Source organism: Ketobacter sp. MCCC 1A13808 (genome assembly GCF_009746715.1).
Taxonomy (GTDB): Bacteria; Pseudomonadota; Gammaproteobacteria; order Pseudomonadales; family Ketobacteraceae; genus Ketobacter.
On sequence record NZ_VRKW01000007.1, the window covers coordinates 57,672 to 248,251 of the forward strand.

Annotated in this window: 194 protein-coding genes (1 of these 194 only partly in view); 96 read left to right on the top strand and 98 right to left on the bottom strand. The window is 50.6% G+C overall.

Annotated features, from left to right (window positions below; all coding sequences use genetic code 11):
• Nucleotides 1–31, bottom strand: the 5' end (the start) of a protein-coding gene (locus tag FT643_RS13830; protein ID WP_156872002.1) for an STAS domain-containing protein. The gene continues 248 nt to the left of window position 1, outside the view; 31 of the gene's 279 nt are visible here — the first part of the coding sequence; the start codon lies at nucleotides 29–31; its stop codon lies beyond the left edge, outside the window.
• Between the two features lie 547 nt (nucleotides 32–578).
• Here FT643_RS13830 and FT643_RS13835 point away from each other — a divergent pair.
• The 4 genes from FT643_RS13835 (at nucleotide 579) to FT643_RS13850 (ending at nucleotide 6,284) form a co-directional block, all read left to right on the top strand.
• Nucleotides 579–1,706, top strand: coding sequence for a glycosyltransferase family 4 protein (locus FT643_RS13835; RefSeq protein WP_198043535.1), 1,128 nt, complete (start codon nucleotides 579–581; stop codon nucleotides 1,704–1,706).
• Between the two features lie 47 nt (nucleotides 1,707–1,753).
• Nucleotides 1,754–2,371: an LON peptidase substrate-binding domain-containing protein gene (locus tag FT643_RS13840; protein ID WP_198043536.1), complete on the top strand. Its 618-nt coding sequence runs from the start codon at nucleotides 1,754–1,756 to the stop codon at nucleotides 2,369–2,371.
• A 127-nt stretch (nucleotides 2,372–2,498) separates the two neighbouring features.
• Nucleotides 2,499–3,254 carry a hypothetical protein gene (locus tag FT643_RS13845; RefSeq protein WP_156872005.1) on the top strand — a complete coding sequence of 252 codons (756 nt, stop codon included), beginning with the start codon at nucleotides 2,499–2,501 and terminating at the stop codon, nucleotides 3,252–3,254.
• A gap of 390 nt (nucleotides 3,255–3,644) precedes the next feature.
• The gene (locus FT643_RS13850; protein WP_156872006.1) at nucleotides 3,645–6,284 is read left to right on the top strand and encodes an outer membrane protein assembly factor BamB family protein; all 2,640 of its coding nucleotides are present in this window, start codon (nucleotides 3,645–3,647) and stop codon (nucleotides 6,282–6,284) included.
• Nucleotides 6,285–6,363: 79 nt separating this feature from the next.
• On the opposite strand, the gene pqqC is transcribed toward FT643_RS13850, so the two are convergent.
• The 6 genes from pqqC to FT643_RS13880 all read right to left on the bottom strand — a co-directional run bounded on the left by pqqC (nucleotide 6,364) and on the right by FT643_RS13880 (nucleotide 11,111).
• A complete protein-coding gene (gene pqqC / locus FT643_RS13855) occupies nucleotides 6,364–7,095 on the bottom strand; it encodes a pyrroloquinoline-quinone synthase PqqC (RefSeq protein WP_156872007.1) in 732 nt (243 codons plus the stop codon).
• Between the two features lie 36 nt (nucleotides 7,096–7,131).
• Entirely contained in the window at nucleotides 7,132–8,307 is a 1,176-nt protein-coding gene (gene pqqE, locus FT643_RS13860; RefSeq protein WP_156872008.1) for a pyrroloquinoline quinone biosynthesis protein PqqE, read from the bottom strand.
• Nucleotides 8,297–8,605 carry a pyrroloquinoline quinone biosynthesis peptide chaperone PqqD gene (gene pqqD / locus FT643_RS13865; protein WP_156872009.1) on the bottom strand — a complete coding sequence of 103 codons (309 nt, stop codon included), beginning with the start codon at nucleotides 8,603–8,605 and terminating at the stop codon, nucleotides 8,297–8,299. The genes pqqE and pqqD overlap by 11 nt, the downstream gene beginning before the upstream one ends.
• Before the next feature lie 2 nt (nucleotides 8,606–8,607).
• Nucleotides 8,608–9,525: a pyrroloquinoline quinone biosynthesis protein PqqB gene (pqqB, locus tag FT643_RS13870; protein ID WP_156872010.1), complete on the bottom strand. Its 918-nt coding sequence runs from the start codon at nucleotides 9,523–9,525 to the stop codon at nucleotides 8,608–8,610.
• Nucleotides 9,526–9,663: 138 nt separating this feature from the next.
• Nucleotides 9,664–9,789: a pyrroloquinoline quinone precursor peptide PqqA gene (gene pqqA / locus FT643_RS24060; protein ID WP_198043537.1), complete on the bottom strand. Its 126-nt coding sequence runs from the start codon at nucleotides 9,787–9,789 to the stop codon at nucleotides 9,664–9,666.
• Between the two features lie 80 nt (nucleotides 9,790–9,869).
• Nucleotides 9,870–11,111: a DEAD/DEAH box helicase gene (locus FT643_RS13880; protein WP_198043538.1), complete on the bottom strand. Its 1,242-nt coding sequence runs from the start codon at nucleotides 11,109–11,111 to the stop codon at nucleotides 9,870–9,872.
• A 167-nt stretch (nucleotides 11,112–11,278) separates the two neighbouring features.
• Here FT643_RS13880 and FT643_RS13885 point away from each other — a divergent pair, with 167 nt between their 5' ends.
• Nucleotides 11,279–11,980, top strand: coding sequence for a response regulator transcription factor (locus tag FT643_RS13885; protein WP_156872011.1), 702 nt, complete (start codon nucleotides 11,279–11,281; stop codon nucleotides 11,978–11,980).
• Between the two features lies 1 nt (nucleotide 11,981).
• On the opposite strand, the gene FT643_RS13890 is transcribed toward FT643_RS13885, so the two are convergent.
• Genes FT643_RS13890 through FT643_RS13920 form a run of 7 tightly spaced genes read right to left on the bottom strand, consistent with a single transcriptional unit; the run spans nucleotide 11,982 to nucleotide 19,389 of the window.
• Complete coding sequence (locus FT643_RS13890; RefSeq protein ID WP_156872012.1) at nucleotides 11,982–13,301, bottom strand: sensor histidine kinase; 1,320 nt, start codon at nucleotides 13,299–13,301, stop codon at nucleotides 11,982–11,984.
• 37 nt (nucleotides 13,302–13,338) lie between these two features.
• Complete coding sequence (locus tag FT643_RS13895; protein ID WP_156872013.1) at nucleotides 13,339–14,367, bottom strand: SAM-dependent methyltransferase; 1,029 nt, start codon at nucleotides 14,365–14,367, stop codon at nucleotides 13,339–13,341.
• Between the two features lie 12 nt (nucleotides 14,368–14,379).
• Nucleotides 14,380–15,177, bottom strand: coding sequence for a DUF1295 domain-containing protein (locus tag FT643_RS13900; RefSeq protein WP_156872014.1), 798 nt, complete (start codon nucleotides 15,175–15,177; stop codon nucleotides 14,380–14,382).
• A 6-nt stretch (nucleotides 15,178–15,183) separates the two neighbouring features.
• A complete protein-coding gene (locus tag FT643_RS13905; protein ID WP_156872015.1) occupies nucleotides 15,184–16,431 on the bottom strand; it encodes an SAM-dependent methyltransferase in 1,248 nt (415 codons plus the stop codon).
• A 12-nt stretch (nucleotides 16,432–16,443) separates the two neighbouring features.
• Nucleotides 16,444–17,202 carry a DUF1365 domain-containing protein gene (locus FT643_RS13910; protein WP_156872016.1) on the bottom strand — a complete coding sequence of 253 codons (759 nt, stop codon included), beginning with the start codon at nucleotides 17,200–17,202 and terminating at the stop codon, nucleotides 16,444–16,446.
• Nucleotides 17,189–18,466: an NAD(P)/FAD-dependent oxidoreductase gene (locus FT643_RS13915; protein ID WP_156872017.1), complete on the bottom strand. Its 1,278-nt coding sequence runs from the start codon at nucleotides 18,464–18,466 to the stop codon at nucleotides 17,189–17,191. The genes FT643_RS13910 and FT643_RS13915 overlap by 14 nt, the downstream gene beginning before the upstream one ends.
• The gene (locus FT643_RS13920) at nucleotides 18,463–19,389 is read right to left on the bottom strand and encodes an acyl-CoA desaturase (RefSeq protein ID WP_156872018.1); all 927 of its coding nucleotides are present in this window, start codon (nucleotides 19,387–19,389) and stop codon (nucleotides 18,463–18,465) included. The genes FT643_RS13915 and FT643_RS13920 overlap by 4 nt, the downstream gene beginning before the upstream one ends.
• A gap of 152 nt (nucleotides 19,390–19,541) precedes the next feature.
• Between FT643_RS13920 and FT643_RS13925 the strand changes: the two genes are divergently transcribed.
• Nucleotides 19,542–20,147, top strand: a complete 606-nt coding sequence (locus FT643_RS13925) for a nuclear transport factor 2 family protein (protein WP_156872019.1) — start codon at nucleotides 19,542–19,544, stop codon at nucleotides 20,145–20,147.
• Nucleotides 20,148–20,166: 19 nt separating this feature from the next.
• Here FT643_RS13925 and hmpA read toward each other — a convergent pair whose 3' ends face one another.
• Nucleotides 20,167–21,414, bottom strand: a complete 1,248-nt coding sequence (gene hmpA, locus FT643_RS13930; RefSeq protein ID WP_232340209.1) for an NO-inducible flavohemoprotein — start codon at nucleotides 21,412–21,414, stop codon at nucleotides 20,167–20,169.
• A gap of 91 nt (nucleotides 21,415–21,505) precedes the next feature.
• On the opposite strand from hmpA, the gene FT643_RS13935 reads away from it, so the two are divergent.
• From FT643_RS13935 to FT643_RS13970, 8 genes are all read left to right on the top strand, one after another.
• The gene (locus FT643_RS13935; protein WP_156872020.1) at nucleotides 21,506–21,928 is read left to right on the top strand and encodes an Rrf2 family transcriptional regulator; all 423 of its coding nucleotides are present in this window, start codon (nucleotides 21,506–21,508) and stop codon (nucleotides 21,926–21,928) included.
• A gap of 37 nt (nucleotides 21,929–21,965) precedes the next feature.
• Nucleotides 21,966–22,286: a hypothetical protein gene (locus FT643_RS13940; protein WP_156872021.1), complete on the top strand. Its 321-nt coding sequence runs from the start codon at nucleotides 21,966–21,968 to the stop codon at nucleotides 22,284–22,286.
• 41 nt (nucleotides 22,287–22,327) lie between these two features.
• On the top strand, nucleotides 22,328–22,519 hold the full coding sequence (locus tag FT643_RS13945; protein ID WP_156872022.1) for a hypothetical protein: 192 nt from the start codon (nucleotides 22,328–22,330) through the stop codon (nucleotides 22,517–22,519).
• Between the two features lie 208 nt (nucleotides 22,520–22,727).
• Entirely contained in the window at nucleotides 22,728–23,696 is a 969-nt protein-coding gene (locus FT643_RS13950) for a fumarylacetoacetate hydrolase family protein (RefSeq protein WP_156872023.1), read from the top strand.
• A 215-nt stretch (nucleotides 23,697–23,911) separates the two neighbouring features.
• The gene (locus tag FT643_RS13955; RefSeq protein ID WP_156872024.1) at nucleotides 23,912–25,816 is read left to right on the top strand and encodes a sensor domain-containing diguanylate cyclase; all 1,905 of its coding nucleotides are present in this window, start codon (nucleotides 23,912–23,914) and stop codon (nucleotides 25,814–25,816) included.
• A 131-nt stretch (nucleotides 25,817–25,947) separates the two neighbouring features.
• Nucleotides 25,948–26,460: a hypothetical protein gene (locus FT643_RS13960; protein ID WP_156872025.1), complete on the top strand. Its 513-nt coding sequence runs from the start codon at nucleotides 25,948–25,950 to the stop codon at nucleotides 26,458–26,460.
• Between the two features lie 134 nt (nucleotides 26,461–26,594).
• Nucleotides 26,595–28,130, top strand: coding sequence for an ABC1 kinase family protein (locus tag FT643_RS13965; RefSeq protein WP_198043539.1), 1,536 nt, complete (start codon nucleotides 26,595–26,597; stop codon nucleotides 28,128–28,130).
• A 21-nt stretch (nucleotides 28,131–28,151) separates the two neighbouring features.
• A complete protein-coding gene (locus tag FT643_RS13970) occupies nucleotides 28,152–29,345 on the top strand; it encodes a multidrug effflux MFS transporter (protein ID WP_156872027.1) in 1,194 nt (397 codons plus the stop codon).
• On the opposite strand, the gene FT643_RS13975 is transcribed toward FT643_RS13970, so the two are convergent.
• Nucleotides 29,286–29,789, bottom strand: a complete 504-nt coding sequence (locus FT643_RS13975; RefSeq protein WP_156872028.1) for a lecithin retinol acyltransferase family protein — start codon at nucleotides 29,787–29,789, stop codon at nucleotides 29,286–29,288. The genes FT643_RS13970 and FT643_RS13975 overlap by 60 nt on opposite strands.
• Before the next feature lie 92 nt (nucleotides 29,790–29,881).
• Between FT643_RS13975 and FT643_RS13980 the strand changes: the two genes are divergently transcribed.
• Nucleotides 29,882–30,265, top strand: coding sequence for a helix-turn-helix domain-containing protein (locus FT643_RS13980; protein WP_156872029.1), 384 nt, complete (start codon nucleotides 29,882–29,884; stop codon nucleotides 30,263–30,265).
• 23 nt (nucleotides 30,266–30,288) lie between these two features.
• Here FT643_RS13980 and FT643_RS13985 read toward each other — a convergent pair whose 3' ends face one another.
• Entirely contained in the window at nucleotides 30,289–30,714 is a 426-nt protein-coding gene (locus FT643_RS13985) for an MgtC/SapB family protein (RefSeq protein WP_156872030.1), read from the bottom strand.
• Nucleotides 30,715–30,792: 78 nt separating this feature from the next.
• Entirely contained in the window at nucleotides 30,793–32,229 is a 1,437-nt protein-coding gene (locus FT643_RS13990) for an aldehyde dehydrogenase family protein (protein ID WP_156872031.1), read from the bottom strand.
• Nucleotides 32,230–32,694: 465 nt separating this feature from the next.
• On the opposite strand from FT643_RS13990, the gene FT643_RS13995 reads away from it, so the two are divergent.
• Both FT643_RS13995 and FT643_RS14000 read left to right on the top strand, forming a co-directional pair.
• Nucleotides 32,695–34,872 carry a TonB-dependent receptor gene (locus FT643_RS13995; RefSeq protein ID WP_156872032.1) on the top strand — a complete coding sequence of 726 codons (2,178 nt, stop codon included), beginning with the start codon at nucleotides 32,695–32,697 and terminating at the stop codon, nucleotides 34,870–34,872.
• 147 nt (nucleotides 34,873–35,019) lie between these two features.
• Nucleotides 35,020–35,706: a peroxiredoxin-like family protein gene (locus FT643_RS14000; protein ID WP_198043540.1), complete on the top strand. Its 687-nt coding sequence runs from the start codon at nucleotides 35,020–35,022 to the stop codon at nucleotides 35,704–35,706.
• Between the two features lie 33 nt (nucleotides 35,707–35,739).
• Here the strand turns inward: FT643_RS14000 and FT643_RS14005 are convergent, their stop codons facing one another.
• Entirely contained in the window at nucleotides 35,740–36,480 is a 741-nt protein-coding gene (locus tag FT643_RS14005) for a S1 family peptidase (RefSeq protein WP_156872033.1), read from the bottom strand.
• Between the two features lie 155 nt (nucleotides 36,481–36,635).
• A complete protein-coding gene (locus tag FT643_RS14010; protein WP_232340212.1) occupies nucleotides 36,636–37,364 on the bottom strand; it encodes a gamma-glutamyl-gamma-aminobutyrate hydrolase family protein in 729 nt (242 codons plus the stop codon).
• A gap of 253 nt (nucleotides 37,365–37,617) precedes the next feature.
• Here FT643_RS14010 and FT643_RS14015 point away from each other — a divergent pair, with 253 nt between their 5' ends.
• Together FT643_RS14015 and FT643_RS14020 are read left to right on the top strand one after the other, a co-directional pair.
• On the top strand, nucleotides 37,618–39,429 hold the full coding sequence (locus tag FT643_RS14015) for a monovalent cation:proton antiporter-2 (CPA2) family protein (RefSeq protein WP_156872034.1): 1,812 nt from the start codon (nucleotides 37,618–37,620) through the stop codon (nucleotides 39,427–39,429).
• A gap of 99 nt (nucleotides 39,430–39,528) precedes the next feature.
• Nucleotides 39,529–40,482, top strand: a complete 954-nt coding sequence (locus tag FT643_RS14020) for an alpha/beta fold hydrolase (protein WP_156872035.1) — start codon at nucleotides 39,529–39,531, stop codon at nucleotides 40,480–40,482.
• Here FT643_RS14020 and FT643_RS14025 read toward each other — a convergent pair.
• Complete coding sequence (locus FT643_RS14025; protein ID WP_156872036.1) at nucleotides 40,420–41,574, bottom strand: acyltransferase family protein; 1,155 nt, start codon at nucleotides 41,572–41,574, stop codon at nucleotides 40,420–40,422. The two genes, FT643_RS14020 and FT643_RS14025, sit on opposite strands and share 63 nt — an antisense overlap.
• Before the next feature lie 242 nt (nucleotides 41,575–41,816).
• Entirely contained in the window at nucleotides 41,817–42,704 is an 888-nt protein-coding gene (locus FT643_RS14030) for a cation diffusion facilitator family transporter (protein ID WP_156872037.1), read from the bottom strand.
• Between the two features lie 157 nt (nucleotides 42,705–42,861).
• On the opposite strand from FT643_RS14030, the gene FT643_RS14035 reads away from it, so the two are divergent.
• Nucleotides 42,862–43,203, top strand: coding sequence for a zinc ribbon domain-containing protein YjdM (locus tag FT643_RS14035; RefSeq protein ID WP_156872038.1), 342 nt, complete (start codon nucleotides 42,862–42,864; stop codon nucleotides 43,201–43,203).
• A gap of 79 nt (nucleotides 43,204–43,282) precedes the next feature.
• On the opposite strand, the gene FT643_RS14040 is transcribed toward FT643_RS14035, so the two are convergent.
• The 4 genes from FT643_RS14040 to potA are packed head-to-tail and all read right to left on the bottom strand — an operon-like array spanning nucleotide 43,283 to nucleotide 47,083.
• Nucleotides 43,283–44,314 carry an extracellular solute-binding protein gene (locus FT643_RS14040; RefSeq protein ID WP_156872039.1) on the bottom strand — a complete coding sequence of 344 codons (1,032 nt, stop codon included), beginning with the start codon at nucleotides 44,312–44,314 and terminating at the stop codon, nucleotides 43,283–43,285.
• Entirely contained in the window at nucleotides 44,311–45,105 is a 795-nt protein-coding gene (gene potC / locus FT643_RS14045; RefSeq protein WP_156872040.1) for a spermidine/putrescine ABC transporter permease PotC, read from the bottom strand. Before potC ends, FT643_RS14040 begins: the two co-directional genes overlap by 4 nt.
• Nucleotides 45,089–45,979, bottom strand: a complete 891-nt coding sequence (gene potB / locus FT643_RS14050) for a spermidine/putrescine ABC transporter permease PotB (RefSeq protein ID WP_317622033.1) — start codon at nucleotides 45,977–45,979, stop codon at nucleotides 45,089–45,091. Before potB ends, potC begins: the two co-directional genes overlap by 17 nt.
• A 3-nt stretch (nucleotides 45,980–45,982) precedes the next feature.
• The gene (potA, locus tag FT643_RS14055) at nucleotides 45,983–47,083 is read right to left on the bottom strand and encodes a spermidine/putrescine ABC transporter ATP-binding protein PotA (RefSeq protein ID WP_317622034.1); all 1,101 of its coding nucleotides are present in this window, start codon (nucleotides 47,081–47,083) and stop codon (nucleotides 45,983–45,985) included.
• 444 nt (nucleotides 47,084–47,527) lie between these two features.
• Between potA and egtB the strand changes: the two genes are divergently transcribed.
• The 3 genes from egtB (at nucleotide 47,528) to FT643_RS14070 (ending at nucleotide 51,203) form a co-directional block, all read left to right on the top strand.
• A complete protein-coding gene (gene egtB, locus FT643_RS14060; RefSeq protein ID WP_156872042.1) occupies nucleotides 47,528–48,811 on the top strand; it encodes an ergothioneine biosynthesis protein EgtB in 1,284 nt (427 codons plus the stop codon).
• A 33-nt stretch (nucleotides 48,812–48,844) separates the two neighbouring features.
• Complete coding sequence (gene egtD / locus FT643_RS14065) at nucleotides 48,845–49,795, top strand: L-histidine N(alpha)-methyltransferase (protein ID WP_156872043.1); 951 nt, start codon at nucleotides 48,845–48,847, stop codon at nucleotides 49,793–49,795.
• A 100-nt stretch (nucleotides 49,796–49,895) separates the two neighbouring features.
• Nucleotides 49,896–51,203, top strand: a complete 1,308-nt coding sequence (locus tag FT643_RS14070; protein WP_232340214.1) for a glycerophosphodiester phosphodiesterase family protein — start codon at nucleotides 49,896–49,898, stop codon at nucleotides 51,201–51,203.
• A 28-nt stretch (nucleotides 51,204–51,231) separates the two neighbouring features.
• Here the strand turns inward: FT643_RS14070 and FT643_RS14075 are convergent, their stop codons facing one another.
• The 7 genes from FT643_RS14075 to FT643_RS14105 form a co-directional block, all read right to left on the bottom strand.
• Nucleotides 51,232–51,729 (bottom strand): NUDIX hydrolase, encoded by a 498-nt coding sequence (locus tag FT643_RS14075; RefSeq protein ID WP_198043542.1) that lies wholly within the window; start codon nucleotides 51,727–51,729, stop codon nucleotides 51,232–51,234.
• Nucleotides 51,730–51,830: 101 nt separating this feature from the next.
• A complete protein-coding gene (locus tag FT643_RS14080) occupies nucleotides 51,831–53,135 on the bottom strand; it encodes a tetratricopeptide repeat protein (protein ID WP_156872045.1) in 1,305 nt (434 codons plus the stop codon).
• Nucleotides 53,125–53,811 (bottom strand): TonB family protein, encoded by a 687-nt coding sequence (locus FT643_RS14085; protein ID WP_156872046.1) that lies wholly within the window; start codon nucleotides 53,809–53,811, stop codon nucleotides 53,125–53,127. Before FT643_RS14085 ends, FT643_RS14080 begins: the two co-directional genes overlap by 11 nt.
• A 2-nt stretch (nucleotides 53,812–53,813) precedes the next feature.
• Nucleotides 53,814–54,236 carry an ExbD/TolR family protein gene (locus tag FT643_RS14090; RefSeq protein WP_156872047.1) on the bottom strand — a complete coding sequence of 141 codons (423 nt, stop codon included), beginning with the start codon at nucleotides 54,234–54,236 and terminating at the stop codon, nucleotides 53,814–53,816.
• A 1-nt stretch (nucleotide 54,237) separates the two neighbouring features.
• Entirely contained in the window at nucleotides 54,238–54,768 is a 531-nt protein-coding gene (locus FT643_RS14095; RefSeq protein WP_198043543.1) for a MotA/TolQ/ExbB proton channel family protein, read from the bottom strand.
• 3 nt (nucleotides 54,769–54,771) lie between these two features.
• On the bottom strand, nucleotides 54,772–56,145 hold the full coding sequence (locus FT643_RS14100; RefSeq protein ID WP_156872048.1) for a MotA/TolQ/ExbB proton channel family protein: 1,374 nt from the start codon (nucleotides 56,143–56,145) through the stop codon (nucleotides 54,772–54,774).
• The gene (locus FT643_RS14105; protein ID WP_156872049.1) at nucleotides 56,146–56,946 is read right to left on the bottom strand and encodes a DUF3450 domain-containing protein; all 801 of its coding nucleotides are present in this window, start codon (nucleotides 56,944–56,946) and stop codon (nucleotides 56,146–56,148) included. It lies immediately after the preceding gene.
• Nucleotides 56,947–57,157: 211 nt separating this feature from the next.
• Here FT643_RS14105 and FT643_RS14110 point away from each other — a divergent pair, with 211 nt between their 5' ends.
• A complete protein-coding gene (locus tag FT643_RS14110; RefSeq protein WP_156872050.1) occupies nucleotides 57,158–57,907 on the top strand; it encodes a lysophospholipid acyltransferase family protein in 750 nt (249 codons plus the stop codon).
• Nucleotides 57,908–57,971: 64 nt separating this feature from the next.
• Here the strand turns inward: FT643_RS14110 and FT643_RS14115 are convergent, their stop codons facing one another.
• Complete coding sequence (locus FT643_RS14115) at nucleotides 57,972–58,304, bottom strand: DUF4156 domain-containing protein (RefSeq protein ID WP_198043544.1); 333 nt, start codon at nucleotides 58,302–58,304, stop codon at nucleotides 57,972–57,974.
• A 163-nt stretch (nucleotides 58,305–58,467) separates the two neighbouring features.
• Here FT643_RS14115 and FT643_RS14120 point away from each other — a divergent pair, with 163 nt between their 5' ends.
• A complete protein-coding gene (locus FT643_RS14120) occupies nucleotides 58,468–59,160 on the top strand; it encodes an OmpA family protein (protein ID WP_198043545.1) in 693 nt (230 codons plus the stop codon).
• Nucleotides 59,161–59,282: 122 nt separating this feature from the next.
• Here FT643_RS14120 and FT643_RS14125 read toward each other — a convergent pair whose 3' ends face one another.
• Nucleotides 59,283–60,383 carry a glycoside hydrolase family 16 protein gene (locus FT643_RS14125; protein ID WP_156872053.1) on the bottom strand — a complete coding sequence of 367 codons (1,101 nt, stop codon included), beginning with the start codon at nucleotides 60,381–60,383 and terminating at the stop codon, nucleotides 59,283–59,285.
• A 263-nt stretch (nucleotides 60,384–60,646) separates the two neighbouring features.
• On the opposite strand from FT643_RS14125, the gene FT643_RS14130 reads away from it, so the two are divergent.
• From FT643_RS14130 to FT643_RS14140, 3 genes are read left to right on the top strand one after another with little or no spacing between them, the layout of a single operon-like run.
• Nucleotides 60,647–61,576, top strand: a complete 930-nt coding sequence (locus FT643_RS14130; RefSeq protein ID WP_156872054.1) for an AAA family ATPase — start codon at nucleotides 60,647–60,649, stop codon at nucleotides 61,574–61,576.
• Between the two features lie 5 nt (nucleotides 61,577–61,581).
• Entirely contained in the window at nucleotides 61,582–62,946 is a 1,365-nt protein-coding gene (locus FT643_RS14135; protein ID WP_156872055.1) for a vWA domain-containing protein, read from the top strand.
• Between the two features lie 46 nt (nucleotides 62,947–62,992).
• The gene (locus FT643_RS14140; RefSeq protein WP_198043546.1) at nucleotides 62,993–63,289 is read left to right on the top strand and encodes a DUF5076 domain-containing protein; all 297 of its coding nucleotides are present in this window, start codon (nucleotides 62,993–62,995) and stop codon (nucleotides 63,287–63,289) included.
• A gap of 67 nt (nucleotides 63,290–63,356) precedes the next feature.
• Here the strand turns inward: FT643_RS14140 and FT643_RS14145 are convergent, their stop codons facing one another.
• Nucleotides 63,357–63,911 (bottom strand): phosphatase PAP2 family protein, encoded by a 555-nt coding sequence (locus FT643_RS14145; protein ID WP_156872057.1) that lies wholly within the window; start codon nucleotides 63,909–63,911, stop codon nucleotides 63,357–63,359.
• A 16-nt stretch (nucleotides 63,912–63,927) separates the two neighbouring features.
• Entirely contained in the window at nucleotides 63,928–64,731 is an 804-nt protein-coding gene (locus FT643_RS14150; protein WP_156872058.1) for a UDP-2,3-diacylglucosamine diphosphatase, read from the bottom strand.
• 159 nt (nucleotides 64,732–64,890) lie between these two features.
• Here FT643_RS14150 and FT643_RS14155 point away from each other — a divergent pair, with 159 nt between their 5' ends.
• Nucleotides 64,891–65,502 (top strand): hypothetical protein, encoded by a 612-nt coding sequence (locus FT643_RS14155; RefSeq protein WP_156872059.1) that lies wholly within the window; start codon nucleotides 64,891–64,893, stop codon nucleotides 65,500–65,502.
• 89 nt (nucleotides 65,503–65,591) lie between these two features.
• Here FT643_RS14155 and nhaD read toward each other — a convergent pair whose 3' ends face one another.
• From nhaD to FT643_RS14175, 4 genes are all read right to left on the bottom strand, one after another.
• Nucleotides 65,592–66,962: a sodium:proton antiporter NhaD gene (nhaD, locus tag FT643_RS14160; protein ID WP_156872060.1), complete on the bottom strand. Its 1,371-nt coding sequence runs from the start codon at nucleotides 66,960–66,962 to the stop codon at nucleotides 65,592–65,594.
• A 134-nt stretch (nucleotides 66,963–67,096) separates the two neighbouring features.
• Complete coding sequence (locus FT643_RS14165) at nucleotides 67,097–67,297, bottom strand: DUF1289 domain-containing protein (RefSeq protein WP_156872061.1); 201 nt, start codon at nucleotides 67,295–67,297, stop codon at nucleotides 67,097–67,099.
• Nucleotides 67,298–67,346: 49 nt separating this feature from the next.
• Nucleotides 67,347–68,192 (bottom strand): DUF6279 family lipoprotein, encoded by an 846-nt coding sequence (locus tag FT643_RS14170; protein ID WP_156872062.1) that lies wholly within the window; start codon nucleotides 68,190–68,192, stop codon nucleotides 67,347–67,349.
• 28 nt (nucleotides 68,193–68,220) lie between these two features.
• Nucleotides 68,221–68,712: a DUF2489 domain-containing protein gene (locus FT643_RS14175; protein ID WP_156872063.1), complete on the bottom strand. Its 492-nt coding sequence runs from the start codon at nucleotides 68,710–68,712 to the stop codon at nucleotides 68,221–68,223.
• Nucleotides 68,713–69,080: 368 nt separating this feature from the next.
• Here FT643_RS14175 and FT643_RS14180 point away from each other — a divergent pair, with 368 nt between their 5' ends.
• Complete coding sequence (locus FT643_RS14180) at nucleotides 69,081–69,494, top strand: hypothetical protein (RefSeq protein ID WP_156872064.1); 414 nt, start codon at nucleotides 69,081–69,083, stop codon at nucleotides 69,492–69,494.
• On the opposite strand, the gene FT643_RS14185 is transcribed toward FT643_RS14180, so the two are convergent.
• The 6 genes from FT643_RS14185 to FT643_RS14210 all read right to left on the bottom strand — a co-directional run bounded on the left by FT643_RS14185 (nucleotide 69,482) and on the right by FT643_RS14210 (nucleotide 72,385).
• Nucleotides 69,482–69,988: a macro domain-containing protein gene (locus tag FT643_RS14185; RefSeq protein WP_156872065.1), complete on the bottom strand. Its 507-nt coding sequence runs from the start codon at nucleotides 69,986–69,988 to the stop codon at nucleotides 69,482–69,484. The genes FT643_RS14180 and FT643_RS14185 overlap by 13 nt on opposite strands.
• A gap of 33 nt (nucleotides 69,989–70,021) precedes the next feature.
• Nucleotides 70,022–70,315: a hypothetical protein gene (locus FT643_RS14190; RefSeq protein WP_156872066.1), complete on the bottom strand. Its 294-nt coding sequence runs from the start codon at nucleotides 70,313–70,315 to the stop codon at nucleotides 70,022–70,024.
• Nucleotides 70,312–70,977, bottom strand: a complete 666-nt coding sequence (locus FT643_RS14195; protein WP_198043547.1) for a PP2C family protein-serine/threonine phosphatase — start codon at nucleotides 70,975–70,977, stop codon at nucleotides 70,312–70,314. Before FT643_RS14195 ends, FT643_RS14190 begins: the two co-directional genes overlap by 4 nt.
• A gap of 83 nt (nucleotides 70,978–71,060) precedes the next feature.
• The gene (tagF, locus tag FT643_RS14200) at nucleotides 71,061–71,786 is read right to left on the bottom strand and encodes a type VI secretion system-associated protein TagF (RefSeq protein ID WP_156872068.1); all 726 of its coding nucleotides are present in this window, start codon (nucleotides 71,784–71,786) and stop codon (nucleotides 71,061–71,063) included.
• Nucleotides 71,787–71,807: 21 nt separating this feature from the next.
• Nucleotides 71,808–72,086 (bottom strand): DUF7352 domain-containing protein, encoded by a 279-nt coding sequence (locus tag FT643_RS14205; RefSeq protein WP_156872069.1) that lies wholly within the window; start codon nucleotides 72,084–72,086, stop codon nucleotides 71,808–71,810.
• 107 nt (nucleotides 72,087–72,193) lie between these two features.
• A complete protein-coding gene (locus FT643_RS14210) occupies nucleotides 72,194–72,385 on the bottom strand; it encodes a hypothetical protein (RefSeq protein WP_156872070.1) in 192 nt (63 codons plus the stop codon).
• 91 nt (nucleotides 72,386–72,476) lie between these two features.
• Between FT643_RS14210 and FT643_RS14215 the strand changes: the two genes are divergently transcribed.
• Nucleotides 72,477–74,834, top strand: coding sequence for an efflux RND transporter permease subunit (locus tag FT643_RS14215; RefSeq protein ID WP_156872071.1), 2,358 nt, complete (start codon nucleotides 72,477–72,479; stop codon nucleotides 74,832–74,834).
• Here FT643_RS14215 and FT643_RS14220 read toward each other — a convergent pair.
• Nucleotides 74,831–75,511 (bottom strand): energy-coupling factor ABC transporter permease, encoded by a 681-nt coding sequence (locus tag FT643_RS14220; protein WP_198043548.1) that lies wholly within the window; start codon nucleotides 75,509–75,511, stop codon nucleotides 74,831–74,833. The two genes, FT643_RS14215 and FT643_RS14220, sit on opposite strands and share 4 nt — an antisense overlap.
• Nucleotides 75,512–75,703: 192 nt before the next feature.
• On the opposite strand from FT643_RS14220, the gene FT643_RS14225 reads away from it, so the two are divergent.
• From FT643_RS14225 to FT643_RS14235, 3 genes are all read left to right on the top strand, one after another.
• A complete protein-coding gene (locus tag FT643_RS14225) occupies nucleotides 75,704–76,105 on the top strand; it encodes a flagellar basal body-associated FliL family protein (RefSeq protein WP_156872073.1) in 402 nt (133 codons plus the stop codon).
• 122 nt (nucleotides 76,106–76,227) lie between these two features.
• On the top strand, nucleotides 76,228–77,613 hold the full coding sequence (locus FT643_RS14230) for an MATE family efflux transporter (RefSeq protein ID WP_156872074.1): 1,386 nt from the start codon (nucleotides 76,228–76,230) through the stop codon (nucleotides 77,611–77,613).
• Nucleotides 77,614–77,707: 94 nt separating this feature from the next.
• The gene (locus tag FT643_RS14235; RefSeq protein ID WP_198043549.1) at nucleotides 77,708–78,205 is read left to right on the top strand and encodes a DUF4282 domain-containing protein; all 498 of its coding nucleotides are present in this window, start codon (nucleotides 77,708–77,710) and stop codon (nucleotides 78,203–78,205) included.
• A 31-nt stretch (nucleotides 78,206–78,236) separates the two neighbouring features.
• Here the strand turns inward: FT643_RS14235 and FT643_RS14240 are convergent, their stop codons facing one another.
• The 4 genes from FT643_RS14240 to FT643_RS14255 form a co-directional block, all read right to left on the bottom strand.
• Nucleotides 78,237–78,857 carry a QsdR family transcriptional regulator gene (locus FT643_RS14240; RefSeq protein ID WP_317622036.1) on the bottom strand — a complete coding sequence of 207 codons (621 nt, stop codon included), beginning with the start codon at nucleotides 78,855–78,857 and terminating at the stop codon, nucleotides 78,237–78,239.
• 130 nt (nucleotides 78,858–78,987) lie between these two features.
• On the bottom strand, nucleotides 78,988–80,457 hold the full coding sequence (locus FT643_RS14245) for a DUF3336 domain-containing protein (RefSeq protein ID WP_156872076.1): 1,470 nt from the start codon (nucleotides 80,455–80,457) through the stop codon (nucleotides 78,988–78,990).
• 272 nt (nucleotides 80,458–80,729) lie between these two features.
• Nucleotides 80,730–81,008 (bottom strand): GNAT family N-acetyltransferase, encoded by a 279-nt coding sequence (locus FT643_RS23705; RefSeq protein WP_156872077.1) that lies wholly within the window; start codon nucleotides 81,006–81,008, stop codon nucleotides 80,730–80,732.
• Complete coding sequence (locus FT643_RS14255; protein WP_156872078.1) at nucleotides 80,986–81,405, bottom strand: acyl-CoA thioesterase; 420 nt, start codon at nucleotides 81,403–81,405, stop codon at nucleotides 80,986–80,988. The genes FT643_RS23705 and FT643_RS14255 overlap by 23 nt, the downstream gene beginning before the upstream one ends.
• Nucleotides 81,406–81,696: 291 nt before the next feature.
• On the opposite strand from FT643_RS14255, the gene thiD reads away from it, so the two are divergent.
• The 4 genes from thiD (at nucleotide 81,697) to FT643_RS14275 (ending at nucleotide 86,870) form a co-directional block, all read left to right on the top strand.
• Entirely contained in the window at nucleotides 81,697–82,494 is a 798-nt protein-coding gene (gene thiD / locus FT643_RS14260; RefSeq protein WP_156872079.1) for a bifunctional hydroxymethylpyrimidine kinase/phosphomethylpyrimidine kinase, read from the top strand.
• A 10-nt stretch (nucleotides 82,495–82,504) separates the two neighbouring features.
• Nucleotides 82,505–83,131 carry a thiamine phosphate synthase gene (gene thiE, locus FT643_RS14265; RefSeq protein ID WP_156872080.1) on the top strand — a complete coding sequence of 209 codons (627 nt, stop codon included), beginning with the start codon at nucleotides 82,505–82,507 and terminating at the stop codon, nucleotides 83,129–83,131.
• Nucleotides 83,132–83,160: 29 nt separating this feature from the next.
• Nucleotides 83,161–84,441, top strand: coding sequence for a glutamate-1-semialdehyde 2,1-aminomutase (gene hemL / locus FT643_RS14270; RefSeq protein WP_156872081.1), 1,281 nt, complete (start codon nucleotides 83,161–83,163; stop codon nucleotides 84,439–84,441).
• Between the two features lie 527 nt (nucleotides 84,442–84,968).
• The gene (locus FT643_RS14275; protein ID WP_156872082.1) at nucleotides 84,969–86,870 is read left to right on the top strand and encodes a DEAD/DEAH box helicase; all 1,902 of its coding nucleotides are present in this window, start codon (nucleotides 84,969–84,971) and stop codon (nucleotides 86,868–86,870) included.
• Between the two features lie 7 nt (nucleotides 86,871–86,877).
• Here FT643_RS14275 and FT643_RS14280 read toward each other — a convergent pair whose 3' ends face one another.
• Together FT643_RS14280 and mrcB are read right to left on the bottom strand one after the other, a co-directional pair.
• Complete coding sequence (locus FT643_RS14280; protein WP_156872083.1) at nucleotides 86,878–87,381, bottom strand: tetratricopeptide repeat protein; 504 nt, start codon at nucleotides 87,379–87,381, stop codon at nucleotides 86,878–86,880.
• Nucleotides 87,381–89,855, bottom strand: a complete 2,475-nt coding sequence (gene mrcB, locus FT643_RS14285; protein ID WP_198043550.1) for a penicillin-binding protein 1B — start codon at nucleotides 89,853–89,855, stop codon at nucleotides 87,381–87,383. The genes FT643_RS14280 and mrcB overlap by 1 nt, the downstream gene beginning before the upstream one ends.
• Before the next feature lie 163 nt (nucleotides 89,856–90,018).
• On the opposite strand from mrcB, the gene FT643_RS14290 reads away from it, so the two are divergent.
• From FT643_RS14290 to FT643_RS14300, 3 genes are all read left to right on the top strand, one after another.
• The gene (locus FT643_RS14290; protein WP_156872085.1) at nucleotides 90,019–90,999 is read left to right on the top strand and encodes an adenosine kinase; all 981 of its coding nucleotides are present in this window, start codon (nucleotides 90,019–90,021) and stop codon (nucleotides 90,997–90,999) included.
• 141 nt (nucleotides 91,000–91,140) lie between these two features.
• Nucleotides 91,141–91,938 carry a Crp/Fnr family transcriptional regulator gene (locus FT643_RS14295; protein WP_156872086.1) on the top strand — a complete coding sequence of 266 codons (798 nt, stop codon included), beginning with the start codon at nucleotides 91,141–91,143 and terminating at the stop codon, nucleotides 91,936–91,938.
• Between the two features lie 40 nt (nucleotides 91,939–91,978).
• Complete coding sequence (locus tag FT643_RS14300) at nucleotides 91,979–92,833, top strand: lysophospholipid acyltransferase family protein (protein ID WP_156872087.1); 855 nt, start codon at nucleotides 91,979–91,981, stop codon at nucleotides 92,831–92,833.
• Between the two features lie 11 nt (nucleotides 92,834–92,844).
• Here FT643_RS14300 and FT643_RS14305 read toward each other — a convergent pair whose 3' ends face one another.
• Both FT643_RS14305 and FT643_RS14310 read right to left on the bottom strand, forming a co-directional pair.
• On the bottom strand, nucleotides 92,845–93,633 hold the full coding sequence (locus FT643_RS14305) for a heme ABC transporter ATP-binding protein (RefSeq protein WP_198043551.1): 789 nt from the start codon (nucleotides 93,631–93,633) through the stop codon (nucleotides 92,845–92,847).
• The gene (locus tag FT643_RS14310; protein ID WP_156872088.1) at nucleotides 93,620–94,660 is read right to left on the bottom strand and encodes a FecCD family ABC transporter permease; all 1,041 of its coding nucleotides are present in this window, start codon (nucleotides 94,658–94,660) and stop codon (nucleotides 93,620–93,622) included. Before FT643_RS14310 ends, FT643_RS14305 begins: the two co-directional genes overlap by 14 nt.
• A 390-nt stretch (nucleotides 94,661–95,050) precedes the next feature.
• Between FT643_RS14310 and FT643_RS14315 the strand changes: the two genes are divergently transcribed.
• The 7 genes from FT643_RS14315 to FT643_RS14345 all read left to right on the top strand — a co-directional run bounded on the left by FT643_RS14315 (nucleotide 95,051) and on the right by FT643_RS14345 (nucleotide 107,701).
• Nucleotides 95,051–95,365, top strand: a complete 315-nt coding sequence (locus FT643_RS14315) for a Rieske (2Fe-2S) protein (protein ID WP_156872089.1) — start codon at nucleotides 95,051–95,053, stop codon at nucleotides 95,363–95,365.
• Between the two features lie 30 nt (nucleotides 95,366–95,395).
• Nucleotides 95,396–96,244, top strand: coding sequence for a class I SAM-dependent methyltransferase (locus tag FT643_RS14320; protein WP_156872090.1), 849 nt, complete (start codon nucleotides 95,396–95,398; stop codon nucleotides 96,242–96,244).
• A gap of 373 nt (nucleotides 96,245–96,617) precedes the next feature.
• Complete coding sequence (locus FT643_RS14325) at nucleotides 96,618–97,988, top strand: CmpA/NrtA family ABC transporter substrate-binding protein (protein ID WP_156872091.1); 1,371 nt, start codon at nucleotides 96,618–96,620, stop codon at nucleotides 97,986–97,988.
• Nucleotides 97,989–98,045: 57 nt separating this feature from the next.
• Nucleotides 98,046–99,068 carry an ABC transporter permease gene (locus FT643_RS14330; RefSeq protein WP_156872092.1) on the top strand — a complete coding sequence of 341 codons (1,023 nt, stop codon included), beginning with the start codon at nucleotides 98,046–98,048 and terminating at the stop codon, nucleotides 99,066–99,068.
• A 55-nt stretch (nucleotides 99,069–99,123) separates the two neighbouring features.
• Nucleotides 99,124–99,918, top strand: coding sequence for an ABC transporter ATP-binding protein (locus FT643_RS14335; RefSeq protein WP_156872093.1), 795 nt, complete (start codon nucleotides 99,124–99,126; stop codon nucleotides 99,916–99,918).
• A 474-nt stretch (nucleotides 99,919–100,392) separates the two neighbouring features.
• Nucleotides 100,393–101,652 (top strand): hypothetical protein, encoded by a 1,260-nt coding sequence (locus FT643_RS14340; protein ID WP_156872094.1) that lies wholly within the window; start codon nucleotides 100,393–100,395, stop codon nucleotides 101,650–101,652.
• A 355-nt stretch (nucleotides 101,653–102,007) separates the two neighbouring features.
• A complete protein-coding gene (locus FT643_RS14345) occupies nucleotides 102,008–107,701 on the top strand; it encodes an FG-GAP-like repeat-containing protein (RefSeq protein ID WP_156872095.1) in 5,694 nt (1,897 codons plus the stop codon).
• Nucleotides 107,702–107,876: 175 nt separating this feature from the next.
• On the opposite strand, the gene FT643_RS14350 is transcribed toward FT643_RS14345, so the two are convergent.
• The 7 genes from FT643_RS14350 to FT643_RS14380 form a co-directional block, all read right to left on the bottom strand.
• The gene (locus FT643_RS14350; RefSeq protein WP_156872096.1) at nucleotides 107,877–108,665 is read right to left on the bottom strand and encodes a PhzF family phenazine biosynthesis protein; all 789 of its coding nucleotides are present in this window, start codon (nucleotides 108,663–108,665) and stop codon (nucleotides 107,877–107,879) included.
• A 121-nt stretch (nucleotides 108,666–108,786) separates the two neighbouring features.
• A complete protein-coding gene (locus FT643_RS14355; protein WP_156872097.1) occupies nucleotides 108,787–110,373 on the bottom strand; it encodes an arylsulfatase in 1,587 nt (528 codons plus the stop codon).
• 432 nt (nucleotides 110,374–110,805) lie between these two features.
• Nucleotides 110,806–112,173 (bottom strand): hypothetical protein, encoded by a 1,368-nt coding sequence (locus FT643_RS14360; protein ID WP_156872098.1) that lies wholly within the window; start codon nucleotides 112,171–112,173, stop codon nucleotides 110,806–110,808.
• Nucleotides 112,174–112,439: 266 nt separating this feature from the next.
• The gene (locus tag FT643_RS14365; protein ID WP_156872099.1) at nucleotides 112,440–112,862 is read right to left on the bottom strand and encodes a KRAB domain-containing protein; all 423 of its coding nucleotides are present in this window, start codon (nucleotides 112,860–112,862) and stop codon (nucleotides 112,440–112,442) included.
• A gap of 238 nt (nucleotides 112,863–113,100) precedes the next feature.
• Nucleotides 113,101–113,343, bottom strand: coding sequence for a hypothetical protein (locus tag FT643_RS14370; RefSeq protein WP_198043552.1), 243 nt, complete (start codon nucleotides 113,341–113,343; stop codon nucleotides 113,101–113,103).
• Between the two features lie 315 nt (nucleotides 113,344–113,658).
• Complete coding sequence (locus FT643_RS14375; protein WP_156872100.1) at nucleotides 113,659–114,219, bottom strand: hypothetical protein; 561 nt, start codon at nucleotides 114,217–114,219, stop codon at nucleotides 113,659–113,661.
• 351 nt (nucleotides 114,220–114,570) lie between these two features.
• Complete coding sequence (locus FT643_RS14380; protein WP_156872101.1) at nucleotides 114,571–115,314, bottom strand: SDR family NAD(P)-dependent oxidoreductase; 744 nt, start codon at nucleotides 115,312–115,314, stop codon at nucleotides 114,571–114,573.
• A gap of 271 nt (nucleotides 115,315–115,585) precedes the next feature.
• Here FT643_RS14380 and FT643_RS14385 point away from each other — a divergent pair, with 271 nt between their 5' ends.
• Nucleotides 115,586–116,164 carry an RHS repeat-associated core domain-containing protein gene (locus tag FT643_RS14385; RefSeq protein WP_232340218.1) on the top strand — a complete coding sequence of 193 codons (579 nt, stop codon included), beginning with the start codon at nucleotides 115,586–115,588 and terminating at the stop codon, nucleotides 116,162–116,164.
• Nucleotides 116,165–116,656: 492 nt separating this feature from the next.
• Here FT643_RS14385 and FT643_RS14390 read toward each other — a convergent pair whose 3' ends face one another.
• A complete protein-coding gene (locus FT643_RS14390) occupies nucleotides 116,657–116,824 on the bottom strand; it encodes a transposase domain-containing protein (RefSeq protein WP_156872103.1) in 168 nt (55 codons plus the stop codon).
• Between the two features lie 733 nt (nucleotides 116,825–117,557).
• Here FT643_RS14390 and FT643_RS23160 point away from each other — a divergent pair.
• Nucleotides 117,558–117,971, top strand: a complete 414-nt coding sequence (locus FT643_RS23160) for a hypothetical protein (RefSeq protein ID WP_198043553.1) — start codon at nucleotides 117,558–117,560, stop codon at nucleotides 117,969–117,971.
• Nucleotides 117,972–118,445: a hypothetical protein gene (locus FT643_RS14400; protein WP_156872104.1), complete on the top strand. Its 474-nt coding sequence runs from the start codon at nucleotides 117,972–117,974 to the stop codon at nucleotides 118,443–118,445.
• A 16-nt stretch (nucleotides 118,446–118,461) separates the two neighbouring features.
• Here the strand turns inward: FT643_RS14400 and FT643_RS14405 are convergent, their stop codons facing one another.
• The 9 genes from FT643_RS14405 to FT643_RS14445 all read right to left on the bottom strand — a co-directional run bounded on the left by FT643_RS14405 (nucleotide 118,462) and on the right by FT643_RS14445 (nucleotide 127,425).
• On the bottom strand, nucleotides 118,462–118,662 hold the full coding sequence (locus FT643_RS14405) for a hypothetical protein (RefSeq protein ID WP_156872105.1): 201 nt from the start codon (nucleotides 118,660–118,662) through the stop codon (nucleotides 118,462–118,464).
• Nucleotides 118,663–118,818: 156 nt separating this feature from the next.
• Nucleotides 118,819–119,169, bottom strand: a complete 351-nt coding sequence (locus FT643_RS14410) for a type II toxin-antitoxin system PemK/MazF family toxin (protein ID WP_156872106.1) — start codon at nucleotides 119,167–119,169, stop codon at nucleotides 118,819–118,821.
• Nucleotides 119,147–119,347, bottom strand: coding sequence for a toxin-antitoxin system, antitoxin component, Xre family protein (locus FT643_RS14415; protein WP_156872107.1), 201 nt, complete (start codon nucleotides 119,345–119,347; stop codon nucleotides 119,147–119,149). The genes FT643_RS14410 and FT643_RS14415 overlap by 23 nt, the downstream gene beginning before the upstream one ends.
• Before the next feature lie 16 nt (nucleotides 119,348–119,363).
• Nucleotides 119,364–119,774: a helix-turn-helix domain-containing protein gene (locus FT643_RS14420; RefSeq protein WP_156872108.1), complete on the bottom strand. Its 411-nt coding sequence runs from the start codon at nucleotides 119,772–119,774 to the stop codon at nucleotides 119,364–119,366.
• A gap of 14 nt (nucleotides 119,775–119,788) precedes the next feature.
• The gene (locus tag FT643_RS14425) at nucleotides 119,789–119,953 is read right to left on the bottom strand and encodes a hypothetical protein (RefSeq protein WP_156872109.1); all 165 of its coding nucleotides are present in this window, start codon (nucleotides 119,951–119,953) and stop codon (nucleotides 119,789–119,791) included.
• A 336-nt stretch (nucleotides 119,954–120,289) separates the two neighbouring features.
• Nucleotides 120,290–121,789 (bottom strand): protein adenylyltransferase SelO, encoded by a 1,500-nt coding sequence (locus FT643_RS14430; protein ID WP_156872110.1) that lies wholly within the window; start codon nucleotides 121,787–121,789, stop codon nucleotides 120,290–120,292.
• Nucleotides 121,790–122,018: 229 nt separating this feature from the next.
• A complete protein-coding gene (locus FT643_RS14435; protein WP_156872111.1) occupies nucleotides 122,019–123,596 on the bottom strand; it encodes a general secretion pathway protein GspF in 1,578 nt (525 codons plus the stop codon).
• Nucleotides 123,597–123,606: 10 nt separating this feature from the next.
• Entirely contained in the window at nucleotides 123,607–126,177 is a 2,571-nt protein-coding gene (locus FT643_RS14440) for a LamG domain-containing protein (protein WP_156872112.1), read from the bottom strand.
• 3 nt (nucleotides 126,178–126,180) lie between these two features.
• The gene (locus FT643_RS14445; RefSeq protein ID WP_156872113.1) at nucleotides 126,181–127,425 is read right to left on the bottom strand and encodes a hypothetical protein; all 1,245 of its coding nucleotides are present in this window, start codon (nucleotides 127,423–127,425) and stop codon (nucleotides 126,181–126,183) included.
• A gap of 439 nt (nucleotides 127,426–127,864) precedes the next feature.
• Here FT643_RS14445 and FT643_RS14450 point away from each other — a divergent pair, with 439 nt between their 5' ends.
• The 19 genes from FT643_RS14450 (at nucleotide 127,865) to FT643_RS14540 (ending at nucleotide 146,511) form a co-directional block, all read left to right on the top strand.
• Complete coding sequence (locus tag FT643_RS14450) at nucleotides 127,865–130,561, top strand: HzsA-related protein (RefSeq protein ID WP_156872114.1); 2,697 nt, start codon at nucleotides 127,865–127,867, stop codon at nucleotides 130,559–130,561.
• Nucleotides 130,562–130,668: 107 nt separating this feature from the next.
• Nucleotides 130,669–131,409: an outer membrane beta-barrel protein gene (locus tag FT643_RS14455; RefSeq protein ID WP_198043554.1), complete on the top strand. Its 741-nt coding sequence runs from the start codon at nucleotides 130,669–130,671 to the stop codon at nucleotides 131,407–131,409.
• On the top strand, nucleotides 131,379–132,041 hold the full coding sequence (locus FT643_RS14460) for an outer membrane beta-barrel domain-containing protein (protein ID WP_156872116.1): 663 nt from the start codon (nucleotides 131,379–131,381) through the stop codon (nucleotides 132,039–132,041). The genes FT643_RS14455 and FT643_RS14460 overlap by 31 nt, the downstream gene beginning before the upstream one ends.
• 81 nt (nucleotides 132,042–132,122) lie before the next feature.
• Complete coding sequence (locus FT643_RS14465; RefSeq protein WP_198043555.1) at nucleotides 132,123–132,629, top strand: TlpA family protein disulfide reductase; 507 nt, start codon at nucleotides 132,123–132,125, stop codon at nucleotides 132,627–132,629.
• 11 nt (nucleotides 132,630–132,640) lie between these two features.
• A complete protein-coding gene (locus tag FT643_RS14470; protein WP_156872117.1) occupies nucleotides 132,641–132,871 on the top strand; it encodes a DUF4266 domain-containing protein in 231 nt (76 codons plus the stop codon).
• On the top strand, nucleotides 132,858–134,015 hold the full coding sequence (locus FT643_RS14475) for a DUF3570 domain-containing protein (RefSeq protein WP_317622037.1): 1,158 nt from the start codon (nucleotides 132,858–132,860) through the stop codon (nucleotides 134,013–134,015). The genes FT643_RS14470 and FT643_RS14475 overlap by 14 nt, the downstream gene beginning before the upstream one ends.
• Nucleotides 134,016–134,124: 109 nt before the next feature.
• Nucleotides 134,125–135,381 carry a glutamate-5-semialdehyde dehydrogenase gene (locus FT643_RS14480; protein WP_156872187.1) on the top strand — a complete coding sequence of 419 codons (1,257 nt, stop codon included), beginning with the start codon at nucleotides 134,125–134,127 and terminating at the stop codon, nucleotides 135,379–135,381.
• Entirely contained in the window at nucleotides 135,362–136,039 is a 678-nt protein-coding gene (nadD, locus tag FT643_RS14485) for a nicotinate-nucleotide adenylyltransferase (RefSeq protein WP_156872188.1), read from the top strand. The genes FT643_RS14480 and nadD overlap by 20 nt, the downstream gene beginning before the upstream one ends.
• Complete coding sequence (rsfS, locus tag FT643_RS14490) at nucleotides 136,032–136,379, top strand: ribosome silencing factor (RefSeq protein ID WP_156872118.1); 348 nt, start codon at nucleotides 136,032–136,034, stop codon at nucleotides 136,377–136,379. Before nadD ends, rsfS begins: the two co-directional genes overlap by 8 nt.
• Nucleotides 136,380–136,391: 12 nt before the next feature.
• A complete protein-coding gene (gene rlmH / locus FT643_RS14495; protein WP_156872119.1) occupies nucleotides 136,392–136,859 on the top strand; it encodes a 23S rRNA (pseudouridine(1915)-N(3))-methyltransferase RlmH in 468 nt (155 codons plus the stop codon).
• Nucleotides 136,860–136,873: 14 nt separating this feature from the next.
• Nucleotides 136,874–138,754: a penicillin-binding protein 2 gene (gene mrdA, locus FT643_RS14500; protein WP_156872120.1), complete on the top strand. Its 1,881-nt coding sequence runs from the start codon at nucleotides 136,874–136,876 to the stop codon at nucleotides 138,752–138,754.
• Nucleotides 138,751–139,893, top strand: coding sequence for a rod shape-determining protein RodA (gene rodA, locus FT643_RS14505; RefSeq protein ID WP_156872121.1), 1,143 nt, complete (start codon nucleotides 138,751–138,753; stop codon nucleotides 139,891–139,893). The genes mrdA and rodA overlap by 4 nt, the downstream gene beginning before the upstream one ends.
• Before the next feature lie 37 nt (nucleotides 139,894–139,930).
• Nucleotides 139,931–140,992: a lytic murein transglycosylase B gene (mltB, locus tag FT643_RS14510; protein WP_156872122.1), complete on the top strand. Its 1,062-nt coding sequence runs from the start codon at nucleotides 139,931–139,933 to the stop codon at nucleotides 140,990–140,992.
• Nucleotides 140,989–141,825: a septal ring lytic transglycosylase RlpA family protein gene (locus FT643_RS23800; protein ID WP_198043557.1), complete on the top strand. Its 837-nt coding sequence runs from the start codon at nucleotides 140,989–140,991 to the stop codon at nucleotides 141,823–141,825. Before mltB ends, FT643_RS23800 begins: the two co-directional genes overlap by 4 nt.
• 69 nt (nucleotides 141,826–141,894) lie before the next feature.
• Nucleotides 141,895–143,049: a D-alanyl-D-alanine carboxypeptidase family protein gene (locus FT643_RS14520; protein WP_156872123.1), complete on the top strand. Its 1,155-nt coding sequence runs from the start codon at nucleotides 141,895–141,897 to the stop codon at nucleotides 143,047–143,049.
• A gap of 108 nt (nucleotides 143,050–143,157) precedes the next feature.
• Nucleotides 143,158–143,424 (top strand): YbeD family protein, encoded by a 267-nt coding sequence (locus FT643_RS14525; RefSeq protein WP_156872124.1) that lies wholly within the window; start codon nucleotides 143,158–143,160, stop codon nucleotides 143,422–143,424.
• Between the two features lie 16 nt (nucleotides 143,425–143,440).
• A complete protein-coding gene (gene lipB, locus FT643_RS14530; protein WP_156872125.1) occupies nucleotides 143,441–144,088 on the top strand; it encodes a lipoyl(octanoyl) transferase LipB in 648 nt (215 codons plus the stop codon).
• Nucleotides 144,085–145,134, top strand: a complete 1,050-nt coding sequence (gene lipA, locus FT643_RS14535) for a lipoyl synthase (protein WP_156872126.1) — start codon at nucleotides 144,085–144,087, stop codon at nucleotides 145,132–145,134. Before lipB ends, lipA begins: the two co-directional genes overlap by 4 nt.
• A gap of 24 nt (nucleotides 145,135–145,158) precedes the next feature.
• Nucleotides 145,159–146,511 (top strand): bifunctional DedA family/phosphatase PAP2 family protein, encoded by a 1,353-nt coding sequence (locus tag FT643_RS14540; protein ID WP_156872127.1) that lies wholly within the window; start codon nucleotides 145,159–145,161, stop codon nucleotides 146,509–146,511.
• Here the strand turns inward: FT643_RS14540 and FT643_RS14545 are convergent.
• Nucleotides 146,500–146,952: a hypothetical protein gene (locus FT643_RS14545; protein ID WP_156872128.1), complete on the bottom strand. Its 453-nt coding sequence runs from the start codon at nucleotides 146,950–146,952 to the stop codon at nucleotides 146,500–146,502. The genes FT643_RS14540 and FT643_RS14545 overlap by 12 nt on opposite strands.
• A 696-nt stretch (nucleotides 146,953–147,648) precedes the next feature.
• Between FT643_RS14545 and FT643_RS14550 the strand changes: the two genes are divergently transcribed.
• From FT643_RS14550 to FT643_RS14560, 3 genes are all read left to right on the top strand, one after another.
• Entirely contained in the window at nucleotides 147,649–148,926 is a 1,278-nt protein-coding gene (locus FT643_RS14550) for an HD-GYP domain-containing protein (protein WP_156872129.1), read from the top strand.
• A gap of 96 nt (nucleotides 148,927–149,022) precedes the next feature.
• On the top strand, nucleotides 149,023–150,294 hold the full coding sequence (locus FT643_RS14555) for a diguanylate cyclase (protein WP_156872130.1): 1,272 nt from the start codon (nucleotides 149,023–149,025) through the stop codon (nucleotides 150,292–150,294).
• 157 nt (nucleotides 150,295–150,451) lie between these two features.
• On the top strand, nucleotides 150,452–151,399 hold the full coding sequence (locus tag FT643_RS14560; protein ID WP_198043558.1) for a lipase secretion chaperone: 948 nt from the start codon (nucleotides 150,452–150,454) through the stop codon (nucleotides 151,397–151,399).
• A 50-nt stretch (nucleotides 151,400–151,449) separates the two neighbouring features.
• Here FT643_RS14560 and sfsA read toward each other — a convergent pair whose 3' ends face one another.
• Together sfsA and FT643_RS14570 are read right to left on the bottom strand one after the other, a co-directional pair.
• Nucleotides 151,450–152,175 carry a DNA/RNA nuclease SfsA gene (sfsA, locus tag FT643_RS14565; RefSeq protein WP_156872132.1) on the bottom strand — a complete coding sequence of 242 codons (726 nt, stop codon included), beginning with the start codon at nucleotides 152,173–152,175 and terminating at the stop codon, nucleotides 151,450–151,452.
• A gap of 18 nt (nucleotides 152,176–152,193) precedes the next feature.
• Complete coding sequence (locus FT643_RS14570) at nucleotides 152,194–153,369, bottom strand: aminotransferase class I/II-fold pyridoxal phosphate-dependent enzyme (RefSeq protein WP_156872133.1); 1,176 nt, start codon at nucleotides 153,367–153,369, stop codon at nucleotides 152,194–152,196.
• Nucleotides 153,370–153,759: 390 nt separating this feature from the next.
• Between FT643_RS14570 and dksA the strand changes: the two genes are divergently transcribed.
• From dksA to panC, 10 genes are all read left to right on the top strand, one after another.
• Complete coding sequence (gene dksA, locus FT643_RS14575; protein ID WP_156872134.1) at nucleotides 153,760–154,206, top strand: RNA polymerase-binding protein DksA; 447 nt, start codon at nucleotides 153,760–153,762, stop codon at nucleotides 154,204–154,206.
• 71 nt (nucleotides 154,207–154,277) lie between these two features.
• Nucleotides 154,278–155,195, top strand: coding sequence for a tRNA glutamyl-Q(34) synthetase GluQRS (gluQRS, locus tag FT643_RS14580; protein WP_156872135.1), 918 nt, complete (start codon nucleotides 154,278–154,280; stop codon nucleotides 155,193–155,195).
• 36 nt (nucleotides 155,196–155,231) lie between these two features.
• Complete coding sequence (locus FT643_RS23165; RefSeq protein WP_198043559.1) at nucleotides 155,232–155,408, top strand: hypothetical protein; 177 nt, start codon at nucleotides 155,232–155,234, stop codon at nucleotides 155,406–155,408.
• Nucleotides 155,398–158,382 (top strand): sensor histidine kinase, encoded by a 2,985-nt coding sequence (locus tag FT643_RS14585; protein ID WP_156872136.1) that lies wholly within the window; start codon nucleotides 155,398–155,400, stop codon nucleotides 158,380–158,382. Before FT643_RS23165 ends, FT643_RS14585 begins: the two co-directional genes overlap by 11 nt.
• On the top strand, nucleotides 158,360–159,763 hold the full coding sequence (locus FT643_RS14590; RefSeq protein ID WP_156872137.1) for a sigma-54-dependent transcriptional regulator: 1,404 nt from the start codon (nucleotides 158,360–158,362) through the stop codon (nucleotides 159,761–159,763). Before FT643_RS14585 ends, FT643_RS14590 begins: the two co-directional genes overlap by 23 nt.
• Before the next feature lie 871 nt (nucleotides 159,764–160,634).
• Nucleotides 160,635–162,002 carry a polynucleotide adenylyltransferase PcnB gene (pcnB, locus tag FT643_RS14595; RefSeq protein WP_156872138.1) on the top strand — a complete coding sequence of 456 codons (1,368 nt, stop codon included), beginning with the start codon at nucleotides 160,635–160,637 and terminating at the stop codon, nucleotides 162,000–162,002.
• Nucleotides 162,003–162,024: 22 nt separating this feature from the next.
• Nucleotides 162,025–162,522 (top strand): 2-amino-4-hydroxy-6-hydroxymethyldihydropteridine diphosphokinase, encoded by a 498-nt coding sequence (folK, locus tag FT643_RS14600; protein ID WP_156872139.1) that lies wholly within the window; start codon nucleotides 162,025–162,027, stop codon nucleotides 162,520–162,522.
• 21 nt (nucleotides 162,523–162,543) lie between these two features.
• On the top strand, nucleotides 162,544–163,233 hold the full coding sequence (locus FT643_RS14605; protein ID WP_156872140.1) for a deoxynucleoside kinase: 690 nt from the start codon (nucleotides 162,544–162,546) through the stop codon (nucleotides 163,231–163,233).
• Nucleotides 163,234–163,245: 12 nt separating this feature from the next.
• A complete protein-coding gene (gene panB / locus FT643_RS14610) occupies nucleotides 163,246–164,040 on the top strand; it encodes a 3-methyl-2-oxobutanoate hydroxymethyltransferase (RefSeq protein ID WP_156872141.1) in 795 nt (264 codons plus the stop codon).
• A complete protein-coding gene (gene panC, locus FT643_RS14615) occupies nucleotides 164,040–164,891 on the top strand; it encodes a pantoate--beta-alanine ligase (RefSeq protein WP_156872190.1) in 852 nt (283 codons plus the stop codon). The genes panB and panC overlap by 1 nt, the downstream gene beginning before the upstream one ends.
• On the opposite strand, the gene FT643_RS14620 is transcribed toward panC, so the two are convergent.
• Nucleotides 164,888–165,337 (bottom strand): YaiI/YqxD family protein, encoded by a 450-nt coding sequence (locus FT643_RS14620; protein WP_156872191.1) that lies wholly within the window; start codon nucleotides 165,335–165,337, stop codon nucleotides 164,888–164,890. The genes panC and FT643_RS14620 overlap by 4 nt on opposite strands.
• 192 nt (nucleotides 165,338–165,529) lie before the next feature.
• The gene (locus tag FT643_RS14625; protein ID WP_156872142.1) at nucleotides 165,530–167,140 is read right to left on the bottom strand and encodes an alkaline phosphatase D family protein; all 1,611 of its coding nucleotides are present in this window, start codon (nucleotides 167,138–167,140) and stop codon (nucleotides 165,530–165,532) included.
• Nucleotides 167,141–167,376: 236 nt separating this feature from the next.
• On the opposite strand from FT643_RS14625, the gene FT643_RS14630 reads away from it, so the two are divergent.
• The 6 genes from FT643_RS14630 (at nucleotide 167,377) to FT643_RS14655 (ending at nucleotide 172,935) form a co-directional block, all read left to right on the top strand.
• Nucleotides 167,377–167,901: an RNA polymerase sigma factor gene (locus tag FT643_RS14630; RefSeq protein WP_156872143.1), complete on the top strand. Its 525-nt coding sequence runs from the start codon at nucleotides 167,377–167,379 to the stop codon at nucleotides 167,899–167,901.
• Nucleotides 167,902–167,951: 50 nt separating this feature from the next.
• Nucleotides 167,952–168,998, top strand: a complete 1,047-nt coding sequence (locus FT643_RS14635; RefSeq protein WP_156872144.1) for a FecR family protein — start codon at nucleotides 167,952–167,954, stop codon at nucleotides 168,996–168,998.
• Between the two features lie 146 nt (nucleotides 168,999–169,144).
• Nucleotides 169,145–170,926, top strand: a complete 1,782-nt coding sequence (locus FT643_RS14640) for a TonB-dependent receptor (RefSeq protein WP_156872145.1) — start codon at nucleotides 169,145–169,147, stop codon at nucleotides 170,924–170,926.
• A gap of 27 nt (nucleotides 170,927–170,953) precedes the next feature.
• Nucleotides 170,954–171,559 carry a TonB-dependent receptor domain-containing protein gene (locus FT643_RS14645; RefSeq protein WP_156872146.1) on the top strand — a complete coding sequence of 202 codons (606 nt, stop codon included), beginning with the start codon at nucleotides 170,954–170,956 and terminating at the stop codon, nucleotides 171,557–171,559.
• A 30-nt stretch (nucleotides 171,560–171,589) separates the two neighbouring features.
• Nucleotides 171,590–172,738: a PepSY-associated TM helix domain-containing protein gene (locus FT643_RS14650; RefSeq protein ID WP_156872147.1), complete on the top strand. Its 1,149-nt coding sequence runs from the start codon at nucleotides 171,590–171,592 to the stop codon at nucleotides 172,736–172,738.
• Nucleotides 172,735–172,935: a hypothetical protein gene (locus FT643_RS14655; protein ID WP_156872148.1), complete on the top strand. Its 201-nt coding sequence runs from the start codon at nucleotides 172,735–172,737 to the stop codon at nucleotides 172,933–172,935. The genes FT643_RS14650 and FT643_RS14655 overlap by 4 nt, the downstream gene beginning before the upstream one ends.
• A gap of 3 nt (nucleotides 172,936–172,938) precedes the next feature.
• Here the strand turns inward: FT643_RS14655 and FT643_RS14660 are convergent, their stop codons facing one another.
• A complete protein-coding gene (locus FT643_RS14660; RefSeq protein WP_156872149.1) occupies nucleotides 172,939–173,556 on the bottom strand; it encodes a carbonic anhydrase in 618 nt (205 codons plus the stop codon).
• Between the two features lie 181 nt (nucleotides 173,557–173,737).
• Here FT643_RS14660 and FT643_RS14665 point away from each other — a divergent pair, with 181 nt between their 5' ends.
• The gene (locus FT643_RS14665; RefSeq protein ID WP_156872150.1) at nucleotides 173,738–174,298 is read left to right on the top strand and encodes a porin family protein; all 561 of its coding nucleotides are present in this window, start codon (nucleotides 173,738–173,740) and stop codon (nucleotides 174,296–174,298) included.
• 79 nt (nucleotides 174,299–174,377) lie between these two features.
• Here the strand turns inward: FT643_RS14665 and FT643_RS14670 are convergent, their stop codons facing one another.
• Genes FT643_RS14670 through FT643_RS14685 form a run of 4 tightly spaced genes read right to left on the bottom strand, consistent with a single transcriptional unit; the run spans nucleotide 174,378 to nucleotide 175,799 of the window.
• Nucleotides 174,378–174,818: an MAPEG family protein gene (locus FT643_RS14670; RefSeq protein ID WP_156872151.1), complete on the bottom strand. Its 441-nt coding sequence runs from the start codon at nucleotides 174,816–174,818 to the stop codon at nucleotides 174,378–174,380.
• 20 nt (nucleotides 174,819–174,838) lie between these two features.
• A complete protein-coding gene (locus tag FT643_RS14675) occupies nucleotides 174,839–175,372 on the bottom strand; it encodes a GNAT family N-acetyltransferase (RefSeq protein ID WP_156872152.1) in 534 nt (177 codons plus the stop codon).
• A 2-nt stretch (nucleotides 175,373–175,374) separates the two neighbouring features.
• Complete coding sequence (locus tag FT643_RS14680) at nucleotides 175,375–175,575, bottom strand: hypothetical protein (protein ID WP_411267813.1); 201 nt, start codon at nucleotides 175,573–175,575, stop codon at nucleotides 175,375–175,377.
• A gap of 11 nt (nucleotides 175,576–175,586) precedes the next feature.
• Complete coding sequence (locus tag FT643_RS14685) at nucleotides 175,587–175,799, bottom strand: hypothetical protein (RefSeq protein ID WP_156872153.1); 213 nt, start codon at nucleotides 175,797–175,799, stop codon at nucleotides 175,587–175,589.
• 548 nt (nucleotides 175,800–176,347) lie between these two features.
• Between FT643_RS14685 and FT643_RS14690 the strand changes: the two genes are divergently transcribed.
• Nucleotides 176,348–177,802 (top strand): catalase, encoded by a 1,455-nt coding sequence (locus tag FT643_RS14690; RefSeq protein WP_156872154.1) that lies wholly within the window; start codon nucleotides 176,348–176,350, stop codon nucleotides 177,800–177,802.
• Between the two features lie 98 nt (nucleotides 177,803–177,900).
• On the opposite strand, the gene FT643_RS14695 is transcribed toward FT643_RS14690, so the two are convergent.
• The 11 genes from FT643_RS14695 to FT643_RS14740 all read right to left on the bottom strand — a co-directional run bounded on the left by FT643_RS14695 (nucleotide 177,901) and on the right by FT643_RS14740 (nucleotide 185,309).
• Nucleotides 177,901–179,367, bottom strand: coding sequence for a carbon starvation CstA family protein (locus FT643_RS14695; protein WP_156872155.1), 1,467 nt, complete (start codon nucleotides 179,365–179,367; stop codon nucleotides 177,901–177,903).
• Nucleotides 179,368–179,771: 404 nt separating this feature from the next.
• Nucleotides 179,772–180,170: a hypothetical protein gene (locus tag FT643_RS14700; protein ID WP_156872156.1), complete on the bottom strand. Its 399-nt coding sequence runs from the start codon at nucleotides 180,168–180,170 to the stop codon at nucleotides 179,772–179,774.
• 222 nt (nucleotides 180,171–180,392) lie between these two features.
• Entirely contained in the window at nucleotides 180,393–180,839 is a 447-nt protein-coding gene (locus tag FT643_RS14705) for a hypothetical protein (protein WP_156872157.1), read from the bottom strand.
• Between the two features lie 2 nt (nucleotides 180,840–180,841).
• Complete coding sequence (locus tag FT643_RS23170; protein WP_198043560.1) at nucleotides 180,842–181,225, bottom strand: hypothetical protein; 384 nt, start codon at nucleotides 181,223–181,225, stop codon at nucleotides 180,842–180,844.
• 339 nt (nucleotides 181,226–181,564) lie between these two features.
• The gene (locus FT643_RS24065) at nucleotides 181,565–182,122 is read right to left on the bottom strand and encodes a DUF3592 domain-containing protein (protein ID WP_156872158.1); all 558 of its coding nucleotides are present in this window, start codon (nucleotides 182,120–182,122) and stop codon (nucleotides 181,565–181,567) included.
• Nucleotides 182,123–182,297: 175 nt separating this feature from the next.
• Complete coding sequence (locus FT643_RS14715) at nucleotides 182,298–182,888, bottom strand: lipase family alpha/beta hydrolase (protein ID WP_198043562.1); 591 nt, start codon at nucleotides 182,886–182,888, stop codon at nucleotides 182,298–182,300.
• Between the two features lie 150 nt (nucleotides 182,889–183,038).
• On the bottom strand, nucleotides 183,039–183,353 hold the full coding sequence (locus FT643_RS14720; protein ID WP_156872160.1) for a hypothetical protein: 315 nt from the start codon (nucleotides 183,351–183,353) through the stop codon (nucleotides 183,039–183,041).
• 352 nt (nucleotides 183,354–183,705) lie between these two features.
• Nucleotides 183,706–184,032: a hypothetical protein gene (locus FT643_RS14725; RefSeq protein WP_156872161.1), complete on the bottom strand. Its 327-nt coding sequence runs from the start codon at nucleotides 184,030–184,032 to the stop codon at nucleotides 183,706–183,708.
• 115 nt (nucleotides 184,033–184,147) lie between these two features.
• Nucleotides 184,148–184,501: a transposase gene (locus tag FT643_RS24070; RefSeq protein WP_156872162.1), complete on the bottom strand. Its 354-nt coding sequence runs from the start codon at nucleotides 184,499–184,501 to the stop codon at nucleotides 184,148–184,150.
• Between the two features lie 186 nt (nucleotides 184,502–184,687).
• Complete coding sequence (locus FT643_RS14735) at nucleotides 184,688–185,005, bottom strand: HigA family addiction module antitoxin (protein ID WP_156872163.1); 318 nt, start codon at nucleotides 185,003–185,005, stop codon at nucleotides 184,688–184,690.
• A 10-nt stretch (nucleotides 185,006–185,015) separates the two neighbouring features.
• The gene (locus FT643_RS14740; RefSeq protein ID WP_156872164.1) at nucleotides 185,016–185,309 is read right to left on the bottom strand and encodes a type II toxin-antitoxin system RelE/ParE family toxin; all 294 of its coding nucleotides are present in this window, start codon (nucleotides 185,307–185,309) and stop codon (nucleotides 185,016–185,018) included.
• A gap of 237 nt (nucleotides 185,310–185,546) precedes the next feature.
• On the opposite strand from FT643_RS14740, the gene FT643_RS14745 reads away from it, so the two are divergent.
• Together FT643_RS14745 and FT643_RS14750 are read left to right on the top strand one after the other, a co-directional pair.
• Nucleotides 185,547–185,789 carry a FitA-like ribbon-helix-helix domain-containing protein gene (locus FT643_RS14745; protein ID WP_156872165.1) on the top strand — a complete coding sequence of 81 codons (243 nt, stop codon included), beginning with the start codon at nucleotides 185,547–185,549 and terminating at the stop codon, nucleotides 185,787–185,789.
• Nucleotides 185,786–186,196: a type II toxin-antitoxin system VapC family toxin gene (locus FT643_RS14750; RefSeq protein WP_156872166.1), complete on the top strand. Its 411-nt coding sequence runs from the start codon at nucleotides 185,786–185,788 to the stop codon at nucleotides 186,194–186,196. The genes FT643_RS14745 and FT643_RS14750 overlap by 4 nt, the downstream gene beginning before the upstream one ends.
• A gap of 64 nt (nucleotides 186,197–186,260) precedes the next feature.
• Here the strand turns inward: FT643_RS14750 and FT643_RS14755 are convergent, their stop codons facing one another.
• Entirely contained in the window at nucleotides 186,261–186,755 is a 495-nt protein-coding gene (locus FT643_RS14755; RefSeq protein WP_156872167.1) for a hypothetical protein, read from the bottom strand.
• A gap of 234 nt (nucleotides 186,756–186,989) precedes the next feature.
• On the opposite strand from FT643_RS14755, the gene FT643_RS14760 reads away from it, so the two are divergent.
• From FT643_RS14760 to FT643_RS14770, 3 genes are all read left to right on the top strand, one after another.
• Nucleotides 186,990–187,184: a type II toxin-antitoxin system VapB family antitoxin gene (locus FT643_RS14760; protein ID WP_156872168.1), complete on the top strand. Its 195-nt coding sequence runs from the start codon at nucleotides 186,990–186,992 to the stop codon at nucleotides 187,182–187,184.
• Complete coding sequence (gene vapC, locus FT643_RS14765; protein WP_156872169.1) at nucleotides 187,181–187,579, top strand: type II toxin-antitoxin system VapC family toxin; 399 nt, start codon at nucleotides 187,181–187,183, stop codon at nucleotides 187,577–187,579. Before FT643_RS14760 ends, vapC begins: the two co-directional genes overlap by 4 nt.
• 880 nt (nucleotides 187,580–188,459) lie before the next feature.
• Nucleotides 188,460–189,404 carry an IS110 family RNA-guided transposase gene (locus FT643_RS14770; RefSeq protein ID WP_156872170.1) on the top strand — a complete coding sequence of 315 codons (945 nt, stop codon included), beginning with the start codon at nucleotides 188,460–188,462 and terminating at the stop codon, nucleotides 189,402–189,404.
• 35 nt (nucleotides 189,405–189,439) lie between these two features.
• Here FT643_RS14770 and FT643_RS14775 read toward each other — a convergent pair whose 3' ends face one another.
• The 3 genes from FT643_RS14775 to FT643_RS14785 form a co-directional block, all read right to left on the bottom strand.
• Entirely contained in the window at nucleotides 189,440–189,769 is a 330-nt protein-coding gene (locus FT643_RS14775; protein ID WP_156872171.1) for a hypothetical protein, read from the bottom strand.
• Entirely contained in the window at nucleotides 189,766–190,188 is a 423-nt protein-coding gene (locus FT643_RS14780) for a tlde1 domain-containing protein (RefSeq protein ID WP_156872172.1), read from the bottom strand. The genes FT643_RS14775 and FT643_RS14780 overlap by 4 nt, the downstream gene beginning before the upstream one ends.
• A gap of 83 nt (nucleotides 190,189–190,271) precedes the next feature.
• Nucleotides 190,272–190,580: IS3 family transposase (locus tag FT643_RS14785; RefSeq protein ID WP_156872173.1), on the bottom strand; the 309-nt coding region annotated here is incomplete at its 5' end.

Consider the following 190,580-nt stretch of genomic DNA (forward strand, 5'->3'; position numbering starts at 1 on the left):
CGCCGCAATCGTAAGTGGTCTTGCTGGTCATATAATTTCCCTATCCAAACCAATCCGCTACGTAATAAACTGGTCAGCTTTCTTAAACAGTAGTTCAGTGATGGGGTACCCGCACTTAACTAACTTATAATAAATGGAAATAGCCGACTTAATTTTTAACCACTAAGCAACTAAGGTTTTCTTTAAGCAGGTTCTGAATCACCTATATAAGTATGGGCACTGACGCAAATTCCGACAGGAATAGTTCAGTATTTGAGAACTGGGTCAGCTCGGGTGACCCTTTATCTGCCCTGCTTATTGGCCGCAGGCGACTGAAACTTATAAAGAAAACCGGGAGGGCCGCGGGACAATGGGGATTACCCCGGCTCCGACCGACGCCGGAATTGGGGCCCGGGCGGAGCCACACAGGGCGATTAGGCTGTCCAGCCAAAAAGCTAAGGCAGTTTGGTATTTTTGCATTTGAGGTGTCCGGTGTTATCCTGGCACGCTTCCACCCGCACCCCTACAATCCTGAGATTGCTATTTCAGAATGAACAAACTTTAGAAGTTGAGACCATATGAAGAAAATGAAGATTGTTATGGCAACTGACTACCCTATCGGCGGTGAGAAAATTGATGGCGGCGTGCAGGCGGTTTCCAGTTATATCGTAAACGGCCTGAAGAAAATTGAAGAAGTAGACCTGAGTATTATTACCTTCCGTTCCAATATTTCCGAACCGGAAGAAGCCATAGAGGATGGCATCCGCATTCATGTCCTGCCCAGAGCAAAACGGGGCGGCAACCTCACCTTCTACCGAAGCGACTTCAAATCCTTTATGGCATGCGTGAATCAGATTAAACCCGACCTCATCCATGCCCAGGATGCCAGCGTTGAGGGCTATCTGGCTTCGAAATCCGGCTACCCCTCCATGGTTACATTCCATGGCATGATCAGCGAAGATGCCAAATACCGAGCAACCTTCAAAGACCGCATGCGTTTCCGCCTGATTAGCTGGATAGCGGAAAGATATTGCGTCAAAAGCCCGAACCCTAAAATCCTTATCAGCCCTTATGTAAAACGTCATTACGGGGATCGATTAAAAGGAAAATGCGTTCATATCCCGAACCCCATCAAGAACAAGTTCTATGAAGTGGTTCGCCAGGAAGAGCCGGGGCGGATTTTGTACGCTGGCAAGTTGATCCGCAGGAAAGGTATAACTGACTTGATTCAGGCACTCGGTACGCTGGACAAGAGCCTGGAATTCAAGCTGTTTCTGGCAGGTGCGCTCAACGACGAAGCCTACGTTAACCAGATTAAGTTACTGATAAAGCAGCTCAAGCTCGAGGATCGAGTTGAATTTCTTGGTCTGATCAATGAAACTCAGATTTTGGAGGAGTTTTCAAAAGCGTCCATGCTGGTTCTGCCCTCCTATCAAGAGACGGCACCGATGGTCATTCAGCAAGCAATGGCGGCAAAAGTAGCGGTCGCTGCAACCCGAATCTGCGGTGTACCTGACCAGCTTGAAAACGGAGACTGTGGATTGCTTTTTGAGGCCGGTGATATTGAAGGCTGCCGCCAACAAATTCACAAGCTGATAACTGATCAAGAATTCAGAAACAACCTCGTAGAGCGGGCTTATATCAAGGCCAAGAACACCTTCTACGCGGACAAAGTGGTTGCAGAGACCGTTGATTTCTACAAATCGGTTCTGGGATGGTCCCCCTAGGGCATACGCAATGCCCCCCTTATGCCGATTCGAAGAAGGAGTATCGAATGCAAAGTTCCGAGCTAACGCCTATTTTTCCTCTGAACACCCCTATTTTCCCCGGCTGCAAAATGCACCTTCAGATTTTTGAACAACGCTATCTGGATATGGTGTCTCGCTGTATGCGCCAGGGCAGCGGGTTTATCGTGGCGTTACTTTGCCCCGGCTCGGAACAACAGGAAGTCAACCGGCCCGGGCAGGCTGCCGACGACAACGTCCCCTTCTATTTAGTGGGAACCTATGTTGTCATTACTGATTTCGGCCAACTGGGCAACGGATTGCTGTCGATCACCATCGAAGGGCAAACACGCCAACAGCTGGAACAAATCCGGCTGCAGGACAACGGGCTATGGATAGGCACATCACATGTCATTTCCGATGAAGGTGAACTCTCAGCAGATCCGCCGCAACCATTCCGCGAGCTACTAAAAGAATTACTGGAATTGAGCGGCATGAATAAATTAATCACCGACCCGCACAAGCTTGATTCCCAGCAACTCATGAACTATTTGATCATGCTGCTGCCACTGGCATCGTCTACGAAGCAATCACTCCTCACTACGAATAACCTGAAACAACGGTGCGACGATTTACTCGACTGTCTGGAACATATGGCTCAAAAATAATCCGTTTGTTTGCCGCTTATCGACATCCGGTTAAAATTTCGTTACCAGAATTTCTCCAGAAGCTGGACTCGAAGCAGTATAATACCGGCCAATTTTAATCCGGTATGGAATGCCTCAGGAGTAGACCATGATAAAACAAAACATTTTGAAATTTACCGTCGCTAGTACCCTTATGTGCAGTGCCTCTGCGTTTGCCTATCAATACGAAGTGGGCGGCGATTTTGGCAGAGTAGACAGCCCGAACGACGATGACACCATTTTTTCTCTAAGCGGCACCGTGTATATGGAAAATGTGGCAGACCAGGATGGTCCACGCAAAGCCTACCCATTTTTGGCAAAATCGTCGTACGCCAGTTTCGATTATTCGGACAATGGAGACGACGATGAAGACATGACCGTCAGTGGTCGTTATCTGTTTGATCCGGTTAAAGGGTACTTTATAGACGGATCATTGGTTGCCGGTAACGTTGATATATTAACCGTCCTGGGCGGTATGTATCTTACCGATACCTCGACTGTTGAAGGCGGACTGATCCGTTACACGACTGGAGGTGACGACGAATTCCTATTGCATGCCGCCTATGAAAATCTATATTCGCTGGGTACTAACGGCAATATTATGGGCACCGCCTCGCTCACATTGGGGGACATCCGGATTATTGACCTGAGCGCGATGTACTTTATAAATTACGATCTCGGATTGGGGCTGGGGTTTGCCGATACCAGCGTTGATGACAACTCCAGTCAAGACAGCCAGGATCTCACGCTCCAGGTCAGCTATTTTCCCCAACCCAATCTTGAACTGTACGGTTCATACGAAAATTCAGACTATGACGGCGGCGATCTGGATACCTTTTTGTTTGGTGCAAATTTCCGTCTCTGATGCTTAGGTCGTTCCATTCATAAAAATTTAACCGGTATCGGTCATTGGTTTGTATTCTTCACACAAATCAATGACCGATCACCTCATTTAATATTCGCACCTTTTAATGCACTGAAAACGACAAAGCGCCACCGGATTTGTCCACTTCAACCTGCTTTCGCACCTCACGAAACACGTTATATTTTTCTCTTATTAGCCTCGAAAATTTCACTGGTTTAAGACTCTGTGATCGACCCCTCAAATACAAAACTAAAATTATTTTTGCGTTTTACTGCACACCCAACTTTCTATAATGCGCTTGGAAGACTCTATTAAATATTATTGTATTTTTAATTTGCACCACGTTTTAGCACCCAAAAATCTGTAATCCATTCTACCGACAGGAGAGCGATGATGGATAATCGCCAAAGATCACTCCGGCATGCGGGGATGCTGGTGATCGCGCTAGGTTCACTTACCCTGAGCAACACCCTTCACGCCAAAGAATTAATTTTTGAAGACAAACTCGATTCCCTGCAGCAGTTCACTGACTCCGGAAGCCTTTCGGTCGGAAGCAATGGCGTTCGATTACGAGGCGGATTTTGGGGCAGCAGTGATGGCGCCATAACCTCTCACCCGATTCAGATCGAGGGCTATCAAAATCTGGAGATTTCCTTCCAGCATTTCACCAACCGATTGGACAACGATGAATCCGGCATGGCCGCTTATTCAGTAGATGGATCTGAGTTGGTGACACTTTCATCTACTAATTCTGCAAACGGAAACGCGACTTTTGCGTTGAACGGTATACCGCAAAATGCACAAACCCTGACGCTTCATTTTTCTGTCGATACCAGCAGTTTCTTTGAAAGTTATCGGGTTCAGAATATCAAACTGAAAGGCGAACGGCCTGATCCTACTGATCCTACCGATCCTGGTGAGGGACCTGATGTTACTGCAGGTCAACAACAGTATCTGTTCCAATGTGCCAGCTGCCATGGTGAAACGGCTGAAGGTGATCCAATTGGCGTCCCCTTAAACGTGCCCCTGAATAAAGCGGCCGCGATTACTGCTACCCATAACACAATGCCGCCAATCGACCCCTCCGCCTGTGATCTCGATTGTGCGACTGAAATTGTGGAATACCTGGCGCTAACTTATTGGGGTGATACCGACCCGGAAGAACCGACCGATCCAGTGGACCCGGAGCCAACAGGACCGATTCTGGGCGAAGGCACGCCGGACGCTGGCCGCTGTACTGACAGTGTCGATTTGTCTGCTCCCATTCTATCCAATAGCCTGGGCTTTGATCTGGAAAACACCCGCAACGCGGTATCGGCCATTAACTCTTCTAATGTCGATCAGCTCGAATTCAAATTTGCACACGTTGCCCCGAACACGGAATCCAAACGTGGTGCACCAGCAGTAACAGAGCAAGCCGTGTTCGTGATCGGAAGCAACAGCCTACATGCCGTCAATCGCACCACAGGTTGTGAATATTGGCAGTACGAAAGTGAGTTCGAACTGCGGACTTCATCCGTTCTCTATGAACCCAGTATCGGCATGGTGTTTGTCGGAGATCGAGACGGCAGTGTCCATGCAGTGGACGCAAAATCCGGTCAATTACGCTGGAAGGATTTCGCCGGTATCGACGACAGCGAACCGAGCCAGGCACGCCAGATGTTAACCGGCGGTATGCTGTTCCATGACGGCAAATTGATTGTACCTGTTAGCAGTATCGAGGTATTCACACCGATCGTTGAACCGTGCTGTGATAATCACGGTATGGTACGTGCCTACGACGCCCTTACCGGCATGGATCTATGGCAATACCATACCACCGAAGCAGCGATGATCTATGGCGATTTCCAAGGCCCGAGCGGGGCACCGGTCTGGTCGACTCCGACCATTGATGTCGCACGCAACTCGGTTTATTTCGGCACTGGCCAGAACTATTCTGAACCCGCTACGATGACCTCGGACGCGATCATCGCAGTGGATCTGGACACGGGCAAAGAAAAATGGATATTCCAGGCCCGGACGGGAGACGTTTGGACGCTCTTCAATGACGACTCGTTAACCGGGCTGGATTTTGACTTCGGTGCTTCACCGATTCTGGTGCAGGATGGACGCACACTCATAGCCGGTGACAAAAGCGGCACCGTCTACTCCCTGAATCCGGAAAGCGGTGCATTAAACTGGAAACGTCAACTCGGCGTGGGCAGCAAGCTGGGCGGTGTTCACTGGAATATGGCAGCGGATGCGAGTCGAGTTTACGTGGGGATTGCTGATAAAGCCCCAGCGTTGATTGATCCGGACATCGCCATGCCGGATGAAGAACGACCCGGGGTATTTGCATTGGACCTGAACACCGGTGACATCCTTTGGGAACAACACCCTACCCATATGTACCAGGGCGAAGAATTCAACTCCTCTTTCTCCGCGTCTGTCGCCGTGACCAATGATGTTGTTTTCGCAGGCTCACTGGATGGTGTAATGCACGCATTTAAGTCCAGTGACGGCACACCCTTGTGGACGTTCGACACAGACACCCGTGTGCAGGGCATCAACGGCATCCTGGGCAGCGGCGGCACCATCGACTCAGTCGGGCCAGTGATCGGCGGCAGTAATCTGTTGATCAACTCAGGCTACAACGTGTTTGGCGGTGAAACCCAATACCAGGGCGGCCCCGGAAACGCGACCTTCGTACTCGGTTTGCCTGAATCAAGCGAGCCCACAGACCCGGAAGAACCTACAGACCCGGTCGACCCGACAGAGCCCACCGAGCCGGAAGAACCCACAGACCCGGTTGACCCGACAGAGCCCACCGAGCCGGATTTCACAGTCGGCGCCGAGCTATATGAGCAGCAGTGCTCGGGATGTCATGGTGACCAGGCACAGGGCGGCACCTTTCCCGCACTGGATCAGGCGACGGACTTCGAAGGCTTCGTAGGGGAAACCACTGACACGATGCCACCACGCAATCCAGGCTCCTGCGATACGCAATGCGCAACGGCTATCGCGGAGTATCTGAGAGCCACTTACTGGTAGCCTTTGATCAGCAACAAAAAAGGCAGGCTGAGAAACCAGTCTGCCTTTTTTGTCTTTAGATGAGGTTTTGATTCGCGTTTCAGTGCGATACGTCTAAAGGGCAACTGTGAAAAGGGGGCTGCTGATGTACATAGGCCATGTGCATCGCGTCCAGCATGCTCCAAAGTACATCCAGTTTGAATTGCAGAATAGAAAGCGCATGATTTTGCGCTTCGCGGGTCTCAAAATAATCCAAGGTGATACGGAGACCGTGCTCCACATCCCGGCGTGCCTGAGACAAACGGGATTGGAAATACTGATAGCCCTGCGGCTCAATCCAGCGGTAATGCTGCGGCCAGTTATCCAATCGGCTGCGGTGAATTTCCGGTGCAAACAACTCCGTCAACGAAGAGCAAGCGGCCTCCTGCCAGCTGGCACGGCGAGCAAAGTTAACATAGGCATCGCAGGCAAAGCGAACGCCGGGCAATACACGTTGCTGGGAAACGATGTCTTCACGGGACATTCCAACCGCTTCGCCCAATCGTAACCAGGCTTCGATACCACCCTCTTCTCCGTCGGCACCATCGTGATCCAGGATGCGCTGAACCCACTCTCTGCGCACGTCCCGGTCAGTACAATTCGCCAGTATTGCCGCATCCTTTAGGGGAATATTAACCTGATAGTAATAACGATTGGCAACCCAGCCTTGAATCTCCTGCTGCGTACACAACCCCTGATTCATCCGCACTTGAAACGGATGGTAAATATGGTACAGGCGACCTTTTGCTCTCAAGGCCTGTTCGAACTGCTGCTTGGTTAAAGGCGTGTTCATAAGAAATAGGCTCTGCTAATGACGGACTTTTTAAGTTTATTCGGGGCAATCTGCCAAGGCTTTCCCATTGCGGCTGTTGCGCCAGACGATTTTATCGACGGCATCGGAATGCGGCCGTGAAGACGCCAGTGTTGACAGGGACTCCTTTTCCGTGGCTTGTACCAGGAAATCGGTAATCAAATGGTGCTGCGGCGATAATTCACACACGGGATCGGCGGCGTGCACATCCCCGGTCAGCAAGAACGCCTGACAACGACAACCTCCCAGATCCGCCTCTTTTTCCGGACAGCTCTTGCACGGCTCCTGCATCCATTGCGTACCGCGGAATTGATTAAAAGCCGCCGAATCATGCCAAATGCTTTGCAGGGACGCCTGCTTTACATTGGGAATGGCTAAACCGGGTATCACCCTGGCGCTCTGACAGGGTAAAACGTCTCCATCAGGTGCTACCGTCATAAACGTGGTGGCCCAACCATTGCAGCATTTTTTCGGACGGGTTTCATAATAATCAGGGGCGACAAAAAACACGTCCATCGCCGGATGCTGCTTACGAAAGTCATTGGTTTGCTCTTCTGCCTTTTGAAGCTGTTCACGAGTAGGCAACAGTTGCTGCCGGTTCTGCAAAGCCCAGCCGTAATATTGCGTATTCGCCAGCTCGACAAATTGGGCACCCAAGGAAGCAGCCAGTCGCAAAAAATCAGGAACCTGATGCAGGTTATGGCGATGTAAAACAAAGTTCAGACCCAGGGCGATCTGACGCTCGATCACACTCCGGGTCATCGCCAGCTTGTGATCAAAACTATCAGTACCGCCAAAACGGTGATTGGTTTCGCGATCGCTACCCTGAAAGCTAATCTGGATATGATCCAGACCGAGCCGTTTAAACTGATCCAGCTTCTCCGTGGTTAGACCAACGGCGGAGGTAATCAGATTACAGAAATATCCAAGCGATTTCGCCGCCGCCAAAATTTCTGGCAGATCCTGGCGCAACAACGGCTCGCCACCGGATAAGCCCAATTGCACTGCACCTAACTTTCGTGCCTGCTGCAAAACATCAATCCATTGCGCCGTATTCAGCTCGTGCTTACGGCTACGATAAAAATCCGTTGGATTCGAACAGTAGGGGCATTGCAATGGGCAGGCGTAAGTCAGCTCCGCCAACAACCACAGCGGGATCGGACGGGCGCTGTTAAAAAATGATTCAGCCGGCATCAACCAGCCAGCCTTGCTGCAGCGCATCCGCGACGAACTCTTCTACATCCTGCGCTATTACATCCGCCGGTGCATCTGCAAATGCAGCACATAACCGGGTCACCAAGGCCGAAAGAGTGACCGGCTCCAGACAACGTTGTAAAATTTCTGTAGCGGTTGCACTGAGGCGCACCATGCCCTCCGGATACAGCAACACGTGGCATTGCTGGGCTTCTTCCCACTGCAGACGATAATGACTATTCACATGAAAAGCACGGTGAAGCGTTGGTTGATCGGGCGCGCTCGATTCGTTATCCATGATCAATTCAACTCTATGCGCATACCGTCGTAAGCCACTTCCACGCCCTCTGCCTGTACCTGCATTCGTTGCGGGGAATTTTCGTCGAGTATGGGGTTGGTGTTATTGATGTGAATCAGAATTTTGCGGGGCTTGGACATGGAACCTAACAAATTCAACATACCCTGCGGTCCGGATTGCGGCAAATGGCCCATGTCCGCGGCCTTGCGATCACCCAGCCCCGCCACCGCCATCTCATCTTCCTGCCAGAATGTTCCGTCCACCAACAAACAATCCGCCGCCGCCATGCATTCCAGGGTTAACGACGTCATTTGACCGAGGCCCGGTGCATAAAACAACGTTTTGCCGCTACGCTCATCGGTCACCAAAATACCGATGTTATCGCCGACATGCGGATCCTGGCGATGCGGGCTGTAAGGCGGCGCCTTGCCGGAAACAGGAATCGCAGTAAAACGGAGATGTTCTATCCCCCCGATGGCAAAGGATTCCCCATCCAAAGGAATATCAAATCGGTTGATTCCCCCATTCCAGTGCTTGAGCATATTAAACAACGGAAAACCGGTCGTAAGATCCTCATACACCATATCCGTACAATAGACTTCATGAGGACAACCTTCCCGCAGCATCAGTAAACCGGTGGTATGATCGATCTGACTGTCCATAAACACAATGGCTTTAATGGCGGTATCACGCAATTGCCGCGCGGGTTGCAAATCGGGGTTGGCAGCAAGTTGTGTCAGAATGTCCGGTGAGGTATTGAATAACACCCACGCCACACCATCTGCACTGACCGCAATGGAAGACTGGGTTCTGGGCAGCGCATTCAGCGTACCCTTGCGTACGCCACGGCAGTTCGGGCAATTACAATTCCACTGCGGAAACCCGCCACCGGCAGCAGAACCTAAAATTCGGATATACATCGGAAAACAACATTAGACGTCAGAAGAAAAATAACGGATAAAACCAAAAGCAGCTAACACCCACGGCGCCGCTGCTAAAAGTGAAAATCCGGAAGGACAGGCTCGGACTGAGTTAAATCAGGTTAGCGAACCAAGTATTCAACGGACTGAGAAATACATCGTGATTTCAAAGCCGAGACGAACGTTCTGATAAGTTGGTTTGGTCCACATAGCAAATTCCTTTTGTATTGTAGGTTGTCTGTGTTTACTGAAGACAAACTTCATTCAGGGTTGAACAGAAAAATACCATACTACACCCCTATAGACTGTAATCAAGCTCACAATTAGCCTGAGTAAGCACTGATTTATCCCTTTTTGGCTTTCTTTTTCACGGCACCCGTTTTTATTTTCTTCTTTTTCTTTTTGGTGCCTGCAGCCTTACCTGAATTCTTGAGCTTTTTAGGCCCGGTATACTGGGCTTTCAGGCCCTGCACGACACGACGCCTCAAAGTTATGCCCAAATAACGTTGGATACTGGCCATTTTATTCCACTCCAAATCAGAGATCAGGGAAACCGCCTTCCCTTCCTGGCCTGCCCGTCCCGTTCTGCCCACCCGGTGTGCATGATCATCACCGGTACGAGCTACAGAATAATTAATAACCAGCCCAACCCCCTCTATATCCAGGCCTCTTGCTGCCAGGTCCGTCGCCACCAGTACCTGAATTCGTTGTTGCCTGAATTCGGTCATGACTTTTTTGCGCAAGCTTTGATTCAGCTCACCGTGTATATAGCTGACCTTGAGTTTTTTATATCGCAGAAAGCTACTGAGCTGTTCGCACTGCAAACGACTGGAGCAGAATACAAACACCTTATCCGCTTGCTCCTCTTCGATCAGGGCAAACGTGAGCGCTTCTTTGTGCTTGCGATCGTCCGACAACACCAACTGCTGTACTATGTGACTATGGTCTGCTTTTTGAGAGCCCACTTCGATGGAAACCGGATCAACAAACTGCGCCCGGATAGGACTCATACTCTCGTGATCCAAGGTCGCAGAGAACAGCAGGTTCTGGCGTTTTGCTCGACATTGCGATGAAATGACTTTGAGGTCTTCCGCAAACCCCATTTGCAGCATCCGGTCCGCCTCATCCAGCAACAAAAATTCAATGCTGCCCAGATCCATCGACTCCGACTCAATGTGCTCTACCAGCCTGCCCGGCGTAGCGATAAGTACTTCCGGATTTTTTCCCAGCGTACTGAGCTGCTTTTTGAAAGACTCACCACCGATGATCAGGGCGGCTTTGATCTCGGTGAATTCAGCCAGCTTCTGCAAGTGATCCAGGGTTTGCAATGCCAGCTCACGGGTCGGTAGCAAAATCAGCGCCCGGCTAACCTTATAAGGAGAGCGTATGTTCATCAGGCGATGTAACAACGGCAACAGAAAAGCCGCAGTCTTACCACTGCCAGTCGGCGCAGACACCATAACGTCGCTGCCCTCCAGGATGGCGGGGATGGCCAGGGATTGCACCTCGGTGGCGCTGTTGAAACCCAGATTCTCGGTCGCTTTTAGTAGTGCTGGTTCGAGGGGCAAATCGAGTAGCGATAACACGGGCAGAGACTTCCTGAACGAAAAATGAATGGCCCGCATAGTAACAGAAATCAAGCGACTTCAGGGGAAGAAATGTTCATGCTACAGTAGTATGAAACAATAATAGCACTCTGGATAAGAGGGCATTAATTGCAACTCCGCACTTTATATTCATTTGGGAATACGGCATGCCTGCAGAAGACTTTGTCGCCACCATCCTGTTAGTTGAAGACCACAAACCCCTGGCCGAAACGGTTATCCTGTATTTGGAAAATGCTGGCTATACATTGGATTATTCTGCCGACGGTCTATCCGCTCTGCATCTGGCAACCACCAATCAATACGACGCCATCGTGCTGGATATACTGCTTCCTGGTATCAATGGCTTTGAAATCTGCCACAAACTGCGCGCTGAAGCCCTGATCAGCACACCGATCCTGATGCTGACTGCCCGCGATCAGTTAGAGGACAAGTTGCGTGGTTTTCAAAATGGTGCGGACGATTACCTGGTCAAGCCGTTCGATCTGCCGGAGCTGGATGTCCGCCTGCAAGCCCTGATCCGGCGTCAAAGGGGTGAATTGGAACAGCAGACCCTGCAAGTGGGCGATCTGATCCTGAATCCCCGTAGCATGACGGCCACCAGACAAGGGCGGGACCTGCCACTGAAACCGACCGGGTTCAGGATTTTGAAAATACTCATGCGCGAAAGCCCTGCCATGGTGAAGCGGGAAGCACTGGAAAGAGAGCTCTGGGGCGACATGATCCCGGACAGTGACGCCCTTAGGAGCCATATATATCAGCTTAGGAAAGCCATCGACAAACCGTTTGCGCAGCCCATGATTCAAACTTACCCCGGTGTGGGTGTAAAACTGGTAACCCCTGCAACTTGATTTACAACATGCGGGCTCGGGGGAAATAAACCGTTATAGCGCTGCCCTTACCCGGCTCGCTGGCGATCTCCAGCTGCCAGCCGAACCGTTGGCACAACCGGTCCACAATAGACAGTCCCAAACCGTGTCCCTTGCCATCATTGGCACTACGATAAAACGGCTGCAATACTTTCTTTTGCATCTCGGAATTCATTCCCGGCCCTTCGTCCTGCACGGTCACTGACTCCGCGCCGATGCGAATCGTGACGGCTGCTCCGGCGCCATGAACCAGCGCGTTCTTAAGCAGATTGGTGAACAGGATATTGAGCACTTTATCCGGAGCAAGAACTTCGAATCGAGACTCATTGACAACATCAATAGCGGTACTGCGTGTCTCCTGCACGCCTTCGCTGACAGATGCGACGACACCGGTCACCAGGGTGGCGATCAGATCATTGATCACGATGTTGACCTTATCCAGCTTGCCATCGTCTTCCCGTGCCAACATCAACAGCGTTTCCGACAGACTCACCATATCATCAATGGTTTGCCGCATGCGCATCACGACCGTTGCGCCTTTTTCTGTAAACGTTTCCATTTGATCCAACACATCCAGCGACCCCTTCAGCACCGCTAACGGAGTGCGCAATTCATGAGACGCATCGCGAGTAAAGGTTCGCTCGCGTTCAACAAAGGATTGCAAACGAAAGGTAAAGTGTTCGATGGCGGTCGCCAAACTGTCGATATCCGCATCCACCTCGTGAAAAGGCTTGAGTGCCTGATCAAGATGTTGACTGTCGGTGACATTGGCCGCCTCAACCACCTTCGCCAGTTTCACCACGGGAGAAATAACACGTTGCGATTGACGAAAAGTAAACCAGGACGCAGAGTAAATCAGGATCAGCACCAACGTTAACGGTGCGACGCCGAAAAATATCGCAAGCTTAGAGACCTGTTCTTCCTTGAACAGTAAATACAGACGCTCCCCGTTTCGTTCTGTGACCAATACCAAAGGCGACTTTCCATCAATTTGCTGCCGCCCATAGCCCGGAGGTAAAGGCTGAAGTGCTGCGGGTAAGCTACCAAGCTTGTCCAGGTGCGCTTTATAACCGCGCATATTTTTAGTATTGGGCAACGGGTATTCGCCATACGCCTGTTCGAGTTGAAAATAATGTTCGGCTTCACTGGTCAAGGCTTCTTTTACCAACACATTTTCCGCAATTTTGTAGGCAGCGAATACCCCCAACGCAGTAGCGACACTCACTAACGTTGCCTGCATCGCAAACACACGAATCAGGCGCGATTGAATGCCTTTTCTTTTTTTCGGTAATGAGTAAGCCATGTTTATTTCGCTGCTTGGTCTGAGAATGGTCGCCCGCTTAAGGGAGTTTGGCAAAAAGGTAGTGGAAAACTAACCATTCCTTACCGTAGCGATAACCGAATAATTCTTCGCACGACATAAAAAACATGCGCCAACGCTGAATCCAGATATCGGCTTGGCCCTGGCCATAAGAATCACAAAACAGATCATAGACCGCGGCTCTGTTACGATCCAGGTTATCCAGCCAGGCCCGGGCTGTTTTCTGATAATGATACCCCGGCACAGACCATTGATTGATTAAACCGAGGTGATCCTGAAACTGAGGTAATGTATCTGCCGAAGGCATCTGGCCACCGGTAAAAAAATACTTTCCCATCCAGTTCTTATCACCCTCTGTTTCAAAAGGATAGAGCAATTCCTGGTGTCCAAAAATATGCACAAACAGCAATCCGTCATCCGCCAGCCACTGACTGATATGCTGCATCAGTTTTTGATAATTACGTACGTGCTCAAACATTTCAACAGAGACAACCCGGTCAAAGGTTTGGTCCAGCTGCAGATCATTGACGTCGGAGGTTATTACGTTGACGTTGGCTAATTTGAGCCGATGCGCTTGCCCGACGATATATTCACGCTGACTGCTGGAATTGGAAACCGCGACGATTTGGGAACGGGGAAACCGTTGTGCCATCCACAAGGTTAGCGAACCCCAGCCACAACCAAGTTCGAGAATGTGCTGTCCATCCCTTAGCTGTGCCCGCTCGGCGTACTTTTGCAGCATCGCCTGCTCTGCTTCTCCCAGTGTACGGACACCCTCATCCCACCAACAACTGCTGTATTTTAAATGCGGCCCCAACACCAATTGATAAAACCCGGAAGGCACTTCATAGTGCTGCTCATTGGCCGCATCCGTTTCAGTGGCAATGGGACTTTCACGTAGCGATTGCAAATAATCACGATAGGTCTGCCCTTGGCTCCGGGTCATACGCAGGGTTTCATCCCGTAAACGCTCCTCACAAAGCCGCCGGATGCCGAAGCGGATAAGCGCATCGGGCATCCACCCTTTTTCTGCCAAATTAATGATCATCTATTACGCCTCCTAACGACGTGTACCGGTCGCACCCGGTTTCGGTTTCCAGGGAAAAAACATCGGTGTTGTATGCTGATAGGCACGGTAATCCTCGCCCCGTGACCGTAGCGCCTGCTTTTCTGTAAACGGAATGCCGGTGACGAAATACAAAAATACAAACATCATGAGGGGGGCCAGCCATAGCCATGCCCCTCCGGCGGTCGCTATTCCCAGTAACGGGTAAACAAACCAATGGCACCACTCAAAAAAATAATTGGGATGACGGCTGTAATACCAAAACCCGGCCCGACAGGTTTTTACGCGGTTTGCCGGCTCCGCTTTGAACTTCTGTAGTTGGTGGTCCGCCAAAGATTCACCCACCCACGCCACCGCGGCGACCAGGAGCGCCAGCAAAGCCCATCCCGCGCCGGGCCAATCACCCTGAGCCAATAACCAGGCCGGCAAGGTGAACAACCACACCCAACTTGCCTGGGTTAAATAAAATGCAAAAAATACCAGCGATGCACGCGGCCCCGCCCATTGACGCAGATACCCGTAACGTCCGTCCTCTTGAGGAGCCTCGGCTACGCGGCGCGCCAGATGCCAGCCGAGACGGCCAAACCAAACGACATAGATGACGCCAGTCAGCCACCTCAGCGCTTCATCACCATTGCCGACAATAACGTAGATCAGTGCTACAGCGGCCACGCCGAACGCCCATATCACATCGACCCAGGCAGCATTCTTCCGCTGTTCCTGATGCCACCAGCCGACGATAAAAACCGCGATCAAGAGCAGTGCGGTTAACTTGAGCACGTGCATATCCATAGAGCCTCAGTGGCTACCCAGCCATTGCGGTTGCCGGTTTCCGGGTTTAACGAACGTCAACTGCACATCGCTGATGGTTCGTTCCAGGAAGCCCCCTTCGCAATAGCATAAATAAAAATCCCACATGCGAATAAAACGTTCATCGAAGCCTTGCGCCCGCACACTGTTCAATTGCTGATGAAAGCGATGACGCCAGGCCTGTAGAGTCAGCGCATAGCTCGACCCGATGTCTTCAAGGTTAAACAGTTTTAAACCCGATTGTGCTGCGCTTTGATTCAATACACTGACACAGGGAATAAAACTGCCGGGGAAAATATAACGTTTTATAAAATCGACGCTGTGCAACGCTTGCTTATATAGACCATCATCTATGGTTATCGCCTGTATAACAGCACAACCATCGGCTTTCAATAACCGACTGATCTTTTTGAAATAGCCATCCAGATACTGATGCCCTACGGCTTCTACCATTTCTATTGAGACCAATTTGTCGTATTGACCTTCAAGTTCTCGATAGTCCTGCTTTAGCACCGAAATCCGATCACTCAAACCCGCCGCTGAAACCCGCTCTATTGTTGCCAAATACTGTTCCTTCGATATCGTAGTCGTAGTCACCTTGCAACCGTAGTGTCGTGCGGCATAGATTGCCATGCCTCCCCAACCGCTGCCGATTTCAATAACGTGGTCTTGCGGACTCAATTCGAGCTTCTCACATATGCGTTTTAACTTGGCCCGAGAGGCCTGCTCCAGGGTTTCGTCTCCGCGGTAGAACAACGCCGATGAATACATCAGATTGCTATCCAGGAACAATTCAAAGAACGTGTTCCCCAGATCGTAATGTGCCGCAATATTTTTGTCAGATCCGCTTTTGGTGTTCCGATTGAACGCATGCCAGATCCGCGAAGCAAACTGGGTAATAACTGCAAGACCCCCTTCCATCGCATCCAGCTGACTGCGGTTGCGAAGCATCAACCGGATCAGCCCGGTAAGATCATCGGTTTCCCAATAACCCTGAATATACGCTTCCGCAGCGCCGTTGCTGCCACCCAGCAGCAACATCTGGTATGTTTTACTGTTGCGGACAGTCAGAGAAACCTGCAGTTGATCTACCGAGGGCTGGCCCAGATTATATGTTTCACCCTCATCGTAAACAATCAGCTCCCCGTGTTTGAAATCGCGGCACAGTTTAAAGAAGAATCGCTTTGCCCATGACGACTGGCGGGTTGATTTTTTCTGGTTTTCATAGACCAACATGCTAACTCTCCTTTAATGATGTGAAGCGGAATCTGCGGATTCAGGGTGATCATACTGCGGTATTTTCTTCAGCCACAGACGCAACGCTTGCCAATATATCGCTGCCAATACACGCAGACACCGAAAAGGGAAAAGCACGCTGCTGCAAGCGGCCCGGGCTCGGGTTAAAGGCTTTTTTCGTAGGTTCAGTGCAGAACGAAATACCGTTTCCTTACCCTCTTTCAAACTCATATCGATCGCGATGCTGTCTCCCTCCAAACGAAAATTCCAGAAGTAACGCAACGTCATCGGCATAAAGGGCGACACATGAAACTGTTTATCGAACTCAAAATAATACTTATGTAACTGGTCACAGCGAAGCACGTACTGATGACGTTCACGCCAGGGTGTATTGGTAATCTCAGCCACGATGGCGTAGAGTTCATTCGACTGGTTATAACAAAAGTAGAAGGAAACCGGGTTAAAACTGTGCCCCCAACTCCTGAGCTGGGTTAACAAAACAACCCTACCGGGTTCAGGCACGATACTGTTCGTTGTTAGCAGATGATATACCGCTTGCTTAAGCTCCATCGTATGCGGTGCCAGATAATCGTTGCGGTAAAACCGGGTAAGGGCCCGCCGGGTGGCCGACCAAAACGGCAATGCGCTCAGTTGGTCTATTTCGTCCAGATCCAACCACACCATACTACTTTTATACTGAAACGCATGGCGACGCGGCTTTTGCCTGACATGATAGATCGTGCCTTCACACAAAGCGCTATGCTGCAACATGCTGATCTCCCCGTTGGATCCGATTGATGCAGTCCAAAGCACTCGTCACGCCATCCTCATGAAATCCCCACCCCCAATAGGCACCACAATAGAACGTATTGTTAACGCCGTTAATTTCATCGCGCCTTTGTTGCGCTGCCAGAGTCTGGTGAGTGTAGACCGGGTGATGATAGGTGCGTTTGGCCAGAACACATTCCGGGTCCAGTGCCATGGCGCCATTCTGAGCGGGATTTAAAGTCACGATTAGCGGCCGATCGCAGTCCAGCCCCTGTAATAAATTCATCCAGTAACTCACACTGCAATGGCTGACCAACGTATCGGAAACGCGCGCATTCCAGCTTGCCCACGCGGCCCTGTTCTTCGGCATATAACGGGCGTCGGTATGCAGGACCACCCGGTTTTTCTGGTAATGAATGGCGCCAAGGATATCGATTTCCGCATCGGTGGGCTCTTTTAATAAGCCTAATGCCTGGTCACTGTGGCAGGCAAAAATCACCTTATCAAACTTCTCACTGCCGTATTCTTGCGTTGTGACCCGGACACCACTACGGGAACGGGATACATCTGTAACAGGACAACTGGTCCGTATTTCTCCGGTGCAGCGGCGCACGATCTCATCAACGTAGCGACGAGAGCCACCGCAAATGGTTTTCCATTGCGGTCGCCCTTCCAGTTGTAGCATACGGTGGTTGTGCATAAAGGCGATAAAATACTTTAAAGGAAATTGCGCTACGGTGTCAGTGGGTGCTGACCACAACGCACTGGCCATGGGTAGAATGTGATTTTCGACAAATACTTTGCTGTACGACTGTGTTTTCAGATACTCGCCTAATGTGCAGTCCGGCTGTTGATCAGACAAAACCGATGGAGTCTGGCGGTAAAAACGCATCAAATCCCACAACATACGATAGAAGGACGGATTGATCAGGTTCCGTTTCTGGGCAAAAAGCCGTTTGAATCCCTCAGCCCCATATTCCATCCCGGAACGCTCATTGACCGCACTGAAACTCATATCCGTATCCTGCCACGCCACCCCAAGGGACCGTAAAAGGCGAGTGAACTGCGGGTAATTATGTTCGTTAAATACAATAAATCCGGTATCGACACTCACATTTTCACCGTTAATCGAGACTTCGTGAGTATCTGTATGCCCGCCGATGTAATCGTTCGCTTCGTATAGGGTAACTTCAACACCCGGCGTGCACGAAAGATAGTGCGCTGCGGTTAACCCGGACACACCACCACCAATGATGGCCACTCTCATCGCACTGCCTCCTTAATCAATTTCATTTTTTTCTCCGGTACGGATTTTAAATTCCATACCAGGCCACTCCATTGCATCAGCTTTAAAATGTAGAAGCTTATATCCACCTCCCACCAAAAGAAGCCCTGCCGTGTAGAACCGGGATAGAAGTGATGGTTGTTGTGCCAACCTTCTCCTAATGTGATTAATGCCAGCCAGAGATTGTTACGGGAGTCGTCGTTGGTATTAAATCGGCGTTTGCCAATTCGATGCGCCAACGAATTAATACTCACCGTTGCGTGCAGCAACACCGTCGTAGAAATAAAGAATCCCCACACCAACAACTGCCAACCGTCTGTATTCAGATGCGGTGCGTTAACCGCTAGAATTTGACCCGTACACCATAACAATATCGCCAAAAAAATAGGCACCAGTACGTCGAAACGATCGAGCCAGACCAGTTCCGGATAGCGGGAAAAGTCCTTGATTAAATGCGTTGGTGTTTTGAAGTTCTGTAAACCGAGAAACCACCCGCAATGACTTTGCCAAAACCCGTTTCTGGGGGAATGAGGGTCACGACGCGTATCGGACGTCCGGTGATGGCAGCGATGATGGCCAGCCCACCAAAGTGGACCGCGCTGGGTTGCAGAGGTGCCGATCACTGCAAAGACAAATTGCACAGTGCGGCTGGTATTGAAAGTCTTATGTGCAAAATAACGATGGTAGAAAGCAGTTATGGCGAACATGCGCAGAAAATATAACGACACCGCTACCACCAATGCGGTGTGGCTGTAACCCACCCAGAACACCAATCCACACGCCAGATGCATCAACACGAAGGGCCAGACCCTTAGCCAATCCACACCAGTCGCGCCCGTTGCATCTTGCGGCAATTCTTTGCGGTCATTATCAGCCCACCATAGCAGGCGATTGATCGACTCCATATCGACTCCCTTATAATAACCACCAGCCTATCCAACCCGGCGTGACGACGATGTGAATGCGACGGTATTGAACCAATAGCGACGGCGTCACGCCCGCTTCACCTCCTGGACATTAGACTGGATAGCACAACATAAAGGGAACGGAGTCTGCATTGCGCCCAACAAAGCGAGATAACCAGTATAGAACAGCGATCCTGTTAAGTATCGTAGCAGTGGTCACTATGGTGGCCGGTTGCACGGCCTCCGATAAGCGGAATTCCGGCGCAGAGAACGACCCAGTCAAAACGTATCTGCACTTGGCACCGGCAGCAACATTCGACAAGCCATCGTCGGACCCCCGCCTGCAATCGTTTGAAAAGCTGTTTTCGTCGTTAAATGAGACCAGTATCCAGGACACAGTGGACGAGGCCTATGCAGAGTACTTTTATTTCAATGACACCTTCCATACCCTTTCCGACCGTGTGCAACTAAAACGCTACCTGCTGGGAATGGCAGAGGTTTCAAAAACTCAGGTAACTGTGCTCGATTCCCTGTCACGTGGCGACGATGTGATGGTGCGCTGGAAAATGCAGACCCAATCGAAAGTGTGGTGGAAAACGCTCACAATCGATTCGTTCGGAATGACACATTTGCGTTTTAACGAACAAGGGCAAATCGTTTTGCACCAGGACTATTGGGATGCGGCAGGTGGCTTTTATGAACACCTGCCGTTGCTCGGATCCTCTATCCGGTCAATTCGGTCCAACCTAAACGAATAACCGAAACGGACAGCATGGCTTACTGCAGTGCTTGTTTTGGGCCGAAAAACTCGAAATGCACCTGTGCAGGAGGGACGCCCCAAGCCCTCAGCCCATGATAAATGCCCGCCATAAACGGCTGCGGCCCACAAAAATAGAAATCGCCATCACGTTCAGGCAACAACGACTCGATCAAGTCTACGTCGATCAAACCACCACTGGCACCGCTACGTAACATCGCTCCCTGTGCATTGGGATCACTATAGCGGTAATGCGTGGTCAGATTAGGATGCCGGGCTGCCAGATCATCTACGGCCTCTTTAAACGCCTGACTGGACTCATTCAAACAACCATGAACAAACACAATCTGCCGCTGGGGATCCGTTTCCAACGCACTGGCTAACATACTCATGATCGGCGTGATACCCACCCCCGCCGATAGCAATACCAGGGGGCGTTGGGGCGGTGTCCGAACATCCAGAAAAAACTCACCGCAGGGCGGGGCTATTTCCAGGTTGTCACCGACGCTCACCGTGGAATGCAAAAAGGTGGATAGGTAGCCGTCAGGCGTACCGGCAGAGGTACCGGTTTCCCGCTTAACACTAATGCGGTACCAGGGTTGGCCAGGCTTGTCAGATAAGCTGTAATTTCTCATAGTGGTGTTGCCGTTCGCTGTCGGCACCCGCACCGTAATGTATTGTCCTGGTTTAAAATCAGGTAGGCGCTGGCCGACCTCTGGCGCAAGATAAAACGACGTTATTGCTTCACTCTCCTCCACTTTGCGCACCACGTTCAACGCCCTAAAGCCTACCCAACCGCCCGCCGCCTGTGCGTGCTCGGAGTAAATCTGGGCTTCACGTCCCACCAATATATGGGCTAAATACCCATAGGCTTCCGCCCAGGCATCCAATACTTCGCCGGTTGCCCCCTCCCCCAGAATCTCGCTGATGGAGGCCAGCAAATGCCTTCCCACAATCGGATAATGCTGCGCTTGAATCTGCAGCGACACATGCTTTTGCGCAATCAACTCCACCGCATTGCCCAGCACTTCTAGGTTGTCGATGTTGGCGGCGTAGGCGCAAATCGCACCAGCGAGTGCTTTTTGTTGCAAGCCGGCCTGCTGATTCGCCGGATTAAAAAATGGTGTCACTTCCGGGTTGTGAGTAAACATGCGTTGGTAAAAGTGGCGGGTTAGGGTTTCTCCCTCCTGTTCAAGTATAGGCGCTGTTGCCTTCACTGTGGCGATGGTGTGTTCACTGAGTATCCGGGCTTTCATCTGGGTGGTCATCTTCGCTATCACTCCACAAAATTTATAATATGTATTTTTCGCACATATTTAATATTTGATACTATTCCGGATTCTCTTGCAAGGACATTTTATGCAGCTAACTTCCTTTACCGACTACGGCCTACGCAGCCTGATGTACCTTGCGGCGCGGCCGGAAACCACCTGCAGCGTTCGGGAAATTGCCGAGCACTACCATATATCACGCAACCATTTGGTAAAGGTGGTTCACAAGCTGGCACAAGAGAATTTCATTATCAGCAGCAAAGGTAAAGGCGGCGGAATACGGCTGGCAGCAAACACGCTGCACCTCAGACTGGGTGATATAGTGCAAACGCTCGAACCGTCGATGGACCTGGTGGAATGTTTTGACAGCGCGTCCAACAGCTGCACCATCACAGAATCCTGCCAGCTGAAACACTACTTCTTTGAAGCACGGCAGAGCTTTATCAAGACCCTAAACCAGCACACACTGGCCGATACCGTTAAAAATCCTGCTCTATTTTTTGCAAAATAAATACAATACCCACATCGCAATTCCGGAACCCAACGCTTTGCCATTATTCCAACGTATCAGCACCGCCCTACTTCTCGCCGTTACCGTTACCGGTTCTTATCTCTTGGTAGCGAGTGTATTCGTCCGCCATGACACCCATATGCAGAACGTCATTCTTTACGATAACTACCAGTTCCTCTATCAGCTTTTACCGATATTGGCGGGCGTTTTTGTGGTGGGACTCTACCTGGGAAAAAATCGTGCCTATAGCGTTTTCTGTACTATTTTTGGTAAAAACAATCAGGTGCATTTCACCTTCACTGCACTCTATTGGTTTACCGTACTGGCCACTTATTTAAGCTTTTTTTACGGGCAATAAAGGCATGAAATGGGTGAATAGGGCCAAACCAGAGCAGCAGCATGGACTATTATGAGCAAGTCAAGTTAGCCGCCCTCATCGAGACCTGTAGACAGTCCGGTTCCATGGCCGATGCAGGGCGCACGCTGTTCAATGTATCGCGACTCGGCAAACGTTCGCAAAATGATTCGCACCGGATCAGGCAGCTACTTGCCAAATACGACCTCAGCTTTGACGATATCAAATCCCCTTAACTCCCGCGTTACGCCCTGTTTGCTAACGACCACCGGAGCGCAGCGGCCACCTGTCATCACAGCAGCCAATATTTACTATCCGTTCCGTCAATCTTCTGGCAAAATGTGCACAAATAGACATTTATGTATCACACCTGATCGCTAGTCACTCAATGATAGTCCCGCCCGACCAATAATCTGATAGCAACCAACCAGCAGAGGCAATGACATGCAGTTAAAACGCTTTCAGTGTGAGGAAAGCAACCTGATCGCAGTTAAGGAAGGCAAATTGTGGTATTCCGTCGCCCAGCTTACCGGCCTGGATAACGCAAGGGAGGATATGCTCTATGTACTGGACCAATGGGCCACGTTAAAGCCTTTGGTGAGTTCTGCATTGAAATGCGATGAAAAACAGACTGCTTTGGTCCCGGCAAGCGCCACCAGCCTCCAGCCATTTGAAATACGCTCGTTAAGGGATTTTATGCTTTCAGAACAGCATGCCATCAATGCTGCACGGGGGTTCGTTAAATATTTCAAGCCGGGATTCCTGCCCGGGGTGAAGCTGTTCGAAAAGGTGACTGGAAAGACCTTTCCCCCACTCAAGCCAAAACCGATCTGGTATCAACAGCCAATCTACTATTTTAGTAATCATCTGAACTTGGCTGGAGACCATCAAACGATTGAGTGGCCCTCTTATTGCCGTTTCCTTGATTACGAACTGGAGCTGGCTTTCGTCATTACCAAACCACTGCGTAACGCAACGGAACAACAAGCCCGAGAGGCCATCGGGGGGTTTATGGTGCTGAATGACTTTAGCGCCAGGGATGTGCAGCTGCAGGAAATGCGCAGTGGCTTCGGTCCGCAAAAATCCAAACACTTTGTCAACGCCCTATCCCACACCGTTGCTACAGCAGATTCAATTTTACCCGTGGTCCAATCTTTGAAAGCAAAGATACTCATCAACGACCAGCAGGTGTGTTCCACCACTACTGCGGGTATGCAGCATTCCATCACAGACATACTGATGCACGCATCCCGGGATGAAACTCTTCATCCTGGCGAGGTATTTGCCACCGGTACTTTACCGAATGGCTGCGCCATGGAGAACCATTGCTGGTTAAAACCCGGCGACACCATCGAACTCAAAATAGAAAGAATCGGCAGCCTGATAAACCGCATCGAACTAGAGCGCAGTTAAGTACCTGTTCCGGTTTTGTGCCATTATTCTGTCTGTAATTTGCACCCGCTACCTAACCCGATTCTGAGCGACATTTTTCTGCACCCGCTTTGTAACCACCCTGAAAAGATACGTAGCCAAATCCACAATTAGGGTAATCTATTTTTAATACCCCGTGCCAGGTTGCCGCTTGCTCCTATACTGGAAGTATTCCTTTCTGAGTAGTTGCGCATCACGTGATTCGAGTTTTATGGTCCGCATTAACGCTGTTACACCTGATGGTGATTGCCTTGGCGCTGTCGCCATCGGCTTTTGCTGTACAGCCCAATGAAATTATCCGGATCGGCGATTCACCCCGCATTAACCTGCAAGCAAAACACACCGCGTACTTCGTAGAACATGAAAGTCTCGATCCGGCACAGATTATTTCAGACTCCTCGATTCAATGGCAACAAATACACAGCAAAACCATCAACATTGGCATGCAAACGTCGCCTATGTGGTTCCGCTTTGAGTTGCACAACACAATGGCGACTAAGGTCAGGCGTCTTATCGAAATCCGTTGGAACAATTTTGAGGAAATTGCATTATATGAGCGCTATGGTAACCAGGCAGCCGATCAATACACGTTGGCGGAAAAAGGACAAAAAAGCTCGAGCCAACTGTTTTATATCAATCTGGAACCAGGTCAATCCACCGAATTATTCCTGCGCATTAAATGCCAGAATCAAATATTCCTACCGATATTCATTTGGCAGCAAGAGGTATTTACAACCGCACATGCCAATCTCTTAAACTGGTATTTTCTGGCGTTTGGCGCACTGCTGTCACTCACCTTATACAACCTGTCGCTATTTATATTTACGCGGGAAAAAACCTACTTTTATTACACGTTCTATGCCATTTCAGTCATCATCTATGAATTGGGGATGACCGGTATAGGCAGCCGCTATGTGTGGGACACCTTGCCCTGGATGCACAAGAATGGCTTTGCTCTGGGCGTGAACCTCTGTTTCTTTAGCGCAGCATTGTTCTTTCGCGAATTTTTGGAAATAAAGTCCTACACCAAATGGATAACCATTGCCTGGTACGTCATTGTCGGCTACTGGGCACTCGGGCTGCTTAGCCTCGTGTTCCTTGGCTGGTTCCCCAGCTTTGCCTTGGAAAGCTCATTAATAACCTGCATTTGTGCCGTAATCGGTACTATATGGCTGCTAGCGCTTGGCAGTATATCTGCCCGATACTACGCCGTTGCCTGGGGAACGTTGATCGTATTCACCATGGCCACCCTTTCGATGATTGCCGGTTTTACTCCTTACAGTGAAATTACAGAATATTGTCAAATGGCCGGTTTTTTGGCTGAAATGCTCTTACTCTCAATCGCGTTAGCCGCCCGCATCAACCGGGAGCGCTTGCACCGGGAACAGCAGCAACAGGAAACGCTGATTCTGCAGATGGAGATCAGCAGAGAGCGGGAAAACAAAATAAGGGCGCAAGAACATATCCTGAAACTTGAAAAAGAAACCAACCTGGATTTAGAAAAACGGGTACAGGTGCGAACGCAGGAGCTTCACCAAGCGATGCGCGATCTCCAGTTAGCGAACAAGGAAATGTCGAAACTGTCCGTTACAGACTCGCTGACTCAAGTCCATAACCGTCGCTATTTCGATGACGTACTTGACAGAGAAATTACCCGTGCGAGTCGGTCACAAAAACCGCTTGCACTAATACTTATTGATATCGACCACTTCAAGCAATTTAACGACAATTATGGCCACCTGGTGGGAGATGAATGCCTGCGTACAGTGGCACTGGCTTTGCAAAATGGAATATCGCGTAAAAGTGATTTAGTGGCGCGCTACGGCGGTGAGGAATTTGCGGTCATACTGCCGGACACGAATGCTGCAGAAGCGTTTACGGTAGCAGAAAAAATAAGAACCACGATCCAATCCCTGGAATTCACCCATCAGGGCATTCGCGTGCCGATCAGCGCCAGTTTGGGAATAGCCACCGTTGTGCCGGACCAGGCGTTCCGTCCGACCGGCTTGATTCAATTGGCTGATTCCGCTCTATATCAAGCTAAAGACCAAGGCCGCAATCGTTGCGTTGCCGTTGGCAACTCACATAAACGTGCAAACTAAACAAAGTTGTTTACCCCCTCCCGACCGTTCATTCAGCACTGACTATTGACTCACTCCAATTACCGTTATATTTTGTATGACAATAATTCAGGGCTGAGTCCCTGCCCCCATCAGTCCCAGGAGTAACGGCTTTGCCACACAAGCCTTCATCGAGACATCGCCCAGCACGGGGCGACGCTGGATCACCCCGCCGGCGCGGGCGTAAACCTGCGTCGGACGAAGAGCGTAAGGACCGGATTATTCAGGCTCGGGTGCCGGAGGACCTGGAAACCACCTTAAAACAGGCCGCTGAAAAACGACGTATGTCAGTATCTCATCTGATCCGGAATGTTCTGGAGGATACTTTTACGCTAGTGGATCATATTGTTGCCGATTCCAGCGCACTGGTGGAACAGGTGAGCCGCGATGCCAAACGGGTTGCAGCCAGTGTTCGTGGTGACGGCGATGCGCCGCAAAAAACACAGGCAACGGAGCCGGCCCTTGAAAATATCGAAGCCTGGCAAGATGTTATTGTTAATAAACCGGGGCTGTGCATTGAATGTGCCGCACAACTAAAACGCGGGCAGCGGGCCTATCGAGGCCTGAGCCAGCAACCAGGTACCGCCCCCGTCTGGCTATGCGGAGACTGCATTGAAAAGCTTTAGCCCTTATTGTTGAAGACGATTTTATATATCGTCGAGCAACCGGTTGATCCGGTTTTTTTATAACTTAATTTGTATTACAAAAAATGACAAAGTCAAAACCGACTGACCAAAGTGCATACGACCAGGAGCACAATATGGATACAACCTCAACACAGCCGCCCCGACAGGACGGCCTTCGGGTATGGCTGAATGTAATGAATGCCTCACTTTCGGCCCTGGAACAAACAGTTTGGCAGGGCCGGGAATTGGCCGAACAGGCCGTAACCGCCTGGAAGAAATTAGCGCAGGGTGCAGAGGGTGCGCGCGAAGAGTATCAAGCGATTGCGGCACAGGCTGCGCAATGGCCCGAACGGGTTCAACGTATGAAACAAACCGGATGGATGCTGACTAAAGTAGTCGGGAGCTACCGGTTGTGGGGAATTAGATCTGCGTTTATCCCACACCGCAAAACGGAACGCGCTTTTAATAAGCTGCACCGAAAAAATGCCCGCTTATTCCGGGACGTTTCGCTGACACAAGGCGGCGCCTTCCTCAAGGTCGGTCAGTTGCTATCAGCCCGGGCTGATATTCTACCCAAGCCCTGGATAGAAGAGTTGCGGGTGCTACAGGACCAGGCAAAACCGGTTCCGTTCAGCGATATTCGCAGCACCATAGAAGCGGAGTTGCAAGATACGCTGGAAAACCTATTCCTTTCATTTGACCAACAACCCATTGCTGCAGCCAGCATAGGACAGGTGCACAGCGCGCAACTCCATGATGGACGCCGGGTAGCCGTTAAGGTTCAACGACCGGGCCTGGAGCACATTATGGATTTGGACATGGGCATGCTGAAACTGTTCGCCAACAGCATCGAATCCATGCTGCCGCCCACTGATCTTGACACCATCACCGGAGAAATCGAGCGTTCCATTCGTGAAGAACTGGACTACCGGACTGAAGCAAAATGGATGCAACAAATTGCCGATTTTCTGGAACCGGTTAACGGTGTGGTGGTGCCCCACCCTATTGCCCGCTACAACACCAAAAAGGTTCTGGTGAGTCAGTTTATCGACGGCACACCCCTGATGACCGCGCTGGACCAGCGACAGGCTGACGGTGATTTTGCCGGTGTGTCCGATTTGTTGGGCCGCTTACTGGATCTGTATTTGCGTCAAGTGCTTCAATCCGGCGTATTCCAGGCTGACCCCCATCCAGGAAATTTTCTGGTCACCGCCAATAATGAACTCGTATTGCTGGATTTCGGCTGCACTATGCAGTTGACCGACGAATTTCGTGAGGGCTACTTTCAGGTACTGGGTGCTGCATTAATGGGCGAACGTGATACCATGTCCACCACTTTGCTAAAGATGGGCTTCAAAACCCGCAGTGGCAATCCGGATACATTATTGGCATTTGCGGACGCCCTTTTATCTCAAATACAAAAGGCCGCATTCAAACTGAGCAGCGAAGACGGTTACTGGCCCACGCCTGCCGAGATAGCTGCACAGGCGAAAGAGCTAATGATGAAAGCCGAAGCCGATCCGGTAGAAAAATTGCCAGCTGAATTCATAATGCTGGCACGCGTGTTCACAACTCTCGGTGGTTTATTTGTTCATTACAAACCCAAGCTCGACGTTAATCAATATCTGTTCCCGCATCTGGTCGGACCCGCACTCAGCCAGGCCTTATAATCCAACACAGGTGGGCTGTCTATGAAAGCAGCCCCACTGGCAGAGTTCGTTGCTATCGCTGCGGCCATGATTTCACTGGTCGCATTATCCATCGATGCCATGCTTCCCGCCCTTCCTGATATCGGTCAGGAATTCGCACTCAGCGATAACAACGATCAGCAATTGGTGATCACGTTGCTTTTCCTCGGCCTCGGTATCGGCCAGTTGGTTTATGGCCCCATGTCGGATGCCACCGGACGCAAGCCTGCCATCTACACCGGTTTTTTTATCTTCTTTATCGGAACGGTTATCTGTCTGTTTGCGCCCACTTTTTATCTGATGCTGGTGGGTCGCTTTCTTCAGGGGTTGGGTGCTGCCAGTCCGCGCATTGTGATGATGGCGGTGATCCGCGACCGCTTTCAGGGCACGACCATGGCGCAAGTCATGTCCTTCATTATGGCAGTGTTTATTCTAATACCGGCGCTGGCCCCCTTAATGGGCCAGGGCATTTTACTGCTCGGCTCCTGGCATATGATCTTTTTAGTGATTCTGATATACGGGTTCGTCACACTGACCTGGTTTGCTCTCCGGCAACCCGAAACGCTGGCGCCGGAAAACCGCAACGGGCTGACACCGCGCGACTTTTTAACCGGCATAAAATTCATAGCGGGAGAAAAGCTAACGGTGGGGGCGATCCTGGTTATGGGCATGGTGTTCGGAGGCTTTGTCGGCTACCTGGGCAGCGCCCAACAAATTTTTGTGGACCATTATCAAACCGGAAAAGCGTTTCCGTTCTATTTCGCAATGATCGCATTGGCAATCGGCTTTGCATCGATCGTCAATTCAAAGCTGGTGGTACGGTACGGCGTTAATTCTGTCAGCATGAGCGCGTTGATTATCCAAACTATTTTGTCCGCGATTATGCTGCCGATCTTCATATTGGTATTCCAGAACCATCCGCCATTGTGGTTATTTCTGACCTATTGTCTCCCTTTGTTTTTCTCCCTGGGTTTGCAGTTCGGTAACCTGAATGCCCTGGCCATGAAACCTCTGGGGCATATCGCGGGTCTGGGAGCATCGGTCTGCGGCGCCGTCTCGACCACCCTCGCCGTGCCAGTGGGAACGTTGGTCGGGCAAGCCTATGACGGTACTCCAGTGCCTCTGACCGCAGCATTTTTAGTATTCGGTATTGTGGGCAGCTTGATATTCTATCGATTGTGCCGCGAGAACGATTGAGTCGTACTTACGGGTGCTGTTGCAAAACAACAATCCGCCCACGCCTCCGGCTAAAGCGGTAAATATCCAGGCTTTACCGCGTAACCGGCTGCCGGCCAAGGCACCGGACATCATACCCAGCAGCACGCTTCTTACCTGTGGGCTATGCTGGCGGCCCTTAATCAGCAGCATGGCCAAATGCTCGCAATTATTCGCTAACAAATGATAGCCAGCCGACTTATCCAGAATTTCGTGCAGTCGTTCTGTCAGCAGATCCACGTTTTCGCGGGACACCCGCACCACTTTAACCGGCTTATTGTCTGCAAACTGCTGAAAATCCTCGATCGCTACTCCACCACCCGGGCGATTATGCAGTACCTGCCCATTGCCGATATACACCCCCGCATGCTGCACCAGGCCTTTACGCCGATACAACAAATCTCCCGCCTCAAGACTGGCATTCATCCACTAAAACCCTTTATGATTACGTCTAACGCATATACGTTAGACGTAATCGATTGGCTTTGTCAATCACCCATTATCGTTAGAGCCTAGTTATGAGTACTGAACAAACCACCTTTTCAGCCGTACTCGGCGTGCTGTTAGCCAATCAGCGAAAAGATCAGGAGATAGAGCAATCCGAAATGGCCGCCCGAATGGGATTATCACAGGCCAGCTATAGTCGCCTGGAAAGTGGTAAATCGGCTTTTTCAGTGGATCAGATGTATCAGGCGGCGGAAGCACTGGACCTCGATACGAAACAGCTGCATGAACAACTAAGCCAGACCATCGAACAATTAAGAATGAATAAGGTCAGCGTGTTACCACAAATCAGGGGCAACAGCACCTTCGCCCGAACCGCAGGACGCCGCATGGGGCGTTTTATCGCAGGGGCTGCATTGGGCGCTTTGATAATCGGCCTATTAGGGAAAAACAAATGAAGCGCCCCATTAAACGTTGCGACTCAATCACCTTTTCGCTTTTTGAGCGGGTCGGAAAACTGAAAAATAAGAAACCCCATCACCGACAGCACAATCGCAATTTCGTAGCGCTGATAGGCCACCGAGATCCCGATAGCCCCGGTATTCCAAAGGCCGGCCGCCGTGGCGGTTCCCCCCACTTTACCGGAATGTTTAACGATCGAGCCGCCTCCGATAAATCCCATACCGGTGATTATTCCATAAAGCACCCTGGCTTGAGCGTCGCCCGGCGGAAATACATCCATACCCACCAACATAAACGCACAAGAGGCAATGGCCACCAACGGAAAGGTGCGGAACCCGGCTCCTTCGGCCCGATATTCCCGGTTCAACGCAATCGGCAGCGCCAACACAAAAGCAATGGCCAGTTTATAAAAATGGAGCCAGATTAATTGAAAATCGATCGGCATACAGATTCCTTATTTGATAACGCACAGCGTGCAACTATGGTAAACGCCTGAAGATGCTGGCCCTGCAAAATCAGACCGCTAGTCAACCTGGACCTCGCGATAGCCCAGCATGGTTTTCACTTCAAGAAACGCCTCGAAGCCTTCCAGGCCCCACTCCCGCCCATTACCACTTTGTTTGTAGCCACCGAAAGGACTGCAATAATCCACCGAAGCCCCGTTGATATGTACGGTACCCGTACGAATCTGTTTGGCAACCCGTCGAGCGTGCTCGGGCTCTCCTGACACATAACCGGATAATCCGTAGAGCGTGTCATTTGCGATCGCTATGGCCTCCGCTTCATCCTTATATGGCAGTATCGCTAATACCGGCCCGAAGACTTCGTCCTGAGCAATGGTCATGCTGCTGGACACATTACTGAATATGGTTGGCTTCACAAAATACCCCGTTTGCATTCCTTCCGGTTTTCCGCTGCCGCCCACCACCAGGTCAGCGCCTTCTTCAATGGCTTTTTTTATCAGTCTCTGAACTTTATCGTATTGCGCTTTACTGGCCACCGGCCCCAACCTTGACTCAGCCAAAGCGGCGTCTTTAGGTTCAATATTCTGCGCCGCCGCTTTCGCTATTTCAGTCACCCGGTCTAATTTAGATGCTGGCACCAGCATACGCGTTGGCGCGTTACAACTTTGTCCACTGTTCACGAAGCAACTTCTCACTCCCGAACTGACCGCAGTTTCAAAATCGGCATCGTGCAAAAGAATATTGGCCGATTTACCACCCAACTCCTGGGTGATCCGTTTTACCGTATTCGCCGCATTTTTAGCAATTTCAATTCCCGCCCGAGTGCTGCCGGTAAAGGACACCATATCCACATCAGGGTGTGCAGACAGTGCACGCCCCACACCCGGCCCGTCACCGTTAACCAAATTAAACACACCGTGAGGCAACCCCGCCTCATCAATGATTTCCGTTAGAATAGCGGCATCAAACGGGGCAATCTCACTGGGCTTCAACACCATCGTGCATCCGGCAGCCAAAGCCGGGGCCACTTTGCAAGCGATTTGGTTAATGGGCCAATTCCAAGGAGTTATTAACGCACAAACACCCACGGGTTCTTTTCGCAGGCAGGTGCTCCCCCGATACTCTTCAAACGCATACTGTTTTAGCGTCGCCAATGCCTGCATAAAGTGCGCAAGCCCTGACGGTGCATGAGCCGAGTTCGCCAAAGTAATGGGAGCCCCCATTTCAGCGCAGATCGCTTCAGCGATATCGTTTATCCGCCTCTGGTAACCGGCAATAATTGCTTCCAGCCAGGCCACACGCTGATCGACACTGGTTTGTGAATAGGAAGCAAACGCCATTTTTGCGGCGTACACCGCTTTATTAACGTCCGCATTGCTGCCTAGAGAAATAAGCCCGACGCAACGCTCTGTACTCGGGTTGATTACTTCAATCGTCCTTTCTATTTCAGGATGAACCCATTTCCCCTCAATATAAAAATGCGTGTATTCGTACATCGTAGACCCCTGCGCTTCAGCAAACGCCTTAGCAGAAGCGAAGCGACGTGCACTGTACCTTCTATATTGGGGTGCATATACGCCGAAGAAACTCATAATACTTCTCATAAAACTGACAGCCTACTAACCGCGATAATTATCGACTATGGGAAGGGTTTCGCCCCCCGGGACAAACCGGGATAACACCCCATCCGCTCACGCCTCACCGCCAATTACTTTAACACTGTTGGGCAGCAGCGGTATTTTCGATGCCCCAGGTAAGCCATCGCATCTTTATTGCGTTACAGACCTATTTGCAAATAATTATACTTAGCATTACTATCTGCATCCTATTCTTTATGGAAAGCTGTACCACATTTGTCTCTGGCATCGACCTAAACGCCAAAGCGTTGATCAAGTTTCCTGATTAAGATGTGCGTTCGTTGTGATGGATCACCATTCACTTTCAACAAGGTACCCAGCTCTATGCAACCGCGCTTTTTATCATTGCTCTACCCTACCGTTTCTTTATTGTCCGGATTGACTGTGTCTGTTCAGGTTTACTCGGAGACAGAAGCCGAACCCGACTCCACTTTACCCGTTGTTGAAGTGAGTGCCAGCGCAGATGCATCGGCGGACGGGCTGAGTTCACCTTATGCCGGAGGCCAGGTTGCCGAAGGTGGAAAAATCGGGATTCTGGGCACCCAAAGCAATATGGATTCCCCTTTCTCGGTGACCAGTTACACCAACGAATACATTAAAGACAAGCAAGCAGACAATATTGGAGATGTGCTGAAAACAGACCCCTCGGTTCGTGTCGCCCGGGGTTTTGGCAATTTCCAGCAAGTTTATATCGTGCGCGGTCTGCCAATCTATTCCGATGATATCGGTTACAACGGGCTTTACGGATTATTACCGAGACAATACCTGGCGACTGAATTTGTTGAACGTGTAGAAGTTTTGCGGGGGGCAAACGCCTTCCTGAACGGCGCTGCACCCGGTGGGAGCGGACTCGGTGGGGCCGTGAACATCGTGCCAAAAAGGGCAGGCAATGAAGACCTGACCCAGGTGAGTTTAGGACTCGAGTATGGCACTCAGGCTTACCTCAGCACTGACCTGTCAAGACGCAGCGACGATGGCCGTTTCGGCGTCCGCGTCAACGCCAGCCAGCATGACGGGGATACGGCGGTGGATGGGGAGTCCGCCGAGCTGGGCATGGCGGCCATCGGCGCCGACTACCGCGGTGAGTCGCTACGAGTCTCGGCCGACTTTGGCTATCAAAACCACAAGCTGAAAAGAAGTCAGCCAAGCATTAATATCGGCGCCGGGCTGCTCATTCCGGTTACCCCTGTGGCGTCAAACAGCATTGCCCAACCCTGGAATTACTCGAACGAGAAAGACGTATTCGGAACGTTGCGTGCCGAATACGATTTCAATGATCATCTGACCGCCTGGGTAGCAGCGGGTATTCGTGATGGTGATGAAAGCGGATTTTTCTCCAACCCGACCACCATCAACACCAATGGTGACTCCACAGCAACCGGTTTTCAGAACGTGCGGGAAGACGCCATTCAAACCGGAGAAACCGGACTGCGCGTGAAATTTAAAACCGGGTCAGTCGATCACCGGGCTACGTTGTCCGCCAATGTCTATTCCAGCGAATCCAAAAATGCCTACGGATTTTCTGCGTTTAGCAGCATAATCGGCAATATATACAATCCGTTTCCCAGCGCGACGCCTGATACCACGTTTTTCACCGGCGGCGATATGAGTAATCCACTGCTTACCGCTAAAACGAAAACCGCCAGCATCGCCATCGCTGACGAAATGGCGTTTATGCAGGAGCGCTTATTGTTGACCGTGGGGGCGCGCAACCAGACCATTGAAGATTACGCCTTTAATTATGACACCGGGGCTGAAACCGACCGCTACGATGAGAGCAAAACCACGCCGATTGCCGGAGTCGTATACAAGATCAACCCGAAAGTTTCTGCCTATTTGAATTATATTGAAGGTCTGGTGAAGGGTGAAGAAGCACCGGACACCACCTCCTCCGGAGCACCGGTTGGCAACGCTGGAGCCATACTGGAACCCTACTCAACCGAACAGATCGAATTGGGATTGAAATTCGATTCGGGAAATATAGGTGGTGCGGTCAGCCTGTTTGAAAGTCGTAAGCCCATCAGCGGCCTGGACGCCAACAATGTGTTTGTGGAATTGGATAACCAGGTCAATCGCGGCCTGGAAATATCCTTCTATGGCGAAGCGCAACCGGGCCTTAGGGTACTGGGTGGTGCCAGCTTCCTGGATGCGGACGTGGATGGCAAGAAAGCCATCGGTGCGCCAAATACACAAGCCAACCTGGGACTGGAATGGGATATTAACGCGGTCTACGGACTGACCCTGGAAGGCGACCTTTCTTTTACCAGCGCGCAATATGCCGATGACGCCAACACCCAGAAAGTCCCCGACTGGAGCACCCTGGGCCTGGGCGCCCGTTATGTGATGGATTTGTGGGATGATCAATTGCTAACGCTGCGCGGCCGCCTGGAAAACGTGACCGACGAAAACTACTGGGCTTCCGCCGGCGGCTTTCCGGGAGCGGGCTATCTAACCATAGGCGCGCCCCGCTCACTTTCAATATCCGCCACCATCGATTTTTAAGGATTCGTCGTTTGAAACTCATAGACAAGGTATAGATCAGGCATTGACGTGATGAACTTCACTCCGCGGTTCCGGTCTTATGGCTTATAATACGCCGGCCCGCGGGGGCTCATTAGTTAGCTCACGTCAACTGACAAGGATTTTGCTATGCCCTGTAACAGGAATAAACCGACCCGCCCTACGCCACTGCTCGTTGCTCTGATTAGCCTGATAGGAATGTTCATGGGCAGTTTTGCCCAGGCAGCTCAGACTGTTCCGCAAAAAGCAGAAGACGTTAAGCCTATTATGGTGGGACAAGTGGTTCCTCCCGTTAAGCTGAAAACAATTGAAGGGAAAACCTTCGACCTGAATGAATCCATCGAAGAAAAACCGACCCTGCTAATATTCTACCGCGGTAGCTGGTGTCCCTACTGCAACACACACCTAGCGGACTTGCGCGAGATCGAAAAAGAACTATTGGACATGGGCTTTCAGATTCTGGCAATTAGCCCGGATCAACCGGAATACTTAAAGAAGACCACCTCAAAACTGGAGCTGAATTACCAATTGCTTTCCGACTCGGATATGAGTGCGAGTAAAGCGCTCGGCTTGGCTTTTGAAGTGGATGCAGCGACCCGCGAACTGTATGTCGACTACGGCATTGACCTGGAAAAAAACTCAGGCCAAACCCACCATTTATTACCCGTGCCCGCAGCCATCCTGGTCAACCCGCACGGTAAAGTAACGTTCTCTTTTATTGCTCCGGATTACAAAGTGCGGGTGGAAAATTCCGTCCTGCTTGCGGCAGCAAAAGCCCAGATGGAAGACACCAAGAAAAAGTTAACCGGTAGCTAACTCAACTCCGGGATCCTCACGGCGCGCTCAACTTCAGCGCGCCGTGAGGATCATCAGAATATCCGCGTACCAAGCACAATTCAGCCCTAATGCTTCATCTTCCCGCTGATCCCGGGAGCCAACATCAAGCCGGGCAGAATGCACGCCCAACAGTTTCCAGGGTAACTCACCCAACGCCTCACTGCCTGCATCACGGGACCGCATTACCACCGGTGCCCCGCTGGACCCGCGGTGCATCCGCGCATCTGTCATAAAGTAACCCATACCCTGAAAACGCAAACCGAAAGACGATGACACAATAGCATGACGTACCACGGCCATATGGTGCAGCCAATCATGGAAACCCAACGGGTAGCCCACCACCATCAACGGGGTTCCTACCTCCACCCGCTGTTCGGGCAATTGCAAGTGCGTCGGAGAGAAAGCACTATAAAGCGTCGATTTGGGAAGGGCTTTTCGGTCGACTTCGATGGCGACAATATCCACAACCCCTTTGGAATCTTTTGCTTCCACCCAGATCGCATCGCTTTTGTGGTATAGCAATATCGAGAGTGCTGTAGTAGTCACCAGGTTTTCCGGATCGGTATGAAAATCCAGTTCTATACGATCCGGGTAATGGTGTGACTTCTCGTCCACCACCACGTGGCGGCAGGTAACCAGATACAAGCGGGATTCACGCTCAAAGAAAAAACCGGTGGCGCTGGTAAGAGGATAATCCCCTTTGAAAGTGAGTATGCGTGCTACCGATAGTAAAACGGATTCAACTGCAGGCATCGACCGGCTTCCTTATAGTGGTGGTGTCTTTCCAGTCCGCTATTAACCCACAGCCCATAAATTCCTACAACCATTGCGACGACGCGCGGGAGCCTGAGCAATTCACATTAGTCGGCAGATGCCGTCTGCACTGATCGCCTGTTACCCGTTGACTTTCATTGGCCTAACACCAATTCACGCTCGCTATTGCGAACCGCATCGGTAAACAAACGGAATAACCGGCGCTGACTTTTCATATAGGGCAAATACTCAGGATGCCATTGCACCCCCAGCAGAAAACCGAAGCTACCTTCAAGCGCCTGCACAAAACCATCCCGATCACGACCCACCACGGTCAAACCGTTACCCAGACGATCGATCGCCTGGTCGTGCAAACTGTTCACCTTTACTTTATTGCTGCCCAGGGTTTCAGCCAACCTGCTGGTGCTTTCCAGGTCCACCCACTTAACCGGATGAAGACTACGGCGATTGGAAGTAATGCGCCGCAACGGACGGATGTTCTGATGCAAGCTGCCGCGGGACACGACATTGATTAACTGTGCGCCGCGACATATCCCCAGCATGGGAATACTGTCCTGTAGCGCTTTACGGATCATGCCGATTTCGAATTCGTCGCGCTCAATATCGTAGCGACGTCGCGGTAATACTTCGCCGCCATAATGCTCCGGCTCTATGTCATCACCGCCGCCAATAATGATGCCATGAACGGGCTCATCCGGGAGCACCGATCGAGCTGTCAGATAAACAGAACGAACGCCACTGATGGCGAGCATGAATCGGGTTGCCCACCAGCCAAAACGAAAGGTTTTATGAGGACCGGTCACAGCGACCAGGGGTTTGATTTGCGCAAGCGGTGGTGAGGAATGTCCTGGTTCTGTTATCAAAGTAAGCTAGATTTCCTGTAACCATTTTCGGAATTGTTTCAACCGTTCATTATGAACGAAGCAGCGGGAACCACCCGCAAGCGTCCGTTTACATAGACTCTGCGGCGACGTCGGTAATTTGAACCCTATCAGGTTAAGGTCTATTACTGCAAATAATATGAACCTTGGCCAGCACCGCAACTTGAACCAATACGAGAATGGCAGTACAACGGGGCTATCCGGTTCCTTAACACCAAAGAGTAACTCGAAAACAATGTTAATCAATGCCTTGATATATCTATGTGCCGCCGTAATCTCGGTGCCCATTGCCCAACGCCTGGGATTAGGCTCTGTCCTGGGTTATCTGCTGGCCGGAGCACTCATTGGGCCGCATCTTTTGCAGCTGGTGGGAGACCAAACCGATGTCATGCACTTTGCGGAATTCGGAGTGGTGATGATGCTGTTTCTGATCGGCCTGGAATTGCGACCGGGACGACTGTGGCAACTGCGTCGTTCAATTCTGGGCCTGGGCGGTCTGCAGGTGGGGCTGACCGCCCTGGCAATACAGTTGACTCTGATCGCCTTTACCGACCTCAGCGTCACCACCAGCTTTGCCATAGGCTTATGCCTTGCGCTTTCTTCAACCGCCATTGTATTGCAATCGCTGACGGAGCGCGGCCTGATGAAATCCCAAGCCGGCAGCAACGCATTTTCGGTGCTGCTGTTCCAGGATATTGCGGTGATCCCGATACTTGCCCTATTGCCCTTGCTGGCTTTAGAAGGCAGCACCACCCCGCAGGACGATGAGCACAGTCGTACCTGGATTAGCGACTTTCCCCTCTGGATTCAGATTGCCATTACCGCCGCTACCATCGGTGCGCTGGTGGCGGGCGGTAAATACCTGTCTTCTCCCATCTTTCGCTATATTGCTGAAACCCGTTTGCGCGAGATTTTTACCGCATTTGCTTTGCTCATTGTGGTCGCCATCACCTGCCTAATGCTGGCGATCGGACTGTCCCCTGCCCTGGGTAGCTTTCTGGCTGGTGTGGTATTGGCCGAAAGTGAATTCCGGCATGAATTGGAAGTGGATATCGAACCCTTCAAAGGGCTGCTGCTCGGATTGTTCTTTATTACAGTGGGAGCTGGCATCAACTTTCAGTTACTGCAGGATCAACCCCTTTTGATCGGTGTTTCTGTGGTGGCTTTGATAACCATAAAAATTGCGGTACTGGCTTTACTGGCGCGCCTGTTCGCTATGGAATTCAAACACGGGTTGTTGTTTAGCCTGGCGCTGGCACAAGGCGGCGAATTCGCATTTGTTCTGGTATCCAGCGCCAAGCAATTCAATGTGCTCAACACCGGGCTCGGAAACACCATTTCTTTGGTAGTGGCCCTATCTATGTTGATCTCTCCTCTGCTGATACTGCTGTATGAATACGTCCTCGGCCGCCCCAGCCAACACCCCGACGCCGCCAAGGACGATGACGAAATAGCACCCACCTGCGAGGTAATCCTGGCAGGGTATGGCCGCTTTGGTCAGATCATAGGGCGTCTTTTGCACGCCCAGGGCTACCATTTGACGATACTGGATCACAGTCCCGGACAGGTAGATATGGTCAGGCGCTTCGGCAATAAAGTGTTTTTCGGGGATGCCGCGCGCAAGGATCTGTTAGCCGCGGCAGGTGCAAAAGAGGCCAAATTGCTGATTATCGCAGTCGATGAACCGGATAAAACTCTGGCCATCATCAAGACTGCGCAAACCCATTTCCCCCACCTTAAAATCCTGGCCCGAGCGACCGATCGGCGCCATGCCTACGAGTTAATTCGTACACAGATAAACGGCTTTCGCCGCGAAACCTTTGACTCTGCTCTGCATTTGGGTGTGGATGCGCTTAAGTTACTGGGCCTGAATGAGCAGGCCGCGGAACACGCCGGGGTTCGCTTCAGTGAACACGATGAATCGTCCCTGCTCGCACTTTCTGAGCTTTGGGGAGACGATAAGAGTTATGGCGTTGCCGTCCGCCAAAGATTGGAGGATTTGAAACAGGTTTTGACCTCAGACCAAGAAAAACGGGAAAGGGACTAAACAGGATATCTACCCAACCTTGACTATGCGACATCAAATGATGTAATAATGCGCCTATAAAATAATCAGGCTCTATTTCAGCAATAGCAAGGTAATCCGATGGTCGAACAGCAACTAGGGGTCAATTCCGGCGGTGTGCGGATCAATCTACGTCAATGGGGGCGAAAGAATTCGCCGACCGTGGTGATGGTTCATGGCTATCCCGACAACAGTCACGTTTGGGACAAAGCTGCCCGCCTATTGGCCGAAGAGTTTCGTGTGGTTGCCTATGATGTGCGCGGGAGCGGGCTTTCTGATGTACCAACCCGAACAGCGGATTACCACCTGACTTTACTTGCAGCGGATTTCAAGGCGGTTATCGATGCTGTCAGCCCTGATAAACCAGTGCACCTGGTGGCTCATGATTGGGGCTCAATCCAATCCTGGGAGCCGGTAACCAATCCGGCGATGGAACACCGGATCGCGTCTTTTACCAGCATTTCCGGCCCCTGCCTGGATCACATTGGCCACTGGCTGCAGCGCCGTATCACTTCGCCTACACGCAAGGGTTTAAAACAGCTGATCGGACAGCTAGGCCAATCCTGGTATGTGGGAATGTTCCACCTTCCAGTGCTCGGGGCCGCCAGCTGGAAGCTGGGCCTGGACCGCCTTTGGCCCCTCCTACTTAAAACGTCCGAAGGTATTTCTGAACTCCCCAGCGCAACACAAAAAAATGATGGTATCTCCGGTATTCAGCTTTACCGTGCTAATGTCCGTCGCAGCCTACTGCGCCCGCGAATGCGTTACACCAACGTGCCGGTACAATTATTAATACCGATGCAAGACCCCTACATCACCCCGCAATTACTGGAAAACACCGACCATTGGGTTGCCGAGTTGTGGCGAGAAACAGTCGATTCGGGGCATTGGCTGCCACTCAAAGATCCCGCCCTGGTAGCAGAAAAGGTGCGAACCTTCGTGCGTCTGATCGAAGCCCGAAAACACCCGCCATCAGGCGATTGCAGTACGGATTGCCAGCTGGCGACGGCGAACTACCCGGTTCAAAACGCTTAACGTGGGTTTTTCCACCACGTGGTAGAGAACGACTCCGGCAAGCAGCGAACAGATCACCGCGCCCACCAGGATCCACTCCGTAGCCACCACATCTGAACTGGTGATTCCCAATACTTTGAGAGCTTTAAAATAGACCGAATAAATCACTACGATGTGAATAAGGTACAGCGAATAGGATATATCGCCCAAATAAGTCAGCGCCCTGGGCCACTTAACCCCTGAGCTTCGCCATTCGATACTGACCAAGCTGTACACCAGTCCAACAGCCGGGATTCCCCAAAACAAAACTCGCGACTCTTTATGTAAGCCGAAATGCGTGGATAAATAAATTGCCAGGCAAGAAATAAACAAAACAAATAAGGCGGGATATCGCGACAGCGTTTTACCACTGATCGCCAGCCGTGCCACGATGCATCCGAAAATAAATTCCAATACGATCGCATTGGAATAAAACACCGAGACGGCGTTTTTGGCGCCCAGCAATTCTACGCTTCCTACGGCAACCAACAGCACGACGATGACAAACAACGAACAAAGGGTCACCAAATATTTGCGGTTGACCAATAAAGCCAGCGCGAAACACCCATAAAATAACATCTCAAACATCAGCGTCCAGCCTACTCCCAGAACCGGATGAGGCACACCCTTTGCGTCGAAACTGGGTATCAACAGCAATGAGGTCAAAATACGGTACCAATGCAACGAATCAGGTAACGCAACGTTTGCCTTTAAGAAATAGGAAATCGACACCAAGGCGATTAAAAGGCCCGTGACAAACAAATAAAGGGGGTAGATCCGGACCACGCGCCGGAAAAGAAAATCACTGACCGGTTTCACACCGGCCACATAGGGTCTGGAAACATAGACCATAACCAAACCACTAATAACAAAAAAGACATCAACGCCAACACCACCTAAGGGCATCCATACCGAAGCATCAAATAAACTGATTGCCTCAAATGAAAATTCACTTTGTTTATTTTCCAGCAGGCTACGCAGTGCGTGATGGAAAACGACCATCAACGCGGCCAGTCCTCGAAGAAACTGAATGGAATCCAGTCTAGGTAGGGGATTACCCTGGGCGTTTGACATCTGGAAGGCTCCTTGACCGCCATGGTCACAGAATGACGCAACAAATAATGTTTTGGTCCTTAGCTGAAAAAAGCACTTGAATTGAAATTGAGTGCGATACTATCAAAGAAAGAGAATTTCAAGAGGCAGCGACAAAACACGTACGCCCACCCTACTGTGTGGGTGAGATCATATTCCTACGACGCCTCAAAAAAGGGGACCGGTTCACAAAAACATCAATAGTTACAAAAAACCGCGATTTTTTAGTCATTATCTCGGCAAATTTCATCCGGGTATTCTAACTCTATGGTCGTATGTTGCAGCTTATAATCTTTCAATACGGCAGCGATCTTTTCTTTCAGTTCTATTTGCTGAGCGGGTGGCATCGGGTAATCCAATACCAAGTGCGCGGTTAAGACATGCCGCTCTCCATCCAGCGACCAGATATGTAAGTGGTGTATTTCATTGATATGTTGAATTCCGGATAATCGACTATAAACATTGTCTCTCAATTCAGGATCGGGCACCGACTGCGCAAATAGCATGAGTGTTGTGCGCAAATGCTTCACTACATTGAACAAAATGAACAAAGTAAACAATATGCACAACACTGGATCCAGTATGGGTACCTCGAAAAAATACAGAACGACCGAAACAATTAACACCGCAATCCAGCCCAGCACATCTTCCATCAAGTGCCAATTCAACACTCGTTCGTTCAGTGTTTCGCCGTGGCTTAAACGGTAAGCTGCAAAACCGTTGACCAACACACCCAGTATTGCTAACCAGAACATCCCCTCGGCCATTGGCATTACCGGATTAAACAGCCGCGGAATAGCTTCGCTCAAAACCCAGATAGAACCGGAAACCAACACCACGCCGTTGATCAATGCACCAAATAACGACAGCCGCCGATAGCCATAAGTGAATGTCACATCCGCTTCTTTTTTGCCGAGTTTATTCAACAGCCAGGCACTGCCAATGGATAAGCTATCCCCCAGGTCGTGGACAGCATCCGCCATGATCGCCGTGCTGTTGGTCAACCAACCCCCGACAAACTCCACAATAGAAAAACCCAGATTCAGAAAAAACGCCCATGCAATCCGGTTTGTACTCTCATCACCATGATGGTGATGACTGTGATCGTGCATTGACTCACTCCTTTTACGACATGGTAATAACTCAACCCAACCGTTTCACCAGCTTAACTATAAATGTTAGTGCCCGGAAAGCCAGGAAATACCCCCGGCTCAGATGCTATACTCCGGCCCCGGCAAAACCGCGTACGTCAACTTAGCAGGAGACTCCATGAGCACACTTCCCGACTGCCTTCATTGCAATTCAGAATACACCTATGAAGACGGTACTCAATACGTCTGCCCGGAGTGCGGCCACGAATGGTCCAGGGAATCCAAGCAAAATGAGTCTGAAAACACCACACAAATTAAAGACAGCAACGGCAACCCGCTCCAGGATGGCGATACCATAACCGTGGTAAAGGATTTGAAAGTGAAAGGCTCATCGCTGGTCGTCAAAGTCGGTACCAAAGTTAAGAATATCCGACTGGTGGAAGGGGATCACGATATTGATTGTAAAATTGACGGTATCGGCGCGATGAAACTGAAATCAGAGTTTGTGAAGAAAGCTTGACCGGGTATCGGTTGCGATACCAGCGCGCGGATTGATTTAATTCGAGCGCTGGTATCGAATCGAAAGGAGACAACCTGGTTTACTGCCCCGCTTTCAGCTTCTGCCAATAGTCGTTATACAGTTTCATAGCTTCACCAACATCAGTCTGAAAGTCCCCTTTCGCAACAATTGCCTCATCAGGAAAAATGGTTTTATTTTCGCGAACAGAGGGCTCCAATAATTTCAAACCCGCCAGATTCGGCGTCGCATAACCAATTTCTTCACTACTCAACTTGGCAATTTCCGGGCGCATCATGAAATCAATAAACTTGTGCGCTGCCACCGCATTAGCAGCACCGGACGGTATGGCAAAACTATCCACCCAGAATGCCGCACCTTCTGCCGGATAGATATACTGAATATCCGGATCTTCTTCTTGCGCCATAATGACTTCACCGTTCCAGATCATACCCAGGCTGACATCACCTGCCATGAAAGGCTCGCGCGGTGCATCACCGTTGAAGACCAACACATTCGGCATCAGCTGCTTCAGTTTTTCGTAGGCCTGTTTGATTTCTTCGGGATCGGTCGAATTAGCCGAATGCCCGTTTATTTTCAACGCCATATGGAAAACTTCACGCACATCATCGGTTAACAAAAGCTTGTTTTTCCATTTCGGATCCCACAAGTCAGCCCAGCTGGTGATGGATTTTGGATCGACTGATGACACATTGATACCAATCCCGGTGCTGCCCCACAAGTACGGCACACTGTACTTGTTGTCCGGGTCGTATTCTTTATTCATCAGCGTTGGATTGAGATTTTTCAAATTGCTCAATTTCGACTTGTCTATCGGTTGTAGCAAGCCTTCTTTACCCATTTTGGATATATAATAGGTGGAAGGTACGACAATATCGTAGCCTTTTCCTTTTTGTAACTTCAGCTTGGAATACATCACTTCGTTACTTTCGTAAGTGGAATAATCCACCTCGATACCGGTTTCTTTGGTGAACTTTTCCAACACCCCTTCCGGAATGTATTCAGACCAGTTATACACCACCAATTTATCTGCCGCCTGCGCGGATAAGGTAAATCCACACAGCAGCGTTGCGAATACGGTTTTAAGTTTCATTGGGTTTTCCTTTTTAACAACAATGGGACAACAATGACCACCAGCAACGAAATCAACATGAGTAGCGATGCCAGCACATTCACTTCCGGCGAGACACCCACCTTAACCATCGAAAAGACTTTGATGGGCAGGATTTCGTATCCCGGTCCGGTAACAAAAGAACTGATTATGACGTCATCCAGAGACAGGGTAAAACTCAGCAGCCAACTTGCGGCAACAGCCGGGCGTAGTAACGGCAATATTACCTTGGTGAATATCGCACTTTCCCTGGCACCCAGATCCTGAGCGGCTTCCAGCAGGTTGATATCAAACCCCTTTAGCTGCGAGTAAACCGTAATCACAACAAAAGGCAGGCAAAAGGTGATATGCGCGATGAGCAGCGACCAGAATCCCAGCTCAATACCCAGTGCCATAAACACGATCAAAAACGTAATCGCCAGCACGATATCCGGTGACATCATCAGCACAAATACCAAACCGCTCGCGATTTTTTTCATAGGAAACTGATAACGGTAAATGGCCAGGGCAATCAGGGCACCCAACACGGTCGCTATGGTTGCAGACAGGCAGGCAATTTTCAGGGAATTGGTAAATGCCTCCAGCAACGAACTGTTATTCCAAAGTTTCTCATACCATTTCCAGGAAAAACCCCGCCACTCGTGACCGTATTTAGACTCGTTAAAGGAATTAACCACCAACACGACAATAGGCATATAAAGAAAGATAAAAATACCGGTTATAAACAGGCCTGCTGCACCTTGTTTCCACCAGCGGCTACTTGAGGTTTTCATCTTCCAGGCCTCCCTTACGTTGCACATAATGGTTGGCACGGAAATACAACCAGATCATGAGCGTCATCAGCACCATCAGGCTGACGCTGAGTGCACTGCCAAAGGGCCAATCGCGCACCACCAGAAACTGGTTCTTTATCAGATTACCGAGTAATAGATTTTTGGCACCACCCAATAAGTCCGCCACATAGAACATACCCATGGCCGGTAAAAATACGATTAAACAACCGGCCACGATGCCCGGCGTGGTCAGTGGCACAATGATACGCCAGAAACGCTGCCATGCATTGGCCCCCAGATCCTGTGCTGCTTCGAGAAGATTGCGGTCCAGTTTATCGAAACTGGACACCAGCGGCAGCACCATGAAAGGAAATAGAATATACACCAAGCCAAAAATCACGGCGAACCCGGTATACAGTATCTGTACCGGCTCCTGCACAATGCCTAAAGCCAACAGCACATCATTAAACAAACCTTTATTGCCCATCAGTAATTTGAGGGCATAGGTGCGGATGAGGCTATTGGTCCAGAAAGGAACCACCATCATGAATAACAAAATAGCCCGCACAGAAGGTCGGTAGCGTGAAATCAGATACGCAAAGGGGTAACCGGTGACCAAACAAAAAAAAGTCGCCATTAATGACAAATAAAGAGAATCGAAAAATACGCCAAGATAGAGCGTATCCCACAAACGCTTGTAAGAATTCAGAGTGGCAGGCCACACCGCAAGATTCGCGGGATCCGGACTCAGAAAGCTGGTAAGCACCACCATGATATGAGGAGCTAACACAAAAACCCCCAGCCATCCTAGTGTCACCAGTACCACGGCCATGCGGAAAGGTCCGGCCTGTATCGCCCGCTTCAACAATGACACCGCTCAGGCCTCTCGGGGAATAACATGTTCCCACCCATGAACCCAGTCGACCCACACTTGCTCGTTGATTCGATAATCAAAATCCGGATCGTCTTCATCAAAAAATTCACTGGCCTGAATATGTTGTCCATCGCTCAGTTCGATCAGTGAATCCAAGGTCTGACCGGTGTAACTGCGTTCCAGGATTTTTCCGGTGAATCCGGGCCGATCACCGGCGTCTTTTAAAAACTCGATACGTAAATCTTCCGGTCGGATAAGCACATGGACCTCATCTCCCGCTTCAAAGCGACGATCCGCCCGAATCTCCCGCTTCGCGCCATTAGTAAGCGTGGCTTTAAAGCGATACTCATCCAGTACTTCATCGATCACTGCATCGAATACATTTATTTCACCGATAAACTGGGCAACGAACAGGTTATTGGGAGATTCATAAATTTGCCGCGGAGTCCCCACCTGCTGCGGTAGTCCTCCCTGCATCACTAACACCCTGTCCGACATGGACAGTGCTTCTTCCTGATCGTGGGTCACGTACACAAAGGTGATACCCAGCTTGCGCTGTAAACGTTTTAACTCCATCTGCATTTGCAGGCGCAACTTATAATCCAGCGCACTCAGCGATTCGTCCAGTAACAGCACTTTCGGATTGTTGACCACCGCCCTGGCGATGGCAACCCGCTGCTTTTGACCACCGGATAATTGCTCCGGTTTGCGTTGAGCAAAGTCCTGCAATTGCACCATTTCGAGTGCGCCTTCTACGCGTTTCTGGATTTCCGCTTTCGCTGTCTTTGCCATTCTCAGCCCGAAGGCGACATTGTCAAAAACCGACAGATGCGGGAACAAAGCGTAGCTTTGAAAAACCGTGTTCACCGGGCGCTTTTCAGCGGGGGTCCCGGTCAGGTCCTGTCCGGCCAACACCAGTTGACCTTCGTCCGATTGCTCAAATCCTGCAATTAAACGCAACACCGTGGTTTTGCCGCACCCGGAAGGCCCCAAAATAGTAAAGAATTCGCCATCATGAATGGTCAGGTTAAATGCAGACAGCACCACCTGAGTGTCAAAGCGTTTGGTGACATTGGTCAATTGGATGATCGGATTTTGTGTCACGATGGGCACTCGACATTTTAGAGGGTTCAGGAACCTGCTTAGGTTAATGTCTTATTTGAGAAAAACAATGCATTAATGCCGCCTCGGGTTGTGCACAGTTTAACTGCACAGCACATTAAAGCTAATGAATTTAGCCATTTCTATCAGTGTGTTACACCCGTGCCAAGACAATTTTACGAAATCGTATCAGAATCGTATTCTCCGGTTTAAACTGACCAGGCACCCATTGTAAAGTGAACTGGCAATTCCCTGGCTCACCCCGGTTACTGACGAAACGCTGGGACCTTACCTAAAACCTGACAGCGTAACCACGCCTTCAACTGGTGCATTCAACGTTCTACTATTATTATTTTCAGACCGGATAGCGCGACTGAATTTGTACCCTCACCCACTGTCATACTTTGGGTGTATACACTAAGGACACACCTGAGGCAGGAGCAATACATGGCCGAAGCATCACAGCAGACGGATATCCGGCGGGAATTTCAACGCATACGCAGTTGCACGGAACAAATCACCGAAGGCCTTAGCGCAGAAGATATGGTGGTGCAATCGATGCCGGATGCCAGCCCGACCAAGTGGCATCTGGCTCATACTTCCTGGTTTTTTGAAGAGTTTCTTCTGAGCCGGTTCATTCCTCAGTATCAAGCCTTCGACTCCCAATTTCGCTTTCTCTTTAATTCTTACTACGAAGCGGTCGGCCAGCGCCATCAGAGGCCACTGCGGGGCATGTTAACCCGCCCGGCCCTGGACACGGTGTTAGCCTATCGCAACCATGTCACCGGGCATCTGACGCAGGCGCTGGAAACCGGGCTGGCAGAGGATCCGCAATTTCTCGCTTTGGTGGAACTCGGCTGTCATCATGAAATGCAACATCAGGAATTGTTATTAACCGATATTCTGAGCGTGCTGTCCGTGCACCCGTTCCACCCTGCAATGAAGGTAAGCGCGCAGAAAAATCTTGCCGGCGTCAATCAAATCGTTAGTACTGGTAGTGCTTCGCGTTGGCAGCACTTTGAAGCACAAACCATCCACGTTGGCGCAGACCCCGACCATTTCCACTACGATTGTGAAAGCCCCCGCCATCCGCATCTGCTACCGGCATTCGCACTGGCAACGCATCCGGTAACCAATGGTCAATGGCTCGAATTTATGGCCGATGGTGGTTACGACAAGGCAACGCTCTGGCTTTCCGATGGCTGGGCCATGTGTCAGCAGCAGCAGTGGCACGCCCCGCTCTACTGGCAATGTATCGACGGATTGTGGTTTCAGTTCGGACTGGACGGCATACAACCAGTCGATCCGGATGCACCGGTATGCCATATCAGTTATTTTGAAGCCGATGCGTATGCAAGCTGGGCTGGCGCCCGATTAGCACGGGAGCAGGAATGGGAACGTGCAGCACAAAGCCACCCGCCCCGGGGCAACTTTCTCGAACGATACCAATGGCGACCTCGCGCTGGCCCGACCTCATCCGCAGATACGGCCCAGCAAATGTATGGTGATGTTTGGGAATGGACCCAAAGCCCGTACACGGCCTATCCCGGTTTCAAAATCGCAGAAGGTGCCATTGGTGAATACAATGGTAAGTTCATGTGTGGCCAATTTGTGCTGCGCGGGGGCTCCTGTGTAACACCGGTGAAACAAATACGTCCTAGTTATAGAAACTTCTTTTATCCCCACCAACGCTGGCAGTTCAGTGGCATGCGATTGGCAAAAGATGTTTAAACAACACCTTTTCAGAACAAGAACGGAGAAAGCATGGAAGCGCTAAGATGCAACCTGAACCCAACCTTTCTGGACCAATTTACGAATGATGTGCTCACTGGCCTGAGTCAGCAGCAAAAGACGCTGCCCTCAAAATATTTTTATAACAGCCGAGGCTCCCGCTTATTTGACCGGATCTGCGATTTGGAAGAGTATTATCCTTACCGCACCGAGCTATCTTTGCTACCGCGCATCGCTCAGGAAGTGAGTGCACTGTTACAGCAACCCTATGATATCGTGGAATTTGGTGCCGGATCTCTGGTCAAAATCCGATTATTATTGCAGCATCTGGAACACATTCGTAACTTTGTACCGTTGGATATTGCCGGAGAACATTTGAATAAGGCCAGTGCCTTACTGAAAAGTGAATTTCCAGCACTGTCTGTGATGCCGATCGTCTGCGACTTCACCCGCAAAGTCAGTCTACCAACTGAGCTCACTTTACCCCGCCTGGGTTTCTTCCCAGGTTCTACAATCGGTAACTTTACACCGCAGGCTGCGCAAACATTTCTCAGCAATGCGCGCAAAACACTGGGCCCGAATGCCATGCTGTTGATCGGGGTGGATAGCAAAAAAGATCCACACATTCTGCACCGGGCTTATAACGATAGCCTTGGGGTCACCGCTGAGTTCAATGTCAATCTGCTGCAACGTATTAACGAAGAAATTTGCGGCGACTTTGATGTGCAGGCGTTTCAACACTACGCCTTTTATAATACCCGGCAAGGTCGTATCGAAATGCATCTGGTTAGTCAAAAACGACAGGAGGTCACCATCGGTCATACCCGTTTCAGTTTCGCCGAAGGCGAGAGCATACATACTGAAAATTCCCACAAATACACCACCCAGGAATTCCGTGATCTGGCCCAAAAAGCGGGCTGGCAAATTCGAAGTACCTGGGCAGATGAGCAACAACTTTTCAGAGTGCACCTGCTGAGTAGCTGACATCATACTGTCATCATTGCAGCATAACCCCGACACATACTGACGTTAACGTAGCGGGACGTTTAAATTTTGCTGTTTTGATACCTTAAGGAGAAGCAAGATGCTGCCCGGCTCGCGATTTTTCGTGGCAATGCTATTGGCGACACTGCCATTTGGCGCCAGTGCAAACAGTGACCACCACAACTCATCGGCTCAATCTCATAAGCAATCTCACAAACAACCCCATTACGACTGGTCCGACAAGTGGTCCGACAAACATAAAAACAAACGTAAACGTGACGCGGTACAATTAGGTCCACGCCCCACCTATTTAGTCAACGACATGGATGCGGGCACCTTGAAAACAGCCCTCAAACAATGTGAAAACCGTTCTTTTTATAAAACCGATTTTTCGATCGGTCATCGCGGGGCACCGCTGCAATTCCCGGAACACACTAAAGAGTCCTATGAAGCGGCCGCCAGCATGGGAGCGGGTATTATCGAGTGCGACGTCACTTTCACCAAAGACAAACAACTGGTATGCCGGCATTCCCAATGTGATCTGCACACCACCACCAACATTCTGGCTATTCCTGAACTGGCCAGCAAGTGCTCGGCACCCTTTACTCCGGCAGATGCAGTAGCCGGTACACCGGCAACGGCTACCTGCTGCACCAGCGATATCACTTTGCAAGAGTTCAAGTCCCTGTGCGGTAAAATGGATGCCTCCAACCCGAATGGCACTACGCCTGAAGAGTATATGGATGGCACAGCAGCCTGGAGAACCGACCTTTACTCAACGTGCGGTACCGTGCTTTCTCATGCGGAAAGCATTCAGCTGATCAAGGGACTGGGAGCGAAGTTTACACCGGAGTTAAAATCTCCCAGCGTCAGCATGCCATTCGACGGTGACTACAGCCAAGCGGACTATGCACAGCAAATGATTGATGAATACAAAGCAGCAGGCATTAACCCCAAACAGGTCTGGCCGCAATCGTTTGACTTTGACGACGTACTTTACTGGATCGAAAACGAACCCCGCTTTGGCAAGCAGGCGGTATTTCTGGATGAAACCATTGATGACGACAGCCTGGCTTATATGGAAAGTCTGAAAAGACAAGGCGTGCAAATCGTCGCACCGCCAATTTGGGCATTGCTAACCCTGGATTCCGAGAACAGGATTGTGCCATCGGACTACGCTATAAACGCGAAAGCCGCCGGGCTGGACATTATTACCTGGTCCCTGGAACGTGCCGGCCCATTGGCAACCGGCGGCGGCTGGTATCACCAAACCATTACCGATGCGATCAGCAAAGACGGCGATACCCTGATTGTACTGGATGTCCTGGCGAAGGATGTGGGTGTGATGGGTGTGTTCAGTGACTGGCCAGCTACCACCACCTATTACGCAAATTGCATGAATCTATAACAAACAAAACGGCGAAAAAAATAACAGGTTAGTGTGCATCATTGAGCTGGTCAACCAATTGGTTGATCAGCTTTTTTTGATCCGGAAAACGCCAATCTAAATTCTCGCGCTGTTGTGGTGATTGCCACTGCGCACTGCGGATTTCGATGGTATCCACCGGTATCAATTCATTGATCGAAGGCGTTTGATTCAACATCAGTTCTTCTTCTACGCAATGGTATAAATGAAAACGTTTGTCCAACAAATTGATTTTTTTAACCACCTTGACCTTTAGCCCGGTTTCTTCGTAGGTTTCTCTGGCGGCGGTGCAAACGGAACGTTCGCCCTCTTCCGCTGTGCCCCCCGGAATCGACCAGTTTCCTGTCAGGCTCTGTTGCACCATTAATACATCGTTCCCACGTACGATGAGACATCCGGCATTGCCTTCAGACTCATCCTGCAACGCTTGATTACATTGGGGAGCGGGTGTACTCGAGCAGCCTGAGGTGGTGCATACACCGGCGAATATCATTACTTTCAGAAGCATGCTGTGGGTCAAGCGCATTTTAAAACTCTACGGTGTCGTCAATACAAACGGGGGTTTATCTCAGAAGCAATTTTAACACAGTAACACTATCCTGCATTGTGCTAATCCGATGACGCCAGGCAAGGCCCTTTCGCACCAGGTGCAACGTACGCTTCAGATACTTCCTCGCCGGCCGCGTTAGCCATGTATCTTAGCCACTCCCCTGCCTTTGCGTTTTCTCCACCGATCAAGGTGGCGCGGTTAAAAGCCTCACGGGCTTGCCGAGTCCGGCCGGATTTTAATTCGCTGATGCCCAGCAACAGATTGGCTTTCCCCGCCAGAGAAGGCGCTATCCGGCTTTGACAGGCTTGCTTCACTACCTGGTTCATTTCCTGCCACCGCTCCTGCTGCATCAGCAACTGGGCATAGAATAAATACAGCTCCGTGTCACCAGAGACATCCGCTGCCAACTTAAGCGCCGCCATAGCGCGATCGGTTTCCTGGGCTTGGTACCAGTATTCAAACAGCAAGCGGTAATGCTTGCCATTGGCGTTGACGAGCCCATTTTCGAGCCCTTGCTGCAAAACCAGGGCCGCTTTAAACGGATTTTTTTCAGTTGCCAAAAGACTGCTGTACAGCAACAAATTCTGCTCACCGAAGACCACCCCCTTCGAGTTCGCCAGAGTGAGTATCGCTAATGCTTCGCTGGTCTTTTCCTGTTTGAGATAAACAGAGGCTAACCGAAACCAATTTTCGGGTTCATCGGGTTGCAACTCGATAAACGCTTTTAGCAACGTTTGCGCCCGGGAAAAGTCACCAATTGAAAAAGAGAGTGCCAATACCGGCCGGTGAAAATCCAGTGATATGCGGGGAGCCAACTGCATAGTGCGATCCAATGCCCGCGCGGTCAGCAGATAGTCTCCGCTAAGATAACTGGCCTGTGCGAACATCAACGCCACATCCTGGTCTTCCGTTTTATCCAGGCTCATCCACTGTTTCAGTAACTTCAGAGCATTCTGGCCATCCTTCATAATTAAATAAACCGACGCCCACTCTTTATACAGGCGCTGGTTCACCAATGGCGAGAGCCCCTCTTCCGCCAAGGCTTGTTGGTAAAAGCGAATAGCCTTGTCGTACTGCTTTTGCTGAACGTAATGTTGTGCCAGCTTCATTCCTGCGCTGGCGCGGGAATAACTATCCTGCATGGAATCGAGTTCAGCTTCCATCTGTTCTATGGACAGTTCACTGGCTTCGCCCAGGGACTGTCCCGGTTGCAACAACAACTTACTGCGGTATTGCTCTGCCTGCAGGGTAGCATGCTGGCCACAGCAACTCAGCCCGCCCAGTAGCACCGCAATTTTAATCCCCAACCGAGCCCGCTCCCGGGACCGGTGGTGGTGTTCACGGTGGTCCGGCTCAATCCACATACGGATAATTTTCCGGGTAATGTTTCCAGTTCAATTCGATGCGCTGAGTGAGAATAATCTCGCCTTTTGTTTTCATGGAATTAATATCATAAAGCCAACCCTGAACCGCTTTGATCACCGTTTCTTCATAGATGCCCCGAGGGTGCGAATCCATCACCCGGATATTTTTAGTATGGCCGTCTGTCTTCAGAGTAAAGGCGACCAGTACCCAACCATCGATTTTATTCTGCCAGGCAATTTCCGGAATATTGGGCCGGCGTGTGGCCAGGGGAATCACCTCGACATAACCTTTTCCCTCCTCGCCTTCATTGAGGCTTAATCCTCCGACCTGGCCGGCCCACCCTGCTCCAGCAGCAGAAATATTCAAATCCGGTGCCCAATCCGCAGGTGGTAGCGGACTGTCAGCGACGTGCTGATTGAGTCGTGGCGAGGTTGGCGGACTAACGACAGAGAGCGTTTCCGTCGCCGGTTGCTCCGGTTCAGGGTCAGCCTGCTCCTGCGGCGGAGGCGGCTCTGGTGTTTCCGGCTCAGGCGGGGGCGGCTCAACAAAACTCAGCTGTGTAATAACCTGATCCACGGTATCCCGCACCTGATCCGTTGTGATCAAAGAAATCATAAACAGAAACAAGGCGACGGATAGCCCTGCCGCAATACCGATACTCGCAATCCAGCGCATCGTTATGGACCCGCGGACGCGCTGGCTTGGTTAGCCGCTACAGCGACTTTTTCGATACCCGCCAATCGAATCTGGTCCAACACTTGTACCAGGATACCGGTCGCGGCTTTTTGATCCGATTGCACCACCACAGTACCTTGAGGATTCTCCGCGTGCATGCGCGCGATGGTGGCCCGCAGGGCTCTCACATCAATCGGCCTGCGATCGATCCAGACATCACCGGCTTCATTGATTGCCACGAAAATGTTAGCGCTTTCCTGTCGTTGTGCCGATTCCGCATGGGGAGTGTTCACCGAAATCCCGGACTCTTTCACAAAGGAAGTCGTTACAATAAAAAAGATCAGCATAATAAAAACCACGTCCAGCATGGGAGTCAGATCTAATTCCGATTCCGAACTCTGTGCCTGATGTCGTCTGACGGGCATATTATTTCGCCTCCGCACTGAACGATAAACCGTCGTTAAAACGGGCGATCCGTAAGTCTGCCCAACGTTGCAACTGAGCAGCAAAATAAATTCCGCTGATGGCCACAACCAGGCCGGCCATGGTTGGAATAGTCGCCCGATAGACACCTTGAGCCATCGCTTGCGCATCGCTGGTGCCTGTCACGGCGATGACATCAAACACCGAAACCATACCGGTAACCGTACCCAGCAAACCCAACAACGGGCACAGCGCAATTAATGTTTTTAACAACGGCAAAGCAGATCTGAGTTCCATACCCGCCTGTGCGACAAGCTGGTCGCGGATCTTTCTGGCGCGCCAGGAGTGGTGATCACAACGTTCACGCCACGCGGTGAGCAAAGCCAGCTCACGTCGACGGAAAGTAAAGCCGTAAAACAAAATACGTTCGACTATAAGTGCCCATTGCAACATACACACGACCAATAACACCCAAATAGTTGCCCCGCCTTGCTCAGCAAAATCACCAATGGCGGAAACCCATTCCATACTCATCGGCTAGTGCTCCTTATCCTCAAGGCTTTTTGCCAACATGCCGGCACTTTGCTCATCCAAGCGCTGGATAAGATTGCGTGCCAGCGAGCTGACAAAACTGTGCCCAAATAATAAAGGAATGGCCGCCACCAACCCCAGCACGGTGGTCATTAACGCCTGGGAGATACCGCCCGCCATCAGTTTGGGATCACCATTACCGAATAAACTAATGGATTGAAATGTCAGGATCATACCGGTCACCGTACCCAGCAAACCCAACAGCGGAGCTACTGCAGCCAACAGTTTGATAAAGTTATGGCCCCGCTCCAGTTTCGGCAGTTCAACCAGGACGGCTTCATCCAATTTGAATTCCAGGTTTTCTTCCTTTCGGGTGGAAAACTGCTGCGCTTGCAGTAGCACCCGCCCCAATGGATTGCCCGGACTTGGGTCGGATATTTTTTTCATCTGCCGCCGCACGTTTCCAGACACCCACAATAAGTAAATTACGCGCCATAAGGTCAGTAACAACCCGGCTGCACCCAGTGCGATTATAATCAGACCGATAGTCCCGGCCTGTTTTATACGTTCGGCGATGTCCGGTTCGATACTGAGCATACCCAGCAAACTTCCCTGGGTAGGGTCGATGACCATGCTGGATTGTTGATGCGGAGATTGACTGAATTCCAAAGCCCGCTTTCGCATCGACTGCGATGGCTGTCGAACCGGTATCAATAGCTCCTCCGTTTCCGGGATGTAACGCAAAAACTGTCCGCCAGTAAAACTGGTGAACGTTCCCACCCGCAGAATGGTGTGTTCCCGAGCGAGCCCCTGTACGTCCACCACATTCGCCTGATACTGTACGATCTCTCCGCCACGAATCATTTCTTCCTGTACCAGCATCCAGAGGGATTCCAGATCCGCAACGGCGGGAAACGTCTGCATGGCGGCCAGGCGATTTAATTCAGCCTGTCGCTCGGGTAATGAAGGCGTCACCATTGAACTGCGAAGGCTGGCGGAAAAACTACCGGCAAACTCATTAAATGCGGCGTTCAGGTCACCCAGACTTTGGGTTTCCGCATTCACTTTTTCCGACAGCGCCTCCAGGGACTTCTTGTTAGCCTCAATGTCAGCTTTTAATGGCACCAATTTTTGTTGCGTAGCTGCATGTTGCTTGCGGGCCTGCTCCAACAATGCGCTTTGTTCTTGTTTGGCACGTAAGAATACCTGTTCCCTCTGTTGTGCCGCTTTGCGTTCAGCATCCCGCTGTTGTTTTATGATAGAAAGCAATTCAGACAGATTTTGTGCGGACGCCACCTTGCTTTGAGCGGCCTGCAGCGGAACGGACTGAAAAGCCATAATTAAAGACAACAATGTAATGAATTTGACCTGCTTCATCATTTATTGGCCCGTCCCTGGCTGGACCAAAGGTAGCTGCAGCAATTCCGGGGCGATACGGCCAGCGGCAATCTTGAGACCCTGCTTGATTTCACCAATGTGCGCTTCCGGCAGGGTGACCCAATCCCGCTGCTGACGATCCCAGGTGCCCGCTTGCGCTCCGTCCAGGGTCAAGTAGTACAACGCCACCCGACCAATGCGCAGACACTGCACCGTTATCGCTTGTCCACCCAGCTGAATCTGCTCACGATAACTTTCGAGGGTGTTACCGTATTCCAGCTCCGCCTGATACGCCTCCATTAACAGACGAAATTTATCCGCTAATAACAAACCGCCGGAAAACACCTTTTCGCGCAAACCAATCACCGAATCCAAGCGTTGTTGTTGATGAAACGGTAGATCCAGAACCACAAACTGCTCCAGCGTTTCGACCATGCTGCGCATGAGAGGATTGAGGCGCTGCTGGGTATATTGAATGGATTCCAGGCGCTGCTGCAGAGTGTGAATCTCCTGTTGCTGCTGCCGTTGCAACGAAATCAGCTCAGATTCATACTGCCCCTGATAACTGGCGTCCGTCGTCAGCCTCTTATATTCCTGCAACATTTTTTCCGTATCGGCCGACAATTTGTCGACCCGGGCCTGGGAATTAGCGGCTTGCTTCTGCATGTCTTGCGCTACGTTTATATTCTCAGCTAACCCTCCTCTGCGGGTATCCGTGCCACGATCTTGCGCCACCACCCACGAGCCCAGCCCCAACCACAACACACCACTGACTATAATCGCTACCGATTTCAAACCGCTCATGACCCGCCTAGATGATTAAAAACACGACTGTATATAGAAGTTTCAGCTTAGTACAGCCTGCCCGCCGGCCGGTCTCAAAGTCTGCAACCGCGTCCTATATAACCTCTCCATTGGCCTTTGGAACAATTAGAAATGAGAATGGCTATGTTGATCATCCGGTTTCCATTACAATTTCGTGACATTTTCCACGGAATTCGGGGTGCACCCTCTCTTGCAAACATCAAGCAGTAGCGTCAACAACACAGAAAAACAATTTCTAAACTTGCTGTACCAACCATACAAAATATTGTTTTTCCTACCTTTTTTCTTTCTCAGCACCATCGTCCTGGGCTCCCTTGTAGTGGTGCTGGCGACCATCGGCTGGCCTGGACTCGCGCGCAAAGTGCCGGTGTTCTGGGCCCGTCTCAATGCCTTTTTGCTAATGTCAAAAGTGCGGGTGGAGGGTTTCTCAAATATTGATCCCAAACAATCCTATATCGTCGTTGCCAACCATCAGAGCCACTATGATATTTTGGCCTTGTATGGCTTTCTGGATATGGATTTTCGCTGGGTTATGAAGCAGGAGCTACGCAAAATCCCTTTTCTGGGTCTGGCTGGTGTAAAACTGGGGCATGTGTTTGTAGACCGCAGTAATATACGCCGGGCCAACCAATCCATTGCGCAAGTAAAAGACCAGATCACCAACGGCACATCCATTTTATTTTTCCCGGAAGGAACCCGTAGTGCTGGAATAGACATGCTGCCGTTCAAGCGTGGCGCGTTCAAAATGGCAACCGACCTGGAGTTACCGATTCTGCCCATCACGATCAACGGTTCCGGCAGAATCCTGCCATCCAAAACACTGAATATATTACCCGGGAGTGTGGAGTTGATTATTCACCCTCCGATTCCACTTGATGGCCGCACGGATAAAGAGTTATCACCGGTGGCCCGGGAAGTCATTGAGTCCAGTCTGCGATAATTACATCGAATCTCACGGACAGCATTATAGGCAACGGCGTCGCCAATAATGCTGTTTGACCGGTCTAGCGCAAGTGCGCGCAATCCAGAATAATAAAAGTTTGCTTTCCATCTGCAATTTCTGAATCCGGTGTTACCGCATTGCCACCAAACTCCACAGCATTGTTTCGAGCCAGGGTTTCCAGTTCCTCGGCCATTTTCGGCTTGTTCCGGTTCATAAACCACACCTTGTCCAACACCTGGCTGGTGGTTTTTCTAATTTGCTCGCAATGTTTGGTCTGCTCCGGCTTCAAAACCATAATCTCTTTTGCCGCATCGTCCAGGTCTACCCAGCTACAAGCACTCAATCCCAGACTCAGTAGTGCAATCGGCAAAGCCATTGTTATTCGTGTCTTCATAATTCTCCCGTTTCGGGTCAGTCGGTAAGTTTGGGCGCAAACAGCGCCTACGATGCCATAATTGGGCATTATTCATCAATCATAGTTCTTTTTTACAACCCTGAACTGCCCGATTCGATTGCTTTAATAAGTCATGTCAAACAACACGATCAAGGAGAACAACATGACATCACTTAAACCGCTTTCAATCGCCCTATTCCTCGGTTCTGCAAGCTTGCTTGCCAGTGGCTGCAGCAGCAACAGCGTTCCCCTTTCCGAACCCGTCGCTCAGAGCGCACCAACGCCGCCCGCTTCCCCGATATCAATATCGGATTCGGAGCCCCTGGCGATGAGCGAATACCAAGCGGACGACTCTGAGGATTCCAAAGCGGACCTGATTGCAAATATGGAGGTAAATGCCAACGACATTGACCCAATACTCGCGCTGGATGAACCTGAGGAATCCACCCCTCTTGCTCTAGAGGACCCGGTGGAAACATCGGATGAGGCCAGTGCCCCGACCGGGCATCCGGGAGACACCTTATTCAAATTTGGTTTTGACAAAAAAGAACTGGATGAAAGTAGCGTTGCAAAAATCGAAAAACACGGCGAGTTTTTGCTGCAGCATCCCGGTGTACGTATTACCATCAACGGCCACGCCGACAGTCAGGGCGATGCCACGTATAACGAACAGCTTTCCCTGCAGCGCGCTCAATACGTCGCCTCTATTTTGCAAGAAAAAGGTGTAAAACAAGAACAAATTGAAATATTCAGCTGGGGTGCAGCCGATCCTCGGGCCGATGCCAAACATCCTAGAGACAATCGTCGGGTTGAGCTTATCTACGGGGACGAATATCTGGCGAAAACCGCATTCTGATCCCTTGTTTTACAACCGGCTTTCCACCCAGCCCCGCGTTCTGCGGGGCGCACCCCAAACCCGGAGCCGGGCGGAACACATACCGCTCTGATCACACGCCTTCATACTAAAAATGGTAATGATCAGTTGTTTTTGTACACTCTGATGTAATCAATGGCCATCTCTGTGGGGAAAGACGTGCTCAACCCCTTTTCCGCCACCTCTTGCGCGGAATAATGTTCCAAAAACTCCTCACCCACGCCGTACCGACCCGCCCACTGACCGCCGATGGCAAGGTTCACCAGTATATGGGCATTTGGCGTGCTACTACCCTGATTACTTACCCAGCGGTAGTTCTCACACATGGTTTTATCACCGTTCACATAGTAGCAAACCGACTCTGCTTTCCACTCGATACCCACTTCGAGCCAACGATTTCGCAGTGAACCGGAGTCTGAGTGGTAGTTTTTCCAGGTCGCATCGAAATCGTCGGATTGGTAGGTGATTTCGGTGCTGCCACTCGCCGTTTGTTGCCCTTTCACAATACCCGCTTGATGCAACATAGTAGCGGTGTCTTCCACGCCATTCAGAGCACCTTCAAAAATATCGATTTCGGGAGGCCAGGCTCCATTTCCATTCGCATCCAAATCCGAATTAATCCAGAAAGCGGGCCAGGTTCCAACCACATTCGGCAGCTTAACGCGGGCAACAATAAAGTAGCTGTTGCTACTATCCGGCTTGAAGTTGGCTTTACTGCGTATCATCGCAGATTCGTAGCCGGCGTAACTATCATTGGTACGGGTAGCAGTTGCACGCAATTTCAACGCCCCCTCATTCACTACATGCATGGATTCACCTGAGCGGTTGTAATCAACATAACGCTGACGCTCATCGTTCAAAAAATCCAGCGTTCCTGCACCCGTCACTGGCTGACAGGAATCATCGGGGATCTGCAAACTTGGCCCACCGCCGTAGACATAGCGGGTGCACCACAGGTTACGGTCCAAATCCGATCCATCGAATTCATCATTGAAAACCAACTGATCATAGCCCGGAAGGATGCCTGACTCTCCGCTATCGTCACCCGATTCGGGAGCTGGGTCGGTTGCGCCTCCGTCTTGTGTGTTGCCGTCTTCAACGACAACGTCATCGCCGCTGCCATTCTCAGGTGGTTGACTGCCCCCAGTTTCCCCTCCGAACAGGGAGGTAAACAGCATGATTAAAGTCGCAAAAAAATTACTCATAACGTCCTCTTTTATCGTATTAGTCCATGCAGATAAGAATCAGCCTTACCTGTAAGAGCAACATAAACTAGAACGATAGTACAACTCTGTGATGCAACTCATAATCGCAACAAACTCCTTTGACATTCTTCGACCCGCCCCATCCACCAAGCCCGACCGGCCAAGCGCTTTACTGTATAAAATTCGAACATTGTGATTGCGATCAGTTGTGTTACTGTTCCTGATCAGCAGAAATACCTTTAAAACAGGCACCACACACAATCATGAAAAAAGAGTTAACCGTCGAATCAATACAGGCGGGCTTCGCACAATCCGGCTATATCTGTAACGAATCCATAGCAATGACCATGTTCCTGGCCTATAAGCTGGATAAACCGGTATTGGTCGAAGGGCCGCCAGGAGTCGGCAAAACAGAATTGGCCAAAGCAACGGCGCAATTTTTGAATGTAGAACTGATTCGTTTGCAATGTTATGAAGGCCTGGACGAGGCCAAAGCACTCTACGAATGGAAATACGGAAAGCAGCTTTTATACACCCAGGTATTGAAAGAAAAACTAGGTGATTTATTGAAGGGTGCCCACGGACTGGCGGAGTCCATTGATCGCCTGCATGATTTTGGTGACTTGTTTTACTCAGAACAATTCCTGGAACCCCGCCCCATTTTGCAGGCTTTGCAATCGCCTTCGAATACCGTTTTGCTGATTGATGAAATTGACAAAGCCGACAACGAATTCGAATCGTTTCTGCTGGAAATGCTTTCGGACTATCAAATATCCATTCCGGAAATCGGTACCATCAAAGCGAAATCACACCCGATCGTTTTTCTCACCAGCAACAATACCCGCGAACTCAGTGACGCGTTAAAACGCCGCTGCCTGCATCTTTATATTCCGTTTCCTGAAGCACAACTGGAGCGCACCATCATCCAGAGCCGGGTGCCCGGCATTAGCGACAAACTTCAAATGCAACTGGTGGATTTTGTTCAGGAGATCCGCAAACTGGACTTAAGAAAGCAGCCCGCGATCAGTGAAACCATCGACTGGGCACGCACCCTGCTGCTGTTACACACCGAAGTGTTAACACCTGAAGTAGTGCAGCGCAGCCTGAATGTTCTGCTAAAACACGAAGAGGATATTGTGAATGTAAATGACGACCTTCGTAACCTGTTTCGAAAATTGTTTCCCGGTCAATAATCCCTATGGACCGGATCCTGGTGGATTTTGTCAAGGCTTTGCGTGGCACTGGTGTTCGTATAGCCACCTCCGAAACGCTGGACGCAATTCAGGTTCTGGACTTGATTGGCTACTCAAACCGTACCTATCTGAAGTTGGCGCTGGCCAACACTCTGGCAAAATCGGAACAGGAAAAGCAACTTTTTGACACCTGCTTTGAACAGTTTTTCAGTTTTAATGATTTAAGCGCACTGGAAAAGCAGCAACCGGCAGCTAACGAAGACAGGAGCCTGCTTCGATCCATTTTATCCACTTCAGCCGAACCGGAGGAACCGAAATCAGCTTTGGGCGAGCTTTTATTAAGTGGTGACGGACAAGCGATTGCCACCGCAATGGCCCAGGCTGCAGCCGAAGCGGAAGTGGGAAACATCCGCGTCATCACCCAGAAAGGTTTGTATGGCCGCCGCATGATGATCGGCATGGGGCTGGAGTCAATGGAACAGGAAATGTGGGCTGCAGAGGCATCTCCCGAACCTGCGCAACAAAAGCTGGGAGCTGAACTGCGCAATGCGCGGGAACTGTTGCGGGAAGAAGTTAAGCACTATGTGGAAAGACAATATTTGTTGCAGGCCGCCGGGGATGGCCGCGCATTACGTGAATCCGTCATGATGGAAACCAGCCTGGAGAATTTACGGGAATTTAAAGACGTGCAACTGCTGGTGCGCAAATTGGCGAAAAAATTGGTAGCAACCCATTCGCGGCGGCGGCGAGTTTTTCAGCGCGGAAAACTGAATGTGCGCTCCACCATTCGCCATAATATTCCCTACAGTGGTGTCCTGTTAGAAACCCATTGGAAAAGTAAACGAGTGGATCGCCCCAAAATTATGGCCATCTGTGACGTTAGTGGCTCAGTAAGCCAATATGCCCGCTTCTTGCTGATGTTTTTGTATAGCTTGACAGAGGTTATATCCAATGTACGTGCCTTTGCTTTTTCCAACGACCTGGGCGAAGTAACAGCGTGTTTTGCGCAACAAAACCTGGACACGGCTATCGCAACCACGCTGCATCAATTCGGCGGCGGGTCTACCGACTATGGCCGCTCACTGGACACTTTTTCAGAACAATGTCTGAACCAGATTGACCATCGCACTACCGTCATTATCCTCGGCGACGGGCGCACGAATTACGCAGACCCCCGCGTTGATATTGTGCAAGCGATCCACAAACGATCCCGTCAATTGATTTGGTTAAACCCCGAAAACAAACGGCGCTGGGGAAGCGGAGATTCGGAGATGGATCGCTATCAGGCCTATTGCACACGGGTCGAAAGCTGCCAATCACTACACCAGCTGGAGCGCTTTATTAGCAATCTGCTACGTTATGGCCAATAATAAAAACTCACCTGAACATTCCCTGCCTCCGCGCGTGAGTTTATTTATGTCTGATACGCCCCCCGAAATACCCAAAACCTTACCAATCCCCACAGAAGTCCAGAATGCCGACGCTCACGAGTTGGTGCGGGTGTGGGATGTGGAAGGAAAACAGCACGTCTCTATCAGCAGCGGCCTTGGCGGCGATGCCAAGCAATTCGGCCAATTGTTGGCGCAAATCGCGCTGCACAGCTCTCAGGTTTATGAGAAAAACGAGAGGATTGATCGCGCCAGCTGCCTGCGACAAATTCTGATGGGATTCAAGGAAGAGGTGGCGAAAGAAGTCACTCGGGCGCCACGATAAACATCAGGGTATTGAAGCTTATCGGGCGCGATTCATTCTTCGCAGGTTAAAATTATTCGGTTTCGAATTACAAAAAGGAACTGAACAGAACCAACGTCAACAAGGCATTCAGAACGCCCAGAACGGCACCCATAAATACATCACTGGGGTAGTGCAAACCCAATACCACCCGCGCCATACCCGTCGCCACTGCGAACGGGAACAGGATAAACCCCATCCAGGGCACCGCCTGCGTCAACAAAATTGCAAACGCGGTCGCGTGCATCGTATGTCCGGACGGAAAACTAAACTGATCCAGCGTACGCGCACCCTGCTTGATCGAGCGGTAGCGAACAAAAGGCCTTGGCCGTATCGTTCGTTTTTTGATCTGCTTATAGATATAAACACCCCAGGCCGCCATCAATATCATCAATGCCGTGATCACAAAGCCCTTAGCCCCCATAAAAACCGGGAACAGCAACATCAGGGCATACCAGAAGACCCCGTCACCCAAGCGGCTAACGACGTTAAAAAATTGATGCAGTTTGCGCTCACGAATCCATCGGTTCATACGGAAGCAATATAGTGCATCCATATGACCTGCTCTTGCTCTTGCCTTCACCAGCGTTACCGGGTTTGCCATCTCTATGCCTCTGTTCCTAATTCGTCTGCGGAATGGCTTCCCACTCGTCAGACAGGTCTATTTCCCTTACTAAAACTTCTTTGTGATCAGCCCAATGAACTAATTCAAATTGGCCCTGATGTGTTTCAATCAACGCGGTGCAATGCTCCACCCAGTCACCGTCGTTGCAATAGAGAACCCCCTCAATTCTCCGCATACCACTCTGGTGGATATGACCACAAACGAAGCCATCATACTTCAATTCGCGTGCCTGACGTGCGGCAATCCACTCAAAACGGCTTATAAATTCATTTGCCTTTCCAATCCTTTTTTTAATGTAGCCTGCTAATGACCAATAGGGTAATTTAAACACCCTTCGCAGGCCATTTAGTACGGTATTCAGCTTCAACAAAAGACTGTGCGAAAACTCACCAACTACATACCAGAACATCCCCGCGTGCATTGCACTGTCAAATTCATCACCGTGACTGACAAAAAACCGTCTTCCGTCTGCACAATAGTGAACCCGGTGACGGTGGATCTCGATACCGGCAACAATTTGCCCGCAGAAGCGCCTCATCAGTGCGTCGTGGTTTCCGGGGATATAAATCACCCGCGTGCCCGATCGAGCCAGGTCCAATACCTTATCCACCACTTGTTCGTGGAGTGGTGTAAAGTTGACCCGCTTACGCATATACAGCAAATCGACGATATCACCCACCAGATAAAGGTACTCGGTTTCACAGCGGCTTAAAAAGTCCAGCAAGTATTGTGCCTGACAGGCTGTGGTTCCCAAATGAACATCGGAAATAAAGACAGAGCGGACTTTAGTATTGAGCATGAGCGGCCTCCTGTTGTTGGGAAGGCTATCCTTTCATTGGGGCGTTAATCTGACAAAATGATGAACAAATAGTGACAACCACATCGCTGCAGGCCTCGACAATAGTGATTCTTGGGCCTACCATGCCCAGCAAGTGGAAAAAACTGGGGCTACTCGAATATGAAAAAAGCTACTCGATTGATTTTCTTCTCTTTTGCCTTATTACTGAGCGCCTGCGCCAGCACACAGATCGAAGAAAGCTGGACATTACCGGGCTATACCCCCGCCTCGCCACAAAAAGTTATGGTGGTCGCTTTGGCCGGCAGCGAGACCATGCGGGAAGCTTTTGAGAACGCCTTCGTCAAGCAATTGGAAGCATTGGGAGTCAGCGCCGTGCAGTCAAAACGCTGGTTGCCGGACAGCACAAAAGTGGACAAAGAGGCTCTGCGCCCCATATTAGTTCAGAACAGCATCACAACAGTGCTGATCAGCAGCATTCGCGGCGTGGAAAAAGATCGGACCTTCCAGCCTGCAGAACAAATCGGGCCCACAGACAACCTTTTCCGCAACTTTGACACCTACCAGGTCTACGACAGCAGCGGACAACACGAAACCGGCTCTTATGTGGAAACCACTGAGTATTTGCTGGAAACCAATTTGTTCAATACCAAAACTGAAAAACTGAGCTGGTCTGTGACCACCCGGACAGCACAGACCAAAGATATGAAATCCGGCGTTGACAGCGTCGTCTCTGCGGTTATAAACCAGGCCACCGATGACAACGTTTTCTAATACGTTATGTCGTAATTACAAAATCCGCTGCTCTGAATTGTAAATTAAGCGCCATCCGGCGCTTAATTTACACTCCGTGGCGCACCCGCTCAGAACATTCCATTGAGCAACATGTGACACACAATACTGGCAACGTACCCCAAGGCGATTGCCCAGCTCCAACGTAGATGACTGAAAAAGGTGTACGCGCCTTTCGATTGCCCCATCAATGCGACACCGGCAGCCGACCCCACCGAGAGCAAGCTTCCGCCGACGCCAGCCGTCAAGGTGACTAACAACCATTGATTCAGATTCATATCCGGGTTCATGGTCAGCACCGCAAACATCACCGGAATGTTATCCACCACTGCAGATAATACGCCGACCACAATATTCGCCGTGGTGGCGCCCCATCCCGCGTACATGATCCGGGAAACCTCCGACAAGTAACCCAGTGTACCCAACCCGCCCACGCAAAATATAACGCCGAAGAAGAACAACAGGGTGTCCCACTCCGCACGGGCGACTTTATTAAAAATATTAAACTCCGCCAGACTTCCACTTTCGTCTGCACGCTGGGTAATTTTGATGAAATAGGAAAACATCAGCAGATAACCCAAGCCGGTCATCATGCCCAGAAACGGGGGTAAATGCAGAAATTGCTCAAAGCACACAGCGGTCGCTATAGTACATAAAAAGAGAATACAGATACGCCTCGCCCCGCGCAGCATTAGGACGCGCTCATCAATGGGAGCCGGCGTTAATTTGGGTACTGCAAAACTCATAATGAACGCGGGCACCAGATAATTTGTCACTGCAGGCAGAAACAACGCAAAAAACTCAGTAAATTCGGCCTTACCCGTCTGCCACACCATCAATGTCGTAATATCGCCAAACGGACTAAAGGCGCCGCCGGCATTGGCTGCAATTACGATATTGATAAAGGACAGCGTAACGAATTTAGGGCTATCCGCCCCGACTGCGATCACCACTGCGCCCATCAACAAGGCGGTCGTCAAATTATCCGCAATGGGCGAAATAAAGAACGCCAGGCAGCCGGTTATCCAGAATAAGGTGCGGAAGCTATAGCCTTTCTGAATCAGCACCGAACGCAATTTCTCGAACACGTTTCGCTCTGTCATGGCATTGATATAAATCATAGCCGTGAGCAGAAAGAGAAACAGTTCAGCGTATTCTTCCAGGTTGTGCTGCACCGCATTATCCAGTAATTCCCGACCGCCTTCCTTGCCACCGGCAACCAGAGCCACCAATATCCAGATAATCCCCGCCGCTAATATGACTGGTTTGGATTTGCGCATGTGGATGAACTCTTCCGCGATCACAAGACAGTACGCCAATACAAATAAGGCGACCGCCAGGATGGCCAGCGGGTGCGAAATACTGTGCAGGTTACTTGCGGCTACCACGGGGCCGGCCCCCAACACCGTAAGCAAAATCACCCCGATAAAGCTGAATTTCATTGAATGGGTCTCCTTCTGAATTTGGGGGGCCATTTTAGCTTCATTGATGAAAATATCAGCTCTTCATATCGGATATTTTGCTTTCCATGCTAAGTAGTGTAGTCAACCGGGGCGGGACTGGATTGAAGATCGTGCTACAAGCGCCAATTCGTTTGAATTTGGCGCCGCCGGTGCTCGGAGCGCTGTAATACCTCATGCCGTTCGGCGTTGGACAATGCGGACCAGGCGCGGATTTCATCCAGGGTACGGCCGCAACCCAGACAAACATCGTCGGTGTTCAAACAACAATTGCGCACACAGGGGGATTGAATAGATTTAGGGGTGGTATCACTCATATCAGACGGAGCCGATTATGGCGGGGATGTTACATCACTTTAGCACGGGCTATTGCTTAGCCAAAACAACAAAGTCGTCAGCGTAATCCCGCAGTTTCGCTACCGCTTTGGTGCGCTGCTTTGTGGTTAGGGATTTATCGATATTCAGATACAGATTAATCAGTAGGTCACTATTGGCGTCCATTTTCTGTTGAAGTTCCGGACTGCGGCCGAATTGGGGATTATCCAGTAATGCAACGAATGCCTTTTCATAGGCTGCGCGGTCCGTACGCAACTGCAGAATTCGCCGGAATTCTGCTTGCCAGGCAAGGCGCGACTCTCCCAAGCCTTCACCCATTAATGCAAACTGCTCCGACCATTTGCGAATCAACGCCAACTGATCCTTGTTCAGATCTCCGGTCCAGCGCTCTGCGTAGCGAATCACCTCTTTTTGCCATTGCTGACGCTGCTTCTGTTCCGGCACATCCACGTATTCTTTGCGGTACTTAGCATTTTCCTTGTTAAACTTTTCGAATAACTGATCCACCTGCTCATCGGTAGCGGTAGCAAAGAGTTCGATCAGATCCGGCTTCATCCTTTCCACCAAGGTTGCCGCAAATTGCTCGCTTTGCAGCTGCACCCGAGCTATATCATCGACACTCAGCCCTGTTTCGGCCTCATCAGCAACCTGATTCAAAAACTGGGCATACAACGGTAGCTGCTCTGTACGGTGCCAGGCCAGATAGCGATCGAGATCGCTACGGAATGCGTCCTCCTGGCGACCGTCAAGCTCCATATAGTCATCCAGGTACCAGGGGATAATCCAATCAAGTTGGTTATATACAAATCGTACGCCGCATCCGCTCAGCAGCAGCGACAGTATTATTAGTATTGAGATGCGTTGTATCTGGCTCACCACTATCCCTCTATTGCCTCTAAACGACTTAGTTAATCGACATTCCAACCCCTTTACCAAAGGGGTTGTGCTTTACATGGGTCATTAACCTCATGACACCGTCGTTGTGTTTTTGTTCAAGACCGAACATCTCCTGCTTATACCGCTGGCGACTCTGGCGATCCAGGGATTTCCAGCCGCTGTGGGTCGGAATATGACGAGTGGCATTATAGATTTCAAAGATCAACGAGAAACGGTGCTTGGTGTCGCAATCGAGTGGGAGGTTATCCAACAACACCGCCATCCGAATGCAACCTTCGGTGACCGGGCATTGATTCTCCAGCACCGCGTTGGCGATTACGTTAAGACTTTCGCAGATATAATCGAGCCTGTTTTGCTCGGTTTCCGCTTGTTGTTCAGCCAATTGTGCCTGAATGCCTTGTTGCTGTTGATTCAAGCGCCATACTTTAATCCATAGCCAGCCTGCAACCGTTGCTAATATCACCACGACCACTGCCAAGCCATAAAACAACCAGATCATGTTTGCTGCTCTTTATGGGGTAAAGGGGCGCCCATTATATCACAGCAGCCCCTGACACCGGGCGGGAGCTCAGCTAAGCCACGCTCAAATCGACAACCAGTGCGGCAGCGGCAATCAATACCATAATGCCCAGCATAGCCGCGACGAACCATTTTATTTGTTTTGGGATAATAGGCTTCTTTTTCATGGACTTAGTGAATCTCCTAATTTATAAAAGTGTGAATATTGCGCAATTATTACCCGTACTCTGTCATTTTTTGAACAGAAAAACCCCCGTACACTGCATTTATACACTTTCCCAGTCCCCACAATTCGTCATGGCCAACATGCAAAAAGTACATCTGTTTTCGGTCATTGGTTATTACCAGATGAACGACGAACCGCGCGTGCAACTGTTACTCCAGGGCCACACCACCGGTCGCAAACTGAAAGGTCGGCAATTAGTTGACCAGTATTCTACCGGTGAGCGCTATATTCTGATTACCAGTGACGATAACCCGTTTGATGAGGTACTGCACATCTATCTGTTGGACCTGGAACTCAATATTCTGGACGAGATGAACCTGTCCCAGCCTTATACGCCCGGCGTTTATGAGGCTTTCCGCCATTATGGAGAGCACCTGGAATTTCGTTTTTTTTCGGAAGGGATATGGTGTCTGAAAGTGCGCAGCCGGCCCAAACACGCTCCGCTCAATTTGGACCAATACCCTGTTTCCCGCCCCATCAAGTTATGGGGTCAGCAATACCTGAGTCTGCAAAAATCAAAAAATCAGGTAGCCTGACGATAAAGGCTCGCCATCGCCTCATCAAAGCACACGAAGATCACTTGCCTGAAGCACAAAAAGCTTTGCAGACAGCGATCCACTTCTTCAACCGCGATGGCTACCGCCTGTTCAGTGGGGTAGCCATAGGCGCCGCAACTGATGGCAGGAAACGCAATGGAACGATAGCCTTCGCGCACCGCCATGGTCATACATTCGCTATAACAGGATCGCAACAGTTCAGGCTCGTTATGCCCCCCGCCTCGCCAGATTGGGCCAACCGTGTGCAAAATGGCCTTGGCCGGCAGCCCAAACCCCTTCGTTTTCACGACTTGCCCCGTAGCACAACCGCCAATTAACTGGCAGGCTTGCTGCAATTGCTCTGCTCCGGCAGCCCGGTGAATGGCACCATCAACACCGCTGCCACCCGACAGCTGATTATTCGCAGCATTGACGATGGCGTCGACTTTAAGTGTGGTGATGTCACCCACCCTGATTTCAATACGATCATCCATGATTCTGTTCTGTATCGACTTTAATTGGATTTATTATAATAGCCTGGAAAGCAGGTAACCCGCCACGCAAAGCCCTATCACAATGGCAGCCCCCATAAAAAAAGGCAGCACAATGGTTTTTGCAAAAGAGGAGCCTGACTGCGGCGCCGGTGCGGGCTCAGGCGTCTCGGGGGGAACGGGCTGTTGCGGCACTTCATCCACGCATTGCAGCAGCAACACCCGCCGTCGCCGCCGGTATTCACCTTTATTGAATTGGCCATCGCAATAAGCCCGCGCTAAGCGGCGCAGATCACGGGCAATACGGACTTCTTTTTCGGCGGTCATCATTGAATTTTCACCGCAACGACCGTGACATTATCACGTGCTCCGGCCTGCAAAGCCTGATCGATAAGACTCTGAGTCGCTTTTTCCACATCCCCTGTTTGCAATAACAGGCTGATTTCAGCTTCAGATAGCGCACCGTAAAGGCCATCACTACACAGCAAATAAATATCGTCCTTTTGCAACTCGACCACGGTGGCATCGACGTACAGGGTTTCGTTCGCACCCACGGCCCGGGTTATCACGTTAGAGGCCGGATGATTTACCGCTTCCTGCTCGGAAATCATGCCACGGGACAGCATTTCATTCACCTGACTGTGGTCTTCCGAAATCTGCACTAGCTGTTGTTTTCGAAGACGGTATAACCGGGAATCCCCAACCCATAAACAGACCCCCACCTGCTGCCGAATAAATAATGAAACCACCGTGCTGCCCATGGTCCGGCCTTCGCAGTGGGTACGGGAGTAAGTGCGTATATTGTGGTGAACTTCGAGCAACGCATCTTCCAGCGAATCCACGATATCCACCAACGGCGGCTTCAGGTCCAGCGGCGTCATCGAATTTACAATCATTGCACTCGCAACCTCACCGGCTTCATGACCGCCCATACCATCAGCGACAGCCCAAAGACCTTCGTTGTTGCGATTCAGGAATGCATCCTCGTTCATACTGCGGACAGCGCCACAATGCGTTGCGGCACTACTTAGCCAATGGGTCTGCACCATGCAGTTGTGTACTCGTATTGATTTTTTTATATCGCATTGGTTGCGAACGGCGTATCCCAACCCCGCTCGTCCCAATCCCCTGCCAACAATGAAGTGTAGCATTGTGGTGTCGGTAGATAACCACTAATCAGTTGCGCCGGCGCTACTCGTTCAGAGCCCATGCTCCACCAAAGACTATAACTCGGATAGCGTTGACGTAACAATTCGTGTAGCAAAGACGGGTAACTTTGCAGGGGATTATAGGGCGAAACGGTGAGATTAACAGCGACTGGTCGATTCATTTCCCAACCGGTGGCGGCGGTATTAACACGGGTTTCCGGCCTGGGCAGTGCGTGTAACCTGGATTCTATCTGTTGCAAGGTCCCATCCGGTTGCAGGCTTTCCAGTGCAATTTGTTCCAGTGCCTGAAACCAAAGTTCAGCCTCAGAGAACAATGCAGTGGGCAACGTCGTTGCCGGTAAGGGCTGCGCCAGCATGAACGGATAGTACTGACCAGTGCGATCCACACTCGGCATCATGACACCGCACCAGACGTTCTGCCCCACCAGACCTGCTGAAAAAACGAATCGCCACAACGGGCTGGTTAAGTAGGTATCCAGCCATTCACTGCCCAAATTATCCTGCGCCACGGGCATGGAACGCTGAATCCACTGATTCCAGGTCAGTACGAACTCAGACCGCAGGTTTCGGGTAACCACATCCCTATAAGCCGGTATCCGCCCATGCAACCCCGGTACATCTTCCGCACTCATTGAATTTTACTTCCCCGCGGTTCAGCCCAGCATTTCGTAAACGTGATAAACCTCGGATAAATGCTGATCGATCGTGGTACCGAGATAACTGGCATCCGACGGGATACCATCACCGGTCAGGAAGACACGAAACTCACGGGGCTGCTTCGGTGCCATCATATCCGCCGGGACTTCAACCCACATGTAAACTCCGCGTTTGGAGACCAGGTAATCGATATGAACGATATTGGCGGACTCGGGCAAATCAATGACGTGGGCTTCTTTGGAGATGACGACTTGGTATTTATGAATGGTTCTCATGTAAAGCTCTCATTGGGATTCGATGAATGCCGGAAAGGCGGCTTACGAAGAAAGTCACCAATGATTGCCAATCGCTCGATCAAGGTCAAACGATTTTAAATGTGATGTCAGTGGCTAAGCTGATATAGGGAATACAACACCATCCAGCACAACGCCCCTAACGCCAGTCGCGGAGGTAGCCCGGATTTTCTCAGTACGCCGGAACCAGGCTGGTAGACATGGCCGGGGATTGGAGGCAGATCGTGCCGTATGCGGGTATAGACGTGATTCAATATTTTGGAAGGGTCTTCGTTTATCACAGGATTACCATGGTATCAAACGCCGTTTCTGGTTTAATCTTGTACCGGATTTTAATAACAAAATTATGACAAAGTTTTGGGAGAAACCAGCATGACAGCATGGAAAGCCCGTGTCGAGCGTGGCTTTGGCGTATTTGCAGGTCGGCTATATGATTCTCCGAAAAAAATGCTGACATTACTTTTAGTCTGCCTTATTACCCTGGCCACGCAGCTTCAGCACATCTATTTTGATACCTCAACCGAAGGCTTTTTGTCCCCGGACCATCCCGCTGTTCGAGCGTATGATCAATTCCGCGAGGAATTCGGCCGCGATGAGCTGGTGATTATCGGGGTGCAAGCCGAAAACGTGCTCGCACCCCAATTCCTCACGCAATTTCAGCGGCTGTATCAAACCCTGGAACAACAGCTACCGGCATCCGAAGCCATTGATTCTATGATCAATGCTCGTTATGTCTATGGCCGGGACGATGAACTCTTTGTTGAAAAGCTGTTCGACCCCTGGCCTCACAGCAAAGCCGAGTTTATCGAGTTGCGGCGCCGCATAAACAGCAACCCTCTGTATAAAGGCCTTTACCTCGATGACGTGCTTTCAATGGCGACAATCGTTGTGAGGCTGCAGTATGTAACCCCCGAGCCCGGTGTTAATGCGCGTCAACAGCTGGCCCGAGCTAACGAAAAAACAGCGCGCTTTTTGCAACAGCTTGAACAGTCATTGCAACCGTTCAGGGATCAGGGAATGCACTTATCCGTGGCCGGTTCACCGGTGGTTACCGACCTGTTAAGAACCGCCATGATCACCGACATGCAGACTTTTTCCAAATGGATTGTTTGCATCATTGCGATCTTACTGTTCCTTTTATTCCGTCGTGCCAGTGGTGTCCTTCTCCCTCTTGTCTGTGTCCTGCTCAGTGTGGTTTTTACCATCAGCCTGATGGGATTATTCCGCCAGCCACTGCAGCTACCCACGGCCATTGTGCCGTCATTTCTGCTGGTGGTCGGTATCGGCGACGCCATCCATTTTCTTAGCTTTTTCTATGCGGAATTCAATCAACACGGCGACAAAAAAGCATCGGTGATTAAAGCACTGGAACACAGCGGTCTGGCCATGTTCCTGACCAGCCTTACCACGGCAGCGGGAATGGCATCGTTTGCAAACGCGGACTTACTGCCCATTTCCAATCTGGGCGTGTTCACCGCAGTCGGGGTGATGTCCGCCTTCGTAATGACCATTATCGTACTGCCTGCCTGCATCAGTTTGCTACCGTTAAAGCCTGGCAGCAACGACAAAGCGCCACACACGTCTGTTTTGCTGAACACACTGATCGGCAAGGCAGCTCATGTCAGTTATTACCACCCCAAAAAAGTGATTTTTGTCAGTTTCATTACACTGATTGCTGCCATGGTGGCGGTATTGCAAATGAACTTTAGCCACAATCCATTGAAGTGGTTACCGGACACCCTGCCCGCCAAGCAAAGCATCGTCACCATAGACCAACAGTTGGGTGGCAGCGTTTCGTTAGAGGTGCTGGTGGATACCGGTGAACAAGGCGGTATCCACGAACCGGAATTTCTGCGTAACCTGGATGCCCTTTGCCAGCAGCTCGGTGCATTTTCAACTCCGCAATTCAGCGTCAACAAAGTACTTTCGATCACCGATCTGATCAAGGAAAGCAACCGCGCATTGCACAACAACGATCAACGTTTCTACACCATCCCGGAGACCCGAGAATTGGTAGCGCAAGAATTGTTTCTGCTGGAATTAAGTGGCGCCGATGATTTATTCCGCCTGGTCGACAGAGACTACAGAAAAGCCCGAATTACCCTCACCCTACCCTGGATTGATGCCCTGCTCTACGCACCGTTAATGGATAATCTGGAGCAGCGCTTCCACGACAGCCTGGGTGCATCCTATCAGGTTACCATTACCGGGCTGATTCCTTTGCTCGGGAGTACACTTAACTCAGTGATTCATTCGGCTGCCGAAGCGTATGTAATTGCGCTGGTGGTTATCAGCTTTATTATGGTGTTGCTGATGGGTCGCCTGAAGTTGGGACTGATCAGTATGTTTCCGAATATCCTGCCCATCGTTATGGTGATTGGGCTAATGCACCTGAATGACGTCCCCTTTGATATGTTTTCAATTCTGATCGGCTCCATTGCCATCGGGTTGTGCGTAGACGATACCGTGCACTTTATGCATCATTTTGGTCGTTACCGGGAAAAGGGGTATTCGGTAAAAGACGCCATCGACAACACATTGCACACAGCCGGGCGAGCCATGCTGGTCACCAGTGTGGTGTTATGCAGCGGGTTCCTGGTGTTGACGCTTTCGGAACTGAATAATTTTACCCACTTCGGAATCTATACCAGCTTGTGTATCGTGCTGGCTCTGCTGGCCGATTTTCTGCTGGCGCCGGCGCTAATGACCCTGCTCAACAAGCACGACTAACCCGATTTCAGAAAACGTTCATCATCAAACGTTTTAACCAGGTCCGGCAGAAAAACCGTAATGGATGTCACCAACATCCCATTAAGAAAACCCTCAGCGTACATTAGCGGCAACACAAACGCTGCCTTATCCCACAGCTTTTCGAAAACAGGCTCCGGCTGTGTTCCCCATACAAACAAAAGCAGTAGGGCACAACTCACCAACGTCACCCCGATCGCACCGAAAAAACCCTGCCCCAAAATATAAACGAACAGGTTCCGAGTCGGAAACAAATCCATTAATCGCAATAATCCGTAGGCCATGGTAGCGGGTATCAGTGTCGTAAATAACCAATCCCACGGCAGAGTAGACCAATGCCCCGATAACGGATCAACTGCCACCACCGCAAGGATCACCAATACGATAGCCCCTAGAATCAAAGCCAGGCTCCAGCCAAACATTAAGGTGATTGTCACCATTAGAAATGGGTGAAAAAAGAGTCCCGGTATGACCTCGAAACGAAAGGACCAGACCAGGCACAATGCCGCCAGCGAACCCCACAAGGCATGCTGGCGGATGACAACAGACCGCAGTGCCTGCCACGGGGCAAAGTACAGCGCAACTAACAGCAAAGCGCCCATTAAGAGCGCGCCGCCCCACATCATCGGGCCGCCGACAAAGCTTTCTGTAAACTGCATAACCCACCTCCTTTGTGCTGAACACATTCAGGACCGGTTTGTACCTGTTTGATTCTAAATGCTCCAGCCCAAATTTAATAACCACACCACAAAACGGATAAATTGGTCAGATAAATGCGTTGAATTCAGCTGAAATTTCACCAGCCCTGTCTATGCTTACGACAGTCATTCAGTCTTAACAGGTAGTAGTAAATGCGCAGTGTATTACGGGCTCTGACTTGCCTAATCTTAATCGTTTCGTCGTATTCCCATGCCAACACCGAGACACCGGCTGAAGCCTCCAAGCTCTATATCGAATTATCACCTTCTTTCGTGACCAACTATCAGGCTCAACGCATGGGCTACCTGAAAGCGGACGTGACTTTAATGGTCAATGACCAGAAAACAATGGATGCCATCACTGAGCATATGCCCTCCATTCGCAATAATCTGGTGATGCTATTCAGCCGCCAGGACGAAAATGTGCTGAGCTCCACTGAAGGTAAAACACACCTGCGCGAAGAGGCATTGCGGGAGGTCCTGTCCGCACTGGAATCGGAAGGTGCCCCGGCTGCAGTTGAAGATGTGCTGTTCACCAGTTTCCTGATTGATTGAGGCGCGCACAAATCAATAGCACCGCGATCCATTTGACAACTCTTTATAATCAACTCAACGACAGATGAACTGATCCATCGCCTGTGACATAATCGGGGCCCCATTTTCAGCAGTAGATTTTTATGGCCAGGGCACGGAAAAAGGACCTTCTGAACGACCCCATCATTCCCATCCTAACCAAAATGACCCTTCCCACTGTATTCGGGATTGTTGCCATTTTAATGTTCAATCTGGTCGACACCTACTTCATCAGCCTGATAGGTCCGGACGAACTGGCTGCGGTCAGTTTTACTTTTCCGGTGTCGGCTGTATTGATGAACATCTCCATGGGAATCGGTATCGGCACATCCATCCACATAGCCTCGCGTATCGGTGGCGGTGACCATGAACAGGCTGGCAAAACCGCCGCCCACGCCCTTACCCTGGCCATTACCATTGCGATACCCACCGGCATTGTCGGTATCCTCACCATCGACCCGCTGTTCCGTCTGATGGGCGCTTCAGCCGACACCATTGATCTAATCAGGGAATACATGGAACTTTGGTATGGAGGGTTTTTCCTGGTGGTGCTACCGATGGTGGGTAATAGTGTATTGCGGGCTACCGGCGACACCCATACACCCAGTATTGTGATGGCCATAGCCGGGCTGGTGAACGGGATAATGGACCCGCTGCTTATATTTGGTATTGGTCCGTTTCCGGAGCTGGGGATTCGCGGGGCAGCCATCGCCACAGTCATGTCCTGGGCGCTGTCTGCATTGGCCATTCTGGTCATCCTGATCCATAAACGCCGCCTGATGCGCATCGCGGATATATTCGGCAAGCGCAGAACCACCTGGGCAGCGATTCTGCACTTGGCGATCCCTGCCAGCGCCACCAACCTGATGATGCCGATCACCGCGATGGTGCTAACGGCAATGGCCGCCACACTCGGTCACCATGCGGTCGCGGGCTTCGGTGTCGGCACTCGTATCGAGGCCATTTCGCTTGTGATTATCATTGCTCTCTCTTCTGCCCTTGCTCCTTTTGTCGGTCAGAATTACGGGGCAGGCAACAGCATGCGGATACGGGAAAGTTTACGCTATACCCTATCTTTCGCTCTGGGGTGCGAATTATTGATTGCAGCCGTTTTGTATCTTAACGGCGACTTCGTCGCCGACCTATTTACTGAACAGGAACAAACCAAAGAAGCGATACGCTGGTATTTGCTGCTGGTGCCGCTCAGTTATGGCTGCCAGGGATTGGTGATGCTCAGCTGCTCAACGCTAAACGCGATGCACCGCCCGCTGTACGGCACTCTGATAAGCGTGTTTCGTCTGTTCGTTTTAACCATTCCCCTGGCCTGGCTTGGCAGCCACTGGTTTCAGGCAGCGGGTTTGTATGGTGGCGTTGCGGTCGCGAATGTGATTGCCGGCGTCAGTGCCGTGTTATGGTTGATTTACCGGTTACCCCAACTATCCGTTAATCATGAAATGCTCGCGCAATCACCTAATCAATTATCTAAATAATCATGCGGTAAAATAACCTGACCCGGATCGCGTTTTTTTCATAAATGAATATGAGACAATAGCGATGATTCCCCCCTTTCGCAGGATAAGCAGGATGCCGACCACGAATCGCAAAAACACGCCCTTCTCACGTGCAGGTGCAACCGCCCACAAGTTTTTTACTGCACTGTTTGATTTTTCGTTTAGCCGGTTTATTACCGTTCAGATGTTTCCCGTTTTGTACGGCATTATTCTGACCGCCACCCTGATTGCTGCTGGGTATTTTATTGTGGAAGCCTTTTTGACTTCCTGGTGGAGGGGTTTATTTTATTTATTGGTCGCCGGGCCAGTAGGATTTATTACGGTCGCCACCATCGCCCGCGCACTGATGGAGTTTTACGTGGTTGTGTTCCGTATTTCTGAGAACATGGATGAAATCCGGATAATTACAGAACGATTTTCCGGTATTTCCGAGAGCGTAGAATCCGTGCGCGGTTTTACCAAACGACTGCCTTTCTGGGGGGCGATGTCGGGGCGTCAGGAAGACGTCGCCACAGACAACCCGGAGGACCCGAAACCCAAACGTAAAAAAGAAGGTGTCTGGCCCTATTAAAAATTCGACTGCCGTGGATAAGCCTGTGCCACTAGCTGCTGCTTCCGCCCAGCAATATCCGCACCGCGGTGCAGGCATCTTCGAGCTGGCTAAGATCCGGCTTTTGCCCCATTATCATTTCACTGAAAGTACAGGATTCACCGATACGAACCATAAAGTAAGAAAGACTTTCGACTTTCATCGATGGGTTGATCATGCCTTTGTCGACTTCCTGCATTAACAAATCCGTATTGATTTCCACCATACGGGCATGAAAAGTGCTGCTTCTGGAAGAGAGGATACTGAGCGCGTACTGTCCGTCAGCCTGTAAGAAGTGCCGCAAAGGCGCCGAACCGAAAACCGCATGGTTCACTGCGCGAAACACATTGACCACATAATCCACGCCTTCGCCCGGACAATTCTGGCGAGCCGTTAACACAGTGGGTTTATAGGCAGACCAGATGATTTCCCCCATCAGCAAATCCTTATTGCCGATCCAGCGAAACAGCGTGGCCCGGCTCACTCCAAGCTCTTCTGCGATGGCGCCTAAATTCAGCTTTTGGCAATCAAGCCAATATTGTCGTGCCAGAGCAAAGGCATCCATTGGCGTTGCTCTTGTGCTGGGCTTATTATCGGCCAGTGCAATGGCTAAAGGGGTTTTGCGCTTGGACACGGCTACCTCGTGAATGCTTCAGGCCAACATCCATGTTGCTCCCTGAAAATATTGTTATATATCCAACAGATCAACGAGCTACCGTTTTTCATCAGCTGGTTACTTAATTTAAAGCACGGTTAACTTGATCTTATGCCCTGGCATGAGACTGAGAATATTCTTCCAATTCTCTTTCCTCTTCGGCTTTTAGTGCCACCAAACAGGTGTTAATGGTGCGGCTTATACTGGTTGAGTTTCTTATCATTTCCAACTGTGGCCAGGTGCTGGTTTCACCTGCGCGGATATATCTGGCGACATCATCCGGAGACGCATTGGATAAAACACGAAACGCATTCATGGGTTCTCGGGCCGGCACGATATTGATATCGCCTTGATAGCTTTGCGACACAATGGAATGCGCTTTATCAACCAATAACGCCAAACCCCGATTTGATAATTTATTTTTGGTGTAATCCAGCAGCATGTTCACATTGGAACGCGTGTTGCTTACTACCATTTCCTTGACATAACTGCCGATGGTTTTGTCCGATGACTTGTTGCGCGACAAGAACGGAATCACATGCGGATTAGTCTGGCTCACAATCGTGTGGTTCACGCCATACAACCGGGCTAAACGCTGAATCGGCAAATCATTTTTAATCGACCCATCCACCCACTGGCGGGAAGGAATATACGGTACTTTTTCACCGTTAATATTTTTCGCCCACAGCATCACGGGGGGGTACACATAAGGAATTGCACAGGATGCCAGTGAGGCTTTTCGAATCAGCACATGGGGCGATGTCACCGCATTCAGCAAACGGGATTCCTGATGTGGGTCTGCCGGTGAAACCGTGATATTCACCCGCCGTCCAGTGCGATGAAAGGCTTCTTCAAATGTCATGTCCTGTACATTACGCTCCAAACACAGCTCCAGTTGCGCGGGGTCCAGTATCCCTTTGCCGCGTAAGGTACCGCGCCACCCCACCATGCGGAACGCTTCTGCATAAATATATTCAGGGTCGAGCATCGCCTCCAGCTCGTCGTCGGTGTGGGTAGCCGCGACCGACGCCATAATGGAACCGGCACTGGAGCCGGATATAATGCTGGGCAGAAGTGAGTTTTCCCACATCGCCTTGAGTACACCCAAATGAAACATACCCAAGGCTGCGCCACCACTTAGCATCAAGCCGGATTCGCCAAATGATTGATGCGTGCGCTCAAAAAATTCGAGCTTCTGAACCAGGGAAAAATTCGGGAAGTCCGTATCGCAGATCCATTGCAGGCAGGCGCAAACTTCATCAAGGTATTCGCCGATCAGGGCTTTGGTGCCAAAATAACAATGCTGATAAAGCATTGGATTAGCGATTCGCCCTAGATTCCCGTGCAGACCTTCGTTAATGTAAAACACCAGTTGATCCACATCACCCCGTTGTCGGGCAGTGCGCAGCTCATTGAATCGCAGCCGGATCATCTTGTAATCGTAATGGGGTGAAGCGTCTTCTTCGCGCCATTCTTCGTTGCCGGATAAACGATCGTATTCACGTGCGGCATCCGCCCACGCTTGATAATCGTCCGCCGTATTCATAGCCTCAAGACAGGCCTTTAACGCTCGCTTCATAAATTTTCCTTCCCCTACTACTACAAAATATCTGTCCAATTCCGGACAGTAAAACAGTCTTACATTTTTCCTTCTTCCTTGATTATTACCTATCTTCTGCAGGTTCACGAACTCATTATGGTGGTTTTATGCAAGATTTGATTGCATTTGTAAACCTATACAAAAGTAAGGGGCTTGTTCCCTTCCGGTCAATAAAACGGGTTCTGCAAGAATTGGTTGGGGGAAGCCGGAACTAGTAAACGATTGATATACTTATGCTTTATCAGTGAACGTTAATTCAATTTTCCCCTTACAAACCAACAAGATGCCTGAATATCGAACCCTTTTGTACTGGCCCAGACAAGTCCCTCATTCACCAAAATGTCCGCTAAACCTGTGCCTCTGGCCGATTTAGGGACATAGGTGTGATTGAAGTCAATCTTGCCCTCATCCAGCAGCTGGTAGGTCATAACGGCCTGCTCGGAACCCAGATTAACCACAAAGCGGGCGAGCTCTGGCTGATGCTCTACTGTAAACCCATCCGAAGTGTTAATGATTCGCCTCCATAACATGCTCAGACAAACGCTTTTTCACGTCCGCGGGAATCGGTACTGATTTGCGCAAGTGCTTATCGAAATTAACCATGGTCGCCGTGCCGGTAGCTCGCAACGTGCCTTCTTGCCAGGCTTCCTGTCCCACCAGCACAGAAGACGTGCCGATTCGCAGGACATAAGTCCGGATCTCCACTTCCTTCCCGAAAAAGGTTTCTTCCAGGTATTCAATTTCTATTTTTGCCAATACCAGCGATACTTCTTCGGTGGACAGGCTCGGGTTGAATATCCGTAAAATGGATTCCCTGCCTTCCAGGAACCACACGGGCAATACGGTGTTATTGATGTGACCCATGGCATCGGTGTCACAAAAGCGGGGTTTGATGGTGAGTGAAAAAAGCACATCTGTTTCGGACATTAAGGCATTCTCTATAGGACAAGCGCCCCACTACAACCCGATGGACAGCACTTCATGTATTATTTTTAATCTATTAGAAGGGAACTAATTATACACGCAACCACTGCCGTGTGTCCCTACCTGCCTGCACTTTGGTTATAACTTGTTGAAGCTGAAATACTTTTTGGCAGTCCCCGCGCTCATAAAGACCCAGATTCTTCGCTTCGAATAATCCGTTTTACCAGGGGTGCTCTGGGGCTCAATAAGCGATATATTGTTGAGCTCTAACGGATAACCAAAGGGGTATAGGCTATGAATGAAATGCGTCCACCGGTCGTGATGGTTTTTGCTGGTCATGATCCCTGCGGCGGCGCTGGTATTCAAGCCGACATCGAAACCCTGACCAGCCTTGGCTGCCACCCCTGCACCGTCATTACCGCCCTGACCGCCCAGGACACCCATTGCGTAAGAGACTTTCAACCGGTGTCCGTTACGTTCATGGTGGAACAGGCGCGGGCGGTGCTGGAAGATGTACGGGTGGATGCCTTCAAGATCGGAATGACCGCCAGTGTAGAAATTATTGAAGCGATTCATACATTATTGCAGGACTATGCGGGTATCCCGGTGGTTTTCGATCCGGTAATGGCGGCGGGAGGCGGTGGTGCCCTGAGTAAAGAAAACCTGATCGAAGCCTTTACCGACCTACTCATTCCTGTCACCACTGTAATCACCCCCAATAGCCTTGAAGCCAAACTCATTTGCAGTGACGCCGACTCCCTTGATGCCTGCGCCCAGCAGCTCATGGCACTGGGGGCGGGATACGTACTGGTCACAGGAGGGCATGACAAAAGCCCTGAAATCATTAATCGGCTATGGGGCCACCGGCAGTTTCTGGAAGAGTACAAACAAAAACGCCTGCCCGGTGATTTTCACGGCACCGGGTGCACACTGTCCTCCGCTTTGGCTGGCTACATTGCTCACGGCGCTTCGGTCGCCGGGGCCGTACGCGAGGCTCAGGCCTACACCGCGAAGGCCATTCACAATAGCCGTCGCCTGGGCATGGGACAACTGATCCCGGACCGCCTGGCGTGGTCGTCAAAGGCAAGGTAATCTCATTATTATGAATTTGCGTGGATTATATGCAATCACCGACCCCGAACTCACGCCCGACCACAGCGTGCTGCATCAGGTACATCAAGCGATTAAGGGGGGCGCACGAATTATTCAATTCCGGGATAAATCCAGCCCTGACGGTTTGCGTTTGCAAATAGCGCTACAACTGCGCGCATTAACACGGGAATACAATTGCCTTTTGATCATCAACGACGACCTGGAGTTATGTCTTCAGAGCAATGCAGACGGCGTCCACCTGGGGCAGGAGGACACCCCGGTGGAGGTTGCCCGCCAGCAATTGGGACGCAGCAGAATCATCGGTGCCACCTGCCACGGGTCGGTAGACCTGGCACACAGCGCGATGGACAAAGGCGCAAATTATCTGGCTTTCGGCCGCTTTTTTCCGTCACAAACCAAACCCGATGCCGTGCCTGCACAGCTTTCCTCCGTACAGGACTTTGTTTATAACTGCCCGCTGCCTACCGTTGCCATCGGGGGCATTACCCTGAATAATGCTGCTCCGTTAATCACTGCAGGCTTTTCAATGCTGGCAGTCATACAGGATATTTTCGGCCGCGACGATACAGAAGAACAATGTCGTCAATACCAGGCTCTGTTTCATACTCATCCCTAAACCCGTTTACTAACCTTCAGGAACCCCCAATGAGTCGTTCAGCTACGTTATTTGCCGCCGCCCAATCTCATATTCCCGGTGGCGTCAACAGCCCGGTCCGCGCCTTCAAAGGCGTTGGCGGAGATCCGGTTTTTTTCAAATCCGCAAAGGGTGCTTATTTAACTGACGAAGACGACCGCCGGTATATCGATTATGTGGGCTCCTGGGGGCCGATGATTCTGGGCCACAGCCATCCGGCTATTGTGCGTGCGGTGCAGCAGGCCGCGGAACAAGGCTTAAGCTTCGGCGCTCCGACAGCCATCGAAGTAGAAATGGCGTACAAGGTCTGTGAAAACTTCGAAGGGATGGACCTGGTGCGCATGGTGAACTCCGGCACCGAAGCCACCATGACGGCAATCCGCCTGGCCAGAGGTTACACCGGCCGCGACAAGATTGTGAAATTCGAAGGTTGCTATCACGGGCATGCAGACTCACTGTTAGTAAAAGCCGGCTCCGGCGCGTTGACATTAGGCGTGCCCAATTCCCCCGGCGTTCCCGAAAGCCTGGCGCAACACACACTCACACTCGAATACAATAATATTGACCAGGTACGCGAACTATTTTCTCAAATGGGTGAACAGATCGCCTGTATTATCGTGGAACCCGTCGCGGGCAATATGAATTGCATTCCGCCTGAGAAAGGCTTCCTGGAGGGGCTCAGGGATGTGTGTGACGGCAGTGGTGCGTTGTTGATTCTGGATGAAGTGATGACCGGATTCCGTGTGGGTTTGCAGGGGGCACAAGGGCTTTACGGTATCATTCCGGATCTGACCACGTTAGGTAAAGTGATTGGCGGCGGAATGCCGGTGGGTGCGTTCGGCGGGAAAAAAGACATCATGGATCACATTGCCCCCGTCGGCCCGGTCTATCAGGCCGGTACGCTGTCCGGCAATCCGGTGGCCATGGCCGCTGGACTGGCAATGTTGGAAGGGGTTTCAGCAGCGGGTTTTTATGAGGCCCTTAGCAAGAAAGCCAATGCCTTAATGGCCGGTTTTCAAAGTGCAGCCGACGACGCAGGCATTCCTTTCACCACCAATCAGGTGGGCGGCATGTTCGGCTTTTTCTTCAGCGACGAAAACAACATTTCTCGCTTTGAACAAGTAACCCGCTGTGATCTGGAACGTTTTCAGAAATTTTACCATTTGATGCTGGAGCAAGGGGTATACCTGGCACCTAGTGCCTATGAAGCCGGATTTGTTTCTTCGGCTCACGGCGACCAGGAACTGGATCAAACTATTTCTGCTGTGCGTACGGTGATGAAGCGTTTGTAGCACACCGGTGTCCGTCTGAACCAGTCCGCGGTTGAGGCCATCGACTCGTAAATAGGTATTACAAATCGAAGGTAGCGGGCAGTAAGAACGTTCGAGGGGCACCCACAATCAAGGTGCCCCGGGTGGAAGCCCCCGCCTATTATCCTCATCCAACACATTCTGTAATTCCGCCCTGACATTCGTAGCAGACTTCTCCAGACGCACGGATTCCCCGCCATCAATTGGTAGGGGAAAGCCCCACGATGATAACAATAATTCTCATTCTATATTGAGATTCGGAGCCCGCTCGATGGGTACCACTGTAAATAACGCGTAACGTCACGCCAGGCGCGCCTGAATCTGCCCCGTAAGTATCTGAGATTGGTCATTAAAATGCGCTACACCGGTGAGACCACCATCACCCTGCCGAACGGAATCACAATATCGTTTCAGTTTCCTGGGGAAACTGCGTATAATTACGCCCTCTATAATTTCCGCTACGTACGTCCCCTCTTTTGTATTGGTAGCTCACATACAGGCCACACTGAATGTCCGACACTGAAAACAGTTCCAGCTTTGAAGAGCTGGGAATGCCCGATTTCGTGCTGAAAACCCTCAGCGAATTGGGTTATGAATCCCCCTCCCCCATTCAAGCTGCCAGTATTCCGGTATTCATGAGCGGACAGGACCTGATTGGTCAGGCGCAGACCGGCACAGGCAAAACCGCCGCATTCGCATTGCCGCTGTTAGCAAAGCTGGATGACAAATGCAAAAAGCCTCAGGTTTTGGTGTTGACGCCCACCCGTGAGCTGGCCATTCAGGTGGCCGAAGCCATTCAGCGTTATGCGCGCTACCGCAAGGGATTCCGCATTGCGCCTATCTACGGCGGACAGGATTTCAGACCGCAGCTAAATCTTTTGCGTCAGGGCGCACAAGTCGTCGTGGGCACGCCCGGACGGCTGCTCGATCATTTGCGCCGGGGCACTCTGGACATCAGCGAAGTCAAAACCCTGGTATTGGACGAAGCCGACGAAATGCTGCGGATGGGCTTTATTGATGATGTCGAAGACATACTGAGCCATTGTTCAGGAGAGCAGCAAACCGCCTTGTTCTCGGCGACCATGCCAGCACCGATTAAGCGCATCGCTGATAAATACCTGAAAAACCCCAAGCATGTGAACATCGTGGCAAAAACCGCCACCGTGGAACGCATCGAGCAAAGCTACTGGCTGGTGGACGGACGTCAGAAACAAGAAGCACTGCGCCGTTACCTGGAAACCCGAAGCTTCGATGCAGTGATTGTATTTGTGCGCACCCGTGATAGCGCCAGCGAAGTGGCCGAGAAAGTCAACGCCTGGGGCTATCGTGCAGAGGCCATTCACGGTGCGATCGGGCAAAACCAGCGCGAGAAAACCATCATCGGACTGAAGAAAAACCGTTTTGATATTCTGGTCGCTACGGATGTTGCGGCCCGTGGTCTGGATGTGGATCGATTCAGCCATGTTGTTAACTACGACATTCCCTATGATAGCGAATCCTATGTGCACCGTATCGGACGTACTGGCCGCGCCGGACGCAGCGGCGAAGCCGTCTTGTTCGTCACTCATCGTGAGAACCGATTGCTGCAAACCATTGAACGCCATACCCGCCAGAAAATTGTGCGGGCGAAAATTCCAAGCAACGACCTGGTAATGCAGCAACGCATTGAGCGTTTAAAAGAGCGCATCGCCAAAGCCGCCACCAACACACCCTCCGCGGTGGTTCAGGGTATTATTGAACAATGCTGCCACGACATGGAAATCGAGCCGGAAAATTTGGCAGCCGTGCTGTTGAATATGCTACACGAAGATCAACCGCTGGAACCCAAGCAAGAACTGACGGCTCCGGCGGGTCGTGGCAGTGAAAGCAGCGCACGTCGCCGCGACCGGGACAATGAAAGCGGGGGACGTGGACGTGATAAAGGTCGCTTACAGATTGACGAATCACCCATCGACGAAGCACCCCGACGCCTGCGGGATTACCCGGATGTGGAAATGGAACGTTTCCGTATTGAAGTGGGTAAAGCTCATGGCGTAAAACCCGGAGATATCGTGGGTGCCATTGCCAACGAAGTGGGGATCGATAGTGAGTACATCGGCGAAATAAATATGCGGGGAGAATTCTCTACTGTTGATTTGCCCGAGGGCATGCCGAAAGAATTATTTAATCAGATCAAATCGATCCGTGCCCGTAATCAGCCTCTGCGCATTACCCGTTTCGGAAAAGAAGAGCCGGATACCAGCGGCGGTTCCGCGGCGCCACGCTCGTCGAAAAAAGATCGCAAACCCGGCGGTGGCAAAGCGGGTGGCAAACCCCGCTCCAAAAAGCCAGCGGGCGGACCACGCGCATCCAAGCCAGCACGCAAACCCGGCAAATCTTCCGGTGGCGGGCGCGGCAAATCCTCTAGCTAAATCGTAATTACCAAACCGCCTGCGCGTTCTCGCGTGCGCGGTTTGCCCCTTCTTTATCCCCGGACTTTTCTTTGGCCTGCGCCACCACTAACCACGCTTCGGCTTTGGTGGTTTGCTCTGCGCCTTTTGGCTTCGACGGCAGCAATGAAACCGCCCGCTGAGCCATTTGCTGAGCGTTACGATAATCCTGCATCGCTAAACGGGTTTTAGCCAACGCCAGATATAGTGACGCAGAACGGGGAGCCATGCGAATACCACGTTCGAACTGATTAGCTGCCCCGGCGTAATCGCCACTCAATCTCAGGCTTTCGCCCTGGCTTAATAATTTATCGGCAGCGGCAACGCCGGTGGCGGAGATGGTTTCACTGTCCAGCACCTCCTCTTCGCTGACGATGGAAACCGGTTTGCTGACACAAGCACCGAGCACTAAAGCCATCAGCATTAATAAAAACATTCGTGTGTGTGTTGGATAACAGTTCAATTTTTCTATTCCTTCCGAAGATAATGACATTACTTAAATAACCCTTTAAACCAATTCAATGCCCGGCCCCCGCCGCCGCAGGATATTTCTTTTTCCGGCACACTGTCTTTGCGGATAGGCAGGTGCAGGCTGTTTTCGCAATGGGCTTTGGTGCGGGCTTGCTTTAGTGGATCAACCCAAACCCACTCAATATTATCCGGCTCTGCTAATTGCAGCGGTAACAAGTTCTGCCTCGACAGGGTGTTCGCCCAGACCGGCAATGCACCCAGCGCTCCGGTCAACGGGGTCGGTTTATTATCGTCAATTCCCATCCACACGACACCCAGATAGTTACCGCTAAAGCCCGCAAACCAACTGTCACGCTGGTCGTCGCTGGTGCCTGTTTTACCTGCCAGATTCAAATCCGGAGACAACCACAGGGAGGCGGTTTTAGCGGTACCGGACCGCACTGTTTCCTGCATCCCATAAGTCAGTGCGTAAATATCCGCTGCTTGGAAGCGCTGCTCCACTTCCAATTCATAGCGTTGCAGCGGCTGGCCATCGGCGGTGAGTACCGAACGAATGGTTCGTAACGGTGTCGCAAACCCCTCGGTGGCGATGGTCTGATACATCTGCGCCACTTCAAAGGGAGAAAGGCTGACTGCTCCCAGTGACAGCGCAGGCACCGCCGGTAACGTCTTCTCGACACCCAATCGGGTCATCGCATCCACCACCGCCGGAATACCCACATCCATTGCCAGGTTCACGGTTGCCTGATTATAGGAGTTGGCCAACGCCACCATCATCGGCACTTCGCCGTGACTTTCCTTCTCGAAGTTCTCTGGTGTCCAGGTCGTGCCGTTTGCGAGCGTATGTGTGACGGCTTCATCTTTTAATATACTTGCCAGGGTAAAGCCGCGCTCTAACGCCGCCAAATACACCGCCGGCTTGGCCAGGGAACCGATCGGGCGGAAGGCATCAAGCGCACGATTGAAGCCCTCGTAACGCAACGAGTGCCCTCCCACAATCGCGGCCACTTCGCCGGTATTACTGGAAGTAAATACCCCCGCCACTTCCAGGCCGGACAATTTTTTGCCATATTGCTTCTGTAGCGATTTCACCTGGTTTAAAGCCGCATTTTCAAAACTATTTTGTACCCAGGGGTCCAGGGTGGTAAAAATACGCAGCCCTTCCGAGCGTAAATCTTCGTCCTTGTAATCGCGACGTAACTGGCGCTTCATTAAGTCCAAAAACGCGGGATAACGAGCGTCCTCATATAGTGGCTTACGAATAACATCGAGTGGCTTTTTCACTTCCACATCATAGCTGCGCTGATCCAGTACATTCTGTTGCAGCATAAGCTGCAAAACCTGATCCCGCCGCTCTACCGATCGCTCCGGGTTACGTCGCGGATCATACCAACTCGGCCCCTTTATGATCCCCACCAACAGCGCAATCTGATGGGCTTCCAACTCACGCAACGGTTGCCCGAAATAATACAAGCTGGCCAGACCAACGCCATGAATTCCGCGTTTACCCGCCTGCCCCAAATAGACTTCGTTCAGGTAGGCTTCCAGAATGTCGTTTTTTTCATAATGAAAATCCAGCAACACAGCCATCACCGCTTCAGTGGCTTTGCGGGTCAGCGAACGTTCGCTGGTTAAATAAAAGTTTTTCACCAGTTGCTGAGTCAGCGTGCTGCCCCCCTGCCTGACTTCGCCAGACGTCACATTGGCGACCAGCGCCCGAGCGATACCTTTCGGGGAAATTCCGAAATGCTCGAAAAAGTCCCGATCTTCCACTGCCAACAAAGCTTGCACCAATAAGGGTGGCACCTGATCCAGCTTGACCAACACCCGGTCTTCATTGTGAGCGGGGTAAATACCGCCGATTAATGCCGGCTCCATTCGCACAATACCGTCACTGCCCTGTTCCGACTGCAAGCCCTGCACCCGCCCGCGATGAATATCAAAGGACACTTTTTTCGCAGCCTCCGCACCTTCCCAAAAATCGAAACCGCGCGTCGCCAATTGATAATGACTGCCTTGAGTAGTAAAACTTCCGGAGGTGGGCTCACGATCAAACACATGCCGATAATTCAACTGGCTCAGTTCGAACGCTAACTGCTCCTCCGTGATCGGCATACCGTCGTACAACTCCAGAGGGCGGGCGTAGACCTTGGCCGGAATCGACCAGCGCTTGCCTTCGAAATGGTTGGTGATCACCGCATCCAGATAAATCACACCAATCGCAGCCAAAATCACCAACACCGCACCGACCTTGATCAGCAGCGGAATAAAACGCCGGAACCCGCCACCGGAACCGGTGGACTTTTTATTTTTGACAGGCTGCTTCGGCGCGCCGCTTTTTTTCCTTGGTGCGGATTTTTTTGCGGCAACGGTTTTATTGGGCGTGCTCTTCGAAGCCTGCGCCTTTTTGTTGGCTGACGACTTTCGGGCAGCGCTGCTTTTCGGCTTCTGCGCTGGTTTCTTTTCTGTGCGGGGGGTTTTACGTTTCGAGGGCACCGACGACGGACTCCTGTTACTGGCCTGAACGGAATACAGCTGAATAGTATAACGCCTGAGATCGGCAAGCACCTGAATCGGCTTGCGTTTTTGGGTTTTGGTGAAAAGGCGGGTAGTATACTCGTTTAGTCGTGAATCCCCCAATTAACAGGTACCCAACCCCATGAAGAAATATAACGTCTATGCCATTGGTAACGCATTGGTGGATATGGAATTCGCAATAGATGATGATTTTTTAACCAAGCAAGGTATTGATAAAGGGGTAATGACCCTGGTGGACAAAAACCAGCAACAATCACTGTATGACGCTTTAGCCGGCCACAGCGGCAAAATGGCCAGTGGTGGTTCGGCGGCAAACACCATCATCGGAGTCAGTCACTTTGGCGGGAATGCCTTCTACTCCTGCAAAGTCGCAAACGATCCGGCGGGTGATTTCTATGTTCAGGATTTGGTAGCGGCCGGCGTCGACACCAATTTGCACAGGCAGCGGGAAGACGGCGTCAGCGGCAAGTGCATTGTCTTAATCACGCCAGATGCAGAGCGCACCATGCAGACGTATCTGGGCATTTCCGAAACAGTTTCGGAAGCGGAATTACAAGAACAGGCTATTACCCATTCCGATTACTGTTACCTTGAAGGCTACCTGGTGACGTCAGACAGCGGCCGCGCCGCTGCCATCAAGGCACGAAAAATTGCCGAAAAGGCGGGAGTGAAAACCGCATTGACCTTCTCGGATCCCAACATGGTGAAGTTTTTCAAAGACGGATTGCAGGAAATGCTGGGGGATAAAGTAGACCTTCTGTTCTGTAATGAAGAAGAAGCGCTCACCTGGACCGGTGCTGATGATATCGAAGCCGCAGCAGAGGAACTGAAACAGATCTGCAGTAGCTATGCGATCACTTTGGGTGAGCACGGCTCCCTGGTATTCGACGGCTCGACGCAACACCGGATTGCTGCGACTCCGGTGCAGGCAGTAGACAGCAACGGCGCCGGTGACTTGTTTGCCGGTGCATTCCTGTATGGCTTGACCCATGGTTATGACTACGTTAAGTCAGCAGAATTAGCCTCTCGTGCAGCTGGCCTTCTGGTTACCCAATTCGGCCCCCGTCTCAAAATTGACCAATATAAGTCATTGTTAAATTAATAGTTTTTAACGCGCCTTCCGGCCCGATCAAAAATGAGTAATTTGCACACTTGATCGGGCCTTCCCCTGCGATTTCTTGGGCTACAATTAATACAGGAATTACCCCTCGAATGAATCTATCGCAAGCAGGCAGGCTGACCCATGTTCTTAGAGTCCAATTTCACTGAGCAGTTTGAGAAGACGGACAATTACTGTAAGGACTTGTTATCCAAAGCATTAGTGGACATCCCACCGAGCAGCAAAGCGGTCTCGTACGCGTCATTTGAAGACCTGTACGAAGCTGAAGAAAATCAGGGCCTGGTGTTTCTTCTGGAAGAAGGCACCGTCGCTCATCAGCAGGAAAACAAGACACTTTTTCACTATGATGCCGGTGATCTTATCGGTATGTCGCAATGGGGCGGCATGCCCATCGCAAAATACTACACCGAATCCCCGGTTACTTTGGTTCCCTATAATCGTGAAGCACTGTGGCAAAAAGCCATGAGTGACGCCAAAAAAGCGCGGCAATGGGGGGACTATCTGCTTGCAGAATGCGCCCGCCATTCCAGTGTCATTGCTTCCCTTGATACGCCCGTCGACAAAACCTCATTGGGTTTTCAAACTTACTCCCCGGGTGAAACCATCATCGAAGAAGGCACCGCCTCCGACACCGTTTTCTCTATTGTTGAAGGCCACGCCAACGTGTTTGTACAAAATATTAAAGTGGGCGAAGTACTGGAAGATGAAATTTTTGGTGCTATGTCACTATTGACCAATAGCCCCCGTACTGCTTCAGTTATTGCAGACCAACGGTGTTTGGTCATGGTCGTACCTCGCAGCCAGTTCGAAATGATGATAAAAACACATCCACGGATTTGTATCAGCTTGATGGAAAATATGGCGCGACAAATTGTGTCCCTGAACGAGCAAATTACTGCCGTGCACAGCCAGGCATCATAGACCAATCCAGTTTCTATTTTTAAATTAAGGTAATTGCAGAATGAATGCGGAAGTTCAGTGTTTAGTGCCGGTAGCGCGCTTTACCCCTCCCCCTTTGCACACCGTGAAAGCAGCAAATGCATTGGCGCGGGGTTATTTCAAACCCCAGTTCACCGGTCTGGAAAACGTCAACCCGATCAATCCCGCTTTGCTGGTTGGCAACCACACCATCTATGGCATGTTGGATGGGCCGCTGTTATTCGAAAAACTTTACGAATCCAAAGGCATTGTGTTGCGCTCTCTGGGCGATCATATGCATTTCAAAGTCCCGTTGTGGCGCGATGTTTTAAAACAAAGCGGAGCGGTTCCCGGCACGCGAGAAAACTGCGCGCGCCTAATGGAAGCCGGTGAACATATACTGGTATACCCCGGAGGCGGAAGGGAAGTCGCTAAACGAAAAGGTGAAAAATACAAACTCACATGGAAAACCCGCACCGGCTTTTGCTATATGGCAATCAAACATCAATATCCCATCATCCCCGTTGCCTCTCTGGGTGCCGATGACGCTTTCGATGTGGTGCTCGATGCCTATGATTTTATGCGTACACCGGTCGCACGCCGCATTCTGAAGAGCAAACTCATTAGCAACCAAACCGCTAACGGTGATTTGCTTATGCCATTAGCAAAAGGCATCGGTCCGACCTTGATTCCCCGACCCGAAAAATTCTATTTCTCTTTTGGCGAGCCCATTGACACTCGCCCTTATGCGGGGCAGGAGAACAATAAAGAACGGCTCTGGCAACTGCGTTATCAAGTGATGCAAAGCCTGGAGCGGGAATTGGAAAAGCTGAGAGTGATGCGGGCCGGCGATAGCGACGTAGGCCTGTGGCGTAAGTTATTGACCAAGCGGAAATAGATTCCAAGACGTCAGCTAACAACCAACGGGCAACCGTAAACCGGGTGCTCTATAACCTGCGTTTTCACATTGAATACACACTCCAGCAAATCCGCGGTTAATACTTGCTGGGGGCGACCTAACGCCACCGGTTTGCCGTTGTGTAACATTAAGATACGATCTGCAAATCGCGCAGCCAAATTCAGGTCGTGCACAATCACCAAACTGGTAACCTGCGATTGGCAAATCTGCTGAACCGCATGCATTAGAGTGAGTTGGTGGGACAGGTCTAACGACGAAGTTGGTTCATCCAACAGCAAAAGGCGCTTGCCCGCTTGCACCGGCTGCCAGACCTGAGCTAAGACCCGGGCCAATTGCACCCGTTGCTTTTCGCCACCAGAAAGTTCTGTATAGGCTCGATGTTGCAGCGATAACACATCGCACAACGACATGACTTCACAGGCTATTTGTCGGTCGACCTCCGACCCGGTGGCGTGTGGCATACGCCCCATCAACACCACTTCCTGAACTTTAAAGGGGAATTGCAAACCCGAGGATTGCGGCAGTACCGCGCGCAGTGTGGCCAATTGCTCAGCCGGCCATTCAGCCAACCGCTTTTGATTAAAATTAATCTGGCCGCTGGATGGCAACCACTCGCCTGAAAGCATCTTGAATAAGGTACTTTTACCCGCTCCGTTGGGGCCGACAATGGCGATACATTCCCCGACCGACGCAGTCAGCTCGACCCCATCCACCAACCAACGGTCGCCAGCGCGATAACTCAATTGGTGCATCGACAACAGAGCACTATCCGTTTCCATAAACCAACCCTTGCCGTCGCTTTACCACTAAAAACAAAAAGAACGGTGCCCCGAGCGCGGCGGTCAGCACCCCTACCGGCAACTCTTGAGGCTGAAGCAATGTTCGCGCGGCCAAATCCGCCAGCGTGAGCAGAACCGCGCCCATTAAGGCCGCTGCCGGCAATAGCCAACGGTGATCCGGCCCGACCATCAAGCGAATAATATGCGGCACGACCAAACCGACAAACCCAATCATGCCAACCGCCGCAACCGACACGCCTACGGTAAGCGCAGCCGTCACGATAACCAGCCAGCGCAGGCGATCAACCGACACACCCAAGTGACGGGCTTCGGATTCTCCCAACAACAACGCATTCAACCCCTTCCACACCCAGGGAATCGTCAACAGGGCGATCAACAGAAGCGGACCAACCCACAACACTTTCTGCCAGGACGCCACATTAAAACTGCCCATCAACCAGTACACCAGATTGCGCAGGCGCGCGTCTTCCGCCACTGTTGCCAGATAACTGATGCTGGCGCTGGTCATCGCATTCACCGCCACCCCCGCCAGCAACATGGTCGCCACGGAAGTGCCGAGCGGACCGACCCCAAGTCGGTACACCAATGCGGTCACCAGGCTACCGCCGATAAAAGCTAACAAAGGGAGCATCAGCGCAGGGGGCAACCAGGTAACATTGGCCCCTAACACAATCGCACAAGCGGCACCCACCGCAGCCCCGCCGGAAACCCCGATCAGACTGGGATCGGCCAACGGATTACGGAACAGACCCTGCACCATTGCCCCTGACAATGCCAGACAGGCACCCACCAACGCCGCTAAAAGCACCCGCGGCAAGCGGATTTGCCAGATCACCAGATCGGCGGTCGTGTCTGCTGCATTGGCCGATATAATATGGTTCCGGATTACTGCACCCCACTCCGCCATGGGTACAGAAACGGCACCCACGCTTAACGACACCATCAAGCTGAGTAGCAATGCCAGAGTAAGAATGAGTACCAGAAGATAAGGACGAGAGTGAAACATTCCGGGTGTGCACGCTCCGAATAAGAAGCGACCCATTATAGGGAGAGGGTCAGCGGGGGCCAACCACTATTCCGAAAAGCAAAAAACCGGGGGAAGAACCCCCGGTTTCATTTTGCACCACGAACCGTTGCGAAGAAAGTAGCTGCAAATAAACCCAGCACCATCAGGTTGTAGAGAGGAGAGAGGGGCCATGACAGAGTACCAAATTTATTGTCTGTAGCCGTTCCTTCACAACAGGATTCAAATGATAATCATTATCATTTTTGTTTTCAACCCTTTATTTGAAAATAATTTAATATTCCTGATCTGTTTATTTTCCCATCGAAACAGAAGCCTTCATAATGGGCAACAAAAGCAAACCGCAACACTCAAGAAAAAGAAGGGGGTATCATGACCGTGCTGTGCGCCGTTAACGACATCGAAGAAGATTCCGCCCGCGGCTTTGATCTGGATGGCCGCACCGTTTTTGCCGTAAAGAAAGACGCGCAAGTGTTTGTGTACCTTAACTCCTGCCCTCACCTGGGTATTCCCCTGGAATTTCAGCCGGATGAATTCCTGGATATGGACAACCACTTTATTCAGTGTGCCAACCATGGCGCGCTATTTGAAGTCGAAACCGGGGACTGTGTCGCGGGACCCTGTGTAGGGCAGGCACTGCAAGCTATCGCTTTTCATCTGGAAGATGGCAATATCGTGCTGGACTGAATAACAATAATCACATCGGAGAGCCCCATCATGGATTCCACAGGTATCAGTTTTACGGCCCTTTTCACCGGCCAAGTCTGGTATGAAAGCGGGATTTCCAATCGCTTCTTCACTTCCCCCAAAGGCAGACTGCTCTATAAAACATTGCGCCCCTTTGATCGTCTTGCTGATTCAATCATCGGGATCACCCTGCACGACATGCTGATCCAGCGTCACCAAATCATGGACCACCGCATAGACGGGTTAATCAAGACCCAAGGGGTCAGTCAGATTCTGGAAATCGCCTGTGGCTATTCGCCCCGAGGCTACACGTTATCGCGCAAGTACCCCGATCTGAAGTACGTAGAGGCCGATTTGCCCCATATGGCCGAGCGAAAGCGCGCCTTGCTACAAGCTAACCATGGCTTTGGACCCGATCACCAGGTTGTCGGCTGCGATGTATTCGAATTCGGCGCTCCTTATGGTCTGGATTACGTCATGGAAGAAGTACTCGATCCCGACCGGCCTACCATTCTGGTCACCGAAGGTTTGGTGAACTACTTTCACCTGGACGACATTTCGCAGGTATGGCAACGACTAGCACAACTGGGTCGGGTCTATCCCAAAGCCTGGTATATCACCGACCTGGTATACAACTTCGGCATACACTTAATACCCGGCGCGGTTGCAGCAGGGTCAAAAATGTTGTCACTCGCCACCCGAGCCAACGTTAACCTGCATTTCAACAACCGCGACGAAATCCAACGCGGCTTTCTGGAATGCGGCTTTACTGATGTCCAGATACATCGACCCGAAGACTTTGTAAACCACCTCCCGATTCCGATGGGCAAAAGCAAAAGCGTGGTGCGGGTAGTGGAAAGCCAAATCCATGCCCCTTAGAACCGTCCGGTAATACCTTACACTTTTTCCGATCTATTTAAGTGCAGCGAAGAAAAAATGGGCCTCCGAATGGCTCATTTTTTTAGCTCTACTCTCGCGACTACGATCACCAACCCGCACCCGTCACGCGCACATGTGCACCATAGAAAGTCATTCATTAATATTTCGTAGCATTGTACGCACCATCTTTGTTATCAAAGCAAAATATCAGCACTTTAAGTTTGCATTTTCTGTTACCGCCATTTTTGGCACGCAAGTTGATAACGAAACCATCAGAAGCTTCCTTCAACGAATAGTGAACCAAACGGTATTTAGCCGGATTTAAATAGCGCTCGATCGCGGCGTTGTTTCGACATGTATTCAGGAGTTAGAAATGAAACACATCAGGACCCTTTTCAAAAAAACCCTCGTCGCCACAGCAGCATTAGGCGGGCTGCTATGTTTGCCGGTCGTAGCGGAAGAATTAGAGCTGGAGAAAGAAGATCTAAAATTCGGATTTATAAAGCTTACCGATATGGCGCCCCTTGCGATAGCGTATGAGAAAGGCTACTTCGAGGACGAAGGGCTGTATGTCACCTTGGAAGCCCAAGCCAACTGGAAAATTCTACTGGACCGTGTCATCACCGGAGAACTGGACGGCGCCCATATGTTAGCAGGCCAGCCGTTAGGCGCGACTATCGGATTTGGTACCCAGGCCCACATCATTACCGCGTTCAGCATGGACCTCAACGGCAACGGCATTACGGTTTCCAACGACGTCTGGAAGGAAATGAAAAAACACGTCCCGATGGAGAACGGTAAACCGGTTCACCCGATTAAAGCGGATTACCTGAAACCGGTAGTCGACAAATACAAAGCGGACGGCAAACCCTTCAACATGGGCATGGTATTCCCGGTATCAACCCACAACTATGAGCTGCGGTACTGGCTGGCTGCAGGCGGTATTCACCCCGGCTACTATGCGCCGTCAAAAGGCGACATCTCCGGCCAACTGCAAGCCGATGCGCTGCTATCAGTGACCCCGCCACCCCAAATGCCTGCGACATTGGAAGCCGGCACCATATACGGATACTGCGTGGGCGAACCCTGGAACCAGCAAGCCGTGTTCAAAGGCATCGGTGTACCGGTCATTACCGATTATGAAATATGGAAAGACAATCCCGAAAAAGTATTCGGTGTCAGCAAGGCCTGGGCAGACAAAAATCCCAATACGCACCTGGCGGTGGTGAAAGCCATGATTCGCGCGGCCAAATGGCTGGATGAAGACAATAATAAAAACCGCAAGGAAGCCGTTAAGATCCTGGCACAGCCAAACTATGTAGGGGCGGACTATGACGTGATTGCCAACAGCATGACGGGAACCTTCGAGTACGAAAAAGGCGACAAACGTTCACTGCCAGACTTTAACGTTTTCTTCCGCTACAACGCTACCTACCCTTTCTATAGCGATGCCATCTGGTATCTGACCCAAATGCGTCGCTGGGGTCAGATACCGGAACACAAAGACGATAGCTGGTATATGGACATGGCGAAAAAAGTGTATCGCCCGGATATTTATATGCAAGCTGCCAACCTATTGATCAAAGAGGGAAAACTGTCTGCATCTGATTTTCCCGCTGCGGATGAAGATGGCTTTAAACCACCTCAGTCTGAATTTATCGACGGGATTACATTCGATGGCACCAAGCCAAACGAATACCTCTCTAAATTTAAAATCGGTCTGAAAGAAAAAGACAAGCTTTAAACTCAGCAATGCCGGAGCGAAATCAGGCTCCGGCATTAATAACGGAGGCGCAATGCAATGACCACGAAAGTTATCACTGTGTTTGAATCAATCGGATTTTCATGGCTGGTGTCAATTATGAAGTTTTTCACTTTTCAAAACCCGAAAGAACAAATCGAACACCTTACCCGCTCTTTGGGTGTGCCGTTAATTGCCTTCGCCATATTCCTCGGATTGTGGCATGTATCCGCGGCCCACATAGAAACCAGTCTGGGAAAAGTTCCGGGGCCTGCCGCCGTTTGGGAGCAAGCTAATGGTCTATGGAAAGAACACAAAGCCGAACGGGTAAAGGAAGTTGCTTTTTATCAAAGGCAAGAAGAGCGGAATGCAAAAAAGCTGGCGAAGAATCCGGACGCTAAAGTAAAAATCCGGGATTACACTGGCAAGCCAACCTACATCGACCAGATATTTACCAGCCTTAAAACCGTATTTGCCGGGTTTTTTCTCGCCAGCGTGATTGCCATTCCCTTGGGTATTATCTGCGGTTTAAGCAACACCATGTACACAGCAATGAATCCAATAATTCAACTTTTTAAACCCGTTTCTCCACTCGCATGGCTACCCATTGTTACACTGGTGGTGAGTGCGCTTTATAACAGCAACGATCCCATGTTTGCGAAGTCGTTTGTTAACTCCGCCATCACGGTCACCTTGTGCTGCCTGTGGCCCACTTTAATCAACACCATCGTCGGCGTATCAACCATGGACAGTGACCTCACCAACGTCAGTAAAGTATTGCGACTCAGCTGGTGGACTCAAATTACCAAGATCGTTATCCCCTCTTCCATTCCGATGATGTTTACCGGTTTACGCTTATCGTTGAGCGTCGGCTGGATGGTGCTGATTGCCGCAGAAATGTTGGCGCAAAATCCCGGCTTAGGTAAATTCGTCTGGGATGAATTCCAGAACGGCAGCTCGCAATCTCTGGGCCGGATTATGGTCGCGGTATTGACCATCGGATTAATCGGATTTCTGCTTGATCGTGTCATGCTGGCATTGCAAAAAGCGTTTTCCTGGGACAGCAATGCCACCATCCGTTAAATAAATTTTCCATACAAATGGAATCAGAAACCGAATCAATTAAAGGAGCGTACTCATGCGAGGCTACCTGACCATCGAACAAGTGCACATGGATTTCGATACGCCGAAAGGGGTATTCAAAGCACTCGACAACGTCACTCTGAGCATCCAAAAGGGTGAATTCGTTTCCCTCATCGGACATTCCGGTTGTGGCAAATCCACAGTGTTGAATATCGTAGCGGGACTGCTGGTCGCGTCCCAGGGCACAGTTCTTCTGGAAGACAACGAAGTAACCGCACCAGGCCCGGAGCGAGCGGTGGTATTTCAAAATCACTCTTTGTTGCCTTGGCTTTCGTCATATCAGAATGTGGAACTGGCGGTAAAGCAAGTGTTTAAGAACACCATGAGCAAAGCAGAAATGGATGACTGGATCAGGCATAACCTAAGCCTGGTTCACATGGATCATGCCCTCAACAAACGTCCGGGGGAAATATCTGGCGGCATGAAGCAGCGTGTGGGAATCGCACGCGCACTGGCCATGCGCCCCAAGGTTTTATTGATGGACGAACCCTTTGGCGCGCTGGATGCATTAACCCGTGCCCATTTGCAGGATTCGGTGATGGAAATCCAAGCCGAGCTTAACAATACCGTCATCATGATTACCCATGATGTAGACGAAGCGGTTTTGCTATCGGACCGGATCGTGATGATGACCAACGGCCCTGCCGCCACCATTGGCGAAATTCTGGAAATCGATTTGCCACGACCACGTCATCGATTACAGCTCGCCGATGATGCCCACTACAACCACTTGCGAGCTGAAGTTTTACGGTTTTTACATGAACGCCACAGTAACCCGAATGCGGCTTAGTCGGGGCTCAGAATAAATTCCCGTTTGGATACCGCCCCGGCTTAATCGGGGCGATTCCATTTTTCCCAACTTTAACGAATACGCTACAGGTGAATTTTTCTTCTCGCCGCAAAGCTATTTAGGAAACCCTCTGAAAAAACACTTAATCCCGACGAAAAAGAATGCGGGCATTTTCCATTCCTACGCAAAGCAATCGCAATTTTATTCCGTTAAAACGGCCACGCTGGGGGGCGAATTCAACATACGTTGCGATGCATTTTAACATGGAACAAAGGACCACCACCGACTGTCTTATTCCGACTGCAATTCTGGGCGTCAACCAGATTCACTTTATGTGCTCGAATACGATCTTTTCGTAACTTTATATAGATATGTTCACAGTAATAGTAGCGCCCGATTGCTTGATAAGGATCATCGTATTAGTATCGAGCGATGTATCCAAACCAAGGTGAAATAAAAAATAGATGGGGCGCTATGAAGCTTATTGACAGCACGAGACAAAGGTTAATAGCGCTCATTTTGTTGGCCATCCTGCCACTGCTAACCGCATGCGATGAAGTCTCCGTGGTAGTAACCGACGGAGAAGATCCTGAGGTCGTGATCCCCCCGCCAGATCCGGATGCCCCGGTGACTTCACCAATTCTGCTTTCCCTGGGCGATGTCAACGGTGATGGTATTCAAGACATCGCAGTGGTGATAGACGATGTGGCGGGTGGAAAGCTGACGGCAACCGTCAAGGGCATCGATGGCAATGTAGTGCAGAGACTTCCCTACAATGGCGAGTTCAGGCTTCAGACAGCCATGGTGCTACCGGATATGAACGGGGACGGCGGTGTGGAATTAGCGGTGTTCGGCCGACGCGTTGACCCGGTCGGAATGCGGGTAGAAATTCGCGACCCTTTAGCAGGTGGCCTGATTCGCAACATCTTTTTCAGCAACGAAAACACCTTGTTATTCACGACGCCGGTGGACGACCTGAATGGCGACAGCTATCCGGAGATGACTGCTCTGTTAGAGGGGCCTCAGCCGGAAGGGTTGTTATTCGGGCAAAGCGTGGACCCCCTCGCTGGCGGGGTCATTAACAACGTATTCTTTGACAACGCCTGGCCCGCCGTCGATTTTATTTCCCTACCCGATATTAACAGTTCCGGTAGCCCCGAGTTTGCCTTGCTGGGACACAATGTCAGCGGGGAATATCGGGCTCTGGTGCGTGACGCGGGCAACTCGCAATTCGTCAACAACATCAGCTATGGTAGCCAGTACACTCTATTGCAATTAGCCGCCCTGCCCGATATGAACGGGAACGGAATCGAGGAACTGGCCGCTTTACGACAGGACAACGCCGTCAGTATTCAGATCAACGATGCATTCAATGGCACCAGAATCAGTGTTGTTCGTTTCAACCCCTTGTTCACGCCGCTGAAGTTCGTTGTGGTTTCCGACTTTAATGGCAATGGCGCTCCGGAACTGGCTCTGCTAAGCAAAAATACCAGTACAGGTGAGGTCAAGGCTGAAGTACGGGATGCCATGACGGGCGTTTTGTTGTCCAATGTCTGGTGGACCAGGGATTATCCTGCACTGGACATCGTCACGATTCCTGACACCAATGGCAATGGCGCTGAAGAGCTGGTTGCACTTGGCAAAAGAGAAAGTGACGGCAAGCTACTGGTGTTGGTGAAAGACTCCAAAACAAACCAGTTACTGGGCACAGTAGGCTTCAAAAACCAACCTTAAAACTCACCCCCTAAAACTCACTCCTTAACATTCAAAAACGCGTTCCTTAAAATTGAGTCGCTGAGCGCCGATCCGGGCTATATTGGTGCGACGATCAAAAACACTCCTCAATTAACCTCACTACACTGTCGAAACGCTTTACACTGCGCACCAAAGATTCACCAGCAAGGCGGCTATCCCTCTGTTTTTCCTCTACTTTTATTAGTGGCATCTTAATTGCTTAATTTGCAATCAGTTCATTCCATGATCGATTCCGAGTATCCGAGCGCCTATCACGAGACATCCTATTCTGTCCCGGTAGTATTGCTCGTCAGCTTTCTCGATGATTGTAATACGCCGAAGTGAGTAGTTCTTTATGAAGTATTGCCCGTTGTCCCTATTGGCACTTTTTATGGCCGCGTCGTCAATTCAGGCTGCCCCCATCACCTTTATAGACCAATCCAACTCGATTCGCCTGACCGGGCATACCGAGAGCTGGGGTCTGGCTTGGGGCGATTTGAACGGCGACCGTTGGCCCGACCTTTTTATACAAGGACACCGGGATTATCCCCGTTTTTATCGTAACAACGGTGCCGGTGCGTTCGATGACGTGGCGACAGAATACGACCCGAACGGCATCTGGATGGAAAAGACCTACGACGATAAGCACGGTGCAACGATCGCCGATGTCGACAACGACGGCGACCAGGATCTGTTAATTGCGGTGAGTGGTTCCGGCCCGGCGCAAATGCTGATTAATCAGGCTGAATCCGGGGGCAAGTTTGTGGATCGGGCATCGAGCGCCGGCATCAGCGATGACGGCACCGCCCGCATGGGGCTGTGGTTTGACTACAACAACGACGGTCGTCTTGATCTGTTACAACAGTCTTCCGGAGGTTCCACTCTGAGCCGACGCAACACCAGCGGCTTCTCTTTCACCCGCAGAAGCGGCGATATCTGCCCTGGCCACGGCGACTACGGCCAGCTCACCGACATCAACAACGATGGCAAACTCGATTACATTTGCGGACGCCAAGGTGATTTTCCGCAAGCCATCTATGATTTTTCGACCGGCTCGTTCAGAAGCATTACCAGCCTGGTGCCAACGGTCAGCAACGTAGTGGACAGTATTTCCGGCGATTTTAACAACGACCTTAAGTCCGACTTGGTGCTGATGCGCGGTGCGCTGCGCGCCTCCGGTGCCGCCAAAATCGACGACCGCTCGATCAATGCATGGCTACGGGGCTCATCCAGCTCCGGCTTTCAGTTTTCCGCCAACGGCCAAATAACCGTGACCGTCGATTACGACGGATTAGGCGTATACGCAGATGCACCCTCCTCCGTCCTTAACACCAACGGCAACACCTCTGCCACTATCGGTGGGGCTAGCGTTTCCTATTCTTCTTCATCCGGCAAATGGACCGTAAGGCTGGGCTCAACCGAGCAGGTTTATGTGCGGGTACGGGCGGTCAATCCGGTTAGCGAACCGGTGATGATCAATATGCTCGATGCCGAGCTGCCCACACCGGCTTTTTACCTGCTAAACGGCGATTCCGGCTTTAGCCTGAATCACGGTGCCGGTTTAAGTGATGCCGTGAGCTGCGTTAGCGCGGCGGCCGCCGACTTTGACAATGACATGGACCTGGATATCTACATGGCTTGTCGTCAGGGGGTATCCAATCTGGCCAACCGCTATTACGACAACCAGGGCGACGGCACCTTCGTGCTGGTCACCTCTCATGGTGGCGAAGGCCCTATCGGTGCCGGCGTTGAAATCGGTGTAGCTGAGAGCGTTGCGATCGCCGACTACGATGTCGACGGTTTCGTGGATGTGGCGGTCACCAACGGACTGCTTTACTACCCGGTCAGCTTTGGCGGGTCTGATAAGCTGTTCAAGAACACCGGCAATGGCAATCACTGGATCCAACTGGATTTGACGGGCACGACCTCCAATCGGGACGCGATTGGTGCAAAAATCTATGCAACAGCCGGCGGCGTAACTCAGCTGCGGGAACAGAATGGCGGCTTTCATCGTTGGTCCCAGAACTCCAAACGCATCCATTTTGGCTTAGCCTCTAACACGACAGTCGACATTACTATCGAATGGCCGTCCGGCCAGGTCGATACCTACACCGGTCTCTCCGCTGACCAACTTTATGAAGCAATTGAAGGTTCTGACATCAATCCTGTGGTTCTGGGTGAACCAATCACGCCCAAACTAGCGGCTGGGGATGAGTGTGGTGAACCCGGCTATACCTCCACTTTGGGCCCTGTATTACTGATCTGGCGCAATTGCGAAACCAACACCTGGCTGCTGCGGGCCAAAGGTGGGCTAGGCCGGCTAACCCATAATTTGCCTCAGGTCGCCACCGGCAGATTGCTCAGCGATCGCCAATTTGGCTACGCTAATCCCGTATCCACCGATGGCAATGATATCGTCGATAACTCCACCGGCAACGTCGTTGATTTTTCCCTGAGCGTGCAACAGGATGCGGTAAACAGCAAAGGCATCAACTTTACCACGAGCGGTCAGACACGCACCTGCCTGTCCCTGGAAGGCACCCAATTCAGAGCCATCTATCTGGGCGGTAGCGGCAAGCGCATCTATCCACCCTTCGATATCACCACGTTGGATGCCTGCGTGCTCGATTTCGACAATGACGGCCTGACCGACGATGTCGACACTGATGATGACAACGACGGCATACCGGATCTGGACGATGAATTTCCCTATGACGACTCGGAATGGCTCGACAGCGATGGCGACGGCGTTGGCAATAACTCCGATGTCTTCCCCAATGATCCAACCGAAACCACCGACAGCGATAATGACGGTGTGGGCGATAACAGCGACGCGTTTCCCAACGACCCCTATGAAACCAGCGACAGCGATGGTGACGGCGTCGGTGACAACGCAGATGCGTTTCCCAACAACCCTAATGAAAACAGCGACAGCGACGGCGACGGCGTCGGCGATAACAGCGACATCGATATCGATAACGACGGCCTGGTGAACGCCGCTGAGACGATTTCAAGCAACGGCCAATTCAGGATTTTACAGGTCAAATCCGCATCCACTGTGGACTCTCTGGCGGACGCGGACGCAACGTTGGCAAGCGGTGGCACCGGTTCGACCCGCGGTTACCGCGACACGGTGAACCTTGCGGATGGCACCACCGATGGCCATTTCGGCAGCAACCAGAGTTTTGCTTACGGGGACGACTTTGTAGTGCGCGCTAGCGGCGAGTTTAATGTCAGTAGCGCTGGCACCTATACCTTCGGCACCAACACCGACGACGGAGTTCGGGTACGTGTCGACGGCGCTAACGTCATTGTTGATGACAGCCTGCACGGCTCGGAAGATCATTTTGGCCAGGTTACGTTGACCGCAGGCACTCACAGTATCGAGGTGGTTTACTTCGAGCGCTCAGGCGGTGCAACGCTGGAACTATTTATGGCGCCCGGTTCCGAAAACAGTTTCAGCTCCCGTTTTAGTCTGATGACCTCGTCAACGGACTATCAGGTGCTGGACAATTTCGAAAGCAACCAAGGCTGGGTGCGCGACCCATTCAACACAGATACCGCCACCCGTGGATTATGGGCGGTCGGTAATCCGAGCGGCACCTCAAGCTCAGGCACTCCGATGCAACTCAACACCACCACCAGCGGCTCGGGCGCATTAATTACCGAGCTGGCGTCCGGCAGTGCCGTCGGCACCTATGACGTGGACAACGGCACAACGTCGACCCGATCTCCGGCCATTGCCCTGCCGTCCAACGCGCAGGCGCTGGCATTCAATTACTACTTTGCTCATTTGAACAACGCGACCAACGACGATTTCTTCCGTGTGTCCATTATCTCTGGCGGTAGCCGTTACGCACTGCTTGAGCAGCGCGGCAGCGCGACCGAACGCGCAGCAGTCTGGACCACCTACATGGCGGATGTTTCTGCCTTTGCGGGACAAACCATCCAACTGTTAGTGGAAGCGGCTGATGCCGGTTCCGCATCGCTGATCGAAGCCGGCATGGACGATATCGAAATGTCCTTTGCAGTGCAGTCATCCAATGACGCCGACGGCGACGGCATTCCTAACGACCGTGATCTGGACAGCGACAATGACTCCATACCGGATGTAGTTGAGGCTGGTCTGAGCGATACAGATGGCAATTACATCGTCGACGACCTGGTCAATGAACAGGGCACGGTTTGGGTAGCCCCGGACACCGACGGTGACGGCATACCCGATTTTCTGGATGCCGAATCCAACAACCCCGCCAATGACGGAACCGCATACGACATCAGCAACACCGTCTATGCCAGCTTCGACACCAATGGCGATGGCATGATCACCAGCGCCGATGCTAACGGCGGCATAGATGCGGATGGCGATGGAATCGACGATCTGGTGGACACCGATCCAACGCAACCCGGAAGCGGCCCTGCCCCAACCGACAGCGACAGCGACGGAGTACCGGATAGCCAGGATGCCTACCCGAACGATCCTTTGCGTACGGTACCCGCAGTCGCTATCAGTAATGTCACGACCATGGAGGATGCCGGTAGCGTGGCGTTACAGGTGACCCTGTCCGTGGCAGCGCGACAACCTGCCGCCATTAACGTATCAACGACAAACGACACTGCCGTCAGTGGCAGCGACTACACCGCTACCAATCTGACGCTGAACTTCGCGGTCGGCGAAAGCAGTAAATCCATCCTGATACCAATCACCGATGATTTAACAGCGGAAGCCAACGAAAGCTTCAGAGTGAATTTGTCTAACCCCGTTGCACTGACGCTTGACACGGCGAGCGCCACCATCACTATTCAGGACAACGACAGCAGCGGCTTGTCAGACTCCTGCTTCGAGCCCGCGTATGATTCGCAAACCGAGAAAGGCGTCTATATCTGGGAGCTTTGCGATGGCAGTGGTGAATGGCGTATGCGAGTCACCGGCGGTGGCGATGCTAATGGCGTTGTTTATACCGGCTATATTGAATCTTCCGGCGGGTTGACCTTCACCGGTTACAGCATCGAGAACAGCGATTCACTCGACGACAGCACAGCGGATCTACTGACCTATGAGCTTAAAGTCTGGAATGGTGGTGTGGACGGTGTGGATTTCACACCCGCGGCCGACGCCTGCCTAACCACGACTTCGCCTTCCCTGCCTATCTATATGGGACAGAACCGAATCAGTGTCAGCTCGCCTTTCAACCTCACCACCCTGACCGCCTGCGACGTTGCACCGCCACAAGCAGAATGCGGTGAACCGGCCTACGATCGCTTTTCGGAACAAGGCCTGTTCTTGTGGAAAGACTGCCTGCTCGATGAGTGGAATGTCAGAGTAAGCAGTGGCGGCGATCCGGCTGGCGTGGTTGCGACCGGTGTGGTCACCTCCGAAGGCGGGTTTAGCGACGTAGCGTCATACAGCTACGAGCCAAACGACATTTTGGACAACGTGACCAATCCGGACGAGATCTACTATCAGATGAAAGCCTGGAATGCCGCTGAAGACGGATTCACCTTCAAACCCAACGCGGCCAATGCCTGCTTTGTGCTTGACGAAGATCTACCTGTCTACCTGGGCAAAAGTAAACAAATCATCGATACCCCGTTGAACCTGACGACTTTGCAAAGTTGCTCATTGGCGCCGGAACCGGCCGAATGCGGCGAACCGACCTACGATAACGCAACCGACCCCGGACTTTACCTATGGAAGGATTGCAATGCGACCGGCAGTGATGCCCAGTGGTACTTGCGCGCGGTCGGCGGTGGACTTAGCTGGTCGCCCTATAGCGGACAATTAACATCAAGTCAGCCGGTAGCGGCCACCGGAGTCGAGCTGGAAAGCAATGATATGGTTGACGCTACCCAGGGAGACAATGGTATCGACTATATTCTTTATGTCGCGAACAAGGCCATCGACGGATTGAATCTGAGCATACCCGCTGGCAGCCAAACCTGTTTCGACTCTCAGGTTATACCGGATGGCGCTCAGGTTTATGTCGGCAGAAACAAGCAGACGATGACCGATCTTTTCAATCTGGAAGATCTCGGCACCTGCCAATGATGGTTGCTTGAAATAACCAAAACCGCGTGGCCGCTGCGTTCTGTCGCGGCCACGCGGCAGCGGAAAAATCAACCGTGCTTAAAGTCGTGGACCCCATTCAACTTACGTAAACAGGCATTTTCGTCCAGCCCCCGCACGCATAGGGCCGAATAGTTCTCAGGATTAATGGGTAAAATCACTCTATGTCGATTTCGATGCTGCCCTGCATATAAGTAATGGCGTTGCCCGAGATCAAGACCCTGTCGTTTCTGGTTTCACACAAGAGCCTGCCGCCACGACGGGACACTTGCTTTGCGCGAAGCGTGGGTTTCCCCAGTCGATCAGACCAATACGGTGCCAATTGGGTATAAGCAGATCCTGTGACGGGATCTTCCGGGATACCGTATTTGGGAGCGAAGAAACGCACAATAAAATCAAACTCGGTGGAGGGGGCCGTTGCAATCACACCCCGAAGATCAAGCTGCATTAACGCTTCCTGGTCCGGCGCGATCTGGAATACATCTTCCTCATTTTCAAAGACGGCAACGTAATCTTCACACTCCAAGCACACCACCGGCTCTTTACCAAGTCCGGTGGACAGCAGGGCTGGAGTGATACATTGAACAGGTGGTTGAGCAGGAAAATCCAGCGTCAATAGCTCGCCCGCTTTAGTTACTTTCAATAAACCGGAACGTGACTCAAAGGACAGCGTGTCTTCTTTTCGTCCCAAAATAGAAAACAATACGTAAGCACTGGCAAGCGTCGCATGCCCACACAGATCGACTTCGGTCGCCGGTGTAAACCACCGAATATGAAAACCACTTTCTGAAGGCACAAAAAATGCCGTTTCAGAAAGATTATTTTCCTCTGCGATGGATTGCATTACCGAATCCGGCAGCCATTCTTCCAAAGGAACCACGGCGGCGGGATTACCCTCAAACGCTTTTTCAGCAAAAGCATCAATTTGATAAATGGATAATTTCATTGCGCACTCTGTTTGTCTTTAATATCGATCTCGCCAACGCGAATTCAAAGTTTGTTCAATCAAAAATAAAACAGGGCTGCGCGAATCCCCACAGCCCTGCCAGTTTCATACCAATGTGCTATCAGTGACTGCCCATGTTGGATTTAAGCTGCTCTTCAATCTTTGATAAATTGAAGGAACCAGGAGACTGGCTTGGCGGATACTCTTTCATTGATGCTAAAAATTGTGCTGCCAAGCCCTGAATCGGCACAATCACAAACGGCCGCGAAAGGAACCAGTCCTCATACACGTTCGCATTGTGCTGGGCTTTTTCGAACGGATCTCGTCTCAGGTTGAATAACAAGGGCACCCGCAATTCTATAAAAGGTTCACGCCATACACCGAACGCCTTGCCCCTGTTTTCAAGGAACACCACTTTCCAATCGTTATATCGAGCCGCAACCACCTGGCCATCATCATTCACGTACCAGAACTCCTTACGTGGTGATTCCTTGGCTTTTCCCGTCAAATAATCCAGCTGATTGTAGCCATCAAGGTGATTGCGATATTTGCGCCCGTTGATACGGGTGCCTTTGAGCAAGCGTTCCTTAACATCGGTGTCACCTGCGATAGCTGCAAAGGTTACCAGCCAGTCTTCGTGAGCAACAATGCCATTAAGGGTTTGGTCGGCTGGGAATTTTTCTGGCCAACGTACGAAAGTGGGAACTCGATAAGCGCCCTCCCAGTTCGAATTCTTTTCACTTCGAAAGGGGGTCGTGCCAGCGTCAGGCCAAGTGTTGTAATGGGGCCCGTTATCAGTGGAATACATCACCACGGTGTCATCAGCAACACCCAACTCATCAAGCAATTTCAGGAATTGCCCAATGTGCAGGTCGTGCTCCACCATGCCATCCGAATATTCATCCTGCCCCGACAAACCGCGATGCGCCTCTTTCACGTGGGTGCGAAAATGCATGCGCGTACCGTTCCACCACACAAACCAGGGTTTTCCAGCTTTATGCTGCTCCCGAATAAAATCCATTGCGCGCTTTGACGTCTCATCATCAATGGTTTCCATACGCTTCTTGGTCAAAGGGCCCGTGTCCGTAATCTTCTGTCCACCCTTTCCATCTGCCCAGGAATGAATAACACCACGAGGACCAAACTGCTCCAAAAACGTTTTTCCATTCGGCAGTTTCATGTCTCGCGGATAGTCTTCCTGCTCCGGCTCCTCTTCAGCATTCAAGTGATAGAGATTGCCCAAAAACTCATCAAATCCGTGGTTAGTCGGTAAATGCTCATCACGATCGCCCTGGTGGTTCTTGCCGAACTGCCCGGTGGAATAACCCTGGCCTTTCAGCACGGTCGCCATGGTAACGTCTTTGGTTGACCAGCCCTCTTTGGCACCCGGCAAGCCCACCTTCGTCATTCCGCTGCGAACCGGTACCGACCCACCGATAAAAGCTGCGCGCCCGGCAGTACAGCTTTGTTGGGCATAGTAATCAGTGAAAGAAACCCCTTCATTGGCGACGCGATCTATATTGGGCGTGCTATACCCCATCATACCGCGGTTGTTATGACTGATATTCCAGGTACCAATATCGTCACCCCACAACACCAAAATATTCGGTTTCTTGGTTTGTTCGGCAGCCTGCCCAACAACAGCAACCAATAGAAATACAATCAAAGTGCCCCAGTATTTAACAATCCCTGCTCTTTTTCTAAACATCCAAAACGCCTCACTATTCCAAGTTGATGACAATTATTTGTATGTCGATACGGCGGACACCAAGCAAGACTAATATAGAACTCAGGATTACGGAACCGTTGTAAAAAATTGTTCACGAGGGGGTTGGTCAGCAAGCAACCAGAAACAAAGAATGCGCCCCTCTAGTGAGTAGGCGTTCGGTTGAGGGAAGGCCCATAAGAGCTAACTACTATAATCCGTGTTACCCGATCACCGTTGATAGAAGATAGATGGTGAACGTAATTATGGGCTGGACTAAAACGCAATTCGATGAACCTGCCTGGGCTCATGAACGAAACCCAGATCCGACAGCAATTCACTATGTCACTAGAAGCCTAGGCTCTTCTTTTGCTGTGGAATCTGGCACCTGTCTTTGGATACTATATTAACCCCATCCTGCTGCGCTTTGACCGCTTAAGGGTAGTCCAGAATACGGTAGTAACTAAAATCGCTATCCGTGATTTTCCCATTCTGGTATCGCATCTGCGCTGTGAAATGTCGCTTCATAATGTCACCACCCTCGATGCCCTTAACATCCACTTGGCAGGTTTTCGTTTCAGTAGGTTCGATTGCCGAGAAAACGCATACTTTCGTCCACGCCTCTGTTGAAGGCTCCTCTGTTCGATCAAAAACGCGCACATTCCTCAGTGGAACTACGCCGGTGTTGGTGACACTGACGTTATGGTACCAAGTACCACGATCATACAATTCGGGCCCCGGCCTCTGACTGTCAATATCCAAACCCGCCATCGTTACATCGAGAAATAGCGAGGGCTTGAAATCTGAGCCGCCGATATACCAGGCTGCCATATCTGATTGAACGTGATTACCCTCTTGTGAGCTGCCTTGAGCGGACAGCCGGATTTTTACTGCACCGTCAACGATCAGGCTCTCGCTAGTACAGGTCGCTTCTCCGCCTGCGGGAATCATGTCCAGGTAACACAATTCCTCGGGGTCGACGCGTTCCGGCTCTACACTCTCAGCATACAGGCGAACATCGAAGATAGATTGACCACTGGTGTTCTTGACTCGGTAGTTCCAACTGGCAGAGCTGCCGCTAACAGGGAATGACGGACCGGGAGCGGTCGCAGTCTCCATCCCATTCAGTGTCGCGTCCACGACTAGACGCAGATCGCCAGGATGGACTGCCCACGCACGCAGTTCATCAGTGACATCGGCCGAGCTCTGGAGTCCATTATTAATAGAGAAAAACCACGAATTTCCACCGAAATTCGGCCCCCAAGTCCGCCCCTCGTAGCGCTGGTTGGTCCAGTGACCTCCGGGTTTAAGATTCACGAAAGGGCCGGTATTTCTCAGTCCACCAACCCAATTGCCCGAAGCATCATAGGCGCCGTAATGACCGAATCTATCGTAACTCGAGAGGTTGCCGAGTGTATCGTACCAGAGGCTTGCCAGCTCGCTATAGACAGTCGTAGCCGCACTGCCGGTCAGCACGTTGTAACCACAATCGGAACCACCCTTGGTTTTAAATTGGGTGCATCCATCGTGGTCAATATCGATCATGCCCGGCAAGCGCCACCCGGTAACGCCGTCAATTGCCAGAGACGTTGCCCACGCGTTGGCGTCGGCCCAACTCATCCAGCCGGTGGGATGATCGCCTGATGTTTTGGCATACCCCGTATCCGCAAGCCAGGTAATATCCAGAACATCATCGTAATAAGCCTTGCCATCAAGACTTGGAAATAACGCTGCACTGACCGGCGCACTGCATGCCATCAAAAGTAGCGCTACGTTTGCGCAGTTGGTAAACGAAGATTTCATTAACTCATCCCTAAATTATAATTTTTCATACACTGTCTTATCGCCAAACAGGCACTTTCGCCACCGAAAAGAGAAAGCCATTATTAACGCTCCGGGGCGGGGGCACAGCAAGGCAACACCTAGATTCGACGCCTTCTCATAGCGGATATTCCACTTCTTTTCTTCGCTTCATATTCAACTCATTCACCAGTAGATCCGCCCTCACCCTTGAAACCGGCTGGTGGGCATATGGCTTTTATAGGCCGGTAAAGACATTACCGATCAGTTCAATCAAACTCAGATAGTGGAATCGCGACTATCAGCAATCCAATACCCATACACAACGCAATCCAAGGTGGGGATGCAGTTGTAGTCTGCGCGACATTATAGGTTGCAATGGCTGAAGGCAGATACTCCACAATTCCGATTACGGATATGGCATAAGGGGCCCATCTCTGCATTTTTCGAAAAGGAATAATTAGCAGTATTAGGATTGCAGTACCGGTCGCTAGAAATCCAGCGGCTTCCGTTCTCATCATGCCCAGATATAAAGTTTTCTGTGCTTCTGATAAGTCAATCCATTCCTCCTGGATAACAGCTGAATGATAAGGCATAAATTCGCCGCTGAATAGATAAACCGATCCAACCACAAGCATGGCCACAGCGTTTATCAAATAAATTCCAAATGCGATTTTGTTTTTCGTTGTCATGATTATGTGCCGCGAATAGATTATCTTATTGAGTTATACCCAACTCAGAACCGTTTACCAAAACCAACATTGATATCATCGATGAATCACTTTTTATCGCACGGCACATCCATGGACTTATTCATTAAAAAAAACTAATTGACCATCAAACGGATGTATAAGTGATTGTACGCGCTTTGGATTGATGTATTTATTAATCCAATCAAGTGAGAAATAGGGCGAACCACCTGTTATTACACTATATAGACAGGCTTGGCTCCGACAAGTATTTCCCTGACAAGGCGGAGAATATAGCCAATAGCGTGCTACTGACAAACGCATAAGAAAATCCGTGCAGATGGCCCTCGCCTATGATTAAAACAATCAACGGCTGAATATCCATCACGACCTGCGCCCAGCCAAAAACCATTAAGCTGAAGCTGCCTTGTAGCATTGCATTAAATACTATTCCAGGTCCCATGTGAAATGGAGTGAATGGCATACCTCTCTCCGCATGATGATTTTCAAATAGATACTAAGCCGGCTTTTTACAGAAATAAATGACAATAATTCCAGACAGGAAAAAGAATACAACCTGACAAAGCACAAAATCATAAGGGATCCCCACCAAGGTCATACCATGAGCAAGATAAATCAGCCGGGCCAAACCACCTGCAAATAAAGGCATATAAAAAACGGAGTGCCTACACCTCTGCACACGGTATTTCTTCAGCAGGTGAATAGCAAAGGACCAAAGGTATAATTACTCCACTACATACGTTTTAAATAGCCCGTCCAGTGCGTTCAAATTATCACTTTAGATCGAGTACTTTCGAAGTACCTCATCATCCCAAACTTGCACTTCGAAATAGTGCTCGAAATCACCTTCCCAGTAACGATCATAACTCTCGGGAACCACATCATTTGGAATACCATAAACAGATGCAATATCACTTACTTCTTTTAGAAAATATACTTTTTCAAAATAGGGCTTAGTACTATCAGTCATTGCTAAATAGCTGTCTGGGAATGTTACAGATACAGCGTCTTCGGGAAGCTCGGAGATTGGGATTTCCAACTTGAGATGATCTTCATTAAGCCCTTCGAACCACTTTGACTCTCCAAGTGTGAAGTATATTGGATATCTTCGATGTGGATTCCCTCCACGCTTAACAAAGAACCTCCTGAGCTTTTCTTCAACTTCACGGCGCGTTTGAAGATATCCCATGCCATATCTTCGGTTGTACTTCGGATCTAACTTATGGCGGTCAAGCATCTCCTTAAATACCGAGCTGCCAATATCACCATCCAGATCAGATAGACTCAAGAATGGACATCTATCTTTTAAATAATAGTGCGTGATTACATCGACGTTCATGATTCACTTGTCGCTCCTCACAAAAAGTGGATTTTCTAACAAAACCAGTGAAACTGTTATTTCCAGGCATTTGTCTTTCCGGCTCCTGCTTCGCTCCCTGTTATCGGCAAAAGCATTGATAACTATCAGCGATAACACCCAGCACTTGTGCAACAGACACGCTCGCATAGCCTGGCTTTTCAGCACGTTTCATAGCATCTCGGGTCATTTCGAACCTTCCGAATTATAAATTCTCTCCATCAAGGGTAGGTTCTAAATTTAATTAAACAGGCATATAGCGCTTAAGCTCAATAGACCGAACAGATAAATATGATTGGTGTAAAAACGAGCCCGCGCGAAAACTCAAATCGTTCAAGTTAAGTTAAGCCCTCCGTCAACCAGTATAATTTCACCAGTCAAATAATTACTTGAAACGAGCATTGAAGCAACATGCGCTATTTCAGCTGGCTGAGCCCCGCGTTTCATAGGCGATTTCTCAGCCCATAACTTACGCGCATCAGTCCATTTTTCTGTCATAGGCGTATTCACTAAACCTGGAGCAATCGCGTTTACACGAATCTCAGGCGATAAGGTTAGGGCCAATAGTTGAGTCATATGGTTCAATGAGGCTTTACTCGCCGCGTACGGAATTGAAGCGCCTTTCGGGCGTACGCCAGCATGCGAGCTAATATTCACAATACTGCTCGTATAGTCCGAACATGATGACTGCCTTAACGCGTGCTCCGTTTCAGCAATCAATGTCCAAGGAGCAATGACATTCACCTCGTAAAGCTCGCGCCACACCTTTGGCGACGCCTCCTTGAGGGAGTCATGAGGTATCATCGCGTTTATTCCAGCATTATTAACCAAAACATCTATACGACCGTAAGTCGATAATACGTTTGATGCTAATTTTTTTGCCTGCTTCTGATCGGATAAGTCAGCTTGAAAATAGGTCGCCTTCGGCACACTAGCAGCAAGCCTTTCACCTTCTTCAATAGAATCCCTGGAATGAAATACTACATTAAATCCATCGTCGGATAACTGTAGTGCGATAGCTTTACCTATACCGGATGTAGACCCTGTGACCAGGGCAACCCTATTACTATTCTTCATTAAGAATCCCTCTTTCTTGCAATGTTTACTCTACCAGAAAATAGAAAACGCACACAAAGTAAATACTGCTTCGCGTATCCGTCACGGAAAAATGCACCACTCAAGTAGCTCCTGGCCAGGTTGGCTGGAAGTCAAACGTAAGCTACTACCAACAGACCTTCAATAATATAACGTCGGCTCCGGATAGCGTCGTCATAACCAGTACAGCCGGTGGCACTGTCACCCAGCCTGTTGAAATCCAATAAACCGACTAAACAGGCAGACAATGACGATGACAAATCAAAACAGAACTTCAACTTTATACCGTGGTAATCCAAAACAGGAAGCCAATGTAGAAAAAGTGAGAGCGGCAATGAATAAAGGACTATCTGAAAAACAAGGTGCAAAGAGTTTGGGGCTGGTTGGTTTAGCGCATAAAAGTATAGTGTTTCTGCTCACCGCGCTGCTGGGTTTGTATTGGCCCCTGGTAACGCAAGCCGATTCGCTGTACTTTGTTCACACTGACCATCTGGGTACTCCCCAGATAGTCACCGATGAGAATCAGCAAAAAGTGTGGGAAGGACAGCAACGGCCCTTTGGTGAAACTGAAGTTGTTACCAGTCAGACTGAGTTCAATGTGCGCTTTCCTGGTCAATACTATGACGCTGAGACGGGATTACATTATAACTGGAATCGGTACTACCATCCTGGACTGGGACGATACCTTCAATCGGATCCGATTGGGTTGGGTGGAGGATTGAATACCTACGGATATGCAGACCAAAATCCAACAATTTTTATTGATCCATTAGGTTTGTACACGCTTATCCTTGGGCCTAGAGGTATAACGATAACGCCACCAATGTCATAAATATTGTTAGGTGTACAAATGTCACTCAAATGGAAATGCATTAATGCTGGAGACGAACACGTAAAGCTGGAAACTGTTCAAGCTTGTTTAAAACAAGGAGGGAAAGTATTTTTTGTGATCCCGCGTAAGTATGGGGAGTTTTTTAGAAATCAACTTAAGCGTATTAATAGATCTGAGGTAATGAAGGTAAACAACGCTTCACTATTGGATTCAGTTTTTTACAAGTTTTATCTAACATATATTTTCGTCTTAGATGAGCTTGTGAGCATGCGCTGTCCTGCTCTAGGCAGGGCCTTGTTTGTGTATCACGTATCTTGGAGGTACATATCAACTTATAATGGTGAATTGGTTGAGGCTGGGACTCAGCTGAAAGTGACATATAATGGAAAGATCGTAAATCCGTAACCGCCCCGAGAACGACATACTAAAAAGAGGAAGCCATTTCCTTTACACTGTCCACATCTAATTCCAGAGTAGTAATGCTTCGAACTGTTACACGGTTGTTGCTTCGGAAGGCACTTTAAAAATGTGTTTCAGGTACGCATTCGGCTTGTGGCCATGAAGCTTGCATGTTTCGATAACGCTATAGAGTCGGGCATTCACTTGCGCAGCTTCCGGAAATTCACTGGATTTTAAGTGATGAACCACTAACGTGGTCATGGGGACACCTCTTGTTGTAGCTTCTTAAGCCGCCAACCAGTTATTTAGTCTGGTATTTAACGATCATGCCGTCCAGCAAGGCTTTAATAATCTTCTCCCCTTCGGGGGCATGCTGTTAGACATATTAGATGGTGTGAAAGGTTCAAGTGGATATAATTGGTAAAAATAAAAATGCAGTCGTTCTGACATTGATACTATTTTTTACTGTTTTGCTTTTCTCGGCCTTTTGTTTCGCGATAGACCTCTACCGAGATAGTAGAGTAAAGTCGGTAGCCGTTCAGCTGGAGTATTTGTGTCGAGCAATCAATACATATAAAAGATATACCTATAAATATCCGCCTGATAAATTAGCCCTAATAGGCTCGCTGAAAGAATATAGACATAGTAAAACTCAAATGGACTCTGATTTTTATCTTCCAGCTAATTATGGATTTCCAGAATCTATTCGTGGTGATCTAGCGTACTCAATATTAGAAGAAGGAGGGTATTCAATCGATTATTCTCCTCAACCTAGTTTTCTTCAGTTCATCACACCAGTTCCAAAATTTAAATGCATTGGAAATGCGAGAGACAATTTCAAATCCTCCCGAGGTCGTGCTTGTTCTTGTGTGACAGAATGGTAGCCCAGCTCGTGTTGTAGCTGTCGCACTTAGTCGGAGGATACGTCCAAAGTGATCCTATTGGGTTGGCAGGTGGAATAAAAACCTACGGTTATGCAGGCCAGAATCCCCTTATGGCTTATGATCCAGATGGGCGGCTTTTTTGGTTTCTTCTTGCTGGTGCTGGCACCTGTATTACTGGTGCCGAAATATTTGTCTGGTCGTTGCTTGGTCTCGGGGCGGTTTACGCGACGGCTCATGATCTTTCTAATATTCTTGAGAGAAGTGAGTCATCTGAAGAAGATTGTGACAAGCTTAACGAAGAAGTTCAAGATGCCAAAAACGAAGTTGGTAAGCTAGGAAAGTGTGTGGCAGGAATGTCTAAGTGGGAGCTTGAAACTCGACGGCAAGCTTGGTTGAGGCAGGCGCAGGCTCGTTCCCATCGAGATTCTAAGTGTTGGGGCGGCGGTGATGAAGGCCATCAGCAGGCGCAAGCCGATGCGTGGAGGCATGTAGGTATATGTACAGCTCTTTTAGATGGTATTTAAATGACCGTGGATGTGCCTGAGTTGATTCAGAAGGCGTTCTCAAATAGAAAGCGTCCATCAAATCTCTATAGTTCAGCGGAGCTAACAGGGGATGAAATAGAAGCGGTTATCTCTTTGCAGAAGTTTGATCGCTATCATGTTCCTATAAGCTTCTTACAGGCTAATTATGATGTCGTATTTTGGCTTTCGCCAGAAGCGTTTTGTTATTGGTTGCCTGAGTTTGTTCTAGCATCCATCAAGACTGAAAAAACGCTACTTATTGTTGACTCTATTATCGCCATGCTTGATCGTTCCAGTAACGCGGAGTATTGGGATGATTTTTTTAAAACGAGGTGGGTTCTTTTGTCAAAAGAAGAATTGGAGGCAATGGAGGGCTGGGTGTTATGGCTCACAGATAGTAGAGATCAAGCCTACGATTTAGCCCAACTCGATAGAGCATTTGATGTTATAGGTATTTTAAAAGCACTAAAGTGAAAACGCGATGAGGGGGCTACTTAACCCCCTCAATCAAAGCAATATCCTTTTTAAGCAGTTCATTCAGCATGGCATCCAGCTCAACGCCTTTGGTCTTCGCTTTCTCGGCAAAATAATCCAGCACCTCAGAATCCAAATAAACCGGAATATTGTGCTTGGCATTGGGGTTATAAAATTTACCCCGTACACCCTTAGAAAAATCGTATTCGTCGCGCATAAAATCACCATGTTGATCGATTACCTCAGAAGCCTGAGCAAGCTGGAGCGTTTGGATTGATTGAAAGTAGATTTGTTGACTTCTTTGTTTAAACTAATTCAATTTCAACAGGAACCCGCTGTCCCGATAGCCCAACCAAGCGCTGGGCTTGTCTATCTAGCAGTACAAAATATCCTGCAACACGTTTTGCAGACTGCTCTGATCAGTCGCTGACAATTGCCCCATGACTTTAACAACCTGGTTCTGTTGTAGTGTGGCAATCAACGGTTTCAACACAGAGGGTTTAAGCAATCCCGCCTGCTGCCAGTCCTGCAACAGGCACTCACCGAATTGCTGTGATGGCCTGACCTGACTGGTGATGGCCATCAAAATCACATCGGGGCGTTGCTGTTGATAATGCGCGCTGCTGATGACCACCGCAGGCCGCTTCTTGCTGGCTTGCAGGTTGGTGAATGGAAACGCCACCAACACCACATCCCCAAATTTATAGCTTGTCGTAGACGGCATCGTCGTCGTTATCCCATACCTGGTTAAATGCCGCTTCAGAGGCTTGCACATAATCCTGGCGCAAGTGTTTGTCCTGATCCCGCTGTTGTAAAAAATCGATAAAGTCTTCCACCTCGGCTAGCCGTTCCGGTGAAAGGTGTTCAAGCTTCTCCAGCATCTGTTGTACCTGTGGTTGCATGGTTGCATTCCCCCTTTTAGGCGCTCATGCGATAGGCTTGGCGGGTCTTGGCATCTCTGACCAGGCTATCCACCACCGATAAAATGCGGTCGCGCTCTGCGGGTTCCAGGGCATCGATTTCCTGCCAACGTGCCAGCATTGATTGATCCTGCAAAATGTTGGGCACTTCCTTGTCACCCACCAAAAAATCCAGCGTGACACTGAAGGTGTCGGCCAGCTTCTTGGCCACTTCGATGGACGGGGTGATCTCGACTCGCTCATAGCGCCCGATGATGGCCCCGGAAGTGCCAATCTGCTCGCCCAATTCCGGCTGTGACCAGCCATGCTGTTTGCGCAGGCTAAGTAACCGATTACCAAATGCCTTGTCGTCTGTTGCCATAACCGTCACCAAAATGTCGTCTAAGTCCTTAGAAATAGAAGATTCCATGCAATTTATGTCCCTTAAAGGTGATAGTCAACACGAATAAGGCTTGCAAAGGCTAGCACATATTGGTACGTTTCGTCACATTCTTCGGTCAGTTCCTGCTGAGTAAAGCCAGCGCTCTTGCGCAACTGGGCAAGCTGAAGGCCGAATGAGGTCATCGCTTCATTAACGTGTTTAGCCATCCGCGGGCTCCGGCGGTTGAGGATGGCAGTTAGCGTAAACCCGGTTTTCGGTCATGCCTGTTGTACGAGGGCCGCTCATGACTTGGTATGTACAAACATCGTACATTGTCGTGACAACAAAAATCAACCCGAGTACATCCGGCTGGTACCGGCATCGTAACCAAGTTTTCGTATAGCCGACGATCTTACATTCACCCACTCAGTCATAGCGACTCCTTGTGAATTCTAAACAAGCGTCTTGATTTAACCGCAGAAAAACAGGCCGGTAATAAGTCCGGCCCTGCTTCCCAAAACCTCTAGAATATCAGTCAAGCCACAAGCGAAAAGTCTTCCTGACTATGTACCACAAAAAGTTTGCGTAACCCGCTGTTCCGCCATCGCAGGATCTGCATAACCCTTGTTGCCCGCGTCGAATTCAAACGGCTTTGCCAACACGTCCACCAGTTTATGAAAAGGCGCAAAATCCCCGACATTACCTGCTTGAATTGCCTGCTCCACCTGGTGATTTCGTGCAATAAAAACCGGGTTGTTCGCCAGCATGGCGATACCAATGTCGGTGGTGTGTTTGCCCTGGCCAGCGTCTAAAAGTTGCTGCCAACGCAGCACCCATGGCTGGAATTCAGCAGGCAACGGGTACAGTCCCGCGCTGTTAATCGCTTTTGCGCTTTCGGCGTTTCCATCCCAATCCAGCCAATCCGCCAACACTCTAAAACCCAGCGTGAAGTCAACGCTGTGCTTGGCCATTAACACCAATAAATCCGTTATTAGTTCGTCGGTTTCGTGATTCGCTTGAGCTATCCCCAGTTTGGCGCACATGCGTTGTTGATAGGCCGCTGAGTATTGATCGCCATAGGCGTCCAGTATCGGCTGTATTAGGGGTATTGCAGCGGCTTCGTCTTTATCCACCAGTGGCAGTAATGCTTGTGCCAGACACGCCAGATTCCAGTGACCAATCGCGGGCTGATTGCTGTAAGCATAACGGCCCTGGTGATCAATGGAGCTGAACACGGTGGAGGGGTGGTAATTTTCCATAAAGGCGCAAGGGCCATAGTCCACGGTTTCGCCGCTGATCAGCATGTTGTCGGTGTTCATTACGCCGTGGATAAAGCCAATCGATTGCCAGTGTGCAATCAGTTCGGCCTGTGCTTGAATCACCTGGGCCAACATGGATAGATAGGGGTTGTTGGCCTGGGCCGCCTCGGGATAGTGACGCGCGATCACGTGATCCGCCAGTTTGGTTAACGATTCCAGATCGTCGCGAGCGGCAAAATATTGAAAGGTACCCACCCGGATATGGCTGCGTGCCACCCGGGTTAATACAGCGCCGGGCAGCGCTTGTTCACGTATAACGGTTTCACCGGTGGTGACAGCGGCCAGACTTCTTGTGGTGCGCACACCCAGAGCTGCCATGAATTCACTGAGGATGTATTCCCGCAACACCGGCCCCAGTGGTGATCGGCCATCGCCGTTTCTTGAGTACGGTGTTATTCCGGAGCCCTTTAGTTGCAGATCGTAACGGTGGCCGTCTTGGCCGATGACTTCGCCCAACAGAATGGCTCTGCCGTCACCCAACCGGGGATTGAAGCCACCAAACTGGTGGCCCGCATAGGCGGTAGCGATGGGCTCTGCCCCTTGAGGAATTTTATTACCCGCCAGCACCGCGACGCCCTCTTCGCTTTCAAGTTGTTTGGGGTTGATATATAGCATCTCTGCCAACGCACTATTAATGCGAATCAATCCCGGTTGTTTCACTGGGGTGGGTAGTTGATTGGCAAACAGGGTGCTGGCTACACGCAGGTAGGTATTGTCAAAGGGAATGTTAACTGCATCATTCATTGCGGGAAATTCGCTTATCCGGGAGTAGTAAGCCTTACAGTATCACCGGACTTCGCTCAGGGCCACCCTGCGGATTTACGCGTCCAGGGCACCCGGTTGCGCGACGATGGCTGCCTTGTATAGACCAGAACGCCATCTGGTTATTGTGTACCATTCCTGCTTTTGGAAGACCCACGCAGAGGCGTTGGGTGTGATCAGGCGAGCGCTCGCACTCTCATTTTCACGACAACTAAATAACGCCACTCACGATCGACTGAAATACCGTGAGGCTGTCACGCATGGCGCTATTCCCCAGCCCCTGGGACGGGAACGCCGCACTGAAATTATTTTGCTCACCGTGCAACGCCATGTAATTCATTACCACGGTTTCCACCAGCAGGTTGGGATTATTGGCTGCGGGGCTGGACGAGGTATTCACCGAACCGTTGGCGCTGAACCAGCCCACTTGACGGCCCGGAACGGCGCCGGTCATGCCCGGACGACCGGACGGGTTATATACCAGGAAGAAGGAGGCCGCTGTCGATGAGTTGTCGCCGGTCCAGACGCCTTTGCCACGGCCATCCATGGAGTCGTCGATCATGCCGTTGCTGGCGACCGAACCGTCACTGAAAACATACAAAAACAAGGGCACACCGACGCGATGGGCGTATTCGATACAGGCGCCCATACAACGACCAGCTCGCAGATCACGGGTTTCCCCGGTGGAGCGATCCCCGGTGTGATAATCAAACCCGCCCATGGTGACCGTGCCGGCTCCGGCAAAACCGTTGACCACCATTTTCATGACAGAGGCAGTTTTTTGAAATTCGTTGTCATTGAATTCCGTGCTGGAAAAGATGCCCGACGCGCCCACAATATCGGGGTCACTGGCCGGGTCCAGCGTCGCTGGGTTGCCGTACCGATCCGCCAGATCTGCGCTTTTGATATAGCCGCAATTGACCATGTCGCGAATGACTTCGTCACGGCTAACGGTGCCAATGTTCTGCGCTGCCATTTTCTGTTCGCTAATGCGGGCAATGGATTCCATCACGTTCACAACGTCGGCCTGATCCAGCATGCCCACCAGTTTGCCGGTGTCCACCATGCCGGTGACATCACTGGGGCGATCCACTTTGGTGGGCCGCACCGAGGTGTCCATGAGCATGGGTGGAGACATGGAGTTACCACCGGATTCAGAGCTGCGGGAACCGATCAGGGTTAGTAACTCGCCATCCGCGCCGGCCCGCCAGATGCCGTACATAGGGTTATGGGGGTTATTGCCGGTGTCGTTGTCTGAGCGAGCGGGAATCACCGCGCCATCCACATTCGACAGCGCTCCGACTGAGGCTTTTTCGCGGATGCCCCGCCCGAAAGCACTGTCAGAGTGGAATAGCAACCCCATAGTGCGATCAATAAATTCGCTTACACCCGTACCGGGGTTGGTGATGCCCGGCACCATGTCGCCTGGCAACCCCATTTTGCTGTAGCCTGCCGTACTGATGAAATCTTCCTGGCCACCCTGCTGCCCCACTAACACATTGGAGCCCGCAATATTGGCACCCCCGGCCAAATCAAAACAGATGAATGGAATTTTACCCGCGCCCTGAACCGTAATACCGCAGCCATCACGCAGGCTGGCGATGTCACCTGCCAACGCCGCATACGCCTGGTTCGGGTTTGCAAACAGACCCAGAATGCCTGGCCCCAATACCCCCGCCGCACCGGTCATTAACCCCTGGCGAATAAAATCGCGCCGGGATTTTGGTAATGGGTGATCCGGATACAACAGCGGTGCATTGGGGTCGGTGTTCTTGAAGCGCTTTTTCATAAGGTTTTCCTCACTGCACCAATAAAGCGGCTGAGCCTAGGGTCGCGGCGCAGGTGGCTTTGACAATTTTCTGGGTATCGGTGGCATTTCCGGATGAATGCCGTGCAGCCAGTTCCATAATCAGGGCGTCCAGTTCATTTTTCATATCGATTTCATTGGGTTGCGAATCCATATTGCTTCCCACCACCCGCGCAAACAGCGGGTCGATGATGGCGTCCCGCTGCAAAGGCGTATTGAATGCAGCACTCACACCCAGATTAAAGTTAAGGACAAAACCAGGAAAGAAGCCATTCCGCAACACCGTGTCGTCCACCAGTTCGCTGCAATACTCAATAGCCATTTGCGCAACTGCCATTTGATTGGCGGAGACAAAGGTTTCAATCGAGGTGGACGTCGGTAACTGCTGTTTCACCGTTTGATAGGTGGATGTGACATTCGAATTGGTTTGCGGTACGCCCGTGATCACCGACATGGACGCCGTGACTTCTTCAAAATGGCGCAACCCGATAACCGGGGGCTGCTCGCCCGCAACCGGCACCGCGGCACTCACACTGCCCTCTATCCTTACGTTGTCGTGACTTCCCAGACGTTCAAAGGTCAGAAAGAATTCATCCGAATTGGAGCCGCCTTCCAATGGCAACACGGTGCCGATCGACGATAACACCTGACCGTTGGTTCCATACAAAGCATTTTCCAACGTGGTTTTTAATTGGGTATAAGCCTGTCCGGTGACCGGCTCCTTGCCGTTGATGCCGATGCGCATGCCTTCCAGAGGAATGCTGGTATAGCTGTCTTGCTCTGCATTGGTATCCGTTCCACTTTGGCGGATGCGATACAGGAAGGGCTGACTGAACAGATAGCTGTAGCTATCAAAAATACTGGTCTGGAACACCACATAGCTGGAGAAGCCGTCGTCGATATCCACCAGATCGGTCACGTTGAACAGCAGGTAGTATTTTTCCCCAACGCCGGCAGCGAAGTTTTTGGTGATGTCGTCCTGAGTCAGCGCCCGGTCGTACACCGCCACAAACCGCAGAATGCCTTCCCACTGATGATCGCCGGTGGTTTCATTACCCAGAATGAACGCAAAACTGTCATCCCAACCAGACAGACTGCCGCCGTCCACAGTGTCGGTATCGCCAGTCCAAGTTCCATTTACATAGATACGGCGACCCGCGATCGGATCAAACGTAATCACCACATGTTGGAGCGTGGCTTGCAGGTCTTCGTCGTCATCGGCGGTGGACAGTGCAACTTCGCCGTTGCCATCGGTGGTACCGCTGCGATGCAGGAAATTGTAGTTATAAAGTGTTTGCCCCAAGGTAAAATTGCGCTCGTCATTATTGGCAGAATAGGTAATGATCCGTGCCGGGCCTTCCTGAGTCACGTTGGCCGAAGCGACCCAGGCTTCCACAGAATAAGCACCGCTGACCTTGATCTTGTCGGACAGTTTTTTACTGGTAGCGGTGTTGGCTTGGGCCCGCCCGCCACTTTGAAACTGCAGGCCGTTACCACCCACCCAGGACACTCCGTTGTTCAGAGTTAATTGCATTTGTGGATTCACTCCGCTGCTGTCGCCCGCGATCAAGCCGGAGCCTTCCGAAAAATCCCACTTGGCAATCGCACCGGCGTCCACCCGGCCACCGCCACTGGCAGGAATACCGTCTTGCTCCAGAATCAACGCTTTGCTGGTGACCCAATCGGCGGGGATTTGGCTGGGCGACGGCACTCTGGATTCGAAATCTTTCACCTCAGTTAACATCTCGTACGCGCCGGATGCGCAACTGTTTCCACAGTTGTGAAATTCACTGCGCAAACGCACTACAAAGCGCGACAATGCATCCGGTAACGCACGGTTCAGCGCGCCGTCATCCAGATCAATTTTGCTGCGCGCCGCATCATAGGCTTCGTTCAAATCGTCACTGGCAAAATACGGTTGTTGCGGTGTAGCCGAGCCGGAGGCATGACAACCAGTACACCCATAATCCGAAAATAAAGGGTAAACCGTTGCCCCAAATGCCGAAACCACGGTGCTGTAATCCGATGCTCCGGCAACGGGTAATTGTTTGGTTACCGTGATTTCATGGTCCAGCGGGGCGCGTAATTCGATAACCGTACTGCCGGAGTTTCCGCTACCGGTCCAGGCTTCTATAGCCCGAGTCATTTCGGTGGCACAGACCGCGGTACTGGCACTCCAGCAGTTATGACCACTGCCGACTTTTGCCACAATGGCCGAAGCAGACGGGTTGTCCAGATCGACAATAGAGAGCGCCTGGGTATAGGCCTGGTTCACATTGTCCTCACGTACAAACTGAGGTGCCTGACCGCCCGTGTTGTGACAGGAGCCACATCGATTGTCGGATCGGTACTGATCAAAGAAGCTGGTTTTGAAGCGCAAAATATCGGCGGTTTCGGGCACCGGGCCAGTATAGGGTCCGGCAGTGGAGGCGTCCGATCCCGGTGTGTTATCCGAGATGCCGTTCCGGTCAACATTTTCCTGAGTGCCGGCTCCCCCGCCGCAACCGGACAGGATGAAAACAGCAGCGATGACCAGTGTTGCGAGCGTTCTGAAAATAATCATCGCTTAGTCTCCCCGGCAATAGGCGGCCGATTCGGAGAACACGCCTTTGAGGTTGTAGTTATTGCCCTGAAAAGCGGACACCATGGAAGACACCTGACTGTGATCATGACTGGTGGCAGGCTCGTGCAGGCACACCGTTTCAAAGACCTGCTTAACCTTGCATTCGGCGAAGGCATCACTGTGCGCCAACTCCATACCCAGCGTTTTGGCACCACGGCAACTGCCGGAGCTGCAGCCGCTTACGCCGTAATTAATGGCATTATCCCAGCCCAGAACGGCATTTTGCCCCTCACGCCAGTAGTTATCCCAACGATCGTCCGGGGTAACATAGCCGTAGCGAAAGTTATCGGCGTTGATCCTGTATTTGCCCTGCACCTGGCCCGGCGTGTATTGCAGCTGGCCTTCGGCGGAGCCTTCCTCACCACTCCATTCGTAGTACGCAAAGGCTTGCGCCATCGGGTCCATACCCGCATGACAACCCACACAACTGTTCATAAAAATACGGCTATCGCCACCGGGACTGCGGGAAACATCCTGCCGCACCCGGTCCGGCGAACGGCTGATGTCTTTGACCTGCTCCAGGTCATTGCACATGAAATTCATCAGGGTAAAACGAAACATGGCGCGATTGGTGCCCGCCACGAAAAAGGCATGTGCGGCTGCTCGTGTGGTCATTACACCGGCAGTAGCAGCGGCAGGCAGACCGGTTACGCTGGATTGGGCTTCCCGCCGTAACACGGCACTGTCGCCCAAATCCGCGCCGCTGGCTTCCAGATCAATGTAGTGTTGATTGCCCGCAACCGAATAAGGGGTCAGAGTGCTGTCCGCGCCCACATAGATGACATCGCCGTACAGCACTTCACGAAAATCACCGCCATCCCGCACCAAACCGATAACGGTGGCAGTAAAGTCGTTCAGGTCGGCAAATTGGGTTTGTTCTTCATTGGTCCAGGGTGTGACCATATTTTTCAGGGTGACGTTATAAAAGCTGGGAGAGTCAAATGCCAGCTCCGCAGCCTGGATCGCCAATGCTTCGCTGTCGGTCACGTTGTCGCGGTTTACATCCATGATGTCCAGCATGGCTTCAAGCTGAATGGCCGTGGGCGGTACTCCTGCGATGCGGTCATACATACGCTTCGCCTGATCACGAGCCCCGGCATGCACGGAGGTGCCCGCCAGCAGGGAGGTCACGCCCAACATGACCAGACCCACTTTTAATACAAACGAAACGCTGTTGTGTTTTCCCATGAAACTGTACCTGTCATTCCCAAACTACTGCCCCGGAGAAAAATTCCACGCACTGCAAAGCAGGCCGGAAAAAGCCAAATCCATTGGAATTAAAATGTGTCCACACTGGTTCTACTCTGAGAACTCTATCGGCACCTGTATTGGCACCTGAACTCGCTGATCGCGAACTGCCCTGGTGAATATAGGTTCAGTGTAAACAGCAATCGACTGGTTGATACGTGAACACCATCCCAATCCGATAAACAGTGCGGTTAATTTTGTTCACTCTGTGAAGCAGTCCAAATTTTGACCAGTAAATTGCAGACCGCGCGCCAAGTTGCGCTATGAGCGCTGCCCCTATCCCCACACTGACCTACACTGAGATTGAAGAGTTAAGCCAAACGACTGGTCAGCGATAACGACGTCTGCGCTGCCAGCAGTCTTATGATGGAATAAGAAAATGAAAATCTATTCGCTGAGCGCCGGAAAAGCGAAGCAAGCCCGATTAAAAACGAAAGCGGTTTTGGCGTTTGTCCTGAGCCTGATGCTTGCCACGCTTTATGGTTGTGGCAGCGACGAGCGTTTACCCGGCAGCGAAACAGCCGGGGAAAGCGACCCGCTCGCCGCGGGCACCCCCATGTTTTATGTTCAGCGCCTGATCAGCGAAGAAACCGACCAACTCAATGATCCGTTGCGCTTTGTGGGTTCAGCCCGCCTGATGATGAAAGAGCGCGCCAGTCAGAACGCAAAAGAAACCAACCTGAGTGGACGTGTTTACAGCGGGAATTACGACGTGCGGGATCTGGATGTGTCTTCTGATGGCCAGTTTGTGTTGTTTTCCATGCGCGCGCCCCAGCTGGAAAACGCCGATGAAGAAGAACAGCCTACCTGGAATATCTGGGAATATGACGTTGAAAACGATGCATTGCGCAGAGTCATTCCCGATGACATTACCGCCGAGCGGGGTCACGACATTACGCCCCGCTACCTGCCCACCGGCGATATTGTGTTCGCATCCACCCGCCAGCAAAAAACCAGAGCCGTGTTACTGGACGAAGGAAAACCGGCCTTTGCCAACCGGGAAGAGAGCGGGCGACAAGCCGCACTCAGTCTGCATGTGATGGAAGAAGACGGCAGCAGCATCCGCCAGATCACGTTTAACATGAGCCACGACTTTTATCCCGTTGTGACCCTAGACGGTCGCATTGTCTACAGCCGTTGGGACCGCTACGCACGCAACGCCGTAAGCCTGTATCGTACCAATGCCGACGGCACTGGCAACGAATTATTATACGGTTTGCATAGCCACGACAGCGGCCATAATGATTCCGACCTGCATTTTGTAAAAGCCGACATTCTGCCGGATGGCAGCTTGTACGTTTTGGCCCGCCCCATGAACAGCACCAGCAACGGCGGCGATTTTATTACCATCGACGTCGACAGTTACATCGACAACTACACCCCCACCGCCACCACCAATGGCAACGGGCCTGCGCAAACCAGCATTACCGATCACGTAGTGGAAACCGATAACCCCCTGTCACCCGGCGGCTACTACTCCGCTTATTTTGCCCTGTGGGATGATACCAGCCGCGCGCTCACCAGCTGGAACCAATGCCGGGTGCATCTGGACAGTAAAACGCTACCCTGCCTGGCGGACAACCTGGACGACCCGGCGGCCACAGCGCCAGCGCCTATGTACAATGTCTGGATGGTGGATTACGACAATAAAACCCAGGTGCCGGTGTTGAAAGGCGAACCGGGTTTTTACTTCAGCGATCTGGCAATGGCCACGCCCAAAGAGGTGCCGCAACCGTATTACGACGACGATTCCCTGACCGGTGTCACCGACGGCAAAATTTCCGCGGCCACCTATATAGAATTGAAAGACGCCCAGAATGAAGAAGCCGTGATCCATATTCGCAATGTTTACGAAACCGACGGTTGGGTACACGCAAGCTATCCGAATTGGTCAAACCCGTCGGTGAGCAATGCCGAGGACCGCCCTGCCCGTTTCCTAAGAGTGATTAAGGGTGCTTACGAGCCGCCACGGAATGTGAAACAACCCGCCAACGGCTCGTTTGGTCTGTCCAATACACAACGCATGAAAGAGATCATCGGTTACGCCCCTATTGAACCCGATGGTTCTGTTAAAGTGCGAGTGCCTGCCAACGTGCCTTTGATGATCAGCGTCACCGACAAAGACGGCAAACGGCTGAACGGGCGACACCAGAATTGGATTAGCCTGCGACCGGGGGAAGTACTGGAGTGCAAGGGCTGCCACAGTCGCAACAGCACTGCCCCCCACGGCCGCTACGACGCTCAGGCAGACAGCACCAATCAAGGCCTGCCTGCGGGCTCGTCCTATCCCGGCGCGGATCCGGCGATCACTGCACCCTTTGACTACGCCACCATGGCGGAGGCCAAAGCCGCTACCACCATGGACAGACCCGAAGACAGCATGATCCTCAACCCCGATCTAATCTATGTGGACACCTGGAGGGCCGGCTCGACGCCGGACGCCAGCCTGATGCTACAATACAGCGACATGCTGTCCAGTGCCGATACCAGCTTTTACACCGCCCCCGCCAATACCAACTGCAACCCCTGGAACGCGCGCTGCCGCATCACGATTCATTACCAGGAGCATATCCAGCCGTTGTGGGAATACCCACGCGACAATCTCGCCAGCGACGGCAACCCGGCCACCTGTATTCGCTGCCATAACCGCACCACGGGCTCAGGCAACCCCCGCATCCCCTCTGCCAATCTGGAATTAACCGGCGAAGTGGACGGCACCAACGGGGTCCGCAATCGTGCCTATATCGATTTGTTTTTTGCCGATGTGGAGATGGTGGCCGATGGCAGTGGTGGCGTCACCGACTGCACCCAGGAGGAACCACGCCTGGATGAAAACGGCGATCCGGTACTGGATAACATGAACAACCCGATAACCGACACCGTTTTGTGTCCACCTACCCTTGCGCCGGTAATGAGTTCCGCGGGGGCAATGAGCTCCCCGGGCTTCTTCGATAAATTCGAAGCCGGAGCCAGCCACGATGGCTATATGACCCCAGGAGAACTAAGGTTAATTGCGGAATGGCTGGATATTGGTGGCCAATACTACAATAATCATTTCGACGCCCCCGATAATTAGAGAAGTAGAACACATGTGGTGGGTAGCTGAGTACCCCGCAATACTATAGAATGACGCCCCACTTAGGCCAATATATACACTTTATAAGAAGGCATTCCAGCCCCCACATGACTGTCCGGATACTATTAATTGTTTTAGTTTTCTGTAGTTTGAGCATCCGCAATGTACAGGCTACCGAATACCCCTCCGTCAAGGTCGCCGAACCCTATCTGGACTTACGTACAGGCCCGGGGCGCGGCTACCCGGTCACTCAGATTGTGGAACGGGGCGACTGGGTTGAAGTTATGGTACGTCGCACGGACTGGCTCAAAGTCCGCACGGCCAAAGGCTTTACCGGTTGGGCCCATCAGAATGACATCGCTAGAACGGTCAGCCCCGACGGCGAAGCCACCCAAATTGCCACCGTCAGCGCCGACGATTTCGCGCACCGCCGCTGGGAAACCGGGTTCAAAGTAGGGTCGTTTAGCGGCGCCCGCACCAGCGATCTGTATCTGGGTTATTATTTCACCGACAATTTGTCCGTAGAGGGCACCCTGGGCGAAGCCTATGGCACCTCTGTTGATTTCAATTTCCTTAATATCAGCCTGACCCACCAGCCCTGGCCGGAGTGGCGATACTCGCCCTACCTGACCCTCGGCGGTGGTATAAAAAACACCAGCTATAGCAAAACTGCGATACAGGTCAGCGACCGTATCGACGAGACACTCCATGCTGGCCTGGGGCTACGGGTTTATTTGACCAGACACCTTATGGTTCGGGGAGAATACAGAAGTGTTATGATTTTAACCGAACAAGCTAAAAACGAAGAGAGCGACGAATGGACAATAGGACTATCCGCCTTTTTCTGACGGCATCATTACTGGCATTGCTCAGTTGCAGTCAGATCAGCTTTGCGGAAGAAGGTATCCTTCAGGAACCACCCGTAATAGACCCTCAAGTGGTTCGCCTGAACCTGAATGAGGCAGACATCGACGATGAAAACTTCGAGGTGGGTGCCTATTTGGGTCTGATCAGCATAGAGAACTTCGGAACCGATGCGTTCTGGGGCTTGCAGGGTGCCTGGCATGTAACAGAAGATCTGTTCTTTCAGGCGCAATACGGCCAAACCCAGGTGGGCAATACGCCGGTTGAGGATTTTGCTGACCTGAACCTGGTGACCCGCAGCGAACGGGATTTTATTTTCTATAACCTGTCCATGGGCATCAATGTCCTGCCGGGTGAAGTGTTCATCACCGATAAGTTAGCCCTCAATACCGCAGTCTATGTATTGGCGGGCGGCGGCTCTCTTGAATTTCTGGGCGAAAAAGACTTTGCGTTGAACCTGGGTTTCGGACTGCGGGTAATTGCCAGCGATTCGTTCGCTATGCATATCACGTTTCAAGACCTGATCACCGACAAACCCGCCATTCTCAACCCGCTGGGTCGAGAGGGTACAGCGCACCACCTGCAATACACCGCAGCTCTGACTTACTTTTTTTGATCCGTTTGGATCCGGCCGCCAGGTTTGTTTCAGCACGGTTTTATCAATTGGGGGGCAAGATGATAACGAGGGTTCAAAATCATGGTTAAACATCGTTTCATGCAATTTAGCGTTGCCATTGTCGTTGCTCTGTTCAGCGCCTCCCTATTCGCCAAATCCGAAAGTTTGTCGGGACCCGCACCGGACTTCAGCCTGCCCACCGGAAAAGATAAAACCCTGGCGCTCTCCGAGCTGAAAGGGGATGTGGTGATGATTAATTTCTGGGCTTCCTGGTGCGGCCCCTGCCGTGAAGAAATGCCGCTGCTCCAAGACCTGTATCAAAAATACAAAAAGCTGGGTTTTACTGTCTATGGAGTCAATGTCGACTTCAAACCGAAAGATGCTGAGGCGTTACTGGAATCCGCCAAAGTCACCTTCCCCATCGGCTACGACAGCAAAAATAAAATCAGCGAACTCTATAAGATCGATTCCATGCCCAGCACCATTATGGTAGACCGGAAAGGCAACATGCGATTTTTACACCGCGGCTATAAGCCGGGTTATGAGCAGGATTACGAAAAACAAATCAGACAACTGATACGGGAATGATATAAGAACCCATGAAGAAACCGATTGCGGTATGTATGCTGATATTGGCGTTCGGGGCGATCACCGGTTGTGAAACCGTGAAGCCCTGGGTCAAACCCTATGAGCGTAACAATCTGGCAGACCCCATAATGAGCTTTGGTCGCGATCCCATTGAGAGCAGTTTCATGCATCATGTCTATCAAGCACGTGAAGGCGCACGCGGCGCAGAAGGCGGTGGTGGAGGCGGTTGTGGTTGTAACTAACAACAAGTCCGGATTCCCGATACGCTGGCTTGGGCTGCTGTGCTGTTTGTTGGCACCGATGGCCTGGTCCGCCGTTTTGCCGGAAGACCGCGCAGATCTGATGTACCACAGCTACGATGGCGGCGGCGTCACCATAGATGGCCCCGCTGTTCTGGTGCGCAAGAGTGTACGCAAAGACGTTTCCCTGTCGGCGCAGTATTACGTCGACCAGATTTCCGGCGCATCCATTGATGTCGAGAGCACGGCCAGCGCCTACAGCGAAGAGCGCACCCAATACGACCTCAGCGCCGATTACCTGCTCAATAAAACCATCATCACCGCTGGCTTGAGTAACAGTACCGAAAATGATTATGACGCCGACACCTATTTTGTCGGCGTCAGCCAGGATTTTTTTGGCGACCTCAGCACCCTGAGTATCAACTACGCTTATGGCGATGACAGTGTCGGCAAAAGCACCGATGCTACGTTCCAGGAAGACATTCGCCGCCACAGCTATCAGGTTACCTGGACCCAGGTGATGACCAAGAACCTGCTGATGGGTTTTTCCTACCAAGCCATTACCGATCAGGGCTATCTGAACAACCCTTACCGTTCGTTCCGCTATATAGACAACACGGTGCCCAAAGGTTACAGCTACGCCCCGGAGATCTATCCGGAAACCCGTACCACCCAGGCATTGGCCATCCGTGGCAAATATTTCCTGCCCTACCGCGCGGCGCTTAATTTCGAATACCGCTCATTCCGGGATACCTGGGATATTGATGCCTACAACCTTGATCTGGGTTACACACACCCGCTTGGCGACCGATGGATTTTCGATATTCATTTCCGTATTTACGAGCAAGGTGAGGCGGAATTTTACAGCGACTTGTTCCCCCGTATCGACTCCCAGAACTACATGGCACGGGATAAGGAGCTGTCGGAGTTTTCCAGCAATACCGTTGGCGTTAAAGTGAGCTACGAATTTGATACCCGCTGGGCATCCTGGATTGACCGTGGTACTGCCAATATTGCCTGGGATTTAATCAGTTACGACTACGACAACTTCCGCAATGTCCTGGCAACCGGTTACGCCGCTGGCCAGGAGCCCGAGTACAGCTTCGACGCGACTGTGATCCGCCTGTTCGTATCGGCCTGGTTCTAACCTTGGCGTCCCTGAATCCTTCATTATGCCCCTGCATGGCAGTGCGTACGCAATCTGGGTATAATGAAGGGCTTATCATTTGAATTTCACACTGCAGGTTCCCGATTCCATGGAAGTCAAAGCCTACATGGCCCGACTGGGTCAACAGGCGCGTGCCGCATCACGCCAGATGGCAAGAGCGAATACCGGCGCCAAGAACAGCGCATTGCTGGCCATTGCCGACGCCATTCAGTCTTCACGCGATGCCCTCATGGCCGCCAACAAAACCGACCTTGAGAATGGCCGTAACAACGGCCTGGAAGCCGCCTTGCTGGATCGCCTGGAACTGACCCCGGCCCGTATCGACAACATGATCGAAGGCCTGCACCAGGTGGCCGCCCTGCCCGATCCCGTGGGCGAAATCACCGATATGAAATACCGTCCCTCCGGCATTCAGGTGGGAAAAATGCGCGTACCGTTGGGCGTCATCGGCATCATCTATGAATCCCGCCCCAACGTAACCGTTGAAGCCGCCAGCCTGTGCCTCAAATCCGGTAACGCCACAATCCTGCGCGGTGGATCAGAAGCCATAAACAGCAACCAGGCCATCGCCCGCTGCATCAGTCAAGGCATGGAGCAAGCCGGCCTTCCCGCCGCCGCTGTGCAGGTGCTGGAAATCACCGACCGTGCCGCCGTTGGCGAACTCATCACCCTGCCCGAATACGTCGACGTGATCGTCCCCCGTGGCGGTAAAGGCCTGATTGAACGCATCAGCAAAGACGCTCGCGTTCCGGTGATCAAACACCTGGATGGCATCTGCCATGTCTATATCGACGCAGAAGCCGACCCCGAGAAAGCCATTAATATCGCGGTGAATGCAAAAACACATCGTTACGGTGTGTGCAACGCGATGGAAACCCTGCTGGTTCACGAAACCGTGGCCGACCTGATTTTGCCAAAACTGGCAGAGCGCTATGCCGAACACGCAGTTGAGCTGCGCGGCTGCGAACAGACCCGCCGGATTCTGCCCGACTGCACTGCGGCAACAGAAGACGACTGGCATACGGAATACCTGGCACCGATTTTAGCGATTCGTGTGGTGGCGGATTTGGATGCAGCCATTGACCATATCAACACCTACAGCTCGCAGCACACTGACACCATTGTCACCGAAAATTACACCCTGGCGCGGCGCTTTCTGACTGAAGTGGATTCCAGTTCGGTCATGGTCAATGCCTCTACCCGCTTTGCCGATGGTTTTGAGTACGGTCTGGGGGCCGAGATCGGCATATCCACGGATAAAATCCATGCCCGCGGCCCGGTCGGCCTTGATGGCTTAACTTCGCAAAAATACGTAGTGTTGGGTGATGGACAAATCCGCGTCTAACGCTACCGGCGTTCTGGGCGGCACGTTCGACCCGATTCACACCGGACATTTACGCCTGGCATGGGAAGCCAAATCCCGCCTGGGGCTGGATTTTGTACGGCTCATTCCCTGCCATATGCCCACCCATCGGGAAAGCCCGGACAGCACCGCCAAGCATCGCCTAACGATGGCTGAATTGGCCTGTATCGGAGTACCGGGATTTGAGGTGGATAATTGGGAAATTACCCGCAATGAACCCTCCTATAGCATCACCACACTGATCCATATCCGCGATCAGATCGGTGCCAATGCCCCGCTGGTGTTTATTATGGGGATGGACGCCTTCAATCAATTTTGTAGCTGGCATCAGTGGCAGCGTATTCTGGAGCTGGCCCATCTTTGGGTGGCACACCGGCCCGGCAATAAACTGCCGGAAGACGACTCCACCGAGTACCAGCTGTTGCAGCAACTCCAGGCACCGGCCGATGAGCTGAAGAAAAGTGCCGGTGGGCGCATCTACGTACACGAAACGACGGCGCTGGACATCTCTGCGACCAAACTGAGGCAACAGATTGCGGAAGGAATTACGCCCCGATTCCTTTTACCTGACGCAGTTTGGGCCTATATTCAGCAAAACAAACTTTACGGATACAGGAACGGCAACCGATCTAATGACTGATCCCCAAACATTAAAAGACATAGCGATAAACGCCCTGGACGACATGAAAGCCAAAGATATCGTGATCCTGGACGTTAAACCGCTCACCAGCATTGCCGACATTATGATCGTCGCCAGTGGCACCTCCAACCGGCATGTTAAGTCGATTGCCGAGAACGTACGCGAGAAAGTCAAACACGCCGGTCTCACCCCCATCGGTATCGAAGGCGAAGAAGCCGCCGAATGGGTGTTGGTGGATCTGGGCGACATCATCGTTCATATTATGCTGCCGGACACCCGCCGCTTTTACGATCTGGAAAAGCTCTGGAGCATGTCTCCCGACAATCAAGGACAAGGCTGACCCGATATCGGAATGCGCATTCGCCTGATCGCAGTGGGAACAAAAATGCCCGCCTGGGTAGACCAGGGATTCAATGAATACCAAAAGCGGCTAAACCAGGATCTGACACTGGAGCTGACGGAAATCGCTGCGGGCAAGCGGGGCAAAAATGCCGACCTGGCGCGAATCACCGAAAAAGAAGGACAGCAAATGCTCGCGGCAATCCATCCGCAAGATCATGTTATTACACTGGATGTACCCGGCAAACCGCACTCCACCGAATCCCTGTCTGAACGCCTCGAACTCCTTATGCACAGCGGCAAACACATTTCGCTGTTAATCGGGGGGCCGGAAGGCTTATCAACCCGATGTCGCCAGGCGGCGCAGGAAAGCTGGTCATTATCGGCGCTCACCCTACCCCATCCGCTGGTACGAATTTTAGTGGCTGAACAACTTTATCGGGCCTGGTCGATTCTGAAAGGCCACCCTTACCACAGGTAACCGCACGGTTCATTATGGCAAAGCCCATCACCTTAAAAGACTATTATCGGGAGACCCAGGTATTTGCCCGGCGTGCAGTGGTCTCTATTTTTCTGGTGATTCTATTCATCCTGCTATTAATCACCCGGATGGTGTATCTGCAAGTACTGCAGTATGAAAAATACAGCAATCTATCGGATGAAAACCGGGTCACTATCGAACCAATTGCGCCCACTCGGGGTCTCATCGTTGATCGCAACGGTCAATTATTGGCGGACAACCGCCCCAGTTATGCGGTCAGCATCACCAAAGAGCTGTGCCCGGATATAGACGGTACTATTCAGGAGCTGAGTAAACTGGTGGCGCTGACGGACAGCCAGATAGACCGCTTTCACACCCGACTATCACAACGCCGCCGCCCTTTTACACCGGTAGCACTGAAATTCAAACTCACGGAGCAGGAAATTGCAGTCATTGCGGTAAACCAACATTCTCTGCCTGGGGTCACCCTGGATGCCAATCTGGTGCGTCATTATCCCTTGGGAGAACCCTTGTCCCACGCTGTCGGCTATGTGGGCCGTATCAATGAGCGTGAATTAAAAAAGCTTAACGCTACCAATTACAGCGCCACAGAACACATCGGGAAAACCGGTATCGAGGCTTTCTACGAACCGCGCCTGCACGGCGAAGTCGGCTTTCAGACCATCGAAACAGATGCCCGCGGCCGCATTACCAAAGTACTTGAGCGCACCGACCCCGTGCCCGGCGATAATCTGCAACTGTTTATGGATCTGCCCACGCAACTGGCCTCGGTAAAAGCACTGGAAGGTCGGCGCGGCGCGGTTGTAGCCATGGACCCGACCACCGGCGGCATACTCGCTTTTGTCAGCGTGCCCGGCTTTGATCCGAACCTGTTTGTCACCGGTATTGATTACGCCACTTTTAACGACCTGAACACCTCCAAAGCCCGGCCGCTGTTTAACCGTGCCCTGCAAGGTCAATACCCTCCCGGCTCGACGATTAAACCGATTGTTGGCCTGGGCGGTGTCGACGGTGGCACCACCACCTGGCAATTTTCCCTTTATGATCCCGGCTTCTATCGGCTGGAAAACGACGCCCGCTACTATCGGGATTGGAAAAAATGGGGCCACGGTGTTGTCGATCTGCACACCGCTATCGTTCAGTCCTGCGACACCTATTTTTATGATCTGGCATTCAAAATGGGCATCGACAAAATTCACGATGTCATGGAACCGTTCGGCTTCGGCCATAAAAGCAAAATCGATCTGACCAGTGAGCGTCCCGGCCTGCTGCCTTCGCGATTCTGGAAAAAAGCCACCCGTAATATGGCTTGGTTTCCGGGTGAAACACTGATCACCGGCATAGGACAGGGCTACATGCTGGCGACACCCCTGCAATTGGCATTGTCCACTGCGATTCTGGCCAATCACGGAGTGCCGGTACAGCCGCGCATGGTTAAAGCCATCGGCGGCATTCCACAGCCCAAACCGGAGGCAGGCCCGGCGATCAAACTCAACCACCCGGAAAACTGGGACCGCATTATCCAGACCATGCGCGATGTGGTGCACAGCAAGCACGGCACAGCACGCAGCATCAGTAAAAACCTGACCGGTTATGACATTGCCGGCAAAACCGGCACCGCCCAAGTGCTCGGCATCAAACAGGATGAGGAATACGACGCTGAAAAGCTCACGGAATGGCACCGGGATCACGCACTGTTCGTCGGCTTTGCACCGGTGGTCAACCCGCAAATCGCGGTAGCGGTACTGGTTGAAAACGGCGGTGGCGGCGGATCCACTGCCGCCCCGGTTGCACGTCAGGTCATGGATGCGTATTTCCATTCACTGGATGAAGATGCAGCCGTTCCTACTTCACGCGCGGTGCAACAACCATGAGTCAGTCGGACTTTAAATATCAGCTGGATTCCTCGGCCCCGGTCACCCGCCGGGTCGGTATAATGCAGGCGATTCACCTGGACGCGCCACTGCTTGGCGGCCTGTTGGTTTTAATCACCGTGGGCTTGTTTGTACTCTACAGTGCCAGTGGTCAAAGCGTGGATACGATGTTGCGACAAATGGTGCGAATGGTCATCGGCTTTGCCGGTATGATGACGCTGGCGTTCATTCCGCCACGAGTCTACAAACGCTGGACACCCTGGTTGTTCGGCATCGGCATTTGTTTGCTCATCGGCGTTTTGGTCACCGGTACGGAAGCCAAAGGCGCACAACGCTGGCTCGCTATACCCGGTCTGGGGCGTTTTCAGCCTTCTGAAATAATGAAAGTCATTGTGCCCATGATGCTGTCTTGGTATCTGGCGGAACGAGCATTGCCACCGGGCTGGAAACCGGTGGTGCTATCCACCATTTTGATTCTGATACCCACTTTACTCATTGCCAAACAACCGGACCTGGGCACCGCCATCCTCATTGCCAGCTCCGGGCTGATCGTCTTGTTTCTGTCCGGTCTAAACTGGAAATACATTGCCGGTTTGTTTGCGGCGGCGATCCCGGCCGGCGGCGGCGTATGGATGGTGATGCACGATTATCAACGACAACGGGTGCTCACCTTTTTAAACCCTGAACTGGATCGATGGGGTTCAGGCTGGAATATAATGCAGTCCAAAACCGCCATTGGCTCCGGCGGCTGGGAAGGCAAGGGCTGGCTGCACGGTACGCAGGCCCACCTGGATTTTCTGCCGGAAAGTTCAACCGATTTTATTATTGCCGTACTCGCAGAAGAATTCGGTTTGCTGGGCGTATGCGCCCTGCTGATGATCTATTTCGCCATTGTCGCCCGCGGCATCTATATCGCCATCAACGCGCAGGATACCTATTCGCGCCTGTTGGCCGGTTCTATTACGCTGACATTTTTTGTTTATGTATTCGTGAATATCGGTATGGTCAGTGGCATTCTGCCGGTGGTCGGCGTTCCGTTACCAATGGTCAGTTACGGCGGCACTTCCGTGGTTACCCTGATGGCCAGCTTTGGTATTCTGATGTCGATTCAGACCCATCGCAAATTACTGGCGACCTAACTATTCATTCTTCAGATAAAGCAAGTGAGACCTGACTTTGACGCAAACTCTTTATCCAGCCCATTCCAGGCTTTTCTCCGGCATCCTTTCCGGCGCCTTTGCCACTGTAACCGGCGCGCTACTTTTGGCTTGCTCTCACGCGGTATCCGCGGCGGCCGACAGCAAGCAGTCTGAAAGCTATCTTCATCACCCCAAGGCAGCGGCCTTTATCGAGGAGATCCGCACAGAGAAAGCGTACCCCGAAGCCAAACTCAAGGCGTTGCTGGCTTCAGCCCACCAGAGTCAATCCATTTTGGAAGCCATCGCCCGCCCAGCGGAAAAAACCAAAACCTGGGCGGAGTACCGCCCCATCTTTATGACACAGGATCGAATCGACCAGGGTGTTGCTTTCTATCAGCAACACCAGGCGGTGTTTGAACGGGCTGAAAAGGAGTTTGGCGTATCACGCTATATCATTCTTGCCATTATCGGCGTTGAAACCCGTTACGGAAAACACAAAGGCAATTATCGCGTCATCGATGCCTTGACCACGTTGGCCTTCGACTATCCGCCGCGCAGTCCGTTCTTTCGCAGTGAATTAAAACATTTTCTTCATCTGGAAAAAGAAGCGGGAATCGACTTGATGCAAGCCAAAGGCTCTTACGCCGGAGCAATGGGCTTTGGCCAGTTTATTTCCAGCAGCTATCGCCATTATGCCGTGGATTTTAATGACGACGGTCATCGCGATCTGATCAATGATCCGGTGGATGCCATCGGCAGCGTCGCCAATTATTTCAAGCAGCATGGCTGGAAAACGGGACAACCGGTGGTAAGTAAGGCTCAACTAAAAAAATCCACTGCAAAAACAGACAGCGTGATCAACCAGGCATTAAAACCAAAATTAACTATACTTGAGCTTAAAAAGGCAGGGCTGATCCCCGACGACGCCTATGAGGACCGGTCTTTGGCTACCGCTATGCGTTTTGAAGGCGCACAGGGAACCGAATACTGGATCGGGTTACAAAATTTTTACACCATCACTCGCTACAACCACAGCCCGCTCTATGCCATGGCCGTGTATCAATTGAGTGAAGCATTGAAACAACGGCTACCGAAATGATGACGCCCACGTTCCGATCGTTTTTTCTAGTCTCGCTGCTACTTGCACTGGCGGCGTGCAGCAGCCAGGTTCCTGTGGCAACCGGTCCCTCCGGCGAGCAGGACAGCGCACCGTCACAGATATTGGATTGGCATAATATTCCGGATGCCGAACCAAAATGGGAGCCCCGTGCCCGTTACGGCAACCACTCGCCTTATAAAGTATTCGGCAAAACGTATCACGTGTTGCCGTCGAGCAAAGGCTATAACGAAGTGGGCATCGGTAGCTGGTATGGCAAAAAGTTTGCTGGTCGCCCCACGTCAAGCCAGGAGCCCTATGACCCTTATGCCATGACGGCTGCACACAAATCACTACCGTTACCGAGCTATGTACGCGTCACCAATTTGGATAACAACAAACAAATCGTGGTCCGGGTAAACGACCGCGGCCCGTTTCATGAAGGTCGTATCATCGATCTTTCTTATGCTGCCGCTCACAAAATTGGTTATGCGAACAAGGGTACCGCACGGGTAAAAGTAGAAGTGATCGAACTGGAACGCGAGGCCATTACCCGCCCCACCCGCCCGGCTAACTACGTCGCGCCCGTGAACGGGAACAAACAGAGTTATTATTTACAGGTCGGTGCTTTCCAGGATTTATCCACCGCGAAAAATCTGCGCCTGCAATTAATCGCATTGACCGCAGCACCCGTAGGAATTTATTCTCAATCCGACGCGCGCGAAAGCGCCATCCACCGCGTACGAATCGGCCCTTTCGCGTCGGAGAATGCAGCACAACAAGTCCAATATGAGCTTCGCGAAACGGTATCCGACCCGTTATTGATCAAGAGATAACAAATTGGTTGTGATACCATGCGAAAAAACGGAACGACCAGAAAAAGACCCCTATTGACCATGAAAATAATGACCAAATTGTACCTTGTTTGCTTTTCGCTACTCTTTACCTCCCTCATCAGTAGCGCCAGCTGGGCGGCGGCGCCCATCATTCCGTCTCCACCGCAACTGGCGGCGAAGTCCTGGTTGCTGATTGACGCCCAGACCGGCCACATTATTACCGAACACAATGCCGATGAACGGTTGCCCCCTGCCAGCCTCACCAAAATGATGACGGCGTATATTGCCTCTGAGCAGGTGATCAGCGGTAATATCAGTTACGACGACATGGTCCGGGTCAGTGAAAAGGCTTGGCGAAAACCAGGCTCTAAAATGTATATCCGCGAAGGCACGGACGTAAAATTGGAAGACCTGATGCGCGGCATCATTATCCAATCCGGTAACGATGCCAGTATCGCAGTGGCCGAATACATTGCCGGCAGTGAAGATGCCTTTGCCGACTTAATGAATCAAACCGCTTATAGCCTGGGCATGAACAACAGCAATTTTAAAAATGCCACCGGTTGGCCGGCAAAAGATCACTACACCACGGCCCGCGACTTGTCATTATTGGCAAAAGCCATCATCAATGATCACCCCGAAGACTATCCCATGTACGCGGAAAAGGAGTTCACCTATAACGAAATCCGCCAACCCAATCGCAATAGTTTGCTGTGGCAAGACGATTCCGTAGATGGCATCAAGACCGGTCACACCAAGGAAGCGGGCTATTGTCTGGTGTCCTCGGCCATAAAAGACGGTATGCGCCTGATCTCCGTTGTCATGGGTACTGAATCAGAAAAGGCCCGCTCCTCAGAAAGCCAGAAACTGATCACCTACGGCTTCCGCTTTTTTGAAACCGTGAAAAGCTACGACGCTAAACAGGAGTTGTTGGAGTCTGATATCTGGAAAGGCAGCGCCAACACCCTGAAACTGGGCACCGAAGAAGCCATCTGGTTGACGATTCCCCGTGGCAGTGCCGGCAGTATTACGACCGACCTGGAAGTACCCGAGCTGCTGGAGGCTCCGATCACCGAGGGCGAGAAAATCGGCACCATCAAGCTCACGCTGAATAATGAAACTGTTGCGACCAAGCCCCTGATCGCACTGGAAACCGTCGAAGAAGGCGGCCTGATCAAGCGCTTGTGGCATATGATCGTGTTATTGGTTAAAAGCTGGTTCTGACCCACAAAGGGTTACAACCCGACCAATGCAGCCGCAATGCCGATAGCGTACAATGGCCGCATTGTTTGATCGATAAGTGCCTCCTAAGGCACAGAAATAGGTAATCAAATGGGAATTCAGGAACATTTGTGGGATTTTCCCTGTGTCCACAGCGTAAAAATAGTCGGTCTATCGGAGTACCCCCTGGTGGATGTGGTAACCGAGGTTGTGTCACGCCACGCCCCGGATTTTGATCGCGCCAGCATCCGCGCCAGACAGAGTGGTGCCGGCAAATACACCGCGGTCACCGTGGACGTCCATTTCACCCATAAAGAACAAGTAGAAGCGCTCTTCCAGGAGCTGCACGAGCGGCCCGAAATTCATCTCACGCTTTAACGCAAAAGCGACCATCATGGACATCCTCTTCCGACATTTAGGGCTGCTGGACTACACCACCACCTGGCGCGCGATGAAACAATTCACGGAGTCCAGAGGGCCGGGTGATAGCGATGAGATCTGGCTGCTGCAACACCCCCGTGTCTTCACTCAGGGGCAGGCCGGCAAAGCCGAGCATGTGTTGGCTGCGGGCGATATCCCGGTAATTCAGGTGGACAGAGGGGGGCAGGTCACCTATCACGGCCCCGGCCAATTGGTTGGCTATCTGATGATTGATCTGAGCCGGAAAAAATTAGGCGTCCGCCAACTCGTGAGCGATATTGAAAGCAGCCTGGTGGACACTCTGCAGGAATGGGATATCGATTCGGCCCCCAGGGCAGACGCCCCCGGAGTCTATGCCGGAGATAAGAAAATTGCCTCACTGGGTCTGCGCATTCGCCATGGTCGATCGTTTCATGGATTAGCCTTGAATGTCGACATGGACCTGGAGCCGTTTCAGCGCATCAACCCGTGCGGTTATCAAGGTCTGGCCATGACCCAGGTAAAAGATTTCAGTGAAAACCCGGATATGAGCCGGATTAGTCAACGATTAGCCCATTATTTGCAGGTCAACCTGGGATATAATGACGTCCACCACACAACCGAGCCGCGGTCCGCAGTATGAGCCAACAGAACACCGACAACACCAGTAACACCCCTTCCTCGAAGCCGGCACTGGCTCAACGTAAAGTGGTGCAAGGTGAAAAGCTGCGTGGCGCCGACAAGGTTGCCCGCATACCGGTAAAAGTCATACCCACCAGTGACCTGCCTCGTAAGCCAGACTGGATCCGGGTAAGGGTACCCGCCAACGGCGAAGTGCAACGCATCAAAACGCTCCTGCGCGCGCAAAAGCTGCACACGGTTTGTGAAGAGGCTTCCTGCCCTAACCTGCCGGAATGTTTCGGCGGCGGCACTGCGACCTTTATGGTCATGGGCGATATCTGTACCCGGCGCTGCCCGTTCTGCGATGTCGCCCACGGACGCCCCAATGCACTGGACCCGGATGAACCTAAACACCTGGCTGAATCCGTTGCGGCACTCAATCTTAAATACGTGGTGGTCACCTCGGTCGACCGCGATGACCTGCGCGATGGTGGAGCCGCCCATTTTGCCTCCTGCATCCGCGCCATCCGCGAATCCAGCCCCAATACCAAAATCGAAGTCCTGGTACCGGATTTTCGTGGCCGCATGGAAGTCGCTCTGGATTGTTTTGAAGCAGATCCACCGGATGTATTCAATCACAACCTGGAAAACGTGCCGCGCCTGTACAAGGCAATCCGTCCCGGCTCGGATTACCAGTGGTCTCTGGATTTGCTGAAACAATATAAAGATCGTATGCCTCAGGTGGCGACTAAATCCGGCCTAATGGTCGGCCTCGGCGAAACCAATGAGGAAGTCAAAACGGTGATGGAGGATTTACACCGCCACCGTGTGGATATGGTCACCATTGGCCAATACCTGCAACCGAGCAAACAACACAGCCCGGTTGACCGATTTGTTCACCCGGATGAATTTGAAGAATTTAAGCTATTTGGCGACCAGCTGGGGTTCCTGAATGTCGCCAGTGGCCCGCTGGTGCGTTCGTCTTATCATGCTGATCTGCAATTACGCGGTGAAGACGTCAACCAGGTACATAAGAACAGCCTCAAACCTGAGCAAAAACCGCATTAATTAAATTCGCATTAAGGCAATCCAATGGAACAGACATTTGAGTCTCTGACTCATTGGTTGGCGTCACATCAAAATCTGATTCTGGTCGCGATTGCCATTATTTCCTTTGCCGAATCACTGGCGCTTGTGGGCATTTTGGTTCCGGGCATTGCCCTGCTATTTGCCGCGGCGGTCGCTGCAGGCTCTGTCCATATGCCGTTACCCGGAGTGCTGGCCGCCGGCTTTGTTGGTTCCATTCTCGGCGATGGCATCAGTTTTCTGCTGGGCTATCACTATCACGGTTGGATCAGGCAACTCCCTCTGCTACGCAAACACCCCCAATGGATCGAAAAAGGCGAAGCCTTTTTTCGTCAATACGGATTAATGGGCATTGTTTTGGGCCGCTTTATTGGTCCCATTCGACCCGTAATGCCGCTGATAGCCGGCTTTATGCAAATGCCTCGCAGCCGTTTCTTTACCATCAACTTGATTTCCGCGCTGGCCTGGGCGCCAGCGTATCTGATGCCCGGCTATCTGGTGGGCGCCAGCCTGGAAGGACAACACGCACTGTCCGCTCGCCATATCGGTTTTATTCTGGGTGCCTTGCTTTGCGGTTGGTTGCTGGCTCAGATTATCTGGTGGTTGCACCAGCGCATCGGCAACCGGCGCCAGAAAATTCTGCTGGCTCTGCTCACCACCGCCAGCTGCTGTGCACTGTTCATCATGGTGTCGCAGCTAATGCAACTGTCTGCCATCGTCGCACTCAATCAGCAATTCGCCTTGTGGGCGGTTTCGTTACGACAAATCTGGCTGGATATCTTCTTTGTCGGGCTCACCCAAATCGGCTACCGGGACCCGATGATATTATGGGCAGCCTGTGTCACGATGGCACTGGTCTGGCAACGCAATCTTTATGCAGCCGCGCTCTGGGTCGGCACACTGCTTTTCGGCCAACTCCTTCTGCGCGTGATGAAAAACGGTTTTGCCTGGCCCCGGCCACCGCTGGTTTCCAGTTTGCCTGAGTCGTACGCCTTTCCCAGTGGCCACACCACCATGGCCCTCGTGTTCCTGGGTACCCTAGCCATATTATGCCTGCCGGGCATTCCTCACCGCCGACAAAAAGCAGTGCTCAGCGGCGTTGCCATGCTGGTCATGACCGTCGCAGCATCACGTTTGTATCTCACCGTCCATTGGCTAACGGATATCATCGGTGGCATTTTATTGGGCGGCATGGTTTTGGGGTTATTGTATACGTTAATTTTAAAACAACCCTTTATCAGAGTACGCCCGTGGCCGGTAGTAATCGCCACCCTATTCGCCTGGATAGCCAGCCTGGGATATTGGGTGTTGCCGCATTTCACCGATATTCTGCAACGATACCGTCCGTTAGCCGGATAACAGGCGGGCAGACGCAATCATCTCACAGAATGTTTTCCTGACCTCGTCTGCCGGAGAATGGATCCCCGCTGATATCGCAAACGACACCGAGACATTCAGCCCTTCCTCGTTCGGTGTAAAGGAAATATTCAACGGTGCCGTTTTTCTATCACTGAACGATACGTTCTGCGCCGCACTGAGAATGCCCAACTCCTGGTCTGTGTTAGTGATCTTCCAGCCTTCGAGCATTATATAATTGGTGGTATTTTTCAGGGCTTCGTCTTTTTCAATTCCACCCAGCACTTCGTGTGTCCGGTAAACCGTTTCAGTTAATAATCCACGATCGTATGTAAAATTTTTTGCGCACGCTCTGCCGTCTGGCGTTGCTGTTTTTGCAAGGTCATGGGATGCGCAACCGGCTAAGAAGACAAAGGTGAATGGCAAGGCTTTCGCTATTTTCATCGTCAATTCTCCATTTGATCAATGCGCGAATCATATTGTCCGGTGCAACGATTTAACACTGCTATTTAGTAACAAAATTGACAATAAAAAGGGCTGCCTTTTACATCATTCTGTAAGCAATGCGCGAAGTTGAAGCGGACTAAGCCGGCCTTCAATTAAAATGTGCTACCAACAGGCCAGAATCGAATCAGCGTTCGCCGCTTTACTTTTAATTTCACCCGCCCAACACCCAATGCTCACTGCAGAAGACGCTGTAATACAGCTCGTTCGAATTTGTAATTTTGGTTTTTAGTTCACATTTTCAAAGGAAAACCAACAGGAATTGCTTCGCCGCCCCCGCGGTCTTGCAAATGTAACATTATGTATTTAAGATGCCCCCACTCTCTCGGATCAGGGAAGGCCATAATCAAACTAATAAGCGCCTGACCTGATGTGAGAGAGACCACTCTCCTCCTTTTCACGCAGTAAAACTCCCACTCTCAGGCTGTCCGGTTTCCCTGTATCCGGGCGAATGCTATGTGAAAGTACCTTTACACTAATACAGTGCGGCCAATATTACGGGCCGTTACATAAATCAACATGAATAACCGAGAACCACTTTGCATTTTCGGCACGCTGAGGACTACAATCCTAAAAAAACTAGTCACCTCCAATCACTGAACTTATTCGGGTTCAAATTTATAGCAGCTTGTTTACATGGCCATCAGGACACAACAAGTCTCTGTCGATGAACTACAGATCGGCATGTACATTTCAGGAATCGATCGACCCTGGGGTGAAACACCATTCCCCCTGCAGGGCTTTCACCTGGAAGACAGAGAACAGTTAGAACAATTAAAATACTTGTGCAAATGGGTAAACGTCGACTCGCGTAAATCGCGCATTTCCCTCAATCTAACCCGGGATACAGACCCGATACTGAACTCGGCTACGTTCGAATCGGGACAGGCGAAACGGGCTCGTGAAATTTTAAATTTACGCCTGCGGGCAATGCAAAATGACCGGCCATATCAGAATATCAGCAACCTCAGTTCCGAAATGCGGTATGCCCGTAAAGTGCACAGACGGATATCGGAGAACATCAGCCGCACCCTCCAGGCCCTGGCTGGCGAAGGCCGATTGCGCTTTGATACCCTAAAAACCATTTCCAACGACCTGGTTAGCAGCGTCATCCGCAACCCCGATGCCTTTGCCTATCTTTCCCGCATCGAAAGCCACAGCGAAGATGTACTCAATTACAGTATTCGCCTGGCCTCTTGGGCGATACTCACGGGCCGTCACTTGGATCTTACCCGGGATACATTGTGTGATCTGGCACTGGCCTCCCTGCTCTGCAAAATTGGTTACACCACGATCCCCCAGGAAATCCTGCGCGCAAAAGGCACCCCAACACCGCACGTTAACGAAATGCTGAAGTGGTCGCTGGTGCGAGGGGTCAAGTTGCTGCGCTCCAAAAATGCCTTTAATGGCCGTGTGGTGAAATTGGTGTCCCACCACCTTGAGCGTTATGACGGTAGTGGTTTTCCCCGTGGCGTCAGCGGTCGACACATTCCGTTTTTATCTCAATTGATCGGCATTGCCGATTACTATGAGAATCTGGTCAGCTACGATTTCCGCGATCGCCCCCTCTCCTCCACAGATGCCGTGCGCGAGCTGTATAAGAAACGCAATACATTATTTGATGCCCATTTGGTGGAGGAGTTTATTCAGGCAATCGGACTTTACCCCACCGGCTCAGTGGTGCAACTGAATGAAAGCCGGCTGGCCATTGTTATCGGCCAGAATCAGGCGCGGCTCAAACCCAAATTGCTGATCCTGGAAGACGACCGCAAACCCTGGGAAATTTTTCGGCGCCGGGTGGTTGATTTAAGTTCAGCCAATTGCGAGGACTTTATTGTGACCAGCGTACCTTCGCTTCCGTCAGACAACGAGCACCGGCACAGGCGCTATTTTAAACAGGCTACGACATTATAAAATTATAAGATTCGCAATAACGCAGGAAGTATTGTGCGCTTTCTGCTAATAATTAATAGCGGTACCTTTTCTACCGGCTATTAACCGAGTAAATGAATGTCGAACCTAGCTTTTCGCACAGAACATCTCGCCATTGCTGATCCGGCACTCAAGCACGAGATTGAAGATGTACTTCAATCCGGCTTTCATTTGCTGTTGTTTCCCTACTATCTGGAATGCTATTTCACAGAATCCTACCGTAAACTGGCACTTAGGAATATTTTATCCAACAGCGTCTATCTGGCAGGACTGTATATTCTGATGGGGCTGATCGCCTTTATTCAGTTTAAGGATTACCACAAAGGCATCGCCACTTACACCTACATACTCACCGGTGCTGGCCTGGTTTTTATTTACGCCTGTGCCCGCTCAAAAAAATTAGACCCCTGGTTTCATTGGTACACCGGCCTCACTTCCATGTTGGTGATCGCTGCTGCCATGACCACCTCTGCCACCGTGGAGCACCCGGCCATCGTTGCAGGTACGCACGCAGTGACCATCTATGTGGTGATGGTGGTGTACGCCATGTCCAAAATGCGCTTCTACAACACGGTAGCCTGGTGTGTTCTGGGAGGACTATTGAATCTGTCCATCACAGCCTGGTTTAACCTGCATCAGTCCTTCTTTGAGTTCCAGACCTTTTTTATCTTCGCCAACGTGATCGGTATGGGCATCACCTACATTATCGAACATCGGGAACGAGCAATGTTTCTGCAGGGGTTGCTACTGGATATTGACAAGGCTGAAAAGGATCTGCTCAACCAACATCTGGAGAGACTATCGCGGGAAGATGCACTGACAGGATTGGCAAACCGGCGCTATTTTGACGAATGCCTGAAGATGGAATGGAGCCGCTGTATGCGGGAGAAAAAACCCCTGTCGGTGATCCTCCTGGACATCGACTATTTCAAACAATACAACGATCTGTATGGACATCAATCCGGTGATCATTGTCTTATCCAGGTGTCCAGAGCCTTAAAACAGGAGGCCAGCCGCCCGGCGGAATTAGTCGGTCGCTATGGTGGCGAAGAGTTCATTCTGCTTTACCCCAATATCGATGCAAACCAGATCAAAAACACGTTGGTTCGTATTCAGCAACGCATCATCGACCTCGGCATTACCCATGAAGGCTCCAATGTTGCCAAAGTGGTAACGGCCAGCCTGGGGGCAGCCACAGTCTATCCTGTACAGAGCCTGAACCCCGAAAAACTGGTCAGCAGAGCGGATCAAATGCTTTACAAATCGAAAGAGAGCGGCCGTAACGGTTGGTTCAACACTCTGCTATCCCCAGCCGAACCGGAACAGCAAAACCTGATCAGCCTGACCTGAGGTCAACCCGCTGGCCGGCCCAACTGATCACTGACTAAACGCTCACAAATGCACCATGGACTTGCACCCGGGTTCCCTTTACTCTACTCCAACTGACGAGCCCTGGCTTGATGCCTTACCTGCAATCAACCAAGTCCCATTTTCTAGAGAACCGTCAATGCGAAAAACAATAACACTGCTGGGTGCAGCACTCGCGGGATTGCTGCTGGTTTACTGGCTGGCAAATGATGAGACGACTTTACAGGAAGCCGAATCACCCGCGATGATAGAAGTACCGGTCGATACGCCTCAGACAGCGAGTCAGCCGAAACCGGCGGAAGCCAACACTGTTAACGTCAGAGGGTTTCCTCTGAGCCTGGACAATAACGGCGCACTGATCCCCACACCGGCGATTCGCCAGCTCTTCGATCAGATAGCAAGGGAACACGGCGAAACGCCGGTGAGTCAATGGAAAGGCAACGTGTTATCACAAAGCAAAGATGCATTGTCGCCGGCCGCATTCGAACAGCTTGAATCCATGCTCAATCATTACGTCGAATACAATCTGGCCCTGCAACTGCTCCCTATGGAAGGCCCCCCTGGCTTGTCAGAAGCGTTAGAGCGAGTGGAGCGCCTGCGGAAAGACTACTTGGGCCTGACCAATGCAGAAGGCATGTTCTCTGATTGGGTGCAACTGGAGCAATTCTCAAAAGATTACCTGGACCTGATGCTGTCCGAAAAAAACCCCATCGAGGTTCAACATCAGCTTGAGGAAAAGATTCAGACACTGCCCTCCACCGTTCAATCCCGCGCGCAAAACGTATTGGACCAAAGCCAGGAACTGCTCAGCACTCTGGCGGTCGCAGTTGCCGATCCGGATGGCTTTAAGGCACTGGCTGAACAAACCGCTGCTTCTGCTTTAATTCAGCCGAATTTCACCTTTGCCGAACCTGACCCTGATTTTATGCGACGCTTTAAAGAATATCAGGCTACACGGGAAAAACTGACTCAGGAAAACCCGTCTCCGGAAAAGCAGGCGGAAGCACTGCAACATCTGCGCAAAGAGCTGTTTTCCGGCACCGAATTATTGCGCGTTGAAACCCTGGATCGGTCCAAGAGTCTTTAACCCACCGAGGGAGCGAAGGGCCGTAATCCGCTGTCCGAACCTGCGTCCCTTTACCTGTGAATGTCCATTGGCAACGGTGCTACCAGTAAGGCTTCTTTGGCATTCAATTTACATTGCCAAGCCATTACTTCCACACCGGCCTCTGCGGCCTGTCGCAAAATAGCGCCGTATTCAGGATCGATGTGATCCGCCGGACGCACCCGGCTCACACCGGTGTGCTGAACGCAAAAAAACAACACCGCACGGTGTCCCTCCTCCACCATTGAGATCAATTCACGCAAATGTTTTTGACCCCGGGTGGTCACCGCGTCTGGAAAGAAACCAATTGTCGCATCTTCACCAGACACCGCTTCACCCAGTGTTACGCTCTTCACCTCAACGAAACACTGCTGTTCCCCAAACGTCAGTAAAAAATCAATACGACTTTTTTCTTTGCCGTATTTTACTTCGCTGCGCAACGTATCGAATCCTTGCAATGACTCGATAACGCCACCCTCAATCGCCTCCCGCACCAGGTGATTCGCCCGGCCAGTATTGATACCTGCAACGGCGCCTCCCCCGACATCAACCAATTCCCAGGTGTGACGATATTTACGTTTGGGATTACCGCTATCCGAAAACCACACAGCACTGCCAGGTGTGGCGCAATTCTTCATTGAGCCCGTATTGGGGCAATGCAGGGTCAGCTCGGAACCGTCATCCAATGTAATGTCGGCCAAAAACCGTTTGTAGCGCTTTATCAATGTACCTTGCTGAAAAGGAGGCTCAAACTTCATGATGTAGATCCAACTCTGTTATTGATACGGTTTTATAAAATGCGCAATACGATCCACGGCCTGTGCCAAGCGACTTTCATCAGCGGTATAAGCAATACGGATATAGCGCTCGGCCCGATGCTCACCAAAATCAATCCCGGGTGTCACCGCAACCCCTGCGCTGTTCAGTAATTTCTGACAAAACTCAAAGCTGCCTATGCCCAGTTCAGCGATATCACAATAGATATAAAAGGCCCCCTGGGGTGCAACCGGAACCCGTATTCCCAGCTTCGGTAACGCTGCCAACAAAAAATCCCGGCGCTTTGCCAAAATGGCCCGGCGCTCTTCATAGATACCGATGCTGGTGTCGGAAAACGCCTCCAGCGCGGCGTGCTGCGCTACCGTCGGCGCTGACAGATAGAAATTCTGAGCCATACGTTCCAGGGCAGGTATATGGCATTGAGGGGCGACCAACCAACCCAATCGCCAACCGGTCATATTGAAATATTTGGAAAAGCTATTCAGTACAAACACGTTATTACCGGCATCCGGCAACGACAACACGGTTTGCGGTTCCTGCTCATAGCTGAGGCAGTGATAAATTTCGTCCACGATTAAAGCCGTACCGGCCTGTTCCGCCCGCCACTTGATTTTTTTCATTTCAGCCAGTGGGATCAAGGTCCCGGTGGGGTTGGAAGGCGAAGCAAGCCAGACACCCCGCGTGTTATCGCGCCAATGTTGCTGGACCAATTCATCGGTAAGCTGGAACTGCGTCGCCTCACTGACCGCAACACGCTGCGGCAATGCCCCCACCAGATGCAGAAAGTTATCGTTACAGGGATAGCCCGGATCGGACAACAGAACGCCGTCGCCGGCATTAAACAACAAACCGCTAACCAGCCCGATTGCGCCGGATGCACCCGGTGTGATCATGATCCGGTCCGGAGCGACAGACACGCCCAGCCGGGACTGATAGAAATCGGATATGGCCTGACGTAGTGCCGGTAAACCCAGGGCCGCCGTATAACGGGTTTTGCCTTCCTGCATGGCCGCGACCCCCGCGGCTACCACATTGGCGGGTGTCGGAAAATCCGGCTCTCCCACTTCCAGATGGATGATATCCCGCCCCTGAGCTTCCAGTTGCGCCGCCTGCTCCACCAGCGCCATGACGTGAAAGGATTTGATCTGAGCGGCTCTGTCAGCGAGCTTTAGCAAAATTGACTTCCTCTTGTCATTGTTTTTTCACAAAAGTGGTAAAAGATCACAGGTCGCCGGTATTCCATAGCCCGTAAAATGGGGTTATGATCGGGCGCTTGTCGCTGGAGAGCGCCTGCGCGGGGATAATATAACAGGTCGTTATATAAAGCCCGAAGCTCTGATGTTTATTGCTCATACTACCGGCGGGATGGTGGGTAAGGACCAAGATTGATGAATATGCTGCTGCAAAATCAGGGGTATATGCTTCACTTAAGGCTTCACCCGATCAACTAATGTACCGAAGTTATAAAACCTAAAGTACTGCAGGATCAAGCAATATCAAGGATTTGCCAATCTTGGGTTTTGCTGATATAGATTAAAGATTGAGCAGTTGCGAGGATTACGCTTATGGCAACAAGAAAAAAGAAGAATGTCGTTGAACTCTCACGATCCCATTTTGAGCCTTACGAAACGGCCAAAGATGAGGAATACATGAGTAAAGGTCAGCTGGAGCACTTCAGACAGATTCTACTCAACTGGCGCCAGGAACTGATGGAAGAAGTCGATCGCACTGTGCACCACATGAAAGATGAGTCCGTTAACCTTCCTGATGCAGCCGATCGTGCAACTCAAGAAGAGGAATTCAGCCTGGAGCTGCGTACACGCGATCGCGAACGTAAATTGATTCGCAAAATCAACCAAGCTCTGGGTACCATCGAAAAAGAAGAGTATGGCTGGTGTGAAGCCTGTGGCATCGAAATCGGTATCCGCCGACTGGAAGCACGGCCCACCGCAACACTGTGCATCGACTGCAAAACATTGCAGGAGATCAAAGAGAAACAATGGGGTACGTGATTATTCCCGCCCCGTTAGAGCCTGCTCTCTAATTAAGAAAGGCACGGCCATACCCGTGCCTTTTCTATTACATGACTAAGACACCGGATTCCGAAGCAAAAAAGCACCCTTATATCGGCCGTTTTGCACCTTCGCCTACCGGACCTCTCCATATCGGCTCATTGATGACGGCGGTAGCCAGTTTTCTGGATGCGCGCGCCCATAACGGAACCTGGCTGGTACGCATGGAGGATCTCGATCCACCCAGAACCCAACCCGGTGCCGCTGAGCGAATACTGGATACCCTGCAATTTTATGGACTCGATTGGGACGGCGATGTGCTCTATCAGAGCCAACGCTCCCCATTATATCAATCCCTTGTGGATCAATTACTGCAGCAACAAAACGCTTTTTATTGCACCTGCTCACGTGCGGATATTTTTGCCCTCACCGGATCTGCCACCTACCCCGGGACCTGCCGCCGCTGTTACCAGAAACCGCAGAAGCCCGCGGCTATCCGGATTAAAGTGTCCCCAAACCTGACCCGCTTTCATGATTTACTGCAGGGGTGGGTGGAAACCAAACTCGACCAGGATGGCGGTGACTTTGTCATTCAGCGCAAAGACGGACTGTTTGCCTACCACTTGGCGGTGGTCCTGGATGACGCGGCCCAGGGCGTAACACATATCGTTCGCGGTTGCGACTTGCTGGATTCCGCATTCCGGCACCGCTATCTGCAAACCTTGTTGCAGCTGCCACACCCGGTCTACGCCCATCTTCCGGTGATTGTAAATCCGCAGGGGCAGAAGCTTTCCAAGCAAACCCATGCCGAAGCGATACCTTTATCCAACCCGCTGCCGCACCTGCACTACTGTCTGCAGGCGTTGGGGCAAAAGCCGCCGCAATCCCTTTTGGCAACCGACAAAGAAACCCTATTAGCCTGGGCCGTAGAACAATGGCAAATTCAACGGGTACCCCATCGCCGCTCTTTGCAACAGCCCACAGCCTAACGTACCATCAACCTACCTCCTTTCAGGGTATGCTTAATGTACATTGATCGCTTAGTTCTGATATTTATTGCGGGTGCCTACGTCTTATCACCCACACTCATGCAGTGGTGGGCTGGCAGCGGAACATCCTGGTGGCGACCCTTTCTGGTGTGGGGGTTTCTTATTGGGGTAACGTTCTGGATTGCGCGGAGCCGGGATCTGGATGGATTTTAGTATTCTTCAGATTTTCAGCATCGGTGTCGGCTATTTGATGCTGTTTTTTCTGGCAGCCTATCTCACTGAACATGGCTATATACCGGTTCGCATAATTCGTCATCCGGCTACCTATGTTCTGTCTTTAGGCGTGTTTGTCAGTGCCTGGGGGATTTACGGCGCGGTCGGTTTCGCACACGATTTTGGCTACAACTTTCTGGCCTATTATTTAGGGATCTCCGGTGCGTTTATGCTGGCGCCTATTATACTGGCGCCCATTTTACGGCTCACCCAAACCTATCAACTCGGCTCTCTGGCCGACTTGTTGTCATTCCGTTTCCGCAGCCCGGTCGTCGGTACTGTAGTGACCGTCACCATGCTGATCGGCATTCTGCCTTTATTAGCACTACAAATTCAGGCAGTCGCCGAATCCGTACACATCATGGATCAGGATATTTCCCAGGATGTGTTGGCATTTCTGTTCGTCTTGATGATTATTTTGTTCGCCATCTTGTTCGGTGCCCGCCACATCAGCTCGCGAGAAAAACACGAAGGCCTGGTTGTTGCCATTGCCTTCGAATCATTGCTTAAAATGATCTTCTTTTTTGTCGCCGGTGGTGTGGTTCTGTTTTCGGTGTTTGACGGCCCACAAGGCCTGAATGATTGGCTGCTTGAACATCCGGAACAACTGGTTTCATTGTACCAACCTTTAGAAGAAGGGCCTTGGCGCGCGTTGGTTGCGGCATTTTTTGTAGCTGCGGTAGCAATGCCTCATATGTACCACATGGCGTTCACCGAAAATCTGAACCCCCGCGCGCTGCTTTCCGCCAGCTGGGGTCTGCCTCTTTATCTTTTTATTCTTGCGTTACCGGTGCTAATTATTTTATGGGCTGCGGCAAAGTTAAATATTTTCAGCAACCCGGAATATTTCAGTTTGCTGGTGCCACAAGCCATGGGTTCAAAATGGTTGGCCATTATGGTTTTTACCGCCGGTCTCTCTGCTGCCAGCGGCGTCATTATCGTGTGCACCCTATCGTTATCTGCAATGGTGCTGAATCACATCGTGTTACCGTTAGCGCCGTTCTATCGCCGCAAAAATTTGTATTCGTGGCTACTGTGGACGCGCCGCATTCTTATTACGGCTATTATCCTGGTTAGCTACGGTTTCTATATCATGATGCAAGGCAAGCACACCCTATCGGAACTCGGCTTCCTTGCGTTCGTTGCGACCATGCAATTCGTTCCGGGTATCTTCGGTGTACTGCTGTGGCCCAAAGCCACCCGGGATGGATTCCTGGCGGGTTTAGCAGCAGGCCTGTGTGTGTGGATCTTCGGCCTGTTACTGCCAATTCTTCCGGGCATCCAAATTCAGATTTCTGTGCCGCTGGTATTTGACAAACCCATTCCACAACCGGACAGCAGCTACTTCATTGCTACCATCGCCATCTTCGTTAACTCGGTCATCTTCGGCATTGTGTCGATGCTGACGGAAGCAAGCCCCGCCGAAATTCAGGCTGCAGAAACCTGTAATATGGATAACCTGAGACGACCACAGCGCTGGGAATTATCCATCGCATCCGCCCGGGAATTTATCGGTCGACTGGCGAAACCGCTGGGCATGAGCACGGCACGGCGCGAAGTAGAATTGGCATTGAATGACCTGGCTATGAGCCTGGATGAAACCCGGCCCTACGCATTACGGCGTTTACGGGATCAATTGGAAAGTAATTTATCCGGCTTGCTCGGGCCTGCCGTGGCTCACGAAATTATGACGGGGTCGGTGCCCTATGTAATACAGAATAACGACACCAACTCCCAAGACATCCATTTTATTGAAAGTCGGCTTGAAGAATATCATGACAAGCTCACTGGCCTCGCCGCGGAGTTGGACAGCCTGCGCCGATTTCACAGACAAACTTTACAGGATCTTCCGGTCGGCGTGTGCTCGCTGGGGAACGACGGCGAGGTGCTGGGCTGGAATAGTGCTCTGGGTGAAATCACGCAGGTTTCGCCAGATCAGATTCTTGGATCGCAAATTCCTCATCTTCCGGCACCGTGGAACCGCGTCTTTGAGCGTTTTATGTCTGACGAAGCGCGCAACCTTCAACTTGAGCTGGAGTTGGACGGCAATCATCGCTGGATCAGCCTGCACAAAGCTGCCATCGGATTGGGTGGCCAGGTGGTGGTGGTGGAAGACACCACCGAAGTAAAAATGCTGGAACATCACGTTGCTCACAACGAACGCCTGGCTTCAGTGGGCAGGCTGGCAGCGGGTGTCGCTCATGAAATCGGAAACCCGATTACCGGTATTGCCTGTCTGGCGCAAAATTTACGCTTCGACAGCGAAGATAAAGTGATTCTGGACAGCGCCGATCAAATACTGGATCAGACCAAACGTATCGGGCGTATCGTTCAATCCCTGGTAAGTTTCAGTCACAGCGGAAGTACCGAGGTGGCCATGGAACCGGTGTACATTCAGGAATCCATTCAGGAAGCCATTGATCTCTTGCAACTGAACAAAGAAGCGGTTCAGGTTCAGTTTAATAACGCAGCGCAACCGGATCATTGCGTCAAAGGCGACCAGCAAAAACTAACTCAGGTTTTTATTAATTTATTCAGCAATGCCCGTGATGCTATGCAGCATGAGCAGGCTGCCGATGGTAAAGTCAGCATCAGCAGCCAACAGCTGGATCACACCATCGTAGTGGATGTTGAAGATAATGGAAGCGGCATACCGGCAGAAGTACTCAAGCGTATTTACGAACCTTTTGTAACAACCAAGGACCCCGGTAAAGGTACCGGTTTAGGAATGTCACTCGTCTATAGCATAATAGAGGAGCACTACGGACAAATCACAATCCAGAGTCCTTTAGATTCCGAAAAGGGCGGAACCCGTGTTACCATTACTCTTCCTCGTTTCAGTTTGCAAACGAGCGAATCGAGCGCAAGTGATGTCAACCATGAGGAACAGCATGAGCCATATCCTGATCGTTGAAGACGAAGCAGTCATACGCAATGCTTTGCGTCGTCTTTTGGAACGTAGCGGCTATCAAATCAGTGAAGCCGGAGCCGTGCAGGATGCCCTCGATAATTTTAAATTGCCTGACTTTGATCTGATCATCACCGATCTGCGCCTGCCTGGCGCGCCCGGCACCGACATCATTTCCCATGCTGAAGGCATCCCTGTATTGGTGATGACCAGCTATGCGAGCCTCAAATCCGCCGTAGAATCCATGAAGATGGGCGCGGTAGACTACATCGCAAAGCCCTTCGATCACGATGAAATGCTCATGTCCGTTGAACGCATTCTGAAAGAGAAAGCGCTGCAGCGTGAAAATCAGGCTTTAAAATCACAAATCAGCCGCGATTACCCCACTACCGGCATGATTGGCGAATGCGAATCCATGCAGGTATTGTTCAAAAACATCCAAAAAGTTTCCCCGACTGATTCCACTGTGCTTGTGCTGGGGGAATCCGGCACCGGTAAAGAACTGGTAGCGCGAGCGGTGCACGACCAAAGCTTACGTAGTGCCGGCCCTTTGATATCCGTTAACTGTGCGGCCATTCCGGAAACCCTGATTGAATCCGAGTTGTTTGGCCACGAAAAAGGCGCATTTACCGGGGCCAATGCGAATCGCAAAGGACTGGTTGAAGCCGCTGACGGCGGCACGCTGTTCCTGGATGAAATCGGTGAACTGCCAATGGAAGCCCAGGCCCGCCTGCTGAGGCTACTGCAGGAAAAAGAAGTGCGTCGTGTCGGTTCCGTGCAATCCAAGACCGTAGATGTACGCTTGGTCGCAGCGACCCACCGCAATCTAAAGTTTCTCGCCAAAGAAGGCCGATTCCGCGAAGATTTATATTACCGCCTGCACGTAGTGGAGCTGAAACTGCCCCCCTTGCGTGAACGGGGAGCCGATGTTGAAAAGCTGGCCTTGGAAATGCTGATCCGCACAGCCCGTCGCATGGCAAAGAAAGAGATGAGTTTTAGTGCCGAGGCTCTGAAAGCAATTAATAGTTATCGCTGGCCCGGCAACGTACGTGAATTGGAAAATGCCATCGAACGCGCGGTTATCTTGTGTGACGGCCAGGTCATTGCACCTGACCTGATGGCCCTGGATCTGCATTCCGAACCGGAATACGATCTGGATGATGATGTGCCCCTACCCACTCCGCGCAACAGCCTGCAAAAGCACGAAGAAGTACAGGACCCGGCTGAAGACCTGTCCCTGGAAGACTACTTCCAACGCTTTGTATTGGAACACCAGGACCAGATGACGGAAACCGAACTAGCTCAAAAACTAGGCATTAGTCGTAAATGCCTGTGGGAGCGGCGGCAACGGCTTGGCATTCCTCGCAAAAAAGCGGGCGCCCGATAAGACAAAAATCTGACAGCAGCCCTGCCCTCCTCTCTCCGCCCTGCTTTTCCACCTGTTACATAACGTTACCTACCGTTTTTAGGCAATGGCCCGGATTGGCCTGCGCCCCTGACGCCAATGGCCGAATAGCAGGCCTCAAAACGTTGATATGTTAACAAATTTAACAATCTGTAACGGAACCTGTTACCTCCCCCACACTACCCATAAGTGTTACCTACCTACACACAGCGGGAACACATACCCACACGAGGGGTAACAAAACATTGACATTTTGGCCTGTTTACATACTGCAACATTAGTAACCTACTGTTTTATAACGATATATTATTTTTGGCACTAGTTGGCACGCGCCCTGCTATATATCTAGCGTACCTACAAGGGACAGCCAGACATAACCAACAACAATAATAAAAGGCACCCTTGGAGAGTAGAAAGCAACAACAACAATAATAAAGCTAAGGTGGTCACTTTTTAGTGGCAAAAAACAAGAAGACAACCCCAGGGTTGTGAGCCAAACAAATAATAATAACTATTGGCTTTGATCGAAAGATCCTTCAAGTGTCACAACCACCAAATACAATACAACAATAAGAGTCGGCACTAAGACTGGGCCTACGGGCCCAGTCAAGAAAAGAATCGAACTTCGATAACTATAAAAATAAAAGTGAAGTGTAAGGGAAAGTCGAAAGGCTTTCCCTTTTTGCTTTTCATAAACCGTAAAATACGCCTTTTCACATTACACGCAGTTCACACCTTCCCAGAAAACGTCTAACCTGTTGAATAGTGGCTACTATCAATAGAGCGTCAATGCTAGAATCCCTGTATAAACCTTGAACTGACCTAAACTAATACGGAAATCAACCCGACCAGCATGCCGAAACGGCTAATCAATAAGATCAAACACCTGCTTTCCGCCAATCACGGTGCACTTACTCGCCGTGAAATTCCGCGCGACAAACACCACTTTCAGGAAGAAGACATCGGCCGCAATGTGCTGATGGTACTGGACGGCCTGACAAAAGCAGGATATGAAGCCTATTTGGTCGGTGGGTCGGTACGCGACGGGCTAATCGGGCTGCACCCTAAGGATTTTGACGTTGCCACCAGCGCTCACCCGGAGGACATAAAACGGGTATTTCAGCGTAATTGCCGCCTGATCGGGCGTCGTTTCCGGCTAGCTCACGTACGCTTTGGTCGTGAAATCATCGAGGTAGCGACATTCCGCGCCAATCACAGCAAAGCCGATGAAGAAGATGAACACCTCTCAGCTCAGTCCGAACACGGCATGTTACTGCGCGATAACGTATTCGGCTCCCTGGATGAAGACGCTGAACGCCGCGACTTCACAGCCAACGCACTTTATTACCGCCACACCGATGGCGCCATCATCGATTTTGTCAGCGGCTATGAAGACATTCAAAATCGCACTCTGCGCCTGATCGGTGATCCTGAACAACGCTACCGCGAAGACCCTGTACGCATGCTACGGGCAGTTCGTTTCGCCTCCAAATTGGATTTTGAAATTGAGCCGGCAACCGCCGCCCCCATCCGCAGCCTGGCTGATCTGCTGGAGTTGATTCCCCCTGCCCGTCTGTTCGAAGAAGTATTGAAGCTCTTCCTTGGCGGTAGTGCCCAAACGGTATGGCCGCTGATGCTGAAATACGATCTGGCGCAATGGCTATTCCCGTTGTCGACACCCGAGGTTAACCACGCTCAGGGCATGCAAGCCATGATCGACCTGGCACTGCGTAACACCGACGTACGGCTGGCGCAAAATAAACCGGTGACTCCGGCATTCTTATTCGCGGTGCTGTTGTGGGGGCCATTACAGCTGGAATGGAGCAAGATTATTGAAAGCGGCCTGCACCCGGTACCGGCTTTGCAAAAGGCAATTCAGCGCGTCACCAGCAAGCAGGCCCAACACACCTCCATACCGAAGCGTTTTGGCTTACCCATGCGGGAAATCTGGGAACTGCAGTCGCGGCTATCGAGCCGCACGATCAAGCGTTGCCAATCGCTGGTTCAACACCCCCGCTTCCGTGCTGCTTATGACCTGTTATTGTTACGCGAAGAAGCCGGTGAAATTGAAGCAGGATTAGGCCAATGGTGGACCGATTACCAAAAAGCCTCCGAAAGCGAGCGCACCAAAATGTGTGAAGCGCTCAGCGGCACCCACAAGCCACGCCGCAAACGCCGCTATAAAAGCCGCCGAAATCCCAACACGCCCGGCAACACCTGACAAGATTCACCAAGGCTCGCAGATGAAACACCATGCTTACATCGGACTGGGTAGCAATCTGCAAAGCCCGGCATTGCAACTGGAAAGCGCCCTTCAAAATATCGGACAGATCCCCCACTGCCGTCTTCTGGTGTGTTCTCCCTTCTACGGCAGCAAGGCGATAGGCCCCGGCCAGCAACCGGATTACGTTAACGCAGTCGCGCTCCTCCAATGCGATTTACCCGCGATGGAACTGCTGCACCAACTACAGCGAATCGAACTTGAGCAGGGCCGGGAACGCGGCCCTGAACAATGGGTTCCTCGCACCCTGGACCTGGATATTCTGTTATTTGATAGGCAGGTTATAGACACAGAACGCTTGCAAATCCCGCACCCTCGCCTGCAGCAACGGAATTTTGTTTTGAAGCCATTGTTCGATTTAGCACCGGATTTGGTTCTTCCTGATGGCAAAGCCGTAGTTGATCTGTTAAAAACAACAGGCACACAAGGGCTATGGCAACTGCCTGATTTATCTTCCTGAAATAGACCTCACTGAGCCGCTATGAGTAATCCGGAAGCACCGACAAATAGCAATGAACAACCACCCAAGTTTGTTGTGGTTGAAGGGCCGATCGGCGTCGGCAAAACAACGCTCACTAAAAAATTGGCGGCAACTTTCGGTTATGAGTTGTTGCTGGAAGGCGCTGCGGACAATCCTTTTTTGGAACGTTTTTATGAAGACCAACAACACTGGGCGCTGCAAACCCAATTATTTTTTTTATTACAGCGAGCGGACCAACTCAATTCACTGCGACAAAATGATTTATTTCAACCCGTACGTGTAGCGGATTTTTTAATTCACAAAGACCGCTTGTTTGCCGGATTAACGCTGGCAGATGACGAGTTGATTTTATACGACAAAGTGTATCAACATCTTATCACCGATATACCCAAACCGGATTTGGTAATTTATTTGCAGGCGCCCACACCGGTGCTGAAATCCCGTATCGAACGACGAGGGATTATCTGCGAACAACAGATCACGGACCAATACCTGGATCAACTTAGCGCAGCTTACCATCAATTGTTTCACTACTACGATGAATCACCGCTGTTAATGGTCAATACCGCCGAGCTGAACTTGGCAGAAAGCACCCGTGACTATGAAAATCTAGTGGAGTATATTTTGTCGATTCGAAGTGGACGACACCACTTTTACCCTCTCGCGCCTTTTGATGCGCGCCAAGTGTGAGCGAGCCTGACCATGCCTATCACCCTATCTACACTCAATAAAATAAAGCAGGAAGGCAGCAAGTTTACCTGCCTGACCGCGTACGACAGCACCTTTTCCCATCTCGCCGGAAAAGCCGGTGTGGAAGTATTGCTGGTGGGTGATTCCCTCGGCAATGTTCTGCAGGGACACGACAGCACAGTGCCTGTCACTCTGGAAAATATGATTTATCACACTGAATGCGTGCAACGGGGCAATCAGGGCGCATTGATCATGTCCGACCTGCCGTTTATGGCGTACGCTACCGAACAACAAGCACTGGAAAGTTCCGCTGCCTTAATGCGCGCGGGGGCGCACATCGTAAAACTGGAAGGCGGCGAATGGTTGCGCAGTAGCGTCAGATTATTATCGGATCGAGGCGTGCCAGTCTGTGTGCACCTGGGGTTGACACCGCAATCGGTAAATAAAATGGGAGGCTACAAAGTGCAAGGCCGCGATCCGGCAGAACGGGAGGCACTTATTGCGGATTCCATCGCCGCAGAAGAGGCCGGCGCAGCCATGTTATTATATGAATGCATTCCTTCGGAATTGATGGAAGTGATTATGAGTAAAGTCTCGATTCCGGTTATTGGAATCGGAGCAGGCCCCGCATCCGATGCACAGGTTTTGGTTTTGCATGACATGCTCGGAGCCACTACCCGCAAACCGGCTAAGTTCGTAAAGAACTTTATGGCAGAAGGTGACGGCAGTATCAGCGGCGCTATTGAAGCTTATGTGAACGCCGTAAAAGCGGGCACTTTCCCGGGCCCGGAACATGGATTCGAATGATGAAAACAGTCCACACCATAGAAGCATTGCGTAAAGAAATTCATCAGCAGCGCGGCAACGGCAAACGTATCGGCTTCGCACCCACTATGGGTAATCTGCACGAGGGTCACATTACCTTAATCAAAGAAGGTCTCAAACAAAGCGACGTAATGGTGTCCAGCGTTTTTGTCAATCCCACGCAATTCGGTGAAGGTGAAGACTTTTCCGATTACCCTCGCACTTTGCCCCAGGACCAGGAAAAATTATCCGCAGCGGGTTGCCATCTGCTGTTTGCGCCCGCCGTTGATGAAATGTATCCCGGGGATCAGGATACCTGGGCAAAAGTGGTGGTAACCGAAGTCACCTCCCGTCACTGTGGCGCATCGCGGCCGGGGCATTTCGATGGTGTTTCCACAGTCGTGACAAAATTGTTCAATATTGTACAACCCGATGTTGCGCTGTTCGGTAAAAAAGATTTTCAGCAGTTAGCTGTGATTCGCCGCATGACAACCGCGTTGTGTTTTGACATCGAGATCATCGGCGTAGACACCGTACGGGAAGACAACGGACTGGCCATGAGTTCCAGGAATGGTTTTTTAAGTGCCGATGAAAAACACCGGGCCGCCACCCTGTACCAATGTTTGTGCCAAGCAAAAAAAGACATTCAAAACGGCAATACCGATTTTGAATCTATCCGAACACGGGCCAACCATACACTGCAACAAGCCGGATTTGAGCCGGACTATTTCACCATCTGCCGTGCAGACGACCTGGAAAGGGCGGGGCCAAATGACGACAAGCTGGTGATTCTGGCTGCTGCCCGAATGGGTAAAGCCCGCTTGATTGACAACATCGACTTTAGCCGGGGCTAGTTATTGGCCTTGCTCAACAGCGTATCCAGGTGATTGGCAAACGCTTGCCGGTCGCTTTGACTTAACGCCGGGGGTCCGCCTGTATCCACTCCACTGGAACGCATGGTATCGAGAAAGTCCCGCATATTCAGTCGGCCACGGATATTGTCTGCCGTGAACAGCTCGCCGCGAGGGCTTAGCGCCAATGCCCCCTTTTCAATAGCATCTGCAGCCAGAGGAATGTCACTGGTAATCACCAAATCACCTGACTCCACCCGCTTTACAATTTCGTTATCCGCAATATCAAAGCCGGAAGCCACCTGAACAAAAGCAATGTGTGGAGATTTGGGCACACTCAAAAACTGGTTGGCCACCAGGGTTACCTGAACCGGAACCCGATTTGCAGCACGATACAAGATCTCTTTTACCACCACCGGACAGGCGTCGGCGTCTACCCATATTTTCATTTTCAACTAACTAACCTTAATAATTTACTTTCAGTTATCTACCCAGCCTGCGGATAGCAAAGGGCTGACACCCAGAGCGAAACGATGGTTCAACCGAATCGCTCTGGGGAAACAAACTTGAACTGAATTGAATTTACCCCAGCTACGCTATTACAACACGAGCGCAATCACAACCAGCTGCATGGGCGGGCCTCAATAGGGCCTGCCATGACGCCGCTGCGGCTCCAATGTATGACTATAAACCGCTTCGCCATTCGCGTTTTTCAATGTCACTGTCAACTCGCTGGACCAGGCATCAATATCCACCTGACCATAAAATTGGAATCCGGCAAACGGGGACATATTGGCTTGCTCCGGCGCCATTTCAAATTTGACCTGAGGTCCGAATGTATTATCCAGGGTATTGGAACCAAAGCTTCCAGCATTTAACGGGCCTGCAACAAACTCCCAAAAAGGCAGGAAGTCCTGGAATTGCGCTTGATTCGGATCGTAATAATGGGCAGCAGTATAATGGACATCCGCAGTAAACCACACCACATCCCTGATGCGTTTCCGTTTAATAAACCGCAATAAGTCGGCCATTTCCAATTCCCGCCCCAATGGCTTGCCGTCGCCGTTGGCCATATTTTCAAATTTATCATCACCGTCGCTCACCACCAGCCCGATGGGCATATCGGATGCTATCACTTTCCAAACGGCTTTCGATTCTGCGAGTTGCTTTTTTATCCAGCGCAATTGCTTGTCCCCTAGTAGCGCCGTCTCTGCGCTTTGCCGAGTTTGATCATTCGCTGTGTTGGGGCCACGATAACTGCGCATATCAATGACGATGACGTCCAGCAGATCGCCGTAGGAAATTTTTCGGTACACACGCTCGGATTCATCTGCAGCGTGATAGCGCATGGGGGCATATTCCAGAAACGCTTTGCTGCCATTCGCGACCAGGGTGGGAATATTTTTTTCAGTGTAGCGATCATCGTCCAGCAGATCTTTGGAGCCAGACCAATTATTTACCACCTCATGATCGTCCCACTGCCAAATTTGTGGCACTTCGGCATTAAAGCGACGCACGTTCTCATCCATCAGATTGTATTGGTAACGGCCCCGATACTCCGGCAACGTTTCCGCTACTTTAGACACTGCTTCTGTCACCAGGTTATTCCAGATACGCCCGTCTTCCGCCACCTGTGTTTCTGCAATTGGCCCGTCGGCATAAATCGTGTCACCACTGTGGATAAAGAAATCCGGCCGTTCCAGGCGCATGGCTTCGTAAATAGTCATGCCACCGAATTGGGGATTGATCCCCCACCCCTGACCCGCCGTATCTCCTGACCAAAGAAACCGGATATCACGCCGGTGTCGGGGTGCGGTAATAAAACGCCCCACCACCGGCTCGCTCAGGACACGGTCATTCGTTAGATCCTGAAAAGCGACGCGCACAAAAATTTCACGATCGCAGGGCAAACGAGTTAAATCCAAACGCGCGGTAAAATCCGTCGTCTCCAATGCATAGGGCCCACGAATCTTAACCGGGCTCGAGAATTCAGGATTAATATCGTATTCCACCACCATACGGGAGGGGCGGTCACTGCGGCTCCAGATCATGGCCCCCTCACATTGCACGTCGCCGATCTGAATGCCCTGCTGCAATTGCGGGAGCGCCGCATCCGGAGTAATAATAGCGGGTGCCCCGGTGACCCAGCGTGGCGTCAACGTCCCGGTAGCTCCGGCAGCCACCAGTAGACCCGAGCGCTTCAGAAAACGCCGACGGGTTGGATCACTATTCTGATTATCTGAATCTGTCATAAGCTCTCTCCTGAGTAAGACCCCGATTACGGGCCAAAGTCAGGCGCATGGTAAGGCGAATTTATGACAACAACGGGAATGCAGGCGTAACCGGGCATACCTTCAAAAAACCGCTATCGAACCGAAACCAAAACGTCACCTCTGCCAATTGCCAATAATTCCTATTTGCATTATCCTCGGAGACCTCTCTTAGCGTACGACTCGTCACCCCACAGGCACACTCCAGAAGATGCGGTATGAATGACTTTGCCACTGACTTTTCCATCGGACAGCTTTATAACGACCACCAACCGGCCCTGAAGCGTTTTCTTATGGCTATGTTACGCAGTGAACAGGCTGCCGAGGATGTTGCCCATGAGGCCTGGGTAAGGGTGCTACGGTACAGGCCCAAGCAACCGGTGGAAAATCCCCAGGCCTATTTATTTACTGTGGGTGCCAATGCCGCACGGGATTATCTGGCGCGGGAAAGCACCCGCAGCAAGTTCACCACCACCGCCGATGACGCGCCCTTCGATCAGGCTATCTGCCCTCACCCCAACGCCGAACAATGCGCTCAAGACCATCAGCGCCTGCAAACGTTAGCCCGAGCAGTCGATGATTTACCTCCGCGCTGCCGTGAAGTGTTTTTAATGAGTCGCTTCGATGGGCTGAGCAACCCGGATATTGCCCTTCGCCTGCAAATTTCCCGCAATATGGTAGAAAAACACATTATCAAAGCACTTCTCCATTGCCGTAATAGGCTAAAATCCCAAGGCGTATAAGCCTCAATCATTTATTTTGTTAATGACATATACAACGTCAGGAATCCTCCATGTCAGGCAGTCCACCTATTGAGGGCGCCCCGACTAAAGAGCAAAAAGCAATGACCCAGCGAAATCCAGCCAGCACTAACCGACCCGCGGATGACCAGCAGGAGCGGTTTCCGGAGTCGCTGGTTGAAGAGGCCACCACCTGGTTTGTACGCATGACAACGGGCGATGCCAGCACCGAGGACCGGCAGCTATTCCAGCGATGGCTGGAACAAAGCCCGACGCATTGGGCCGCCTACAGTGAAGCCAAAAAATTGTGGGATGAGCTGGGCCAGATACCCGCACCGGCGGCAGTTTCCCCTACCCCCAGCCGTCGCTTCACTGGCTGGAAACCGGGACTCGCCGCGTGTTTCGCGCTACTTGCCTGTGTCTTGTTCGGGCAATCAGCAACCCTTGAAAACCTGCAATCGACCTATTTCACCTCGGTAGGTGAAATCCGTCAGATTACCCTAAGCGATCGCTCTGTCCTGTTTTTAAATACGGATTCAGCTGTCAACATCGAATTTACCGAGCACTGCCGTTGTATCACCCTGCTACGAGGCGAGGCTTATTTTGAAGTCAGCAAAAATCCCGCCCGCCCGTTTGAAGTCCACACCGGCATCGGGCGGACCCGGGCAGTGGGTACCGCGTTTTCCGTACGCAAAACCCAGCAGGATACCCGCGTGGCGGTCACCGAAGGCCGAGTGGAAATAGCAAGCGAACTCAACAACGCTGAATTTCAAAGCTTGCTCCTGAACGCAGGCGATACCGCATTTTACGATCGCAACGGTGTGCAACCATCGGGCTCACACGTCGCCGACAATACGGCTGCGTGGAGGCACGGCAAACTCATATTTATAAACCGCCCTCTGAGTGAAGTGGTATCCGAACTGGATCGATACCATGCCGGAAAAATAGTATTGGCCCGCCAACCCGGCGGCGAGCAGCATTTCACCGGCGTACTCAATCTGCAGGATACTGGACAGGCGCTGATGGCACTGGAGCAAACTCAGTCCTTATCGATACTGGAAATTACACCACTGCTGATCTTTCTCCGGGCCTCACACTAGAGCCGGCCCCGAACCGGAAACTGACTCACTCTTTGTCGCTCAGCCTTTTTCTCATTATCCAGGTCAGGAGTTCCATCCTCGAACCAGTCCTATTTAACTGAAGCGTATTACCAACCGCCTTTCGCAGTGATCATAGGATTAAAAATATGAATTCCCGGGGATATTTCGGTACCGCCATCCTGGCGACCGTTTTTGCTCATACGACAGTCTTGGCAGATGATAATCGGGTCAGCAGCGTCGTTGCCAAAGAACAACATTCAGCTGCCATGTCCAATTTCTCTATTCCGGCAGGTGACTTGCAAAGTGCATTACTCAACTTTTCCCAGCAAGTGGATTTGCAATTACTGTACGCTTCGGACCTGACTGCAGGCATAACCACACAAGGTATCCAGGGCGAATACCATCCCCAAGCTGCGCTTGAACTGTTACTGGCCGGAACCGGACTCACCTATCGTTTCACTAACGAGCACACCGTGACGTTGGAAAAGGCAGGTGAAAGTACCCTGCCTGCAGTTGAAGTCTCCGCCAACGCGGTGCCTGCTTCAGAGCAACTGCCAATGCCCTTCAATGGCGGACAAGTAGCCGATGGTGTCCGCCTGGGGATTCTGGGCAACACCGACATTCTGGACGCGCCATTCAGTATCACCAGCTATACCAGTAAAACCATAGAAGACCAGCAAGCCCGTAGCGTCTTGGACGTTCTCGCCAATCAGCCCTCGGTGCGCAGTGCCAGTGCCCGCAGCAATATCAACGAAGATTTTATCCTGCGGGGATTCCCGGTTGAGAGCCAGGATATCGCGCTTAACGGTATGTATGCGTTGATGCCCTACTTTCGTGTACCGGTTGAAATGGCTGAACGTGTGGAAGTATTTGAAGGTCCAAGTGCCTTGCTGAGCGGCATGTCGCCCGGCGGCAATATTGGTGGCTCAATCAACATCGTTCCGAAGCGGGCCGGAGACCGGCCCGTTAACCGATTCACCGCCCAGTACTTTTCAGACTCTGTACTCGGTGGCCACCTGGATATCGGTCGCCGTTTCGGTGAAAACGACGAATTCGGCGCCCGCGTGAACGGCATGTACCGTACTGGTGACACCACGGTTGATTATCAATCCGAAGAGGATAAGTTAGGATCTGTGGCGCTGGATTACCAGGGCGATCGCCTACGCCTGAGCGCAGACCTTATCTATCAGAAACAAAATATCGACGGCGTCGTAAGGCAATTTACAATCGCCCCCACGGTCACCAATTTGCCCTCTCCGCCGGAGGGCACCCTCAGTTACCCCGGCTCCTGGACTGATCTTGCCATGGAAGACAGCTCCGGCGTGTTTCGTGCTGAGTTTGATCTGTCCAGCGCAGTCACCCTTTACGCCGGTGCCGGCGCAAGAGCCAGTAAAATGGACGCTGTGGCAGGTAATCCTGAGATCACCGGCAATTTTGGCAGCTATACTTACGCGCCTGCCTGGCAACTCTTTGATGTGGATTCCCGCTCCTATGAAGCCGGTATGAACAGTCGCTTCGCAACGGGCTTCGTTACCCATCAATTGAATATCAGCGCCACTCAGGTACGCCAGAATCAAAGCCTCTTTTTTTACACAGGCTTCCCTTTCCAGGACGGGACCATCACAACCTCCAATGATACCCCCGCCCCCGATCTGGCAGGCATCACTGTAGATAAAAATAAATACGTCGATACCAAGCTGACCAGCTATGCAATAGCAGACACCTTGGGTTTTATGGATGAAAAAGTGAAGTTGACCGTTGGCATCCGGCAGCAACAAGTTCAGGTTCAGAATTTTAATTTTTTAACCGGCGCACCGTCGGGGGATGCCTACGACGAGAGCAAACCCACTCCGGTGGTGGGCTTGGTCTTGAAGCCCTGGTCAGAAACCGTATCGTTATACGCCAGCTATGTGGAAGGCCTGAGCTAGGGGCCGACCGCACCGCTCGATCCAACTCTGACCAATCCCGGTGAGGTTTTTGAGCCCACCGTTTCCAAACAATTCGAAATAGGAGCCAAAGCAGAATGGAATAGTTTGGGCGGCTCGGTTGCAATCTATCACTTAGAAAAGCCCAGCGGGATACGGGTTGGCAACACCTTCGAAGTCAGCGGTGAACAAACCCACAAAGGGGTGGAACTTAATCTTTACGGTGAAATAACACCGGCTATTCGACTTTTGGGGGGGGCATCCTATATCGACTCCGAAATGGCCACCACGACTGAAGGTATCAACCAGGGCAGATCAGCAATCGGTGTTCCTGAATTTCAGCTGAACCTGGGCGGCGAGTGGGACACCCCGCTCATCAACCACCTGACACTGACCTCGCGAATTATCTATACCGGAGAACAATACGCCGACCAGTCAGGCCGTATTGAGCTACCGCACTGGACACGGGTCGATATCGGGGCACGCTATACCACTAAAGCCGCGGGCAAACCTCTGGTGCTGCGCGCTAATCTGGAGAATCTGTTTAATGAATCGTCCTGGGGTGTTTCAAATGCGGGCTACCTCTATGTGGGTGATGCTCGTAGCTTGCAACTGTCGGCCACCATTGACTTCTAGCACGTAAAAAAGGCACAAGGGGAATCCGATATGAATATCCGGCTCTGGTTTTTGATACATAAATGGACCAGTCTGGTCTGCACTGTATTTTTATTGATGTTGTGCCTGACCGGTCTGCCACTGATCTTTCATGAAGAAATTGATCACACTTTCGGGGATGAGGTTGAAGCACCGGAAATGCCTGCGGGCACGCCCGCAGCAAGCATGGACCAGATTGCCGAAGCAGCTCGGTTGCGCCACCCAGGAGAATTAATCCGCTTTGCCTTCTGGGACGAAAAAGAGCATCCCCATCTGACGCTATTGACCATGACCGAAACCTATGACGCGCCACCGGAGGACGACCGCCTCATTGTTCTTGACTCCCGCACCGCCGACATACTTGACGAGCCACCACCGGACAGCGGATTTATGTACATCATGTTCAAACTGCACGTCGACCTGTTTGCCGGGCTGCCGGGAATGTTATTTTTAGGCTTCATGGGGCTTTTATTCGTCGTCGCGATTGTGTCCGGGGTGGTGCTCTACTCGCCGTTCATGCGCAAATTGGATTTTGGTACGGTACGTACGCAGCGCAGCACCCGCTTGCAGTGGCTTGATCTGCACAACCTCTTGGGTGTGGTGACTTTGGTGTGGGCTTTGGTTGTCGGGCTCACCGGCAGCATTAATACCCTGAGTCAGGTGGTGATCGGCATCTGGCAGCAAGGACAATTGGCAGAAATGGTCGCGCCCTATAAAGATCTCGATCCGCCAACGGATTTGGGCTCGGTGCAGCGCGCTATGGACACCGCCAGCGCGGCTGTCCCGGATATGGATATCAGCTTCCTGGCCTGGCCAGGTACCCTGTTTTCCAGCCCCCATCATTACAGTGTGTTCATGCGTGGCACCACACCGCTGACGTCACGCCTTTTACAGCCGGCGCTGATCGACGCTGTCTCAGGCGAGCTCACAGACACCCGCACTATGCCCTGGTATGTACAGACGCTGCTGCTATCCCAACCCTTGCACTTTGGTGACTACGGCGGCCTTCCGCTTAAGGTTCTTTGGTTGGTATTGGATCTGATTACGATTGTGGTGCTGGGCAGCGGATTGTACCTCTGGATTGGCCGTCATCAACGTTCCACTGCCCGTCAAATAGAAGAAATCAAAGGTGGCGGTTTACTGGAAGGAGAAACGCGATGAGCCCGGCCAATAACGTTCGCCGTACCAACCTGCAGATATTTAAAGCACCGATCCTGCTGGCGGTGCTCAGTTTTGCAGGCCTGATCGCAGCGCTGGTGGGAGATGGCCCCTACGACGTGGTTTCCTGGATTGCCCTGAGTGTGCCATGCATCACAATTAGCCGGTTTCTTTGGAAAGCACGCCCCCAGCCAACCTGATTTTCACAGCCCCTCAAAAAAATCGACTTCGCCGTTTTCCAGCGAATATTCTGCCCCCACTATAGTCAAAGAGCCGGCTGCGATCAGCGGCTCCAGCATGGCAGATCCGTGTCGCAAATGATTTGCCGAAGCGCGCACATTCGCCCTCACGGCGGCCTGCATCAACTTCGGCCTATCATCACGCAAGCCGGCGTCAAATAACGGCTCAACTGAAGGCCGAATGCGGTTTACGATGGAAAGCACATGGGAGGATGCCAGCGTCTCGCGATGGCTCAGCACATCGATCGTTGCCGCTACCGCCCCACACTGACTGTGCCCCAACACCACCACCAAAGGCGTACCGAACTGGCTGACCGCGTATTCAATGCTGCCGATCTGTGACGGTGCGACAATATTACCCGCTACCCTGATTACGAACAGATCCCCCAGTCCTTGATCGAAAATGATTTCCGCAGGCACTCTTGAGTCAGAGCACCCCAACACAATGGCAAAGGGGGCCTGACCTTCAACCAACTCCGTGCTGTGCATTTGCCTGACCCGGGTTTCGATACTTTGTAACCCTGAAACGAAACGCTGATTACCTTCTTTCAAACTGGTCAATGCCTGCTGCGCTGTAATCATATTCCCCTGAGCCCTGCTTATAGTGAACGTAAAAACAAAAACCGCTCTATACTTAACCACGGTATAAGTCGTTAATACCCCATTATTTTTCAAAAACAAAGACATTACCAATTAAATAGACAGCAATCCAAATAGCGGATATGGTCTGTACCGCACCCAAAACGGAATTGGAGAAAATACCATGAAACGCTTGATATCCATTATAGTGGCGGCCGTCACAGTGACCTCAGCAAACTCCGCCCTAGCAGGCACCGATAGCGGTTTTTATGTCGGGGGCTCCCTGGGTTCGGCAAAAATAGATTATAGCCAGGACGATCCGAGTCTGGGCGACATTGATTTTGACGAAGATGACACCGGGTACAAAGTATTCGGTGGCTATAATTTTGGCATCATTCCTTTGATCGACGTGGCTGTCGAAGGCGCGTATGTCAACTTCGGCGAGCAGCAAACGGTGGGCCCAATACTAACCAGTGAGTCTGAAATCACCGGCCTGAGCGCGTTTGGATTAGCCGGTTTGACTTTCGGACCTTTCGGTGTCTTTGCAAAAGCCGGATTTCTGGCCTGGGACGGGGATTTTACGGTCAATAATATCGGCGCATCCGATGACAGCACGGATCCGGCCTACGGCATTGGCGCTAAATTTCAGTTGGGCTCCCTCGCTATTCGGGCTGAATACGAAGCGTTCGAAACCGACAACTTCGACCTCGACTTTACCTCAGTGGGCGTTGCGTATACATTCTGATAGCCATGGTTCGCGTTTGTCGATAACACCCAGATCTGCAAGCGCGAACGCTTCACCCGCGAACGTCACCCCGGAAGATTCAATTAAAAGGAATTGAACCCGGTGTTGACATCACAGCCACGCCCGCCAATATCAACATAATCAGTATCATCAAACAACTGAACATAAATACCTTGCGCCTCATCGGCACATAGTTTGATCCGGTGTGGATATAGGCATGGACCACCCTGCTAAGCACAAATAACCAGGCAATAACCAGTGCGACCATAGTAACCGATTGCGCCGCCCACATCACAAAGCACAGAACATAAAACAAGACCGGAACTTCAAACTGATTGCGGATATTATTATTAAACTTTATAACACTCTCGGGCCAGGCATCGTCATAAAGCCCGCGGCGTGCGTCATCCACCTCATTATTTTTAATGGCTTTCGCTTTAGCAACCGTCAATCCAATATAGCAAACCATGGTCAACAGCACCTGCACCAGCACCGGGATAAAAATCGTCTGTCCAGTCATATTCTTTCCTTGAATGCCCTTCAGGCTCGTTTGCGCAAAACAACTAATTTCAATTCCGGAGTTTTGGGTATCCCCACATCAAGATGGACAGGGTATGGGATGGACTCCCCCACCAACGTATAACCGAGCTTCTGATAAAAATGAATCAGACGCGTATTCGCTTCCAGGACCACCACCTGGAAATGTCTGCATCGAGATTTGACCCTGTTCTCAGCGTAGGCTAATAACGCTTTGCCGATTCCGCTACCATGATAGTCCGGCCTGATTGCGAAAGTGCCAAACTCACACAGATGGTCAAAATAGGTGACGCCAATACATCCCAATATAGAATCTATTTTCTGTACAGATGCAGATCTTGCAGAAATTAGATCGAACGCTGCACCCTCTATTAGGTCAGCGAGCTGCCGCTCAGAAATACGGTCACCTTGCACCAAGTGTGATTCTGAGGTCCAACGCCGCGATCCGCTTGAACCACGATAAGCATCGTTAATCAGCTGAGTCAGTTCTGGCACATCCGACCGATCAATTTGGTTCTCAAAACGCAGTGTATCCATATTCAAGAAGTGCCTGGCGCCTCAACATCAGTCCAGACAGCAAACTCATTACCGCCGGGGTCAGCAAAGTGAAAGCGCCCGCCACCGGGAAATCCAAAGCCAGCCTTTAATATTCTGCCACTGGCGCTTTGAACTTTCTTCTGGGTGGCTTCGATATCGCAGGCGGGTAACTCAACATAATTTAACTCTTCGTGTTCCATCACATCGCAATCCTTTATTTTCCCATAGTGCGATATTCTAGAATTAAATTGATAATTTCATGATCGCTAGCGGTGGAGGCCAGTGATTCGTTCAAAGAACGCCGCTGAGGAAGACTGATATCGAATTTGCTTCGTAACACCTCTTCCACTTGAGCATCCGAATCCGGATCAATATCTTTTCCGGCAAACACACAGATTCGTTGATGAATAAAATCTTTATCCGCCATAGTTTTCAATTACCTCAAACGTAATAGCTTGTATTAGTTAACTTCATTTTGAAGCTGTTTTTTGATTAATCGAACATTACTCATCACGCTCATAATTGCAGCGTGAACCAAGACCTGTTGATAATTTTCACTAACCTATGCTGGGAGCATAGCGTGTCAAACTCGATATTTTCTGCCTGTGCTTCACGTCATCCATCATGAACGGACGATAAGCCACAGCCCATGGAATAATGGTTATTACTAAGATAAGCGAGGGTCGGATCAGACGCAGACAGGTTACGAAACCCTTGCAGATTATAGCATAGTCCATCGTGAGGCAATCAGTTAGCGAATCTGGGCCCGAAGGTCGCTTGCTCTCACTGCCGAATCACACTCAGCCGAAGATTGGTACGTTACTTGCGACAACGCCGCTAACTGCACAAAAAACCGAGATTATCGCGCTAGGCAAGCCTATCCGCGACGTGATTCTTGCAGATCTTACAGCTCAATGTAAGTCCTACAGCAATTATTACAGCCCCCTTACGACTATGTATACCAAGGAGAGAGATATGAGTGACAAGAAATTCACCACGACGGATGCCGGCATCCCGGTTGCCAGCGACGAACACTCACTGACCGTGGGGCCGGATGGCCCTATCGTGCTGCATGACCATGCCCTGATCGAACAAATGGCTAACTTTAACCGAGAACGAATTCCCGAGCGTCAGCCCCACGCAAAGGGCGGCGGCGCTTTCGGCCAATTTGAAGTGACTCACGATGTTAGCCAATACACCAAAGCTGCGGTGTTTCAGCCTGGCACAAAGACCGACGTACTGATGCGTTTCTCCACAGTGGCTGGGGAACGAGGGAGCCCCGATACTTGGCGGGATCCAAGAGGGTTTGCGGTGAAGTTTTATACTTCGGAGGGTAATTACGACATGGTCGGTAACAATACACCGGTCTTTTTTATCCGCGACCCAATGAAGTTCCAGCACTTCATCCGCTCTCAAAAGCGTCGTGCCGACACCAATCTACGGGACCACGACATGCAATGGGATTTCTGGACTCTGTCTCCGGAATCAGCACACCAGGTCACCTGGCTTATGGGCGACCGGGGCATACCCAAATCCTGGCGATTCATGAACGGCTACTCCAGTCATACCTATTTATGGGTGAATGCGAAAGGCGAGAAATTCTGGGTCAAATACCATTTCAAGACCGACCAGGGTATTGACTGTATGACACAGGAGGAAGCAGACAAGATGGCTGGCGCTGATGGCGACTATCACACCCGCGACCTATATCAGTCCATCGAGAAAAAGGTGTTCCCGAGCTGGACCCTGAAAATGCAAATTATGCCATTCAAAGATGCCGAGCATTATCGCTTCAATCCATTTGACCTCACCAAAGTCTGGCCACATGCGGATTACCCTCCGATTGAAGTGGGCAAATTGACGTTGAACCGCAATCCGACCGACTATCACTGCGAAGTAGAGCAAGCGGCGTTTGAGCCAAACAACATGGTTCCAGGCATCGGTGTCAGCCCGGATAAAATGCTACTGGGGCGCATGTTTGCCTATTCCGACGCCCACCGGGCCAGGCTCGGCGTGAACTACAAGCAGATACCGGTGAACAAGCCCCAATGCCCGGTGCACAGCTACAGTAAAGACGGCGCCATGCGCATTGATAAAGTAACTGACCCTGTCTACGCACCGAACAGCAAAGGCGGCCCCAGTGCAGACCCGGATCGATTCCCCAATGCAGAAACCTGGAGCGCAAACGGTGAAATGGTTCGAGAAGCCTATACCCAACATAAAGACGACAACGACTTTGTTCAGCCCAACATGCTGATCAATGAAGTCATGGATGACGCAGCACGCGAACGGTTGGTTAACAACGTAGTGGGCCATTTATTGGATGGCGTATCCGATGAGGTGTTGGAGCGCGCATTCTGTTATTGGAAAAACATCGATTCGCAAATCGGCGAAAGAATAGAGAAAGGCGTAAAAGAAGGGAAAAAATAAAAAGGTCGATGAACTCCATTCTGAAATCTACTTTTCAAAGGAGGTTCCTGGCAGGAACCTCCGGCCTGATGACACTGACGCATTCTGAAAAGCAGTATTTAAACAGACGTAGAAAACCGGGATCTGTGTACTTTTATCAGCCCAAGCAACGCGGCAAACCCGACAAAAACGCCAACAGGTGCGCCGTACACCTCGGGAAAACCGAATCCGATTCCGGCTGTGACAATATAAGATACGGTGACACAGCTTCCCACTATGGCCGGAATGCTGACAATCCAATGGAACGCGCCCCGATCGAACAAATACTTAGTTGCTAACCATAATACACTGGTGGATAAAAGCATGTTGGAGAATGCGAAATAACGCCAAATCAATGTGAAATCAATTTTTGTCATAAAGTAAGCGATGATAAGAACCGGGATCGCCACTAGTAATCGGTTGCGTACACTTTGGGGAATATGAAAGGCATCGATAATGGTCAACCGTAACGATCTGAATGCCGTATCACCGGAAGTGATTGGGAAAATAGCGACCGCGACAATCGCCATTATTCCACCCAAGCTACCCAGATACGTGGTAGCAACCTGGTTTACGACGAGACCAGGGCCGCCTTGATCAAGCAAACTTTTTAGCTCGACATAACCACCCGGAAAAGCCGCAATCCCCGCCAACGCCCACACGCAGGCAACCAATCCTTCAGACACCATAGCCCCGTAATAAACGGGCCGAACATATTTTTCATTAGTAAGACAACGCGCCATAATCGGTGCTTGTGTGGAGTGGAAGCCACTGATAGCACCACAGGTTATGGTGACAAAAAGCAATGGCCAAACGGGCAAGCCATCCGGATTGGGTTGCAACAAGTCATCGTGATAACGGCTATGATCAAAATACGCAAAGATGTTGGCCAATTCCGGTAGTTTGGGGGCATTAAAGATCAATGCTGCGCCCATTGAAAGCGTCATCACTACCATTAACAAGCCAAAGGCAGGATACAATTTGGTAATAATCTTATCGATAGGCAACAACGTGGCCAAGAGGTAGTAGCCCAGGATCAGCAGCACCCAAAATAGGTTTTCACTCAGGATTGTCCCCTCGAATACCGCTAGATTACTTAACAGCCCCGCTGGACTCATCGTAAAAACAACACCCACAAAAAACAGCAGCATTGCCGTGAAAAGCAACATCACAGCCTTAAAATACACGTTAAAATAATGACCTGCGATTTCAGGTAAGCTCTTGCCGTCCTCTTTAATACTCAAAACACCGGAGTAATAGTCATGGACCGCGCCACCAATAATATTGCCCAATACTATCCAAAGTAACGCCACAGGCCCATAAAGAGCGCCCAATATCGGTCCGAATATGGGGCCGACTCCGGCAATATTAAGGAATTGAATCAGGAACGCTTTTGCAGGACTAACAGCTACATAGTCAACGCCATCATCAAACCGCTGCTGAGGTGTGCTTGCGTCTGGGTCAATGCCCGCTTGTCGTTCAACAAAGGGGCTATATACCTTATATGCGAGTAGCAGTAGCGCAATACAGGCAAAGAAAATCCACATGATCCACCATCCGGTCACCGCGGGTAAGAAAGTAGACAGCAGTTTTAATGACTTATCCTGCCAGGTCAAGCACCAGCGGATTAGACCAATGTCTATGACTGCGTATATCAGCCACTAAGGGATTAGATAGTCGTTGCACGTAGGCCAATCACCACCACCTATTCTGCATCCAAAATACGCTTCCCAGGCTTCACATGCTGTTAGTAGACTTAAGCTCATTATGATCAAGCCAATTTTTATTATTTTCATTTCAAATTCCCTTTTAAACAAAATATGTTAACGCAGGCAAGTTGAATTATACTTCACCCCGTGAATTCAGCGGGCTGATAATATACGCTCACATGAACTCAACATTTCATGACCAAACCAATATTATTGTTTTGAATTAGTGTAATTCTGAAGATTTAACGGGCGCCCTCGATCCATGTTCCACCATTTAATTTACAGCTCTCTGCAATTTTATTCATTTCGAGGTTTTTATAATAGTACGTGCTAAATCCCATTTTTCTGGGCTTCATATCCCCAAATGTGGGGAAATTCGGATCTTTACATACGCCTTTGAATCCAGCCTTACATTCCGCAACAGGCTTATGAACAACCACGTATTCCGGGTCATTAACCTCTAAAAAATAGTTACTTTTACAATACTCCGAGAACACATCTTTAGGGTAGCTAACGTTCTCGAAGCAGGAAACCGTTTTAACTTCTCCCTTGAAACTCACTTTCTGGTTGCAAGATGCAAGCTGGGCATATGTCTGGGACGAAATAAATAACAAAATTACTAACGAAAAAATAGAGTTCATCGTATTAAAGCCTCGGGTTTCGAAAAAATAGTGCATATAACACTTTAACCATTAGACCAAAAGTAAACAACCTATGGGCTCTGAAGTACTTATGCCCGTTATAGTTTGCAATGTACTTTCCGGAACGGGATTTACCTTTTCCATTGCGCGTATTCTTGGAATTGGCACATAGTAGCACCTCAAAGCAGCCATAACCTGGAGGTTCTTGGTGTACTTTTTAGATTAGTTTTTTAACAAAGCCGCTATATCATCATAAGTTAGAACCCCGGTATTATGCGCTTTCAAAATTCCTTTTTGATTGTAAAGCAGCGCGCTGTACTCATGATCAGAAAGCAATAAACCAGACTCGTCTTTATCAAGATAATAACCCGACTTGTCTAATTTATAGTCGTACCCTCTGACTATAATCAGATTGAGATTCTCATAATCAGTAGAATTAAATTCACTGATCTGGCGATTTAAGCGCCGCTCGCCTTTTGACGTTGATAAAAGCACTAGTACGTTAGAATCAATAACTTTCTCATAACACTTTTCATAGTCTGCTCGAAAAGAAGTAATATCGAATTCGCATCCAGACGAATCATGAAATTTTAGTACTGTGGGAGCTATGCTGTGAGAGCATGCACTAACAAACGCAACGAAAGCTAGAGCTACTATTAAGGAACGCATTACTAACGAACCTCTATGGTCAATGAGACGTTTGCAGGAGTATTACTTATTGCGTCGTGAAAACTTGATGCATCATGTTCGGTAATTCCAATACAGCCTGCAGTTCCTGGGACGTTTCCATCGGGGTGTATTCCCAATCTCCCGCCTATACTACCTCTAGTCGTAGAGAAGCCCGGATATATAGGAACAAAAAATCCATTTCCCGTACCATCTTGAAACGCTGCACAGATTGAGGTGGTGTAATCGGTCACTTCGTTTCTACCTACAGCATAGACTCCGGATGGCAATGCTCCTAAACCGAATGGGCCACTTCTAGCACTCCATTGACCACCCGCAGCAGGCCAGGCTAATAGACCGGTTGATTTAGTAAACGTTAAATCAGCCATATCATCCCCTTAATACGCTATGTGTATCCTTGACTTATACTGGACAATTTGAAAACCAGAAAAGTCTTTAATGTCATACCAAGACTGGGCCAGCGTAATGTTGATTATGAATGGCTCGATATCCCTGGCATTTATATAATGTATTGCTTCACAGCATACGATTATCATAATCAGGAACTTTTCAAGCGCTGTACCGCCCGACCTTGAGGCTGGTTTGGAACGCGGTGAAACTGATGCTCCGAAACCCAGGGGCGACAACAACAAAATGCTATTAGTAAACCTACACCCTACCAGCCGGTTCCCGTTCGAAACTAATTTAATCCACGGAGCATTATTTTGTTATGTGTGATACTTAAGAACATAGAGAATAATCGGCGCTACTGATATAACTAAAGTAGTGAGAATACCAAACCTTCCCGGCTTTATTAAATAAGATTTTTTCGGATTCTTTGGATCATAGTATATTCCAACCCTCCCATCCGAAATACCCGTAATTGAGTTCAATTGAGCTTCCAGTAAAAATCTCGCGTTCCTTGAAGCAAGAACATACCAGGGGGAAACCCTATTGCTCTCATACTCTACCCCATTAACACTATAGCTATAGGAGGAAGTGGCTTCATACATCTGGTTCGACCTCTGCCTCTCTTTCACACCCCACTCTGTTATGTCGAGCCCATGTAGCTGCCCAATTACCTTAGGCCATCTGAGTATCCTGAGTTGGTAAATAAAAGAAATCATCAGCAAGACAAAAGTGTAGATAGATACGCAAAAAAATACCCCTTGAGGGTCACCCTCTAAGATTGATCGAGCTCTATCTTCGAAGTAATGGAACATATTGTTTTGAAATCCCCAGTTCTGAACGCACCGTGCAAAGACTGAATTCACATATCGGCTCATCTATTCCAAGGCAATTCATAAGCGGTCGATAGAAAGCCATAGCTCACTCAAAATCAGAGACACTTAAATACACATGTGAAAATATTTCACCAGACCTCAATAAATCACATTATTCCGAACAAAAGTAACAGCATCGCTCACGCACAATACTGTTTCTGCGCGAAGGTGCATGGTCTTAACTGTATAAGCGACTCGCTTTAACCGCATTTTCTATTACACTAAGTACCGTTTTATCTCGTAACATTAAGCTGTGTATTGGTGCGTATGCAACATGATTTTTTGCTATTGGCCAATGAGAACTTTTTGATGGGAGTATCATTTGGTCGAATGGGGTTCTGTAACTATACAAGCTCAACCCCTCTAAAATATATTCGGTATCTTTTAGCTTCTCCAATAGCACACTACCCGGCCTTAGTTCCTTAGCACCGCGACCAAAAAACAAATAGGCAAGAAAAGATCCTTTGTGAGGTCCTGAGACTGCATGAAATGAACTACAGTTCTTTACACCACCTAAAATCTGCAAATAATATCTCGATACTATGCAACCCATACTAAACCCAACCAAAGTAAACTTATCATTTGCCTCGAGATTTTCCTGTATGTATTCTTTCAGTTTAATTGCGAGATCTTCGATTCCTAAAATTGCACTAGATGGCTTCAGTGAAGGTAAAAAAACCTTGCATCCTAAATCCCGCAAAAACTCAGCCATTTTTTTAAAATCGCCGCCGTCATCAAGAATTCCATGCACTAGCACTACATTCATCATTACAGTTAACATCCTATTAAGCCGGTGACAGCGATTAAGGCGTTTTCATCATTCGCTCATCATGATCAGAAGAGCCTCATGTTCTAGGTGGATTCAAGCTATATATTTCAAGCTAAAGTACTCCAACTCCCTATTCGAACACATCACGTATTACACCCTAATCAGTTCTTGACCAATACCCTGCCTTCTAAAAACTCGCTTCTTAAAGACTTCAAATTGTAGATAAAGAAAAGCCGTTAAATTCGCTTTGATCTCTCCCGGCATTTCAGCAGAGCTGATGTGCCCCGGCACACACCCGGTGTGCGCATAAGGCCCCAAATCATTGACCTTCGCGGTTTCGATAAGGGGGTAGCAGGTCGCACTGTCGAGGGGAAAACCTTCACCAATCAACCAAGCCCGAACGCATTTTTTCGCAATCACCCCACACGCAACCAAGCGACATGTAATCTTGCGTTCGACTGCCAAGGCATTTTTGGCCTTTTCACTCGGGGTATTTGGTGTAGTATTGCTTCATAAATTTTCTAGCTTCGTTACCAACTAAAACCGATAGACGCTCTTCATGATTTTCGTGAAACAGCAAATACTCATTCCGTAGAAGCATTTTTTCTACTTCAGTTAATTCATTACATGTTCTATAAAATTCCGCAAATTGGTCAACAATCATACATTCTTTATATTTCTCTGCTCGAACATGCCCGACCCTGTGCAGAACTTAGGTTTTTATGAACTTTTTCCTCACTCCACCATGACATTGAGCGCCAAGCTACTGGAATGACCATCGCATAACGCCCAAATCTTACGCCAAATGGAACCGCTTTTATGAACAACCTACCACGACAACTTCCGGGCATGAAGCTAACAACGTACCATATTCTTGCTCCATAATATGGAGTTCCGACACCACTAATACCTGCAATCCCGGAATATTAGATATTTCCAATAACGCGGAAAAACTAATATTTCTACAATTTATAGCAATCTGACGAACACCACGCAGTTTACATACTAACTTAGCGAGACATTCGTCTATTGGTATATCCAGCATTGTTACCGCGAATATTTCGGGCTCCCAGACATATCCGCCACCAACAGATTCAATCTTTCTAAGAATTGCTTGATTGCTTTCGAATTCGTCAGCTATCACCGAGTACGCTCTCCTGGTGCAAAATGCCTAAAGCAGCGGTACGAAGCTTCATGTGTGTGCAAAAAATGTAATTTAAACTTGATAGTACGCATAAACTAGCTACGAATCTATTTTGTTAATAGTCTACACAGTGCCCACTAACAAAATCGGCTATGGTGGCGAAATGAGGTTGCCTATTCTCAGCGAGCGCCATGAACTTCAGGTCTGTTTTGCAGAGCCTTCCTATTGATCGACTGGATGTCACTCCGCGATAGTAGGCGTAAAAGATCACTCGCAACAATAATTCAGGTGGGTAAGCCTTGCGACCTACGTTACTATTTTTGTAACGCTGATGAAATTCGGATAGATCCAGTGTTTCTGTAAGTAGCTTATAGAGGCTATATTCGAAAGTATTGTGACCCAGCACATCAAGATAGTTTATATCGAGAAATACACTTTGATTTAGATTGTCGGTCAGATAATTGGGCATTCGAGAATCCGATAAACTGTTTATACGGCTATTTCAATGAAACTGCCCTTTGAAATCCCGAAGTAATCTAATTTTCTACAGTTTGAACGCCTTACACACCAGCCCAGTTGCGACGTGAAAATATGTGGTAAAAGCGCAGCGACCACATATTTTTGCGGCGCAACTGGGTCTGCGTGCTGCAATTTGTTAAGCCATTTTTTTGAAATGACTACAATCAACTATTCTTTTGAGCTCTTCACCCTCTGACTGTTGAGCCTTATATAGGTCCCAACGCACTTGCAGATTAAGCCAGAAATCAGCTGATAAATTAAAAAAAAGAGCCAGCCTTAATGCCGTACTTGGTGTTACCCCACGTTTTTGATTAACTATTTCATTGACTCTTTGATATGGGACATGAATAGCATCAGCCAAATCCCGCTGTGTAATATTCATTGGAATCAAAAAATCCTCCAACAGCATTTCGCCAGGATGGGTCGGAGGTCTATTAGTCGGTATACGAACCATATTTCACCTCTTAGTGATAATCAGTTATCTCCACGTCGGAAGGACCCGAATCAATCCACACGAAACAAATTCGATATTGACCATCTATGCGTATGCTATGTTGGCCCTTTCGATCGTCAGATAAGAGCTCGAGTCTATTGCCAGGCGGAACCATCAATTCGTCTAGATTTGTGACAGAGTCCAATTGATCAAGCTTTCTCCGTGCAACACGCCACAAATTCTGGGGGCACGCCTTTCTGGCATTGCGAGAAGCAAGACCATTAAAGATGTCGTCCGTGGCTTTATCTTTAAATGACACAATCATGAAAGCATGGGTATCTCGGCATCCATACTACGTCAAGTATATACGCGAAGTAGATTAGGCTTAACGCCGGCAACCTGGGACCAGCGCAGTGGAGGCAATTTGCGGTAAAGTGAACGAAGTGAACCGCAAATTGGCGGAGCGTAGCTGGTTCCCGTGCTTGCCTTTGTAATGGCATATTGACAACGCGAATCTGGAGAAGCACAATGCAACCAAAACGCAACCATATTGGTGGTATTTATGGCTTCTTTGACTATTAAGAATATACCCGACGATCTTTACGAACACCTGAAACAAGCTGCAAATGCTCATCACCGAAGCATCAATAGCGAATTAATCTATTGTTTAGAAAGAACTTTATTACCTACAAAGCTATCTTCTTCTGACCTTAAAGAAGCGGCTAAACTACTTAGGGGTAGAGTATTGGTTAAACGTATTGATGTAGATGAGATCAATTCAGCAAAGAATGAAGGTCGTGAATGATAGTTGCAGATACCAATACCATTGCATATCTCTACCTTCCTACAGACTTCACGTCAGATGTTGAAGCTTTATTAGAAATAGACTCCAACTGGGTCGCACCGATACTTTGGCGAAGCGAGTTTAGAAACATCCTCGCATTGTACATTCGCAAAAGTATTATCGATCTAGAGACTGCATTGCAAATGCAGTTACAGGCAGAACAGCAATTAGCTGGAAACGAATACACCGTAAATTCAAATTCTGTTTTGTCATTAGCAAAACAGTCAAGTTGCTCTGCCTATGACTGCGAGTTTGTATCTATCGCCAAAACACTCGATACGACATTGATCACCGTAGACAAAAAGCTGATCAAAGCTTTTCCCGATATTGCTATGACGCCGAGAGATTATATGTCTACGCTGCCATAACGCCCTGCCTTTTGGGTCCAAGTGCTTTTGTTTGCTATGTGACATCTGTGCTTCTAAGCAAGTTTTAATGAAGTTGTATACTATAAATAATTAAGCCGAACCACGTATTACTTCCCTCAATCTTAATTCTCTCGCCAACTTTAATACTATTCCATGTTTTATCATCAACTTTAATCCCACAAAAAGGGCAATCAAACTCTTTAAATTCCAAGCGATTTGCTTGCCTGCGGGTATCACTCTTTCTCGATACAGTTAACTCAATAGTTGACGCTGAGTTTGATAAAAAGAGTCCATACGTCTGTGGAATAGCGTATAAAATGAAAAAACTATTTACTATCCATACTATTAAACCGGTCACCACATTACGTAAATTCTTGCCTGGCAGAATCTTAATAATGCCAGCTGGATACAATAGGCCAGTAAGAAGACCTCCCGGAATTAAACAAAGCCAAACCCATAAAGTACTACAAATAACCGAAGGATTTACAACTGACCAAACGAACCAAAGCACAACAATTATTGGAAGTATCTTTTTCGTACCCACTGAATATTTTTTCACATAACGCCTCACATAACGGGCGTGGTGTAGCGGAGGAAATTTGCGAATAAAATGCGAAGCATTCGCAAATTTTCGGAGCGAAACCACGTCCCTGCTCATGTGCTGGTTAGCATTGACCACGCTATCGCCCCACCCTCTTTGGGGTGCAAACCAGACCTTTAAAATTTGCCTTGATGCTGATTGCTTCCGATGTTAATGTGTAAAAACAACTATTTTATACACAGAGCAGCACTTATGAGAACTAATATCGTAATTGATGACGAGCTTATGGCCAAGGCATTAAAAGCCAGCGGTCTTAACACAAAAAAAGATGTTGTAGAACAAGGGCTTAGACTAATCATTCAGCGAACTCACCAACAATCTATAAGAGAGCTTCGCGGCAAGCTGAAGTGGGAAGGCGACCTTGACGAGCTTAGAGGTTGCAAATGATTCTAGTCGATACCAGTGTTTGGATCGACTACCTCAACGGTAAAGAATCGCCCCACACAGAACTGTTGGACGCTGCACTCATAGACGGAACTGTAGCCATAGCTGATCTCATATTTTTGGAAATACTCCAAGGCTTTAAGAGTGAGAAGGACTACAAACTCATTAAAAGCAGATTGTCGACACTAGAACAATACTCAATCTTTAATAGTAGTATGGTTGAACCATGCGCAAACAACTACCGATACCTACGGAAAAAGGGAATCACTATCCGAAAGACAAATGATGTAATAATTGCCAGTTATTGCATACAGCATAAAATTCCGTTGCTCTATACCGATCGTGATTTTGATCCGTTCGTAAAATATTTAGATCTGCGCTCTGTTGCTGAATGCTAACGCTCACATCACAGGGGGGCCACGTGCATGTGTTTGTTAGAAATAATTGAATCAATACGCGATTGCTAACAGTTAAATCCACTGCGCTTTATGCTCTTAACGTAAATGTAGAACCCAATCAAACTAAGTAGAATCCACCATAACGAGTAGGATTCATAGATTGGCCAGTGCTCCCAGAGCCATTCACCATCATGTTGAAATCCGTCGTATATGATTGACATAATAATTGATAATAAACCAAACAAAGCGATTGGAAAACAAACTGCCATCATAACGAATACGTTTCGATAGCGATCCTTGGAATTGGAGAAAATCAACAAAGGAAAAAGAACAAAATTGGCGGCCATCACAAAAAATACAATAGGGTGCCGGTATGTGATGATTTCAGTTATTGGAATAGAAAGCATACGCTCAAGTAGCACTTTGTGATCTATTAAATCGTAATACGTGTAATGGAAATATTTCGCTACTAGAATCGCTGATATTGAACTCCAGTACAGCACTAGGAATATCCCAGAAAGAATCAAATACAACTTAGCCACAAGATGTTTGGAATTCAGTATAAACATTGGCACATCGTTCTAACGCCCCGGTCATTAGCCCAAACTGCGCGGCGTAAATTTGTGGTAACGTGAACGAAGTGAACAACAAATTTGCGCCGCGCAGTTTGGGTCCACGATGCACCGGCTTGTATGGTTCAATTCCCCCAAATTCGATAAAGTGAGGCCCGTAACTTGTTGCAGCAAGTTACCGGATCAGTAGCTCGGTGCACCGGAGGTTTTAAGAAACCGTTAACAAGTGTGGGCGCTGATCCGACCCGATTTTTAACTCGAACAGTCGCATGGGCCTCTGAGCCCGAATTTAGCAAGGATGAGTCACCATGACAAACCCTAAACAACGAGCAGGAATCAATATCGGCGTTGACGTCGGGAAATTTCAATTGGACATTCATATTCTTGAAAGAGACCGACATTTCTCTGTCGAGAATTCACCCAACGGGATTCGGGAAGCCCTTAAGATTATCTGTCGATTCAAGGTATCCAGAATTGTTCTAGAAGCCACCGGCAGATACGAATTGGATTTTGCCACTGCTGCCTTTGAGAGAGGCCTACCTGTGTGCATTGTTAACCCTATTCGCGTTCGCAGTTTCGCAAAAGCTGATAACCAGTTAGCCAAAACTGATAAAATCGATGCCAAAGTCATCGCTAACTTCGCGGCAATGATGAAACCTGAGCCGTGCGCCCATAAAGGCAAAAATATACGCCTAATCAGAGACTTAATCTGCCGTCGTCGCCAGCTGGTAGAAATGCGCACCCAAGAATACAACCGTGAAAAGATCATGGGCTCTAAGGTCGAGCGTTCCTGCAACCGTATCATCAAATCACTCAACCAGGAAATTAGGTGGACCGAGAACCACTTAGCCAAAGCTGTCCAACAGCAGGATGAATGGTCTCAACGAAAAGAAATTCTTCTTAGTATGCCCGGTGTTGGCGACACCCTTGTATACACACTGCTTGCAGACCTGCCTGAACTGGGTGAGCTTTCTAACAAACAGATCGCCGCTCTAACTGGACTGGCCCCAATGAATCGAGACAGTGGAAACTTAAAAGGCAAGCGTCGCATCATAGGTGGTCGTCATGCAGTGAGAACAACGCTGTTCATGGCCACCCTGAGCGCTATTCAATGCAATCCCATTCTAAGTGGCTTTTATCGTCATCTGGTCAAGAAAGGAAAGCACAAAAAGGTAGCCTTAACTGCAGTAATGAGAAAGTTCATAACCATATTAAACACCATGGTAAAACGGAATGAGTTATGGGCACATTGAATATAATTTGGGACTATTGACACCACAGTCACTTGTTAGACACGATGCAACCTTTTGCTAAATGTATTCCCAAGCGATACAGGTAAAGTAAATACGATTAACGTAGAAGAAAGACAAAGGATAAGAATGCTCGCTACATTTTCAAAATCATTTATTAATGCAATAATTCCACATGAAAACGCTATACATAAAAAAGTAAAGATTGAAATAGTTTGGATAGACTTTCCATATGGAAACTTCCACCCAAGAAAAAACAAAATGCCTATTGCAACTAAATAAACACCCAATACATTTTGTTGAACATCAGACAAAGCACTATTAACAGACCAAGTGACAAAAGCTAGTGAAAGAATGAATGCCATCATATTACGGTTACCTTAGTCAGACTGCTATTCATCAAGATCTGCTTCAAACTGTCTGTTTTTTCTGATCCTAACATCCCGCCACCAACATCGATACAGCCAGCAGAGCCTAGTCTCGTTCCACAATGGATAAAAAATCCACCTCTACCACCACTTTCTCCATGCAAGGGAATTCTCCAATCTCCAAAATCGACTTGATTTATAAGTGTCCTTAATACATCCCAAACCAGTGGCCTATCAGTAAGCTCATTTCCTTTACAGTAATAATTGCCTGCTGGAATTGGACCAACCCAGGGTGTTTCTTCACATGAAGGATTACTCATACAAGTACCCTTTCCACTTGTGGCTTGCAATGTGATCGAATGTGTTGCACTAGAAACGTAAAGCATTTCTCTGACAACGTTGAACATAATTTTTGCCATAATACTTCCTTGTAACCAAATCCAAAGATCCTGCTCAGTTTCAGAATGTTGATGGTGTTCCCCACAAAAAGTAGACACTCTAACTAAGCAGCTAATACTGCAATTTCCTCAAATGCGACAGGGCTAAGCCCATCGTTGGCTGAGTGTCTTCTTTTACGATTGTAGAATATTTCAATGTAAGCAAATATACCCGAGCGAGCCTCCTCAATCGACTGATAGTTTTTAGCATAGATCAGCTCCACCTTCAGCCTGCCGAAGAATGATTCCATTGCTGCATTGTCCCAGCAGTTGCCTTTCCGACTCATGCTTCGGATCACCCCTTCAGCGGTAAGATAATCCACGTACTCATTGGCTCGATATTGCACGCCCCGGTCAGAATGTACGATCAAGTC

Excerpts from the sequence above, each read along its gene's own strand:
- FT643_RS13835 (WP_198043535.1), top strand. The coding sequence starts at position 579 with ATGGCAACTGACTACCCTATCGGCGGTGAGAAAATTGATGGCGGCGTG.
- FT643_RS13840 (WP_198043536.1), top strand. The coding sequence starts at position 1,754 with ATGCAAAGTTCCGAGCTAACGCCTATTTTTCCTCTGAACACCCCTATT.
- FT643_RS13845 (WP_156872005.1), top strand. The coding sequence starts at position 2,499 with ATGATAAAACAAAACATTTTGAAATTTACCGTCGCTAGTACCCTTATG.
- FT643_RS13850 (WP_156872006.1), top strand. The coding sequence starts at position 3,645 with ATGATGGATAATCGCCAAAGATCACTCCGGCATGCGGGGATGCTGGTG.
- pqqC (WP_156872007.1), bottom strand. The coding sequence starts at position 7,095 with ATGAACACGCCTTTAACCAAGCAGCAGTTCGAACAGGCCTTGAGAGCA.
- pqqE (WP_156872008.1), bottom strand. The coding sequence starts at position 8,307 with ATGCCGGCTGAATCATTTTTTAACAGCGCCCGTCCGATCCCGCTGTGG.
- pqqD (WP_156872009.1), bottom strand. The coding sequence starts at position 8,605 with ATGGATAACGAATCGAGCGCGCCCGATCAACCAACGCTTCACCGTGCT.
- pqqB (WP_156872010.1), bottom strand. The coding sequence starts at position 9,525 with ATGTATATCCGAATTTTAGGTTCTGCTGCCGGTGGCGGGTTTCCGCAG.
- pqqA (WP_198043537.1), bottom strand. The coding sequence starts at position 9,789 with ATGAAGTTTGTCTTCAGTAAACACAGACAACCTACAATACAAAAGGAA.
- FT643_RS13885 (WP_156872011.1), top strand. The coding sequence starts at position 11,279 with ATGCCTGCAGAAGACTTTGTCGCCACCATCCTGTTAGTTGAAGACCAC.
- FT643_RS13890 (WP_156872012.1), bottom strand. The coding sequence starts at position 13,301 with ATGGCTTACTCATTACCGAAAAAAAGAAAAGGCATTCAATCGCGCCTG.
- FT643_RS13895 (WP_156872013.1), bottom strand. The coding sequence starts at position 14,367 with ATGATCATTAATTTGGCAGAAAAAGGGTGGATGCCCGATGCGCTTATC.
- FT643_RS13900 (WP_156872014.1), bottom strand. The coding sequence starts at position 15,177 with ATGGATATGCACGTGCTCAAGTTAACCGCACTGCTCTTGATCGCGGTT.
- FT643_RS13905 (WP_156872015.1), bottom strand. The coding sequence starts at position 16,431 with ATGTTGGTCTATGAAAACCAGAAAAAATCAACCCGCCAGTCGTCATGG.
- FT643_RS13910 (WP_156872016.1), bottom strand. The coding sequence starts at position 17,202 with ATGTTGCAGCATAGCGCTTTGTGTGAAGGCACGATCTATCATGTCAGG.
- FT643_RS13915 (WP_156872017.1), bottom strand. The coding sequence starts at position 18,466 with ATGAGAGTGGCCATCATTGGTGGTGGTGTGTCCGGGTTAACCGCAGCG.
- FT643_RS13920 (WP_156872018.1), bottom strand. The coding sequence starts at position 19,389 with ATGGAGTCGATCAATCGCCTGCTATGGTGGGCTGATAATGACCGCAAA.
- hmpA (WP_232340209.1), bottom strand. The coding sequence starts at position 21,414 with ATGACCACCCAGATGAAAGCCCGGATACTCAGTGAACACACCATCGCC.
- FT643_RS13935 (WP_156872020.1), top strand. The coding sequence starts at position 21,506 with ATGCAGCTAACTTCCTTTACCGACTACGGCCTACGCAGCCTGATGTAC.
- FT643_RS13945 (WP_156872022.1), top strand. The coding sequence starts at position 22,328 with ATGGACTATTATGAGCAAGTCAAGTTAGCCGCCCTCATCGAGACCTGT.
- FT643_RS13950 (WP_156872023.1), top strand. The coding sequence starts at position 22,728 with ATGCAGTTAAAACGCTTTCAGTGTGAGGAAAGCAACCTGATCGCAGTT.
- FT643_RS13965 (WP_198043539.1), top strand. The coding sequence starts at position 26,595 with ATGGATACAACCTCAACACAGCCGCCCCGACAGGACGGCCTTCGGGTA.
- FT643_RS13970 (WP_156872027.1), top strand. The coding sequence starts at position 28,152 with ATGAAAGCAGCCCCACTGGCAGAGTTCGTTGCTATCGCTGCGGCCATG.
- FT643_RS13975 (WP_156872028.1), bottom strand. The coding sequence starts at position 29,789 with ATGAATGCCAGTCTTGAGGCGGGAGATTTGTTGTATCGGCGTAAAGGC.
- FT643_RS13980 (WP_156872029.1), top strand. The coding sequence starts at position 29,882 with ATGAGTACTGAACAAACCACCTTTTCAGCCGTACTCGGCGTGCTGTTA.
- FT643_RS13985 (WP_156872030.1), bottom strand. The coding sequence starts at position 30,714 with ATGCCGATCGATTTTCAATTAATCTGGCTCCATTTTTATAAACTGGCC.
- FT643_RS13990 (WP_156872031.1), bottom strand. The coding sequence starts at position 32,229 with ATGTACGAATACACGCATTTTTATATTGAGGGGAAATGGGTTCATCCT.
- FT643_RS13995 (WP_156872032.1), top strand. The coding sequence starts at position 32,695 with ATGCAACCGCGCTTTTTATCATTGCTCTACCCTACCGTTTCTTTATTG.
- FT643_RS14000 (WP_198043540.1), top strand. The coding sequence starts at position 35,020 with ATGCCCTGTAACAGGAATAAACCGACCCGCCCTACGCCACTGCTCGTT.
- FT643_RS14005 (WP_156872033.1), bottom strand. The coding sequence starts at position 36,480 with ATGCCTGCAGTTGAATCCGTTTTACTATCGGTAGCACGCATACTCACT.
- FT643_RS14015 (WP_156872034.1), top strand. The coding sequence starts at position 37,618 with ATGTTAATCAATGCCTTGATATATCTATGTGCCGCCGTAATCTCGGTG.
- FT643_RS14020 (WP_156872035.1), top strand. The coding sequence starts at position 39,529 with ATGGTCGAACAGCAACTAGGGGTCAATTCCGGCGGTGTGCGGATCAAT.
- FT643_RS14025 (WP_156872036.1), bottom strand. The coding sequence starts at position 41,574 with ATGTCAAACGCCCAGGGTAATCCCCTACCTAGACTGGATTCCATTCAG.
- FT643_RS14030 (WP_156872037.1), bottom strand. The coding sequence starts at position 42,704 with ATGCACGATCACAGTCATCACCATCATGGTGATGAGAGTACAAACCGG.
- FT643_RS14035 (WP_156872038.1), top strand. The coding sequence starts at position 42,862 with ATGAGCACACTTCCCGACTGCCTTCATTGCAATTCAGAATACACCTAT.
- FT643_RS14040 (WP_156872039.1), bottom strand. The coding sequence starts at position 44,314 with ATGAAACTTAAAACCGTATTCGCAACGCTGCTGTGTGGATTTACCTTA.
- potC (WP_156872040.1), bottom strand. The coding sequence starts at position 45,105 with ATGAAAACCTCAAGTAGCCGCTGGTGGAAACAAGGTGCAGCAGGCCTG.
- egtB (WP_156872042.1), top strand. The coding sequence starts at position 47,528 with ATGGCCGAAGCATCACAGCAGACGGATATCCGGCGGGAATTTCAACGC.
- egtD (WP_156872043.1), top strand. The coding sequence starts at position 48,845 with ATGGAAGCGCTAAGATGCAACCTGAACCCAACCTTTCTGGACCAATTT.
- FT643_RS14070 (WP_232340214.1), top strand. The coding sequence starts at position 49,896 with ATGCTGCCCGGCTCGCGATTTTTCGTGGCAATGCTATTGGCGACACTG.
- FT643_RS14075 (WP_198043542.1), bottom strand. The coding sequence starts at position 51,729 with ATGCTTCTGAAAGTAATGATATTCGCCGGTGTATGCACCACCTCAGGC.
- FT643_RS14080 (WP_156872045.1), bottom strand. The coding sequence starts at position 53,135 with ATGTGGATTGAGCCGGACCACCGTGAACACCACCACCGGTCCCGGGAG.
- FT643_RS14085 (WP_156872046.1), bottom strand. The coding sequence starts at position 53,811 with ATGCGCTGGATTGCGAGTATCGGTATTGCGGCAGGGCTATCCGTCGCC.
- FT643_RS14090 (WP_156872047.1), bottom strand. The coding sequence starts at position 54,236 with ATGCCCGTCAGACGACATCAGGCACAGAGTTCGGAATCGGAATTAGAT.
- FT643_RS14095 (WP_198043543.1), bottom strand. The coding sequence starts at position 54,768 with ATGAGTATGGAATGGGTTTCCGCCATTGGTGATTTTGCTGAGCAAGGC.
- FT643_RS14100 (WP_156872048.1), bottom strand. The coding sequence starts at position 56,145 with ATGATGAAGCAGGTCAAATTCATTACATTGTTGTCTTTAATTATGGCT.
- FT643_RS14105 (WP_156872049.1), bottom strand. The coding sequence starts at position 56,946 with ATGAGCGGTTTGAAATCGGTAGCGATTATAGTCAGTGGTGTGTTGTGG.
- FT643_RS14115 (WP_198043544.1), bottom strand. The coding sequence starts at position 58,304 with ATGAAGACACGAATAACAATGGCTTTGCCGATTGCACTACTGAGTCTG.
- FT643_RS14120 (WP_198043545.1), top strand. The coding sequence starts at position 58,468 with ATGACATCACTTAAACCGCTTTCAATCGCCCTATTCCTCGGTTCTGCA.
- FT643_RS14125 (WP_156872053.1), bottom strand. The coding sequence starts at position 60,383 with ATGAGTAATTTTTTTGCGACTTTAATCATGCTGTTTACCTCCCTGTTC.
- FT643_RS14130 (WP_156872054.1), top strand. The coding sequence starts at position 60,647 with ATGAAAAAAGAGTTAACCGTCGAATCAATACAGGCGGGCTTCGCACAA.
- FT643_RS14135 (WP_156872055.1), top strand. The coding sequence starts at position 61,582 with ATGGACCGGATCCTGGTGGATTTTGTCAAGGCTTTGCGTGGCACTGGT.
- FT643_RS14140 (WP_198043546.1), top strand. The coding sequence starts at position 62,993 with ATGTCTGATACGCCCCCCGAAATACCCAAAACCTTACCAATCCCCACA.
- FT643_RS14145 (WP_156872057.1), bottom strand. The coding sequence starts at position 63,911 with ATGGCAAACCCGGTAACGCTGGTGAAGGCAAGAGCAAGAGCAGGTCAT.
- FT643_RS14150 (WP_156872058.1), bottom strand. The coding sequence starts at position 64,731 with ATGCTCAATACTAAAGTCCGCTCTGTCTTTATTTCCGATGTTCATTTG.
- FT643_RS14155 (WP_156872059.1), top strand. The coding sequence starts at position 64,891 with ATGAAAAAAGCTACTCGATTGATTTTCTTCTCTTTTGCCTTATTACTG.
- nhaD (WP_156872060.1), bottom strand. The coding sequence starts at position 66,962 with ATGAAATTCAGCTTTATCGGGGTGATTTTGCTTACGGTGTTGGGGGCC.
- FT643_RS14165 (WP_156872061.1), bottom strand. The coding sequence starts at position 67,297 with ATGAGTGATACCACCCCTAAATCTATTCAATCCCCCTGTGTGCGCAAT.
- FT643_RS14175 (WP_156872063.1), bottom strand. The coding sequence starts at position 68,712 with ATGATCTGGTTGTTTTATGGCTTGGCAGTGGTCGTGGTGATATTAGCA.
- FT643_RS14180 (WP_156872064.1), top strand. The coding sequence starts at position 69,081 with ATGAACGACGAACCGCGCGTGCAACTGTTACTCCAGGGCCACACCACC.
- FT643_RS14185 (WP_156872065.1), bottom strand. The coding sequence starts at position 69,988 with ATGGATGATCGTATTGAAATCAGGGTGGGTGACATCACCACACTTAAA.
- FT643_RS14190 (WP_156872066.1), bottom strand. The coding sequence starts at position 70,315 with ATGATGACCGCCGAAAAAGAAGTCCGTATTGCCCGTGATCTGCGCCGC.
- FT643_RS14195 (WP_198043547.1), bottom strand. The coding sequence starts at position 70,977 with ATGAACGAGGATGCATTCCTGAATCGCAACAACGAAGGTCTTTGGGCT.
- tagF (WP_156872068.1), bottom strand. The coding sequence starts at position 71,786 with ATGAGTGCGGAAGATGTACCGGGGTTGCATGGGCGGATACCGGCTTAT.
- FT643_RS14205 (WP_156872069.1), bottom strand. The coding sequence starts at position 72,086 with ATGAGAACCATTCATAAATACCAAGTCGTCATCTCCAAAGAAGCCCAC.
- FT643_RS14215 (WP_156872071.1), top strand. The coding sequence starts at position 72,477 with ATGACAGCATGGAAAGCCCGTGTCGAGCGTGGCTTTGGCGTATTTGCA.
- FT643_RS14220 (WP_198043548.1), bottom strand. The coding sequence starts at position 75,511 with ATGCAGTTTACAGAAAGCTTTGTCGGCGGCCCGATGATGTGGGGCGGC.
- FT643_RS14225 (WP_156872073.1), top strand. The coding sequence starts at position 75,704 with ATGCGCAGTGTATTACGGGCTCTGACTTGCCTAATCTTAATCGTTTCG.
- FT643_RS14230 (WP_156872074.1), top strand. The coding sequence starts at position 76,228 with ATGGCCAGGGCACGGAAAAAGGACCTTCTGAACGACCCCATCATTCCC.
- FT643_RS14235 (WP_198043549.1), top strand. The coding sequence starts at position 77,708 with ATGCCGACCACGAATCGCAAAAACACGCCCTTCTCACGTGCAGGTGCA.
- FT643_RS14245 (WP_156872076.1), bottom strand. The coding sequence starts at position 80,457 with ATGAAGCGAGCGTTAAAGGCCTGTCTTGAGGCTATGAATACGGCGGAC.
- FT643_RS23705 (WP_156872077.1), bottom strand. The coding sequence starts at position 81,008 with ATGTTATGGAGGCGAATCATTAACACTTCGGATGGGTTTACAGTAGAG.
- FT643_RS14255 (WP_156872078.1), bottom strand. The coding sequence starts at position 81,405 with ATGTCCGAAACAGATGTGCTTTTTTCACTCACCATCAAACCCCGCTTT.
- thiD (WP_156872079.1), top strand. The coding sequence starts at position 81,697 with ATGAATGAAATGCGTCCACCGGTCGTGATGGTTTTTGCTGGTCATGAT.
- thiE (WP_156872080.1), top strand. The coding sequence starts at position 82,505 with ATGAATTTGCGTGGATTATATGCAATCACCGACCCCGAACTCACGCCC.
- hemL (WP_156872081.1), top strand. The coding sequence starts at position 83,161 with ATGAGTCGTTCAGCTACGTTATTTGCCGCCGCCCAATCTCATATTCCC.
- FT643_RS14275 (WP_156872082.1), top strand. The coding sequence starts at position 84,969 with ATGTCCGACACTGAAAACAGTTCCAGCTTTGAAGAGCTGGGAATGCCC.
- FT643_RS14280 (WP_156872083.1), bottom strand. The coding sequence starts at position 87,381 with ATGTCATTATCTTCGGAAGGAATAGAAAAATTGAACTGTTATCCAACA.
- FT643_RS14290 (WP_156872085.1), top strand. The coding sequence starts at position 90,019 with ATGAAGAAATATAACGTCTATGCCATTGGTAACGCATTGGTGGATATG.
- FT643_RS14295 (WP_156872086.1), top strand. The coding sequence starts at position 91,141 with ATGTTCTTAGAGTCCAATTTCACTGAGCAGTTTGAGAAGACGGACAAT.
- FT643_RS14300 (WP_156872087.1), top strand. The coding sequence starts at position 91,979 with ATGAATGCGGAAGTTCAGTGTTTAGTGCCGGTAGCGCGCTTTACCCCT.
- FT643_RS14305 (WP_198043551.1), bottom strand. The coding sequence starts at position 93,633 with ATGGAAACGGATAGTGCTCTGTTGTCGATGCACCAATTGAGTTATCGC.
- FT643_RS14310 (WP_156872088.1), bottom strand. The coding sequence starts at position 94,660 with ATGTTTCACTCTCGTCCTTATCTTCTGGTACTCATTCTTACTCTGGCA.
- FT643_RS14315 (WP_156872089.1), top strand. The coding sequence starts at position 95,051 with ATGACCGTGCTGTGCGCCGTTAACGACATCGAAGAAGATTCCGCCCGC.
- FT643_RS14320 (WP_156872090.1), top strand. The coding sequence starts at position 95,396 with ATGGATTCCACAGGTATCAGTTTTACGGCCCTTTTCACCGGCCAAGTC.
- FT643_RS14325 (WP_156872091.1), top strand. The coding sequence starts at position 96,618 with ATGAAACACATCAGGACCCTTTTCAAAAAAACCCTCGTCGCCACAGCA.
- FT643_RS14330 (WP_156872092.1), top strand. The coding sequence starts at position 98,046 with ATGACCACGAAAGTTATCACTGTGTTTGAATCAATCGGATTTTCATGG.
- FT643_RS14335 (WP_156872093.1), top strand. The coding sequence starts at position 99,124 with ATGCGAGGCTACCTGACCATCGAACAAGTGCACATGGATTTCGATACG.
- FT643_RS14340 (WP_156872094.1), top strand. The coding sequence starts at position 100,393 with ATGAAGCTTATTGACAGCACGAGACAAAGGTTAATAGCGCTCATTTTG.
- FT643_RS14345 (WP_156872095.1), top strand. The coding sequence starts at position 102,008 with ATGAAGTATTGCCCGTTGTCCCTATTGGCACTTTTTATGGCCGCGTCG.
- FT643_RS14350 (WP_156872096.1), bottom strand. The coding sequence starts at position 108,665 with ATGAAATTATCCATTTATCAAATTGATGCTTTTGCTGAAAAAGCGTTT.
- FT643_RS14355 (WP_156872097.1), bottom strand. The coding sequence starts at position 110,373 with ATGTTTAGAAAAAGAGCAGGGATTGTTAAATACTGGGGCACTTTGATT.
- FT643_RS14360 (WP_156872098.1), bottom strand. The coding sequence starts at position 112,173 with ATGAAATCTTCGTTTACCAACTGCGCAAACGTAGCGCTACTTTTGATG.
- FT643_RS14365 (WP_156872099.1), bottom strand. The coding sequence starts at position 112,862 with ATGACAACGAAAAACAAAATCGCATTTGGAATTTATTTGATAAACGCT.
- FT643_RS14370 (WP_198043552.1), bottom strand. The coding sequence starts at position 113,343 with ATGCCATTCACTCCATTTCACATGGGACCTGGAATAGTATTTAATGCA.
- FT643_RS14375 (WP_156872100.1), bottom strand. The coding sequence starts at position 114,219 with ATGAACGTCGATGTAATCACGCACTATTATTTAAAAGATAGATGTCCA.
- FT643_RS14380 (WP_156872101.1), bottom strand. The coding sequence starts at position 115,314 with ATGAAGAATAGTAATAGGGTTGCCCTGGTCACAGGGTCTACATCCGGT.
- FT643_RS14385 (WP_232340218.1), top strand. The coding sequence starts at position 115,586 with ATGACAAATCAAAACAGAACTTCAACTTTATACCGTGGTAATCCAAAA.
- FT643_RS14390 (WP_156872103.1), bottom strand. The coding sequence starts at position 116,824 with ATGACCACGTTAGTGGTTCATCACTTAAAATCCAGTGAATTTCCGGAA.
- FT643_RS23160 (WP_198043553.1), top strand. The coding sequence starts at position 117,558 with ATGGCTTATGATCCAGATGGGCGGCTTTTTTGGTTTCTTCTTGCTGGT.
- FT643_RS14400 (WP_156872104.1), top strand. The coding sequence starts at position 117,972 with ATGACCGTGGATGTGCCTGAGTTGATTCAGAAGGCGTTCTCAAATAGA.
- FT643_RS14405 (WP_156872105.1), bottom strand. The coding sequence starts at position 118,662 with ATGCGCGACGAATACGATTTTTCTAAGGGTGTACGGGGTAAATTTTAT.
- FT643_RS14410 (WP_156872106.1), bottom strand. The coding sequence starts at position 119,169 with ATGCCGTCTACGACAAGCTATAAATTTGGGGATGTGGTGTTGGTGGCG.
- FT643_RS14415 (WP_156872107.1), bottom strand. The coding sequence starts at position 119,347 with ATGCAACCACAGGTACAACAGATGCTGGAGAAGCTTGAACACCTTTCA.
- FT643_RS14420 (WP_156872108.1), bottom strand. The coding sequence starts at position 119,774 with ATGGAATCTTCTATTTCTAAGGACTTAGACGACATTTTGGTGACGGTT.
- FT643_RS14425 (WP_156872109.1), bottom strand. The coding sequence starts at position 119,953 with ATGGCTAAACACGTTAATGAAGCGATGACCTCATTCGGCCTTCAGCTT.
- FT643_RS14430 (WP_156872110.1), bottom strand. The coding sequence starts at position 121,789 with ATGAATGATGCAGTTAACATTCCCTTTGACAATACCTACCTGCGTGTA.
- FT643_RS14435 (WP_156872111.1), bottom strand. The coding sequence starts at position 123,596 with ATGAAAAAGCGCTTCAAGAACACCGACCCCAATGCACCGCTGTTGTAT.
- FT643_RS14440 (WP_156872112.1), bottom strand. The coding sequence starts at position 126,177 with ATGATTATTTTCAGAACGCTCGCAACACTGGTCATCGCTGCTGTTTTC.
- FT643_RS14445 (WP_156872113.1), bottom strand. The coding sequence starts at position 127,425 with ATGGGAAAACACAACAGCGTTTCGTTTGTATTAAAAGTGGGTCTGGTC.
- FT643_RS14450 (WP_156872114.1), top strand. The coding sequence starts at position 127,865 with ATGAAAATCTATTCGCTGAGCGCCGGAAAAGCGAAGCAAGCCCGATTA.
- FT643_RS14455 (WP_198043554.1), top strand. The coding sequence starts at position 130,669 with ATGACTGTCCGGATACTATTAATTGTTTTAGTTTTCTGTAGTTTGAGC.
- FT643_RS14460 (WP_156872116.1), top strand. The coding sequence starts at position 131,379 with ATGGACAATAGGACTATCCGCCTTTTTCTGACGGCATCATTACTGGCA.
- FT643_RS14465 (WP_198043555.1), top strand. The coding sequence starts at position 132,123 with ATGGTTAAACATCGTTTCATGCAATTTAGCGTTGCCATTGTCGTTGCT.
- FT643_RS14470 (WP_156872117.1), top strand. The coding sequence starts at position 132,641 with ATGAAGAAACCGATTGCGGTATGTATGCTGATATTGGCGTTCGGGGCG.
- FT643_RS14480 (WP_156872187.1), top strand. The coding sequence starts at position 134,125 with ATGGAAGTCAAAGCCTACATGGCCCGACTGGGTCAACAGGCGCGTGCC.
- nadD (WP_156872188.1), top strand. The coding sequence starts at position 135,362 with ATGGACAAATCCGCGTCTAACGCTACCGGCGTTCTGGGCGGCACGTTC.
- rsfS (WP_156872118.1), top strand. The coding sequence starts at position 136,032 with ATGACTGATCCCCAAACATTAAAAGACATAGCGATAAACGCCCTGGAC.
- rlmH (WP_156872119.1), top strand. The coding sequence starts at position 136,392 with ATGCGCATTCGCCTGATCGCAGTGGGAACAAAAATGCCCGCCTGGGTA.
- mrdA (WP_156872120.1), top strand. The coding sequence starts at position 136,874 with ATGGCAAAGCCCATCACCTTAAAAGACTATTATCGGGAGACCCAGGTA.
- rodA (WP_156872121.1), top strand. The coding sequence starts at position 138,751 with ATGAGTCAGTCGGACTTTAAATATCAGCTGGATTCCTCGGCCCCGGTC.
- FT643_RS23800 (WP_198043557.1), top strand. The coding sequence starts at position 140,989 with ATGATGACGCCCACGTTCCGATCGTTTTTTCTAGTCTCGCTGCTACTT.
- FT643_RS14520 (WP_156872123.1), top strand. The coding sequence starts at position 141,895 with ATGACCAAATTGTACCTTGTTTGCTTTTCGCTACTCTTTACCTCCCTC.
- FT643_RS14525 (WP_156872124.1), top strand. The coding sequence starts at position 143,158 with ATGGGAATTCAGGAACATTTGTGGGATTTTCCCTGTGTCCACAGCGTA.
- lipB (WP_156872125.1), top strand. The coding sequence starts at position 143,441 with ATGGACATCCTCTTCCGACATTTAGGGCTGCTGGACTACACCACCACC.
- lipA (WP_156872126.1), top strand. The coding sequence starts at position 144,085 with ATGAGCCAACAGAACACCGACAACACCAGTAACACCCCTTCCTCGAAG.
- FT643_RS14540 (WP_156872127.1), top strand. The coding sequence starts at position 145,159 with ATGGAACAGACATTTGAGTCTCTGACTCATTGGTTGGCGTCACATCAA.
- FT643_RS14545 (WP_156872128.1), bottom strand. The coding sequence starts at position 146,952 with ATGAAAATAGCGAAAGCCTTGCCATTCACCTTTGTCTTCTTAGCCGGT.
- FT643_RS14550 (WP_156872129.1), top strand. The coding sequence starts at position 147,649 with ATGGCCATCAGGACACAACAAGTCTCTGTCGATGAACTACAGATCGGC.
- FT643_RS14555 (WP_156872130.1), top strand. The coding sequence starts at position 149,023 with ATGTCGAACCTAGCTTTTCGCACAGAACATCTCGCCATTGCTGATCCG.
- FT643_RS14560 (WP_198043558.1), top strand. The coding sequence starts at position 150,452 with ATGCGAAAAACAATAACACTGCTGGGTGCAGCACTCGCGGGATTGCTG.
- sfsA (WP_156872132.1), bottom strand. The coding sequence starts at position 152,175 with ATGAAGTTTGAGCCTCCTTTTCAGCAAGGTACATTGATAAAGCGCTAC.
- dksA (WP_156872134.1), top strand. The coding sequence starts at position 153,760 with ATGGCAACAAGAAAAAAGAAGAATGTCGTTGAACTCTCACGATCCCAT.
- gluQRS (WP_156872135.1), top strand. The coding sequence starts at position 154,278 with ATGACTAAGACACCGGATTCCGAAGCAAAAAAGCACCCTTATATCGGC.
- FT643_RS23165 (WP_198043559.1), top strand. The coding sequence starts at position 155,232 with ATGTACATTGATCGCTTAGTTCTGATATTTATTGCGGGTGCCTACGTC.
- FT643_RS14585 (WP_156872136.1), top strand. The coding sequence starts at position 155,398 with ATGGATTTTAGTATTCTTCAGATTTTCAGCATCGGTGTCGGCTATTTG.
- FT643_RS14590 (WP_156872137.1), top strand. The coding sequence starts at position 158,360 with ATGAGCCATATCCTGATCGTTGAAGACGAAGCAGTCATACGCAATGCT.
- pcnB (WP_156872138.1), top strand. The coding sequence starts at position 160,635 with ATGCCGAAACGGCTAATCAATAAGATCAAACACCTGCTTTCCGCCAAT.
- folK (WP_156872139.1), top strand. The coding sequence starts at position 162,025 with ATGAAACACCATGCTTACATCGGACTGGGTAGCAATCTGCAAAGCCCG.
- FT643_RS14605 (WP_156872140.1), top strand. The coding sequence starts at position 162,544 with ATGAGTAATCCGGAAGCACCGACAAATAGCAATGAACAACCACCCAAG.
- panB (WP_156872141.1), top strand. The coding sequence starts at position 163,246 with ATGCCTATCACCCTATCTACACTCAATAAAATAAAGCAGGAAGGCAGC.
- panC (WP_156872190.1), top strand. The coding sequence starts at position 164,040 with ATGAAAACAGTCCACACCATAGAAGCATTGCGTAAAGAAATTCATCAG.
- FT643_RS14620 (WP_156872191.1), bottom strand. The coding sequence starts at position 165,337 with ATGAAAATATGGGTAGACGCCGACGCCTGTCCGGTGGTGGTAAAAGAG.
- FT643_RS14625 (WP_156872142.1), bottom strand. The coding sequence starts at position 167,140 with ATGACAGATTCAGATAATCAGAATAGTGATCCAACCCGTCGGCGTTTT.
- FT643_RS14630 (WP_156872143.1), top strand. The coding sequence starts at position 167,377 with ATGAATGACTTTGCCACTGACTTTTCCATCGGACAGCTTTATAACGAC.
- FT643_RS14635 (WP_156872144.1), top strand. The coding sequence starts at position 167,952 with ATGTCAGGCAGTCCACCTATTGAGGGCGCCCCGACTAAAGAGCAAAAA.
- FT643_RS14640 (WP_156872145.1), top strand. The coding sequence starts at position 169,145 with ATGAATTCCCGGGGATATTTCGGTACCGCCATCCTGGCGACCGTTTTT.
- FT643_RS14650 (WP_156872147.1), top strand. The coding sequence starts at position 171,590 with ATGAATATCCGGCTCTGGTTTTTGATACATAAATGGACCAGTCTGGTC.
- FT643_RS14655 (WP_156872148.1), top strand. The coding sequence starts at position 172,735 with ATGAGCCCGGCCAATAACGTTCGCCGTACCAACCTGCAGATATTTAAA.
- FT643_RS14660 (WP_156872149.1), bottom strand. The coding sequence starts at position 173,556 with ATGATTACAGCGCAGCAGGCATTGACCAGTTTGAAAGAAGGTAATCAG.
- FT643_RS14665 (WP_156872150.1), top strand. The coding sequence starts at position 173,738 with ATGAAACGCTTGATATCCATTATAGTGGCGGCCGTCACAGTGACCTCA.
- FT643_RS14670 (WP_156872151.1), bottom strand. The coding sequence starts at position 174,818 with ATGACTGGACAGACGATTTTTATCCCGGTGCTGGTGCAGGTGCTGTTG.
- FT643_RS14675 (WP_156872152.1), bottom strand. The coding sequence starts at position 175,372 with ATGGATACACTGCGTTTTGAGAACCAAATTGATCGGTCGGATGTGCCA.
- FT643_RS14685 (WP_156872153.1), bottom strand. The coding sequence starts at position 175,799 with ATGGCGGATAAAGATTTTATTCATCAACGAATCTGTGTGTTTGCCGGA.
- FT643_RS14690 (WP_156872154.1), top strand. The coding sequence starts at position 176,348 with ATGAGTGACAAGAAATTCACCACGACGGATGCCGGCATCCCGGTTGCC.
- FT643_RS14695 (WP_156872155.1), bottom strand. The coding sequence starts at position 179,367 with ATGTGGATTTTCTTTGCCTGTATTGCGCTACTGCTACTCGCATATAAG.
- FT643_RS14700 (WP_156872156.1), bottom strand. The coding sequence starts at position 180,170 with ATGAACTCTATTTTTTCGTTAGTAATTTTGTTATTTATTTCGTCCCAG.
- FT643_RS14705 (WP_156872157.1), bottom strand. The coding sequence starts at position 180,839 with ATGCGTTCCTTAATAGTAGCTCTAGCTTTCGTTGCGTTTGTTAGTGCA.
- FT643_RS23170 (WP_198043560.1), bottom strand. The coding sequence starts at position 181,225 with ATGGCTGATTTAACGTTTACTAAATCAACCGGTCTATTAGCCTGGCCT.
- FT643_RS24065 (WP_156872158.1), bottom strand. The coding sequence starts at position 182,122 with ATGAGCCGATATGTGAATTCAGTCTTTGCACGGTGCGTTCAGAACTGG.
- FT643_RS14715 (WP_198043562.1), bottom strand. The coding sequence starts at position 182,888 with ATGATGAATGTAGTGCTAGTGCATGGAATTCTTGATGACGGCGGCGAT.
- FT643_RS24070 (WP_156872162.1), bottom strand. The coding sequence starts at position 184,501 with ATGCCCAATTATCTGACCGACAATCTAAATCAAAGTGTATTTCTCGAT.
- FT643_RS14735 (WP_156872163.1), bottom strand. The coding sequence starts at position 185,005 with ATGGTTCGTATACCGACTAATAGACCTCCGACCCATCCTGGCGAAATG.
- FT643_RS14740 (WP_156872164.1), bottom strand. The coding sequence starts at position 185,309 with ATGATTGTGTCATTTAAAGATAAAGCCACGGACGACATCTTTAATGGT.
- FT643_RS14745 (WP_156872165.1), top strand. The coding sequence starts at position 185,547 with ATGGCTTCTTTGACTATTAAGAATATACCCGACGATCTTTACGAACAC.
- FT643_RS14750 (WP_156872166.1), top strand. The coding sequence starts at position 185,786 with ATGATAGTTGCAGATACCAATACCATTGCATATCTCTACCTTCCTACA.
- FT643_RS14760 (WP_156872168.1), top strand. The coding sequence starts at position 186,990 with ATGAGAACTAATATCGTAATTGATGACGAGCTTATGGCCAAGGCATTA.
- vapC (WP_156872169.1), top strand. The coding sequence starts at position 187,181 with ATGATTCTAGTCGATACCAGTGTTTGGATCGACTACCTCAACGGTAAA.
- FT643_RS14770 (WP_156872170.1), top strand. The coding sequence starts at position 188,460 with ATGACAAACCCTAAACAACGAGCAGGAATCAATATCGGCGTTGACGTC.
- FT643_RS14775 (WP_156872171.1), bottom strand. The coding sequence starts at position 189,769 with ATGATGGCATTCATTCTTTCACTAGCTTTTGTCACTTGGTCTGTTAAT.
- FT643_RS14780 (WP_156872172.1), bottom strand. The coding sequence starts at position 190,188 with ATGGCAAAAATTATGTTCAACGTTGTCAGAGAAATGCTTTACGTTTCT.